This window comes from Geobacter sp. SVR (genome assembly GCF_016865365.1).
GTDB lineage: Bacteria > Desulfobacterota > Desulfuromonadia > Geobacterales > Pseudopelobacteraceae > Pelotalea.
Genome location: NZ_AP024469.1, coordinates 1,952,501 through 2,183,186 on the forward strand (window position 1 = coordinate 1,952,501; position 230,686 = coordinate 2,183,186).

Here is a 230,686-nt window from a genome sequence, read left to right on the forward strand (position 1 = left end):
CACCGTAACTTCGGGATAAGGTGTGCCCTCATTAGGTGTAGCGATTCGCACGTGAAGCCGAAGAGGGTCGCAGAGAAATGGCGGTAGCGACTGTTTACTAAAAACACAGGACTCTGCTAAGTCGTAAGACGATGTATAGGGTCTGACGCCTGCCCGGTGCTGGAAGGTTAAGGGGATTTGTTAGCGCAAGCGAAGCTTTGAACCGAAGCCCCAGTAAACGGCGGCCGTAACTATAACGGTCCTAAGGTAGCGAAATTCCTTGTCGGGTAAGTTCCGACCTGCACGAATGGCGTAACGATTTCCGCGCTGTCTCAACCAGTGGCTCAGCGAAATTGAATTCTCGGTGAAGATGCCGAGTACCCGCGGTAAGACGGAAAGACCCCGTGAACCTTTACTATAGCTTGACAGTGACATTCGGAATAGCTTGTGTAGGATAGGTGGGAGACTATGAAGCTGGCACGCTAGTGTCGGTGGAGTCGTCCTTGAAATACCACCCTGGTTGTTTTGGATGTCTAACCTGGGCCCGTAATCCGGGTCGGGGACACTGTCTGGTGGGTAGTTTGACTGGGGCGGTCGCCTCCCAAAGAGTAACGGAGGCGCGCGAAGGTTCCCTCAGCCCGATTGGAAACCGGGCGTAGAGTGCAATGGCATAAGGGAGCTTGACTGCGAGACCCACAAGTCGAGCAGGTACGAAAGTAGGTCATAGTGATCCGGCGGTTCTGTATGGAAGGGCCGTCGCTCAACGGATAAAAGGTACTCCGGGGATAACAGGCTGATCTCCCCCAAGAGTTCACATCGACGGGGAGGTTTGGCACCTCGATGTCGGCTCATCGCATCCTGGGGCTGAAGTAGGTCCCAAGGGTTTGGCTGTTCGCCAATTAAAGCGGTACGCGAGCTGGGTTTAAAACGTCGTGAGACAGTTTGGTCCCTATCTACCGTGGGCGCAGGATACTTGAGAAGAGCTGTCCTTAGTACGAGAGGACCGGGATGGACGTACCGCTAGTGTTCCAGTTGTGCCGCCAGGCGCAGTCGCTGGGTAGCTATGTACGGAAAGGATAACCGCTGAAAGCATCTAAGCGGGAAGCCTCCTTCAAGATTAGGTATCCCTGGGTGTAACAACCCCTGAAGGCCCGTTGTAGACCACAACGTTGATAGGCTGGGTGTGTAATCACAGCAATGTGTTTAGCTGACCAGTACTAATCGGCCGTGAGGCTTGACCATAAAAATGAAATACGGCTCGGGGGAAGGTCTCCTTCCCCCAGGCCGGATATATCCACCAGATATACAGCCTGAACAAACACCACGAATGCAATTGATAACGATTTGTAGAGACGTTTGCCCAAATGTCTTTACTGCCGATTTCTCGGTGGCTATGCCGAGGGGGCCACACCCGTTCCCATCCCGAACACGGAAGTTAAGTCCCTCAGGGCCGATGATACTGCACGGGCAGCTGTGTGGGAAAGTAGGTCGCCGCCGGGAATAATTACAAAAAGAGCCCTGTTCATCATTACGATGAACAGGGCTCTTTGCACGTCAGCGTCGAAACCGCTTCGGCATACCCCACGTAGGTGTGTCGTGCAAAACATGTAGGTCTCCATATCCTGCACAATTGTATCGGAATCCGGCAAAGGCGCCGCCATTCAGTGAATGGGGCGCCTTTTTTTATACCTCAGGAGGGGCCGTGAACAAGGAACTTATCGAAAAACATGAACGGGTCCTGCTGAGGGGCATGCCGGATGTCGAGCAATGCCAGGAGATGCTCAGCCGCCTGGACAGGCAGTGGACGCGGGCCACACTCACCGGCAAGATCAATTGCAGCCGCATTGCCCAGACGCTGATCGACTTCATCAACGGTACCCAGGCCAATTTTTCGGTCTTGCAGGAAAATCTCGTCGATACCCTGGTTCAGGAAAACACCCAAAAGGTAATCCTCGAAATCGCAGCCGTTGCCCAGGTGGCCATTGACATTCTCAAGCGCAACCTGTTCGAGCGCACGGCCGACGTGGGGTTTTTGGCCACCGATGACGACATCGTGCAGTTTCTTTTGAGTCCGGCTTACGACCGTAACGCTTTGGCCTGCCACGACAATGTAGTCTCTGGCATGTTCTCGGACAGCGCCGCTACAGCCCACATAGAGGAACGGCTTCTCGAATACCGCAATAAATACACCGTCTACACCGAGATCATCATTCTCGATGTGGCCGGGCATGTGCGGGCTCATCTCGACTACGACAACCCCATATCCCACAGTGCTGATCCGCTCATCGCCGAAACTCTGGCCGCCCCTTCCTATGTCGAGACCTACCGCCAAAGCGACCTGGTTCCGGGGCGCGGAGACGTGCTGCTGTATTCTCAGGCCATCAAAGACCCCACCACCGGCACAGCCATAGGCGTGCTGTGCCTGGTCTTTGATTTCAACGGCGAAATGATGAGCGTTTTTCAGAACCTGGAAAATTTCTCCGAGGATACGGTCATCCTGATCCTCGACGAAACCGGGAGGGCCATCGCCACGAGCGATCCAACCAAGGCTCCTGGCGGCCGGCGCTATCCCTTCTCCCTGCACGATGACTTCACCATGATCCAGCTCGACGGCGAGCCCTATCTGTCCAAGACTCTGGCCACCAAAGGCTACCAGGGATTTTGGGGCTTGCCTTGGTATGGACAGGTCCTTAAACGTGTGGGCACCGCCTTCAAAGACGGCTCCAGCCGCCACAGCCTGGACGAGGCCACCATACGTCGCAACGCCATCTTTTCCGGCCGCCTGATCAGGGTTGAGGAGGCCTCGGAGGATGTACTGTCCGATCTGGAATTGATGGTGCAAAATGGCGAGATCATGGCGGCCAGGAAGTCCGTGCAGGCTGACGCCACAGAGCGGGTCGAGGCTCAGGCTCTGCCCTATGTCTTAAGCGAGATCAAAAAGATCGGCGATCAGGTGCAGCAGGTTTTCCAGGCTTCGACCGGCGGACTGCTCAGGCTCGTCACCTCCTCGCGCCTGCATGACGTGCAGTTTCTGGCTGCCCTGGCCATCGACATCATGGACCGCAATCTCTACGAGCGAGCCAACGACTGCCGTTGGTGGGCACTGACCTCGGATTTCCGGCGTATGCTGGAAGAAACCACCCTGCGCGAGGCCGATCGCCATCGCATGCGCGAGATACTGACCTACATCAACAGCCTTTACACGGTGTACCCCAACCTCTTTGTCTACAACCGCGAAGGAAAGATCCTGGCCTGCTCCAACCCGGACGAACACCGCCAGGAAGGCCGGATGCTGAATGAGCGTTATGTGGCCGAAACCCTTGCCATCAGCGACTCCCAGCTCTACCGCGTCTCGTCCTTCGAGGCCTCGGACCTTTACGAGGAGCATGGCGTGGCGCGGCACACCTACATTTACAATGCTCCCATCACTTCCCTCACCCGCGGAGGAGCGGTGCTGGGCGGCATCGGCATCGTCTTCGACTCCGTGCCCCAGTTCCTGTCCATGCTGAACGACGCCCTGCCGCGAGACGGCATGGGCCACATCCTGGACGGTTCGGAAGGGATGTTCGTGGAGCCCAACGGCAAGGTAATCGCTTCCACCAATCCGGATATCAAACCCGGGGACAAGGTTGATCTGGCCAGCATCTTCTGTCAGCTCGACAGCGGCCAGTCCACCTCGCATCTGGTATCCGAGAGTGACAAACTCTACGCCGTGGGCTGCGCTCATTCCGCCGGCTACCGCGAGTACAAGCGTGACGGAGCCTACGTCAACGATCTGCTGGCCGTCATCAAGGTGCGTATCTGAAGGAAAACGTTATACGCATTCCTCTTTTCGAATAGGGGAAGCTACATCCTTCAGGGCTGTTGACACTACACGGGAAGCTGCGCGGGAAAGCCGGGCGCCAGGAATAATAACGTCGTAAAAGCCCCGTTCATCACGACGATGACGGGGCTTTTTGCATTTCAACGCGGGTACTGCAGTACTACCTGCTTGATAAGGTGTTGCTCTTTATCCAGGTCTCCCCCCTCTCGATAGCCCACACGATATCTACAGTGAAATCGGGAGGCGTACAGCTTCGGTGGATTAACACCAGTCAAAGCCCTGTAGATAACGTTCCAAAATTATTTTGACGCTATCAAGAACAAGATGCTACGGTTATGCTTTCATAGAAACGCTTTCAAACAATCTTGACTGTTTGTAATACATCGCGAAATCCATGGACAATCAAATCGTAAGTCTGAGTTTGGATCTCTTCGAGCGCCTGGGGCTGCTGGCAATCGTCTTCTTCCTCATGATGCGGTTCGAGCTTTGCCGTAGGCTTCTGACCGGCACTGCCAATGGATGGGAGAAACTGATATATGCCGTTTACTTCGGCTTGGCCGGTGTTCTTGCCAATTATTACGCCTTTCCCGTGCAGGGAGCCATTGCCAACCTGCGCGGTGTCCCGGTTGCCATGGGAGGGATTCTGGGGGGACCGCTGGTCGGGCTGGCGGCTGGTCTTATTGCCGGCAGCCATCGTTTCTTTGTCGATATCGGCGGCCTGACTTCTCTTGCATGCGGTATCGGTACCCTGCTGGAAGGGGTGGTGGCTGCACTGGTCTACCGCAGCCTGCAACGCAAACAATACGATGCCGCGGTTGCCTTTCTGACCGGCGTGGTCATCGAATCGATCAAGATGGGCATGATACTGCTGCTGGCTCGGCCGTTCGACAGTGCGCTGGCAGCGGTTGAGGCGATTGCCCTTCCGACGATCCTTTCCAACGCGTTCGGCATCGCCATCCTGGTGGAAGTCCTTGCCTCCGTGACACGGGAGCAGGAACGCTTGATGGCTCAACAGGCCCAGATTACCCTTTCGATCGCCTCCAGCACACTTCCCTACCTGCGCCATGGGCTTACCCATGAATCTGCCGTCAGAACCGCCCAGATCATCCGCGACATGACCGGGCTCGCCGCGGTATCCCTGTATGGTGAAAACGAAATACTGGCTCATGAAGGACGGGGACCTGGACAATCCACCGGGGATGGGCCGGCGGCTATCGTTCAGCGCGTCCGGGAATCAGGAAGCCTTACCATAGCCGCCACCCGGGAGGAAATCGGCTATCCCGGCCAGCCGGGCGAATTCGGTTCGGCCATTGCAGCCCCCCTGAAAAAGTGGGACAAGACCGTGGGGGTTATGGTGCTGTACCGCGTGGAGGAAAAGGGTGTTACCCGGCTGGACGTCGAACTGGCCGGTGGTCTCGCCCCCCTCTTTTCCAGCCAGTTGGAGCTGGGGGAGATCGAAACACAGCGCAAGTTGGTGGCGGAGGCGGAGATCAAGGCGCTCCAGGCTCAGATCAATCCCCATTTTCTCTTCAATGCCATCTCCACCATCATCAGCTACACCCGCACCGATCCTCAGACCGCTTCCTGTCTGCTGGTCAAACTGGCGGAATTTTTCAGAAAAAATATCAGTCCCTCTGGCGACCGGGTGGACCTGGCCACCGAACTGGAACACTGCGACGCCTACGTTGCCATTGAAAAGGCCCGGTTCGAGGAGCGTCTAGCCGTTGTCTACGAGGTTGATGAGGAAACCCTGTCGTGCAAGGTGCCGTCACTGATACTGCAACCGCTGGTGGAAAACGGCATCCGCCACGGCATCCTGCCCAAGGAGGGGGGCGGCGTGATCCATGTGGGAGCTCACAGAACCGGCGATACGGTCAATATCTACGTCAGGGACAACGGTGTCGGCATGGCGCCGGAGCGAATCGCCCAGCTGCTCGTGCCCGGTCCCGGGCCGCGTTCCGAAGGGGGACTTGGTCTGGCCCTCCGGAACGTGAACGGCCGCCTGGCTGCCCTGTACGGCAAGGAGAACTCCCTGCATATCTCCAGCGAGCCCGGCAAAGGGACGACCGTGCGGTTCTGCATACCGGTGATCCCATGAGGATATCGGTCTACATAATCGACGACGAGGCTCCGGCCCGCAGAGAATTACGTTACCTGCTGGAGCAGATCGACGGTGTGACCATTCTGGGGGAATCTTCGACCCCCTCCCAGGGACTGAAGGGAATCAGGGAAACACGACCGGACATGGTTTTTCTGGATATTCAGATGCCGGGACTGAGCGGCATCGACCTGGCGCAGATGCTTGCTGAACTGCCCAATTCTCCCCAGATCGTCTTTGCCACCGCCCATCATGAGTTTGCCGTGGAGGCGTTCGATGTGGATGCCACGGATTACATTCTCAAGCCATTCACCATGGAGCGGGTTGCACACTCCATCAACAAGGCGGAAAAATCCATGCGCAGCCGCCATGGCGACGGTCATACCATCGGCAACGGTTTTCAGGAAAGTGCAGGTCTTGCTGCGGGCAAGCGTCTTCTGGTGCACAAGCGGGGTAAAACCCTCCCGATCGCCCCTGAAGATATCCTTTTTATCAGCCGGACCGAACGGGAGACTCTGGTGCACACGGCGCGGGAAACGTATATGTCCCGCAGCAGCCTCTCCGCCCTGGAAGAGGTTCTGGCGCCGTTCTCGTTCGTCAGGGTGCATCGCAACACCTTGGTCAACCTGAAGGGTATCATCGAGATCATCCCCTGGTTCAGCGGCAGTTGTAAACTGGTGATGAACGACGCTGCGCGCAGTGAAGTCCTGGTCAGCAGGTACAATGCCAAAGATCTGAAAGAACGCCTGATTCTGAGCTCATAGCAGTCCCGACATTCCCAATTCTCCTCCATCCTCACTTTTCCTCTGGCCATATCAACCATTCAGCACGTAATCGTGCCATTCAGCACCCCTTTTGTGCCACTCGGTACGTTCTGCTTACCCGCCATCATCCTCTTCGCTATAGTAAGGTCACGAAGTCTGGCGCTCTTCTGAGCCCCGGCACAAGCCGGCATCGGGAGAAGGGCTCACAGGACTTAACCCGAAAAGAAGGAGATCAAACCATGATGGAAGAACTGATCGAATCGGCTGAACAGGAGCGGGGGGGAGTGAGCCGGCGGAGTTTTATCAAGACCGCTGCGGTGGTGGGTGCCGGCATGCTGGCGGTGCAGGCTGCGGGCCGCAGTGAAGCCCAGGCTGCCGAAGATTCCAAACAGGCGGCCAAGAAGGCTTCGGATGCTGCTGCAGGCGGGGGAGCCAAAAAGCTTTCCGACGTGCTCAAGGTTGCCCGGGAAAAGATGTATCCGCGCTGCCGGGTGTGCCCCGAGTGCGACGGGGTAGCCTGTTCCGGAGAAGTACCCGGCATGGGGGGAATCGATTCGGGCAAGGCCTTCCGCAATAACCTTCAGGCCCTTGCCGCATATAACCTCAGGATGCTCACGTTCCATGAGGTTAAAAAACCGGACACCTCTCTGACCCTGTTCGGGGCAAAGCTCTCCATGCCCATCCTCTCAGGGGTCACCGGCGGTGTCACCTATAACATGGGCTTGGGGGGAAAGGTCAGCGAAGAGGAGTACGCCGAGGGAATCATCGGTGGCTGCGTCCAGGCCGGTACCATGGGATTTGCCGCCGACGGTATCGGTGATCCGCTGTCGGTGTACGAGACGCGGCTGAAGACGGTGGCCAAGTACCGTGGCCGTGCTGTGGCGCAGATCAAGCCCCGCACACAAACCGAGATTATCGAGCGCATCCGGCTGCTGGAACAGGTCGGTGTTCCCATTTTCGCCCTGGACATCGATTCGGCAGGCCGCGCATCCCGTGCCCTGCCGGGTAAAACCGTTGAGCCCAAATCGCTGAAGCAGCTCAGGGAAATTGCCCGGTCCACCAAACTGCCATTCGTGATCAAAGGGGTCATGACCCCCGAAGAGGCGGTCATGGCCTATGAAGTCGGCGCCGCCGGCATCGTAGTGTCGAACCACGGTGGCCGGGTACTGGATCATACCCCGGGAACCGCTCAGGTATTGCCGGCCATTGCCGACAAAGTCAAAGGGAAACTATTGATCCTGGCGGATGGTGGCGTGCGATACGGTGGCGATGTGTTGAAGATGCTGGCCCTGGGAGCCAGTGCCGTTCTTGTGGGGCGTCCGTTGGTCAGAGGCTCGGTTGGTGGTGGTGCCGAGGGGGTGGCGCTCATGCTGAAGAAGATGCAGGACGAATTGGTGGTAGCTATGACGTTGACCGGTACGGCGGACGTGAAAAACGTAAGCAGAAGCATCATCATCTGAAGGGCATCCGGAGGAGGGCCGGGGCGGGCACTGAGTGTCGCTCCCCGTTTCGCCACATAGGGGAGACAATCATGAGATACGTAACATCATGCGCAATCGGCGGGCTGCTCATCCTGCTGGCCGGCACCGTATCTGCCACGGGAGGGGGCAAAGCCTTGCTGTACGGCGGGGCAGGCCAGGGAAAGGTAATCTTCGATGGGCGGCTGCACGCGTCAAAGGGCCTGGTCTGCGCGGATTGCCACAGTGCGCTTTTCAATACATGGAAAAAGGACCTGATCACCATGGACGATCATTTCAGCGACAAGGGCTGCTTTGCCTGCCACAACGGTACCAAGGTGTTCAACGAGTGCGAACAGTGCCACCGGAAGATGTGAATTCGTCGCCACATACGATAGGTCTGGAAAGGAGAACCTGACATGAGAATTACCCGTCGAATCACCGGAATCTGCGGTGGTGCTCTGCTGATGCTCGTTCTGGCGGTGAACTCCCGGGCTGCTGAAGTCCGGCTGAGCGGCGCCGCAAGCGTCGTCAGTGATCTGATAACCCCGAACAAGGCTGTGGTGGAAAAAACTACCGGCCACACCTTAACGGTGACAACGAGTACTGCGGGCAAGGGGCTGATCGACCTGGTGGAGGGGCGCAGCGATGCCTCTCTGGCTTCGGCCTCCCTGGAGGCAACCATTCAGGCTGCCAAATCCGCCGGACTGAAAGATGCACCGGCCAACCTGAAGCTGCATGTGGTCGGCACCTCCGAGGTGGTATTCATTGTCCACCCGTCAAACCGGGTCACCAGGTTGAGCTGGGAACAGATTCGGGACATCCATACCGGCAAGATCACGAACTGGAAAGAGCTGGGGGGCAAGGACCTGCCAATAACGGTTTATACCGATGCCAAGGCCAGTGCCACCAGGGGGCTGATAAAGCAGATGGTCATGGGGGGACAGGAGTATGCCTCTCATGGAAAAGCCGTGGACTTTGTCAAAAAGGTGAACGACGATGTGGCCCAAGATGAGGCCGGTATCGGCGGACTGGGGATCGGTTTCGTTGACCGGAATAAGGTAACCATCGTTGAAAGCAAAAAGGTGGAGCGCCCCTTTGCCTTTGTCACACTGGGTGAACCATCTGCCCTGCTGCGTACGGTTATCGATGCCTACGCACAGATTGGAAACAGAAAATAACCGTCAGCACACGAGTCAGGGAGGTTGGTATGTTTGGATTGGGAATGCCGGAACTATTTATTATTCTGACCTTGGCACTGTTGATTTTCGGGCCGGCGAAACTTCCCCAGTTGGGGGCCTCTCTGGGGGGAGCCATCAGAGGATTTCGCCGGGCCGTTGACGAACCGGTCAGGCTGGATTCGGAACAGAAACGCGAAGCAGACTCGTGAAACAACAGGCCGGCATGTCACTCGTGTATACCCGCCGTGTCACAAAACAAACGTCCCATCATTCTTATGAGTGATGGGACGTGATGGAAATGTTATTTGTCCCATTCTCTCCCCGCCTCTCCCCTTCACAAAATTTCATACATTTTGATACATCCACTCCGGCTCCCTCGCCCGAGGTTGGCCGGACGCCTGGCAAGCGGCGATTCATTTGCTTTTATCCTGTTCAGGGTGTACACATTACCCATCGGAATCTACCGGAGTGGCGGGCTATGGCGGAAGACCTGAGCGGGTTGAGAATCGACAAGACGGGGGGTGACTATCGACCTCGCCGCCGCTGGAAACGGCTTGCCTGGTGGCTGGGAGGGGCATGTGTGGCGCTGACCGCGGTGCTGGCCTTCAAAGGGCTTTTTTCCCCGCGGGTCGAGGTGGAAACGGCGGTGGTTTCCCAGGTCTATCCTTCCCAGAGCTTCAGCCTGCTGAATGCCAGCGGATACGTGGTGGCCCAGCGCAAGTCGGCGGTGGCGGCCAAGACTACCGGCCGCCTGGTATGGCTCGGGGTGGAGGAGGGGAGCCGGGTCAGGGGCGGGCAGGTCATCGCCCGCCTGGAAAACGAGGATGTGACGGCCAACCGGAGACAGGCGGCGGCCAACCTGGTGAACTCCCGTGCTGTCCTGGCGCAGGCTGAGGCGGAGTTGAAGGATGCCACCCTGACCTTTAACCGCAACAAAGAGCTGCTGAGCCAGGGGGTGGTGGCCCAGGCCGACCTGGACGCCAGCGAGGCGCGCTACAAGAGGGCCGTGGCCGGGGTGGCAGCGGGGCGTGCGGCTATTGACGCAGCCCGGGCCGCCCTCAGGGGGGCCGATGTGGCTGTCGACTACACTCTCATCCGGGCCCCTTTCGACGGCGTGGTGCTGACCAAGGATGCTGACGTGGGGGATATCGTCACTCCCATCGGTGCGGCGGTCAACGCCAAGGCGGCCGTGGTAACCATGGCTGACATGGGCTCGCTCCAGGTGGAGGCGGATGTCTCCGAGTCCAGCCTGCAAAAGGTCAGGCAGGGACAGCCCTGCGAGATCCAGTTGGACGCCCTGCCGGAAACCCGCTTCAGCGGGACGGTACATATGATCGTTCCCACTGCGGACCGCTCCAAGGCAACGGTGCTGGCCAAGGTCCGTTTTGACCGCCTGGACAGCCGCATCCTCCCGGAGATGAGTGCCCGGGTGGCCTTCCTGCAACGGCAGGTGACGGCGGACGAGAAACGGCCGCGCACGGCGGTCAACCCGGCGGCTGTGGTCAAGCGCGACAACAGGGACTGCATCTACCTGATTGCAGGTGACCGGGTGAAGGAGGTCCCCGTGACCGTGGGGAGGCGCATCGGCGACCAAGTGGAGATTCTGGCCGGGGCCAAGGCAGGGGACAAGGTGGCCCTGAAGCCGCTGGAGCGGCTGAAGGACGGGAGCCGCATCAAAACGGCGGAGAAGTAACGTGGAGCGCGGCACGCTACCCCCCATAGTCGAGATTCGCGACCTCTCCAAGTCGTACCGCCGCGGCAGTCAGCTCATCCCGGTGCTGGAGCGGATATCCTTCGCCATCTCCGAGGGGGAGTTCCTGGCCCTGATGGGGCCGTCCGGATCGGGCAAGAGTACCCTGCTCAACCTGATCGCCGGCATCGACAAGGCCGACAGCGGCACGATCCGGGTGGGCGGGGTGGAGATCACCTCTCTGACGGAGACGGAACTGGCCCTTTGGCGAAGCGCCAACGTCGGCTTCATCTTCCAATTCTACAATCTGATGCCGGTCCTGACCGCTTTCGAGAACATCGAGTTGCCGCTGCTGTTGACCTCCCTTTCCCGCAAGGAGCGCAGGGCGCACGTGGAGCTGGCCCTGGAGGTGGTCAACCTGACCGACCGCAGGGACCATTACCCCTCCCAGCTCTCCGGAGGCCAGCAGCAACGGGTCGCCATTGCCCGGGCCATTGTCAGCGATCCGGCCATCCTGGTGGCGGACGAGCCGACCGGCGACCTGGACCGGGTCTCGGCCGAGGAAATCCTGTCCCTGATGGCGCGGCTGGTGGGAGAGTTCGGCAAGACCATCATCATGGTGACCCACGACCCCCGTGCCGCGGACAAGGCCCACACCATCCGGCATCTGGAAAAGGGTTTGCTGACCGGCTAGATTACACCTGCCAGGAGACACGGAGACACAAAGGACCAGAGGTTGCGCAGGAAAGGAGAAGCAAAGCCGGGGCGTAACTGCAAACGCTTTAACAAAAACTTCCAATGATTTTGTTTCTGTGGCAAACGTCTGAAGGTCCCCATGATCCTCAAGCTCATCATCCGCAATGCCTTCCGCCATCGTCTGCGTACGATTCTGACCGTGATCGGCGTGGCCATCGCCATCCTGGCCTTTGGCATGCTGCGCACCCTGGTGGGGCTCTGGTATCTGGGGGTGGAGCGTTCATCCGCAACCCGCCTGATCACCCGCAACGCCATCTCTCTTGTCTTTCCCCTTCCGCTCTCGTACCTGGAACGGATCCGCGGCATTGCCGGGGTGAAGAGCGTCTCCTACGGTAACTGGTTCGGCGGTATCTACATCGATGAGAAGCATTTTTTTGCCAACGAGGCCGTGGAACCCAAGAGCTTCCTGGAACTTTACCCGGAGTTCGTTCTTTCTCCGGAGCAGCGCGAGGCGTTCATCCGCGACCGGAAAGGGTGCATCGTCGGCAAGCGGCTGGCCGATACCTACGGCTGGAAGCCGGGTGATCTGATCACCCTGCGGGGCACCATCTTTCCCGGCCAGTGGGAGTTCGTCCTGCGGGGGGTCTATCGGGGGGCCGAGCGGAGCACCGAGGAACGGGCTCTCTTTTTCCACTGGGACTATCTCAACGAAACCCTGAAAAAGACCGTTCCGCGCCGGGCCGGCCAGGTAGGGTTCTACGTGGTCGGCGTGACCAGGCCCGAGGTGGCGGCAGAGGTGGCAGAGGCAGTGGACCGGACTTTCAGGAACTCTCTGGCCGAGACCCTTACCGAGACGGAGCGGGCCTTTCAGCTGGGTTTCGTCTCCATGACCGAGGCCATCATGATCGCCATCCAGATCGTCTCCTACGTAGTAATCGTGATCATCATGGTTGTGGCGGCCAACACCATGGCCATGACGGCCCGGGAGCGAATCGCCGAGTATGCCACCCTCAAGAGTCTGGGGTTCGGGGCAGGGCACATCGGTATCATTGTCTTCGGCGAGTCCCTGTTCATCTCCTTGATGGGCGGTCTGCTGGGTGTTGTGCTCACCTTCCCGGCCGCCCAGTGGATCGAGACCGAGCTGTCCCAGTACTTTCCCTATTTCAGCATCTCCATGACTACCATCGGCCTGGATCTGGCTATTGCCTGCTGCGTGGGGGGCGTGGCGGCGGTCTTTCCCACCTGGCGGGGAGCCACCATCCGGATCGCCGACGGGCTGCGGAGGATCGGCTGATGGCCATTCCCTGGTCCTACAGTCTGCGCAACCTCTGGACCCGTCGCCTGACCACGGCCCTGACTGCCTCGGGCATGGCCCTGGTGGTGTTCGTGTTCGCCGCAACCCTGATGCTGGCCGAGGGGTTGCAACGGACCCTGGTGGCAACCGGTTCCTACGACAATGTCATCGTCATCCGCACGTCAGCCAACTCCGAGGTGCAGAGCGGCGTCGAGCGCGATCAGGCAGCCATCGTGGAGAGCCTGCCCGAGGTGGCCGTGGGGGCGGAGGGCCAGCCGCTCCTGGACAAGGAACTGGTGGTCCTGATCAACCTGACCAAGCGGGGCACCACCAAGCCGGCCAATGTGGTGATCCGGGGAGTGGGAAAAGCCGGGCTGGCGCTCCGTCCCCAGGTGCAACTGATCGCGGGGCGTATGCCCCGGCCCGGCTCGGACGAGGTTATTGCCGGCAAGAGCATTGCCGAGCGCTTCCAAGGGGGAGGGATCGGAGAACGGCTTCGTTTCGGCATGCGCGATTGGACGGTGGTGGGTACCTTCAGCGCAGGCACGACAGGGTTCAACTCGGAGATCTGGGGGGATGTGGACCAGCTCATGCAGGCTTTTCGGCGACCGGTCTACTCCTCGGTGCTGTTCCGGCTGCGGGATTCGTCCGAGTTCGAGCGGGTAAAGTCGAGCATCGAACACAATCCGCGCCTGACTCTGGAGGCCAAGCGTGAAACCCGCTACTATGCCGACCAGTCCGAGATGATGGCCAAGTTCCTCCGCATCCTCGGCCTGACCCTGACGGTGATCTTCTCTCTCGGGGCGGTGATCGGTGCCATGATCACCATGTATGCGGCCGTTGCCAACCGGGTCATCGAGATCGGCACGCTACGGGCACTGGGATTCAACAGGGGGAGCATACTGACCGCCTTTGTGCTGGAGGCGCTGTTTCTCGGCCTGGTGGGCGGTCTGCTGGGAGTGGCCTGCGCCTCGTTCATGCAGTTGATCACCATCTCCACCATGAACTGGCAGACCTTTGCCGAACTGGCCTTCAGCTTCAGCCTGACCATCGGAATTGCCGTCAAGTCTCTCGCGTTTTCACTGGTGATGGGGTTCGTGGGGGGCTTGCTGCCGGCGGTGCGGGCAGCGCGGATGAATATCGTGGAGGCCCTGCGGGCGACGTGAGGGATGTCGATCAGATCCGCATCAAGGACTGGCACCCGCGCTATAATTGCGGGGAATGGTGAGGGTGCGGGTACGGTGTAGCGTCGCCCCGCTGAACCTGGAAGGAGGCGAGCACATGATACAGCTCAAGCGGGTCTACGAGCCGGCTGACAGTCGGGACGGCAGGCGGTTTTTCGTGGAGCGGCTCTGGCCGCGGGGGATGAAGAAGGAAAACCTGGTGATGGAAGGGTGGTTGAAGGAAGTGGCGCCTAGTGAGGCCCTGCGGAAATGGTTCAACCATGACCCGGCCAAATGGGCGGAATTCCGGCGGCGCTACATCGCCGAACTGGAGGGTAACCGCTCTGCCTGGGAGCCCCTGCTGGAGGCGGCCCGACAGGAGAAGGTCACCCTGCTCTACAGCACCCACGACCAGGAGCATAATAATGCCCTGGTGCTCAAGGACTTCCTGGATGGGCTGCTCAGGGCGCGTTAGCGTACTGTACACCACGCCTTTTGGTGGGCCGAGGGGGCCCTTTCAGATGATGGCATGGTGGGCTATGATGGACTCAAAGCTGCGCATTGCCGCCAGATAACGGGTGTCCTCGGCATAGGTGGTGGGGTAGACCGGCGGAACGGGACAATGATTCAGATCATCGTCTACATGAACGAAGGTAAAAAGGCACGAGTTGGATAAGGCCTTGCTGGTGCGGTCACGGCTGAGGCGTTCGATGTTGGCTTCTACGCAGACGAAGCTGCCGGTGGTATACACCACTTGGCTGGTGAAGTGAAGCTTGTCCCCCAGGCGGACCGGGTGCAGGAAGTTGATTCGATTGACTGCGGCGATGATGGAGCGGCCGGGGGCCACCAGCTCCGAGCAGATGGCGGAAAGTTCATACGCTCGCCTGATCAGGTAACCACCGAAGATCATCTGCGGGTTATACTCCTTGGCCGGATACATGCGCTCCCATGCGCCGACCCTCATTCGGCTGGCCAGGAGCCCGGAAAAGCCGATGTCGTCCTGTGCCTGGTGGAGCGAGGCGAGCATCAGGAATTCCTCCCTGCTGGGGGGCTCCTGCAGAGCTGCCTGTTGCTGCTTGTACTCTTCACGCCGGGCCAGGGCCTTGTTGGCTCGATTCTTTTCTATCCCACCATCGTATTCCAGCGGCGGAAGCGACACGCTGACCGCATCGGCGCCCGTTCCGGAGCGTGCCACCATGGTGAAATAACAGGAAGCGATGTGGTTGGCAGGGTCTCCCGGCTGTTCCACCCGGATGCCCACCTCAACCGAGGAACGTCCCACATGGTTGATACGGGCCTGGCATATCAGGTCTTTGGTCACATCGGCGGCATGGCGAACGAAGATGTTGTCGATGGCCGCCGTCACCACCCACGCCTGGGGATGGAAGCGGTTCACGTAGGCCAGGGCCGTTTGTTCCGCCACTTCATCCAACAACTCCAGCAGCAGACCGAAGCGCAGATTTCCCTGGAGCGCTTCGTCCACCACCATGAAGCGGCGGCGCAGTCCGGCGTCGCTGCCGAGGGGCAGGGTCCGGTAGAAGGAGGTTTCGGAGGGATGGGGCATGGCGCGGCTCCTTTACGGAGAAGATGTCAGAGACAACGATACTGAGTGTACCAAGCCCCTGTCATGAGTAAAAGGAAATTTTATGCGCCATTTTCCTCCGATATCCTGTGCCCCGGGACAGCTTCCGCTTCAGGAACATTCCGATATGCCGCGCCGTTGTGCGAAGCGTGCGGATCCCCGCGCAAAAGGAAGGTCCCGATTCCCTCCAGGCCCTGACCGCGCCGTAGATAACAACCACATATGCGATGAATACCAATGGCTCCATGGTATCCCCCACGGCTGAGGGGCCCCCTCAGCCAAGCCTGTCGCGATCGCTTGCCTTATCGCTCTTCAGCAGTACCGAAAGATGTGTTTCCAGAGTCTCATCCAGATGTTTGAACTTTACTCCGACACCGGGAGGTCTTCCCCATCCGTACGTCTGGATGTTGATGACCACCACCTCGATGCTGAATCCGAAATCAGGGAACAACACGATTGCCTCGTCGCCGACCACAAACGTTTCAGGGTTCGTATCCACAACGAACATGCCGTTCCAGGAGATGTTCCGGGTAAAACCCCGCGCAGCGACTTCCCGTGCCCGTGCGGAACTGATCAGGGTCGGGACGACTATCTCTCTGCGTTTATACTCCCTGAGCCTCCTTGGCACGAAATTCACGCAGGTTTTGTTCAGAAATTCGACCAGGTTCGCGGCCTGCTTTGCGTCGCCGGCCATGGTCATCGGCACCAGTGTTGCGCCAAGCGCTTTCACTCTCAGGACAGGGAAAAAATTGACAAGAGAGCAGGCCACGACCTTTTCCTCCCCCTTGGCTCTGATGATCGTCGTCAGATCAACAAGCACCCCCTTGAAAATCTCCTGAACGGCCCTGTCCTCCGCTTCCTGGAAGGTGGCACAAGTAACCGCCGCGACATTGAGTGTCCGGAGGCTGTCGGTGAAGGAACAGCGGACCCTGTCGTCGTATGCGATTGCCAGGATGGGATGCTCGCGGAATATCATCGGCGCTGCCTCTCCTTGTATCCTCCGGCATGGATTCCCTATTCTTCTTTTGTAAGGGACAATCCCACCAGAAATCTCTCCGTGCCGACAGTGAACGGCATTACAACGCAGTCACCCACCGACAGGGTCTCGATCGTGTACTCCTCTCCCGCGATTATGGTCGGGATCGAGAGCCTGACGTCCAATCCCCCTTTGGAAAGCACCTGCTTGACGTTGCCGGCCAGCATGTTGGCGATCTCGCCGATAGCGTCGTGCACGTCGTCACCGACCTCATGGCACTCCAGGCCGAGCATGCTGCCGGTGATCATGAGTGCCAGGGGTACCGGGCAATGAATCGAGATGGTCCCGGAATAGGTGCCGGCAAAGCCCACCAGGCCGGTTATGGAGCATTGAAAGTGATGCACCGGTGTATTGAGTGGATAATCGTCCTCCGGATTCATCATCACCATGGTTGAAAACACTTCATTGGTGGCGTCAATGACATACCGGGCAAGCTGTTCCTCGGACAAGTGCACCGCTGCTGAGATTTCCGGGTTGAGACTCATAGCAGGCCTCCCAGTTTTTCCTGAAGCTGTTCGGGGGTGAACGGTTTCTTGATGCTGCAGGTGGCACCGCTGGAGATCGCCTCTGCGATAACGTCCTCTCCCCCTTCCGTGGTAATCATGACAATGGGAATGGCACACCCCTGTGCCCTGACGCATTTGACGAGCTCGATACCATCCATGTTGGGCATGTTGATATCCGAAAGAATGAGCCCTACGTTCTTTCCGGAAGAGAGGATGCTCAATCCTTCAAAGCCGTCGCCTGCCTCGTAGATTTCATCCACCCTCAAGCCGGCCTGCCGGAGAGAGCGGGAGATGATCTTCCGCATGGTACCTGAGTCGTCCACGATCATGATATTTGCCATACCAACATCCTTTCTTTATCAACATCCTTTCTTTATCAGGCGGCGCGTTCGGGGCCGCTAACTCAGGGCAGCCGACACCCGGACCTGGCGGACAGCACAGACTTCCGGGATACGCGACGTTTGAGACCGTAGACAAAAAGCAGGATACCGGTGATGATGCACCCCTTTGACAGCAACATCCCCACCCTGACGACTTCACTGGACAACATTCGTGCACTCCTTTCCCAGCGGGATTTCCGTAACAATGTAGTGCTTCATGGTAGCGCCGATCCCCGACCCCGGAAACCCGGGAAACGGGGCGGGGAGCATCGGGAATTTCCCGATGGCCTGCCCCGGGGGCGCCACAGTCTGTCCAGCCCCGTGTGTATCCTCTGCCTGAGCCGCTCGCGGGAATCCGGGTCCGAGCAGTCCCGCACAAGGGTCTGCACTATCCTGACGCAGGCCGTCCTGCCGTTGGCGCTCATCTCCAGGATATGGACATCCCGGCACCCGAAGGCCCGGCCGTCATAGAGACAGATGCCTGTCAGCCGTATGTTCATGGCTTCGGCGCAGTGGTTGGCGAGCTTTCTGAGCACCCGCGCCTCTTCCCGAAACCCCGGCGTACCGTCCGATACCCCGTCCTCACCAATGATGATCATATGGTCCTCCTCGTGCGGCAGGATGCCGGGCAGCCCTCCTGTCCGGTGGCGCCGGCATCGCCTTGAAATTGGTTCCGGCACCTTACGGCGAAGCGAACTGCAATCTCCCGTCGCCATGGAACATCCGCTCCAGATCCAGAATCACCAGAAGCCGTTCAGCCTGGTTGATGATGCCGCAGATGCACTCCTGGTCGATCCCGCCCGCGGCCACGACGGGTGACGGCTGGATTTCTCCCGCAGAGACTCGGATCACCTCCGATACCTCATCCACAACAAACCCCGTCAGCTCTCCGGCCACGTCCAGGACCATGATCCGGGTCTGGAAACCGCTGCCGATCTCCGGCAGGCCGAATTTTTTCCGCATGGAGACAATGGGTATCACCTTGCCCCTCAGGTTTATGACGCCATCCACAGAGTGCGGTGCGTTCGGCACCTGGGTGATGCCCGGTAGCCGGATGATCTCCCGGACCTTGAGGACATCGATGCCGTACTGCTCCTGGTCGAGATTGAAACTCACCAATTGGATCAGTTCGTGTGCCGACCCGTCGGCCGTTATCGGTGCAAGCGCGGTTGACATGGCGTTTTCCTCCTTGTGCGGGAACTGGTGCGACTCTCTTCTTGTTACGTAGCTCCCGCGGCCGGACTTGTGCGGTTCATGAAACCTCAAAGGTCCGGCCATCGCATCATTGGAGCCTGAAACGCCCCACGAGCTCCTGCAATTGCTGGGCTTGGGCCGCCAACTGGGCCGCCGAGTCCGCTGTCTCGTCGGCTCCGTGCGCCGTCTGGTGGATCACCTCGGTGGTGGCAAGGATGTTTCTCGTCACATCGCCGGTCGTGGCATACTGCTGCTCCGCAGCGGTGGCAATCTGGTTTATCTGCATGGATACCTCATGGATCCGGCTCAGGATGCCGTCAAGGGCCTGGCCGGACTTCCGGGAGGAGCGGGTTCCCTTCTCCACTTCGTGCACCCCCCTCCTGCATGGCCATCACTGCCGCGTTGGTCTCGTTCTGGATCGCCTTGATCATCTCGCCGATCTCCCGGGTGGCCTTGGTGGTCCGCTCAGCCAGGGCCCGCACCTCGTCGGCCACCACCGCGAAACCGCGTCCCTGCTCCCCGGCCCGGGCCGCCTCGATGGCGGCGTTGAGCGCCAGCAGGTTAGTCTGGTCCGCGATGTCCTCGATGGTGCCGATAATCGCGCCGATCTGTTCCGAACGCGAACCAAGGGCCTCTATGGTCTTGGAGGTCTGCTCCACCCGGCCGGCTATGACGCTCATGCCGGCAATGGTCTCCTGGACGACGCCGGCCCCTGTGTTCGCGGCCTCCGCCGTAGAGTGGGACGCTTCGGCGGCCATCTGGCAGTTGCGCGAGATCTCGTTGCTGGTGGAGGACATCTCCTCGCTGGCCGTGGCAACCGCGTTGATCTGGGCGACGACCTCCTCGGCGCTGGTTGCTATCTGCTTGGACGTATTCTGGAGCTGCCCGGACGCGCAGGCGAGGTTGCCCGATATCTCCACGGTCCGGGAGATCATGTCCCGCAGATTGGCGACCATTTTCGACATGGCCGACATCAGTTGACCGACCTCGTCACCGGACGTCACCTCGACCGATACGCCGAGATCGCCCCCGGCAATGGCATTGGCGATGCGAACCGCATTCTTGAGCGGGTTGGTGATCGCCTTGGTGATGAAGTGCGAACAGGTGATTCCCACCACTACCAGCAGAATACCCAGGCCGACCATGACGGGCACGATGGTCCGCAACTCCCGCGAGAGGCGCACGTTGTTAAGGCCCAGCACGAGATAGCCGTTCTGGATGGCGTCGTTCGAGGTCAGGTCGATCTTCGCCGCCAGGGAGAACCCGTCGAGATCGACCACCTCGCCCCGTTTGGCGGGCGGATGCGCCGCAAGCTTCTTCAGGGCCTGGTCAAAGGAGAACGACTCATATCCCTTTGCCTTCATTTGCTGCGTCAGGCCGTACTCCCCCTTACTTCCCTGGACAACCACGGCCACGGCACTCACGTCGGCATCGCTGGCGAGAAGTCCCCTGAGGACCTTTTCCGCGTCCTCCGCCACGCTGTACTGCACTGCCTGCTTTATCGTCTCGGCCGTGATCGTGGCAAGGCTGCCCCCTTTTTCCTTCAGGGAGGAGATGCCGAAATAGCGCACGTCATATATGGCAACGCACACCATGGATGCGACCGCAACCACCAGTATGGTAACGATGGTCCTGAATACTTTCTGACGGATCTGCAGATTTTTCGTTATGTTCACGTGTTCATGCACTCCTTGCTGCAGGACGGCAGGGTAGGGAGAAAAAACAAACCCGATAACCCCGGTTATCGAGAAGCAGGCGGGGTTACCGGGCAGGGGAATTACCGGGAGATGCATTCAGGCGCAAACCTACTTTGCGTAGATTCCGCAGCCGATGACCATGCCATCCACAAGCTCCACAAAGGAGAGCTTATCCATGATCCTGTGGTTGTCCGCAGGGTTGAATTCCTTGTACTGTATCCATCCGCTGCCGCTCTTGTGCACGAGGTCGGTCCAGTCGCGGATCCAGTACTTGCCGTCCGGGTCCTTGTCGTTCCAGCGGTTCTTGCCCGTCAGTTCGAGCCGTACCCCATGGGCCAGGACAACCCCCTTCTCGTCATAGACGAAGATGTAGAGTCCCTTCTTCGTCCCTTCCTTGTAATGGAACCTGCCGTTGGGGCTTCTCACCTCGCTGAAGAACTTATCCCTGCCGTTTTCCTTCGCAAAGGCGACCGCCTGCTTCACGAGCGCCTTTGCGTCGTTCTTGGTGGGCGCCTCCGGCTCCGCAAAAGCGCACACGCCGAAAACGATCACAAGGCATATTGCCAGTACCATTCTGAACCGCATAAAGAACCTCCCTCTGAAAAGTGGTGTGTGCCGAATGTATGGCAAAACCCGGAAGCGGCGCTACTCGGGAAATTACCCGGCAGGGCAGGAAAATTCCCTAGGGGTTCCGTGCCCCCATAGGCACTACGACCCATGCCCCCTCCCGTTTCATCCGGGATTCGGCGGTTCAATGATCCTGAAAAAGGGTATTTGAAACACGGAGAGGATTCAGTCTCTGCGGAAAGTCGGCAGGGACCTGGCCGGACAGTGCTGAACCGGACACTGCCGGCAGGGGACATATTCCTTGAGCCCCCGGAAGACCGGGCAGTCGTAAAACTGATTGAGACAATAGTCCTGCCGGATCGTGTCCTGTTCGGCCAGATCGTTGTACAGGCATTCGAGAAAGGGGTTAGCGATGTTCGGGCATTGTATGCACGGCTTTTTCATTATTTCCTCCGACAGGCCGGACAGCGGGTAGGGCCGCCGGCTGATAACTACATCAACCCCTTGCTCGCGAGGAATGGACCATACTTCTTGTCTTCGCCCATGATGTGGAGGGTAAGCCACTTCTTCAGAAACTCCAGCAGATTGGACGGCAGGGCCGTGCCCTGAACAAATTGTTTCCGTATGTCGGCAACCTGCGCTACCAAGGCGTCATGGAGCTTTTTGTGGGCCATGTACTCCGGGTAGTTGTGGAGCCTCATCTGCGATTCTTCCGACGCAAAATGCTGACCGGTATAGTTCACGAGTTGGTCGAGGATCTCGCCGACCACGTGATTCCCCATGCCTGCCTTCATGGCATCGTGCAGGTTGTTGACCATGTCCACCAGTCTCCTGTGGTCGTTGTCGAATCTTTTGATACCGGTGCTGAGCGAAGCGTTCCATTCCATCAATGCCATTACTTCCCTACCTCCGTTGGTGATGTTATTGCCGTGATTCCCGGGTGAATGCGCCCTCCTGGTCGCGGTAGCCGATCCTCACGCCGCCCCAGTGCTTGCCGTTGACCAGGAGCGGCGTCGAGATGTCGTTCATGATCTCGCCGGTGTCGCGGGCGTAGGTCTGGAGCAGGAGCGGCTCGGTATTGCTGCCGGCCCGCAGGCCGGTGCGGTCGTTGAACTTGCGCTTGGTCCGGTTGTTCTGCAGGTCCACATCGCGGTCGCCGGTCAGCGGCCTGCTGTAACGCAGGTTGTGGGAGGGAACATACCCGGAGGTACGGTCAACGCAGATGGCGAAGGCGATCCTGCTGTCCCTGCCGAGGATCTCCTCCTAGAGCGGGGAGATGATCTCGTCGAAGAGCCTGTCAAAGGGGGTGCTGAACTTCTGCGGCCAGGTGCCGGGTATCGGCTGGTAGTCGGTGCTGAACAGGGCCTCCGGGGATATCCTGTTCTCGGCCACGGCCCTTTCGAGCGCCGCCGCTGCCGTGTCGCGCAACTCCATCAGCAGCTTCTTGATGGCGCAGTGGTAGTTGTCCACATTGAAGCGCCCGACCGTGGCGTAGATGTGTTCGGCGGCCAGGGAGATCTGGCCGAAAGTGCCGGCCAGGTGCTCCATGTGGCTCTGCGTCTGCGTGGCTGTTTCGGAGACCTGGTGGATCTTGGCGGAGATTTCTCCGGTGGTGGCGCTCTGTTCCTCGGTGGCGCCGGCAATGGAGTCGATCATATCCGCCGATTCCGAGGCCAGGTTCCGGATGCCGGCGATCTGGGTGCTGACCCGGCCGGTGGTGGCGATCCCCGTATCCACGAGATCTTTCGCGTCCTCGATGGAGCTCATGGCCTCCCGGATATCGGTCTGGATGCTCTTGATGATGTCCGCGATCTCCCTGGTCGAGGCGGAGGTCTTGCCGGAGAGCACCTTGACCTCGTTGGCGACCACGGCGAAGCCGCGCCCGGCGTCGCCGGCGCGCGCCGCCTCGATGGCGGCGTTGAGGGCCAGCAGATTGGTCTGGTCGGCCACGTCCTCAATCAGGCCGAGGATGGTGCCGATCCGGTCCGACGAGTCTCCCAGCCGCACCATGACGGTCAGGGTCGTGTCCACGCCGGCCCGGATCCGGTCCATGCTGGCGGCGGCATCGGAAACCACCCCCTGCCCGTCATGGGCTGCACCGTCCACCCTGCGGGAGAGCTCCGAGGCCTTGATGGTCGTGCCGGCCACGTCGTTGAGGGTGGCGGCCATTTCCTCCGACGCGACGGCCACCGATGCGGCCAGTTCCCTCTGTTCGGCAATGGCGGCGCTCAGGCGGTCGACCCCGCCCATGGTGCGGCAGGTAGACAGGGCGATCCGGCCGGCCTGTTCGTACAGGGTGGAAATTATTTCATTGAGCTTGGCAACCAGGTGGTTGATCCCGGAACCCAGCCTGCCGATCTCGTCCCTGGTGCGGACGGGCAGCACGATGGTCAGATCTCCTTCACCCTGTGCGAGCATATGGACTGTTTCCGACATTTCCAGGACATTGCGGATGATCGTGCCCCGAAAAAAGAGGTACATGCCTCCCAGGAGCAGCAGAAAACAGGAACCGCCCAGGCCGCAGAGGGTCAGCATGAGGCGTCGGGTGTCCCGGTAGCCCTGCTCCAGCGAGGCGGTCAGCATGACCGCCCCCACATGGCCGGTTTCCGTGTGGCACTGTCGGCAACGCTGCTCGTTCCGCAAGGGGGTGACGATGGTAAGTATGTGGTCGCCGTTTGCGGCCTTTTCCGTGATCGCGCGTTCCGTGTCGTTCCGGAACGCCTCCAGGACGCGCTGATCCTGCGTCGGATCGTTGCCCCGCTGTCTGGCTTCCCGATTGAAGATCCTGAGATCGAGCACATCGGCCGTACCTTTTACCTGCGAGATATAGCGGTCGAGCCCCTCCTGGTCGGCCCTCATCATGTAATCGTCCACCACCCGCCTGATCAGGACCGCGGAATCGCGCGAGGCGCGCGTCTGCTGTTTGATGCCGGAAGCCATGCTCAGCCAGAGTGTGGTGATGCCCAGGATGGTGAAACCGATGAACAACGTCAGGCCGATGATTCCGAGGATTTTAAGGGAAAGCGAATTCAGCATGAAGATTCTCCTGGGGGATGTGTGCAACGCGAAGGCGGTGTTCCCATGCTCTGCCGCCACAGGGACGCCTCGATTTCGTCCTCCAGCAGCGCAGCTCCGAGGCCGCATGCCGCCGCGATCCGGTCGGCTGTCCGGAAATCGCACCGCTCGACCGCCTCGGCCAGCCGCATGATCTCGCCGATCGCTCCTTCCCGCGAAAGAAGCGCCATCCGCACCCGCTCATGAAGATTCAGCTCTTCCACGACCACGGACATAGGCAGGTCGTGCATCCGGTCGAGCACGGACAGGATGCCGGTCAGAAACGCGGATCCCGGGGCGTCGGGATCGTGCGCGAGCTGCGGGTGCCGTCCGGCCGCAACCTCCATGAACCTGGCACGCCACCCGGCGATATCGAGCAGGGGATTCTCTTCTCCCTGTTCGTCGTGGCCCGCAAAGACAGCCAGTTGCACCCAGCGCCGCAATTGGCGGCGCCCCAGGATCGAGATGGCATGCCGCACGGTACCGATCTTGGCACGCATGCCGAACGTCACTGAATTGACCAGTTGGAGCAGGCCGTATGAAAGTCCCGGATTGCCCTTGACGATCTTTTCGATCTGTTCGGTCTCGGCGTCGCTCGCCACCTGACGGAAAAGGTCGAGCAGCACGGCACCCGACAGGGCGGCGCTTTTCTTCTTCAGGACCACGGGACGCGCGAAATAGTAGCCCTGGAACAGGTCGAACCCCAGCGACCTGCACCACTGGAACTCATCCTCGGTCTCGATCTTTTCCGCAACGAGCCGCACCGGCCTCTTTTTCAGGATGTCCACCTGTTCGGTCAACTCGCCCCGCGACAATGCCCGCACATCCAGCTTGACGATGCCGGTCACGTCGTATATCTCCGCATAGTCTTCCCGGAATACGTGATCATCGAGCGCGATCGTGAATCCTTCGCGGGCCAGCTGCACGCACCTGTCCACCACCCCGGCATCCGGTTCCACTGTTTCCAGAAGCTCGATCACGATCCTGTCGTTGGGCAGAAGGCTCATACTGTCGGACATGAGCAGGTCGGCATCGACGTTGATGAACCCCTGCTTGTCGTTCAGGATACCGTTCAGGCCAAAACGCGACAGCGTGTTCACGATCACCTCTGCCGTGGCCCGGGAGGCATCGCCGATACGGGCCTCCTCCTGGCCGGAAGTCCTGAAAAGAAGTTCGAAGGCAACGATCAGGCCATCCCTGTCGAAGATTGGCTGGCGACCCATGTGGCAGTACTCGGTGAAGCTTGCCATGTGATTACTTCTCAGAGTCACTGTCCGCGTATAGAAACTGGCGAAGCTTCCCCAGGTCACGCGGATTTCCAAGAACTTTCAGATGAGGATCGCGTCCCAGCGCATGGCTGAAGGTTTCTTCGAGGTCGGTGTGTTCTGAGGTCAGCAGGAACGTGGTTGTCCCGCCCATGGCGTGATGGTCCAACTCGAATAGCCGGATCATGCGGTACGTTTCGCTGCCGTTCATGACCGGCATCTCGTGATCAAGCACTATGACTCCGTACGGTTTGCCCTGATTGCTGGATGTGATGAACTTGAACAGGGCTTCCCTGCCGTTTTCCGCCTCGTCTATCCGGCCGAGACCGTCGAGCGCGCCGGAAATCAGAATTCTGGCATGCCGGTCGGCATTCACGACGAGAAAACGCATAAGGTTGGAGAGCTTCTTCTTTTTTTTCATAGTGTCGCGGTGCAGGACAGGATACGTGAAGGCTATGAATAAAAATCGAGCCGGGTTTTCATGGAGGGCACTATTTTCTTGCGGACGGACTCCGCAAGGCGTTTCTGAGTGCTCTCCCTGAACAGGGCGAGAAGCCCGGACGGGTCAACGTGCGTGAAGTGAAAAAACACCTGCGGATCGTTCCCGAGCAGACCTGAGAATACTTCCCGGCAGTCGGGGGTCGAGGAGAGCACGCATATCGTGCTTTTGGAAAGGCACCCTTGCCTCTGTTCGTATGCGCGGATCAGGCGGAATGCTTCCGGCGCTTCCATCGTCCGTATCGGATGACTCAGCACTATGAACGTATAGGGTTTTGATGAATCGTGACATCGCATGAAAAGAGCCACTGCCTCCGCACCTCCCTCAACGGAGTCCACCTCGCAGTACGCGGAAAAAATTCCGACCAGGTTCTTTCTGCGCTTCTCATTGTCGTCGGCAATCAGCACACGCATGCACTACGTCTCCTTTTCATGGATGAGTAAGCCGGAAGCACGGATGCAGCCGGGCAGCAGGGTATTCGTGCTGCGACTATAGACGGGTCGGCTGTAAAACAGGACTCGGAAAAAGGAAGGGAAGGGGTCGGGAAAATCCCGATGCTCTGTCAGGGAGAAATCAGGCCGGTGCGGATTGCATAGCGGGTGAGGTCGGCAAGGCTGTAAAGGTTGAGTTTCCTGGTCAGTTGCTGGCGGTGGGTTTCAACGGTCTTGATGCTGATGGCAAGTTCGAAGGCGATTTCCTTGTTGTTTTTCCCTTGGGTAAGCATGGCGAGAATCTGCGTTTCACGCGGTGACAGCTTCGGTGATGCCGGCGAGGCAGGTTTGGATTGTGTCAGCAGCGTGCGCACCACGGCGCCGGCAACGTGCCGGCTGATGAATGTTTCGCCGCGCAGGACGGTGGCTATGCCCTCCAGCAACTCTTCGGCGGCGCAGTCCTTCAGCAGGTAGCCATGGGCGCCGGCATCAAGGGCCGCGCAGACAATCTCCGGTTCGTTGTGCATGGAAAGCATTATCACGCGGCACTCCGGCGCTGCGTCAAGAATGCGGCGGGAGCTCTCAATACCGTCCAGGTCGGGCAGCCCGATATCCATAATGATGATGTCGGGCCGCAGCGCGACCGCCATGGAGATTGACTCGAGCCCTTTTCCCGTTTCGCCCGCAATCTCGATGGCAGGCTCATCATCAAGGATCGTCTTCAGCCCGGTGCGGAATATGGCATGGTCTTCGACCAGTATCACCTTTATCGTATCCATGTGCTTGCTCCTCTTCATCCGGGTACCTGCATCTACCTTCTGGAGCAATATGTCAATCGGGAAAATCCTGGTTCCCTGGAGCATCTTGAAGCGCCGGAACCTGAATGGCACAGACGCAGCCCCGGCCGGGAGCGGAATCGATGGTGAACGCCCCCCCCAGCAGATTGATCCGCTGCATTACGTGAAACAGGCCGAACGAGTTGTTTGCAGTAGCCGTGGCTTCATGCCGTTCCCTGTCAAAGCCCTGCCCATTGTCCTGAACACGTATCTCCAACTGCATGCCGTCGCAGGACATGTTCAGGGAAACATGGCTTGCCGCTGCATGTTTCACGATATTTATGAGCAATTCCCTGACAATACGGTAGAGGGTGGAGCGCAAGGATACGGAAAGTTCGGGCAGAGGCTGAGGCGCGTCGATATGCACGGAAAACCCGTGCATGTTTCCCATGTCATTGGCAAGTTTTGAAAGCGCCGGCACCAACCCCAGTTTTTGCAACACGGGAGGGCTTATCAGGATGGTGCGCGCCCTGATTTCTTCTATGGTGGCGGTCAGCAGGGTGGACATCTCCCGGAAGCGGTCGTTCCCTCCCGACAGGCTTTTGGACAACCGATCCAGATTGATCTTCAGCAGTGCCAGGTTCTGGCCGACATCATCGTGCAGCCAGGCGGCCAGCCTTCTGCCCTCCCGTTCCTCGGTCAGGCACAGCTCCTCGGTCAAAGCGCTGAGCCGTTCCTGAAAGGCGAGCAGGCGCCGTTCGGTCTCCATGCGCATGGCCAGCTCAAGGTTCAAAGCCTCGGTGCGCTGAACCACCACCCGTTCCAGGGTCTCTCCGAACGACCGCAGTTCCGCTTCATTCTTTTTGTGCAGGGTGATGTCGCTGTGAACGGTAATGATCCGGGCAGGCCGTCCGTCCGGTTCCCATCTGAGTACGGTACATCGGGCCAGCACCCAGATCAGGTCCCCCATTTTGTGACGCATGCGGTACTCGAGCTCCACACGGTTGCAACCGCCGGCAAGTATTTTTTCATAGGCGGTTGTCACCTGGTCTCTGTCCTCATCGTAAATGAGCGCGTGCCAGTCCCTGATGTCGTCTCCGATTTCGTGACGTCCGTACCCGAGCATCTCCTTCCAGTGCGGCGAGCAGGAGGGCTGATCGCTGGTGATGTCCCAATCCCAGACACCGTCTCCGCTGCCGCTGAGAGCAAAGCGCCAGCGTTCTTCGTCAGCCTGTACGTTCTTTTCCCGGGTGAGCTGCTGGGTAATATCGTCAACAGTAGCCAGGACGAAGATCTCCGGGCCGAAATCTGCGGCGCAGGTGCGGAGGCGGACTTCACGCTCTCCCAGGACGGTCCTGTGGGTGCTTCTGATGCTGTGTTCGATCCCTTTGGCAGCCAGGTTGAGTTCGGCCATGGTCACTATCGGATGATTGGTGTCCAGATCGGTCAGACACGGCAGGTTTCGGGAAGAGCCGTCAAACCCGTAATAGCTGCAGGCGGCGGGGTTGGCCTGGACAATGCGGCCGGTACCAGCCATGATCATGATCTGGGGAACGGTATTATTCCTGAAAAAATCGTAAAAAACCGGGGAGGAAGGCTGCATGGGAGCTCTCCTGAGGGTAAAGGTTCTTCACCTTACCATTCACTGCTCATCATTCACAAGCTGTTCAGAAAGTGACGATCCTGAAATCAGAGCGCCCCACCTCTCACATGAGAGATGGGGCGTTTACGAGCTGCTGCAGGCTGCACGGCCTCTTGGGCCAGTTGTTGGGGTGGGGGGATTTATGAGATCGGCGCCAGGTTCTGGAGAGGGCGGAAAAAATTAATCGCTTGAAAACTCAGGGGAAGCTGGAATCAAGCAGCTCCTCCAGCGATGGGACGATGCAGGTCGCCTGGGTGAGGTATTCCCGAGGATAGCTGTTGGTAACGGCAACAACCTGCAGGCCGGCCCCCCGAGCTGATGAAATGCCGGCCGGGGTGTCTTCTATGGCGATAGTGCGTGCCGGGGTGAGTGCTCCTGCCGGGTTGCGCGCTTTCAGCTTCTCAAAGGCAAGACGGTAGCTCTCCGGATCAGGCTTGCTCTTGGAGACGTCGTCCGCAGTGACGATGACCTCAAAGCAGTCGCTGATGCCGAGCGTGCCGAGAATGGGGTCGATGTCACAGCGGAGAGCGCCGCTGCTGATGGCGATCGGGATACGATGCGCGCGCAGCTTTCTGATGAGTGCCACGACTCCGGGATAGGGGGCAATGCCGCTCCGGATGATATCCTGAAAGATATTCGCTTTCCGGTCTATCAGGGTGTGCAGCTCTTGCGTTGTCAGCCCTTTGCCTTGGGTGGAAAATGCCTCGATGAAGGCGTCCCGATCGTCGAATCCCATGTAGGTATCGACGTATTCCTGCCAGGAGAACCCTGAATCCAGCGGTTCGAGCACCTTTTGAAATGCCTGGTAATGAAGTGGTTCGGTATCAACGATTATGCCGTCGAAATCAAAGATGAAACACCCTGCCTCTATTCCGTTCTGAAATTTTACCATTTCCCCACCAGTGCCAGGCCCGCGCCACTTTCGTAGGTCTGCGGGGCTATGGCAAGTTTATTTCCTGATACATGATACTGTACAACGACCCGGCCGCACAACTCTCCCAGAAGGGCTCCGAATACGACATCACTCGCCCAGTGCTTGTTTTCCTGCATGCGCGAGAATCCAACAAAGGTTGCGGCGGAATAGTAAAGTGCCTTCACGGGGATGCTTTCCGTCGTGGCAGACATCACTGACGCCAATGCAAAAGAGCTGGAAGTATGCATCGACGGGAAGGAATCGTAATCATTTTTGAACCCGAATGGTTTAAAGTCCCCTTTATGTGCAGTTACAGTGGGCCTTCCTCTGCCCGTGGCTTCCTTGATGATGAATGTCGATGCATCGGCAAGGATCAGGGCTTCACCGACCATCTCGCCGGTCTCTTTCCATTTGGGCGAGTCGGCCGCTATGCCGAGTCCGTACATGCCGGCGGCAATGCCGAGATGCAGTATCGGATTACCGATCGTTGAGCCTATGTTGGTAGCCTTATCAACGCCGGCACTCTTGACGGTTTGCAGTTTTTCGAAAATTTCCTTGTCGAAGATATACGTCAGGGATGTGGCGGTAACAACTCCCAGGGTTGCCGCAATGTTTTCTCTCTGTACCGGCTGTGAGAGCAGGCTGATCGTTTCGTCCTTCAATCGGACTGCGGCCATGACCACTTCATCAGCCGGTGAAAACCCCTCGTTATCCGCCGCAAAAACGGGTGATGAAAAGAGCGGGAAGAAAAGGAGAACAGTCAGTATTCTTTTAATCAACGTCTGCCTCGGTACTTTACCATAAGTATTAGAAATGCAGTGGCCAACAGGGCCCCAAGGGCATCCGCTTCAAAATCGCGAATGTCCGCTTCCCGGCTGGTGGTGAACAATCCCTGAAAAATCTCTATCAGTCCTCCGCAGATGATAGCCGAAACCAAGCCGATCTGGCAGGCTTTTTTCAGGGAGGTCTGCATGATCAGACAGGTAATTGCTATAAGCAGACACATCACCCCCAGGGAAAAGGCGTGTTGAAATTTATCCCATCCCCAAAACCCCTCCACATGGGGAGGTGACGGTATCAGCGAAAAATAGAGAAGCGCAGCGGTCCAAGTTATCGCCGCTATCATCCAGGGGATATGTCGCCGCTCAGGTGTCATTGCGCTTGATTCGAAGAAGAGAGGTCTTGATGTCGCGTATGATCAGTGCATCCTGGGGAGACACCTTTGCAAGATACTCCTGGATGAACACAATGAAAATAGAAATAAAGAAGGCGGCGACGATTGATAAACCGACAATGAGCGAGCGCCTCGGTTTGCTCTTCTTCAGGGGGGGCACCGCCTCGTCAAGTACCTGCAGACTCGACGAATCCTTGGCCTCATTGATTTTTGCTATCTCGAACTGTTTGGTGAGCTGTTCGAAAATAGCTTCCTGAATCTTCAGCTCCCGCAGTTTGCGGACATACTCGACCCCCAGGGAAGGCACATTGCCCACGGAAGGAATCACATCCATCCCGCCACGGCCGGTCAGACTGCCGAGCTGACTTTTGAGTTTGCCGAGCGCAGCCTGAACGATCCTGACTTCGTTGCTTTCATCAGTCATGGAGTTCCGTAATGCGGCCAGCTGCACTTCCTTTGCGGTTATGTCGGCTTTCAGGCGGGCAATACCCTCGATTGCGGCAGTGGCCTGGGAGTCCGCCTTGATGGTCTTGTATTGTTCCTGAAACGATTTCATGTCGTTTTCGGCAGTGCGCAGATCCTGTTTGACGACTTCCAGGCGCTTCTCGAGAAAGATCCTTTCCGAACCTGCCTTGGAGAGATTCAACTGTACACTGCGGCGGCTGAGTTCTTCAACAAAAGTATTGGCCAGCAGCGCCGCTTTTCGAGGATCCCTGCTGTCAGCCTCGATGCTGATGATGCCATCTTTACTTGTCTTGAAGCGTACGATACCGGTCAATGTGGATCTGGCCTCGTCCACATCTTTTTTCTTCAATTCCTTCAGCAGATCGAGCTTATTGATAACCGCGTCCGCCACGGAACGGCTTTTCAGTATTCCAAGATAAAGGTCGGAGGACCCCCCTCCCAGCCCCATGCCGCTTGCCAGGCCAGCCAGACCGCCGGCCTGACCGAGCAGGGCCGACAAGCCGCCTGATGAGTCTTTCTGGGGGGGCAGAATCTTTGCAGTGGCGGTATATATGTTTTTGAGAGTCAGCGAGTAACAGAGGGAAATGATCGCTGCCGCCATGCAGAGTTTGATGATGAAGGCCTTCCGTTTCACGACAATCAGCATCAGCTCCAGCAGATTGATGTCCTGTTCATCGGGAAGGTAGCCGGGAGAGCGGAGCAGGGTGGTCGTATCGCTCACCTGCACAAGAGAAGGTTTGTCTGTTAGTTTTTTATCTGTCATATCAGCCCTATTTGAACCAAAGGAATACCGTACCGGCCGTCAGAGCCACTTGTGAAAGTATGGTGGTGATATCCTTTATGTCGCGAAGCCAGGCGGTACGCTCAAGCTTCTGCGGCACAACCAGCGTGTCGCCGGGATCCATGAACGTGGACATGAAACTGCCGAAATTCCATGTGCGGGTCTCGTCGCTCCATTTGATACCGAACGATGACTGCTGTCTGCTGTACACTGAACCATCCGCCCTGATGATATACATGTCCGAATCTTCGGCATCCCGGGTCGGTCCGCCGGCTTTGGAAAGGTATGCCCCCACATCGGAAGTCTGCGGGAGGTGGACGAAGGTCGTCGGATTGTAGACCTGCCCCATCACGTTGACCACATTCGGGCGGGAGGGGATTTCGATGATGTCGCCCCCCTCCATTTCGAGATCATAGGTGCTCTTCTTCAGCTCTTCCAGTTTTGACAGCCTGATGACGATACGCCCCTCGGCTTTGAGGTTCCTGAGGCGCTCGAGACTTTTCAGCAGGCCCTCCAGAGCTGCCCTGGTCCCCTCCAGTTCTTCCTTTGAAGCCGCTACGTACGACAGTGCTGCCTGCTTTTGCAGAATGTCCTTTTCGGTGCGGATTATGACTTCATCCATGCGTTTCTGCTGGATTTCCTTTACCGAGCGGCGCGTGAACCTGGAGCCTTTCAGATAGGCTTTGTCGGTGTAGCCGCCAGCCCGCTCGATGACCGAACTGATCCTTTCTCCCCGCGTGACGGAGTATACACCGGGAAAGCGCACTTCGCCTCTCAGGGTGACGAATTTGTCCGTTGCTTCGACCCAGTCGGCAATCCCGCGTACGATCAGGACATCGTCCGCCTGCAGCGGCATATTCTGTTGCGGATCCCCGTTGATTGCTTTGGCCAGATTGAGCGTTACACGGGTTGACAGCGCCTTGTCCCCGGCTATCACCACCCTGGTGAGTTCGGCGGTATCGAGGATGGCATTGCGCTTGGTGCTGCCTGCTGCAGCAATCAGATCTCGTATCGTCATTCCCGGATAAAAATCATATGCTCCCGGCGACATGACATAGCCGTTGATGGCAACCTTCGGTTTTTCCTGCATCTCCCAGCGGGAGAACACCCGGATGGTATCCTGTTCTTTCAGCTCGATGTTGTCGTGGCTGTCTCCACTCAGGGCCTTGCGGAGGTTGAAGGTAAGAATCTCCCTGTGGTAATCGGGCGCAGCCAGCCGTGTCACCTCTGCCGCTTCGAGATATGACTCGGGCAGCAGATCGGAAAAATCGCCGATCAGATCCTTGACGCGCATTCCCTGCTTGAACTGGTATTCCCCCGCCCTGGCCACGTTGCCGCGCAGTACGACCACATCGCGGACCGCTTCCTGCACCGGAAATACCTTGACCATATCCCGATCGAGTACCTCGGCACTTTGCAGCACGCGGTCTTTCTGCTCATCTTTGAGCTGGTAATCCAGCACGATTTTTGCGGTATTGTTCGCAACGCGTTCGACCTGGATTCTGCCGGTATAGCCGCTGGCGGTTATGCCTCCTGCCATTTGAATAACCTCAGCCAACGAAGCCTTTCCCTTCAGTTCGTATATGGCCGGCCGTTTGACCTCCCCGGCCACGGCTGCAACAGGACCGATCACCGGCACCAGGATCGTGTCGCCGTTCTGGAGACGCACATCCTGACTGCGGTCTCCGGTAAGAAGCATCTCATACAGGTCGATCTCGGTTACGAGCTTGCCGTCGCGCATCAACCTTACATTGCGCAGGGAGCCGTTGCGGGATGGTCCGCCCGCAGCGGAAAGGGCGTTGATCAGGGTTGCCTGTGAGCTTATGGGGATGCTGCCGGGAGTTTCCACCTCGCCGACCACGAAAACCTGGATGGTGCGTGTCTTGCCGAGGGTGACATTGAAGTTGTAGTTTTTGTAGTATCGTGCAATTGCCCTGTCGATGGCATCACGCGCCTGATCATACGAAAGGCCCGCAACCACCACCACACCGATCTTCGGTATCGTGACCTGGCCGTTCCGGTCGATGGAAAGCTCGTGTCGCGCACTCAAAGAACCCCAGATCGTAAGGTTGAGCGTGTCACCGGGGCCGAGCGCATAGCTGCCGCTGACCGGCAGGTCCTGGCCGTTCAGGACTTGCGAGCTGTTTTTGAAGAAGTCGTAGCCGAACTGGCGCAACTCTCTTTTGAACGGTTCGGGTTCGACCTTGTCCTGCATCGTCAATTTCTTCTTTGAGAAAAGGTTTTCAAGTGTGGAGCTTAGTTCTTCGGCCGGCAGCGGGGTGGCGAATCTCTCGTCGGATAGTATCTTCTCGGCTTTTTTCCGGGACTTGTAGGCGGTAACCTGAACGCAATAGGGCTGATGATTCTTGAGCTCCCTGATGACAAAGGAATCAGCGGAACCCACCTCCACGGGTTTTAGGGAACTCGGGTCCATTCCCCAGCTGACCACGTACTTCAGTTGCCCCTCTTCCACTGTCTGGTGGTAATTGACCAAGAGCCACGACAGTTTCAACTGGCCGTCTCCGGGGACCACTTTCAGCACGATCTTCGGCTTTTTGGCCGCATTGGTGATCTCCTGGTTGCCGGAGACCGGCTGATCGTTCTTCTCGGTCAGCGCTTTCAACTCGTCCATATCCGAGCTGGGAGCCGTAGTTCCCCTGATGCTCGACTCACCCGGAAAAAGATCCGTTTTCAGGTTGTCGCTGAATTTTTTTTGATCCAATGCTTTCTGTATTTCGTCTTCAGGGGCTGAAAAGGCGTGGCTTGCAGTCACGAGCAGCACTATCAGGACAAGGCACCATTTCACACATACATGCATGGATCACTCCTGAGGATGACATTAGATTATTATTAGATAGCACCATTAATAGGCACTGGCAACATTAAAGCCTGATTAATTTTTTTGACCGCTGCAGAAAAACAGGCAAAGAGCCGGCGATGTCGTCATCTTTGCAACGCAGCTATACTGCCTCCCTATGAATCTGTACGCTTTCCAGGTGGGGGCGGCGGTACTTCAGGCAGCGGGGCAGGTCGGGTGAAAATCATATTGACGATTCGATATTATGATCTATTATTAGAGAGTTTGTTTAACCGTTGCATGGGCATATGAGCACATTACCACATGAGGAGGCGAGTTCATGGCATTACGTCTAGCAATCAACGGGTTTGGCAGGATCGGCAGAATGGTTCTGCGTGCGGCAAGCAAAGACAGCGATCTCGAATTCGTGGCAATCAATGATCTTACCGATTCCGCGACCCTGGCACATCTCTTTAAGTATGATTCCGTTCATGGCCCGTTCCCCGGAACTGTAGAGCATACCGCGGACAGCCTGATAGTAAATGGCAAGACCATCAAGATTTTTGCCGTCAAAAATCCGGCCGAACTGCCCTGGAAGAGCGAGAACATCGACATTGTCCTCGAATCGACCGGCCTGTTCACCGCGAGGGAAAAAGCAGAACTGCATCTTCAGGCGGGTGCCAAGAAGGTTGTAATTTCGGCCCCTGCAACCAAAGAGGATATCACCGTTGTCATGGGGGTTAACGAACACCTCTATGACCCGCAGAAGCATTCGATCATTTCGAATGCCTCCTGCACCACGAACTGCCTTGCACCGGTGGCCAAGGTTCTGCACGAGACCTTCGGCATCGAGAAGGGGCTCGTCACCACTGTCCACTCATACACCAACGATCAGAACATTCTCGATCTGCCCCACAAGGACCTGCGCCGCGCCCGGGCAGCTGCCTTGTCCATGATACCCACGACCACCGGTGCTGCCAAGGCAGTTTCGCTGGTTTTGCCGGAGCTGAAGGGGAAGCTGGACGGCATGGCCATCCGTGTGCCGACGCCGAACGTTTCCGTCATCGACCTGGTTGCCACTCTCAAAAACGGTGCCGAGGCCGAGAAAATAAATGCCGCCCTCAAAGACGCCGCCAACGGACCTTTGAAAGGCATCCTCGGCTTCAGCGAGGAGCCTCTGGTCTCGATCGATTTCAACGGCAATCCGCTTTCTTCGATCGTCGATGCCTCCTGCACCAAGGTCATCGGTGAAAATCTCGTCAAGGTTGTCTCTTGGTACGATAACGAGGCCGGCTTCTCGCATCGGGTTGTCGACCTGTTCAAGCTGATCGCTTCGAAACAGTAGGGATAAGCCGTACCACACGAGAGGGGGAATGTTCCCCCTCTTTTTTCAATTCTTTTATGGAGGACAGCATGCCGATTCGCTACATTGACCAGGTCAAGGACCTGAAGGACAAAAAGGTATTCATTCGGGTCGACTTCAATGTCCCGCAGGACGACAAGGGCAACATCACCGAGGATACCCGCATAGTCGGCGCCGTACCGACCATAAAGTACGCCATGGAGCAGGGAGCGAAGGTTGTGCTGGCATCGCACCTGGGGCGGCCGAAGGGTGAATTCAAGCCGAAATATACCATGGCGCCCGCCGCGAAACGCCTTTCGGAACTACTTGGGAAAAAGGTGCAGCAGGCACCGGATTGTTTTGGCCCCGAGGTCGCCAAAATGATCGATACCATGAAGTCCGGCGAAGTGATCATGCTCGAAAATCTCAGGTTCTATCCCGGAGAAGAAAAAAACGACGCCGAATTTGCCGGTAAGCTGGCCAATGGCTGCGAAATATACGTGAACGACGCTTTTGCCGTTTCTCACCGCGCCCACGCTTCGGTCGAGGCGATCACCCAGGTGATTCCGGTCATTACGGCCGGGTTCCTGATGAGGAACGAGATGACCTTTTTCGACAAGGCCATGCAGAATCCGGTTCGCCCTCTGGTTGCTATCCTGGGGGGAGCAAAGGTTTCCGGCAAGCTGGAAGTGCTCGAAACTCTCGTGAACAAGGTCGACAAGGTCGTAATCGGCGGCGGCATGGCATTTACCTTTCTCAAGGCAATGGGCTATTCGGTCGGCAAATCGCTCGTGGAGGATGAATTGATCCCCACAGCCAAGAAGATCATGGACAGGGCCAAAAAGAAGGGGGTCATGTTCTATCTCCCGGTCGATTGTGTCGTAGCTAACGCCTTTGAAGCGAATGCCGCCAATTTCATTACTACGATTCAGGAGATACCGGCTGGCTGGATGGCGCTCGATATCGGACCTGCCTCGGCGACACTTTTCGCCGAAACCCTGCGGGACGCAAAAACAGTGATCTGGAACGGGCCGATGGGGGTGTTCGAGATGGATGCCTTTGCCCGCGGCACCTTTGCCGTGGCCGAAGCGGTGGGGAATGCCTTTGCCACCACCATTATCGGCGGTGGCGATACCGATTCGGCGGTGCGCAAGGCAGGCGTCGACAACAAGGTGAGCTATATCTCCACAGGAGGGGGAGCATTCCTCGAACTCCTGGAAGGCAAGGTGTTGCCCGGCGTCAAAGCTCTCGATATCAAACCGAAGAAATAGGGGGAACAATGCGTACGCCGGTCATTGCAGGGAACTGGAAACTTTTCAAGACCATCGGCGAGGCTACCTCCCTGGTGAGCGAACTCAAGCCTCTGGTAGCAGGAGCAACAGGCGTCGAAATAGTCGTGGCCCCCGTATTCACCGCCCTGAGCCGCGTGGCGGATATCGCCGCCGGATCGAATGTGCAGGTTGCCGCTCAGGATTGCTTTTGGAAGGAAGAGGGGGCCTACACCGGAGAGGTGGCACCGAAGCTGTTGAAGGATGCCGGCTGCAGCCATGTGATCATAGGGCATTCGGAGCGGCGCCAGTTTTTCGGGGAAACCGACCAGACGGTCAACAACAAGGCCAAGGCGGCTCTAGATGCCGGTTTGACAGCCATTGTCTGTGTGGGTGAAACCCTTGCCGAACGCGAGGCCGGCGTCACGTTCGCCGTCATAGGAAAACAGGTCAAAGAGGGATTGGCAGGGCTTTCCGTCGATAACCTCGCACGCGTCATCGTTGCCTATGAACCGGTCTGGGCCATCGGCACCGGCAAGACAGCCAGCGATGAGCAGGCCCAGGAGGTGCATGCCTCCATCCGTGCGCTCATCGGAGAACTTTTCGGTACCTCGGCTGCCGCGGAACTGCGTATTCTGTACGGCGGCAGCGTCAAGCCCGACAATGTCAAGGGACTGATGACCCAGGCTGATATTGACGGTGCCCTGGTTGGAGGGGCCAGCCTTGTGGCGGAGTCTTTCGCGGCTATCGTAAACTACGGGGCATGATCGCGGCCGGAGTTCCCGCAACCGCCACTGTTCAATAAAAGCTTTACAATGATGGGCGCGCTGTGGTACATATTTTTTCTTATCAAGTAGGCAGGGGACGCAGAATGACAATTTTTCTCACAATTTTGCATATAATCGTATGTTTCTTTCTGGTTGGCGTTGTACTGCTGCAGTCGGGAAAGGGTGCCGAAATGGGCGCCTCCTTCGGGAGCAGCGGCAGCCAATCGGTCTTCGGCGCCGGAGGGGGTACCACCTTTCTGAGCAAAATGACCACCGGGGCCGCCATAATCTTCATGCTGACCTCCCTGACGCTGGCATATGTTTCTGGCAAGCCTTCGTCGTCATCCATCATGTCAGGTAAGACCAAGCCTGCTGCAGGACAGAAGCCGGTTCAAGCACCCCAGCCGACAGCTCCGGCGCCTGCTCAGGGGACCGCAGCACCGGTTCAGGCACCCAAGAAATAGTACTTGAATTCAGTTTTTCCCTGTGGTATACATCTTAACTCTTTCGGTTAAACGGTTTGCGGTGGTGGCGGAATTGGTAGACGCACCAGCTTGAGGGGCTGGCGGGGGCAACCTCGTGATGGTTCAAATCCATTCCACCGCACCATTCAGAAGGCTCCTCCTGTCGAGGGGCCTTTTTTCGTTTGTACAGTCTGCGAATCGGACTGTTCGCAAATGTTCCGGAAGGGGTTATACTGAAAATATGGCGCCGGACCTCTGTTGGAAAGGAGACTGATATGGCTACTCATAAGCTGAATCTGCCGGATCAGCCCGAGCAGAACTGTGATGTCAGTATCTGGTGCGAGGAGTGTCAACAGGGCGAATACACGACCAGCGAGGATAAATATCTCTGTGCCGCCTGCGGAAAAATACTGGGAATGAACCATGAGGTGCGCCACGAGATCTTTCCGCATGTGGCTGGGGACTACCGGGAGCTTTATTGAGGACCGGGAGACGGATTCGCGCAGCGGACACGATGCAAATGTAAAAACCGGTTGCCATGCGTCGTGCATCCGTTGCGCCGAATAGCGGCTGCAACCGGACTTCCTTCAGTTTTCCACTGTGACTTCTTATCCCGGATTCGTTCGTGTAATCTCCGGTTATTGCTCAGAAGCTCCAGCTGACGCCGAACATATGCATGTCCAGACCGGGGTTGGGGGTGTCCTGTGAGTAGAATACATGCCCATTTGAGATGTGCTGCAGATGGTAACTCAGCACCAGGCCCGGTTCTAAATGATAGGACAAACCAACATAGGCGCCCAACTGCAGAATGCTTCCGAAGAGCTTGTCATCAAAATGCCGCCTGTCCAGCAGGTTTACATTGATGCCCATCTCCGGCTTGAGACCGCACCCGGATTTCTCGAAAACCAGCGCTGTGCCTATCATTCCGATTACGCCGGTACGCTCCCTGCCGTGCAGCACGCCGAGCGAGGCATTGGCCACCGGCAGCAGTCCCCATCCCTCATCGGTGTGCCACTCCCAGGGTAGCCCATAGACTCCGAAGGCTTCGTACTGGTGGAAATAACCGTCTCTCGATTCCACCTGAAACCCCATCCGCACGCCAAACTCGTTCCACCCTTCCCGCAGATACGAATCTGAGCACAGGGCTGTGCCTGTGCTCAGAAGGTACCATCCGACCGTAATGATTGTCACTGCCAACCGAATCGCAGGAACTGCACTTCGATCAGCTCTGCGCCTGCAAGCCACCTGTCACTCTTGGCTCTTGGGTTGCGGCTGCTGTTGTTGTTCAACGGGTTTGCTTTCCGGCACTTGGCCGCCTGCTGCGGCTCCTGCTGCAGCTCCGCTGGCCATGCCGCCCTGAGCCATGGCATTTCTGGTGCGATCGATCGTGGCCACCACCGGCTTGGTTGCCGTTTTAACCTCTTCCCCCTCCTGAATCGTCTTCTTGGCAAGCGGAGTGACTGCCTCTACCCCTTTGGGAGTGAGGTCGTTGGAGAGGTATTTATGGATGTTCTTGGCATCGGCGACATAGGTCTGGATGGCTCTCCTCGAATCGGCGCTGGCCTCGGGGATCTTGGTGAAATTATTGCGCTGTTCGGTGCGACGTTTCTCGCTGATATCCCTGAACTGCGGATCGGTGTAGGTATTCCCCTGTTTTTCCCATTCGGTGAAGTAGTTCAAGCCTTCAGAAGCCATCTTGTCGGTATTTTTTTCCAGATCCTTTGCCAGTTTTTCCATCTTGTCGACATTTGTCTTGTAGTACTCCAAAGCTCGTTTCATGTCGGTCTGGTTGGGGCTGATGAGGTCCTGCAGCGATGAGTTGGTCACGTCGACCTGCGAATTGATCTGTTTGTAGTCGTTCTCCACCACCTGCATGGCATCCGTTGCCTTTACCGAGCGCTCCATTCCGGTAGTTGCGCAACCCGACAGACCTGTCAACCCGGCCAGCATCATACTTGCGATGACTGCGACTGTATTTACAGCGTATTTCATGGTCTGACCTCCTTTGGTCGGCATGGCGTTATAGTGTATATAAACCATGGCGTTTGATTTACTGCTCTTGTATCTAGTTACATTAAAATTTAAGTATAATAATGCTTGATGCAAATATAAGGTGTGTACCTGCTATTAGTTTAATCGAGATGCCCGCGTTGTCAAATGGCCTGCGCCGATTTCTCCCGGCAATCGCCGAGGTAACCCCTTAAAACCGCCCGCGTTTGACGGCAATGCGTTGTCTGATAGAATAGGTCCTGTAGGCATTTTCCGCTTCTTTTGGATTGAGGTTCGTATGGATACCTATGATGAAGCCGCCTCTATCGATAAAGTCGTTGCAACCGGTGATGCCATAGCCATCAGACTGCTGGAAAGGTTCATGGACGCGGCGCAGGAACATTATTCACGAGGCATCGCCGGACGTGACGATGGCATACAGGATGTCATGCCTGCACTGTATGCCTTGAATCGTCATTTGCTGGCCAACTACCCGGATGCCTTTCCCTCGGGTTTTTTCGCGGGCGATGAGCCGGAAGTGCACGAGTACGTCGGCAAGTTGCTGGCATCGGTATTCCGGGACAGGCACGGCTCGCTCAGAGCCGCATCAGCTCCTGCCCTCCCTCGTGCCGCTGCCTGACCGGGATTGCGTCGCATTTCCTCTTGCTTCCTTCCTGAAGTTCGAAACCCATCATTCAGCGGTGACGCCGGAAAGGCGGCAATGCACGCAAAGAGTGAACAACCGACCGCCCCGGTATTCCGCTCCGGTTCGCGGACCGCTCGTGAAAACAGATGATTGAAGAAAGGAGCCGACGGTGACACATATCGAAACCGCACGGGTACAGGAAATGCTGGGACTGCAGATCGGTGTGATCCGGGATTCTGCTGCCAAGCTCCAGACAGATGACCTGGAACGCCTCGAAACGGTTCTTGCCGAACTGGAGCAGGGGATCGTCCAGCTGAAAAGCATGCTGACAAGCCTGCCGCACAAGCACTGATCAGCTGCGTGTCCCGTATCGGGCGGTTCGGGACGGGCCCTCAATCTTTGGTCCCTTTGCTTTTCGCCCCGCTTACTTCCCGTTCGAAGGTGGGAAGAATGGCCTTGAAAAATGCATTTTTGACCAGCTCCACGACCAGTTGCCAGGAGCTGGTTTTCGGATTTTCCAGCGGCCCGGCGATTTCCGCCTTGGTTGCCACCTCTTCCCGCGGCTTGTTCTTGAGCAGTTTGGCCACTCCTCCCACCAGCATTTCGTACATCTTGCGGAAGGCACCCTTTTCCTTGTCCTGACGCCTGTCGTATACCTTCATATCCCTGAAGAACGGCTTGATATAGCCTGAGACGACGTTGTTTTTGACATGCAGCTCGGTTACCAGTGAAAATTCTCCCGCGCTTACGTCGAAATTGCCATACGTGCGCAGCAGGTTGTTCAGCGACTTCAGTCGCGTATTGTCGATTTTCAGGTACAGATCAAGGTCGGGCCCGTTTTTCTCGGGCCGGAATTTCGCTGTTGCATGTGTGGCACCGCTGCCCATGAATTTTCCCCGCAGCTGTGCATCGGCAGGGCCTTCGGAAAAATGATTGGAGAGGTTGTTCAGACGGACCTCGGCCTCCTCCAGAAAGAGACGGTACGGCACCTTGGCCTCTTCGTTCACCATGCCGAACGTGCTTTCCGACAGGCGCAGGCGGTCGATTCGCAGCACCATGCCCGGCTTGTTGCTTACCTCCTTGGCCGCTTTCTTGCCGGTTTTGGCGCGTTGATGTTCCTTTGCCGCCGTGCCTGCGGAATGGACGTAATCTGCCTTCAGCCCCTGGATTTCCAATGCTTCGATATGGGCCTTGGTTATGGTGGGGGCATACTCGGCATTGCCGGTGCACGTGAGGGCGCCCCCCTCGATCCTGATATTGGACCGCGCCAGAATCGGCTTGAAGTAATCGACCGGTATTTTCTCGAGTTTGAAATTCCCTTTCAGACCAAGATAGGGCTCTGCCAGGAAATTGGCCCTGCCGTCGATGCTGCCGTGACCGGTGCCGAAGATGGTCGTGTCCAGGTGGAAGTCCGACGGGTAGACCTTGTCAGGCAGATGGATATTGCGGATGTTGCCGGCCTGAAAATTGAGATGGGTCAGTCTGAGCGGTCGTTTGGGATCCTGATCGATATAGGTGATGCTCGCGTCGCTGACCCGGATCCGGTTGATCTTGAGAGGATAGACCGCCTGGATTGCCTGCTGCCAGCCGCGTTTTCCCAGGGGAGTCTTGCTGGCTGCTTCCGTGCGCAGCTGCGGCAGGTCGATGTTCAGGCGCGGCTGGTCGAAGGCTATTTCCGCCACCAGTTTGCCGGACAGGATCTCCCGCCAGTGGACGCTGGCGCTCAGCACCGGCAGGAATGCGATGGCAGGTTCAGGGTGTGCCTTCTGGATTATGGTTGCATCCTTCACGGTAACGCTCAGGCCGATCAGTTGCAGATGTACGGAAGGGAGGCGGACGGTGTAATCCTTGAGGCTGCTGTTGAGCTTTTTTTCCGTGATCCTGCGCAGCGGCTCGTCCAGAAAGAACGAGGCGATGAACAGGAACAGCAGCATCCCCCCCAGAATACCCGCCACCCATTTCAGAATCTTTGCCGGCCCGGTGCGGAAGGTGCGTCTGCCGGGCTCGTGCTCATGATTTTCCGTCATGTCTCTCTCCGGTGCCGGAATTGTAAGGGTGAGAGTAACCTCGAACGCTTGATTTTACCGGTCCCCAGTCCCCGGTCCCTGATTCTCTCAAGCAGCGCCAGCGGTGCGCAGGCGAACAGCCGCGCCAGTGGAAGGCGCCCGGCCGCATCGGTCTCCACCGTTTCATCGGTTATGACGTTGCGATAGCATGCTCCGGTTGTGCCGAGATCCAGCTCGGTATCGAGCCAGACCGATTCTCCCAGCGGCAGCGTTCCCACTTCGGGGACCAGCGTCGCAAACAGTCGGGGGGCTGCTGCGATTATCGATCTGCCGTTCACGTTTCGGGAGAAGGCGCAGACATGCCTGGCGCGCGCGCCATGGGCCTCCAGGGGCTGATAATCCCCCCGGTCGAACATTTCCCGGTTGTCCCTGCGATAATTCAGGCACCGATAGATCACATACAGTTTTATGCGCCCGTCCTGCCACGATTGCAGCAGTTCCCGGATCAGGTCCCGCGGGCCGATCTCCCTTTCCCGATTTTTCAGTCCGGTCAGGATCCGGCGCTGTTCGTCATAGTCCACCGGCCTGCGGTTGTCGGGATCCACCAGGCTGAGATCCCACAGTTCGCTGCCCTGGTAGAAATCAGGGACTCCGGGCGAGACGATTTTGAGCAGGACCTGGGAGAGTGAAGTGAAATGCCCATAGTGGGCGATCTGCTTCCTGAAGCGGGTAAAATCCTTTAAAAAAGTGCTGTCGGGACTGTCCTCCAGAATCGCGTCCACAAAGGAAAGCAGCGCCTCCTCATACGCGGTGTTGGTGCTGACCCAGCTGGTGTTGACCTTGGCCTCCCGTACCGCCTTGAGCATATATTCCCTGACCCTGGCCAGGAAGAGCTGATAGGCCTGCCGGTCCATTTCCACTGCCGGCCATGCTCCGACCAGGGTTTGATAGAGCAGGTACTCTTCGTTGCGATCCGGCACGCTTTGGTTGTCGAGCACCTTGCGTTTCTTCTTGTTCAGGCGGCTCCAGGCAGTTACCGACTTCTGCCAGCGGCCCGGCAGTTCGGACAGGGCATTGATCCGGGCACGCAGGTCTTCCCCTCGCTTGGTATCGTGGGTAGCGGTGGCGACCATGCTGTGCGGGAAAGATTTGACCTTTTCCATGTTGTGCCCGTGAAATGCCTCCAGGGGCAGGCCGAACCGTCCCGGCATGCCCCCCACGTCGTTCAGGGAGGTCAGCCGGTTGTACACGTAAAATGCGGTATCCTCCATTCCCTTTGCCATGACCGGGCCGCTGACCTGCTGAAATTTCATCGCAAACGAAAGCCAGTTCAGTTTGTCCGTTTCCAGTGCGTATTCCGGAAATTTCAGCAGCAGCACGGAGCGCAGGAAATCGAAGGTGGAGGCGCTGATGGCCTGGTTTCTCCGCTTCGCCCTTCCTACCGCCGTTTCGATGTACTGGAGGTCCTTTTCCCGGATGGTCCATGAATTGACATAGGAACGATATACCGGAAAAAAAGCGGCCACTTCGCTGATGGCGCGGGTCAGGCTGTTCTGGGTGAAATCCCGGGTCAGGCGGTGCTGCTCAGAAATCGAGTTGAGCTGGTCGCCGAGCATGTTGATCTCACCTGCCAGTGCCACCTGCATGACCAGTTTCTTCTTGTCGTAGACCACCTCGGGGAATTCGGCATTCTCGCCGGTGAACCGGCTGTAGATGCGATCGAATGCCCGGGCGCTCTCCGTGTCCACGAAGATGCCGTTGAGGTAGTTGAGGAAATCGTATCCGGTGGTGCCGAATACCGGCCAGTCCTCGGGGAGCTGTTCCCCTTTCATCAGTATCTTTTCGCACACCAGATAAAAGGGCTTGTAGCCGGGATCCCGCTCCAGGATCGCCTGGTATTCGTCGGTATGCCTTTCATGCGCGTCCGGCAGCGGAGAGCCGGTGGTTTCGGCCAGCCGCGCCTGGATGAAACTCTGCTCCTGCAGGCTGCGCAGGTACGCCAGGGGGTCGTAGAGGCCATCGACGTGATCGATCCGCACGCCGGTGATACTTCCTTCGCGGATCAGGCGGAACAGGAGCGGGTGGGTTTCCTTGAAAACAGCCGGATCCTCCATCTTGATGGCCGCCAGCCCGTTGATATCGAAAAATCTGCGGTAATTGATCTCCTCGGTTGCGACTCTCCAGTAGGATAGCCGGTAGACCTGCTCGCGGAGCAGGCTGTCCAGCAGGTCGAAACTGCGCGGATCACCCTTGGTGCCATTGAAGATGCGGATGTTCCTGTCTATGAAAAAGGCTATTTCCGGGCATGACCCGCACAGCCCGTGGAGGTGCTTCTTGACGAGTTCCTTCTCGCGATAGCGCTCTGCACGTTTGTCCGGATCCTGCTCCGTGGTGGGGGGGAGATGATGCAGTGTGGTGATGATGCTCAGCAATTCCAGCAGGGGAGGGAAGTCGGCCTCCAACGACTGCTGCAGCTCCTTCAGCCGGAACGTCAGGATCTGCCGGTAACTTCCCGGTTCGACCGGAACTTTCATATGCGAATTCACTATCCAGAAGGCACCCTGTTCGAATGCCAGGCGGAGTTCCCCCTTTTCGAGGATCTTGCCGTACTGGTCTGCCAGAAACGGGAGCAGCACCTTGTTGGTGAGCTCCTTTTTGACCGGATGCCAGTCGATGTCGAAAAAGTGTGCATAGGGCGAGCAGGGGCCGTTTTCGAGTACATCCTGCCACCACAGGTTTTCGCTGCTTTCTATACACATGTGGTTGGGTACGAAGTCGAGGATCTGTCCCATCCCATGGCGCTGCAACTCTTCCACCAACTGCCGGTGCGTTTCCTCGTCGCCGATCTCCCTGTTGAGAATCGTCTGATTGACGATGTCGTAACCATGGAGACTGCCGGCATGGGCAGCCACGTAGGATGAGGCGTACAGGTCGCTGATGCCGAGTTCGTGAAGATAGGCAATGATCTGCCGGGCCGATGCAAAGGTGAACTGCCGGTTGAATTGAACCCGGTAGGTTGCTGTCGGTATTCTCGCCTGCGGCAGCGTATCCCGCTCCATACTATCCCCTCTACCTCAGTTCGCCGATTTCAGGCAAAAGAGCAGCCAGATTGAAATGCAGCATTTCGCCCAGGGCCCTGAAGGCTTCCACCCAGGCCGCGGCCTCTTCGCTGGCGGCACAGGCCCTGAGCTGTCCGGGATAGAATGTTTTCGAAAGCCGGTAATAATCGTTCTGGATCTGCCATAGTACGATCTGGTTGGGAAGCGCCCTGATCAGCTCCGTCAGCTTCCGGATACGTCCCAGCAGGTGCAGATCCGAAGGGTTCGTCTCCAGAGCATGCATGAGCTCCTCCATGTGCAGTCGCATGAAATACTCCGACTCGGGTGATTCGATTCGTACCTGCCATTTGCCGATCTGGTCGATGGTTCTCTCGATCGTGTCGGAATCGACATCCTCCTGGATCAGCACCCTTTTTATCACGGCGTTCAGAGCGGGCTGCGCCGCCGCCATGAACAGCTTCGGTACCGGCATGCCGCTTTCGTGTACGAACTCGATCAGCGGTCGGCTATGTTCGTACATCCGCTGGAATATCTCGGCGAATTCCTCGATGGTGCTGTTGATAATGGCGCTCAGAATCTTGCGCTGCTCGTCCCGGAACAGGTTTGCCAGCGAGTAGTTGTGCGTCCCGAAGTGGGTATCCATCAGCCCGATAATATGAGAGTAGAGGCCGCGCTCAAAGGCGGACAGGATTTCATCCCGCATTGTGGTATAGGCAGCCGTGTCGCTTCCCCGTGAGATGCAGCCCTTGAAATCGTGGCTGCCGAGACGCATCACGCAGAAGGTCAGGTAATCGGTTTCACCGGTGATGTCCGAACCGATCGTCACGCGTCCCAGGGCCAGGGTCGCCTCATCCGACGAAAGCTTGGTGTAGTCGTCAGTGGCGACCGTGTAACAGAAAATCCTGCTTGATTCATGGTATTCCTTGAACAGCGAACTGAAGGCGTAATGAGTGCCGACCTTGGTCAGGTCCACCCGCGCCGGCAGCACGAAACGATCGTAGATGACGGCACCGTTGCCGATGGCGGCGATGTTGCTGTGCGCGTGTGCCAACCTTTCCAGGAATGATTTTTCGAGCCCCTGTTCGAACTCGGCGAGGCCCGCTGCCAGTTGCAGCGCCCTGCTGGCATATTGAATCACCTGAACGGTTTCCGGCCCCGAGAGCTCGTCGAAAAACCAGCCGCAACTGGTATACATCAGCATGGCATGGCGCTGCATTTCCAGCAGCATCAGGGCCGCATTCGTTTCCCGCAGATCGAGCGGCCGGGCGGCATGCCGCGATACGAACTGCCTGGCCTGCTCGATCCCTCTGTTCAGGATAACCTCGATATACTCGTCCCGTGCCAGCCAGGGGTCCTTCAGGAGCTGGGCCCCGCTGTGGCTGAATTCAGTGGCGAGCCGGTCCCGCAGCCAGTCCAGGGCCGCGCGCAAAGGGGCGCGCCACTGCTGGTTCCATTGGGGATAGCCTCCCGAATTGCAGCCGCAGTCGCTCTTCCAACGCTCGATCCCGTGGACGCAACTCCAGGAGGAATTTTCCCAGATCTCCGCCTCATGGGTGGGAGGGCACAATTCGAGATATTCACCGTAATTGGTAAGCCGTGCCAAACCGCCGGACTCGATCCTCTTCAAAGCCGCAGCCAATGCCATGTCCCCGAATTTCTGATGATGGCCGTACGTTTCGCCGTCAGTGGCGATATGGAGCAGCTGCGGCCACTCGCGCTCATCGGAGAACCCCGCCAGCAGCCGCTCCGAAAAGCTGTCTCCGTTCTCCAGAAGCCTGTCAAAGGCGACTGCCCGGGAGATCGGTCCATCGTAAAAGAAAAGGGAGATGGTCCGGCCGGAAGGGAGCCGGCACTGGTAAGCCCGGCTGGGATCGATGGCGGCACCCTCGGTCTCGTTCCAGGCCTCGTCGCCGATTTTTCTGAAACGTGCCGCCTGGTGGGGGGCGAGGATGGTGAAGGCGATGCCCTGCTCTGTCAGCAGGTCGAGTGTCTCCAGGTCCACGGCGGTTTCCGCCAGCCACATCCCTTCGGGGCGGCGTTTGAAGCGGTATTCGAAATCCCGGATGCCCCAGATGATCTGGGTTCTCTTGTCCGCAGCGTTGGCCAGCGGCAAGATGATGTGGTTGTAAACCTGGGCAATGGCCGCGCCATGCCCGGAGTGCATGTCGATGCTCTGCTGGTCCGCATTCAGGATGGCCTGGTAGACCTGGGGAGAGGCCGCTTCCATCCATGAGAGCAGGGTCGGGCCAAGGTTGAAGCTGATCTTTGCGTAATTGCTGACGATGTCCACGATGCGCTGGTCGCCGTCCAGGATGCGCGAGGCGGAATTGGGGGCATAACACTCGGCGGTGATGCGCTCGTTCCAATCGTGATAGGGCGCGGCAGAATCCTGGATCTCCACTGACTCCAGCCACGGATTTTCGCGCGGCGGCTGGTAGAAGTGCCCGTGAATGCAGACAAAACGCTCGGTCTCCGGTTTCATGGCTGCTCCTCGTAATTTCTGCAATACAGCATCAGGCTGAATGCATCGATCGTAATCGTGATTGCGGTCCCGTCGGCCCCGAAAAACGCCCTGTTTTCAAGGCGGCCGGCCCCCCCCCATTCCGGTGCCGACGAATCGAGGATCAGGCGCCACGTTCCCGGGGCAAATCCGACATCCGTTTCCCGGGGTGTGTCGCTGAAGTTGTACAGACAGAGCAGGGCGCTTTCCCCTGCATGTCTCTCGAGCGTCAGCAGTCTTTTCCCTTCATCGCAGCTCGCCCGGATCGAACCGCGGTCGAACGCGCGCCAGGCCGGGATCCGGCAACGCAGCCCCAGCAACGTCCGGTAAAACCGGTACACCAGGCGGTGTGTTCCCTGCAGCCGCAGCGAAGGGTCGATCTTCGAGCACAGGAACGTCTCCTCCGCCTGCGGGTCCGGCGCCTGGCCCTGCTCTCCGAACGATGAAAACTCCGCCCGGCGCCCGGTACGGACCGCCTCGATCAGCGCCGGATCGGAATGACTGACAAAGTACTGAAAAGGGGCTGTCTCGCCATATTCCTCCCCCATGAAGATCAATGGGATGTAGGGGGAGGTCAGCACGACGCCCGCTGCCAGCATCAATGTGGCAGGGGGAAGAACGCTACTCAGGCGGTCCCCCTGCATGCGGTTGCCGACCTGGTCATGGTTCTGAGCGAAGACAACGAACTGGGAAGGGCTGCGCTCCCTGGACGAATTCCCGTGGCGTCTGAGGCGATAGGCGGAATGCTGGCCGCTGAAGACGAAACCTTCCCTCAATGCCCGTGCCAGCTGGCCGAGGCCGCCGAAATCGCAGTAGTAACCCCGCTTTTCACCGGTCAGCAGGGCATGGAGGGCGTGGTGGAAATCGTCGTTCCATTGCGCATCGAGGCCATAGCCGCCGTGATCGGGTGGAGTGATCACCCGTGCATCGTTCAGATCGCTCTCGGCTATTACATGAATCTCCCTTCCCAGCGTTTCCCGATGACGGTGCATCTCTCCGGCCAACTGCTGCAGGAAATGGCAGGCGCCGAAATCGTAGATACCGTGAATGGCGTCCAGCCGCAGGGCGTCCACATGGAACTCGTTGATCCAGTACAGGGCGTTCTGGATGAAGAACGAGCGGACCGGGTCGCTCCAGGGGCCGTCGAAGTTGATGGCATCTCCCCAGGGGGTGCGGTACCGCTCGGTAAAATAGAATCCGAATTCCCCGAGATAGTTCCCTTCCGGTCCCAGGTGGTTGTAGACCACGTCGAGTATCACCGCCATGCCCCTAGCATGGCAGGCATCGATCAGCCGCTTCAGCCCCTCCGGTCCGCCGTAGCTGTTCTGGGGGGCAAAGGGATAGACGCCGTCGTAGCCCCAGTTGCGTTCTCCGGGGAACTGTGCCACCGGCATCAGCTCTATCGCGGTTATACCGAGATCTTTAAGCCGGTCCAGCGAGTCGATCGCAGCCGTGAAACTGCCTTCGCGGCTGAAGGTACCGATATGGAGTTCGTAAATGACATACTCTTCCAGGGGCCGCCCGCGCCATTCCCGGTCTTGCCACTCGAACCGCAACGGATCGATCACCTGGGATGCCCCGTGCACCCCCTCCGGCTGGAAGCGCGAGGCCGGATCGGGACGTGCCGGCCCTTGGTCCGGCAGGTAGAGGTAGCGGTCGCCGGCCTCCACGCCGGAAATCGTTGCGGAGAAGTAGCCGCTTTGCTCCTGCTGCAGGGGTATGTCGGCCGCGTCCGTTTCTCCGGAAAGGATCCGGACCGAAACGGAACGGGCCTTGGGGGCCCAGACCCTGAAACGGGTTCCCTCTCCCTCGATGAAATTGGCGCCTACATCGGGGCGCCAAATGATCGCAGCCATGGAATCACCTTGACAAAGCACCTGCTGCCTCGGCAGATCTCCGGAAGCGCGGGGTGCAACCGTGCCTACACCAGTTTGTTCTCTATGGCATAGCGGGTGAGTTCGGCGTTGTTGCGCATGTTCAGCTTGCGCAGGATGAAGGTCCGATAGGTGCTGATGGTTTTGACGCTCAGGGACAGTTCGCCGGCAATGACGCTGACCGGTTTGCCCGAGGCGATCATGCACAGTACCTGGAATTCCCTGTTGGAAAGGCACTTGTACAGCTCTTCCTGGGATGGGTTGTTGAGATCCGAAACGAGTGTCTCGGCAAGGGTGGGGCTGACATACTTCTTGCCCAGGGCCACCTTGTGCAGTGCCTCGATCAACTCCTGCAGAGGCCCCCCCTTGGTCAGGTACCCGCACGCCCCCGCCTTGTAGGCGCGCAGTGCGTACTGCTCTTCGGGATGCATGCTCAGGACCAGAACGGGGAGTTTCGGTTTGATGCTCCGGATCTCGGTAAGAACGTCGATGCCGCTTCTGCCGGGCATGGAAATGTCCAGTATCAGCATGTCGTATTCTTTCTCCCTGACCTTGCTGAGCACCTCCTGCCCATTTGCAGCCTCGTCCGTTACGGTCATGTCCACCGTGGTGGCGATCACCTGTTTGAGGCCTTCACGGAAAATGGCGTGGTCGTCCGCTATCAATACATTTTTGGGCATGGTCATATCTTTCCTCATGCGCTGATCGTAGTGAAACTGCCGGCTCAGGAGTCTGATATGTCTGTCATCGGCCCGCTACGGGGAGGTCGTTTCCTTGTCGTCCCGCTACATGAAATATGCCAGCTTTGTAAGTGCCCGTTAAATGGAGGCAAGTGCTCCAGATGGCGGGGCGGCCGCAGGTTTTATGTAAAATTTGCTGCCATAGTGGCAGAAAACTTTACATATCCGCCCACCTCCAGCGAAGGGCGTATTCGGGGCTCTGTCCGGATTTACAAACCATGATTGTAGGATAAGATTTAGGGGATGTTAATTCCAAGGGGGTGCCGATGCCGCTGTATATCGATGAATTCTGCAATGGAGAACCGATCCTGTACAAATGCCACACCCGGCATGTCAGGGATGAATTATACCGTTGCCTGTTGGAAAAATCCGACCGATGCAGATATGCCGCTCCCAGCGGTGCTGTCATATACTGTACCCATGAGAACAGGAGCAGGCTGCAGGGATTGGATTTTCTGGATCACCGGGTCAGTGCGGGGGCAACTGCCGGATGAAGGGTCTGGAACTGTCCTGTCGAAACAGTCAGTGGTGAAACGAATCGAGGTATCGGGATGGAAGAGTCCCACGACATTTCCCTGCTCTATGTGGAGGACCAGCCGGAATCACGGGAGTTTTTGGCCAAGGCGTTCAGGCATCGTTATCCGGAACTCGAAGTCCATGTGGAAGAGAATGCCGAAAAAGGGCTCGAATTCTTCAGGCGATACCGGCCGGAGATCGTCATCACGGACATAAGCCTGCCGGTGAAGAACGGCATTCAGTTGGCGGCCGAGGTACGGAAGCTACAGGCTGAAACCGAAATAATAGCCCTGACGGCCTACAGCGATTCGGAATATCTCCTGGATGCCATCGGGATCGGCATCAACCACTACATCCTCAAACCGGTGGAATTGGACCGCCTTTTCGGTGTCGTCGACACATCCCTTGCCAGGATCAGGATCAGCAGGAAGGTCCGGCATCAGTACACCATTATCCGCAAGCTCTCCCAGGCGATCGAACAAAGCCCCCTGGGGATCATGATCACCGATGCCGCCGGGGTGGTGGAGTACGCCAACAGGGAACTCAGCGCCATGACCGGCTTTGACCGGGACGAACTCGTGGGGTACCCGCTCTTCGCCGGAGAGGTGCCGCATCTGCCCCGGAGCGTGCATGGCGATGTCCGCCGTACCCTGACAGGAGGCAACAGATGGTCGGGCGAGATCGAGAACGTCAGAAAGGGGGGTGACCTTTACTGGGAATCCCTTTCTGTCTCCCCGGTCCACGACGAAAGGGGGAACATCACCAATTTCATCATCGTACGCGAGGAGATCACGGCTCGTATCAGGGACAGGCAGCAGATAGAGAGTCTCAATGCGGAGCTGGCGCACAAGGCGGCCGAGCTGGAAACGACCAACAGGGAGCTGGAATCCTTCAACTACACCGTTGCCCATGACCTGCGCACCCCCCTGGTTACCGTCAAGGGGCTGGTGGATCTGCTGCTGTTGCGGCAGAGCGCGGTTCTGGACCCCCAGTCCCGGGAAAACCTGGCTTGGATCAATGAGGAGATCGTTCGCCTGAACGGCCTTATCGGCGCAATTCTCAGGTTCAGCAGCGATGCAAGGAAACCCATCGACAAGCAGTGGATCGACCTCGGCAGCATTGTCCGGGAGGTCGCCGCACAGCTGAAGGCCAAGGAACCGCTGCGGCAGGTGGATCTTGCGATCGCCAGCCCAGCCCCGGCGTATTGCGATCCGGTATTGATGAGAATCGTGCTGGAGAACCTGATCGACAACGCCTGGAAATTCTGCGCCACAAGGGACGTGGCGCGCATCGAATTCGGCCACAGGGGGGAAGAGGAACCGCCGGTTTTTTTCATCCGCGACAACGGCGCAGGATTCGATGAAAAAAATAGTGACGGACTGTTCGACGTATTTCGTCGCACCCAAGGGGAGGGGGCCGGCTACGGCATCGGCCTGGCGACCGTCATGAAGATCATACAGCGCCATGGCGGCAGGATCTGGGCCGACGGCGAGACAGGCAAAGGGGCTACCTTCTATTTCACCGTGTAACATCGCCGTTCCGGCCCGACCGGGCCCACATCCATTCCCATCCCCGCACCTCACGGCAGGAACAGTGCCTGCCATCCTTTCCCATTGCCGGTATCCGGCAGCTCTGCCCCATGTTTTTCAGCACACCACGTCGTGTATACCGGGCTGAACCGGCTTGGCGCTTGACAAGGGCTGAACGCTTAGGTAGCTTGGAACCGTTCCGAACTGGAACTGCCTGCATGCGATGCTCATTACATTGAAATGAAATGGTAGGGACACAGCATGAAGAAAACCGCCTTGCGCTGGAAAATCATTGTACCGGTAGTTGCTTTCGTAACCCTGGGTGTCATTGCCACCGTGTTTGTCACCGGATATTCGGCGCGACGGGTGGTGATCGGCGAAATCGAGAAATCGACCCTGATCAAGCTGCGTGACACGGTCCTGATCTCCATCACCACCATGATGAGCAGCGGCAGCATGAAGGAGAACAAGAACTCCTTCGTAGCGCTGATGAAGGACACTGCGGACCTGCGGATCGTGCGCTCCCATGCCCTGGACAACGATCACGGCAAAGGGGACGACCGGGAATATGCCCAGGATGACTACGAACGCGAGGTGATCGAAAAAGGGGTGGCCCGGGTGTTCATGGAAGGGACCACCATCAGGGGCATCTATCCCTATATCGCCGGCAGCAACACCCTGGGCAAGAACTGCCTGGGATGCCACAACGTCAAGGAAGGAACCGTGCTGGGGGCAGCGGATATCCGCATCCCGCTGACGAATTCCCTTTCCCGGATCAGGAACTATCAGTACCTGTTCGGTATTCTGGGTATCGTCGGAACCCTCCTGCTGACGGCAGCCATCTACATCCTGGCGCGGTATGTCTTCAGCCCCCTGGAAGCCCTGACCGGAAAAGTTTCCGAGGTGAAGAACGGCAACCTGGGGATTGGCTTCGATCACCGCAGCGCGGATGAGATCGGTGTGCTGAGCGCGAGCATGAACGACATGGTCCAGGCCCTGAAGGTCCTGATCGGCAAGATCATCGGCTCCTCGAACAAGATCGTCGCGGTGGTCGACAATCTGCGCCTTGAATCGAACCGGATGTCCGAGGGGCTGGAGCGCGAGGCCAGCCAGATCATGCAGATCGCCACTGCCAACGAAGAGATGTCCGCAACGGCCGGAGAAATCGCCAACAATTGCCATCTGGCCGAAGAGAGCGCCCGGCAGGCGGATTGCATGGCCCATGAAGGCGCCACCGTGGTGGAGAACACCATCCAGGTGATGAGCAGGATCGCGGAACGCGTGACCGCAACGGCGCATACCGTGGAGAGCCTCGGATCCCGGTCCGACCAGATCGGCGCGATTGTCGGCACCATCGAAGACATTGCCGACCAGACCAATCTTCTGGCCCTCAATGCAGCCATCGAGGCGGCCAGGGCCGGCGAACAGGGCCGCGGTTTCGCCGTGGTGGCCGATGAGGTGCGCGCCCTGGCGGAGCGCACGACCAGGGCGACCAGGGAAATCGGGGCTATGATCAAGACGATCCAGGCGGAAACCAGGGATGCGGTCCTGTCAATGGAGGAGGGGGTCCAGGAGGTCGAGCGGGGCACCCGGGAGGCGGCCCGGTCGGGTGAGGCGCTGGGCAAGATCCTGGAGCAGATCAGCAGCGTGACCACCCAGATCAGCCAGATTGCCACTGCTGCCGAAGAGCAGACCGCCACGATCCATGAGATCAACAACAATGTGCAGATCGTTGCCGATGTGGCCAGGACCAACAAAGAGGTGGAAAAGGATGTCCTGAAGGAGATCTCCGAGCTTACGGTAACGGCCCGGGAGCTGAAGGAGTCGACCACCGGGTTCAGGCTGGAGTGATATCAGAGCAGGGAGGCGCATCGATGCCCGCGCAACAGCGGGGATGCGCCTCCTTATATAACGCAATGGCGCCACCCGTCACGGGTTGTGACGCCTGATCACGATCGGTCGTGACCGTATTTGTAGTTTCCACCGACAATTCTGCATCCCACGCCCTGTCCGGCTCATGACGGAAGGGCGTTCGTTTCGCCGCAGCCATTGCCGCTGCCGTGCCTGATTGTTGCTCCCCGGGTTACGGCCTCTCCCTTTCCAGTCTTGCGATGCATTCCTCGATATCGACCCCCGGCCCCAGCACACCCCTGAACAGATCACCCCGTTTTTCCAGCCGGGCATGGATGGTCCGAATGGTGAAGGCGCGCGGATCGAGCCCGGGGGTGACCTCGTCCCAGCTCAAGGGGGTTGAAACCGGTGCGCCGGGTCGGGGACGCAGGCTGTACGGCGCGGCCAGGGTCTGGCCTGCCCGGTTCTGCAGGAAATCGAGATAGACCTTGCCGCGGCGCTTCCCGGGAGAGCGCACCACGCTGGTAAAATCGGGAAGCATGCTGTTGGCGATAACCGCTATCAGCCGGGCGAAATTTACCGAAATATCGTAGCTGTATCCCCTCTTCAGCGGAATGTAGATGTGCATGCCGGTAGCCCCCGACGTCTTGGGAAAGGCCTGGGCCCCGGCCTTTTCGGTAACCCGGCGCACCGCCAGTGCAGTTTCGACCACTTTGTCGAAGGCGATCTCTTCCGGATCGAGATCGATCACGCAATAATCGGGTGAGTCCAGACTGCCTGCGCGCGAGAGCCAGGGATTGATTTCGATGCAGCCGAGATTGGCCATGAACAGCAGGGTGCTCCGGTCCTGGCACATCAGGTAGGTGATATCCTTGTCATTGGACTCCGAAAAGACCGGAACCGTAGCGGCCCACTCCGGGGCCAGTTCGCCGACATCCTTGTGATAGAACGACTCTCCCCGGAGGCCGTCCGGAGTGCGGTACAACGATTGGGGACGATCCTTCAGGTAGGGCAGGATATAAGGGGAGATCGTGCGGTAGTACTCGATCACATCCCCCTTGGTAATTCCTTCCTCGGGCCAGAATACCTTTTTCAGATTGGTGAACCGTATCTTCCGCTCCTCCTCACCGTGATCCTGCCGCTCTCCTGCGGAACCTCTTTCCCCGAGCACATCCCGTACTTCCAGCACCCCGGTCTCCCGCACCACCGTGTGCGCCTCCTTGTCCTCCCGCAGTCCCAGGAAGACGGGGTGGCGCATGAACCGCTCCCCGGTCCATTCGGTGAACGACACCTCGCAAACCAGGAGCGGTTCCACCCAGGTGACCGGCATGTCGGACAGCACTTTTTCCGCAAAGGGGGAGGAGCTTCTGACAAGGGACTGCAGGCGCTGGAAGATCTCTTTCTGGCTGCTCTCGTCGAAACCACCGCCGCTGAATCCTATGAAGACCAGCCGTTTGTTCTCCCAGGCTCCCAGCGCCAGCGAGCCGAAATACTTCCTGCTGCCCCGGGGTTTCGTATACCCGCAGATGATCGCCTCCTGGCGTTGTTGAATCCTGATCTTCAGCCAATCGGTACTTCGTCTGCCGGCGGTATACCTGCTGCTGCCGCGCTTGGCGATTATCCCCTCCAGCCGGTTCCTGCGGGCCAGTTCGAAGAAGGCCGTGCCCTGCTCGACCACATGATCGCTGTACCTGATTTCCTCCTGCTCCGGCAGCAGGCCGTGCAGAAGCGTCTTGCGCGAGACCAGCGGCCGGGCGCGCAGATCCTCGCCATTCCAGTACAAAAGGTCGAACACGAAGTAAACGATCGATCCGCTGCCGGTGCTGGCATAATTCTGCAGTAGCTGAAACTGCGATCGCCCCTGCTCATCCAGGACGACCAACTCCCCGTCGAGTACGGCTGTCGTCCCGATTGCGGACAGCACTTCAGCTGTCCGCGGGAACTTCCGGTTGAAAGGCAGGCGGTTGCGGGAGTAGAGCCTGACACTCCCCCGCTCAATCTCCGCAATTGCACGATAACCGTCGTGCTTGATTTCGAAGATCCAGTCCGGGTCATCGAAGGGTTCCTTGACGGATGCGGCCAGCATCGGCGCAATGTCATGGGGCATCGGATCGGAAGGGGGGGAAGAGGGGAGGGGGGCGGAGGGCTTCGATCTATCCCCGGATCCGGAGGCCAGGCTTCCGATCTGGTCGACGGTCAGCCCGCTCATGACGGAGCGGTTGTCGAGGGGGATGTCTTCGGTGGCTGCAAAGCCGTCTTTTTTTTTGATCAACAACCAGGCATTATCGCCGGACCGGGAGCCGGTTTTCACCAGGGCGAATTCTCCGCGCAGCTTGCTCCCATCCAGGACGAACTTCAGGTCACCCTTGAGCAGCCCCTTTCGCAGCAGTTCCTGGCCTTCTCCCGGATCACTGACACCCGGAGCATGATAGCTGCCGCTGTCCCAGACGATCACCTTTCCGGCACCGTAATTGCCGGCCGGGATGATCCCCTCGAAATCGCGGTAATCGTAAGGATGGTCCTCCACCTGGAGCGCCAGCCGTTTCACCGAGGGATCGAGAGAGGGGCCCTTCGGCACGGCCCAGCTCTTCAGGACCCCGTCCAGCTCCAGCCGGAAATCGTAATGAAGACGGGATGCGGCATGCAATTGCACCACGAATTGAAGGGTTTTGCGCTCGCCGCTTTCCGATCCGCAAGGCTCGGGGCTCCGGGTAAAATCGCGCTTTTTTCGGTAATCCTTCAAGCTCATCCGATCACCTGAGTGGAGACCGCCTTGTCCGGGGAGTGGGATGATGCCGCTCAGGCCGCCTTGCGATGCTCCTTCAGGCTCTGCTTGAGCAGGGCCATGATGTCCACTACTTTGGCGGGCTGCGGTTTCGGTGCTGCGGGCTGGACAGCGATGCCGCGGGTCTTTTCCTCGATCAGGTGCTTGAGTGCATCGGTATAGGTGTCCCGGTATCGGGAAGGGTCGAATGCAACCGACAACTGGTCGATCAGCTTGAGGGCCAGATCGATCTCCTGATCACTGATTTTTTCGGTGCCGGGTACCTTCAACTCCTCGAAGCTCCGCACCTCCTCCTGATACCTGATGGCATTCAGGACCAGGATCTTGTCAAAGGGTTTGACAATGCCGATGTTGCCCCGGTTTCTGAGCACGTAATTGGCGAGGCCGACCTTGCCCGATCGCTTCAAGGCCTCGCGCAGCAGTACATAGGCCTTTGATCCGGACTTGTCCGGTTCGAGATAATAGGGCTTTTCAAAGTACCGGGAGTCGATCTCGTTCTCGTCGATGAAGTTGAGGATCTCGATCAGATGACTTTTCTCGGCCTGGGCACTTTCGAAGTCCTGATCGGTCAGCACCACATACTCGCCATCGGTATACTCGTACCCCTTGACGATCTCCCCGTAGGGCACCTCCTTGTTGTCATCCTTGCACACCCTGAGATATTTGATCGCGCACAGGTCGTTCTTGCGGAGCATGTCGAGGTCGAGCTTGTTGCTTTCCGAGCCGCTGAACAGCTTCACCGGGATATTGACGAGACCGAAGCTGATCGAACCTGACCACATTGCCTTCATGTTCCACCCCCTGAAGCAGCACCGTCCTGATGCCCGGTGCGTTCGTAAATATCCGGTATTCATGGAAAGTTTAGCATACAATCCACAAATATTCTCCCCGGTCGCCTGCCTTGCCATCATGGCGGGCAATGATAGAATTTGACCAAGAAGCACGAATTTGCACGGAAAATCGAAGGTGCGGATGTATGAGGGTAGCCATATGCACATCATGGAAATGATCAGGTCACACCCGGTAATGCCGCAATTCGAGTTGGACGACATGCGCATCTTTCTGAGAATCGCAGCGGAATGCGGCCAGACCTGCGTATCCTGCGCCGATGCCTGTCTGGCGGAAAAGACGCGGGATCAGCTTGTGCGTTGCATCAGCATCAACCTGGACTGCGCCGATATCAGCCTGGTGACACAGCGCATCGTCATGCGCCAGGGAGCTCCTGACATCAAGCTGATCCAGAGTCAGGTCCAGACCTTTGCAATGGCCTGCCGGAGCTGCAGGGAAGAGTGCGCCAGGCATGCGGCCATGCACGAACACTGCCGGATCTGTGCCGAGGTATGCGCCAGGTGCGAGGAGGCCTGCGCGCGTCTGCTCAGGTTTTTTCCCGCCACCGTGGCCCAGGACAGTCGCTGAAGGACCGGCCTTGCCAGGGAGAGTCCATATGAAATCAGAGAAAAAGATCACTATCGATGAGGTCAGGGAGCTGATGAAAGGGGATGCCCCCCTGTTCTTCCTGAACGTCCGGCAGCACCGCGAGCGTGACTGGAGCGTCATCAAGGTGCGGGGTGCACTGCGGGTGCCGGACGACGAAGTGGAGCGGCATATCGACGAAATTCCCCATGACCGCGTACTTGTCGTCTATTCCTCGAGCCCCGGCGATGAGCCGAGTGAATGGGCAGTGGAACTCCTGCGACAGCGGGGATGGAACAACGCCTATGTGCTGATAGGCGGTTTCGGTGCCTATCTGGAGGCGGGGCTTCCGGTGGAGGAGTTTGGGGTAGGGAGTGAGACGAGGAAGATCATGTTTTTGAGCTGAAATCGGGGATCGGGGATCAGGGATCGGGGATCAGGGATCAGGGATCGGCGGTATTCACCATATCGGGTTCCATCCTGATGAACCCCACCGGTCCCTGGTCTCCGGTCCCTGCTTTCAGATCCCCGGTCCCTGTTTTCACCGCCTGACCATGCCGTAGATCAGCGAGATCAGGAAAAGCACCAGGAAGATATAAAAGAGAACCTTCGCTATATCAATCGCTGCACCGGCAATACCGATAAAGCCGAAGAATGCCGCGACAAGAGCGATAACGAAGAAAACCGCAGCCCACCGAAGCATAGGAACCTCCTTTTCTGCCATCTTCAAACCCTGAACAGTTTCAGCTTTTCGCGTACAAAGGCAAGATGGCGCCGTTCGTCCACCAGATTCGCCTGAAGCAGCATGGCAATATCCGCCGGACAATCCCACTTTTCCGCCTCTTCATACTTTGATGTCGTCAGCTTTTCATTGGTTTCCATCGCGCCCAGCGCCCCCTTTGTTCCGGTCAGGCTGCGCAGGGCGGTAAACCCGGTTATGAAATACCCCTTGAAATCCGAAGTCAACTCCGGCGGCACCCCTCCCAACTCACGTACCTTTGCGGAAAGTTCTGCCACATGCCTGCCATGATCGCTCTTGAACAGGATCAGTTTGTCCTTTATCAACTGTTCTCTCACGTTCTTTATGGCCTGGTCGTAAGCGTGAATGGCGTCGATATCCAGGTGAATCAGTTCGTTCAACTTGTCGAGCAATTCTTCCCTCGTCATGGTCATACCTCCCTTTCAGGCATCGAGTTGAGAGTGACAGGCATGTTATTCCGGCGAAGACCGCCTGCCGCCGGCAGCGATGCTCCGCCCGGTTTCTCCTTCCGCGCCGTATCGACCGGCGCCGCTTCTCACCGAAATATCCAGCTCTGACCGGAACGGGTCTTCCAGCGTCTCCGGCCTTCGATGCATCGGCCGGCCCCCGCCATAGCATAACACGTCAACATCTCACGACAAATATACCAGATTCGCTGTCCCGAGACGTTCGGGGTTTGTCTGAAACAACCATCGGAGCGCCGATCCCGGGATCGGATCGTGTACGGAACAGTGCATCCCGAGCACGTGGCAACATGGCCACCCTGCGAATGTTTTTTTGTGTGATCCGGCTCACTTATGGCGACGGGGTTCTGCCGTATGATCGGATTCACTTTTGAACGAGAGGGAGGAAATACATGTTTGCACGTTGTACTGCCCTTGTCGCACTGTTAATGCTTTTCTGTGCTGCGCCGCTGCCGGCCCGCGCGGCAGATACCCCGGCTGCCATGACGGTCGCCAAATATGTCGACGACCAGGACCTGTACCGTTCCACCCATCCTGCGGTGGAGAAGAAACTGAGGGTCAAGGAAAACTACAAATACTACGACATCCAGGGTGAAAGTGCGGCGGATCTGCGGCGACAGATGCGTCAGAACGGAACGAAATGGAATGACGGAAAGGTCTATGCAGCCCTGACTACCTGGGACATCAGCTATGATTACGATATTGCCAGCGAGAATGGCAGATATTCTCTCGCGTCGGTGACAACCGATATCGATATCGTGTTCCATCTCCCCCGCCGGCTCGATTCGGTTGCCGTTTCCAAGGAACTGTCAGGACAGTGGAGCGACTACATGGAACATCTCAATGTACACGAGATGGGACACCGGGATCTGGCGGTCAAATCGGCTGCCCACATCAACGAGTTGCTTGCATCGCTGGGAAGCTTCGGCAGCAAAGGCGAATTGCGTTCGGAAGCCGAGCGTGTCGTCAAAGCCGAATTGAAAAAGATGAAGGAGCTTCAGGTCTCCTATGACGCGGATACTCACCACGGCGAAAAGCAGGGGGCCATACTGCCTGACTGAGTTCCTGCGATACCCCGTCGATCCTGTGAAGCCCCCTCCTGCCGGGAGGGGGCTTTTTTGCGATTGCGTTTCCGCAACACCTCTTTCGTCTGGGGCGGGTATTGCGGGAGCCGGGCCCATCCCGGCCGATTCAGGGATCTGCCGGTTTTCCCTATAAGAGAATTCTTAAGCTATTTTCAGACAGAGCCTCACTATGTGCGCCAACCTCATATGCTACAAAAGGAATCAGTAGTACCACTCTACGCTGGACACCGAAAAGGAGGAGCACCTATGAGGAATGCAAGGAGGCTTGTACTGACTGCCATAGCGATGGCGGCGTTGTCGGGGTTGGCTTACAGCGCATCGAGCCAGAGCACTGCCAACACCGGTGGAACGCTCGCATCAAGCTATCAGGACACCGGCACTTCCAGCGAGAAAGCCGGTAAGGGTGGTGGAACCGGCGGTTCGACCGACACCGGAACCAGCGGCTCAATGGGCGGCGCTACGGGCGGTTCTACAAGCGATACCGGCGGCGCCACCGGTGGAACCATGGGACGCTATTCCAGCTCCACGCATCCGGGTCCGAAAGGTGGAATGAAGTACTAGGGCTTCCGTCTCGGAATTGCGCAAGGGCAACAGGCCTGTAGAACCACGGTCTGTTGCCCTTAGTCGTTCAATGGGCCGCTTATAACCGCAATGGGAGTGCCGGATGCTGGATGAGTCCCTCCGTTCATTCCCATTGAAGTTCGGCGGGTCTGTTGAAACGCTCGACATAAGGAGGAACAGCGATGACACTAATCAGGAAAGCGATCTGTACAGCGGCTGCACTGGCTGCAGTCGCCGTTATGGCATTGAGCAGCGGGTGCGACAACAAGAAAGGTGGCGGGACCGGCGGCGGCACGGGCGGCAGTACCGGCAGCGAACGCGGCGGCAGCACCGGCGGCAGCATGAACGGCAGCATGAACGGCAGCGCCCCGGGCAGCAGCCCGGCCAGCAGTCCCGGTGGCGGCGGTGGCGGAATGGGTGGCGGCAGGTAGCCTGGTATGCCACAATTGGTCCGGCCGGGACACTCACCGGCAAGGCGGCCCTTCCGGGATAAGGTTGTCGGGAAGGCGGTTACAGACTGCCGAGTCGAAAATAGGACATCCGCCTATCCCTGGAATGGCATTGCTCTGGTACAGTATAAGAGTAGAAGAGAAAAACATAGGGGAGGAAAAGGTCATGACCAGTGTTAAAAGACTACTATTCACAGCGGCGGCGCTGATATCGCTGTCAGGCCTTGCCTTGGGCGGCGGTTACGGTAGCAGCGGAGCGAGCGGCGGCGCCGCCGGCGGTAGCAGCATGGGCTCCGGCAGTGATAGCAGCACGAGTACAGGTGGTGCAACCGGTGGGAGCACGGATACCGGAGGCGGCGCCACAGGTGGTTCAACCGGCACAGACACCGGTACATACGGTACTGGTGGTGGCACAGGCGGTTCAACCGGCACAGACACCGGTACATACGGTACTGGCGGTGGCACAGGCGGTTCAACCGGCACAGATACCGGTACATACGGTACTGGTGGTGGTACAGGCGGTTCGACCGGCACGGACACCGGTACGACAGGCACCGGCGGTGGCACAGGTGGTTCGACCGGCACAGAAACCGGTAGCGGCGGAACAAAAAGCGGCCTGGGAGGCATGGGGGGGACCGGCGGCAGCAGCACCGGTTCGGGAGCCACCTCGCCCGGCGGCAATATGAGATAGTGCGTTCAAAAGGCCCTCCGGATCGAATGTCCGGGGGGCTTTTTTTGTTCCAATTCCGGGGCCCGGGATGCCGCCGTTGCTCTCGGTACCGTATCCGAAGTGCAGGCTGCTCCCACCGATCAGTTCCCCTTTTCCGATCCGTTCTCCACCTTTTCCCCCGGTTCCTTGCCCTCTTTTGAGCTGTGTTCCACCACCGCATTTATCTCGGCACCCACAAGGATGATGAAGCTGCTCAGAAAGAGCCATAAAAGCAGCACAATCACCGCTCCGATGCTGCCGTAGGTCTTGTCGTACGATCCGAAGTTGTTGATGTAGAAAGAAAAGGCCAGTGAGCCTACGATCCAGACCGGTATGGCGAGTGCCGAGCCGGGGGTGATCCATTTCCAGTCCTGCTCCACATCAGGCGTGAAGTAGAAGATCAGGGCGACAGCCAGCATCAATGCCATCAGGACTACCGGGATGAGCAGAATGTTCCAGGCCGTCTCGAACCAGTGCCCTAGCCGCACCAGATCGGCAATGAAGGAGCCGATTCTCGGTCCGAACATCAGAAGCAGCAGGGAAGCCAGAAACAGTACCGAGAGAGCGATAACCAGCAGTAGTGCCGTAATCCGTACCTTCCAAAAGGGGCGCCCCTCCTTGACGAGGTACAAACGGTTCATCACGCTCATGATCGAGGTGATGGCGCTCGAGGATGTCCACAGGGCCAGCAGGATTCCAAGGGACAAGAGTTCGCCCCGTTTGCTGCCGAACAGTTGGCGGATGTTATCCTCCACAAGTTCCCAGGCTTGTTTCGGCACCAGGTCCTGCATCGTGTCCAGAATGAATTCGAGTAGGTTCGGTATCGGAAGATAGCCGATCAGAGTGGTGAGAAAGAGGAAAAAGGGAAACAGCGCAAACAGCAGATAATAGGCGATCGCCGCAGCATATTCGGTGCAGCCGTCTTCGCTCACCTTTTCAGCGACCCTTTTTCCAAGGTCAAGGAGACGAATGTTTCCCAGCTTGAAATAGTTGCGGATTGAGAACATGAAGTACCCCCGACAGCCGGAATCTCACACTGCGACCATCCGGCACGCGTACGATTCGGTTAGCCTGACCAGCAGGCTCAGTGGGTGTGGTAGGTTACTATCCCTTGGGAGTCGAAGACGATTCTGAGTGTTTTGAATTCAATCAGGTCCAGAAGATTGACGGCGCTGGGATAATAGAGCCATATCTCGCTGGGGTCCTGCAGGACGAACTCCTTGTCTCCCGAAACCGCTTTTACCGCGCCCGAGCTGAACATCCTGTCCGGCTCGCCCAGCAGGAACAAAACCTCACTCTTGGTCGTTCTGCCGGCAACTATCTTTTGTTCGGCGGGAGGTTGAGTGAAAGGGAGGGTGCAACCGGCGGTTGCCAGCAGCATCAGCATCACACCATGTTTCAGAAGTCTCGTCACGTTGTTTGCCCCGCTCAAGGCGCCTGTTGGATAAGAGATAAGGAAAGTATATAAGCCGTACGTCCCAATTCAAGCGGGCACAGGAAAACGGAGCATTCATGAGGGCTCGGGGGCTGAATTGCCAAGTAGTATGGGTATGTTAGTATAGATTGGTGATTTCAAATACATCGACAATCAGGGGAGATCTATGGCGATATTGGTTACCGGAGGATGCGGCTATATCGGCAGTCACGTAGTGCGGCAATTGACGGAAGCCGGCCGGGAAGTGATCGTGTATGACAATCTTTCCACCGGGTTTCCGGATGCGCTTGTTTCAGGAGAACGGCTGTTTGTGGGAGATGTATCGGACACGGCGCGCTTGGAGCAGGTGCTGGAGGAATGCCGGTGCGACACCCTGATCCATTTTGCAGCCTCGATCGTTGCGCCCGAATCGGTCAGCAACCCTTTGAAATACTATGGAAACAACACCGGTAATACCCTCAAGCTGTTAGGGGCCTGCGTGAAGCATGGGGTGGAGCGGGTCATTTTTTCGAGCACCGCGGCTGTCTACGGCATCCCGGAAGGGGGAATCGCATCGGAAGAGACGCCCACCTGCCCCATCAATCCGTACGGAACTTCGAAGCTGATGAGCGAGTGGATGCTGCGCGACGTGTCCCTGGCTCACGGGCTGAAATACGTGGCGCTGCGTTACTTCAACGTGGCCGGCGCTGATCCGCAGGCCCGAATCGGACAGCGAACGCCGGAGGCGACCCATCTGATCAAGGTCTGCTGCCAGGCAGCTTTGGGAATGCATGATTCCATCGCCATCTACGGTACAGACTATCCGACTCCTGACGGCACCGGCGTCAGGGACTACATTCATGTGGAGGATCTCGCAGCGGCCCATCTTGCTGCATTGCGGCATCTGGAAAGAGGAGGGGAGTCGGATACCATCAATGTCGGTTATGGCAATGGCTCCAGCGTCAGGCAGGTGATAGAGACTGTCCGGAGCATTTCAGGCGTCGATTTCAGGGTGAAGGAGGCGCCGCCGCGCCCCGGCGATCCGGCGGCGTTGGTGGCTCGGGCCGATAAGGTGAGGCAGGTGCTCGACTGGACGCCGCGTTACAATGATCTTCGCACCATTATCGGCGACGCCTGGAAGTGGGAATGCAAACTTAAGACTTTTGTGAAGTGAATAAGATATATGCCGGGATAGCATAAGACTACTTCCGAATTCAAAGTAAAAATAAAAGTATTAGATGAATTTGTTCTGTGCATACCGTTTATTCTGTTGTTGCTTTTGTTGAATAAAATTTCTCCTATGCTAAGGTTACACAGTATAAGTATTGGATAACTCCAGCAACAGGGAGGAAGGCATGGGAACTGGGACATCTACGGTGCCCGGACAAGGGGCGCATAATCCGAAACGGAGAATCAATGTCGGTCGCGATGAAAGAAATGTCAGCATGTTCGGAGGCGCTGCACTTGCCCTGACAGGTCTGAAACAGCTCTCGCAGAGAAAGGTGTGGTCAGGTGTCGCCATGATGGCGGCAGGAAGCATGTTCCTGTATCGCGGCAAAACAGGCCACTGCGACGTCTACCAGGCCATCGGCATTGACAGGGCCGGGACCGAGGACAATGGCCTGACGGTTGAGAAGGTGGTCACCATCAACCGCCAGCCGCGGGAGGTATACGAATACTGGCATGATTTTGAAAACCTGCCCCGTTTCATGAAACATCTGGAACTGGTTCGCAGCACCGGTGCCACCACCTCGCACTGGAAGGCGCGGGGCCCGGGAGACATCACGGTCGAATGGGATGCCGAAATGATCGAGGACCGCCCCGGCCAGCGCATCAGCTGGCACTCGGGTGAGAACGCCGACATTCCCAACCAGGGGGAGGTCGAATTTCACCAGGCTCCTGCCGGGCGCGGGACCGAGCTGAAGGTCCGGATACGTTACTATCCACCGGGTGGCATGGCCGGAAAAGCGGCTGCCACCGTTGCCCATCAGATCAATGCCCAGCAGGTGGAGGAGGATCTCAGGCGTCTGAAGCAGATTCTGGAAACCGGAGAAACCGCCACTGCCGAAAGGTACGGCATCGGCAGAACATTTCACTGATCCTCTCTCGTCACGCCGCGAAAAGGAGGAACCATGAAAGCTGTTTGCTGGCACGGAAAGCACAACGTGCAGGTGGATACGGTGCCGGATCCGCAGATCCTGAATCCCCGGGATGCCATCATCCGGGTGAGTCTCTCCGGCATCTGCGGTTCTGACCTGCATCTTTACGATGGTTACATACCTACCATGAGGAAGGGGGATGTCCTTGGCCACGAATTCATGGGTGAAGTGGTCGAAGTCGGTTCCGGGATCAAAAATCTGGACGCCGGAGATCGTGTGATTGTTCCGTTTCCGATAGCGTGCGGCAATTGCTGGTACTGCCAGCAGGGCATGTGGTCGCTGTGCGACAATTCGAACCCGAATGCCTGGATGCTCGAAAAAGTCTACGGCGATACCGGTGCCGGCATCTTCGGTTATTCCCATCTGTATGGCGGGTATTCCGGAGGGCAGGCCGAACTGGTGCGGGTGCCGTTCGCCGATGTGGGGCTCCATAAGGTCCCGTCCCATCTGTCCGATGAGCAGGTGCTGTTTCTGACCGACATATTCCCGACCGGATACCAGGCAGCGGAAAACTGCAATATTCACCAGGGAGACACGGTGGCGGTGTGGGGCAGCGGCCCGGTCGGATTGCTGGCGCTGAAGAGTGCCAAGCATCTGGGGGCGGAGAAAATCGTGGCGATCGACCACAACCCCGATCGCCTGGCCATGGCGCGGACGTACTGCAATGCGGAAACCCTCAATTTCGAGGAAACCGATGTCGTGGAGGAGCTGCACGCCCTGACCGGCGGGCGAGGTCCCGATTCCTGCATCGATGCGGTCGGGATGGAGGCCGAGGGGACAGGGATCGAGGCGGCCTATGATACGGTCAAGCAGGCCCTGCGTCTCGAAAACGACCGCCCCATGGCCTTACGGCAATTGATCAAGGCCTGCCGCAAGGGGGGCACGATTTCGATTCCCGGAGTCTACAGCGGTTTTGTGGACAAGATGCCCATGGGGGCGGTATTTGCCAAAGGACTGACGATACGGACCGGCCAGACCCATGTGCACAAATATGTGCGTCCGCTTATGGAACTGATCGAGAAGAACGAAATCGATACGCGGTTTATCATTACCCACCGCATGTCTCTGGATGAGGCCCCCCAAGGGTACAAGCTGTTTCTCGAAAAGCAGGATGGGTGCGTGAAGATCGTCCTGAATCCCCGGACACAGGGGAGCCCCACCACCCATTGAAAACCGGCTCAACCTTCTCAAAACCACGACAGGAGGAACAACCATGGCACAAGCAAAATCGCAACAGCAGTCACAGCAGTTGTTCGATCTTCTGAAACGTGATCACCGTCAGTCAGAGAAGATTATGAAGCAGATCGAGTCCGCTTCCGCCGAGGAGCGGGAGGATCTTTTCCAGACCTTGAACGAAGCCCTCAGCGATCATATGCAGATGGAAGAGCAGGTCTTCTATCCTCAGTTGCAGAAGATACCGGAACTGCAGGAGATGGTGCAGGACGCCCTGGAAGAGCACAAGGAGGCCAAAGAGTATCTGTCGGAGATTGACGATATCGATGTGGATGACGACGACTGGTTCTCCACCTTCCAGGATCTGCAGGAGGGGGTACAGCACCACGTCCAGGACGAGGAAAACCAGATTTTTCCCGAGTGCAAGCGTTACCTGAGCGATGACCAGTTTGCCCAGATCGTTCAGAAATGCATACAGTTCAAGGAGCAGATCGGCGAGGTGGTCCTGCCGAAGCAACGTGGGGCAACGGCCAGAGGGCAGCAGCCGGGCAGCAGGCAGAAGTAAGCAGGCAAATAGCACCACCGCCTGCCCTGTGAGCGGGGCAGGCGGTCACCCGCAGTTTCCGAACCCTCTCTCCACCGATCATGGGCACTCTGCTGCATCTGCTGCGCGACCGCCACATACCTGATTTTATTATCCAATTCAGCAATTACCCCTGTTCTTCATAGTTCCTTGGGAGCGACCCCGTCGATTGCTTTATGGCTCTCCTCCTCTATACTTGAATGAGTAAAACCTCCGTGCCGGAACCGGGTTCAGGAAGGGGCGCAATGAAGATACTGCTCGTGGCGATGCCCGATGCGGCCAACAATTTTCAGCGCATCATCACGGTACCCAACCTGGGGCTGTGCACAATTGCCGCCCAGCTTAAGGATCATCAGGTCAAAGTGGTGGATCTGGTCCTGGTTCACCGGCGCATCCGTCGCTGGTTGGTGGATTTTCTCGGAAAATTCCGCCCGGACCTGATCGGCATCAGCTGTATGAGCTTCCAGTATGACAGCGCCCTGAAGGTGGTCGCCATCTGCAGGGCATGCCTGCCCGGGGCGCGGACCGTGCTGGGAGGCTATCATGCCACGCTCGAGTATGCGTCGATTGCCCGCTCCGGTGCGCCACTCGACTTCCTGATACGGGGAGAAGGAGAGCTGGCCTTTCGCGGGCTGGTGGAGGCACTGGAACGCGGGGGTGGTTTCGATGCGGTGCCGGGATTGTCCTGGCAATCGGAGGGGGAGTTTGTCCACAACCCGACCGGTGGGCTGCTCGACCTGGGGCTCCTGCCGCTGCCGGACAGGCAGGCGCGGGTTCTGGGTCATTTTACCTATTTCGGCCGCACAATGGACTGCCTCGAAACCTCCCGCGGCTGCACCAGCCCCTGTTCCTTCTGTTCCATTACCGCCATGTACGGCTCGAGCTTCCGTTGTCATGCCATCGGGCGCGTTCTGGCCGACCTGGAGGAGTTGCAGCGGCGCGGGACCGAAACGGTGCTGCTGGTGGACGACAATATCACCCTGGATCCCGTGCGTTTCCGCAAACTGGCCGAAGCGATCGCGGAGAGCGGGCTTACCGGCATGGAATATCTGGTGCAGGCCTCGGTGGCGGGTATCGTCGCCGATCCCGGCCTGATTCCGGCCATGGCGCGTGCCAATTTCCGGCTGGTATTCCTCGGAATCGAATCGGTGCAGGCCAGGAATCTCGAACTGTTCCGGAAGGGGGACATCCTCGCCAAAACCGAGCAGGCCGTGCGCCTGTTGCGGCAAAACCGGATCGCCGTCATGGGGGGCTTCATCATCGGCAACCCCGACGACACCGGCGAGGATATCCGCGAGGTCTACCGGACCATACGCCGCCTGAGGATCGATCTGCCGTACGTCCAGTGCGTGACCCCCTATCCCGGGACACGCATCCGGAATGTCCTGCTCCGGGAGGGGCTGGTCACCAATCCCGCCGATCTGAGCCGGTACACCGGTTTCATCTGCAATGTCAGGACCCGGCACCTGACCCGGGGACAGCTCAACCGGACCATGAACTGGGAGAACATCAAGATCTTTTTCGACCCGACCCGTTACCGTGACAACCACTTTGTCAGGAGAGGCCAAAAGGGGACCATGAAGGTCGTGCTGAACAATCTCGAACTGGTCAGGGGGTGGTTTACCGGCGACCAATTCAGATCGCGGCATACCTTCTGACCATTCTGAAACCGGGACCGAACGAGCGCGCGATGGGAACAGGCAAGAGAAAACAGGGTACAGACCGGGAACTGGATCAGCTGGTGGCCGAACGGACCCGGGAACTGGAAGAGCGATGTGCTGCGCTGGAGCGGAGAGGGCTCAGGCTGAAAGAGTCCGTGCGCGAGCTGAAAAGATCCTGTTACCGCTATTGGAGCCTCTATAATTGGTCGCCGGTCGGGTACCTGGCGGTTGACCACGAACTGAGAATAGCGGAATTGAATATGGCAGCGGCACGGCTTCTGGGCGCGCGACGCTCGGATCTCGTCGGGAGCTCCCTGGAGCGGCTGTTGAACTCCGATAACCGGGAACGCCTGCAGGAGAGCTTCAGCAATTGCATGAAAAACAAGCATGACGAGGTGGAGGTGCAGGTTACGCTGCAGGAGAACCAGTACCTGTATGTGCAGATCTTCTGCGAACCGTACCATATGCACGGCAAGCCCTCTACGCTCTACCGGATGGCGATCATCGACATCAGCAAGCTGAAGGAGGCGGAGAGCAAGCTACACCGCCTCAATCGCCTTTACGCGTTGCTGAGCGCCACCGGCAAGGCCATTGTCCACAACGCCGACCGAAAGGAACTGTTCGAGGAGATCTGCCGCATTGCGGTGGAACAGGGGGGATTTACCAAGGCATGCATCGGATGGCTGGACAACGAAACCGGCATCGTCTCTTCGGTCGCCACAGCCGGCGTCCGCAACGAAGAGCTCTGCATCTGTTTCAACGAGAGCCTTTACAGCCCCGGACCGATAGCGGCGGCCATCAGGGACGGGCGCCACTACGTCAGTAACGACTGTCTCAGGGACCCCAATACCGCCTACCGCCACAGCACGTGCGGACAGTACGGCATCAGAGCATCGGCGGTGTTTGCACTGACCCGGGCCGGAGCGCCGGTCGGCGCTTTCAGTCTGGCGGCCGGCGAATACGGATACTTCGACCCCCAGATGGTCGACCTGCTGGACCAGATGGTGGCTGATATCTCCTTTGCGCTGGAGCACATGGAACAGGAGGACCGGCGGCGGGAAGCGGAAGTGGCGCTGCAGCGGGAAACCCTCGAAAAACTGCATGCCGTGGTCGAACTGCGCCGCAAGGAGCAGCTCCTTCTAAACCAGAGCCGGCAGGCGGCCATGGGGGAACTGCTCGGCAATATCGCCCATCACTGGCGGCAGCCTCTGAATGTGATCGCACTGATCATTCAGGATCTGGACCTGCAGTTCGACCAGGGGGTAACCCGCGAGTACCTGGCTGCCAGCACCCGGAAGGCAATGCAGGTGATCCTGCAGTTGTCCCAGACCATCAACGACTTCCGGGATTTCTTCCGGCCCGATCATACCAGGAGCCTGTTCAGGCTCAACGATGCCGTTGCCAGAACCATGTCGCTGGTGGAGGCGAGCTTCAGGAACTTCCAGTTCAGTACCAGTGTCAGCTCCGAAGAGGATATCTTCGTCAACGGCTATCAGCATGAATTCTCGCAGGTGCTGCTGAACATCATGCTCAATGCCCGCGATGCCTTTGCCGAACGGCGGGTAACGGACCCGAAGCTGGAGATTCATCTGTTCAGGGAGGGGGAGTGGTGTGTCGTAACAGTGGTCGATAATGCGGGGGGCATTCCCGAAGATATCCTGCCGCTGATTTTCGACCCCTATTTTACGACCAAAGGGCCTGACAGGGGGAGCGGCATCGGATTGTACATGGCCAAGACCATCATCGAAAACAACATGAACGGCAGGCTCACCGTGACCAACACCGGACAGGGGGCCGAGTTCAGGATAGAACTGCCCGCCTGAGGGGTGGTCAACGGATCAGGTTGTTGTCCAGCTCGTTGCGGTCGTCCGCCTGGCGGGGGAAGTGGTGCGCCAGTTCTTTGCCGCAGCCGGCAATGACGTTGCACAGGGCATCGCAGGCGCGATCTTCCTTGAGCCCGGCGGCGAGTTCGGCTGCCAGCCGGTGCCAGAAATGGGGGGCAATCCGGGCATTGATGCCGCGGTCGCCCAGGATCCATACCTTGTGTTCCAACAGGGATATGAAGATCAGGATGCCGGTCTCGTTGCTGGTCTTGTGCAGGCGTTTTTCGTAAAAGGCCCTCAGTGCCCGCTCCCGCACCGCTTCATCGGTTCTCCATTTGCTGAGAAAGGGCAGTTTCAGGTGGGGAAAACGCTTGAAGATGTTTCGGCAGGGAAAGTACAGGGCAAATACCAGTGGCACGTAGGTCCAGACCGCTTCGTGCCGTGCCGCAACCGCAACGATGATCGAGACCAGTCCCGACAGCAGGACTCCACCCAGGACCTCTGCTTCACGATAGCGGTCGCTGCGGTCCACCACCATCGGAGCGATCTCGCCCGCCGTGCCGGATTCCGCCAGCTCCACCGCCAGCCGGATCCGCTCCCGCTCCTCGTCGCTGAAAAAATCCCGGGCTTTTCTGTTCGTCATGGCATGCCTCTGAAATTCACTGTCCCTCTACCAGTCCCCCGAAGCTCCCCCTCCGCCGAAATCACCTCCTCCGCCGGAGAAACCGCCGCCACCGTAACCTCCTCCGCCGAAGCCGCCGCCAAAGCCGCCCCCTCCTATGAAAGGACCGCCGCCGAAAAAGCCTCCGCCCCGTCCACCGCCGCCGAACAGGAACGCCAGCAACAGGCCCAGCAAAAATCCCCCTGCAGCCAGTACCGCGATCGCCGCCAGGGCGAGCCCGGGAAAGGCGAGAAAGGCGATCGTCGGAGCCCCCACGGCGCCTGCCAGCCCTCCCAGGAAGCGGGAAATGGAACCGAGAAAAACGCAGGCCACCAGCAGGAATATCAGCATGGTGGCGACGCCGGGCATGCTGCGCTTGCCGGGTCGATGCTCGTTTCCGGTGCCGTGGTACTCCCCTTTGACCGCCTCCATGATGGCGGTTGTGCCGGCGATGATGCCCCCTTCGAAATCGCCGGCCTTGAAGCGGGGGGTAATCTCCCCCCTGATGATCCGGCCCGATACCAGGTCGGTCAGGCGCCCCTCCAGCCCCATTCCGACCTCAATCCTGACCCGGCGGTCGTCCCTGGCGATCAGCAGGATGACGCCGTTGTCCACCCCTTTGCGGCCGATCCGCCACGCTTCGGCAACCTTGATCGAGAATTCCTCCAGGTTTTCGCCCGCCAGGGTCGGAACGGTGAGCAGCACGATCTGGGTGGAGTCACTCTGCTCGAATGCGGCCAGGCTCCGCTCCAGTGTGCGGGCCGTGTCGGCAGAGAGCATGCCGGCATAGTCGTTGACGTGCGCAACCAGCGGTGGCACGTCAAGGCCGAAGGCCAGGCGGGGAAGCAGCAACAGGAAAAAAAGGAGGATCAGCTTGTTCATGGGCGCCCTTGGGGTTTTCAAAGGGGTTTAACCCCTCCTGTCCTCCCCTTAGCCTAAGGGGAGGGACGCTTCGGCGGAACGTCGGTGGAACTTCCAGCAACGTCCTTATAGTAGCCCCCTCTTAAGATAAGAGGACCCATAGGGCCTAAAGGGGACAGGGGGAGTTACGACTAAACCTTCCTCAACAAACAGGCATGGGCCGAAAGTCCTGCGCCGTAGGCCAGCATCAGGCACCAGTCCCCGGGCAGGACACCGTTTTGGGCGATGTCGTTCAGGACGAACCAGACCGTGGGGGAGGACATGTTGCCGTATTCCGCCAGCATCCTGCGCGTTGGCTGCAGTTTCTCCTCCGGAATGCCGATCCGGTCCCGCACCGCCTCGATGATCTTTACGCCGCCGGTGTGCAGCGCCCAGTGGGCGATGTCTCCCTCGGCGATTCCCTGTGAAGCGAGCAGTTCGCCCACCACCTGTGCTGCAGCCGCGCCGACCATGCCCGGCAGTTCTGTGGAAAGCTGGTTGTGGAGCTGCCCCTGCTTGTGGACGAAACGGACCGCGTCGCGCTGCTCCGGCACATAGCGTCCTGCCGAAGAAACCAGTTCGAATCCCTGCGGCCTTGTCCAAAGCACCGCCGCAGCCGCTCCGTCGCCGAACAGGGCATTGGAGAGAATCAGGCTGAGATCGTTATCCATCTGAAATGCGGCACTGCAGATCTCCACCGATACGCTCACGACAGCACCGTCTGGCTGGCTTCTCAGCAGTGCCTCCGACACCTGCAGGTTGGGGATGGCGCCGCCGCAGCCGCTCCCCACCAGATCGTAGATGCCGATGGTGCGGGAGAACCCCAGCTTTTCGACAAGATAGGAGGAAATACCGGGGCAGAGGTAACCGGTACACGTATTTACCACCAGCCCCTTTACGTCGTCAAGTGACAGGCCGGCCTTGTCAAGCGCTTCGGTGACCGCCCGGGCCGCCAGAGCGACCGATTGCCCGGTGAAGCGCTCCATGCGCTGATCCGGCGACTCATGCATGATGTCGGAGAGCTCCTGTACGGCAAAGTGCCGCTTGCGGATGGCGGGATGGGAAAAGGCTGCGCGGATCAGGCCCAGGCTGCGCTGGGTCAGGTGCGGGGCGTAATGTTCCCGTATCAGCTCGGCCGCGAGGTCCTGACCGGCGCTCACGGGGGGGACGACACAGGCGATGGAGCCGATATGGACGGGGCAGTTTTTGCTCACGGTCATCCTTCCTGGCATGGGGGGCGCGAAAAAGGTTGTTACGGTTATACGTCCATCCCGGCCAGTCTCAGTCCGCGCCTGATGAAGCGGGTGAATCTCCAGAGCGGCGGACGCAGCCCCAGTGCGGAGCCCGTCCGGTTGATGGCCGGCAGGCAGGAGAGCCCCAGAGTCGCCATGTTGATGAAGTTCATATGGCCTGCCAGGGAGCGCCCCAGCTCCTGTCTGATCCAGTGCCTGTCGATGCGGGGGGACAGGTAGAATACGGGAGAGAGCATATCCGCCGCAGGCTGACTCAGCACCCCCTCCCGCCGGGCGATGGATTCCAGTTCCGTGCCGGGATAGATGCGGATGCCGGTGTTGAAGAAGGCTACGTCACCGGGGCGGATCCGTTGCTCCGCAAAGGCCAGGGTCTCCCGGAGCGTGTCCCTGGTTTCGCCCGGTCCTCCCAGCAGGAAGATCCAGGCGCAGGGGATGTCGTGCCGCCGCACCACTTCGGCCGCATGGTGCACCTCACGGCTGGTGAAACCTTTTCTCATGCGGAGGAGCACTGTGTCGCTGGCGCTTTCCACGGTGATGCCCATGCCGGTGAACCCTGCCCGTTCCATGGCCCCTGCCAGGGCATCATCGAAATTGAGCGGATTGATCTCCAGGCATTGAAGGCGGGCGCCGTGCCTGATGGCGGCCAGTTCGCGGCAGATGTTCATGGCATGCTCGGGAGAGGCGTTGAAAACGCTGTCCACGAACTCGATATCCCTGAGTCCCTGGCCGGACAAGCGGGCGACCGCTTTGGCCACCCCGGCCGGCGAGCGGAAACTGCAGCGGCGGCCTTCGATCAGGGGATAGCTGCAGTAGACACACTGAAACGGGCAGCCGGTCCGGGTCTGGATCGGTACCGTGGCCTGCTGCGAGCGGTAGGCGGAGAGATTCAGCCAGCGCCGGTAGTCCGGTGCCGGACAGGGACCGGTAAAGTCCCCTGGGTCCGGGGAAGTACGGCGGAAATTTCCATCCTTGATGCAGGCGATGCCGGATATGTCGCTGAATCCGCGCTTGTTGTGCAGTCTCTCCAGGAGCAGCGGGAAAACAGTTTCGCCCACCCCGGTCACGGCGCACAGTGCGCCGGTCAGGCGCAGCAACTGCTCGGGCATGATGCCCAGGGCCGCTCCTCCCAGCACGATCGGGGCTTCGGTCCGGCTGCGCACGGCGTGCAGGCAGCTCAGAAGATCGTCCTTGAAACAGACCGTGTCCTCCATGTCGTTGTTGTCGATGTTGCGCACCGACAGACCGACGATGTCCGGCCGGAAAGTCTCGACCGCCTCCCGTACGGCCGGTCCGGGCTGTCCGGCGAACATCAGATCCAGCAGGCGCACGCAGTGCCCGGCACGCTCGGCAGCTTCCGCCACGATGCAGGCGCCGGCCGGCATTACCGCCATCGGAAGTACGCTGCGATTGGTGCTGATCAGGAGAACCTTCATAACATGCAAATGATACAGCGGTTCCGGCGCAAGTCAAAACGCGCCCGGATCGAAGTCCGGGACCGATTGCGGTCCGGGGATAGTGTGCTACAAAGAAGAAAAGGACTGCTGCGCTTGACCATTTCCCGGATTGTGACGGGAATGGAGCCCAATGCCGATCATACCTGTCAGACATACCGAACCGGAATTGCTCGACCTGCCGCTCCAGGAGTACTCGCCCGAGGAGCTGGAAGGGACGCTGGCGGACATACGCCTCGTCAACCGGTATCTGGGGGATATCACTGCGGTCATAAAGCACCTGTCGGTCATGGCCGGCGCTGCGGCGGGCAGTCCGCTGAGGGTGCTCGATCTGGCCACCGGATCGGCCGACATTCCGGCGGCCATAGTCGATTGGGCGCGCGTGCGGTCGCTTCCGATCCGGATCACCGCCATTGACTACAACCCCCGTACGGTGGAGGTGGCCCGGCAGAGGATCGGCGATTATCCGGAAATAGAGCTGGCCGTGGCCGATGCGCTCAGCCTGCCGTTTCCCGAAAAAAGCTTCGATATCGTGCTGTGCAGCAAGACGATCCACCATTTCACCGAAGGCCAGGTTGTCCGGCTGCTGCAGGAGGTCTCCCGGGTGGCGACACGCGGCTATATCGTCATGGACCTGCGGCGGAGCTGGATCCCCTATCTTTTGATCCGGCTGCTGACCAGGATCTTCACCGGGAACCGGCTGACCCGTTACGACGGTCCGCTCTCGGTGCTGCGCTCGTTTACTGTCAATGAGCTTACCTCGTTGGCCGAAGCGGCCGGGCTTTCCGGATTCAGGGTTTCGCCGGAGCCGTTCTGGCGGATCGTACTGGCGGGGGAGGTCCGGTGAAACTGTCGGTTGCCACCAATTTCGAGCCCGACCTGCTGGATGCCCTCGCGGGTTTCCCGGTGGCGGAGCTGTTCGGCAAACTGCCAGCCGACCCTGTCGGAGGGGGGCGGGCATCCTTCATGCTGTCGCCGCTGTCTGTCAGGGCGTTCCGGGACCATGTCCGCAGTGCCGCGCAGCGGGGAATCGGATTCAACTACCTGATCAACCCGGCCTGCATGGACAACCGCGAATACACCCGACAGGGGCAGGCCGATCTGGAGCGGCTGCTGGAACTGGTGGTGGAGTGCGGCGTGTCGTCGGTCACGGTTTCGTTGCCGTTTTTGCTGTCGATCGTCAAGAAGCGCTATCCGGCCCTCACGGTCCGGGTTGGCGTGTATGCGCGGGTGGATTGCGTGGTCAAGGCGCGCTTCTGGGAGGATCTCGGCGCCGACTGCATCACCCTCGAATCCATTGCCGTCAACCGGGACTTCGCCATGCTGGAGGCGATCCGCAGGAGTGTCGGACTGGAGCTGCAACTGATCGCGAATTCCAACTGCCTGATGTTCTGTCCCCTGTCGGGCCACCACATGGTCAACCTGTCGCATGCCTCCCAGAGCAGGCATGCCAGCCGCGGATTCATGATCGACTACTGCGCTCTGAACTGTTCCTCCCAAAAGCTGGCAGACCCTTCCCACTACCTCCGTTCCGAATTCATCCGTCCCGAAGACCTGGGGATATACCGCGCGCTGGGATACGACTCCTTCAAGATCCTGGAACGGGGGGCGCCGACCCCGATCATGGCGGAACGGGTCCGGGCCTATAGCCGCGGCAGCTTCGACGGTAATCTGCTGGATCTGATCCAGCCCTATGGATACAAGGCACGTACCCGTGGAAAGGGAAATTCCGGGATGTTTCTGAAGTATTTCTTCCGGCCCGGCACCGTCGATCTTGCGGGGCTTCTGAGGCTCAAGAAACTGGCCGAAAAGCGCGGCCTGCTGGCACCTGTTTCCGGGGACCCGGTCTATATCGACAACCGGCAGCTGGACGGTTTTCTGGCCGGCATGCAGGAGATCGACTGCCGTTCACGCGACTGCACGGCTTGCGGCTATTGCGCGGCCTGGAGCGCCAGAGCGGTCCGGGTGGACGAGCGATACCGGACCGAATTGCTGGCCCTCTACGCAGAGACCTTCGACCAGATGCATTCAGGGGGACTGTGGGGCATCGGCCGGAAAAGGACATCCTGATATGAACGCATCGCAAGCGATCGTACGCGGAACTGTGGCTGCCTGGCTGCTTCTGGCATCCGCCCCTGTCCAGGCTGCCGGGGCCGGGACGATCCTGGGCGAATGGTATACCGAAGGGGATGAGTCCAGGGTTGAGATCTACGAGTGCGGAGCAGAATTGTGCGGCAGAATCGTCTGGCTCAAAACCCCCAATTATAGCGACAGCAAGGATGGTCCGATCGGCACCCCCATTCTCGACAGCCGCAATCCTGATCCGTCACTCAGGGAGCGGCCGGTCAACGGCTTGAGGATAATGCAGGGGTTCAGGCAGGAGGAAGAGGCTACCTGGGGGGGCGGCACCGTCTACGATCCCAAGAGCGGCCGAACCTACCGCGGCACGATCCGGATGGCCCGGCCCGATCGCCTGGAGCTGCGGGGCTATGTCGGCATACCGCTGTTCGGACGCACATCGGAATGGAGGCGGTGATCTTCAACTTCATCCTGAATCTGTAACGCCTCCCCGCCTGCGCGTCTGAAAGGCCTCTGCCCTTGCAGTGTGGCGGCATGAGGCATTGCGGCGGAGGGCCGGCCGACACAACGAGTGCTGCATCCGGGCGACGTTGGGGCCCCGGCTCTTTCAGTCGCTCCGGCAGTACGGTGTCACGGATTCACGATATTTGGGTCCGGATGTGATGGGACTTGCCTGCTGGCATGGAGGACGCGGATTGCAAGGAGACAATCATGAACAATGGCGGACAGGAAAGGAAATTTCCTCCCCAACGGCAGGAACAGCCGGGGGTGGAAGCCGAAATGAGACCCCGGCCCGAGAGTGGTGCCGATAGTTATCGGGGGTGCGGCAGACTCGCGGGAAAGGTGGCCCTGATTACCGGCGGCGACAGCGGCATAGGCAGGGCCGTGGCCATTGCCTATGCCCGGGAGGGTGCTGACATTGCTTTTGCCTATCTGAGCGAAGAACGGGATGCCGGTGAAACCCGCAGCCTTGTCGAGGGGGAAGGGGTGCGCTGTCTGGTTGTGAGGGGAGATGTGGGGGATGAGCGGTTTTGCCGGGAGCTGGTAGAAGCAACGGTTTCCCGGCTGGGAAGGCTGGATATTCTGGTAAACAACGCCGCCGAACAGCACGTTGCCCGAAAGCTGGAAGACATCACCGCCGAACAACTGGAACGAACCTTCAGGACCAATATCTTCGCCTACTTTTTCCTGAGGGGAGGGGGGCAGAATCGTCAACACCGCCTCTGTCACCGCCTTTAAGGGAAGCCCCGGCCTGATCGACTATTCCTCAACCAAGGGGGCCATTGTCGCCTTTACCCGTTCCCTGGCGCTCTCGCTGGCGGAGCGGGGCATACTGGTCAATGCCGTGGCGCCGGGGCCGGTCTGGACACCATTGATCCCGGCCACCTTCCCGAAAGAAAAGGTCGAACGTTTCGGATCGGACGTGCCGCTCGGCCGGGCCGGGCAGCCGGCTGAAATCGTCCACAGTTACGTATTCCTCGCTTCCGAGGGGGCTTCCTACATGACGGGACAGGTACTGCATCCCAATGGCGGTACGATCGTTGGCGGATGAGGGGCTCAGGTTCGTCTGGGCAAGGTGCGCAGATCATACCAGCGGCGGAGCAGAAAGGGCATATCGACGTTCTCCTGGAACGAGAGCCTGTTGGATTCGAGTTCCAGCGCCACCAGCTTGCCCCTGCCCCGATATCCGGCGCCAAGGTAGCAGCCGTTGTCCAATTGGATGATATCCGTTCCCAGGCTTTCGACGATCTTTTCGAGGTCGCGGATGGTATGTCCTACCACGAGTTTTCGACCGCCGGCCTTGATACGGTCGTAGAGCCGCGACCGTTCCCAGAGCATCGCAAGGTGTCCTGCCGGGGAGAAGGGATCGTCGAGGCGGAAGTCCAGCCCGGCGTGCACCAGGATATGGGTATCGGTGACGTAATACAGCGGCAGGTTTCGCAGGAAGTCTACGTGCTCGTGCGGAATGTCGCGGGGATGGTCCAGATTGTAGCTTTTGAGGGTCCTGTCACCGCCGTTGCGCAGCCAGTTCCAGAGATCCTCGTCCCTGCCGGAGTCGATAGCGCTCAGCAGCATGTCCTCGTGATTGCCCTTGATCGGCTTGATGTCCAACCCTTCCCGCTGCATCCGGATGATCGTAGTGATGACCCCCCTGGTATCCGGGCCGCGATCGATGAAGTCCCCCAACAGGTAGACGGTCTCCGCCCCCTGCTGTGCAATCGATGCCAGCAGTTTCCGAAAGGTGAGGCAGCAGCCGTGGATATCCCCTATGGCAAAGGACCGATTCGGCATATGGGTGCAGTGTTGAGTGCATGCAAACAGTGAGCAACCGATAAGGATTCAGCCAACGGACCCGGTGTGGAAAGATCATGCGCCACGGAGTCCACGGCAGCTCTATCCGTGCCTCCGTGGCTGACAGTCTGTTGCGGGTACTACAGGTACTCCCCGGCCTTGGAACCGAGCTGGTGCGAAGACACCAGGAACAGCATGACGTTGGCCAGATTGACAAGTCGCCGGAGCAAAACGATCTTCTCATTCTGGTCGCTGGACGACAGAAAGCGGTTGTAGAGAACCTGATGCTGATCGGTTACAATTTCGAACGAACTTGAAACCCTGCTGCCCATGCTTTTAGACCTCCCGGTGAATTCCGAAAAATGCTTCGGTTTCCCGCGCTTTTAAGCATATTTGTACCATGGTTTGCGATACTTCTGCTTAGGCGTTCGTCTGAATTTGGCTTCGGCCGGGCAAGCATCCTGTTCGCAGGCCGCTTCCTGTCGCTGGCAGGCTGTTACTCAGGAAACGTGTGACACGAAAAACTGACGGACCTGCTCCAGATCAGCATCCATGATCTCGCAGCGGGTCGGCAGGTTCTCCAGCGCCGCGATGGCCGGCGGGAGCGGGGCAGGGGCGGCGATGGCCCGTTCCACTGCTTCACCGAATTTGGCCGGATGGGCAGTGGCCAGGCAGACCCGGACTGTGCCGGCCGGTATCAGGTCCAGGGCTGCCCGGACCCCGACCGCCGTGTGCGGATCGAGCAGATAGCCCGTTTCGCGGTAGAAGCTGCCGATCGTTTCCAGCGTTGCTCCTTGATCCACCGAGGCCGACCGGAAATCCGAACGCACCCGTTCCATCTCGTCCGCAGAAAACGAAATCCGCCCCTTTTCCTTCAGCTCGTCGAAAGCCTTCCGCACCCTGGCCGGATCCTCGTTGTACAGGTGGAACAGGTAACGCTCGAAGTTGGAGGCCAGCTGGATATCCATGGAGGGGGAGGCCGTGGCCACCACCTCGGCCAGGGAATAGTCGCCGTTATTGACGAAACGGGTCAGGATGTTGTTCTCGTTGGTGGCCAGCACCAGCATGTCGATCGGCACGCCGATCCGTTTGGCTACGTATCCGGCGAAGATATCGCCGAAATTGCCGGTCGGCACCGAGAAGGAGACCGGCTGCCGGCCGGTATCGGTCGCCCGCAGCCAGGCATAGGCGTAGTAGACCACCTGGGCCAGCACGCGCGCCCAGTTGATGGAATTGACTGCTCCCAGGCAGTACTTTTCCTTGAAGGCCAGATCGTTGAAGAGCGCCTTGACCATGTTCTGGCAATCGTCGAAGGTGCCGCGGATGGCGATGTTGTGGACATTGTCGTCGGTAACGGTGGTCATCTGCAGCGCCTGGACCGGTGAGGTCTTGCCATGGGGATGCATGATGAAGATGGTGATGCCCTTCTTGCCGCGCACGCCGTGGATGGCGGCGCTGCCGGTATCGCCCGAGGTGGCGCCGACGATGTTGAGCTGCTGCCCCCGCTCGGCCAGGATGTACTCGAACAGGTTGCCGAGAAACTGCAGCGCTACATCCTTGAAAGCCAGGGTTGGGCCGTGAAACAGCTCCAGGATGTGGACGCCGTTCTGCCGCACGACCGGTGTGACCTCCGGATGGTTGAAAGTGGCATAGGAGCGGTCGATCAGTTCTTTCAGGTCATGGGCCGGGATATCGTCCACAAAGGGGGAAATCACCTGCAGGGCCAGTTCCGGATAGGAGAGGTGCCGCCACTCCTCCAACTGCCGCTCGGTTACCCGGGGGTATGATTCGGGCAGGAGCAGGCCGCCGTCGGTAGCCAGCCCCATCATGACGGCGTCTTTGAAGGAGATCGGTTGGATGCCGCCGCGGGTGCTGATGTAACGCATGATTGGTTCCTTTCGATGCGGGGTGGAATTGCGTGAATGTAGCAGGGATCGGCTCAAAAGTGAAGGGGCGGCGTCAGCGGAAACGGGAGCGGTATGGCTTCGCGTTGCCTCAGGATGATCTGTCCAGCGACATGACACCTTCCCGCAGTTCGCCGGGAGCCAGCAGGAAAAACGCGCGGAACATGCAGTATTTGTAGAATTCGCTGAAGAGGAGGTGGAAGCTGCCGCCGTGGCTCCACCAGGCTTCCTTCAGGTTTTTGGTGTCCACCGGATAGGGATAGATGGCCACATCCTTTGGCAGCGAGTTACGCAGCAGGATCGAGGCGCGCTTCATATGGTAGCGCGAGGTGATCAGCACGATCGAACGGATCGGCTTGCCCATGATCAGGTCCCGGCCATACAGCGCATTTTCGAAGGTGTTGCGGGATGTTTTCTCCAGGATCACCCCGTCGGGGTTCGGATCGCCCTGGCGGGGACGGTACAGGTCCGAGCGGCGCACGGCTGGGTCCACCCCGATGAAGAACAGCCAGGTCCCCTTGCCCTCACGGTACAGGCGCACTCCCTCCTCGACCCGCCCCTTGCCCCCGGCCAGCACCACGATCGCATCGGCCTTGACATCCCGGGGGCGGCAGGAAAAGGTCTTGTAGGTGAAGTCGATGAACAGCATGGCTACGACAACCAGCGCTATGATCAATAATGTAATAAAGGCTTTGATGATATTCATTTTGAAGCGACTTTTCCCTTGCAAGCTGCCGGTCAATCTGATATAGAATCTTTTTCAAGCATTTTCATGGAGGAATAACGATATGTCAAGAGTTTGTGAAGTCTGCGGCAAAGGCCCCGCTTTCGGCAACAACGTCAGCCACGCCAACAATAAAACCCGTACCGTATGGTACCCCAACCTTCAGAAGGTCAAAGCGGTCAAAAACGGCAGCGTACGGTCGATCAAGGTCTGCACCCGCTGCATCCGCTCGGGACACGTTACAAAAGCTCTTTAAAAAACAGTCGGTTCAGAACCTGACTTCCAAGCCGCGGCACGCATGTGTCGGCGGCTTTTTTTGCTTCTGTGAGATGGTAGGCTGGGCTGGGATCAAGACCCGAATCCGTGACGCCGTACTGCCGGAGCGCCTGAAAGAGCCGGGGCCCCAACGTCGCCCGGATGCAGCATTCAGTTGTGTCGTTGGCCCTCCGCCGAAACTCCCCATACCGCCACACTGCAAGGGCAGAGGCCTTTCAGGCGCGCAGGCGGGGAGGTGTCACGGATTCAGGTAGGGCAAAGTCTTGACCTCAACCTCAGCCTCAACCTGAATTTTACAGTGCAGCCACCACCTCGATCTCCAGCAGTGCGCCGCGGGGCAGGCTTCTGACCGCCACGGTCGAACGGGCCGGCTTGTAGTCCTGAAAGCGGCTGCCGTAGACTTCGTTCACGGCGGCGAAGTCGGCCATGTCCACCAGGAAGATGGTGGTTTTGACGATATTGTCGAACCCTGCACCGGCAGCTGCCAGCAGGGCCTCAATGTTTTCCATCACCTGTTTGGCCTGGGCCTTCACATCACCCGGCACCATGTCGCCGGTGGCCGGATCGAGCGGGATCTGACCGGAGCAGAACAGCAGATTTCCGGTTTTGATGGCTTGAGAATAGGGGCCGATGGCAGCCGGCGCCTTGTCCGTCGAGATTACTTCCATGATGTATCCTCCCCCCGGAGTTAGTGAGTTTATGAGTTCAGAGAGTTTTAATTGTGAGCCTTTCAACTCTCAACTCCCCAACTCTCTTAACTCTTTACTGCTTTATCCTCTCCACCTTGATGACGCCCTTGACCTTCATGATCGCGTTCATCACCTTCTGCAGATGGGCCAGGTCAACGACATTCACTTCGAAGATGTTCTCACCGCGCTTGTCGATGGTGCTCTGGATATGGGCACTGGCGATATTGGCCTCGCAGTTGGTAATCGCCAGGGTAATTCCGGCCAGGATGCCTTTGACATCGTGACAGATCACCCGGATCCTGACCGGCAGCGTGGCCGATTTCACCTTGTTCCAGGCCACATCCACCCGCCGGGCCGGGTCGCTTTCCAGCGCGATCTGGCAGTCGGCGGTATGCACCGTGACCCCCCTGCCGCGGGTAATGAAGCCGATGATGTCGTCACCCGGCACCGGATTGCAGCATTTGCCGAAACGCACCAGAACGTCGTCTATGCCGCTGATCTCCACCGCGCCGGATGATCTGCCCTTGAGCTTGTTCATCACCGCCGCCAGCCGTGATTCCTTGCGCTCGGCCCGTTCTTGGACCTTTTCGCCCGGCAGCAGCTTGCCTATCACCTGTCCCGGTGTGACCTTGCCGTAGCCGATGGCGGCCAGCAGATCTTCATCGTTGCCGAACCCGAATTCGGCGGCGACCTTTTTCAGTTCCCCGCTTTTGTGGATTTTCTGCAGGTTCAGTGAATACTTGCGGAATTCCTTCTCGCAGATATCCCGTCCCAGCACGATGCTGCGCTTGCGCTCCTCGGTCTTGATCCAGGTGCGGATCCGGTTGCGGGCGCGGGAACTCTTGACGATTTTGAGCCAGTCTTTGCTGGGGGTATGGTGGGGGGAGGTGATGACCTCGACGATATCGCCGTTTTTGAGTTCATGCTTGAGCGGCACCAATTTGCCGTTGACCTTGGCTCCCACGCAACGGTGGCCGATGTCGGAGTGGACCGCATAGGCGAAATCGATCGGCGTCGATCCCTTGGGAAAGGATTTGACATCCCCCTTGGGAGTGAAAACATACACCTCCTCCGGGAACAGCTCCACCTTGACCGAGTCCATGAATTCCTTGGAGTCCTGCAGCTCCTGCTGCCACTCCAGAAGCTGGCGCAGCCAGGCAAAGCGCTTGACTTCCTTCTCGTCGTAGCCCTTGCCCTCCTTGTACTTCCAGTGCGCGGCAATGCCCGCATCCGCTACCCGGTGCATCTCCTGGGTGCGGATCTGCACCTCCATGCGGTCTCCATGCGGGCCGATGACCGTCGTGTGCAGCGACTGGTACATGTTGCCCTTGGGCATGGCGATGTAGTCCTTGAAGCGTCCCGGAATCGGCTTCCAGGCCGAATGGATCACCCCCAGCACCTCGTAGCACTCGCGCACGTCGTTCACCAGGATGCGCAGGGCGATCAGATCGTAGATCTCCTCAAAATCGACGTTCCGTTTTTCCATCTTGCGATAGATCGAGTAGAGATGCTTGCTGCGCCCTGAAACCTCGCCCTGGATCGAATGCATGGCCAGCTTCGAGGCGATGATCGACTTGGCCTCCTCGACAAAGGCCTCACGCTCCTGCTTCTTCATCGAGATCTTGCGCGCCAGGTCGAAGTATATCTCGGGGTTGAGATAGCGGAAAGAGAGGTCCTCCAGCTCCACCTTGACCCAGGAGATCCCCAGCCGGTTGGCGATGGGGGCGTAGATGTCCATGGTTTCGCGGGCAATGGTGCGCTGCTTGGGTTCCGGCTGGAACTGCAGGGTGCGCATGTTGTGGAGACGGTCGGCCAGTTTGACCAGGATCACGCGGATGTCGATGGCCATGGCCAGCAGCATCTTGCGGAAGTTTTCGGCCTGGCTCTCTTCCTTGGTCTTGAAGTGGATCTTGCTGATCTTGGTGACCCCGTCCACCAGGGTAGCCACCTCGTCGCCGAACATCTCGGCCAGCTCCTCGGACGTTGCCAGGGTGTCTTCGATGGTGTCGTGCAGGAAACCGGTAATGATGCTGGGAACGTCCAGGCGCAGGTCGGCCAGCAGGCCGGCCACCTCCATGGGATGGATGATGTACGGTTCCCCTGACAGGCGGGTCTGCCCCTGATGCACCTTGGCGCAATAGACATACGCCTTGCGGATCAGATTGAAATCCGCCGCAGGGTTGTATGCCGCTACCTTGTCAAGGATGTCGTTGAGCCTGATCATGGTCCTGGTCGCCTGACGAGAGATGGGGGTGAAAACTGCCGGGAAGGACAAAAAAAGGGTGAAACCGCAGCGGTTGCGCCGATTTCACCCTGCTGTGGGACGACTACTGGGAGCGATGTTTCTTGGCCAGTTCATAGCCGACCTTGCCGGCCGCGATCTCGCGCAGCGCGCTGACGACCAGACGGTTGTTCTTGGACTCGACCAGCGGTCTGGCGCCCTTGTAAAGCTGCTTGACGCGCTTGGAGGCCAACATGACGAGGAGGAATCGGTTCTCTACTTTATCGAGGCAATCTTCTACGGTAACACGTGCCATACTGTCTCTCCTTCCTGCTTGGTATGCAGCTCATAATAAACGGTAGGCTGCGAGGGGAACGACATTTCTATCCTATCTGGCATTAAATATCAAACAATTTCGCCACCTGCTCCAGCATTCTGAAGGACTTGCGGCTCTGGGAGAGCACGATGGCGGAGAGCTCTTCGAAGGCCTGCTCGAAGCGGTCGTTGATGATGATGTAGTCGTACCAGCGCGCCTCCTTGATCTCGGCCGCGGCCCGCACGATACGGCGCTCGATCACCTCCTGAGCGTCGGAAGAGCGGTTCTCCAGGCGGCGCCGCAACTCCTCCATGCTGGGGGGCAGGATGAAGATGTAGACCCCCCCCTCGAAGTGTTCCTTTAATTTCAAGGCCCCCTGGCAGTCGATGTCCAGCACCAGGTTAATCCCGTTCCTGCGCGCCTCTTCCAGGGTTTTCAAGGCGGTGCCGTACAGGTTGCCGTGCACTTCGGCCCACTCGGCAAAGGCATCCTCCGCAACCATGCGTTCGAATTCCGCCCGCGACACGAAGCAATAATCCTGGCCGTCCACCTCTCCGGGGCGCGGCTGCCGCGTGGTGTAGCTGATGGATTCCTGCATGGCCGGAAAGCGCTTCATCAGTTGGCGGCAGAGGGTGGTTTTGCCCGCCCCGGAAGGAGCGGAGATGATCATGATCAGACCTTCGCGTTTCATTGGTGGTGCCTCGTTTCAAAAGATTATCTGAGTGCCAATCTGCCGTTAATCCTTCTCTCTGAGGACCCAAAATCGGGCCTAAAGGAGAAGGTGGCCGAAGGCCGGATGATGGGTGGCTATGCCGCTTTCTCCACCATTTCCCCCTCACCCTAACCCTAACCCTCAGGGAGAGGGGACGATGTGGAAGATTGACAGGAGATGATACTTCTGCAGCAGGAGAGTACCATACCCGGCGAGGAAAGGGCAACAGTACCTGCCGTGTTTGCAGCTTATTCCACATTCTGGACCTGTTCCCGCATCTTCTCCATCTCGGCCTTGATGGCTACCACCAGGGTGGTGATCTCGGTGTCGCTGGACTTGGAACCGATCGTGTTGACCTCGCGGTTCATCTCCTGCATCAGGAAATCCAGCTTGCGCCCCACCGGCTCGGCCAGGCTCAGCGCCTCGTCGAACTGGGCAAAATGGCTGGACAAACGTACCAGTTCCTCGGTCACGTCGCCCCGGTCGGCCATCAGGGCCACCTCCTGCGCCAGCCGGACCAGATCCATCTCGACCCCGTCCAACAGCTGGTCCAGGCGCAGCTTCAGTTTCTGGCGATACTCCTCCACCACCCGGGGAGCCCGGTCGCTGATCTGTGCCACCGAGGCGGACAACTGCCTGCGCCGGGCCGACAGATCATCGTGCAGGGCCTGCCCCTCCCTGGCGCGCATGGCATCGATGGAGGCCACGGCTGCGTTGACGGCCGCCGCGAGCTGCGGCAGGTATTCGGTCTCATCGATGGCGGCTGCCACGGCGGTTTCCCTGAGCACCCCCTTCTGGGCCAGCACCAGGTTCAGCGGCACATCACCATTCAGGCCCAACTCCGAGGAAAGGCTGCGGAACAGCTCGGCGTAGCCCCGTGCCAGAGCCAGATCGGCCTGGGGCATGGCAACCGCTCCGCCGGCCTCTTCCCACTGGACGGTGACATCGATCTTGCCGCGCTTGAGCACCGCCGCCACAAGCTTCTTGACCTCGTTTTCCAGCGACAGGAAGCTGCGCGGCATGCGCACCGAGATCTCGCCGTAGCGGTGATTGACCGAGCGAATCTCCACTGTGAAGCGTCCCCGCTCCGAAAGTTCCTCCCCCTTGCCGTAGCCGGTCATGCTTCTGATCATGCTTTTTGTTCCCCCTCCCGCGTTCCGGCAACAAAGGCCCGAGATGCGTCAGAATAAGTCCTGCGCCCTTTGAGATAGCGCACTTACCGCTTGTTTGTCCAGCCATTTCGGGTATAGTTGTGCGCCATGAAGCAACTCAAGGTCGTTACCAGCCATTCTCTCAGCCGCCTGACGGCCGCTCTGGCCGAAGATCTCTCCCGTTCGCCGGTGTCCGTACTGGAACGGGAAACCGTGGTGGTGCTGAACACCGGCATGGCGCGCTGGATCTCGATCGAGCTGGCCGGCCTCCGGGGAATCGGCGCCGGCCTTGATTTCCGGTTTCCCAACCAGGTGATCGACGACTGCTTTCGCGCCGTATTGCCGGATATGCCCCCCGATTCCCCCTTTACGCGCGATGCCATGACCTGGAGCATTGCCGCCTGCCTGCCCGGATTGCTCTCCCGGAGAGGCTTCGAGCAGGTGGCCGGCTATATGGGAAAGGGGCATGACGACCGCCGGCTGTTGCAGTTCTCCCGTACCATGGCAGACCTGTTCGATCAGTATATCATTTTTCGGCCGGAAATGGTCCTGGCCTGGGATAGAGGCGCCGATAACGGATGGCAGCCGGAGCTGTGGCGCGAAATCTCCGCCGGCCGCTTGGGCCGGCACCGGGCGGCCCTGCTGAAATCTTTCCGGGAGCGACTGTCTGGCGGTCTCGCCCAGGCCGTCGGGCTCCCCCGCCGCATCAGCCTGTTCGGCATCTCCTATCTCCCCCCGTTCCATCTGGATGCCTTTGCGCTGCTGTCGCACTGCACTGAGGTCACCTGCTACCTTCAGAACCCCTGCGGATCGTATTGGGGGGATATCATCTCCCAGCGGCGGCTGGCCGAGTTGACCGTGCGCGAGGCGCCCGGGTCCGAGTCGTACTACGACACCGGAAACCCGCTGCTCTCGTCCCTGGGAACCATGGGGCAGGAGTTCCACGACCTGCTTCTGGAGCGGGGTTTCGCAACCCGTGACCTGGACGGTGAGGATATTCTGCCGGGCGACAGCCTGCTGGACTCCCTCAAGCGCGACATTCTCCTGTTGCGTGACAGCGGACGGGACGGCGTTGTCTCCGTTCGGCCGGGGGACCGCTCCCTGCAGGTGCACGCCTGTCACGGGCCACTGCGGGAGATGGAGGTGCTCTACGACAACCTGCTGGACATGTTCGACGGGCTCGACCGGCTGGAGCCGCGCCAGGTGGCGGTGATGGTTCCCGATATCGAGGCCTACGCCCCCTACATCGCTGCGGTGTTCGGCGTGCAGTCCGGGGGGCGGCCGGCGATTCCCTTCACCATCGCCGACCGTAGCCGGCGCCACGAGAACCGGAGGGCGGAGACCTTCTTCCGCCTGCTGGATCTCAAAGGCAGCCGCTTCGAAGTCAATCAGATCCTGGAGCTGCTGGAAGCTCCCCCGATCCTAGCCCGCTTCGATATCACCCCGGAGGAGTTGGAGGATATCCGCCTCTGGCTGCGTAACACCAGCGTGGCCTGGGGATACGATGCCGGGCAGCGCTCACACCTCGGTTTTCCCCACTACGAAGATTTTAGCTGGACCGCCGCGCTGAAGCGGCTGATGCTGGGATATGCCATGGAACCGGACGGGGACCGCCTGTTCGCCGGCCTGTTGCCCTGCCGGTCGGGGGAGGGGCAGGGAGCCTTGACGCTGGGCAAGCTGGCCGAGTTTGTCGAGGCGGTGCGGTGGGGGGCGGAAGAGCTGAACCATCGGCGTACCCCGGCCGAATGGGCCGGTTTCCTGACCCTCCTGGCCCGGAGAATGATGGGGGGAGACGACGGCGAGCATGGCCTCAAGCCGATTTTCGACGCGCTGCAGACACTCCGGGAGGTCCAGACATCACTCGGATTTAACAACGAATTGAGCCTGGAGGCGGTACGCGATTGCCTGCAGGGGCTCCTGGACGAAACCTCCGGCGGGTACGGTTTTATGGGGGGGCGCGTGACCTTCTGCGCCATGGTGCCGATGCGCAGCATCCCCTTCCGGGTGGTCTGTCTGGCAGGCATGGATGACGGCGCTTTTCCCCGCACCAGGCGCCAGCCCTCCTTCAGTCTCATGTCGGGGCCGCGCCGGCGCGGCGATCGGTCACTGCGGGACGAGGACCGCTACCTGTTTCTGGAGGCGATCCTGGCGGCGGAAGAGCGGCTCTGCATCAGCTATACCGGTCAGAGCGACCGGGACAACTCGCTGATCCCCCCGTCGGTGGTGGTGGCGGAGCTGATGGATTACGTGCGGCGCGGCTTTGTCCGGCAGGATACCGGGCAGCCTCCGGAGATCCTGACCAGGCACCGCCTGCAGGCCTTCAGCCCCGGCTATTTCGGCAACGGGGACAGCCCGGCGCTGTTCAGCTATTCCAGTGTGTATCGCGATGCACTGCTGGCGCGGCAGGCATCGGGATGTCCACCGCGCCGTTTCATTCAGGGGGTATTGCCGGACGATGCCGAACTGCTGGGGCGCATCGAACTTGCCGATCTGAAGCGGTTTCTGGCCGATCCGGCCGCTTTTTTTCTCGCCCGGCGCCTGCATGTCCGTCCTCACGGACTGCTGGAAGAACTGGAAGAGCGCGAACCTTTCACCCTCGACGGCCTGGCCGGCTACCGCCTCAGACAGGAACTGGTGCGCCTGGAACTGGCTGGCGGAGATGCCGATGACTACTACCGGGTCGCCCGGGCCGGGGCGCAGTTGCCGCCGCTGGAAGCGGGACAGGCCGCCTTTGCGAAGATCACCGAGGAGAGCCGTGCCTTTGCCGCCGGTCTGGCCCCCCTCATGGGCAACCCGCTTGATCCGCTCCCCTTCGAGTTCAGGCATGACGGCATGCTGTTGACCGGGGTGCTGGACGACATCCGCGCGGGATGCCATCTGCACTGGCGCTGCGGAAGCATGAAGGCCAGGGAGCGTCTCGACCTGTGGGTAGCCCATCTGATCCTGAATGCGCTGCACCCTGCCGGTTATCCCCGCACCAGCCTGCTGGTCTGCAGCGACATGCACCTTTCGCTGGCACCACTGTCCGATGCCGCCGCCATCCTGGCCGATCTGCTGGAGCTGTACCGGGAGGGGCTGCGCAGTCCGCTCCGCTTTTTTCCACAGGTGTCGTGGCTTTGCTTCAGCGAGGGCATGGAAAAGGCGCAGGCCCGTTGGGACGGAAGCGACCGGGCTCCCCAGCCCCCTCAGTCCGCCAGCCCTGCCTGTGCAATCTGCTTCGGCGATCAGAACCCGCTGGATGCGGAGTTCGAGCGGCTTGCCCGGCGGGTCTTCCAGCCGATCAAGGCTGTGGCGGTCGAGGAGAAGCAGCCATGAAAACCTTGACCCTGACCGGCTTCGACATCTCCGCCCCGGCCCTGATCGAGGCCAGCGCCGGCACCGGCAAAACATGGACCATCACTGCCCTCTACATCCTGCTGGTGCTGGAAAAACGACTGCGTCCGGAAGAAATCCTGGTGGTGACCTATACCCGGGCCGCCACGGCCGAGCTGCGCGACCGCATCAGGAAACGTCTGGGCGACACGCTCGAACTGTACCTATCCGGCCGGGAACCGGTGGACGACCTGGAGCGGGTGCTGCTGTCGCCGGGCAGGGTCGATCCCGAGATGGCCCCCAGGCTGCTGACGCGCGCCCTGTATGCCTTCGACAATGCTGCTGTTTTCACGATCCACGGTTTCTGCCAGCGGGCGCTGCAGGAGAACGCCTTTGAAAGCGGCTCGCTGTTTGAAAGCGAAATGACCGCCGACCAGTCCGCGCTGGTGCAGCGGGTGTGCGACGACTTCTGGCGTGCCCGGATCATGCCCGAGAAGGGGCCGTTTCTGGAATGGTTGGTTGCCGGGGGCATGACCCCGGAGAAACTGGCCGTCCCCTTTGAAGGGCATTTCCAGAATCTTGGCCTGCAGGTGATCCCCGAAACAGCCGACCCCGATCTCTCGGGGCCGATCGAGGCGCGCGACGCCTTGCTGCCGAGGGTGGCGGCCATGTGGCAGGCGCAGCGCGGTCCGATCATCCAACAGCTCTGCCAAGCCAAGCTGAACCAGACCTCCTATAAACAGGAGCGGGTCGAAGCAGCAGCGCGCCGGCTGGACGACCAGCTGTCCGCCGGCGTACTCGAACAGGGGGGCGCCTGCCTGAGCCTGTTCACGACCACCAAGATCGAGTCGGCCCGCAAGAAGGATTCCATCCTGCCCGACCACCCTTTCTTCGAACTCTGCCGGCAGCTGCAGGAGGCGGCACTGCTGCTGGAAGAGGCCTGCCGGAATAAATTGATCCATTACCAGGCAGCACTCGGACAATGGCTGCGGGAGGAGCTGGCGCGGCGCAAGCAGGCCCTGAACCTGCGCTGCTACGACGATCTGCTGCTGGATCTGCACCTGGCGCTGGAGGCAGCATCCGGTGAGCGGCTGGCCTCGGCGCTGCGAGAGCGCTACCGGGCCGCGCTGATCGACGAATTCCAGGATACCGATCCGCTGCAGTGGCAGATCTTTGCCCGCCTGGCAGGCCTTGCCCCAGCCGATGCAACATCCGGAGCTGCATGTCCTCCCCCCTTTGATGAGCCGTACACGGGAAAGTGTTCCTCCTCTCCCGACTGCCCGAATTCCTCACGCCCCTCGTTGGGCCCGCTGTTTGATGCCGCTGATGCAGTGTCCGGCGCGGCTTCGTATCCGTTATTCCTGATCGGCGATCCCAAACAGGCCATTTACAGTTTCCGGGGAGCCGACATCCATGCCTATCTGGCGGCGGCACGGGCCATCGGCCGGGACAGGCGCTGGACCCTGGACATCAATCGCCGCTCCAGCGATGCCCTGGTCAGGGGCATCAATACCCTTTTCAGCGGGGAAGATCCTTTTCTCAGCGCGGAGATCGCCTACCATGACGTCTCGTCGGGCCGCTCTCCCCATCAACAGCTCCTGCAGAACGGTATTGCGCTGGAGCAGCCGTTGCGTTTCTGGGTGCATCAACGCGAAGATCAGGGCAGGCCGCTGGACACCGCTTCCGCGCGTACGGCCGCCATTGGAGCCACAGTGGCTGAAATCGCCCGTCTGCTGGCCGGAGGGTGCGAGATCATCGGCAAGGACGACCGCCGGCGACCGCTCCAGCCGGGGGACATTGCCGTGCTGGTCAAGGCACATTACCAGGCCGACCGCGTCCAGCAGGCCCTGGGTGCGCTCGGCATACCGTCGGTCCAGCACGGCAGCGCCACGATCTTCGAGAGCGCCGAGGCGCACGACCTGGTGCGGATTCTGCGTGCCGCGGCCGAGCCGGGGCAGGGCGCCCTGGTGCGTGAGGCGCTTCTGACCGGCCTGATCGGGTTTTCGGCAGAGGAACTGTTCGAACTGGGGCACAATGACGTGGCCTGGGAAACGTGGCTGATGCGTTTCCGGGAGCTGCATCAGGCTGCCCTGACCGGTGGGGTTATGGCGCTGGCTGCCCACCTGCTAGACGAATGCGGTGTCAGGCAGCAGGTGCTGGCCCATGCCGGGGGGGAACGGCGCCTGACCAATATCCTGCATTGCCTGGAACTGTTGCACCAGGCGGAACGCGAGCACGGTGCCGGGCTGGAAGCCTCGATTGTTTGGCTGGAGCGGCGCATCACCGGCGAGCAGCAGGACGAGACCGCGCTGTTGCGCCTGGAAACCGACGAACATGCCGTTGTCATCTCCACCATCTATGCCAGCAAGGGGCTCGAATATCCGGTGGTGTTCCTCCCCTTTGCCTGGGATGCCCCCTCTGCCAGAAACGGCCGCATACTGTTCCACGACGATCACGGCAGGATGGTGCTGGATCTCGGTTCCGACAAGCGCGAAAGCGACCATAAACAGCGGGCCAGGGCCGAACAGGATGCCGAAGCGGCCCGGCTGCTGTATGTGGCGGTAACGCGGGCCCAGTTCCTCTGTTACCTGGCCTGGGGGGGCGTCAACGGCGCCTATGGTTCGCCGCTGCGCAGGCTGCTGCATGGCTCCCGTTTCAGGGATTCCAAGGCCTTTGCCGCGGCCAGCGATCAGGAACTTGTGGATGACATTGCGGCCCTGGCCGGCCGATCGGCAGGAGAGGGGAGCTCAGCCATTGCTGTGCAGCTCATGCCGCAGGATGTCTCTCCTCCCGAATATCGCGCAGGGACTGATGCAGCCGCGGTCTTTGCCTGCCGCCGGCTCACCTCCGCTGTTCCCGGCGACTGGCGCATTTCCAGCTTCAGTGCCATTGCCGGAGCAGGTGACCGGCAGATGCAGTTTCGCGATCACGATGCCCTGCTCCCGACTGCCGGAGGGTCCGCCTTCTCCACAGCCGGTAAGGAACAGCTCCGGACAGAAACGGGGGTCACGATCTTCGATTTTCCACGGGGCGCCGAGGCGGGCACCTGTCTGCATGAACTGTTCGAAACGCTCGACTTCAGCCGGATTGAGGCCGATGCGATGAAAGAGTCGTGCCTGGCCAGCCTGCAGCGCAACGGCTACGACGAACGCTGGCTGCCGGCCGTGAGCCGCATGCTGAACGAGGTGACCGCGGCACCGTTGATCGTGTCGGAGCCGGGATTTTCCCTGTCAGCTCTCGCACCGGGCTCCTGGTTGACGGAGATGGAATTTTACCTGCCGCTGAGGCGTTTGAGCGGGGCGCGGTTGCGGGAGGTGTTTCACGGCTTGCTGGACCCGCTGCGGCACGGCGACTTCGCGGAAGTGCTGGCCGCGCTCAACCTGCAGGAGACCCGCGGCATGCTGCAGGGGTTCATTGATATGGTGTTCGAATACAACGGCCGCTATTATATCGTCGACTGGAAATCGAATCATCTGGGAGACCGGCGCGAGGCGTACGGCCAGCGCCAGTTGAAGCATGCCATGGTGCAGCATGCCTACATTCTGCAATACCACCTCTATGCATTGGCACTGGACCGCCTGCTGAGACTGCGGTTGCCCGGTTACGACTACGAGACCCATTTCGGCGGGGCGATCTACGTATTCCTGAGAGGGGTTGCGCGCCATGATCCCGAATGCGGCATCTACCGCGACCGCCCCCCCCTGGAATTCATCCGCCGGGCAAACCTGGAACTGCTGGCCGACATGGCTGCGCCCGCGATATAGCCGGGAACCGGGGCGGCATTGCAAAAAAGAAAGGGGCCCGCTTTCTGCGCGTGGCCCCTTTCTTTGCGACTCTTTAGTCCAAGCGTTGGACTATTTGAATTTTTCCAGATATTTTCTGATGCCGCTCTCGAACGTTTCCTGGATCTCGTTTTTGATGTTCCCATGCAGGTAGTTCCGGAAATAGAGGACCGCCAATGCCAGCAGCACCAGCATCAGGAGGGCCGCGCCTATCATTTTCAGCGGCTTGATCCTGTTCTTTCCGCTGCCGTTTTCGGCCTGGACGGAGCCTTTTCGCTGCATGCGGATGCGCAGTGATTCGAGGTTCGAGATGTGACTGACGATGGCATCCCTGTCCCGCTCATCGATGAAGAGGAAGCTAACGGCCACATTGTAGTATTCCGCGTCCTTTCCGGCAAAATAGTTGCGGTTTTTGAAAACTACCCGCGCCACGCTTTGCATGATGCGTGGAGGACGGCCCGGAATGAACACCTCCAGGAAAACCAGGTCCCCGATTTCGTAGGTGTCAGATGTGACGAACTTGAATCCCCCACCGCTGAGGTTTACGGCAGAGCCCATGACCTCGTTCCAGGAAGGATCTATCAGATCGAACTCCTCTGCCTCATGGGGGAGGAGGGGGGTAGGGGAGGCAGTCTCGGATGTCAGTGAACCTTCGGCGGTTCTCAGCAGCAGGTCGCGGCGCTTGTCCTTCAGTTCCTCCCTGCGCAGGTTTTCTTCGGCGAGCCGGTTCTGCTTCCTGGTGCGCCATTCCTTGAGAACCGCATCCGGATTCTGTTCTTTGGATATCTCGATCTTGAAGGGCCAGAAAGCGTCTATCCGGTAGAACTCCCGCATTTCGTTCGAGTTCACATCCCCGGTGAGGCGCACCCATACGTTTCCCTCACCTCCCGCCGATACGAAGACGCCGCTGCAGCGATATCCCTTCCCCTCCTTGCCGCAGCGTACCTCCAGAACCTTTCCGGTCTGCAGGTCGACATCGGCAGGCAAGACGTCGCGGGAGAGCTGGATTTGGAGCACATCTTCCTGGATTTCCTGGATAAGGGCCCAGTCGCGGAACAGTTCGCCGCTTTGCATGGGGATGCCGACCCCCACTTTTGTTCCGGCTGGAAAATATGTGGCGTATTGTTCGATATAACTCATGGGTCAATTATCCGAAGCGGGGGCGGAACAAACGATGGCGGGACATGCTGCCGGTATCATGCAAGTGTCTTGTTGAGCGCATCGAGCAGGGCCTCGATGTTGATCTTGTGGACCCCCGCCCCATGTTCCAGCGGCTCCAGATCGGCGATCTGGCATTCATAGCAGTCCAGGTGATACTGCTTGAAAACCTGGAGGGTCTGAGGGTACTGCCTGATAATGTCGGCGACGAGCATGTCTCTTGTTATCATGGCTACCTCGCTTGCAAGGGGCAGAGCCATCAGGCGTCCCTTGCTCATCCGTTTGCCGGTTCCTCATTGGAATCTTTACCATGGATAAATACTATACATTCTCTATTGACAAAGTGCAATCGGTACTGTTCAATTACGGTTTTAGCGGCTTCGACTCAGACAAGAACCAACGTCATTTTTCACATCAGCCCAGGAGGAATCAATGAACCCATTGGCACAAGAACTGAATGACCTGCTCGCCCAGCATAATCCGCATGTACTGGAGATGCTGTCCGACCTCGGAAAGAACCTTTTCTTTCCCAAGGGGATCCTGACACAATCGGCCGAAGCCAAGGAAAAGGCCCACAAATACAACGCCACCATCGGCATCGCCACCGAGAAGGGCGGACCGATGTTTCTGCAGTGCATTCAGGACAAGCTGTCCGCCTTTGATCCCAAGGACATCTACCCCTATGCGCCGCCGGCCGGCAAGCCGGAACTGCGCGCCCTGTGGCGCGAGAAGATGCTGCGGGAAAATCCCAGCCAGAACGGCAAGCACTTCAGCAGCCCCATCGTCACCAACGCCCTGACCCACGGCCTCTCCATCGTTGGCGACATGTTCGTCGACAAGGGGGACCACCTGATCCTGCCTGACATGCTCTGGGGCAACTACAATCTGACCTTTGGCACCTGCAACGGCGCCATCGTCAAGAAGCATCCGACCTTTACCGCCACCGGCGGTTACGATGTGGAGGCCTTCAAGGCTGAATTGAAGAATACTGCCGAGGAAAAGGGCAAGGCCATCGTCCTGCTCAACTTCCCCAACAATCCCAGCGGCTACACCCCGACCGTGGCAGAAGGGGATGCCCTGGTAGCGGCCATCAAAGAGGTAGCCGAAGCCGGCTGCAACGTGGTCGCCATTTCCGACGACGCCTACTTCGGCCTGTTCTACGAGGACAGTCTGAAGGAGTCCCTGTTCGGCAAGCTGGCCAACATCCACCCGCGCGTCCTGGCAATCAAACTGGATGGCGCCACCAAAGAGGAGTTCGTCTGGGGCTTCCGCACCGGCTTCATCACTTTTGCCGACGGCAACGAGTATGAGAACGCCCCGGTCATCACCGCTCTCGAAAAGAAAGCCATGGGCATCATCCGCGCCAAGATTTCCAACTGCCCGCACCCCTCCCAGACCCTGGTCATCGAGGCGCTGCGCTCCCCCCAGTTCCTGGCCCAGAAGGAAGAGAAATTCCAGATCATGAAGGGGCGTGCCCTGAAGACCAAGCAGGTGCTGGACAGCGGCAGGTACGATTCGGCCTGGACGTACTACCCTTTCAACTCCGGTTATTTCATGTGCCTGAAGCTCAAGAACGTGGATGCCGAAAAACTGCGCATCCATCTGCTGGACAAGTACGGGGTGGGCGCTATCTCCACCACTAAGACCGACCTGCGCATCGCCTTCTCCTGTATTGCCGAAGAGAACATCCAGGAGCTGTTCGATATCATCTACCAGGGAGTTCAGGACCTGACCTGATCCCTGGTTGTTGAAAAACAGCCATCTCGCCGCGTCCTCGAAAGTCCCCGTGTGCGGCGTAGCGCTGCTACGCCTCCGTGGGGGCTTTCTGCGGGTGCGACGATCTGACTATTTTTGAACAACCTGAGTTTTTCAAGACGAAAAAAGGGTCCGCACTTCAGTGCAGGCCCTTTTTTCATGCAAGAAACAAAGCATCCAGAATCCTGTCTATATTTCTGTTTCTCTGTGTCTCCGTGGCAGAAGTGTTTTTTTTAGGTCAATCCAGCCTGTATTTCAGCCTGAGAGCCTTCTTCACCTCCGGTGGAACGAACCCGTCGATATTGCCGTTGAGGGAGCAGACCTCCTTCACGATGGACGACGACAGGTAGCCGTACTGGAGAGAGGTCATCATGAACAGCGTCTCAACCCCCTTGCCGATGCTGCTGTTCATCTGGGATATCTGGTACTCGTATTCAAAATCGGAAATTGCCCTGAGCCCTCTGATGATGACACTGGCCTCGCTGGCGGCGACGTAGTCTATCAGAAGGCCGGTAAAGGTGTCGACGGTCACACGGCTCTCGTCTTTCAGCACTTCGCGGATCAGGTCCACCCGCTCGTCAAAGGTGAACAGGGCATTTTTCTGCGAGTTGCAGGCCACTGCCACGATGACGTGATCAAATACCTTCAATCCCCGCTTGATGATATCCAGGTGACCGTAGGTAATCGGATCGAACGATCCGGGATAGACGGCAATCTTTTTCATGCACCCTCCCATGTGAACATCTCCAGTGCGGTATCGCCGTACACCCGGCGGTCGATCTTCATCAGTCCGCCTATGCGCTCCGGCATGATGGTGCGGGCTGCACACTCGGCCACCAGCAGACCCTCTTCAGCCAGCAGTGACAGGTCGGACAGCATGGCGGGCACCATGGCATAAAGTTCCGAGGCATAGGGGGGGTCGAAAAATACCAGGTCAAAGCTGCTGGCGCGCCCGGCCAGCAGGCGCAGCGCTTTAAGCGCCTCCACTTCCATTACACTGGCCTGCTCCGCGTACCGCACCGCTGCCAGATTCCGCTTCAAGCTGGTCAACGCTTGCCGGTTGTTTTCGATGAAGCAGCAGGAACCGGCCCCGCGGCTGAGGGCCTCGATGCCCAGGCCCCCGGTCCCGGCGCAGATGTCCAGCACCCTGGCATCCTTGATGTCACGCCGGCTCAGAATGATGCTGAACAGCGCTTCCCTGACACGGTCGGCCGTGGGGCGCGTATGCATGCCGCGCGGCGCCTCCAGCCGGACACCGCGTGCGTTTCCCGCTATGACACGCATGAGTGTTCCGATCCTCCCTCTGCAATCAGCGCAAGCTACCTTAAAAAGGACATCCGCGTCAAGCTGGAAGGCGCAGGGATGTACCGGAGCGCCTGCCGGTTGGCAGCCGTCTTGGGCCACGGTGGTGACAAATCGTTTACGCATGGTACGTATATATTCGAATAAAGGAAGCAAGCAGGACGAACCGAGCGTCATGCCGTGGCTCGATTGATCTCCGGTCCGGGTTTCAAAGGATTGTCTTTCCTGATGAAAAGGTGCTAGTATGCAGCCGTGACCATTGTCACGGTCGTCTTTGCCAATGATTGCGACAAGCGCCCGTAGCTCAGCTGGATAGAGTCCCTGGCTTCGAACCAGGTTGTCGGGAGTTCGAATCTCTCCGGGCGCGCCAAACTTCATTGAATCTAAGTACTCCATCCGGGTACTCAGATTTTTACTTTCCGCAGTAAACTGCACCGCTCCCACCAGCGAACTGTAACGTCCCCTGATGGTCGCCTGATTCCCCTTCACCTCGATTTCCTTCACAAGAAGCTGTAAATACTCCTTCGAGAACGGTTTCTCCTTTTCCAGAAGCCGCCGACGCATGACGTCGGTGAACATGGCGATCTCAGTAGGAGCGATGCTGTCCACCAGCGCCCGGGGTGACTGCCGGTGCGCGGCAAGCTTGGCCGAGATATCGGTCCGCTGGCGCTTCAGTTCCGTGATCCTGTCTTTCACGTCTTCCTTTTCAACAGTGTTGTCGGCAATGGCCTCGATGAGATTGTCGAGCTTGAACTGGACGGCATCCAGTCGTTTGGCCAGTTCCTGATGATCGACGTCACCCTCCGCGGCGAGCCGCTGTTTCAGGTCCCGGAGCAGGGCCGCGACCCGTGCAGAGGTGAAGACCTTGTCGGCCAGGGCGTTGAGGATGAGTTGGTCGAGCTTGTGCATCGGCATCATTTTGCTCGTGCAGAGATCAAGCTGTTTTCTTGTCCGGGCCGTGCACCGGTAGTAGAGATAGGCGTTGCTCTTGCCGGTTGCCATTGTCATGGCTGCGCTGCACTCCCCGCAGCGGAGGAGGCCGGTCAGGAGGCGGGGTGATGAAAGCCTCCTCGGGTGGGATTTCTTCGGGCTGCGGCTTATACGCTTTTCCCGGACCAGTTTAAAGACCTCCTGCGAGACGATCGGCTCGACCGGAATCCTGACGATCTCTCTCTCCTATTTCTTCTGGCGGGATTTCCAGTGCTTCTGATTGAACATCTTTTGCCCCATGCACACGGGGTTGGCCAGAATCAGATAGACGGTCTGGATGCTCCACATGCTGCCGCGGCGCCGCATGCCTTCCTCATTCAGCAGCAAAAACCGGAGATTTCCTGGCGCGGTTGCGCTGTGAAACCTCCGGATATCCGGTTGGTTTGATCAAACTCTCGCCCACAAGGCAGGGGTTAATCTGTCAAATAAAATCTATGCGACACAAAAATCTATGCGACACAACGCCTCAAGAGTGTATTCAGGAATGCGGCCGTATTGGAAATACAAATAGGAATCGGCACACTCTCTCCTTTCAGACTGATGCCGGAACGACTTCTTCATCTGGAGAGGCCGGGCCGGGAATCTTTTGCAGGGCCGCCGCTTGGGCCGCGAAAATTGCCAGCCCCACGGCCAGAGTTGCGCCGGCTACGAAAAACACGGAACGGACGCCCCATTGTTCGGCGACTATTCCCAGAATCCAGGGGGCAATACATCCCCCCAGGGCCGAGGCCATGGCATACACGCCGCCTGCCGCTCCCCGGTTGACCGCGGTCGTATGGTTGGCCACATAGGTCAGGCCGGCAACCATGAATCCCCCGTAGGCAAGCCCTTCCAGCGCCAGACAGGCGGCCATCACGCCGGGCCTGGTGGTGGTGCCGATGCCGAAAACGGCCACATCTATGAAAAACAGCGCAACAACCATGACGGACATGCTGCCCGCCCGGCGCACCAGCAGGCTGTTGGCAAGCCGACCTGCCGCCGACACGAGAGATCTAGTGACGAACATCGAGCCGATGGCGGCCTGGGTCAGGAGAAGTTCCTTGCCATAGAGCGGGACAAAGGTGGACAGGATGCCGGTGAACGTCATGCCCAGCAACAGGTTGCCGAACGCCACCAGCCGCAGGTCCGGCCGCCCGAGCATGAGCCGTGCTCCGGACAACAGGCTGCCGCTGCCGAACCGCCGGACCTGCGGCCTTTCGCGGTGACAGGCACGGGCCGGCACCAGGTATGCGCAGCCGATCAGCGCCACGCAGAAATAGGCAACGCCATACCCGTAGCGGTCCCCCAGCAGCCCGCCCAGATACGGTCCCAGGCCGAAACCGAGCGCCATGGCGGAACTGTTCAGGCCAAAGGCCAGTGAACGCTGCGCCGGCGTGGTAATGTCCCCCATGTGGGCATGGCCGAGTTGAAAGACGATGGTAACCGCCAGGCCGTTGATAACGGGACAGAGCGGCAGCAGCCAGAGGCTGGGGCCCCATGCCATGGCAAACATGTTGAGTGTAATGGCCGCCACGCCGGTGATGATGAACCCGGAGCGGCCCAGGCGGTCCGACAGCACGCCGAACGGGATGGCAACGGCCAACTGGACCAGAGCGGCAACCGTCGTGACGGCGCCGATGACCGGCAGGCTCATGCCGGCCTCGCGGGCATAGATCGGGAATGACGCCACGAAAAAGCCGCAGACCATGTCGGCCAGGAATATGACCAGGCACAGGGCGATTACCCGTCCGTCAAGATCTCGCAATGCAGCGATGAAATGTTTGATCACCCTGCCGACCATCGCCTGCTCTCCCTGTTATGCTGCTCCGGCTTCTGCCGGAGCAGCGCCAGCTGGTTCCCTGCCATGGTCCGGATTGGGCTCTCCTGCCGCCAGCAGGGCGTAGAGCATCTCCACCCGGACCATCCGGACACCGCGGCGCGCCGCATGCTCCAGAGGAATGCGGTAGATGGCATCCAACTCCAGAGGCCGGCCTTCGGCGCGGTCGATCATCATGCTGGGGCGGTAGTCGCTGGTATGTTTGATGGTGCGGGCTATGTTCTCGTCTATGAACGACTCCTCCGGTATCGGCTCGCTCAGCCCCTGGGCATTGGCGCCGGCAACGACCTCGGCCATCAGTTCGCGGACTAGGGAGAGCGTTTCCGGACAGGCGAGAAAGTATCCCGGCGTCTGGTTGGCCAAGGTGCAGAGGCCGTTGAAGGTGATGTTCCAGACCAGTTTCTCCCAGCGGACCCGGCGTAGATCCGCCACCGCCTCGCACGGGACCTGGGCGGCAATGAAGGTTTCCGCCAGCTTCGCGGCCCGCTCCGTAACACCGCCGGTAAACTCCCCGAGGCGGATCGAGCCGAGGGCCTTGTGGTGCACAACGCCCGGTTCGCCGCGGTTGGAGCCGATAATTGCCACGCCCCCCAGTACCCGCTGTGCTCCGAACGCCTCAGCCAATACCTCTTCGTTGCCGAGCCCGTTCTGGATCGTCAGCAGGGCGGTGTCCTCACCCAGAAGCGGACGCACCAGGTCAGGGAGTACGCCGTTGTCGAAGGTCTTCAACGCCACCAATACCAAGTCCACGGGTCCCATGTCCGCAGGATCGCAGTATCCCTTGACCTCTGCCAGATGAAAATCCCCGCTGGGCGAGGTGACGGTCAGCCCTTTTTCCCTGATGGCCTCGTAGTCCCGCCGTAGCAGGAACCTGACGTCGTGGCCGGCCCGCTGGAGCCTGGCGCCGAAATAGAGCCCCACCGCACCGGCGCCGATAACTGCTATGTTCATGACAAACGTGCTCCTTCCTGTTCCGGATGGTGCCAGAAGATCATCATGCCGGCCCCCAGCTACCCATTATCTGTTCATGATGTCATCACCCTCCTGTCTTCGGAGGAAACGGTGAATCAAGTCAAGCGCTATACTTCTCTATGGTCACTTGTCAACAGTCCGGCCAGTGCCTCGGCTTGAACTCTTATCTCCGGGATAGCTATGGATTCAAACAGAGCAGGAATACGCAGGGGACCGATGGTAAAAAGAGCCTGATTGACACTGCCGTCGGCACCGATCAGACGACCGTCATGATCGGTATCGAAACCCAGTCGCAACCGGTCGGGTGTCAGCAGACCCTGCTCGCGCAGCCGCACGATCAGGGGGATATCGGTTGTGGCGTAGTTGCGGGCGGGACCGGTGCAGTTGATGACCCGCTCGACGTCCAGTTGAAAGATAGTGCCGCTCCGGGTGGAACGTGTGGTGATCCGGGCGCAGGCCATACCCGCTTCGGCGCTGAGCAGCCGGCCGGCATGGATGGTAAGGATGCCATCCGTCAGTAATGTGTGAAGCTGGCCAGCTATCTCCGGGGCCATGCGATGGCGGTGAATATCCCACAGGTTGCGGGCATGGCGCAGAAAAGAGCCACGCTGCCGCAATGACCACCCTTTCCAGATCTGCGCCGCATGGGGGCGCAGGCTGTCTATCACGGCGCGCCAGTCGCCACCGACACTCTCGTGCTGGGCGATCGCCTCCCGAAGCCAGCGGAGCCCGCCGCATGGCGTGAGGAACTCCGCAGGCAGCTCGGTCAGAGGCCGCGGAGTGTAGGATCTGTGGTGCCGGCTCAGCTTGCCATGGCGCGATACTGCACGGATCGGTCCACTATGGCCTGACTCCCGCAGGGACAAAGCCACATCCACCATGGTCAGTCCGGTACCGATCAGCAGGACCGGAGCCTCCGGAGGTACCCTCGGCACGACGTCCGCCGCCCAGGGGTTGCCACGGTACCAGGGGGCGATGCGGCTCACATCCAGCGGGTCGGCGGGAGCCAAGGCGTTGCCGATGGCCAGCACAACCGCCCCGGCCCGAATGGTTTCACCGGTATGTAGTGTAACAGTCCAGAGATCACCGTGCCGGGTGACATCAACGGCCGTCGCCTCCACCAGTGCTATCGCATCGCTTGCTGATGCATCCGCCAGAATCCCCCCCAAATACTCGCCGTAGATGCTGCGCGGGGCAAACGTCCCGTACCCGGAATCGGGCAAACGTGCGGCCAGCCAGCGCACAAAATGTTCCGGGTCAGCGGGAAAGGCGCTCATGTTGCCGGCCGGGACGTTCAGCAGATTGACCAGATACGGGGTATCATAGGCCACGCCACGCGCAGGGCTGCCGGCACTGATCAGCACCAGGCGTGAACCGGGTGAGGCTTGCCTGCTGTACTGGGCGGCCAGCAGCGTACCACTGGCTCCGGCTCCAATTACCGCCACATCGAAAGGTCGTTCTGAAAGCATCAAGGTTTGCTCCTTTAAGATGATGTGCAGGAGAGCAGTTTCATCAAACACGTCTGCGACTCCAGAGCACCATCCTGCTAATGCCGGTTGCGAGCCGATGGCGAGAGCCGTGCGGCCTCCAGAACGAGCTGCAGTTTGTCCTCCTCAACCGGAGTGTCCTTGTAGGCGCGGATGCTGCGACGTTCCCTGAGCGTGTTTTGTACACTCATGATGATTTCCTTCTTGCTTGCAATAAAAAAAGGCCAAAGGGGAATCCTTTGACCTCTTGTTCCCAAGTCAGTCAGACGCTCGTAGCGCTCTTGTCATATTGTTAGTACGTCAAGGGTGAACTGTTTTTCAACCGGTTTGGAGGGGAAAGTCGAAACTTTTCGGCCACCTTACCCAAGAAAGCCGTCAAACCAGGATGATCACATCGCTGTAGGCGGCAATTACCTTGTCGTGCGTCAGCAGGTGCATCGGTTCGTACAATGCTTGTGCCACCAGCATCCGGTCAAAGGGGTCGGCATGGTGGTTGGGGAGCTCTTCGACAAACGCCGCGTGCTCGGCGCTGATGTCCAGGGTCAGATACCCCGCCTGGCTGAAATAGTCGGCTGCTTCGCGCCCCGAAACAGGCATGTTCCCCCGCCCCAGGCCATGCTTGATGGCTATTTCCCAGATCGAGACGGCGCTTACGTATACCTCGTTATGAGGAGCAAGAATATAACGGCGCGCCTTTTCCGGAAGCGCGGGACTGTCGGTAATGGCCCACAGGGCCACATGGGTGTCAAGCAGCAGCCTCATGCCGTATCCCCTGCGAACATCCGGGCAATCAGGTCATTGGACCCATCGATGTCGTCCGGCACCACAAAGCGGCCTTTGGCAACGCCTATCCTCTGGTGCGCCGGCTGGTGGGAAATACTGACAAGCTTGGCAACGGACATGCCGTGGCGGGAAATGACAATTTCCTTTTCCCTGCCACTTTCAACCGCCTCGACCAGCTTTGACAGGGATGTCTTGGCTTGAAACATGCTCACAGTGTGCATATTTTGACCTCCTGCATGATAAGTATGGTTTATTCTAGCTAAATTATTCATGGGTGTAAAGAATGGGAAACTCTCGCAATGATCCCGGCTCTTCATGGTCCCATGGTAGTAAGCTGCAAGCGAAAGGCATCCCCGTCGCGTATCTCGTTCCGGAACTCCAGCAGGGTGACATACTCGCGATGAACGCATGCCCTTGTCTCCTTGTCAATGGGCTTGATATCAGGAATGTGGATGACCCGCAGCCCCGCCGCATGGGCAGCCAGGATGCCGTGGTCCGAATCCTCCAGGGCGATGGCCGTTGCCGGCGCGGCCTGCAACTGTTCCAGTGCCTTCAGGTAGATGTCGGGATGCGGCTTGCATTTCTCGACCTGGTCACCGCCGATGATGGCCCGGAAATAGCCGGTGAGGCCCGCCCGCTCCAGATTCTCCAGCGCCCGGTCGGTAAAGGTGGTGGTTGCCAGGCCGATGGTTGTCCCGCGGGTTTCCAGGTGGGCCAGCAGCTCCCGCGCCCCGGCCTTCACCGGAATCCCGTGTCGTTCAACGGCATCGCTCCTGACGGCGGCAGCCCGGCTCCTGAGATCGTCGAACGCAACGCCGTCCGGCAGGAAGCCGGTCAGAAAGGCCCTGGTGCCGGGACCGTCGACACCGATCACCGTTTCCAGGGCCTGGCGCGACAGTGCCACGCCGCATTCCCCGAAAGCCGCCTGCCAGGCGTCGATGGCGAGCCGCTCGGTGTCGAACAGGGTGCCGTCCATGTCGAAGATGGCAGTTGTGAAGTGCATTTGGTCATCCCTTCCCATCGTAAAACAAAGCCGCTATAGGGGCAGCATCAGGAGTCAGGCTGTCAGTTGATGGCATAGAATCTGAAAAGTGTGGAAAGCTCAGATCTCATCGTTCCGACGGCGCTTGGTCCCCGGCTTTCATGGTCTCCCGTGCAAATCGTTTGGCCTCGGCCAGCTCATCCTGCGTGACCCGGGCGTCGCGCAGGGCCGTGAACGACCTGCCGATCAGGTCGTTGAGAAAACGGAACAGAGGGGACTTTTCTTCCAACTCGACCTTCATGAAACGGATACAGCCCTGGCATTCCGGATTGCGGACCCCATGGCGGCGAGCGTCGATGCCGTGCCAGCGGGCCAGAATGCGCATCCCCAGAAGCAGCGGCTCCCGCACGAGGGGAAACCAGCGGCAGCGCCGGTAGACAATGCGGGCTAGCATCAGCGCGCAATTTCGGCACATCACCGGAGACAGATGTTCAGAAGAGTTGTCCATAAGAACGTGTTCCGCTGCGATCGGCTGAAGGACCGCCCGCAGGCGAAAAGAGACTGAGCGCTCTCTCCCGGCCTCCTGTGCTCAGGTCAGTCAATTGGTCTATAAAAAAGCATTGGCCTACTCCACCGTCCCCTCGTCGAACAACCAGGTCATCACGAAAGAAGTCTCCTTCAGGGGAGGGGATGATGATCGAACTGTCTCCTGATACGGTGCGGGATAACATGTTTGGTCAAAATTTATATTAATCACCACAACCGGTTACAGGATGAAATCGGTCGTCAGGAAATGCGATTTGCGCTCTTTGACGATATCGTTGATGATCTCGCGGTTGAGTTCGGTTTCCCGGGCCGCCACCACGATGCGGATCGAGAAGATCCGCAGGGCGTCGGCCACGGACTGGGTCCCCTCGGCCGAGTTCTTGCGGCCGTTGAAAGGGAAGCTGTCCGGGCTGCGCTGGCACTGGCTGTTGATGTTGATCCGGCAGACCTGGTTCACCAGCGCATCCACCAGCCGGGCCAGCAGGTCGCTGTTCCGGCCGAAGATACTGGCCTGCTGGCCGTACGGGGAGGCCACCACGTAGTCGATTACCTCGTTGATATCGTCGAAGGGCACCACCGGCACCACCGGCCCGAACTGTTCCTCGTGGTAGACCCGCATGGCCGGGGAGACCGGGTAGAGCAGGGCCGGGTACACCAGCGAGGCGCTGGCGGTTCCGCCGCCCCGGTTGACCACCCGGGCTCCCTTGTCCTGGGCGTCCCGTATCAATCCCTGCAGATAGGCCGGTTTCTCCGGTTCCGGCAGGGGCGTGACCGTCACCCCCTCGTCCCAGGGCATGCCGCAGGCGATCCGCTCCAGTTCCTCGGCCATGGCGGCCACGAACCGGTCGGCCAGGCTGCGGTGGACAAAGACGATCTTGAGCGCCGTGCAGCGCTGCCCGTTGTAGGTCAGGCTCCCGCGGATACATTCCTGCACGGTGGGGCCCAGCTCCGCGTCCGGCAGGACAATGGCCGGGTTCTTGGCATCCAGGCCGAGCACGCAGCGCAGGCGGTGGGGGCGGGGATGAATGGCCCGCAGGGCGTCGGCCACCTTGTGGGTGCCGATGAAGCCGAGCACATCCACCTGTCCGGACGCCATCAGCGGCGGGATCACGGTTTCGCCCTCGCCATAGACCGTGTTGACCACGCCGGCGGGGAAGGCGTCCCGGAAGGCCTCCAGGAGCGGCTGGAACACCAGGATGCCGAAGCGGGGGGGCTTGAGCAGGATCGTATTGCCCATCACCAGGGCCGGGATCAGGGTGGTGAAGGTCTCGTAGAGCGGAAAGTTGTACGGCCCCATGCAGAGCACCACCCCCAGGGGGGCGCGGCGTATCTGGCCGATGATGCCCTGCTGGATGACGAAGCGCGAGGACTGCCGGTCCAGCTCCTTGAGGGCTTCCAGGGTGTCCTTCACATAGGCCAGGGCCCGGTCGAACTCGGCCGTGGCCTCCTTGACCGATTTACCGATCTCCCACATGAGGAGCCTGACCACCTGTTCCTTTTTTCTGCGCAGCGCGGTAACGAAACGCTGCACGCAGCGGATACGCTCCCCCACGCTCATGGTCGGCCAGGTTCCACGGCCGTTGTCGTAGGCCTGCACCGCCACCGAGAGCGCCTCCCGGGCGGCGGCCTCGTCCAGCAGGGGCACCTCGCCGAGCAGCAGCGGCTGGCCGGCCCCGTGCCCGGCCCTGACGCGGATCGGGGAGCGGATCTCCTGCAGCGGGCCGGACCACGTGCGCAACTGCCCATTGACCAGATAGCTGTCCTGGCGGATCGGCGCGTCGATGCGGTAGGCGGCGGGGATGTCCTGTGCCTCGGGAAAGAGTCCGGCAATGCGTTTTTGCATGGGTGTCAACTTTCTGTACTGGTCGGTATGGCGCCGCCTGAGAGCATGTCCAGGGTGACGCAGGAGCACTATACACCCGCCGGTTGCCGGCAATCAACAAAGTGGTGCGGGGCAGGGGGGGCAGGCAGTCCGCCCGGGCGGACCGTTGTCGGCCGGGCGGCTACAGGGAAGGTCACGGGCTCGCCTCCCATGCCGCTGCTTCCGGGGCCGCGGCCGGGGGGCGGCGGTACAGGCAGAAGAACAGTAGCGCCACTGCCAGTGTGATGCCGCCGCAGAGGTAGAAGGCGGTCCCGTAGCCGTGGCGGCGGATGACCAGCCCCATCAGGGCCGAACTGAGCATCATGCCCAGGTAGAGGCAACTGTTGTAGAGTCCCAGGGCCAGCCCGCGCTGCTCGCGGGGGGCGGCATCGGCGGTCAGCGCCACCAGGGCCGTGAAGGCCACCCCCAGGGTGACGCCGAAGGCGGCGGCGCCGAGCAGCAGCAGTCCCAGGGATTTGGCACCGGCGAGAATCGCCAGGGACAGGCTGAAGCCAACCAGGCCGGTGACCACCAGTACGCTGCGGTCCCCCAGGCGGTCTCCCAGACGGCCGAACGGTATGCGAGAGAGCGCGTTGGACAGGGCCTGGACGGCAAAGACCAGGCCGATGTGGCCCGAGTCCAGGCCGAGGCTGCGGGCGTAGAGCGGCATGAAGGTGATGAACAGGCCGTAGCCGATGCAGCTGCCCAGCAGGGAGCCCAGGCAGACCAGCAGCCGGCGGTTGCACAGGGTGGAGAGCAGGGCCGCCCCGGCCGGCTGGGGGGCCGTGGTCCCGTGCGGCCGGGACGGCGGGAGGAAGAACAGCACCACCCCGAAGAGCGCCACGATCAGGAGCCCGGAGATCAGGAAGACCGGCCGGAATCCCAGGGTGCGCCCCAGCAGTCCTCCTGCGGCCGGGCCGATAGTCATGCCGCCGTACAGGCAGGTGGTATACCAGCCAAAGGCGCTCCCCAGGCGGGCCGGCGGCGTAATGTCGGCCACGTAGGACATCAGCGGCGGGGCGAACACCGCCGTGCCGATGCCCGACAGGACGCAGACCGCAGCCAGGTGGGCGACACTGCTGCTGAAGGACAGCCCCAGGGAGGAACAGCCCAGGACCAGGATGCCGGCCATGATCGGCAGCCTGCGGCCGACCCGGTCGGAGAGCATGCCGGCCGGCACGCACAGCGAACCGGCCATCAGCAGGAACAGGGCGTTCAGCATGCCCACCCGGACGGTGTCGGCCCCCAGGGAGGCGGCATGGAGCGGAAACACCGGGATGCGCATGTAGGCACCGAAAAAGCAGCAGAAGCAGACGGCGCAGCAGATCCGGAGCAGGCGCGGATTCCCCTGGGCCGGGGATGCGGGTGGTGTGACGGTCATGGGATTCGCTTTCAGGGGGACAGGGCCAGGCGGAAGCCGATGTAGCTGCGCCGGAATTCCGGCTTGTTCCGCAGGCGCTGGGCCGAACGGGCGTCGATGGCGGCCGAGTTCCACGAGCCCCCCCGCAGCACCCGGTATCTGCCTTCGGCCGGCCCCTGCGGATTGACGCGGGCCCGCTCCCGCCGCAGGTCGCCGCCGTAGAGGCCGTCCAGGGGCAGCTTTCTGGTGCTCTCGCGGTAGTAGCGTTCACCGTAGAGATCGGCCACCCACTGGCAGACATTGCCGGCCATGTCGTACAGCCCCAACCCGTTGGGAAGGTAGTGCCCCACCGGAGAGGTGTATTTGAAGGCGTCGTCCTGGACCGTGTTCCGCCACTCGGCGGAACAGGTGCGGTCGCAGAAGTTTCCGTAACGGTGAAAGTCGGTTGGATCGCTGAAGCCGGCGAAACGCTCCTGCTTTCCGCCGCTGCGGGCAGCATACTCCCATTCCGCCTCGGTCGGCAGGCGGTAGCGACGGCCGCTTTTGCGGGAGAGCCATTCCGCGAACGCCACGGCATCGTTCCAGGAGACGCAGACCACCGGATGGCTGTCGTCCTGGATGAACCCCGGACTGCGCCAGGTGGCGGCCGGGTCGTAGTTCCAGATGTCCCCCTTCTCCACATAGCAGCCATTGCCTTTTTCGGCATCGGTGCGGTAGCCGGTCTCGTTCACGAACAGGCGGAACTGCCCCTTGGTGACCGGAACTGCTGCCAGGGCGAAATCATCCACCTGCACCTCGTGGGTCGGCGTTTCATCCCGGTCCCCTTCTCGGAAGGCATCCCCCATGGTAAAGGTGCCTCCCTTGATGGTGACGAAGCGCATGCCCACGAGCGCATCGCCAGGCCCGGCCGACCGTTCGCTAGCGCGCCCCTGCTGGCGCACGGCCTCCCTCGGCACGGCAATGTCCGGACGCCCCGGCGCTACGACGGCACGGACCTGTCCGGGCACAAAAAGCAGAGCCAGCACAATGGCTATGCGCGTGCATGTGGTGATAGGGACGATTCGAATCACGCGAACTCCTGGTACAACGAAAAAAGGCCGAGGAAATATTCCTCGGCCTCCAGTTTTTCCGGTCAGCGGAAGTTTCTTAGTACCCCACGATCGATGCCCCGTCAAGGAAAAGCTTGTCCTGCGGGCCCTTCAGCGCAGCCGGTTGCGGCGGTTGATCGGAAAGGGGATCACCCGAGCGGCCGCTCCATCCCGACCGGGTGCGCTGTCGTGTGACAGATGCCTGATGCCGGCCGGCAGGTGGTGGAAGAAATACTCGAAATACAGGCTGGCCGCATGGTGCAGGTCGTCGAGGAACCGCGCGGTCAGGCACTCGATGACGCTGTCCGGGACCTTCCCGTCCTCCGGAACCGGGAACCGGTAGCACCAGCAGCACCGACGGCAGGAACTGCACCAGTCCCACCAGCCCCAGGTTGAAGGCACTGCGGGTGAGATCATACATCTGCCAGCCGATGGCCACCGTGACCATCTGATAGGCGACGATGGCAAAGGCCCGTGCCGTGAGAAAGCGGAGAAAAGAACCGTTGTCGGGAAGTCCGCGGGTTGTGCGGGGGGATGAGGTCATGGGTGGCCGATCTGCTCGGGATGGGAGCGGTGCGGGTGGCGTATGCCGCAATGTTCAGTACCGATTCTCTGTCGTATCATGCACGTGTCAGTAAATCTCTACCGCATGCCAGGAGGGCATGTCAAAATAGGGTTATAGCCCGGCCGCCGGCGGTTCCCACTCAGGGGCCTGTTCGTCGCCGATGATGGCCACGACCCACTCCGCCAGCAGTGCCAGTTGTTCCAGGGCGATGCGCTCTTCGGTAGTGTGGGGCTTTCCGTAGCCGCAACTCAGCACCACAGACGTTATGCCTTTGTGGTTGAAGATGTTGGCGTCCGAGCCACCGCCCGTGGGTTTGAACCGGACCGGCACGCCGATCCGTCGGGCGGCCCGAGCGGCCCGCTGCACCGGAGCCGCGTCTTCTGCCAGTCGGTAGGCCGGATAGCAGGGCACCACCGTGATATCCACGGTGCTGCCGTATTCCGCAGCGGCCGACTCCAGGGCGTTGGTGACGGCTGCCACTTGGGCTCGCACTTTGGCCGGTTCCAGCGAACGGACTTCCCCCTCCAGTTCGCAGCGGTCCGGCACGATGTTGGTCGGCCCCACGCTGGATATACTGCCGATATTGGCGGTGGTCTCCTGGTCGATCCGCAATAGCTGCATCCGGCTGATGGCTACGCCGGCCATCTGAATGGCCGAGGAGCCCTGTTCCGGGGCAGCGCCGGCATGGGTGCTACGGCCGTGGAACACTGCCTTGAACTTCACCTGCTCCGGTGCCTGGGTCACGATCTCTCCCACCCGGCCGGACGCGTCCAGGACAAATCCGTATCCGGCCGTGATCTGATCGGTGTCGAAATGGGGCGAACCAGCCAGGGCCAGCTCCTCGGCCACCGTCAGGACCAGTTCGATAGGGGGGTGGGGGAGCTTCCGTTCTCTGAGCGTTGTCACCCCTTCGAGAATGGCGGCCAGGCCGGCGGCATCGTCGGCGCCCAGCACCGTGGTACCGTCGCTGACGATGAAATCACCCTCGATGCGCGGTTTGACCCCGGTGCCCGGTACGACCCGGTCCAGGTGACAGGAAAACAGGAGCGGTTCCCCTGGCCCGGTGCCTGCCAGGCGGGCCATGAGGTTGCCGGCATTGCCGCCGATCTTCTGCCCCGCATCATCCTCCGTAACAATGAAACCGAGCCCGGACAGCAGGTCCGTGAGCCGGTCCGCCATCAGCCGCTCACGGGTCGGTTCGGAGTCTATGGCACACAGCTCCATGAAGCTGGAATAGAGCCGTTCCTTGTTGATCATGTCGGTTACTCCCGTCAAGGTTTTCTGCCCAGCCATCAAAACATGGTCAGACGATAGCTTTAAAATCTGAATTCATTTTTTGAACAATATAAGGAGTTGGAGTCATTTATTGACGCACGATACTGAATATAGTATCAATTGTCTATGACCAAAGCAGACAAAACACTCCTGAAGATGCACAACAACCCTGACGGTTGGCGCATCGAAGATTTGCAGAGCATAGCCCGACGCTTTGGCATGAACTGGCGGCATGATGGTACCAGTCATTGCGTCTTTGTCACTGCTGCCGGAAAAACATTGCCGGTGCCGGCAAGGAAACCGATCAAACCGATCTACATCAAGAAGTTTCTTGCTCTCCTGGAGGAATCATGAAAAACGTGAAAAAATATCCTTTTGATGTGCGGGCCCTTACGAATGAAGAAGGGGGCGGCTATCTGGTCAGTTTTCCGGATTTCAACGAGTGCATCGCCGATGGTGAAACCGTGGAGGAAGCAATCGCAGAGGGCTATCAAGCGCTTGCCGCGGTGATTGCTACATTGGAAGAACAGGGGCTGCCGGTACCGGAGCCGGGCAGCTTCGGCGCATTCTCCGGTAAATTCGTCCAGCGCCTTCCAAAAAGCGTCCATGCCCGACTACAGGCCCGTGCACGTCAGGAAGGTGTCAGCCTCAATGCCCTGGCCACGACGTACATCGTGGAAGGATTGTCCCGGAAAGCGGCATAGTCCGTATTCAGCGTACCGCATTCGGACACCTCTTTTCGCCGTCACGTCGTGTAATGCGCATTTTTGCTGCGCGTGATCCTCTTCATCAGATATTTGGGCGATTCCTCGTACCCCCGGCGGTGATAAAAGCGGTGCGCCGCCTCGCGCCGGCTGTGGCAGTGCAGTTCGATCCGGTCGCAGCCGCGTTCCCGCGCGATTTGCTCGCACCATGCTTCCAGCAGACGCCCCACGCCGCGGCTTCTGGCCGCTTCGTCGACGCAGAGGTAACTGATGCGGGCAAAGTCGCCCGGTAGGGCAAGCTGCGGGATGAAATGCACCGAGATCACCCCTAGAATTTCCCCGTTTTCCACCACCACCGCCAGTTCTTCGTCGGGATGTCGCGTCAAGGCCTCGATCTTCTCACTGATGAACCGTTCCGTGCCGGGATACCCCAACTGGGTCAGCAAACCGGCAATCCTGTCCGCATCCTTCTGGCAGGCGTTTCGAATTTCCACCTCTGTCACCGGGTCGTCCATCTTCGCTCCCCCGTCGTGGTTCCCTTCTATCCGGCATAGCGGGCAAGCCGCTCCTCAAGCGTGCCGGCATGCAGCTCGAACAGGTGATTGTCGAAGTCGTAGAAGTACAGCGACTCTCCCTCTCCCGCCACCCTTCCGCGGGGCGGCAGGAATTCGACGCCGAGCGACTCCAGCCTGGCCCTGTATCCCGGCAGGTCGGCAGACGCCACCTTGAAGGCAAGGTGCCGATACGACCTTACGGCCGGCGGTTCCCCTTCCATGGCAGCGATCCAGACACCGCCGAGGAGAAAGAACTTTTCTCTCGACAGAGAGAAATTCTTTGTTTCGTCGTATATCTCCGTGGCACCCAGCCCCTTGCACAGGAAAAGCGCCATCCGGTCGAGATCCCGCACGATGAAGGTGATATGGCTGATTCCCTCGATCAATTTCCGACCTCCATCTCGAAACAGTAAAACTCCCCCTTGCGGAACCGGACGCCGTCGGCGGAGAAAGTTTACGTCACCCGACGCCGGCTGATGACCAGGTAGATGCCGGCCAGTACCAGCCCTCCCCCGAGCAGTTGCCGCAGGGTGAGGTGTTCCCCCAGGAGCGGTGCGGCCAGGGCCGCCGTGACCACCACCTGAGCCAGCAGAGACACCGACACCGCCGATGCCTTCAGGTGCCCCAGCGCATAGTTGACCGCCAGCCAGCCCCCCAGGTGCGAGACCAGGGCCAGGGCCGCCAGATAGGCCCAGGAGCGGGCGCCGTAGCCGGCCAGGGGCAGCCCCAGGGAGAGATTGAGGACCAGCAGCAGGACTGTGCCGGCTGCCACGGAAAAGGTCATGAAGGTCAGGGTGTCGATGCTGGAGCGCGCCTTCTGGGTCGTCAGCAGGTAGGCGCCGTAGAAGAATCCGGCCGCCACCGCCATCAGGTCCCCCTTACCGGGGCCGGAGGCGCTCCATCCCGTTGTCCCGACCACCAGCGCCATCCCTGCCAGGGCGGTGAGCAGGCCGAACCAGTAGCGGCCGCTCAGGCGTTCCCGGAAGATCAACCAGGCGCCCAGTCCCACCCAGATCGGAGCGTTGTTCCCCAGCAGAGTGGCGGTGGAGGCGGTGGTGAGCATGATGCTGGTATTCCAGAGAATCAGGTCCAGGGCCAGGAAGATGCCACCGGCCAGGGTGAGCCACAGCCGCACCCCGGAGGGCCGGGCCGCGCCGGAGGAAAGCCACCAGGGCACCAGCACGAGGCCGGTGATCAGGAAACGATAGAAGGCCGACACCGGACCCGGCACGCCGGCCAGTTTGACGAACAGGGCGGAGCCGCTGATGCAGAGCACGCCGGCGATCAGTGCAGCATAGGCCATGCCCCGGCCGCCGTGAAGCATCGCTTCCGCAACATTCCGGCACGGTGCCGGATCAACGGCCTGAACTGTGGCTATGTCGGGTGATGTTTGTTCCAAGGTAAGGGCTCCCGGCGGATATGAGTTTTCATCACTACGCGATCATACATGCCAGAGAGTTCACCCGAATGCAACCAATGTCATCACTGGAAATCCGACAGAATAGCGGAGTAGATATCCTCCACCAGCCGCAGGGCACCGGTGTAGCCCACGTAGGAACGATCGAACACCAGGCGGTCGCTGACCGGCATGGAAACCGACAGGGCGAACCCGTTCAGATCCTTTGCCAGGGGGCGCTCCCAGGACGAGCCGAGTATCAGCGGCCGCGAACGGAATTTGGTGGCGCGCAGCTCGCTCTGCACCTGGCCGCCGTCCGGAGTGAAGGTCACCTCGGCGCCGATCCCTTCGCCCAGGTCCTTGAAGTATCCGGCCACGCCGGCCTGGAGGTGGTCGGGGATGCCGTCGGTCACGTAGAGGCGGTCCGGGATCAGCCCCAGGTCGCTCACCAGGAACTTGGCCAGCCCCAGCCCGTAGGCGCTGTCGGTGATGGTGGTGAAGTGGCGCGGCAAAAAGCGCGTCTCCAGCAGCACCTCCGCGGCCCGTTCGATGAAGTGATAGTAGTGATCCTCCCGCTCCGCGATGTACGCCTCCACCCGCTTCGCGTCCAAGTCGGCGAACCCGGCCAGGGCGCGCAGGAACTTGCCGGTCTCGGTCGGGCCGATGGGAAGCACCGGGGAGTGCAGAAACGGTGTGTCGAATTTTTCCTCCAGCCGCTGTACCGCCTTGAGCCCCACCCAGGGGGAGACCAGCAGGTTGAACTGGGCCGTAGGGACCCGATCCAGGGCCGCCACGCCGCCCCGTGGGCCAAAGATGATGTTGGGCGTGAGGCCGGTGGCGGTCAAGAGTTCCCCCAGCTCGGCGTAGACGCCGGTCCAGAATGGGTCCTGGTAGGGGACCACGGCCCAGACGTTCACCAGCCCCCGGACCGTCTCGGCGCCCGGCTTCAGGTACTGGTCGATGATGGCCTCCAGCACCAGCTCATGGCCGATGAAGTTGGAGCCCTTGAAACCGCCGGTCTCGGCCCAGACGATGGGCTTGCCCTGCTTCTGGAAACGGCGTACCACGTCCCCCACGTCGTCCCCGACGATGTCCGAGGTGCAGCCGGTCAGGACTGCAAAGAAATCCGCGTCAATCACCTTGAAGGTGTTCTCGACAACCTCGTGGAGCTTGTCCGTGGCGCCGAAGACTACGTCCCGCTCCGTGGCGTTGGTGCAGGGGACGGTGTGTCCCCCGGCATAGCCCGAGCCCTGGCCGCCGTTCTGGAGCCCCACGGCGCCCCACAGCTTCTGGCCGCAGCCCGGCCCGGCGTGCAGGATCGGGATGGCCCGGTCGATGGCCAGGACCGACTGTAATCCCCCCAAAGTACAGACGTGACGAACCTGATCGATGATCTGCGCCATCTCAGTACCCCCCCGCCGCTTCGAGAAGCGAAAAGCTGTCCTGGGAGATCCACCAGTCGCTGTAGGGCAGCTTGATCCGCTCCGCCAGCTTGCGTGCCAGGGAACGGTTGGTCAGCTTGTCGATGATCACGTTGCCGAAGTTGAGGATGCCGTTGAAGCCGAAGGCCGCGTATTCGTCGGTGATCATGTAGGAGGCGATTCCCATCTTGGTGGCCCAGACCGAGGAGCCGCCGTGGCGGGTGACGTAGATGTCCGGCTTGAGCTTGCCCAGCAGGTTGACGATCTCGTAGTTCTGCTGGTCCCCCACGCTGACCCCCAGGCTCTCGTCCGCCTCGGCCAGCCGCTTGGTGGATTCCGGCACCTCGCCGTGGTCGTAGTTCTGGTCGAAGTGCCAGGTGGCGGCCCAGATCACCTCTACGCCCAGTTCCCGCAGGACACGGGTATAGTTGTGGCCGAAGCTCGGCCCCATGCCGACCACGGCGGTCTTGCCCTTCAGCTTGGCGCGGATGTCCGCCAGTTCGTCGGCGATGCGCGTCTCCTCGGCGCTGATATGAGCCTCCACCGCGTCCCGTTCACCCAGCAGGTCCCCCAGGGAGCGCAGCCAGTTCTTGTAGCCGGTGATGCCGTGGGGCTGCTCGGTCTTGACGTAGGACACGCCGTAATACTGCTCCAGGCCGTTGCCCAGGTAACTCCCCAGGGTGCCGCAGATGCTGACCGTGGCCCGGGCCTCGGAGATCCGCCGGATCTGCTCCACGCTGCTGTGCTGGAGGAGGAAGACCGGCTCCACCCCCAGCTTGGCGAAGGTGGCGATGATCTCCCTGCGGGCACTGCCGCGGAAGTTGACGAAGTTCACGGTGTTGGACGTGAAGCCGGATCGGGGCGGCTCCACGATGCCGTGCAGCACCGCGTGAAAGGCGGCGTCGAAGCCGCTGGCCCAGACCTTGGTCTTGAACCCCTCGCAGAAGGCCGGCACCAGCGGTATGCCCAGTTCGTCCTTCAGTTCGTTCAGCACGCTCTGGATGTCCTCGCCGATGATCCCGGAGACGCAGGAGGTAGTGACGAAGATGGCGTTGGGCTTGTAGCGTTCATAGGCCTGGAGGATCGTGTCCCGCAGCTTTTCCGTGGCGCCGAAGACTGTGTCCCGCTCCTCCAGATTGGTGCTGATGATCTGGACGTTGCGGTATTCCAGCCCCCGCAGGCGCGCCCCGGACTTGTAGTTGACGTTGCCCGGCACCGAATCGGCCGCACAGCCCACCGGCGCATGGTTGATCACCAGCGCGTCCGTGATGCTGCCGAGCTGGTTCTGGCAGCAGCCCGACGAGCAGGCGCTGGCCTGGGTGAAGCAGCGTTCCCGGTTCTGTGCGCTGCAGGTGGTGGCCTGCCCGTGCAGGTCGCCGATGGTGCCGACATAGCCGGTGATGGCCTTCAACCGGTTCTCCCGGATCGGCACCTCGTTCCGTTTGATGTCTATGATGCCCATACACCCTCCGTCCGATCGGTCAGGCCCCAAACAAAAAAAGACCGGATGCGTTGGTACGCAGCCGGTCTCCTGTTAACAGGTGAACCTGACAATCAACTATAGATTTTGTAGCTTTCTACAGGCATACATGGCATTTGTCAATCCTTATTCGGTTCTCGCTGTTGTGTCCTCGGTTATGCCAGTTGAAGGGGGCACGAAAGGTTATTTGGCGGTCATATCTAGAGAAATTCAGGCGCAGAGAGAGGTGGTTGAGTGTTACGAAAAAGTAACATGGGACGTGATATGACGGGTGGGATGCAGCCAGAATGCCCCTAATCTAGCAGGCCCTCCTATTTGTGAGCATTATTGACACAAAGTATTTAGGATTTAAAATTATCAATGTGTTGCCAGCTATGATCACTTCCTGTCGCAGGCGTGAAGTGGCGGCAACCACAACAAAAGACAAAGGGAGGAGAAAATGAAAGTTAAATACGTGTTATCTTTGGCAGCCCCGCTCACCATCTTTTTTGCTACCGCAGCCTTGGCCGCGCAAGGCCCCTGCGCCGAGGACATCAACAAACTGTGCAAGGACGTGACCCCCGGTAGCGGAAAGGTTCTTGCCTGCCTTAAGGCGAATGAGGCATCAGTATCATCTGCTTGCAAGGAGCATCTGGGCGAGATGAAACAAAAGCTGAAGGCAGTCCAGAAGGCATGTCATGATGACGTAGAACAATTCTGTTCCGAGGTCAAGCCCGGGAAAGGTGCGATCGCTAAATGCCTGAAAGAACACTCCGATCAAGTGTCCGTCGTGTGCAAGGAGACAATAGCCAAAAACAAAGAAAAACAATAGGTTTAAGGGGTAGGTGGGCTAGAGAACGAGGTTTCCCTGCCCTTCCTTCGCTATAACACATGCAAGGACAAGATTTCTCTCCATTACTCCGGTTCAGTCTGGTGCCAGCCAAACTGAACCGGAGTTTCTTTTTTGGGGCTCTATTTATTCCTCTCGCTTAATAATTAAAATTGATCTGGTTCATAGCTATGCTTCAGCTTCTATGACACCAATAGAAGGGTCCTGTATGCTCTTGGGTGGCTGAGCGAACATGATGGCAATCCTCCCCACCACAGCGCAACAGGTCATAGTCAGGATCATTGGCAAGCCGGTCCCGTTGTGGAACATCCCGACAAATGCTCCCGCCGTGGCCCCCAGAGTGTATTGGATTGTCCCCAGCAGTGCGGAGGCAGTGCCTGCCGATGCAGCAAATGGTGCCAGGGCAAGCGCCGTGACGTTTGGATAGAGAAGTCCGGTGGTACAGAGGCAAATGAACAGGAGAGTGAGTTGCGCCGGGAACCCGCCGATACCGGTCATGGTTGCCAAGGTCAACAAGAGTGCCCCCAGAAGATTGACGGTGAAGGTAAAGTTCAGGATCTGCTCTGAGGTGTAGCGTCGCAGCAGTTTGCGGTTCAGTTGTGATGACCCTATCAGTCCAAAGGCGTTCAACCCGAAGATGATACCGAAGTGCTGAGGGGAAATTCCGCGCAGTTCGATGAAAAGTTGCGGAGCACCGGCAATGTAGGAGAAATTGAAACCAGCGACGGCTCCTAAGGCGATGGCATGCAGCAGATACTGCCGGTGCCTGAACAGACTGCCATAACCTGCTACCATTTCCATGAGGCTGCGTTCGCTACGTCGTTCAACCGGTAACGATTCAGGCAGCCATACCAATGATGCGCCGAAGGAAATAACGCCGAAAATCCCCAGAAAACCAAAGATTCCCCGCCAACCAGTGAACAAGAGTAGCTGTCCACCGGCCAGGGGGCAAGAATCGGAGCAGCCCCCATCACGAGCATGAGCAGCGAAAACATCCGTGCTGCGTCGGCGGTATCATACAGGTCGCGGACAATGGCCCGAGAGATGACTATGCTGGCTCCACCCCCCAAGGCCATGATTACTCGCCAAAAAAGCAGCCCTTGGCCGGAACGTATCAAGGCGCAGCCAATGGTGGAAATGATATAAAGCCCCAAACCGAACAGGAGGGGGCGCTTCCTTCCCCATCGGTCAGCAACCGGACCATAGAACAACTGGCCGAACGCAGAACCGAACAGGAAAGCAGATACCGACAGATGCACTGTTCCGAGCGGAACGGCGAGGTCTTGGGCAATCTGTGGAAAGGCCGGAAGATACATGTCAATGGACATGGAGTTAAAGGCGGTCAGTGCGCCGAGAATAAGTACTAGTATCATCAGGTTAATTTGCCGTGTTGCTACTTCCTCTTTCACTTTGCAAAATCCTTTTGGTCTATTTGCTCATTTTACGTCATGATGACGGGTCATAGCCTTGAACGGTACAGAGTTCCTAGGCTCAACACCACTTCGCTGATTTAGCGTTCTAGCCGTGCTTTATAGCCTGGGTACGGCGAGAAATTGTCTCCGTGGGACAAGGCCGATTTTTGCCTTTGAAAATATTACGGCAACCGGTTGTATTCGTCGTCAGAAACCGGTTCAAGCCATTCATTTGAACCACCCTCTGCCGGAACTTCAACCGCTACATGAGAAAACCAACTGTCTTTTGCGGCTCCATGCCAGTGTTTGGTTTCCGGGGCAATATTGACTACGTCACCTGCGTGCAGTTCCCGTGCTGGTTTCCCCCACTCCTGATACCAGCCGCGTCCCCCGGTCACGAGAAGGATCTGCCCTCCCTTGTGGTGAATGTGCCAGAAATTGCGGCAGCCGGGCTCAAAGGTCACGTTGCCGATAAAAACCCTTTCGGTGGACAGCATATTGAGGTAACTGGTGCCGGTAAAATATTTTGCATATTTGTCATTCTTGTCCCCCCGGTAAAAGATTCCGCCGTTGGCTGCATCATCATTTTTTTGACTCATATTTTTCACCTTGGGAATTTTCAAGACCTGATCAAGAACGGCTCCGGCGTTATCCGCAACCTTTGCACCGCATTCGATTTGCAGAATGTCCACCAGTTCCCGAAGCTGCCCAGGCGACAGGCCGTTGTGCATGCCGATAGCCATATGCCCCTGCAACTGTGGGTTAACCCCCTCGATAGCGGCCAGAGCTGCCACTGTCGCCAATTCCCGGTCTTGCCAGTTCAGCACGTCGCGCTGGAAAATGTCGCCGAAGAGGTGAGCTTTCAAGAACTGGTCGATGATCGGGGCAAAATCATACAGCGGTCCTGTCACAGGTTGGCCAACCAGTTGCGTCTGGTTTTTCGTGCCCATCTGAAGGCTGCTTTTACTTGTCGGCATCGGGCTGGCCTCCTTGCCGATCTCGTCCTTGATGCCTTTTCCCCCGCGCTCGTTCATAACGGCCATGAACGTGCTAATGCCATTCAGGCTCCGAGGGAAGCCCGCGTAGGCGTACAGCTGGACAAGGATTTCCTTTATTTCATTTACGGTCAGCCCCGCATCAAGTCCGTCACTTAAGGCCGTTTTCAAGCGGATAAGGTCTCCGTTGGCCGTGAAAGCCGCGATAGGAATGATGGCTCGCTGCTTTGCATTCAGATGATCTTGCATGGTTTTAGCCTCAGCTATGAGAGATGTGCACAACATCATTATACAACCATATGAAAGGACAAATAGTCGTCTCACCATATAAATTACCCTGTATTTGCTGGTGTTTATCTTTGCATTGCAAGAGCCCCCAAACCACTTCAGCGACTGTTGTTCATCGGTGCCTATCGCCTCATTTCATATTCTTGTTGAAGAACTCGGTGATCTTGTCAAACGGAATCTTGCCGCTCTGCTTGTCATACAAGTCAACATGGTTGGCGTTTGGCACAATGACCAGCGCCTTCGGTTGTGCGGCTTCCTGATAAGCGGTTTCAGCGAAGTAACGCGAATGGGCTTTTTCGCCGGTGATAATCAACACGGGGCGTGGCGAAATTTCCTTTATGTACGTAAGTTGCGGGAAGTTCATAAACGCAATTGGCGTAGTAATCGACCACGCACCTGTCGAGTTTATCGAACGCGGATGGAAGCCACGTTTGGTGCGGTAGTAATCAAAGAACTCTGCCACAATAGGATGGGCGTTCGCAGGCAGGGTTTCAGGAAGGATACGTGACGCACGGGTGACATTGCCTTTTTCGTCGAATACAACATCGTTGCTTGCGTAAGCGGGCTTGCCGTTTTCCGCGTCTTTCCAACGCTGTAAACTCAAATTCTCCAGTACTTTGGTGCGTTGTTCCGGTGTGTAACTGTCTTGAAAACCCTTACCATAAACCCGAGACATATCGTACATCACAGAGCTTGCAACTGCCTTGATGCGCTTGTCAACGGCAGCAGCACTCAGGTTCAGGCCACCATAACCACAAACACCCAGCAGCCCAATACGGTTACGGTCAACAATATCCAGCAGGCCCAGGTAGTCCACTGCGGCCATCACATCCTCGGTATTAATATCAGGCGATCCGATGTTACGTGGTTCCCCGCCGCTTTCACCGGTATAGGACGGGTCAAACGCCAATGCTACGAAACCGCGCTCGGCCATTTCCTGCGCGTAAAAGCCAGATGATTGCTCTTTTACTGCGCCGAATGCACCACTCACTGCAAGTGCTGGCAGTTTGCCTGTGCCACGCTTTTTCGGGACGTAGACATCCGCAACAAGCGTCATGCCATAGCGATTTTTGAAGGTAACTTTCTGATGTTCGACAGCTTTGCTTTTTGGGAACGTTTTATCCCATTTTTTGGTCAGTTTCACGGCGCTTCCTCGCATTGGCAGGTTTAAAGCCGCTAACGCGGACTGTGCGCCAATTAACATGACTGCGCCCGCAATAAGAGAGAATTGGATCAGCTTTTTACGAGATATGGGATTGTTCATTGGATGTCTCCTTTCAGTATATGAAAAGTGTCTTTTTGGTGCTTACGATGCTCCCTTAAGAATGTCCGTTACTACTTCGGGGGTATAGATATTCGCGATCCCAAAAGCTTGGACATAAATCTGGACGTTATCGACGACGGTTGGCAGATCAGCCTCAGTTATGCCGAACTGGCTGAGGCGTGTTGGCGTGCCGATCTTGTTGAACCAGTTCTCAAGTGCTGCAATGCCTTCTTCGGGCGTCTCCCCGCCGAATACGTGTTTGGCAAAGCGCGCGAACTGGGGCCTGTTCTGTTTGAGATACCACTTCATCCAGGCTGGCATTACCACCGAAAGCCCTGCACCGTGCGGCACGTTGAAGAGTGCGGAAAGTGAATGCTCGATAGCATGGTTGGGATAACTGAATCCCCCCGCGCCGGAAAAAGTCAGGCCATTCAGTGCCAATGTTGACGTCCAGGCGAACTGGGAACGGGCCTCATAGTCCGCCGGGTTTGTCAGCAGCGTTTCGGTTGTCTCAATGACCGTGTAGATCAGGGATTCGACCAGGCGCGATTGTACTTTCGGGAATGCAGTCGCCGTGAAATAGCTTTCGATCAGATGGGCGATAACATCGGATGCCGAATAAACCAGATAGTCGCGCGACACTCCTTGCATCAGCGCGGGGTTGACGATGGAAACTCTAGGAAACAATGGGGGAGCCGAAATGAAGAGCTTTTCCTTGGTTTCCTCATTGGTAACAACCGCCGCAGGGTTCATTTCACTGCCTGTCGCGGCCAGAGTCAGGATGGCGAACAAAGGCAGCGCGGATTGGATGCCTGTCTTGCCAACAAACAAGTCCCAGACATCGCCATGGTAGCAGACACCAGCGGCAATCGCTTTAACACTGTCAAGTACGGAGCCGCCGCCCACGCTCAGGATGGCATCGACCTGATGCTCCCTCGCCATGACAATGCCTTCACGCACCTTCGAGATGACGGGGTTGCTGACGATGCCGCCAAGTTCGACTGATGCAATGCCTTTTGCCGCAAGACTCTGACTGACCAGATCGAAGAGACCCTCCCGCTTGATGCGCTCACTGCCGTAGCAAAGCAGTACCTTCTTGATTCCGTGCTCCTGCAAATGCTGGCCGATCAATTTTTCCTTACCGGTACCGAATTCGATTTTGGTTGGATTGAAATACGTGAAGTTTTCCATGGCATCCTCATGATGGTTAAACAAGAATTTGGCCTTCTGTTGAATTCAACCTACCGCGGATGACAATAAAGGAGATAGATCAATCCTCTAAACTTATTGCCTAATCCTGCAAGGTCATCCGAAAATGTTGTAAGGTGGCTTCATGGCTGATAGTATGACTATATTGCTCGGAGTCGAAAACATACCGATAAAATGAATGGATACGGTGATGTTATGAAAAATAGGATGGAAGTTGCGCTTGGAACTCTAAGGAATGATATTGCACGATGGGCGAATGCGGGTGAGCATGCTCAAAGCGCGATAAAGGAATTATCCTTTTTCCGGGAAGACGGGCCTACCGAACCATTCAGCGCAGTGTATGAACCGTGTATCTGCATGGTCGTGCAGGGAGCTAAACGCGCCATACTCGGAAACGAATCGTACATATACAATCCTCGCCAGTATTTGATCGCATCCGTTGATTTGCCCACATTTGTTCAGGTCATTGAGGCGAGCAAAGAAAAGCCATTGCTGGGGCTCAAACTGACGCTTGACCTGCAGCAGGTTTCCCAACTGCTCATTGACGGTAATTTCCCACATCATCGTGCGCAGCAATCCGGTCATGGCATGGCGACGAGCGAGCTAACCCTGCCACTGCTTTCTGCCTTTCAGCGTCTTGTTGATCTTCTTGATGAAGAGCACGACATTCCGATGCTTGCGCCGATCATCCAGAAAGAGATCATCTATCTGTTACTTGTTGGAGAGCAGGGGGCACGTCTACGTCAGATTGCGGCGGCTGGAAGCCAGAGTCAACAGGTAGCCCGGGCTATCGAATGGTTGAAAAACAACTTCTCACAACAGGTTCGTATTGACGATCTAGCGTCCCAGGCACGTATGAGCACTTCTTCATTTCACAATCATTTCCGGTCTATTACGGCTCAAAGCCCATTGCAGTACCAAAAGCATCTGCGTTTGCACGAAGCCAGGCGCTTAATGCTGGCGGAGTCACTGGATGCCGCTACCGCAGCGTTTCAGGTCGGTTATGAAAGCCCGTCACAGTTTAGCCGTGAATATAGCCGTATGTTTGGGGCACCGCCATTAAGAGACATCTCGAAATTGCGCCAGTCAAACATTGCTGATAGCCTAACTGTATCTAATGGTAATCCGTAAATCATACAGATGGGACTTGTAAATAAGAGTGCCCACCATCAAAATGTTCTAGCAAAAAATACCAAGACACAGGTGAGCTAGAGGAAACGGGACTCCTAACAAACTATTTGCAACCCCGGGGGGCACTTCACAAAGGATATACAGAGGCCGATTGTCGCTACCGCGATGGTCGGCCTGACCTTCCCCCGCTTACTGAACCAGTTTTAGCTTAGGTTTTTCGGTCTTTTGTTCTTTCAAAAAAGTTCTAGAAAATTCTTCGGGCGTCATGTCGTTCAGTGAGCTATGGGGACGTGCAGTGTTGTAATCCTGCCGCCACTCTTCGATGATTTTCCGGGCGCTGTTCAAGCAGACAAAGACGTTGTCGTTCAGGCATTCATCCCGGAATTTGCCGTTGAAGCTTTCGATGTAGGCGTTCTGAGTTGGCTTGCCCGGTTGAATGAATCGCAGCTTGACGTTGTTCTCGTAAGCCCAGAGATCAAGTGCTTTGCTGATGAACTCCGGGCCGTTGTCAACGGTGATCACCTCCGGAAGCCCTTTTGTCATGGCAAGCCGTTCAAGTACCCGGGTCACCCGTTTGCCGGTAATGGAGTGATCTACCTCCAGAACCGGACATTGCTTGCTGAGATCATCGACAACGGTCAGGATCCGGAAGCGTCTGCCGTTGTAAAGGTTGTCCGAGACGAAATCCATGGACCAGTGCTGGTTAATCCGCTCGGGCCTGCCCATGACCACCCTGAGGTGGCTGATCCGCTTCCGGCGCTTCTTCAAGTGAAGAGACAGTCCTTCTTCACGGTAGAGGCGTTCGGTGCGTTTGTGGTTGATCAAATACCCTTCCCGCCGCAGCAGCGTATGCAGTCGGGGAGAGCCGAACTTACGGCGCTGTTCGGCAAGTTCCCGCAAGCGAGTTCTGATCTCAGCATCGTTCTTTGGTTTCGCCTGGTACCGGCAACTGCTCCGGCACAGCCCGACGATGGTACAGGCCCGTCTCTCGCTGAACTGGAATCCCTCTTTGAGGTGGATCACGATGTTCCGCCGGGCGGCAGGCGTTACCACTTTTTTGAAAGAACGTCCTTGATGGCCTTATTTTCCAGCATAGCGTCGGCCAGCATCTGCTTGAGCTTCTTGTTCTCCTCCTCAAGCTGTTTCAGGCGCTTGGCTTCGGAGACTTCCATGCCGCCGTACTTGCTGCGCCAGATATAAAAGGTGGCATCGCTGATGCCGTGCTGACGGCACAGGTCAACGATCTTCATGCCGACCTGAGCCTGTTTCAGGATGCCAATGATCTGCCCTTCGGTGAATCGTCTAGGCTTCATGTATAGTCTCCTTGCGCCTGCGCGTCCTCAACAACAAACTATTCAACCAATGGCACTGGCTGCCCAGTAACACTCTGAGTTGCTGTTACAGGAAAGCTTCATCATAAACGGACTTTGCGGGACTGCTAAGCGCAACAATCCCCTGAGCACTCGCCGCAAGAAACAGCGGCCGCCAATGCCAGGGGACTTGTTTACATATCAATGCTTATGGTAAGGTTCCAGTACTGATCTTCATTTGAATCGGCGCGCCAATGATTACCACGGTTTGGCCCAATGAACTGACCCGTTCAGCTATTGGAGTGGCAAATTCGCAGTAAAGTTTCATACTGTGATCGCCGAAGAAAATAAAACCGGCCCCTCTCGGACAAGCCGGTTATTTATTGTCTGCAGTAATACAACGGGATGCGAAGGTGGGGAAAACGATGGCTTTGATGGAATGGCAAGCGACATTCGAAACCGGCATAGAGGAATTTGACGAACATCACAAATATCTGGTGTACCTGCTCAACCTCGCCCACGACTGCGTCGTGCTCGATGCCGAGCCTGACGAGGTGCAGGCTGTGATCTCGGAGCTCATTAAATATGTTGACTATCATTTTTCAGCCGAGGAACACTGGATGGAGATGCACAACTATCCCGATCTGGCCAGCCACAAGGGAGAACACACCGCGCTGACAGAGAAAGTCTTTGCCTTCAACAATGACTTTATGAACGGGAAAGTGGATCTTTCGACCGATCTGATCCAGTTCCTCATGCAATGGGTAGCCACGCACATTCTCGAGTCGGATGCCAGGTGTGGTCTGTTCGCACAACAACATCGCCTGTGATGTCATTGCTATATAACGGAGCAGCAAGCGCCCTTTCGGATCGTTCCGAAAGGGCGCTTTTGTTTTTACGCTGCACCGGCAAGGGAAAAGATGTGATACCGACCGGAAGGACCATCCGGAGCTTGACAAAAGAAAGAAGACTTACACTATTTTTAATGGGTAGCCGTGATCGGAAACCAATTCCATCTGCGAGGTGCTGTCATGAGCATGATGAAAGAGTTCAAAGAATTCGCCATTAAAGGGAATATGGTCGATATGGCGGTTGGTATCATTATCGGGGCAGCCTTCGGCAAAATAGTGAGCTCCCTTGTGGGGGACGTCATCATGCCGCCGATCGGCGTTCTGCTGGGGGGCGTCGATTTTTCCAACCTGGCGATCGTGGTGAGGGAGGCGGTCGATAACAAGCCGGCAGTGCTTATCAACTACGGAAAGTTCCTGTTGACCATCCTGGATTTCATCATCATCGCCTTTGTCATATTCATGGCGGTGAAGGGCATTAATGCCTTCAGGAAAAAGGAGGCTGCGGCGCCATCGCCCCCTTCCCGGGAGGCGGTTCTGCTTGCGGAGATCAGGGACCTGATAAAGAATAGACCTTAGCCGGATGCGACGGCAGAGTCCCGCACCGAACCGACGGTCTTCTCACGAGGGGGATTATCCGGGGAGGTGGGATTGTCTTTACTGAAGGCACTGGCCCAGGGACCCTTTGGCGCAGATGCTTCCATCCTTCCAGATGGCGCCATCGAGAATGACCTGGTCCAGGTTGGCGGCAGTCATCCCTGCCTGGCGAAGGCTGGCCATCCTCAGGTTGGCTCCGGCCAGATCGGTCCGCTCCAGATTGCTTTCCGTGAGGTCTGCCCGTTCCAGGTTGGCCCTGCTCAGATCGGCCCCTTTCAGGTTACATTTGCTCAGATTGACGCCGACCAGTTGCAGGCCTTTCAGATTTTTGCCGGACAGGTCTCGGCTGTCTTTAAGCACAGCCAGCACCTGCTGAACGGTCATGGTGTCGCCGGTCGGTTTCTCGGCCGCGGCAGCATGTACGGTCTTGCGGGCTTTTTTGCGGAGTTTTTTCCGCTTGGCAACCGCCTTTTTGGCGCTCTTAGTGCCGGCCTTGTTCTCCTGCTCCTGCTGGCTGGCCGCCGGATCGGAAACCGCGGCTTTTTCCGCATCAGTGTCCGCTGCCGGCACAGGGGAGGGGGGCTGTGCAACGGCTAACGCCGGAACAAGGCAGATCAGGATTATCGTCGTCTTCAATCGCAGCATGCGTGGGCCCCTGGTGCTGATGTGGTTCGATGGTGGCCGATACTATCACGTTCTCTCGCAAATTTAAACAACCGGCCTGATTGCGGAGGCACGGGTGTTTCCCCCTCAGCTTTTTGAGCCCTGCTCCCTTTACACCGGGGCAGGGCTCATGTATCATCGCCAGGCAATGAAACGCCTCATCAACCTGTATATAATCCGCGAAATCTCCGTGCTCTTCCTGCTCGGCATCACCGTATTCACCCTGATCCTGCTGATGGGACGACTGATCAAGCTGACCGATCTGGTGATCTCCCGCGGGGTGCCGCTGGCGGATGTGGCCAGGATGATCCTGTATCTGATGCCCTCCTTTCTGGTGTTCACCATCCCCATGGCCTTCCTGCTGGCAGTGCTGCTGGCGTTCGGGCGCCTCTCGACCGACAACGAAATCACGGTCATGAAGGCGGGAGGCATCAGCCTGGTGCAGCTTATGCCGCCGGTGGTGCTGTGCGCCCTGGTGACGGCCACAATGGCCCTGGCTGCCGGCGTAGTGGGCGTTTCGTGGGGTAATACCGCCTTCAAGCGACTGAGCTTCGAGGTCGTGAAACAGAACGTGACCGTAACGATCCGCGAGAAGGTCTTCTGGGACGACATCCCCGGCATTGTCCTGTACACCGACCATTACGACGAGGAACAGCGCCTTCTCAAGGGGGTGATCATCCATGACGGCCGCGACAAGCAGCGCCCCATGACCATCTTCGCCTCTGACGGCACGATCACCGGGGGAGACGCCCGTGAGGACATCCGCCTGATACTCCATCACGGCAGTATCCATGCAACGGGCAAGGAGAAGGAGTATCGTCTGGTGAATTTCGGTGAGTATGCCATGACTATCGGGGCGCCGCTCGGCAGCGGCGGTATCGGCCGCAACGAGCTGGACATGAGCCCAAGGGAGCTGCTCCGGCAGATGGACGATCCGGCTGCCCCGCGTCCGGCGCGTCTCAAGGCAGCGGCCGAATTTCACAGCCGCGTGGCACTGCCGTTCGCTTCACTGGTTTTTGCTGTGCTGGCGGTGCCGCTGGGGATCCAGAGCCGGCGCTCGGGCAAATCGGCGGGGTTTTCGCTCAGTATCGGCATCCTGCTGGCGTACTACATCCTGCTGGCGTTGCTGCGGACCCTGGCGGAGCGGGGAGGCCTCCCCCCTGCGCTAGCCCTTTGGCTCCCCAATCTGCTCTTCTTCGGCCTGGGGTGGGCACTGTTAAGGCTCGCCTCGCAGGAACGCAGCCTGGCTGGCCTCCTGTCGCTGGACGCAGTGCGCCGGTCGTGGCGGAAGGTGAACTGATGGGCATGCTCGGCCGATACATCGCGCAGGCCTGGCTGCACCTGCTGTCCCTCTGTCTGGGCAGCTTCGTGGCCATCTACCTGGTGCTGGACATGATGGACAAGGTGCCGCGCTTTCTGCGAGCCGGGGGGGCGGCAGTCGACATTCTGCGCTTCTTTGTCTGGAAACTGCCCGAAATGATCGGACAGACCGCATCGTTTTCGATCCTGATGACCACGCTGCTGACGCTCGGTCTGCTGTCGCGCAACAGTGAGGTCGTCGCCATGCGCAGTTGCGGCATCAGCCTTCCGCGAATCGCCATGCCGATGCTGTTGCTCGGACTGGCAGCCAGCCTGCTGCTCCTGATCAACGCCGAGATGGTCGTGCCGTTCAGCTACGAGCGGATGAGGAGCATCGAGCGGGTAGACATCAAAAAAGAGGGAAGCCACGCTGTTTTCAGGCGCAACAACATCTGGTTCCGCTCGGATTCGATGATCCTTCAGGCGCAGCTCTTCGATCCGGAGAGCAGGATCCTCAAGGGGGTCACCGTCTGGAACCTCGATAATTCGATGAACCCGCTCAGCCGCATTGATGCCGAATCGGCCATTTACCGCGAGGAACGCTGGATGCTGCACCATGCGACGGTGAAGAACTTCAGCGCCGGTCAGGGGTTTTCAATGCAGACCATGCCAGCCATGGAAGTCAACCTGAACCTGAAGGTGGACGACCTGCGTGTCCTCGACAACAACGCCGACAACATGAGCTTCCGCAAGCTGAAGGAGTATGCCGACAACCTGCAGAGCGGCGGGTATCAGGCCCACCGCTACCTGACCATGATGCACACCAAAGTTTCCGCACCGTTTGCCGCCTTTGTGATGGTTATTCTTGGGATCCCCTTTGCCCTGCACAGCAGCCGTTCGGGGGGCATCGCAATGGGAATAGGAACCAGTATCGGGATCGGTTTCGCTTACTTCGTGATCAATGCGGTACTGCTCTCATACGGACGCAGCGGAGTACTGCCACCGCTGGTGGCGGCCTGGGGAGCGAATTTTCTCTTCGTGGCGGGGGGCACCTGGCTGGCCATGACGGTCAAAAACTGAGTTCCGTCATTCTGCGGTGCCGGGAGAACGCTGTTCATACCGCCTTTGCCTGATACAATATGTGGTGTCACGAACGAATACCCCGGGTTCTCGGGAGGTGCGATGGACGGGCATATGCAGAGCATGAGCAGGATTGTCGGAGTCGGTATTCTGTTGTTCCTTTGGTTCAGCGGTGCCGCTCCGGGCGTTGCGGAAACGGAGCCTGCACAACGGCAGAGAGCCAACACTCAAGTATCGCAGCCGGCCGCAGTGCCGGTCAGCATTCTCAGTATCATACCGGTCCAGGCTGAACCGCAGGCGCGGGTAATGCTGTTCGGCTCCGGCTTTGGAGAGTCTGCCACCGTTTTTCTGGGGGGCACCGAGATCCCGGCGAAGATCACCGATGGTCGTCAGGCCGAATTCAACATCCCCCCCCAACTGGAACCCGGGCTGTACGCCCTGTATCTCAAGCGGTCCGATGGAAATATCGGGCGGCCATACAACTTCACGGTTCTGCCGCTCCGTCCTGTCCTGAGCGGGCTCACGCCCGACCAGATCAACTCCTGCGCCCAGGGCAGAGAGCGTGAGGTAACGGCACTGGGCCGGAATTTCACGGAACGCTCCCAGCTGTTCTTCGACGGCGCCGCCATCAGAAGCCGCTTCATTTCGCCCGGGGAGATCGTATTTTCCGTGCCGCAGGTGGCAGGGGGGCTGCACCACGTCATGGTGAAGGATACGCCGGAAAATGCCTCGGTAACGCAGGGGCTGACAATCGAGACCCGGCCGGAGATCACGCAGGTGACGGTGGGGACCGAATATGTCAATTATTACGAATTGCTGGTAGAAGGAAGAAACTTCAACCAGGATTCTTCGATCTATGTGGATGGCCAGCGCATCGGCGGTCCGAGCCGTCAGGAGAGCGGAGAGCGTGAGAGGGTGATCTATATCGACTGCGGTCACCTTGTCTATCTGAGATTTCCCTATTCGCCGGTCAACAAGGATTTCCGCCTTCAGGTGGTGAGCCGCAACGGGGAGGGGAGCCAGGTTGTGACCGTCACCGCCCCGTAATTGCTTTATATTCAACGGTTTACGTCTGCAGCACACGAGGTCGCATCCTGATACAACAACGTCAGGTATGCGGCCTTTGTCGTTCTAACCACGCAGCCCTCAAAAAACACCCTCTGTAAAATTAAACAGTGACAATTTTATGAGATTAATGTAGGTGTTGGCCCCATACGAGAACGTCAGATAGTTGGGGGCCCTATGCAAAACAGAAATAATGGAGCATCGATCTCTGTCCCGTCACCGTTACCTGCTGTTCGACCGCATTCAAGTACAATCCCGCCAACCAAAAGCACGACTCACAAAATCCTGATTCGGACTGCCCTTGTTTGCGGGCTTTTCACGGCGCCGGCCATCATCCATGCCCTTGAGCAATGCCGGGTCGTGGGTCCGCACGACGGCTGCATTGCAGTCTGGGAGGCCGATAATGCCCCCGTTGCCCCCGGAAAACTACCCGTAGCTGTTTCAAATCATATCCTGGTGACGGACCGGGAGGACAACACCTATGACTATGCCGAGTTGGAGTTCGGCATGGTCAGGAAGACCGCAATGCCTTCCATCGAGATCATCGAAGAGCACGGAAAGGACAAGGTGTCCTACGGAACGCTCCAGCCGCGGTGGAGCGGTGCGATGAAGGATATTCGAGCCTTTCAGGTCCGGACCGCAGCAGGGCTGAAGGACGCCGACCTGGAAACCGTCAAGGGCGCGGTTGTCACGGTTCGCGGCAGCAAAGCGCACGGGAGTGGATTTCTGGTCAGTCCCCATGGGTACATCATCACCAATGCCCACGTTGTCTTCGGTACGGGTGACAGTCCTGTGGTGAAATTCCTGAACGGCACCGAAAAGCCGGCTGAACTGATCAAGATCGATAATCTGAGGGATCTGGCACTGTTGAAGGTAGAGTGCAGCAGGTGTCAGTATCTCTCACTGGGCGATTCGGACAGGATTGAGGTGGGTGATGCCGTTGCCGCGGTAGGCACGCCCCTGGCCCTGAAAAACGAGGGAATGGTGACCATGGGGCAGATCAAAAGCAGGCAGGCGATTCAGGGCATCGGCAGGGGACAGGACTTTATCCAATCGAGCATCCTGACCGCCCCCGGCAACAGCGGTGGCCCCTTGCTGAACCGGGAGAAGCGCGTCATCGGGGTGAACACCCTGAGCAACTTCATGGCTCTGGCGAAGTACTACATGTACACCGGTCAGATGCTCCGCGACAAGCTCATAGGCTGCGCCAGCCCGAGCAATGAGGTGAAGAGGTTCATTGATCGGTGAAGGCGGCAGTTTCTCTTAGTGGCTCCATGTTTTGTCATTCTGGTGGTGAGGGGTGAAGCATGCATAACCAGCGCATCATAAGCAATTGCGAAATCGGGGCAACCATACGGAGACGCCGGCATGAATTGGCACTTTCCCAGGAGGAACTTGCCGCTATGCTGAATGTCACCACCCAGCAGATTCATCGCTATGAAAGCGGCAAGGACAGGATCAGCGTGGAAAAGCTCCAGATTGTTGCTCGTTCACTGTCGGTGCCGCTTACCTATTTCTTCTGTTCCGATGGTGAGGACATTGTGCCGGAGACGGATTCCGAACGGGAATTGCTCATCAATTTTCGGAAGATTCAAAACAATGTGTTCAGGGATCTGGTGATGGATTTCTTGCGCAAGGCACTCCTGCTGGAACTAGGCTTATACTGGCTGGTCATAGGGGGAGAGTTGTTGCAGGTGCTTCCGGAAGTGATGTAAAGCCGGGCACGGTTCAATATCAAGCAATGCTTGATTTTTCGAGCTTAAAAATCAAGCGATGCATTGTGGAAATTTAATTGTATGTTTGTTAATGTGATGGCGTTTTATTGGATTCTGGTCAATTAGGCTCTGGAAGGTCCAGATTGGAGCGGCGGCTTACCGTGGGGTAAAGGAATGAGAGAGCTAGTTTGCACGTGGTGGCGTTTGCGGCGAAGCGACCGAGGAAAGGCGGGTGCTTTCACAAGAAAGGAGGCGGGTAATCATGTACGGTAGTTTTTCCGGTAATCCAAAGACCGAGTGGCTGACCGACTCCAACGACGGGGATCGGGACATGCTGCTTCTCGAAGACTTCTGGTACGACGATCCTGATGAAAAACGATGGATGGCTCCCGTGGGAAGTGTCATTAACGGCGCAGGCATCCCGCGGCCCCTCTGGGCCACCATAGGAAGCCCTGTGGCAATCCAGCAGTTGCCCGCAAGGGTGCCGACAAAATGTTCTACTACGCCTGCTTGGCCGGTGGGTGTTCAAAGATGTAGGCACGTATTTTATACGCGGGCGTACGTATATGGCCCGGAGCCAACCTGTGGTTGAGTTGACGAAATCTGAGCGGATGGGGAGAGGCGTATGAATAACTTACATGACTTACCAACGTCCCCTCAGGACCCCCTGGATCAACGGACTGCTTGGCTTGGCGGCGGCGATGAGTTCGAGAGGAAAACCGAGAAAAGTTGGAAGAGAAGAGTAGTCTGCCTTTTTTTTGTGCCAATTAAAATGCTTTTGGAAAAAATATATCACCAGTTACTTGTATTTATACTTTCTATTATTCTATTTGGATGTAACCATGAACTTTCACAGCAAAATGAAGTTCAGTACGGTGTAGCATCTCCTACATTATCTAATGACAATAGTCAAATACTATTCACACTATGTAATATACCTGGCAAATGTAATATCGCTTTCTACGACATAGACAATGACAAATTAACTTCAGTAAATTACACAAATAACTCAGATATCGGCGGAGCGGTAACCTCTCGTGATGGAAACATGCTGACATTTACCTCGGGCGAAGGTGATGACAGAAATATCTTTATCGTAAATCGCAACGGTACAGACCTGCGGCAGCTTACACATACCTATAATTCTAGGGAGCATGAACGAAATAATGGCGTAGCAGTTGTAAGAATTAATGGCGATCCTTCTTTCTCGCCGGACAGGAAAAAGATACTGTTTGTGAGATCCGGTGTCCGGCGTACAAGGAGCATGGAGGGGGAGATGCTTTCCCATTGGGACGTATATGAATTGGAAATCGCCACGGGGAGGGAGCGACGGCTTACTACATACGAATTTTATGCGATCACCCGGCCATTTTACCTGTCAGACGGCAAGAGGTTTATCTTCAGCGGTTATGGTCCTCAAGGGATTTCGGAAGAGGACCTACGCAACCTCAATACTATACGGCTGATGGATGGGCTCAAGAACAGTCTTGCTCCACCTTTTCAGCATACTACATGGGCTTCCAGCCCTACTATTGCCGACGATGGCACCATTGTCTTCGTATCTCGTACGAATGAAATGGACGGGACCAAGGGAAACTACACATATGACCTGTTTGTTCACCATGGGGGGACAACCCGCCGACTAACAACCATGCGTTACACCATCATTACAGAGCCCTTTCTCTCCCTCGATGGACAATTCGTGGTGTACCTCGCTTCTAGAACAAAAGAAGAAGGGCCTTCGATTTGGCTGGCCAGGGTCGACGGCACGGAAACAAAACATATTGGAATGCCTTGGAAGCGTCTCAAGTAACTATATCAGAAAGGAGGAAGTATTATGCCGTCACAATATTCTTATACGAGTTATGGCTTCCCGTATTGGCTGAGGTATGGAGAATATGGTGGTCCCGGTCATTCAGGCGAAAGAAAGAACCCAGATGGTAGTTTATATATTGATCCGCGAACACGGCAAACGGTTCCCTTCTATTACGACCCAATAGATCCATTAGACGTCCTTTTCAGAAACCACGATTTAGCCTATGATGCAGCGAAGAACAGTAGTAACCCTCTTGTTGCCAGGACCATTGCGGATATTACACTGCTGAATGAAATGCAGAAACTTGCTCCGAGCCAGTTAGATGCTCGTGGCAATGCTTACAGGCGACTGGCAATAGGTGCGTTCACTGCTAAATTGATAGCTGAATTTCCTTCATTACCATTCGATTTGTTTAAAAACGCCGCCACCGTATCCCCCCCTCGCATCGATCCTCTTATCCTAGATCTTGATAGTGACGGTATCGAGACGACTAGCATCACAGCCGGTGCCAACTTCGATCATGACGGCAACGGCTTTGCCGAACGGACCGGCTGGGTAAATAGTGATGACGGGTTGCTGGTGCTTGATCGTAACAGTGACGGTATTATCAACAACGGCACAGAATTATTCGGTGACCAAACCATCTTGAAAAATGGTATTCGTGCCACCAATGGTTTTCAGGCCTTGGCCGAATGGGACGATAACGGAGATGGCAAGATCGATGAAATCGATGACATCTGGGCCACGGCAAGGGTATGGAGAGACCTGAACGGCGATGGGGTTTCCAGTGCCGATGAACTCTTCACGCTCAGCGACACTGGCATCGCCTCGATCGGCCTGACCAATACTCCCGTTAGCGTTACCGATACCAACGGTAACACCATGCTCCAATCCGGAACCTTCACAAGGACCGACAGCACGACCGGACAGGTCGGCGATATTGCTTTTCAGCGCGACACAACGTTTACCGTAGCTACGGAATGGCTTGATGAGCCGGAGGAAATCGAGGCGTTACCCGATCTTCAAGGATTTGGCAATGTCTACACTCTGCATCAGGCTATGGTACGCGACGCGAGCGGTACACTGAAATCCTTGGTGGGATCATTTGCGGTGGCGACTGATACAAGCACCCGCAATGCCATAATTGAGCAGATCCTTTTCAAATGGACCGGCAGCGACGGCATCAACCCCGCCAGCCGCGGTGGAACTATCGACGCCCGCAAGCTCGGTGCGCTGGAAAAGATGTTCGGACAATCCTTTGTTGGGACCAGCGGGGCGAACCCGAATGTTACCGCAGCGGCAATGCTCAATCAGTCCTATCAGGGATTGTTCGATACTTTTTATGCCCAGCTCATGATGCAGACCCATTTGAAACCGCTCTACGATCTGATTACCTACTCGTGGGACGAGGCGTCGCAGAGTATCAAGGGAGATTTGTCGGGGGTAATTGCCGAGATTGAAAATGAGCTGACGGCCGATCCTGCCGCCGGGAAAGCCCTTTTCGACGAGTTTACGCGCAATCTGGATCAACTCAAGGCAACCTCGGCGATGAATTTTGACGCTTACCAGGCAGCCTTCATGAGCAAAGGGGATAGCTTTATCTGGACTTTGGAGTCATTAGGAAAAAATCTTATCGCCGGTACGGCAGGCAACGATATGCTTTCCGGGACTGCAAATGCTGATGCTCTTGCCGGCGGAGCCGGTGCCGATACCCTGTATGGCAATGCAGGCGATGACATACTCGACGGCGGTTCTGGCAACGACATCCTGCAGGCAGGCGACGGCAACGACACCTATATCTTTGGTCTTGGAAGTGGTCAGGATGCAATCTTTGACACCTCTGGCACCGACACGGTGCAGCTTGGTGCGGGCATTAGCGCAGACGACCTTGGGTTCCTCAAGATCGGAAACTACGATCTCAGGGTTGAAGTCAAGGGAACTACGGACAGCCTCATCATTCAGAACTGGTTTAGCCACAATGCCTACCGCATCGAGCGGTTCAGATTCAGCGACGGCACGGTCAAGACCATCGGTGATATTGAAGCGGCAGGTTATGTCCTTCGCGGCGGCAGTGGCAACGACACGCTGAATGGTTCCGAGGCGCGGGACATCATGTACGGTGGTGCCGGCAACGACATCCTTTTCGGTGGTTCTGGCAACGACATTCTTGACGGTGGTGCAGGCAACGACTACCTGCAGGGTGGTATCTATGCGAACAACGGTGACGACACGTACCGTTTCGGCATAGGCGGTGGCCAGGATACGATTTACGACTACGACGGGGCGCCCAACCAGGACACGGTGGAATTTGGCGAAGGCATCACCCCTGACATGATCGAATTCCGCAGGTCCGGTGATGAGCTCCAGGTTGCGCTCAAAGACACATCAGATATGCTGACCATTCAGGGCTGGTTTGTCAACGGCTCCTTCAGAATCGAGCGGTTCAGATTCAGCGACGGCACGGTCAAGACCATCGGTGATATTGAAGCGGCAGGTTATGTCCTTCGCGGCGGCAGTGGCAACGACACGCTGAATGGTTCCGAGGCGCGGGACATCATGTACGGTGGTGCCGGCAACGACATCCTTTTCGGTGGTTCTGGCAACGACATTCTTGACGGTGGTGCAGGCAACGACTACCTGCAGGGTGGTATCTATGCGAACAACGGTGACGACACGTACCGTTTCGGCATAGGCGGTGGCCAGGATACGATTTACGACTACGACGGGGCGCCCAACCAGGACACGGTGGAATTTGGCGAAGGGGTTACACCGGATCAACTCTGGTTCAGCCGCGCGAATAATAACCTCGAAGTCAGTATCGTCGGCACTGACGACAAATTCACCATCCAGGACTGGTTTTACAGCAGCTACAACCATGTGGAGCAATTCAAGACAGCAGAAGGCCTCACGCTTCTGGACAGCCAAGTGCAGAACCTGGTCAATGCCATGGCGGCCTTTACCCCGCCCGCACCCGGACAGACCATACTGCCCCAGAACTACCAGGAAACGCTCGCCCCGGTACTTGCGGCCAACTGGCATTGAACGTCGGCGACTGGGGACTAGGGGCTGGGAAATGCGGTTATCCCGGTCCCAGGTCCCCGGTTCCCGGTCCCTGAATCTCCGAGACTGCTCCATGACCCCTGACGGCCCGACTCACGCTCCCTCCGAAGACGCTTCCGCTCCCCCTATCGACAGCGCCCTGGCCTGCTTCGTCATGTTGGCCCGTTTTCATGCTGTTGCGGTGGAGCCGGACCAGATCAGGCACCAGTACGGCGGCAGCGGCCACAAACTTGGCACTACGGAGATCCTGCTGGCTGCCAAAGCTCATGGGCTCAAGGCTCGCGTCGTAACCACCCGCTTCGAACGCCTCGACCGCACCCCCTTGCCGGCCATTGCCGAAACCATTGACGGCGAATTCGTCATTCTTGCCCGCGTGGATGCCGATCAAGTGCTCTTTCAGGACCCCCATGCCGGCCGCCCCCTGCAGTGCCACCGGGACGAATGGCTGGCCCGATGGAACGGCAGGCTGATCCTGTTTGCTTCGCGGGCCAGCCTTACCGGCGATCTGGCGCGCTTCGACTTCAGCTGGTTCATCCCCGCCATTGTCAAATACCGCAAACTGCTGGGCGAGGTGCTGCTGGTCTCCCTGTTCCTCCAGATCATCGGCCTGGCGACACCGCTCTTCTTTCAGGTGGTGATGGACAAGGTCCTGGTCCACCACGGCCTGACGACCCTGGACGTTATCGCCGTGGGGCTTCTGGTGGTTTCCCTCTTCGAGGTCCTGATGACCGGGCTGCGCACCTATGTGTTCTCCCATAGCTGCAACCGTATCGATGTGGAACTGGGAGCCCGGCTGTTCCGTCATCTGCTTCATCTGCCCCTGGCCTATTTCCAGGCACGCAGAGTAGGGGATTCGGTTGCCCGCGTGCGGGAACTGGAGAACATCCGTAACTTCCTGACCGGCCAGGCCCTGACCTCGGTGCTGGACTTGTTTTTCTCCGTGGTCTTCATCGGCGTCATGCTCTACTACAGCGGCTGGCTTACCCTGATCGTGGTGCTGTCGCTGCCCTGCTACGCAATCATCTCGGTCCTGATCACCCCTTTGCTGCGGGCCCGGCTCAATGAAAAATTCGCCCGCGGAGCTGAGAACCAGTCTTTTCTGGTGGAAATGGTCAGCGGCATCGAAACCGTCAAGTCCATGTCGGTGGAGCCGCAGGTGACCCGCCGCTGGGGCAACCAGCTGGCAGCCTATGTGGCGGCCGGCTTCAAGGTCACCAGCCTCGCCAATATCGGTAGCCAGTGCGTATCACTGGTCCAGAAACTCGTTACCGTGGCAACCATGTGGCTGGGGGCTCGGCTGGTGATCAACGGGACCCTCAGCGTGGGGCAGTTGATCGCTTTCAACATGCTGGCCGGCCGGGTGGCTAGCCCGGTCATGCGGCTGGCGCAGTTATGGCAGGACTTTCAGCAGGTCGGGATCTCCATGCTGCGGCTGGGCGACATCCTCAATACCCGCACCGAGGTCGTTCAAAGCAGGGCGCAGTTGCCTGCCATTCAAGGGCGGATCGAGTTCGACCACGTGTACTTCCGCTACCGCTCAGACGGTCCTGAGATCCTCCGCGACATCGATCTCTCCATCGCTCCCGGCGAGGTTGTCGGCATCATCGGCCGTTCCGGGTCCGGCAAGAGCACCCTGACCAAACTGCTGCAACGCCTGCATGTGCCCGAGCGCGGACGGGTGCTGATCGATGGCGTGGATATCGTGCTGGCCGATCCTGCCTGGCTCAGGCGGCAGATCGGCGTGGTGCTGCAGGAAAACCTGCTTTTCAACCGCAGCATCCGCGATAACATCGCCCTGGCCGACCCGGGGCTGCCCATGGAGGCGGTGATCCGGGCCGCGCAACAGGCAGGTGCCCACGACTTCATCGTCGAGCTACCGGAAGGATATGACACCATGATCGGCGAGCACGGCGTGGGGCTGTCCGGCGGACAGCGCCAGAGACTTGCCATTGCCAGGGCCCTGATCACCAACCCGCGCATCCTGATTTTTGACGAGGCGACCAGTGCCCTGGATTACGAGTCCGAACGCATCATCCAGAACAACATGCGGTTCATCTGTCGCAACCGCACGGTCATCATCATAGCCCATCGCCTTTCTGCGGTGCGGAGCACGGACCGCATACTGGCCATGGATCGCGGCATGATCGTGGAGGAAGGGCCTCACCTGGACCTCGTGTCACGGGAAGGGGGCTACTACGCGCATCTGTACTCCATGCAGGCGGGGTGAAGGCAGTTTATGAGTTGAAGCGTTGGTGGAGTTGATGGAGTTCTCATGCGTCTGCAAGCTTTGCTGGAACTGTTACAGCGGTATTGGCAGGTTCTGAAGGCGGCCTGGGCGGCCCGCGCGGAAATGACCACCGGGGAGCGCACGGCTCATGAACGTGCCTTTCTACCGGCTGCTCTTGAACTGCAGGAGTCGCCGCCCCATCCGGCCGCCCGCCTGGCCTTGTGGCTGCTGGTCGCGTTCCTGCTGATCGCCCTGGTGTGGGCCTGCTTCGGAAGGATTGATGTGGTAGCGGTCGCTCCGGGTAAGCTGATCGTTTCAGCCCGCAGCAAGGTGGTCCAGCCCCTGGAACCGGGTATTATCAAGAGCATTCTGGTAAAGGAGGGGCAGTACGTGCAGGCCGGACAGGTGCTTATCGAGCTCGATGCCACCATCACCGGAGCCGACAGCGACAAAAGCTTTACCGCCTGGCTGGACGCCAAGCTCGAAGCGCTGCGCGCCCAGGCCCTGCTGGCCGGCATCGACGGGAACCAGTATCCCCGGTTGCCTGTTGACCCTGAACTGCCCGATAATGATGCCGCCTGTCGGCTGAAGCTTTCCGATACGCAGCGGCTGGCGTTGAGCCAATGGCAGGAGTTGCAGGCCCGGCTGGCCACTATCGATGCCGACACAGCCCGCAAACAGGCCGAAAAGGCCGGCATTCAGGAGCAGGTCCGCAAGCTCGAGCAGACCCTCCCGCTGGTCATGGAGCGAGCCACCGATTACAAGCGCCTGCTTCGGGAAACTGTGGTGTCCAAGCATGATTTTCTGGAAAGGGAGCAACTGCGCATCGAGACGGAGCAGGATCTGGCCACGCAGCGCAGAAGGCTGGACGAACTGGCCGAGGCATTGAACGGCAACCGGCGCCAGCGGGAGGCCGCCATGGCGGAGTTCCGCCGCACCCAGAACGACAGCTTGGTAAGAGCCCGCGAACGATCCCAGGAGCTGGCGCAAGAGGTTATCAAGGCCAAACGCCTGTACCACCAGACGCGGCTGACGGCCCCGGTCAGCGGGTATGTCCAGCAACTGGCGGTCAACACGGTCGGCGGCGTGGTCACCGAAGCCCAGCCCCTGCTGGTGGTGGTGCCGCCGGAGGACACGGTCGAGGCTGAAGTCATGCTGGAGAACAAGGATATCGGTTTCGTCAAGGCCGGTCAGGATGCCGCCGTCAAGATCGAGACCTTCAACTACACCAAGTACGGCCTGATCGACGGGAGTGTCCGGACCGTCTCACTGGATGCCATCCAGGATGAAAAACGGGGGCTGATCTATGCCGTTCGCATCCTGCTCAATCAGGACAGCATGCGGATCGAGGGCAGAACCGTGAAGCTAACCCCTGGCATGGCTGTGACTGCCGAAATCAAAACCACCCAGAGGAGGATCATGGAGTATTTTCTCAGCCCTTTGATCCAGCATGTGTCAGAGAGTTTGAGGGAGAGATAGACGTACCCGCATTATCCGTTTCATTGACAATCATTCCACCCGCTAATGGATGAATCTGGTGGATGATGCTTTTCTGCCGTTCCCGTTTCCCAATTACCGGTCACCAGTCTCCGCCTGTATCACCGTTTCCCCCACAACTGCAGCAGCGCCGGCAGGAACACCAGAAAAACCGCTACGCTGGCCAGCATGCCGAAAGACATGACCGCGCCGATACTGAAGACCCCCTGGTGACGGGCCACCATCAGGGCGCCGAAGCTGAACAGGATCGTCAGGGCGTTCAGGAAGACGCCGATCCCGGCGCTGCTCACGGCTACCCGGGCAGGTGACTCGCTCCCCTGGCGGTAGCGGTTGATGATGTAGATGGCAGAGTCGATGCCGACCCCCAGGATCAGCGGCAGCACGATGATGTTGGCCGAGTTGAACCTGACGCCGGCCAGCCACATCCCCCCGACCATCAGCAGCAGCCCGGAGACGAGCGGAAGGGCGCCGATCAGGGCAAAACGGACACTCTTGAAATTGATCAGCAGGATTACGGCGATGCCGATAAAGGCGTAGCAGAAAGCCTTGAGGTAGGAATCGCGCAGGATGGTCAGCGACCCGAACACCTGGATCGGTTCGCCGGTGGCATGGGGAGCGACCTGTTTCACCTGCGCAACGAATTCCGCCAGCGGCTCATGCTCGAAGATTTCCTTCTTGGGCGCCACCTGCAGCATGTAGACGCCGCTCTTGCCCACAAAACGCTGCTTGAGCTGCTGCGGCACATCCTCTTCCCGTACCTCCGAGGCCTGCAGGCTCTCCTTCATCATGGCCAGCTTGTCCGGCAGGGCCGCGAACATGCTCCCCTGGAACTCCCGCAGCATGCCCAGAGCGTTGCGATCTTTTTCGCTTTCAAGCGATTTGAAGAAACCGTCCAGAGTGACCAGGAAGGCGCCCACCGGCTTGGCCTCGGCTGCCTGCCCACTCTTGAGCACCTGTTCCAGTTTGGCCACCCGGTCGCGGAAGTTCTCGAAAACCGTAGGCAGCTCCATTACCTGCAGGTTTTCCTGATAGGGGACCGGCTTGACATCGGCCATGACCTGCTGCAGGGCTTTCAGTTCAGCCAGCTTGGCCGGCTGCTGATCCGGAACCAGGGCCAGCAGGCTGACCACATGGTCCACGGCCGGCAGCTTCTCCAGCCGCTGCGTCAGCTGCTCCGCTTCCTGACGGTCACGTGCCGTGACCACCGCGAAATACCCCGAGTTTTCCTTGCTGGCCATCAGCTTGTAGGCATACTGTACCGATTGCAGCCCCCTGGCCTGCAGGTTCATCAGGTTGTAGTCGAAGCGCGTCTTGAGGGTCGGATAGATGCAGGCCAGCGACAGGAGTGCCGTGACGACTGTCACTGTTCGCGGATGCCCGAACAGCAGGCGCATCAGCGGGTGGTCGGAGGACTGGAGCGTCTCGGGGGTGGCCCGGCGGGTTTTCTTGCGGAATGGTTTCAGCAGTATCAGCATGGCCGGCAGGACCGTGAAGGTGGAAACGACGCAGATCATCACTCCGCCGGCGGCAATGATGCCCAGTTCGGCGATGCCCTTGAAATCGGTGAGGGCAAAGGTGGCAAAGGCCAGGGCCACTGTGGCGGCTGCCATGACGATCGAGCGTATGTTGGCGGAAAGCCCGGTCTCGATGGCCTGCATCTCTTCGGAGCCGGAAGCGCGCTCTTCCTGGTAGCGCAGCACCACCTGGATGCCGTACTCGATCCCCAAGCCGATCAGCATGATGGCAAAGACCATGGAGAGGATATTGAGGTGGCCGATCGTCAGGGTGGCAAAGCCGAAGGAGAGGCAGATGCCGACGATCAGCGAGACCATGGCGGCAATCACGTTCAACAGCCCCCTGAAGGCGAACAGCAGCAGGATCACGGTCAGGGACAGCGAGAGTGCTGTAGCGATCTCGATATCATGCTGGCTCGTAGCCATCTCTTCGTATTCCAGGACCGGCACGCCGGTCAGGCCGGCGGTGACCCCTTTGTGCTCCGGTTTCTTGAGCACCTCGTCCATCGCTGCCCGAACCGCTTTGATGGCCTTTTCGCCCGGCACGAAATTACCCTTCTCCTTGACCGGCAGAACGGTGATCACCTGCTGCTTGCCGGCGTTCTCCAGCGTGCCCGGCTTGCCGTCGGCGCTGCCCTTGAGGAAGGAGTCCATCGAGAGACCGCTCGATTTGCCGTCAAAGGACTTGAAACCCTTGTCGAGAGTGGTCAACATGAAAGTCAGGCTTTGGAGCTTTTCCGGATCGGGATGGGCCAGGTAGTCGTCGATCTGGCGGGTCAGGCTGGTAAAGAGGGTCTGCACCGAGGGGGCTGCGGCCAGGTCCTTCAGCACCGGCGCGGCCATGGTCAGGGTATGGCGCAGTGCGCGGATCTCCTCCACTGGCATGAACAGCAGGCCGTTCTTGCGGAAGAAGGGGAGCCCCCCGGGGTAGAATACTTCCCGGAAGACACCTTTTTCCCGATTCAGGCGCTCGAAGATGGCATCGCCACAGCGGGCGGTTTTTTCGGCATCGTCCGATTCGATCACCACGACGATCTCTTCCTGGTCGCCGAATTCCTGGCGATAGGCGCGGTAGTCCACCTGGAACGGTGCAGTCTTCGGCATCAGGTCGTCGCGGCCGGTCAGAAACTTCATACTGTGCTTGGTATAGACAACAGACAGGACCGAAAGCAGCAGGGCCAGCGCCAGGATCAGACGGGGCCGGCGGGCTACGAAAGCGAACAGGCGGCTCGGTTTGTGGGACACGGAAAGCTCCTTGCAACGGATTGATGCGGCGGACAAACTTTTTTTATGGACGAAGCCCGGTAAAAATGCAACGAGAAAAGACAGGGCGCTGATTGTCGATTCGGATTCAATATGGTATCTGATTATAAACCTGAATTGAGATCAGACCACCACGGAAAGCAGGGGAGGGACCATGCAGACAGCCGAATTCAACCTGGAGACGCAGCGCAGGACGCATTTTGCAGCCATTGCGCCCCAGGTCGCGGCCATTCTCGAAAAACAGGGCTGGCGGGACGGAGTGCTGACCATCTTCTCGCCCCATACTACGGCCGCCATCACCATCAACGAAAATGCCGATCCGGATGTGGCGCGGGACATGGAGCGGTTCAGCGACGAGTTGATACCGCAGAGCCGGCATTTCAGGCATGCGAGGGTAATTCTGATGCCCATATCAAGGCCAGCTTCTACGGCTCTTCGGTTCAGGTGATCGTGCGGGGGGGCAGGTTGTGGCTGGGCACCTGGCAGGGAATCTACTTCTGCGAGTTTGACGGCCCGCGGCAGCGCACGGTATATCTGGCGTTCGCGGGGTGAAGAAAGGCAATCAGCCACACAGAGGAAAACAAGAGCATTCAGACGGATTAAAACCTGAAAGGTATTCTCGTTTTTTCTCTGTGCTCTTTGTGTCCTCTGTGGCTGAGGGGGTTACAGGTATTCCTCGCGTTTGATCCCGTGCTTCTTGATCTTGCGGTACATGGTAGCCATGTTCATACCCGCTTCGCGGGCAGCTGAATCGATATTCCCGCCATGCCGTTTCAGAAGACTCCTCAGCAAATCAGCTTCGAATCTTTCCAGCGCCGCATTGAAGGGGAGTTCGCTCGCTCCGGCGGCCGCGACCGGTATGTTTTCCCGGGGGGCGCCATCCGTGTCGATGAACTGATCCAGCGTTTCCCGGCAGATGAAATCCTCGCCTGCGCCCACCATTGCCATGCAGGCCTCGATCACGTTCCTGAGCTGACGGATATTGCCGGGCCAGTCATATTCGCACAGGACCTGCATGGCCTCCCGCTCGAAGCCCTTGACCGAGGTGCCGAATTTCTGGTTCTGCAGCCTGATGAAGTGCGCCGCCAGTTGAGGGATGTCTTCGGTGCGCTCCCGCAATGAAGGCAGGTGGATGTTGACCACATTCAGGCGATAGAACAGGTCCTCCCTGAATGTTCCGTCCTTGACGGCCTGCTTCAGGTCGGCATTGGTGGCGGAGAGCAGCCGTACATCCACCCTGGTGGGGGTAGTGTCCCCCAGGCGGATGAATTCCTTTTCCTGCAAGAAGCGCAGCAGCGTCTTCTGCACGTTCATCGGCAGATTGCCGACTTCGTCCAGAAAAAAGGTGCCGCCGTCGGCCGCCTCAAGTAGCCCCTGACGATTTTCCTTGGCGCCGGTAAAGGCCCCCTTTTTGTAGCCGAACAGTTCGCTTTCCAGCAGGGTCTCCGGCAGAGCGGCGCAGTTGATTGCCACGAACTTGCGCTCGTGCCGGGGAGAGTTGTAATGGATCGCCTGGGCGATCAGCTCCTTGCCCGAGCCCGATTCTCCGGTGATCAGGACCGAGGTGTCGCGTACCGCAATTTTGCCGACCTTGCCGAGTACCTCCTTGAGCCCGCCGGATGTTCCGATGATGTTTTCGAAACTGAACTGCCCCCTCAATTCCTGGCGCAGCTCGCGGTTTTCCTCCAGCAGGTGCGACTGCTGCAGGGCGTTCTTGACGCGGTAGATCAACTCCTCCGGCTCGAACGGCTTGGTGAGCATATCGTAGGCGCCCTTGCGCAACGCCTGGATCGACATGTCCACCGTGGCATAAGCGGTGATCATCATCACCGGCAGGTCCCGGGACTGCTCCTTGACCTTCTGCAGCACCTCCAGTCCGCTCATGCCCGGCATTTTGATGTCGGTGATCACCAGATCCCATGCGTTGGGCAGGAACTCCTCCAGCGCTTTCCGGGGGTCCGTGAAGGCCTTGGCCAGATAGCCGTTGTCCAGCAGCACCTGCTCCATCATGCGGCACAGGCCGGCTTCGTTGTCGATCAGCAGTATGCGTTTCTTTTGGGACATCTATAATTCCTCATGCTCAAGGGGAAGGATTACGGTTACGGTCGTGCCGCTGCCCGGTTCGCTTTCGATCCGGATCTCTCCGTGGTGCTGCTCGATGATCTGTTTGGTGATGGCCAATCCCAGGCCGGTGCCCCGCTCCTTGGTGGTGTAAAACGGTTCGAATATCTTTTCCAGGTTCTCCGCCGTAATGCCGCAGCCATTATCGCGGAAGGTGATATGGACATAACACAGATCGCACAGTTCGGTCCGCACCACCAGCGTGCCCCCGTTCTGCATTGCGCCGCCGGCGTTCAGGATCAGGTTGATGGCCACCTGCCGCATCTGGTCGCCATCCAGTTCCACAGGAGGGAGTCCCGCTGCGAACTCGGTCGTGATGGTCACACCCCTCATATCGGTGTGATTCTCGGCGAAATCCACGATCTGGCTCAGCAGATCGTTCAGGTCGACAGCCTCCAGGACCGGCCGGGGAGTGCGTGCATAGGAGAGCAGGTCCTGGACGATCTTCTTGCAGCGCTTGCTCTCCCGTTTGATTTCGTGGATGTATTTGTAGTGCGGATCGCATTCGTCCATCTTGCCTTCCAGGTAGCCAGCGTAGCCCAGAATGACCCCCAGGGGATTGTTGATCTCGTGGGCCACACCCGATGAAAGCACGCCCAGCGAAGCCATCTTGCCCTGCTGAGCCAGGCTGGCCTCCATTTCCCGGTTGTGCCGGATGATATCGGTCATGCGGTTGAAAGCGGTGCCCATTTCGGCCAGCTCGTCCTGGCCGGCGACCTTCATCCGCTCCTGCAGATTTCCGCGCTTGACGCACCGGATTACCTCGATCATGTGCGTAATGGGGCTGGTGAACAGGGTTGCGGCCCGCAGAACCAGCAGGACCGAGATCAGGCCCACCACCATGATCAGGACGCACATGCTGAACAGGATATGGTCCCTGATGGTGTTGGCCTGGCGATAGAATTCATCTTCATAGGAGCCGACCGCGATGATCCAGTCCCAGGGCTCGAAGTATTCGTAGCGGACTATTTTCATGCGGGGCGCTTCATCGCCGACGTTTCTCCAGGGATACCTGATCCAGCCGCTCTTTTTCTCGCACATTTCGCGGACGAAAAGATGGCCGCTGGTGTCCCGTGCATCGGAAATGTTGACCCCTTCCGCGTCCGGATGGATCTTCAGGGTGCCTTTGCTGTCCATGCAGAAGATGTAGCCCGTGGCTCCCACCTTCTTGTTCTTGATCTTTTTCTTCAGGGCCGCAAAGGATTCGGAAGCCAGCTCGGCGGACAGGCTGGCCGAGGTGTCCTGCCGGTAGTCGTGAAACTGCCGGTCGTGCGAATCGAGCAGATCGATGGTGAAGGAGGCCATGTGCCGGAGGTCGTCCTTGCTGGCCTGGGTGACCCCCAGATAGGCCTGGTGGTTGGCGATGAAGCCGATCACGGCTGCCACCACGAAAATCGGCACGATCACCAGCGGCAATACCAGAGCCAGCAATTTCCAGCGCAGTTTCAGTTTGTTGAGCAGGCGAATCAGCATGGTGTCTTCTATCGTATACAATTTTGTATACTTGGATATACCTGTTTTCAGGCGGCAAATCAAGCCGCGGGCTCGGCTCGGGGGAGAACAGGGCAGGAATTGGCCAATGAAGCAGCTTTAGGAGGTTGTTGGAATTCTCAGGTTGTTCAAAAATGGGCAGGTCGTCGCACCCGCAGGAAGCCCCGCGGAGACCCTCACCCGGCCTTTGGCCACCCTCTCCCGAAGAGAGAGGGAACAGAATGCCCTCCCCCTCTGGGGGAGGGATAGGGAGAGGGCTGCCGTGCTACGCCGCACAATTTCACGTGTGAAATTGGACCGCGGAGGCGCCCGGAGGGTGAGGCCGCAGGCCGAAGTCACAAGATTACTGACGAGGACGGCGGCGATATGCCCGTTTTCAACAACCTCTTGGAAGAGGAAAATCGCCTATCGCCGCACAATCTCCCTGTGATAAACTCAAGGCTTGCGGCGTTCCTTGCGGAGATGCTCCAGGACGCTGTTTTCCAGCTCGACTTCGCGGATAATCTTTTCGGCCTCGTCGCTGCTCAGCCCCACGCTGGGGCGGTTGCCCATCCAGTGGGTGAGACCCTCCGTGGGAGGGTCGAGCTTTTCCGGGAGCGGCGGTCCGGGTATGCGGCGCCCGTTGATGTACAGCGCGGCCTTGTAAGCGCCCGCTTCCTTGACGATAGCGAATTCGGCTTTCATGCCCGTTGACAGTATTTTGGTCAGTATCGTGCGCTTGAAAAGCATAACAGCTCCGTTGACGGTCCTTCAGGCCGGGCCGGTAACGCCTCCATGACGCTTTGAAATGCTTTTTGCCGTGGGAAGCATCCGGCGCGTTTGCTGCCCGGCTCTTCCGGATGCTCCGCATCAGATGCCGCGAATTAAGATTCTCATTTGATTTTGACTGTTTATCCATAAAAATCAAGCGCCCAGTGAGGTTCCATCCTTGAAACGCAATCTTTCCAATCGGACTGCCGTCACCATGCTGGATACCTTGTGCGGGGACTATCTGCAGGGGAAGGAGGAGGTGCTGCGCCTGTCGGCCATCGCCCTCCTGTCCGGCGGACATATCCTGATCGAGGACCTGCCGGGACTGGGCAAGACCACCGTCGCCCTGGCGCTGGCCGGCAGTACCGGCCTCTCCTTTGGCCGGGTGCAATGCACCAGCGACCTGCTCCCCTCCGACATCACCGGTCTCTCTGTCTTCAACCGTGAACAGGGCACATTCACCTTTCTGCCGGGACCGATCTTCAACAATATCGTGCTTCTGGATGAGATCAACCGGGCCATGCCACGCACCCAGAGCGCGATGCTGGAAGCGATGGAGGAGCGGCGGGTAACAGTGGAGGGGGTGACTCACCCTCTGCCCGATCCCTTCATGGTGTTTGCCACCCAGAATCCCTCCGACCAGAGCGGCACCTTTCCGCTGCCGGAGTCCCAGCTCGACCGTTTCCTGATTTGCACCGGTATTGGCTATCCACCCGAAAAGCTTGAACGGGAGATCATTTCCGGAGGGGGTATCCGCGAACGGATCGGCGAGATCGTTCCGGTGGCGACCGCTGCCGATATCCTGGCTGCCCGGCACGCCGTTGCGCACGAGGTGTACCTGTCCGAAAAGCTGGTTTCCTATATACATGCGCTGGTACTTGCCACCCGCAGCCACCGAATGATTCAGACCGGCCTTTCCACGCGTGCCGCCATCAGCCTGGCACGGGCGGCCAGGGGAGCGGCGTTTCTGGAAGGGCGCGATTTTGTCGCACCCGAGGATGTGAAAGGTGTGGCCGTGGCGGTCTGTGCCCATCGTCTGGTCATGAGGCCGGAGCATTTCGGCTCCGACCGGGGAGAGGTCGTACGGGAACTGCTCGACGACATAGCGTTGCCTCTGCATTGAACTCCGGGACCGGAACGTTCCGCTCGGGACGGGACGGAAGGGTACGCGGTACGCGGTTCCGGGTGAGAATCGGGACGTCCGGCGCACTGTATATCGCCCTTACGCTGCTGCTCGGTTTTTCCGCCATCAATACGGGAAACAACCTGCTGTTCCTGGTCGTGGCGGGACTGCTCGCCTTCATGTCGGTCACCGGGCTGGCCGGCATGTTCAATCTTCGGAAGCTGACCCCCGAACTCCTGCCGCCGGCAGAGATCTTCGCCGGTACCCTGGCCCCCTTTCGCCTGCGTCTCCATAACACCAAACGATACATTCCTTCATTTCTCATCCGGCTGGAGGTTTCCGGCGGGGGGAGTGTCACGATTCCGATGATACTGGCTGGAAGTTCGGCCGACGGCACGGTGGGGCTGGCGTTTCCGGTACGGGGATATGCTGGTGTCAGGAGTGTGGTGCTGAGTTCGCCCTTTCCGGTCAATTTCTTTATTCGCAGCCGGATCTTTCCGCTGGATCCGAACTGCATCATATTTCCGCGGCTGCTGTCCGGTATGGCGGTCGATCCGGGACGCGAGGCTGAGCGTGCCGGCCAGGCCGCCCGGCAGGCGCACGGCCTTGACGGAGAATTGGAAAGCATCACAGGGTATTCCGGCCGGGAGCCGCTCAGGATGATCCACTGGAAGCACACGGCACGCACTGACGAACTGCTGGTAAAGGAATTCGGGCTGCTGACCGCACCTCCGCTGTTCATCGAACTGGATGCGCTGGCAGGCACTACCCTCGAAGACCGTATTTCGCATGCGGCCTGGCTGGTGCAGCACTGGGCCGGCCAGCGGCCGGTGGGGCTCAGGCTGTCCGACCGTTCGGTCCCGGCCGGGATGGGGCAACACCACCGTTTGTTCCTGCTGAAGGAACTGGCATTGTATGGCAACGATTAGAACGCTGATAACGGTACTTTCCTATGCCATTGCCCTGTGCGGGCTCGTGCCGCTTTTTTCCTGGCTGGCACCCGTTCCGCGCCTGCTGGCTGCAGCCGGCCTGATAGCAGGCATCTGGCAGGACCGCCGCGGCGCCTGGCCGCTCAAGACTTGGATGCTGAACATTTCGATCGTGCCGGTTTTTCTGTTCTACGCCTCCCGGTTCAGCCGTACCGATGCCGTTCAGCCGGTCGTGAGTTTTCTGGCGATCCTGCTGGCGGTTCGCCTGCTGGGGGAGAAGAGCCCTCGCCACTACCTGCAGATCTACGCCCTGTCGCTATTTTGTCTGGCCGCCTCCTCGCTCTTCGATCTGAGCCCCTTTTTCCTGCTGTACCTGGCCCTGATGCTGTTCATGGTGGCGGTATCGCTGGTTTTGCTGACATTTTGGTGCCAGGAGGAGCGGATGGAGATCCCGCGGGCCGCGCTGCAGCGTATAGTTGCCGCTGGCCTGCTGATGCCGCTGCTGTCGTTGCCGTTCCTGGTCCTCCTGTTTCCGCTGCTGCCCCGTACCCAGTTTCCGTTATGGAATTTCCTGGCAGCGCCGGCATCCCGCATCAGCGGCTTTTCCGACCGGGTCGAACCCGGCGGCAGCAGCACGATGGCTGAGTCCGCTGCACCGGCATTTCGTGCGGAGCTGCCGCGGCAGCCGCAGCCGCAGCTTTACTGGCGCGGCATCGTTTTCAACCGCTTCGACGGCAGGCGCTGGGTTCGCGGTCCAATTCCGCCGGAGACTGTCGTCTACGGCAGTCCGCGCGTCAGCCAGGTGATTTTCCCGGAACCGGGGCTGGTCGGGTTCCTGCCTGCCCTGGACGCGCCGGCAAGCATTACCGCTGCACGCGTCAGACGTTCGCCCGATGGTATTTTTCAGGTGCCGGCCAGCGCCCGGATCCGGAGCTATGCCGCCGAATCATTCCCCGCCGGCACGCTGCCGGTGGCCGGCAGCATTGACCGCACTTTTTACCTGCAACTGCCCCCGGGCATCCCCGAGCGCATCAAACGTCTGGCAAAAGACATACATGTCGGCGGGAAAAGCGATTCCGGCCGCCTGGAGCTGTTGGAACGCTATTTCCGCACCGGCGGCTACCGGTACACCCTGCGGGATCTGCCGACCGGGGATAATGCCCTGGAGCGTTTTCTGTTTGAAACCAGGCAGGGGCACTGCGAATTTTTCGCCTCTGCCTTCGGTGTCGTGTTGCGCGCCGCCGGAGTCCCGGCCCGCCTGGTGGGTGGCTATCTGGGGGGAGAGTATAACGACCTGGGGGGCTATTATCTGGTCAGCGAACGGATGGCGCACGTCTGGGTCGAGGCCTACGTCAACGGGCAGTGGCTGCGGGTCGACCCCAGCAGCTATGCCGGGAATGCGGGGAGCGTCTGGGGGAGCCGGCCGCAGAGAAGTTTTACCATGCGGCTGCGCCTGGCAATCGATTCGTTCGATCATGCCTGGAACAGGTCGGTGATCAACTACGATTTCGAACGTCAGGTGGAGATGGCCCGCACGGCCGGAAAGAAGCTTCAAGGGCTGAAAGCGGGACCGGTGCTGAAGGCTCTGCAATGGCCGCTGGCGCTGTCGGCAGCAATGCTGCTCGTGGCGGCCGCCATCCTCAACCGGAAAAAACTGTGGCCCACACCGGCGGAACGCCTGCTGCGCAGATTTTATCGGCAAGTTGAGCACGACTGCGGTGTTCGGGTGCTTCCGGGGCAGGGGCTGTTCGAACTGGCGGAGTCGACCGGCAATGCGAGTGTGCGGACTTTCGTAGAGATCTATGCCGGCGCGTTGTATCGGGACCGGCCCCTGACCGCGGAGGAGTATGATCGTCTGAAGCGCCTGTTGAAGAAAGGGTTTGCCGTCAGCTCTCCCGTTTCCTGAACAGCACCCTTGCGGTCGGCATCTCTCCTTCTGCCACCTCCCGCACCTCTTCCTGGAACAGCACTTCTCCCGGCAGAGCTTGGAACATCTTCCCCAGCTCCCCGTAGCGCAGCAGGTATTCGGCAGTGTGGGTCCCCGAGGTTTCAGGCGATTCCAGGATCGTATCCACGATCAGAAGTCCCCCCGGCGCCAGGGCGGCAAAGGCCTGGGGAATCAGGTCGCGCAGCAGGAAGTTGAAATTGATGATCAGGTCATATTCTTCGTCAATGCAATAATCCTCCAGATCCGCCCAGCGGAAATCAACCGTTACTCCCGCCTCAGTCGCCCACCGGTCCGCTTTTGCCAGACCCACGTCCGAGATGTCCAGCCCGGTTACCTCAAAGCCGTGCCGGGCCAGAAAGATCGCGTTGCGCCCTTCGCCGCAGGCAATGTCCAGTGCCCGCCGACCGGGAGCCAGGGCCTTTATGCGTTCCATTTCCCGGGCCAGGAACGGAGAGGGGCGCACGCCCAGAAATGCCTCTTCCGATCCGAAACGCAGATTCCATTTGAGCCTGTCCTCTTCCATCACTCCACCGTTCCTCTCATTTCGAATATGCACCAGCCTCTGTAGCAGAAAAATCAGGCTTTTTCCTCACGAGACTTTTTCGCAATTTTGCAAAACGATGCGGAAAGAATCTTTGCATATCTGCGAAGTTTGTCAAGGGCGGCCATCATTGTTTCCAAAGTGCCGAGTATTGCAGGTTTTCAGCGTTCCAGCCATTCAAATCTCAGGAACAGGGTTCCGGTTTGTGTGGCCGGTTGTTTTGCAAAAGTGTGAAAGATCGCGCAAAACTGCACTTTTAATTTTGTAATATGCTGATTTCATTGAATAAAGTTTTGTTGGCACATGTCATGCTGTATACACGGTAAACGAACGCGTCTTGAGGTTCTCAACCATGACAAAGACTGAAGTATGCCCTTTCTTCGGCAAGAAGGATGATTACTGCGATGTTGGATGCGGCTACATATCTCCCCATGACGTGAACCAGATCATTCACTACTGCAACGGACGGTTTAAGGGATGCGTCAAGTACCGCGAACTTGTGGACCGCTTTCCCGGCGGTCTGGTCCACCTTGCCAAGGTGGTGGCCTGAAAAGGACCGCACCCAAAAAACAGTGCGCTTACCATGAAAATTTAAAAATAGGGATCACTTCCTCAAGGGAGAAAGACAATGAGCGAAAAAGAACTTGAATTGCTGTCGAGAATCGAGGAGCTGGAGCGTCATACCTGGCGTAACAGTGCCATTCTGCGCTCGGTGGCCATGGTCGCCTTTACGGCGTTGATCGGCATCGTGGTCGCCTCGGGCGTGGTCGGGGGGGGACGCGGCAGCCACTGGTCCGGTCCGGCCTGGAACACCATGTGGCTGTATGGGCTCTTTGCGGCCAATGCGGTATCCATGTTCTGGACCACGCACAAGGAGTGAAAACAGGGTGGGTGTTCAGGTTGAGGGTTGTAATCTCGGCCTTGACCTTTAACCTTGACCTGATTTCCCACGGAGGAGTACAGCCATGCCAATGAAAATTTCCAACGCCATCCTGCTGCTGGTGGTCTGCGTTGTCTGCGCGGCCTTCAACATGCAGGTCTTTGCCGGTCTGGACGAGATGATGGGCGACCAGTACTGGGTTGTCGACACCACCAAGGGGGATAACGGCTGGTATGCCATGGGGCTTCTGCCCCATGTCAAGAAGGTGCCGAAAGATGTGGTCAAGGCAGTCAACAGCGATCCCGCAGCCAAAGAGAAATACGTGATTTACGCCCAGAACGGCGATTTTGCCGGCAACTCCGTCTACGGCATCTGTTTCGGCATTCCGCTGATCATGTACCTGATCTGGTTCGCCTTTATCATCGGCTTTCCCGACCGGGTCGATCCATACCTGCTGCCGCGCAAGATCTTCACCATCGCGGTGATCATCGCCTGTTCCGTGATCGCCAACCTGTTCCTGATGCGTATCGCGGCGGATTTCGCACGAGAACCGATGGCGCGCATCGCCAATGTGGCCGGCAACCATGCCTCGCTCCTGTTCCACAACGCCGGTATCTGGTTCGCCATCCTGTTTTCGGCCCTGGGCACCCACAGCCATTCCTTCAGCGAGATAAAGGCGCCTGACAGCCGCAACTGGCAGACCCAGGCCAATGAGAAATTCAACTGGATGTTTGTGCTGCTGGCTGTCGTGACGGTCCTGGAGATCACCCTGGTGAAGAATAAACTGGCTCTGCCCGATGCGGCCGTGGATTATTCGGTGTGGATCATCTGGGTGGTAATTTTCATGCGCATGTACGGATTTTCACCCAAGTACTGGATCAAGCGCCCCACCGGCATAGCCATCATGATCGTCGGTACGCTGCTGACCCTGTCCGCCTTCTACATGCTTGAGCGCATTACCGGTGTACACGGGGCCGGTTTTGCCTCGCCGATCCTGGCCAAAGCGCTGGGGTCCGAGAACCAGAATATCGGCCTGTCGCTGATGGTCTCGATCTACCTGGTGTTCTGGATGGAATTCGCCGCCGCCATCCGCATGAATGGCCCAGTTAAACGAGTCATCCTGAAGAGCTGACTCATGGGATGAGTCGGTTGCCGGAACCGATGGCGCTCCATGCATCTGTCTCCATGTGCCCGCAGGCATCGCCGCGGAGGGACGACGGCACGGAGCGCTTTTGCGGAGAGCCGCACTGCCATTACCTGCCGTGCAGCGGCGGTCCGAGGTACTCCGGCATCAGGCAGGGATACCGGAGGTGACTTGTCCGTAATGCTGTACGGCCTCCGCAGATCAAGCTCCCATTTTTACCCGCGCAGCGCCCCGGCTGCCCCTCTGTCCCTCCCGGCAGGCGCGGCACCGATCCCTTGACATTTCCGGAACATATCCCGTACTATCCGGTAGAGTTTGGACAGGCCCGCCACCGGAGCAATCACGCTTGAAATCATTTGTCATCATTCCTACCTACAACGAGAAAGAGAACATCGTCCGCCTGGCGGAAGAGGTTCTCAAGCAGCATCCCTCCATCAACATTCTGTTCGTGGACGACAATTCCCCCGATGGAACCGGCACGATTGCCGATGAACTGGCATCGTCCGAAGAGCGTATCCGGGTTCTGCACCGTCCGGGCAAGCTCGGTCTGGGGTCGGCATACCGTGAAGGATTCAGGATGGCGCTCGATCTGGGAGCCGACTACATCATCGAGATGGATGCCGACTTTTCGCACGATCCCAAGATCCTGCCGGTGTTTCTGCAAGCCGCCGCCTCCTGCGATCTTGTGATAGGTTCCCGGTACCTGAACGGCGTCAGTGTCGTCAACTGGCCGCTCCGCAGGTTGATGCTGAGCTATTTCGCCAGTGTCTATGCCCGTTTCGTCACCGGCCTGAAACTGATGGACTGCACCAGCGGCTTCAAGTGTTTCCGCCGCGAAACGCTGGAATCCATCGATATGGAGCGGGTCAAGTCCGACGGTTATTCATTCCAGATCGAAATGAATTACCGCTGCATGGAAAAAGGGCTGCGCATGATCGAGGTGCCGATCATCTTTATCGACCGTCATGCCGGCACCTCCAAGATTTCGCGGAAAATCGTGCGGGAAGCGGTGGTAATGGTGTGGAAACTGAGGCTGGGGACCGTTTTGCGACGGATATTCGGAAGAAAGGGTTAACATGACGCACGAGGTATGGTCGATTGTCTGCACGGTCGCTCTGGCAGGCTGGATCGGTTCGGCCCTGGTTCTGGCTTTCAGGGCTTTCCCCGAGAAGGGGCGCTTGTCGATCCGGTCGGCCGTGAGCTGGGGAACGGTGCTGGTTATCTCCTATGCGCTGTGGGTCGTGGGACTGCTTCAGGCATGATGCGCCTGGTCATGTGCACCAGCCGCCTGATGGCGCGGATCAGTATGTTTTTAAAAAATATTTTTCATTTTTGAAGCGACAGGGATTAAAAAAACCAGTGAAATCAAATGGCCACAGGCATTTTGTCTGTGGTTTTTTACTTTGAAAAAAGGATTTCTGTGGTATTAGATAAGGGATATGGCTCTTTACTCCTGCAAACTTGGTTCCGCTGACGGAAGAATTATTTACCGGGAACTTGAAGCTTCCGAACCGGGTGCGCTTCAGAAAAGTCTGGAGGAGCAGGGCTTTTTTGTTTTCGAAGTCAAAAAGAAGCCGTTGCAGTTTCTTTTTGACAAGGGGTTGCGTCGTCGCACGATCGATAACCGTTCCCTGCTTACCTTCAACCAGGAAATGCTGGTTCTGATCAAGGCGGCCATGCCGATCATGCAGGTTCTGGATACCATTCTGGAGAAGCATGAAGGGGGCAGGCTGTCAGAGGTTCTCCGGCAGGTACGCGAGGATGTAAAGGGTGGCGCGGCATTGTCAGTGGCCATGGAAAAGCATGGACGTTTCTTCCCGCACCTCTATGTGGCCTCGATCCGTGCCGGAGAGCGCACCGGCGATCTCCCCCGGACTATCCGGCGGTATATCCAGTATCTCAAGCGGGTGGAAGCGATCCGCAAGAAGATCGTCTCCGCCCTGTTTTATCCGGTGATCCTGCTGGTCGTTGCCTTCGCTGCCATAACGCTACTCCTTTTGTACGTCGTGCCCACCTTCAGCCAGGTGTATGCGGAATCCGGCTCGCAGCTGCCGCTTCCCACGCAGATGCTGATCGATTTTACCACGTTTCTGAGGCGTTTTTTCCTGGTGGGTGTCGTTCTGGCCATGGCAGGCGTGGCAGTCTTCCGCTCCTGGAGTTCCACGGAAAAGGGACGGTTTTTCGTCGACCGCCTGAAGCTGCGCATTCCGCTTCTCGGCGACCTCTACACGAAATATTCGGTAGCCTCGTTTACCCGCACCCTGGCCACGGTTTTGGGCAGCGGTATTCCCATCATCGAATCCTTGCGGATGTCGCTCGGCACTCTCAACAATGTCTTCATGGAAAGAAAACTCTTCGAGGCGGTCAAGCTGGTTGAGGCAGGGGGGCGGGTTTCCGCGGCCTTCGAACGGATAGAGATCATGCCGCCGCTCGCACTGCGCATGCTGGGGGTGGGGGAGACGACCGGAGCCCTGGAGGAGATGCTGGTGGATGTCTCGGACTACCTGGAGGACGAACTGGCGGAGCGGATGAACATTCTGACAACGGCGATCGAGCCGGCGGTCATGCTGGTGATGGGACTGGTGATCGGGCTGATCATCATTGCCATGTATCTGCCGATATTCAAGATCGCCGGGACGGTCGGCTAGGGAGTGTGATGCAGTCTTTCAGACGCAAAAAAATCGGAGAAATTCTGGTCGAACGGGGCTATCTGTCCGTTGACCAGCTTCCTCTGGTCGTAGAAAGGCTTTCGACCAGCCGCCAGCGTTTCGGAGAAATCTGCCTGGCAGAGGGGCTAATCGATGAAGAGGCCCTTGCCCGGTCCCTGGCGGAGCAATTCGGCCTGGAGTACGTCGACCTCGAACACTTCAGGATGGACGAGAGCCTGCTGAACAGCCTGCCGACCGATGCCATCTACCGTTTCCGCTTCGTACCGCTCGAGATGTCGGACAACACGCTGACCATTGCCGTGTCCGATCCGACCGACGTGGTCAAGCTGGATGAACTGGAACTGCTGCTGGACCGCTCCCTGCGGATCAGCATCGCCACCGAATCGGCCATTGCCGCCGTGGTAAAATCGGGCGAAGGGGCCCGCCGGGTGCTGCGCGAGGTTTCGGAAGACTTCATGCTGCAGTTGGTAAAGGAAACCGAGCGGGGCGAAGAGATCCTCTCGGTCGAAAGCATTTCCGACGACACCAGTCCGATCATCAAGCTGATCAACACCACCATCCTCGATTCCCTGAATCGCCGCGCCAGCGATATCCACATCGAAACCGGCCATGACGGCGTTGAAATCAAGTACAGGATCGACGGCGTCCTGTATCGGGCCAACGAGCCGATCGACCTGCATTTCCAGGCCCCGATCATATCGCGCCTCAAGGTCATGAGCGAGCTGGACATTTCCGAACGGCGCATCCCGCAGGACGGCCGCTTCAAGGTCCGTTTCGGTGCGAAGTCCATCGATTTCCGCGTTTCGATCATGCCGAGCGCCCTGGGCGAGGACGCCGTTATCCGTATCCTCGACAAGGAAAGCATTGCCAGCGACCTGAAGGGGCTGTCGCTTGAGAACCTCGGTATCAGCGAGCGGGAGATCAAGCGGCTTCGCAAGAAGATCCGCGAGCCGTACGGCATGGTGCTGGTTACCGGGCCGACCGGCTCCGGCAAGACCACTACCCTGTACGCCGCCCTGACCGAGATCCATACCGGCGAGGACAAGATCATCACCATCGAGGACCCGGTCGAGTACATGCTGCGCGGCGTGCTGCAGATCCCGGTCAACGAGAAAAAGGGACTCACCTTTGCAAAGGGGCTGCGCTCCATCCTGCGCCACGACCCGGACAAGATCATGGTCGGCGAGATACGCGACTCCGAGACCGCCCAGATCGCCGTCCAGTCCGCATTGACCGGGCATCTGGTCTTTACCACCGTGCATGCCAACAACGTCTTCGATGTGATCGGGCGCTTCATCCACATGGGCATCGACCCCTACAATTTCGTTTCCAGCCTGAATTGCGTGATGGCCCAGCGGCTCGTGCGCCGGGTCTGCCGCAAGTGCCGCCGCGCTGTGACCTACACCGACGAACAGTTCCGCGAGGCCGGAGTGGACCCTGAAATCGTGCGGGATGCCACCATCTACGAGGCCCGCGGCTGCGAGGAGTGCAACGGGACCGGGTACCGCGGGCGGTCGGCCATCGTGGAGCTTCTGGACCTGAACGACCATATCCGCGACCTGATCATCAGCAAGGTTCCGGCGACCCAGCTCAAGAAAGCGGCCCGCGACACGGGAGTCGTGTTTCTAAGGGATTCGGCGGTGGAAAAACTGATCGCGGGAGACACCACTCTCAAGGAGATCAATCGCGTCACGTTCGTCGAGTGACGGGAATGGACCGGACATGCTGTTTTCCAGGAAAGCGCTAGGAGTAGAGGTCGGTCCCGCCGGCGTCGTTTTCGCCCTGCTCGGGGGCAGAGCGGATGCTCCGCGTCTGGAGCGCGTGGCATCCCGCCCGCTGATGCCGGGATCAATGCGTACCTCACTGCGCGAACAGAACATACTCGATCCTCAGCATTTCGGCGACCGTCTGCGCGAGGCCCATGCCCTGACGCTTTTTCGCGGGACACGGGTTTCCGTAACCCTGCCCGATGCCGTGGGGCGAATCCTGCTGCTGGATGTGGAGGGGCGCTTCAAAAGCCGCAGCGAAGCGCTCGACATCATCCGCTGGAAACTGAAGAAGCAGATCCCGTTCGATGTGGCCGAGGCCCATCTGGATTACCAGTTGCTCCGGACGCGGGACAATGGCGACATGGCCCTGCTGGTGACACTGGTTTCCCGCACCGTCATCGGCCAGTACGAAGACATGTTCACTTCGGCCGGCTTCAGCCCGGCCAGCATCGAACTCAATATCTTCAGCATCTGCCGCGCGTTCGAATCGCGGCTGGCGCTGGCCGAGGACGTTGCCCTGATTTCCTTCTACGATGCCATCCTCGGCATTGTCGTCTTTAACGGCGGCATCCCCGAATTCGTGAGGATCAAGGAACTGCCCGGCTCTTCGGCAATCGACAACCGCGCCTACATGGAAATCAACAATTCGCTGCTGGCTTACCGGGAGCGCTTCCCGGAACGGATCGTGCCCAAGGTCTACTGCCTGGCCGCACCCGCGGTGGCGAGCGAGTTCTGCGGCATGGCCTCCGAGGCGGCCGGAGTGGAGACGAACCTGCTGGAAGCCAAAGCTATCGTGAAACCGTCCGACTCCGCCCCTGCCGATCAGGCAGCGCTCTTCCCCTACACTGCAGCCATCGGCGCCGCCATGAGGAGCCTGTGATGCGTTTCACCATCAATCTCGCCACCAGGACCTATCTCGACCACCGGCTGGTGAACCGCGTTTTTGCCCTCCTGATCCTGCTCATGCTGGCATGGATGGCCTGGAACGTCAGCCGTTTCTGGTCGGATATGGGGGAGCTTCAACGGCTCAAGGCCGATGCCGCTTCCCTGGAAGGGCGCCTGAACAGCCGTCCCACCGGGGTTTCGGAGGGGGATTACAAGAAGCTGCTGGCCAGGATCGGTTTCTACAACGCCATTATCGAGCGCAAGTCCTATAACTGGCTCGGATTGCTGGAACAGTTGGAAAAGAGTACGCCGGAGGGCATTTCGCTGGCATCGGTCGTGTCGGACACGGGTAACGGCCAGGTCAAACTCGAGGGGCGGGCGCGGTCCTTTGCCCAGGTGCGCGCCTATCTGGAAAAACTGGAAGATTCAAAGGCATTTACCGATATCATGCTGGTTTCCCATCACGATCTGTTCCTGGGTGAGAAAACGCGGGGAGTGCAGTTCGCCGTTGACTGCCGGGCGGTGGTGCCATGATCGGGGTGCTTCAGGAGATATACCGCCTGAAAAAGCGGCTGGTGCTGGTTGTCGGGCTGCTGGCGATCCTGAATGTCGCCCTGGCGTGCGCCGTCGGTTACTACACCTCGCCAGCCGTCGTGGAGGCGCAGGCCCGTTGGAACGACCTGCGGCGCAAGGTGGCACTCACCGGCCGCGGCGATGTGGATGCCATTTATCGCCAAGGCAAGACCGATCTGGAGACGCTCAAAGGGCGGATACCGCTCAAGCGGGAGTTCCCCCGAGTGCTGGGCGATATCCTGGAGGCAGCTTCTGCCAGCGGCGTGACCACCGCAAATGTCTCTTACAAGCCGCAAACGGTCAAAGACGAGCGTCTGCTGGCATATGGAATCACCATGAATGTGGGCGGAAGCTACGCCGCCCTCAAGAGTTTCATCGCTGACCTGCTGAAAAATCGCGAGCTGGTCGTGGTTGACGGGCTGAGCCTCGTCAATGCCGATCCTTACCAGGAATCGGTGACCATGAACCTGCACGTGACGGTCTACCTGCGGGAGGGTGCATGAACCGGCAGAGACTGCTCCTCCTGATCCTCGTGATCCTGTTTGTACTGAGCGCGATCTGGAGTTACCTGAAATGGCCGCGCCAGCGGAGTGTGCCCCAAAGCACGCCGGGGCAGGCGGAAAGCTCCAGGGAGAAGGGCAGGGCTGCGACGCCTGCAGCGCCCGCTGCGCAGAAAGGTGGTGGCACGGCGCTGCGGCTGGACCTGCTCGACCGCGAGCAGCCTGCCTTCAAGGGATATCGCCGCAATATCTTCAACCCGGTGTTTAGCGACGAGGCCAAGATCGCCCGGCAGAGGGCAGCTGCCCCGAAGCCGGTAACGCCTCCCCCCCCGGTCCCGAAGCCGGCGCCGGTGCCTGTCCCGCCACCGGTCATGCCGGAGCCACCCCGGCGCGAACTGGCGCGCTTCACCTTTCTCGGATTCCTGAAGAAGGACGGACACCGGACGATCTTTCTGACAAAGGATGGCGAGATCGTCCTGGTCAGGAAGGGGGACCGGTTTGCCGGGCGCTACCAAGCCACCTCCATCACCGACCAGGCCCTGACGATCACGGTGACCGATACGGGGGAAGAGATCGTCATCCCCTTGATCGAGAACAGGCAGTTACTCACAGCGGTAAAATAAGCAGCTTCAGCGATCATGTTACGGAGGAGAACGCCCCCGATGCGCTACCCGACATATCTCACCCTCTTCAGTCTGTTTGCCGCCGTTCTTCTGGTGTCCGGCTGCTCCGGCGCCAGCCGGTCATTCAGCAAAGGCGAAGCGTTCGAGGCGGAAGGCAGGTACGAAGAGGCCATGTACAGTTATGCCGATGCCTTTATGAAGGACCCGGAAGGGGGCGTATATCGGCTTCGATTCCTCAATGCCAGGGAAAGGGCTGCTGATCAGCACTTCAAGCAGGGCAATGAGTTTCTGTCCGGAGAAAATTACGCGGCAGCGGCGGCCGAGTTCCAGGCTGCACAGGGCCTCGATCCTACCCAGGCGCGCTACAAACAGCAGGCCGATGCAGCCCTGCGCCTGAAGGATGCCCAGGCAGCGTACCAGGAGGGGCTCGAATTCGAGAAGGGCAACAAACTGAAGGATGCCAACCGCTTGTTCAAGCATGCCATCGAACTGAACCCCGACAACCGGAATTACCAGGCTGCGCTTGCCCGGGTGCAGAGCCAGCGCAAGAGCAAGCTGGAAGGATTCGAGCTTAACGTGAAATCCGGCAAGCCGATCACTCTGAAGTTCAAGGATGCCAAGCTCAAGGATGTGTTCGCCATCATCACCCAGTTGTCCGGGATCAATTTCATCTTTGACGAGGCCATCAAGGATCAGCCGGTCACGATCTACCTGGAAAACGGCAGTTTCCAGCAGGCCCTGGACATGCTGACCAGCATGTTCAAGCTGGGGCGCAAGGCTGCCAACGAGAGCACGGTGATCATCTATCCCAATACGCCGGAGAAGAAGAAACAGTACGAAGACATGCTGCTGCGCACCTTCCATCTCAACTACATGGACGCCAAGAAAGCGGTCAACCTGATCCGGACCATGATCCAGGTGCGCAAGATCTATGTCAACGAGGAGTCCAATTCCATCGTGGTGCGCGATTCCGCCGACGTGGTCGACGTGGTCGACAAGATCCTCGATGCCAACGACGTGCCGGACCCGGAGGTGGTGTTGGATGTGGAGGTGGTTGAACTCAGTGATAAGAATGCCCAGAACGTGGGGCTGCTGCTGAGCAATTACAACGTTCAGATGGCCGGTTTTACTCCGGACGGACAGATGCTGTCCAATTCACTTTCCACGGCAACCACGACAACCACTGGCACAACCACCACTACCACTCAGGCGGGCCCCAGCAATCTGGTCAAGGCATTCACCCTGAAAGGCTATGGAGGTTTTGTAACGGTACCGAGCGCCCAGTACAATTTCGGCAAGACCCTGGCCAAGGGGGAGGTGCTCTCGAACCCCAAGATCAGGGTCAAGAACAAGGAGAAGTCCAAGTTCAACGTCGGCACCCGGGTGCCGATTACCACCACGACCCTCAACGGCACGATCTCGCAGGTCAATGTCCAGTACGTGGACGTGGGGGTCAAGGTCAATGCCGAGCCGATCATTCAGCTCAACAACGAGGTGGTCATCAAGCTGAGCCTGGAGGTCAGCTCGATCCTTTCCCAAGAGAAAGTGGGGGGGGCGGACAGTTCCACCACCGTGGTGACCATCGGCACCAGGAACCTCGATACGGTGCTGAGTCTCAAGGACGGGGAGAGCAGCGTCATCGGCGGCCTGATCCAGAACACCAGGAACGACAGCAAGCAGAAGATCTTTCTGTTGGGGGACCTGCCGCTGATCGGTCCGCTGATCTCGAGCAACGATAGCAGCAAGGACAAGACCGAGCTGGTCTTGGCCATCACGCCGCGCCTGGTGCGGGGGGTGACCGTTCCCAGCAGCAATCTGATGGCGTTCTTCTCCGGCAAGGAGGACGACCCCTCGCTGGTGAAGCCGTTGGCCTCGTTCGAACAGGAGCCGGTCTTCGAACCATCCGGAACCAACGGAGCCGGAACGAACGGAGTCGCCCCGGCACCTGCCGGAGCCCAGCGTCTGCCATCAGCGCCGGTACCGCCTCAGCCGACGCTGCAGCCACAACCGATTCAGCCGACGCAGCCGACACCTTCGGAAATGGCCCCGGCACCATCGGAAACAACACCGCCACAATCTGCGCCGCAACCGCCGGCACCGGAACAGTCGCCGCAACCGACCTTGCAGCCTTCCTCCCTGGAGCCTGCGGCACCTCAGCCGGCGGCCGTGCAGCCGGCGAGCGTGCAGCAGCAAAGGGGACTGCTGCAGATCGGCACCCCCTCCCAGGTTGCGGTGGGGCAACAGTTCAGCCTGGACGTACGGGTGAGCGAGGTCAGGGATCTGGTCCGGGCTCCCTTTGCGGTGACCTTCGATCCGCTCGCTGTCAAATATGTCTCTGCCGCGGAAGGGAGCTTTCTCAAACAGGACGGAAAAGGGACCGTCTTCTCCGGCAAACCTGATCCTACCGGCGGTGCCGTAATGCTGAGCGTGATGCGCGAAGCCGGCAGCGGCGGGGTGTCCGGCGCAGGAAGCCTGGTTTCCCTGAGATTCCAGGCCATCAAAGCGGGGACCGCCGGTTTCGGATTCCGCAATGTCGGCTTTACTGGTGCAGACGGCAGCGTGCTTGCCATCCTGCCATTCAGCACAGCCCTAGAGGTCAGGTAATCCGGCATCCGGATCCATGCCCTTACTGTTCGCGGCCCCACGGACTGGCAGGTGTGCCACGGCGATTTGTCTTATGAAACCACGCTTGAACGAAAAAGGGTTTACCTTCATTGTCGCCATTTTCATGGTGACCATCATGGGGATTCTGTCAGTCTCCACCGGCAAGTCATGGATGCTGGTCATGAAGCGCGAGCGTGAAAAGGAACTGCTGTTCCGCGGAAGCCAGATCAAGGAAGCCATCGAAAACTGGTATAATCCCAAATATATCCCCGGGGGAGGGCCCGGAAGCAAAACAGTCACCGCGTTGACGGATCTGAGAGACCTGATGGGAGGCGGCCAGACCGCCAACAAAAATCCCTATCTGCCCCATCATTACGCCGGACAGCTGGATGAAAACCGGAGATGCGGTTCCGACTGCCCCAAGCTCTTTATCGAGCAGGACCCCATGACCGGAAAGAAATGGCTCCTGGTCAGAGATGCCGCCTGTACCAGCGGATATCCGGAAGCCTGCAGGGGGGTACCGGGAGGCGGGATTGTGGGGGTGGCAAGTCCGAGCGACGACATCCCCATCAGGACGAATTTCAAAGATACTGCCCTCGAGAACCTGGGCATTGCCGGTACCGGCACCACCACTACGGAAACCGCAGGGGGCGTTCCCACTGCTGCACCGGCAACGTCACCGTCACCGGGAGCAGCAACACAACCCGTAACCGGCGGCACGATCGACAAATACAGCCAGTGGAAGTTCATCGCCGACAAGAATAACGATCATGCACAGATTTACCGTGCCTATCACGAAGGGCTGTAATATGCCGAACGATTGCGGCGACGCTTTATCAGCAGCGGATTTGAAGGAATCAGCGTGAAACCGTTGAGGACCCATAGCGGCGTTTCCCTGCTCGAACTGATCGTGACGATCACCATCGTGGGGATTCTCGCCGCCAGTGTGATGCCTCTGGTCAGGAACACGGCCATCAGGTCGAAAGAGGTCGAACTGCGCAGGAACCTCCGCGTCATCCGCATCGCCATCGACGACTACAAAAAGAGTTTCGACAAGATGCCCGACGGACCGCTGAAAACGGGCAGCGGCTATCCCAAGGATCTGCAGGAGCTTGTCGAAGGGCGCGATTTCGGGGACCCCAAGGTCGGCAAGGTCAAGTTCCTGCGCAGGAAGGTGCTCAATCCCCTGGATCCCAAGAGCGCCGACGACGAAAAATGGGGATGGGAGCTGCGCTCCTACAAGGACAAGCCCGATTCGACCAAATGGGGGGGCGAGGATGTCTTCGACGTCTATGCGCCGCAGGAAGGAACCGCTCTTGACGGCAGCAAATATAAGGAATGGTAAAACGTGAACTTTCCTGATACAACATATTTCCGTTCCCCCCGTACCGTCCCGGCCCGGGGGCGCCGCGGCTTCACCCTGATCGAGCTGATGATCGTGGTTTCGATTATCGGCATTCTTGCCGCGATCGCCATACCCAATTACCAGTGGGGCATCATCAAGGCCAGGGAGGCGGTGTTGCGGGAAACACTGTACAACCTCAGGAACATAATCGATCAATTCTACGCCGACCAGGGCAAGTACCCCGATTCTCTGGATGACCTCAAACAGAAACAGTATCTGCGTGACATCCCCAAAGATCCCATGACCGGTAATACCGAGTGGGAAATCGTGCCCCCCCCTGCGGGCAGTTCCCCGGCAACCGGCGGCACCAGTTCCGCCGGCGCTGCTGCAACCGGTGCGACCACCGGAGCCGACTTGGGAAATGTCTTTGACGTGAAAAGCCGTTCCGACAAGGTAAGCCCTACGACAAACACCCCTTATAAAGATTGGTAGAAGCATGATCCAGTTGCATAACGTATCCCTGTCCTATCAAAATGATGCCACCGCTCTGAACGGTATCAATCTGCGGATCGAGAAGGGAGAGTTCATCTTTCTGACAGGTCCCTCCGGTGCCGGCAAGACGACACTGCTGCGCCTGCTGTACGGTGCCCTCAAACCCACCAGCGGACAAGTGCTGATCGACGGACAGAACATCTCGCGCATGACCTCCTCTCAAATTCCTTTACTGCGCCGGTCGATCGGAATAGTATTTCAGGACTTCAAGCTGCTCCCGAACCGGACCGTTTTCGAGAATGTCGCGATCACCCTGGAGGTGCTGGGGTGGGGACGGGCCGATGTCGGGAAAAAGGTGATGCACATCCTCAAGCAGATGGGGATGGAGTCCAAGTACAACCTGATACCGCAGCGACTTTCCGGCGGCGAACAGCAGCGCGTTGCCCTGGCCCGTGCACTGGTGAACGATCCCAAGATACTTCTGGCGGACGAACCGACCGGTAATTTGGATGAGGCCAACAAGAACCAGATTCTCGCCATTTTCAAAGATGCCAATGTACGGGGTACGACGGTCGTTGTTGCAACCCATGACCGCCGTCTGATCGAAGGCAGCCAGAAGCGTCTGGTGACACTCAGCAAGGGAGATATCGTTGAACAGGTGGAAAAAGAAGAACCCGGCCGTGAGTAACGTCAAAAAGAGGCCGGCCCTTTCCGGAGAAGGAGTGGGGGGGCGCTTCGGCTACTTTGTCCGCCGGGCGCTGGTCAATATCCGGCAGAACATGTTCGTCAATGTGGTCACCATCGGCACCATAACCCTTGCGCTCCTGATCGTATCGCTGTTTCTGCTCGTATTCGTCAACCTGGAGAACGTTACCGATGCCTGGAGCGAGCGGGTGCAGGTAACGGCCTATTTCGAGAAGGAGCTGTCCGCTCAGGAACAGACGGCCATGCGTGCCACTATCATGGCAATTCCGGGTGTCTCCAAGGTGACCTTCGTTTCCCGGGATGAGGCGCTCAAGCGGTTCAGGGACAGGCTGCGCGGACAGCAGACCCTGCTGGAGGGGGTAAGGCCCGAAATACTGCCGGCCTCCTTCGAGATCGCACTGAAGCGTTCCAGCCGCGATACCTCCGGCATCGAGGCTTTTGTGGCCAATCTCAAGCGTGTGCCCGGCATCGGTGAGGTGCAGTACGGCGAGGAGTGGGTCAGGCGTTTCAACACCTTTCTCAATTTCCTGCGCCTGCTCGGGGCGCTTTTGGGATCGTTCCTGCTGATTGCTGTTGTCTTCATTATTTCAAATACCATCAAATTGACCATTTATGCCCGTCGCGACGAGCTGGAGGTGATGTCGCTGGTGGGGGGCACCCGCTTTTTCATCAAGGCTCCCTTCCTGATCGAGGGGATCCTGCAGGGGGGAGCCGGTGCACTGGTGGCCATGGCACTGCTGTTCGGCCTGTATGAGGGTTTCCTGCACAACGCCGGCAGCTTCATGGCCTTCAACCCGTCAGCGGCCGGCCTGTCGTTTCTGCCGCTGGAGTATGTCGGGGGACTGGTGCTGGCCGGCATACTGCTCGGTTTCGCCGGCAGCCTGACATCGCTCAACCGCTTCATGACCAACCGGCAATGAAACGATTGCTGTGCATAGTTCTGCTGCTCGGTTTCGTGTCCGGCGCCCGGGGAGAAAATCCCAAGGAGGCATTGAAAGGGGTCAAACAGGAAATCGACGCTAAAAAGCAGCTGATTACCAAGACCCGCAAGGTTGAAGCGGTCATTTCCACCGAATTGTCGGAGATCCGCCACAGCCTTGATCAGAAGGTGGCCGACCTCGGAAAACTGAACCGTGATCTGCAGCAGGTGGAATCGACTCTGGATCGGACCGGCCAGGATATTGCCAGGGTCACGGCAGAGGCCAGTCAGAAGAAGCAGGAGATCGAACGCAGGCTGGTATCGCTCTACAAGGCAGGCGAGTTGGGTGCACTGCGGATGTTTTTTTCAGCCGAATCGTTTCCCCAGATGGTTGAGAACATGCGCTATATGAATTCGATTCTTGAACATGACAAAAAGATTTTTTCGGATTACAATGGCAAGATTGATGAGTTACGGCGCCTGAAGAGTAATCTTGAGCGTGATGCCGCCAAAAAGGCGCACATCAAGGACGGCATCGCCTCCAAAAAACGGGAGATAGAGCAAGAGAAGAGCAGGAAGGCCGCCTATCTGCAGAAGGTCCGCCAGGATCGCGCCGGGTACGAAAAGTCGCTCAAGGAGCTGCAAGCCAATGCTTCCCGCCTCCAGGCCATGCTAAACCGCCTCGAGGCGCTCAGCCGCCGGAAGCTCGCGCCACGCCAGGAAAAGCCCGGCACCAAGTCCAAGCCGCTGCCCGAGCTGCCCCCCGTTCCGGACCGGGGCTTCGCATCCCAGAAAGGGCGCATGTCCCTGCCGGTCAGGGGAGAGGTCGTGGAAACCTACGGCAAGCACAAACATCCGGAATTCAACTCCTACACCTTCAGCAAGGGGTTGTCCATTGCAGCCGGCATGGGAAGCGATATCAGGTCCATTTATGACGGCAACGTCATTTTTGCTGATTATTTCAAAGGTTACGGTAATATGGTCATCGTGGATCATGGAGGCGGATATTTCAGTCTCTACGCGCATGCCGGAAAAATTCTGAAGAAGATCGGGGCTGATGTGGCCAAAAACGAAGCGGTTGCCACGGTAGGAGATACCGATTCCACCCGCGGACCGCTGCTTTACTTCGAAATCAGGCATCAGGGCAAACCGGTGGATCCGGCGGGCTGGGTCAGGTAAGAAGCGGGTTGAGACGGAAGAGAAGACAGATAGAGGAAAAAATACAAAAGCAGGTAGAGGCGGAGACAGGGGTAAGGAGAAAAGGGAGTTACTCTATCTCAATCTCTTTCTCAACCTATAAATAAACGGGAGGCGGAGATGTTCCCATCAGGCAGTAAAAAGAAACGTATTCTGGCAGGGTTGGTCATAACCATGGCCACATTGGTGATCTTCATCGGCATCAGCTCGCAACGCCGCTGTGCCGCGGAGGGGAAAGGGAGCGATTACGAAACGATCGAGCTCTTCACCGATGTGATGGCGATCATCAAGAAAAGTTATGTGGAGGAGGTCGATACCAAGAAGCTGGTCTACGGTGCCATTAACGGCATGCTGGCCTCTCTGGATCCCCATAGCTCGTTCATGCCTCCCGATACCTACAAGGAGATGAAGATCGATACCAAGGGCACCTTCGGCGGCCTGGGCATCGAGATTACGATCAAGGACGGCATTCTGACCGTCATCTCCCCGATCGAGGATACCCCCGCCTTCAAGGCCGGCATCAAATCAGGCGATCAAATCCTCAAGATAGATGAACGCTTTACCAAAGACCTGAACATCAATGATGCGGTCAAGCGCATGCGAGGGCTGAAGGGCACCAAGGTCACCCTGACCATTATGCGGGAAGGGTTCGACAAGCCGATGGAATTTCCCCTTATCCGCGACGTGATCCAGGTCAAAAGCGTTCGTTCGCGCATGCTGGACAGCGGTTACGGCTATGTGCGCATCGCCCAGTTCCAGGAAAAGACCGACGAAGACCTGACCAAGGCGCTCAAAACGCTGCAGGATGAGAACAAAGGGGCTCTCTCCGGGCTGGTGCTTGACCTGCGCAACGATCCCGGCGGGCTCTTGGATCAGGCGGTCAAGGTGGCGGATCATTTCATAGAGGATGGTCTGATCGTCTACACCGAAGGGCGCGAGAAGGACTCGAAGATGCAGTTTTCGGCCCGCAAGACCGGCAAGGAACCCAACTATCCCATCGTTGTGCTGATCAACGGCGGCAGCGCCAGCGCCTCCGAGATCGTGGCCGGCGCCCTGCAGGACCACAAGCGCGCCATCGTGATGGGGACCCAGAGTTTCGGCAAGGGCTCGGTGCAGACCATCATCCCGCTGTCGGACGAATCGGGTTTGCGCCTGACCACGGCTCGTTACTACACCCCTAACGGCCGGTCGATTCAGGCCAAGGGCATCACCCCTGACATAGTCGTCCAGCGCCTGGAGCTTCCCAAAGAGTCGGACAAGAAGGAAGGGCTGCACCTGCGCGAGAAGGACCTGGAAAATCACTTCGAGGTCGAGGATAAGGACTCCAAGAAAGACGAGAAAAAGGAAGAGAAGAAAGAAGAAAAGAAAGAAAGCACGCTGTCCACCAAGCCTGATGACAACCTGAAGAACGATTACCAGGTCATGCGGGCGCTTGATCTGCTCAAGGGCTGGGAGATCATGAAGAAGATGGGCAGCACCAAGTAACCGAACGTTCCTTCCTATGGCAAAATCCGGAATCAATCGCTACAAACAGAAGCCGGGCGGCGGCAGGTACGCCGCCCTGGCTATTCTGGCGCTCATCATCCTCACTGTCGGCGGCTACCTGATTGTCCATCGCTCCAGCCGCCCGGCTCAAACCGTTACACCGGCTGCGCCCGTTGCGCCGCCAGTGCAGCAGTCTCCGGTCGTACCGAACACCCCACCCCCAGCCACGGACGACTCAATATCCCCGACAGTGCCGTCCCCACCAGCCGTGACCGTCGTGCCACCGGTGATCACTCCCCGGGAAAAGCCCTCCCCGGGCACCGGCCTGCTGGCCGTCATCATCGACGATATGGGCACAAACCTGCAGGAAGCCAGGGCCCTGGCCGACATCGGCGTCCCGATTACCTTCTCGATCATTCCGGGGCTGCACAGCTACCGCGAGGTGGCTGCATTTGCCGCCGCTGGCAGGATCGAAACCATGATTCACATTCCCATGCAGCCCAAAGGATGGCCGCAGCGGCGCCTTGAATCCAACGGCCTGCTGGTTTCCATGGCAGACGCCGATATCTCGGCACATGTGGAAGGGTTTATCAAAGATATCCCCGGTGCAGCCGGAGCCAACAACCATATGGGCTCGGAGTTCACCGAACACGAGGATAAGATGCGGCCGGTGCTGGAGGCGCTGGGAAGGAAAGGGCTCTTCTTCATCGACAGCATGACCTCCGCGAACACGGTGGGAGCGAGAATGGCGCACGACATGGCGATCAAGACGGCGCGCCGGCATGTATTCCTGGATAACGAACAGAATGACGCCTACATCCGAGGACAGCTCAAGCAGGCAGTGGCGCTGGCCAAAAAGAAGGGCGCCGCCATTGCCATCTGCCATCCCCATCCGGCCACGATCAGAACGCTTGCCGCAGTGCTGCCCGACCTCGAACGGCAAGGCATTACCCTGGTAGCGGCCTCCCGCCTTGTAAAATAACCACAGGATCCGGAAAACAAAAAACCCGCCAGCGCGGGTTTTTTAGTATGGATTTTTACTTTTTACTGCCTCCCCTTGTTTCAGGGAAGGGGCTGAGGAATGGTTGTTTGCGGTTTCCGGCTGAGATTTCCCTCACGTATTTTCTCCCCTCATCCTATCCTTCTTCCGCAGGAGAGGGTGGTCAAAGGCCGGGTGAGGGGAGGGCCAGGGGGAAGTCAAACAGCGGCCAGGCTCTCTCCGATCATGGCATGCAGTTTCTGCACAGTCCGGTAGCGCTCTTCATGCAGGACCTTTTCCGGGCTGGCCGGGTCAACCGGGTGCACAGCCAGCCAGCTCCCCTCGCGCAACCTCCCTTCGAAGCCCGCCAGCGATTCGTTCAACAGCAGATAGAGACGGTCGTGCAAGCCATCCAGTGTGCCCTCGGCAAATCCGGTCATCGGCACCTGCTTGCGGAAGGCCAATTCTCCGGCCAGGTCGAACTGCCGGAAATCCAGCGTGTACGCGTTGTCGATTTCCCGTGGCAAAAACAGCGTAACCGATTTTCCGGCCTTGTCGGCGATCACCGCCCTGGCGGCGTTGTGCGCCTGCGAATCATTGTACAGTCCGTAGAGCGTGCCGCACAGCATGTCGGCGAAGCAGTCGCCGTGCAGGAACCCGCGCATGGCGCGGTCCGAGGTCTCGTAGTAGAACTCGCGCTCTTCAGGGCGCTCGGCCAGCGGCACGCCGCAGATCAGGCAGTGTTCCGTCAGTCCTTCCAGGCGGGCCAGGTAGGCTTCCTTCTTCTGGCCCTCCTTTTCGGCCAGCCACTGTGCATACAGACAGGAGCGGGATTCAGGAGTTGCGTCGTAGGAGCGCAGGATGTCGCGGGTGATGTCGGCGTACTGGCCATGCACCTCGGTGCCGCGGGCATGGGTCAAGATCGGGTAGATCCTGCCGTCCGGGTTGGTGTTGAGGCTTTCCACCTTGGGGCTCTTGGAGATGAAGGTATCTACGCAGCGGTAGCCCCGGTTGGCGGCAAAGGCCCGCAACAGGGTCTTCTGGTCCCGGAAGACCCCCTCGAACTTGATGCGCTCGTCTATCAGACAGGGGATCAGGGCCAGGGACTTCTTGTCCATGCCGCGCTTGTCAAAGAGGGCAAAGATGTTTTTGCAGTTCTCCAGGCTGGGCATGTCCTTGACCGGTATCAGCACCCGGTCCGCTGCATAGAGCGCGTTCTGGGTCAGGATGTTCAGGTCGGGCCGCGTGTCGATGATCAGGATCCCCGTCAGTCCGGACTGCGCCAGCAGGCGCGACAGGGTCATGGGGCCCCGGAAGCGTTCGTGGATGTCTGCCAGTTCGGTGGAGGAGGGTATGTACCCGACGCCGTACTGCCCCAGATGAACCAGCTCATCGGCCTTTTTCCCCATCAGCAGCTCATGTACCGTTCCACGGGGTTTGTGGCCTCTCATCTCGAACATGCGGTCAATGGAGAAATGATTGTCAAAGGAGAGGATGGTCACGGCCAAGTCTTCGCGCATGGCCTTGAGATAAATGGCCAGGTTGGTGGCCAGGGTGGTCTTGCCGACCCCCCCCTTTTCGGACGAGATCGTGACGATGTAAGGATACTGCTGCATGCCGTATGTTTGCCGCCCTTGTTGGATTCCGGCCGCGGGGCCGTTGGTCGCTCATAGTAGTCAATTTGCCGGGGAGGGTCAACCCGTTTGACGCCATTGGCAGAGCCCACGGACGGATGATGCATTTACGGCGCTTGTTGCCTCCGCAGCTACCAGTCATGTGCAACATCCGCAGTGCTCTGACCACGAACCTGGATACAGTCGTACCGCCAAGCGCCTTGTGCTATCCGTACGGACAGGCGTAGCCTCTCCAGAAGAAGCTTGATGAATAAGGATTAAAACAGTTATAATAGAGAAATTTTGAATCTGGTTAATCCGCCCGGATTCAGAACAGTAAACCTCATTGCTCCCCGGAGAACCCACTGCAAACGTCAAACATCATACTTGTGGACGATGACCCGGAAACCCATGCCGCATTGATCGGGGCGTTGGGACAATCCTTCGGGGGACTGCTGATCTATCCCCTCGGTGAACTGGCCTTGTCGGCTCTGGAACATTCCGTGCCGGACCTGATCCTGCTGGCCATGACGTTGCCTGACATGGACGGCATTGCGTTTTGCGGACGGCTCAGGCAGAGCCCCCGCTTCATGGATATACCCGTGATCTTTCTGGGCGCCCAGAATGATATGGAGGGCAAGGTCAGGGCGTTCGACGCCGGTGCCGTGGACTTTGTCAACAAACCGTTCCACGTTCCCGAGCTGCGGGCGCGGGTGGCTTTGCATCTCAGATTGAGCATTCTTCAGGACCGCCTGGAATCCCAGCGGCTGGTGGAGCGGAAGATCAGGGAGCTGTCGGAGGCCCAGCAGGCAACGATCTTTGCCTTGGCCAAGCTGGCCGAGCAGCGGGATGGCGACACGGGTGAGCATCTCGAGCGGGTGCGGGAATACTGCCGGCTACTGGCGGAACAGCTCGGCTCGGATTCACCCTATGCCTCCTCAATAAGCGGGGAGTTCATCGAATGTATCCAGTATGCTTCCCCTTTGCATGATATCGGCAAGGTGGCCATACCGGACAGCATCCTGCTGAAGCCTCACCGGCTGACCCCCGCCGAGTTGTCGGTCATGGAAACGCATTCGGTTCTTGGGGCGGAAAACCTGCAACTGGTTTTCAACCATTATTCCGGCAACGCCTTTATCGGCATGGGTATCGAGATCGCCCTGTATCACCACGAATGGTGGAACGGCACCGGTTACCCCGACGGACTGATCGGCAGGAACATTCCCCTGTCGGCGCGCATCATGGCCTTGGCCGACTATTACGATGCTCTCCGGTCGGATCGCTGCTACCGCAGGGGCTTTAGCCACCAGCACGTCAAGTCGATGATCCTGAACGAAACAGGCACGCATTTCGATCCGGTCATTGTCAAGGCGTTCCTGGATACCGAGGAACAGTTCAGGCGTCACGTCTATCCGGTGGATGCGAACCCACCCATACCGGACGCCTGCGATTGCACCGTTCCGGAGGAACAACGGCGAGGGTCGTGCCCATCCTGAAATCCATTGCTACATCCCAGCACCGATCCCCTTTTCCCTGGCTGTAATGCCTGTCAGGGCGCATTCCGCGCTGCGCCCCCTATCATGATTCCGGTTGACGTCCTGGAAACCGGCACCTAGAATACCGCCATCATGGAGATTTTTCCCGAAAAAACCATCCTCACGGTCAGTCGTCTGACAGCGCTTCTGCGCGGCGTGCTGGAGGAAAATTTCGAGCACGTCTGGGTGCAGGGGGAGGTTTCCAACCTGTCGATTCCCTCTTCGGGACACCTCTACTTTTCCCTCAGGGATGCCGGCGCGCAACTGCGCTGTGTGATGTTCAAGGGGAGCGCCAGAAACCTGCGCTTCCGCCCCACCAACGGCATGGCGCTGATCGTCCGTGGCCGCATCTCGGTATTCGATCAGCGCGGCGATTATCAACTGATCTGCGAATATATCGAGCCGGCCGGCATCGGAGCCCTGCAGGCCGCTTTCGTGCAGCTCAAGGAGCGCCTGGCTGGCGAGGGGCTGTTCGATCAGGGGCGCAAGTGTCCGATGCCGCTCTTCCCGCGGCGGGTGGGGGTGATCACCTCCGCCACCGGCGCTGCCATTCACGATATCCTCAATGTCCTCAAGCGCCGCTTTGCCTCCCTGGAGGTGCTGCTGTACCCGGTGCGGGTCCAGGGAGAGGGTGCCTCGCGGGAGATAGCCGCGGCCATCGACGACATGAACCGCCTCAAGCTGGCGGATGTGCTGATCGTAGGGCGCGGGGGAGGATCGCTGGAAGACCTGTGGGCCTTCAACGAAGAGATCGTGGCCCGAGCGGTGTTCCGCTCCCGGCTGCCGGTCATCTCCGCGGTCGGGCATGAGACCGACTGGACCATCTGTGATTTCGTGGCGGATCTGCGGGCGCCCACGCCCTCGGCTGCCGCCGAGATGGTTATCGCCAGTGCGGACGAACTGCGGGGGCAGGTGACGGCCCTGGGCTACCGCCTGCGCCTGGCCATGGAGTCGCGCATCAGCGGGCTGGAGTCGCGGGTCGAGGCCCTCAGGCGCTCGCTGCACGATCCCACCACCATGCTGGGGCACTTGTCCCAGCGGGTGGACGACCTGGCCGAGCGGCTGGGGCTGGCGCTGGACAACAACGTGACCCGCCGCCGCGAGCGCTTCGACCGCCTGGAGGCCAAGCTGCTGCACCACACCCCGGTCCGCCAGGTGGATAGCATGCGTCAGCGGCTCAACCTGCTGTCGGCCCGGACCGAACGCCTGACCATGCATCGCATCCAGGAGCTTCGCCATGCGTTCGTCGCTTTGGCGTCGCGGCTGGAGGTCCTGTCCCCCTTGAACACGCTTTCGCGGGGGTACGCAATCGCCATACGCCTTGCCGACGGGAAAGTGGTTAGCGATGCGGCCGGCCTGACCGAGGGGGAACGGCTGCGGCTGAGTTTCCGGTCGGGCCGGGCAACCTGCCGCGTCGAGGAGTTGGAAGACCGTAACGCTTGACGCTCGAAGGCAATTCTGGAATAATACTCCACTTTTTGAGGTGCCTGAAATGGCTGTCGATAAATTTGAAACATCGCTGAAAAAACTGGAAGAGGTCGTACGCCGGCTGGAAAGCGGCTCGCTCTCCCTGGACGAATCGCTCAAGGCTTTCGAGGAGGGGGTCAAGTACGCCGCCTTCTGCTCCAGGAAGCTGGACGAAACCGAGCGCCGGGTCGAGGTGCTGCTGAAACAGAAGGATGGCACGTTCGAGCGGGAACCGTTCGAAGCGGAAGATAAATAGAAACAATTGCATGAGTTTGTTGAGTCGGTGAGTTATCTGAGTTTTTAACTCGGATAACTCCAGATTCGGTAACTCATAAAACCTACAAATAACCAAACAAGGACATAGCCATGGATCTCAAAGCATACCTGAAAGAGCAGTGCGTCCGCGTTGACGCTGCGCTGGATAACTATCTCCCCAAAGAGAGCGAACTGCCCCACAGCCTGCACAAGTCGATGCGCTATTCGGTCTTTGCCGGCGGCAAGCGGGTGCGTCCCATACTGATGCTGGCCGCCTGCCAGGCAGTCGGGGGGAATACCGATCTCGCCATTCCGGCTGCCTGCGCCATGGAGATGATCCACACCTACTCGCTGATCCACGATGATCTGCCCGCCATGGACGACGACGATTTCCGCCGCGGCAATCCCACCAACCATAAAGTATTCGGCGAGGCCATCGCCATTCTGGCCGGCGATGCGCTGCTGACCGAAGCCTTCAAACTGATCAGCGATCCCCGCTTTGCCCGGGAATGCGAACCGGCTGCCCGGCTGGCAGTCATTCACGAAATCGCTGTCTGCGCCGGTTCCTACGGCATGGTCGGCGGACAGGTGATCGACATGGAGAGCGAGGGCAAGGCCGACATCGATCTGGCCACGGTGCAGTACATCCACACCCATAAGACCGGCGCCCTGATCAAGGCTTCCGTGGTGGCCGGCGCCCTGCTGGGGGGCGCGGACCACCAGAAACTGGCCGCCATTACGCGCTACGGAGAGGCGGCCGGTCTGGCCTTTCAGATCGCCGACGACATCCTCGACATCGAAGGCACTACCGAGGAGATCGGCAAGGATGCCGGTTCGGACCAGGCCCGCGGCAAGGCCACCTATCCGGCGGTGATGGGACTGGCTGATGCCAAGGCGGAGGCGCAGGCCATGATGGACGAGGCTTTGGGGGCTCTGGAGATTTTCAGCGTCGAGGCGGACCCGTTGCGGGAGATTGCGAAATACATCGTCCAGCGGAAGAGCTGAAAACAGAAAGCTTTCACCACGGAGGCCACAGAGCAGGAACGGGATAAAGCAAAAAACGATGTGGAAAAACAATGAGGGATTTACTCTGTCTTCTCTCTTCTTGATGTTTCCCTTGGGTTTTCCTCCGTGTCCTCTGTGGTAGATGTTTTTTCGAGATAAGGATTTTTCACTATGTCGATTCTTGAAACCATAAACTCCCCTGATGACCTGAAACGCCTGCCTGCCTCCCGACTTCCGGCCCTGGCTGCGGAGCTGCGTCAGCTCATCATCGAAACCTGCGCCAAAAACGGCGGCCATCTCGCCCCCTGCCTGGGGGTAGTGGAACTGACCATCGCTTTGCACCGCATTTTTGCCTCTCCTGCCGACAAGCTCATCTGGGACGTGGGGCACCAGGCTTATGCCCACAAGATCATGACCGGCCGCCGCGAACGCTTCGGCACTCTGCGCCTCAAGGACGGCATCAGCGGCTTCCCCAAGCGCTGCGAATCCTTTCACGACATCTTCGACGTGGGGCATTCTTCCACCTCCATCTCGGCTGCCACCGGTTTTGCGGTTGCCCGCGACCTGGACGGCCGCCGCAACAAGGTGGTGGCAGTGATCGGCGACGGTTCCATGACCGGCGGCATCGCCTATGAGGCCATGAACCATGCCGGCCACCTCAACAGGGATCTGGTGGTCATCCTGAACGACAACGAGATGTCCATCGCGGAAAACGTAGGGGCCCTGTCCAACTTTCTCAACCGCACCGCCTCCAGCGAATTCGTGCACCGGCTCAAGAAGAACATGGAGTCCTTCCTGGGACGGCTGGACGGCGTCGGCAACGATATGCTGCAGATCGCCCGCAAAATGGAGGAGTCTTTCAAGGGTTTCTTCACGCCGGGCATGCTCTTCCAGGCCTTTGGCTTCGAATACATCGGCCCCATCGACGGGCACGACCTGCCAATGCTGCTGGAGACCCTGGAAAAGGTCCGGAAATTCGACGATGCGGTGCTGATTCACGTCCTGACCAAGAAGGGCAGGGGCTACAAGCCGGCCGAGGACAATCCCTCCCTGTTCCACGGCGTCGGTCCCTTCGATATCGCCACCGGCAAGGTCCTCAAGGGGAAAGGCGGGGCCACCTCCTATACCGCATTGTTCGGTTCCACCCTGTGCAAGCTGGCAGCCGAGGATGAGCGCATTGTAGCCATAACCGCGGCCATGCCGGACGGCACCGGCTTGACCGGCTTTGCCAAGGAGTTTCCTGAGCGCTTCTTCGATGTCGGCATTGCCGAACAGCATGGCGTCACCTTTGCGGCCGGCCTGGCAGCCGAGGGGCTGCGCCCGTTCTTCGCGGTCTACTCATCCTTTCTGCAGCGCGCCTACGACCAGGTGTTCCACGACGTCTGCCTGCAGGACCTGCCGGTCACCTTCGCCCTGGACCGGGCAGGGGTGGTGGGCAACGACGGTCCCACCCACCACGGCGCCTTTGATCTCTCCTATCTGCGGCACCTGCCCAACATGACCGTCATGGCCCCCAAAGACGAAAACGAGTTGCAGCACATGCTGGCAACCGCCGTCGAACTGGGCCGGCCGGCGGCGGTGCGCTACCCCCGCGGCAACGGATATGGCGTGGCCTTGGACCAGACCTTCAAGCCGCTTCCGGTAGGCCGCGCCGAAATCCTGCGGGAAGGGAACGACTGCGCTGTCCTGGCCTTGGGCACCATGGTCTATCCGGCCCTCGAAGCAGCCGGAATCCTGGAACAGGCAGGGCTCTCCCTGACGGTTGTCAATGCCCGCTTCGTCAAGCCCCTGGATGAGGCTCTGATCCTGGAGCTGGCAAGGAAATCCAGCTGCCTGGTAACCATCGAGGAAAATGCACTGCAGGGGGGCTTCGGTACGGCCGTGCTGGAACTCTTGGAAGAGCACGATCTGTCCGGGGTACGGGTGCTGCGGCTCGGCTATCCTGACGAACCGATTCCCCAGGCGGAACAGCACGAACTGCGCGCCTCGCTGAGGCTGGACGCCAATGGCATCGCGAGCTCCATCCGGGCCTTTACCGGTCGACAGTGACGGCACCTCCGGATCCGCGACACCTGTCTGCCCCCGGTCGGCTGAGAGGGACGTTGTCGCGGATTCGGAAATCCGTAGTAGACTACTGTCAGACGTGCCGCTTGCCAACGATCCCGTTCGAGGTGATCATGTCGCGACAGTTCCTCTCTGAATTGACCATTCTTCTCAGTATCCTGCTCTGTCTTGCCACCCCTATATCCGCCGCCCAGCCCTCCTCTGACAGCGATCCGCTGGCCCAAAGCGGGCGAGGCCGCGAGCTGCTGCTGCGGGGTGAATACGAAAAGGGGCTGGAGCAGCTCGACCGCGCCTATCGCCTTTTTCCGCTCAATCCCACCTTCAAGCGCACCCTGGCCGAAGGCTATGCCGCCTATGGGCAACACCTGCTCAAGCTCAAGCGCTATGAACAGGCCGATGAAACTTTCTCCAAAGCGGTTGAGCTGTATCCCGATGATCCCGCCTACGCCGGCCTGCGCGGCATCGGCAGCTACTACCTCAAGAAATACGACGTGGCTCGCTATGAGCTGGAGCGGAGCCGGCAGCAGCAACCCGGGTCGATCGACGTGTTGTTCTACCTGGGGATGGTACTGTATGAAACCGACAATCGTCCGCAGGCGGTCGAGCTGTGGGAACAGGGGCTTACGCTGTCGTCGGGACGCAAAGAGTTCAGGGAGATGCTGGAGAAGGCCCGCCGGGAAATGGCGGTGGAGAACGGGATGGATCGCGGGCACAGCTCACGTTTCGACCTGACCTATGATCCCGGCGTCAATACCACCTTTGCCTTGGCGGTGTTGGATGTGCTAGAAGCAGCCGCCAGCCGCGTCGGTGCCGAGCTGGGGCATTTTCCGCAGGCGCGCGTTCCGGTAGCCATTTACAAACGTGACGATTACAAGGCGGTGACCGCTTCGCCGGATTGGTCCGGGGGGGTGTACGACGGCACCATCAGGCTGCCTTTCGGCGCTTTCCAGGAGGTTACGCCGCAGATGCGCGGGGTGCTGTTCCATGAATACGCCCATGTGGTGGTGTTCGATCTGGCGCGCGGCACCTGTCCGCTCTGGCTGAACGAGGGCATAGCCGAGATGTTCGGCCGGGCGCAGTACAGCCCGGCAGCAATGAAACCGGGGCAGGGGGCGGGGAGGGTTGTTCCTGCCGACTTCAGGAAGCTGGAGGGGAGCTTCAGCGGGCTGTCCACGGCCGAGGCCTCCCTAGCCTACCAGCAAAGTTACTCGCTGGTGAACTACATCGTCACCACGTACGGTTGGCACCGCATCTCAGAGATGCTGACCGCCCTGGGTAACGGCGCAGGCATCGACGAGGCAGTGAACGGGACCTTCAGGGATTATGGCCTGTCCTACGACGGGCTGGTGCGGGAATGGCAGGAGAGCATGGAGCGCAGCGTGGCGGGGAAATGATTATTGTGAATTGTCAACTTCAGGAATATGAGCTATTTGTATAGCAAATCGAAGAAAGCACGGGAATTCAATGCAATCACGTACGGCAAAGGAAATACCTGCGGAAGCATTGCAACAGTTTCGTCCTTTCAGGTCACTGTCTGAAAAAGAGGCGATTTCCTCGCGTCAGAAGGCGGCAAGGGAAATTGCCGCATCTTTGGCCAAAGAACTGAAGGAGCGATTCAAAGCATCGAGAGTGCAACTGTTTGGTTCGGTCATTGGTTCCGACTTCGGTGCATGGTCTGACATCGACCTCGCGGCTTGGGGAATACCGGCAGGCGATTATTTCAGGGCCGTGGCCTTTGCCAGCGGTTACAGCAGTATGTTCAAGATTGATCTGGTGGATGCCGAAGACTGCCAGCCCTCCTTGCTTCAGCATATAATCCGCCAGGGGGTGGAATTGTGAATCCGCAGGCTGCGATCTTCACTGCCAGAATTGATGCCGAACTGTCCGAGCTCAAGCTGGTGGTTGCGCGGACCAGGCAAGCTTGGGACAAGGCGCTCCATCAGGGTGATGATTTCTACCTGGACAGCGTTGCCCTGAACCTTCACGCGTTCTATTCAGGATTGGAACGGATTTTCGAAAAACTGGCGGCAGTCATTGACGGGACAGTGCCAAGTGGAGCTAACTGGCATCAGGAGCTGTTGACTCAGATGCAGACCGAAATCCCATCTGTCAGACCTGCCGTGATCTCCGAACCGCTGAAGGAAGCACTTGAGGAATATCGGGGTTTTCGACATGTGGTACGCAATGTGTACTCCTATCAGCTCAAGCCGGAAAAGCTTAAATTGCTGGTGGAAAACCTGGAAAACACTTTCCGAATGGTTTTCGATGAGCTGGCGGCATTCGCGGCTTTTCTCAAAACTTCACGTTGATATCCCCTCACCCGGGCCCCCTCTGGGGAAGGAAATGATCGGTTATTGTTTTGAGCCATATGCAAGGTCCTGCTGAACGATCCCTTCCAACGTTTCATCGTACAGCTTGCGGCGGCAGTCCACGCCGTCGATGGCGCCGGTCTTCAATTTACGGAAAAAACGGCAGCCTCCGAAGCAGAGCGGCAGATAGGCGCAATCCAGACACTCCTCGTTTTTCCACATATCCAGGTTGTGAGATTGCCGGTAGTCGCCGATCCCTTCGGCAAGGGAACCGATCCGCATCTCCTCCTGTCCCATGAACACCGGACACTTATACAGCGAACCATCGTATCCCACTATCCAGTCGTTTTCGAATTCCACTATGCAGGCGCCGGCCTTGAGCTTGGGTACTGTAAAACCCCGCTTAAGTGTTTCTTCCCGCAACCAGACGCCCGCCTCCCACAGCCACGGTTCTGCGGTAGCGACGCAGGCAGAGCCGAAATCTCCGGTACTGCCGTCAGATTTGGGCATAACCGGCGAGAACACCACCGCCTTGAATTTGCCGGGATCGACTCCCGCGGCCAGGAGCAGGTCCAACAGTTCTGGAAAACGCCGATAATTGTCGCGGGTGTAATTCCCCCCCAGGTCGATGGGCACCATGCCATGGACCGCTGCAACATTGGTCAGGATGGTGGCGAAGCTCCCCTTGCCCGAGACAAACGGTCGCTGACAGTCGTGGATATCCGGCGGACCGTCGATACAGCTCTTGACCGCCGCCAGCCCAAGCGGGAGCAGTTCCTTCACTATCCCCGGCGTCAACAAGACGCCGTTGGAGAAGAGGTTGAAAGTAAAGGTCACACCATTGGCGTGGGCCGCCTCCCTCAGACGCACGGCGATATTCTTGAGCAGAGGCAATGCCATCAGTGCCTCACCACCGTAGAAGTCAACATTCACGTCTGTGCCCTGCGACATGCGCTCCGACAGTCGCGCCACCAACAGGTCGGCCGTCTCTGCGCTCATCTTGAGGCGGCCCCGGAACGGGTCCTCAAAGCAGTAAGGACAGGCCAGGTTGCATTCCAGGGTCAGGGTGGCGGTCACGTTCAGCCGTCGGCTCTGGGCATTGATGGTTGCAAAGGTGGCCTGCATCTCCTCCAACTCGGCCTTCAGGTCAGGTACCAGCACCCCGAAGCGGGTCAGAGTGGCCAGTTCCTGCTCGGACAGGTCATCGCCGCCTGTCTGCACCCGTTCCCATAGCCCCTGAGAACACTCGAGCACGGCGCAGCGCCGGGTGCTGAACAGCAGCACGCGCCCCGGTTTGTCACTGCGGGGATAGACTTTCAAATAACGTGATACGTGCACCACAACTCCTTGGGTAGATTTTTGTGACTCCCTCTATTCCTCATATGATCTCAGGGAGTGCCAAACCTCAGTCCTCGATTATTGCCACCACGCTCTGTTCGAGCAAAAAGAGCGGGGAGAGTTACCCCTCCCCGCTTGTGCGCTTACCTGATTGAAGCCGTGCTTGTTCCGCCGGTGCAACAATTGACCACCACGCCTACTTCGTGCCCCTCTTCCAGCACCATCAAATCGTTCTGCATACAACTCACCCCCTCTTTTTGTAGATATCGCAATAGAACTATGGACAATAGCAGAATAGGTGTGTTAATGAAAAGCTCGAATTTTATGAAACCATCCACATTTTCATATAGCTTCTGTGCGTTCGTAGCGATTTTCAGTTTTGCCACTTGGCTCGTACCAGGGGCGGCCAGGGGCGCGGATGACACAGAGACCCTGGAGCTGCTGAACGCTTGGCAGGAGCAGTCTGCTACTGCATCCCGCGCCCCCAAACCGCTCTCCCGCACGGCCGAGAACGTCACCGTCGTAACCAGTGCCGATGTGGAGGCCCTCAATGCCCACACCCTGGCCGATGTCCTGGCCACCATCCCCGGCATTCAGATCGACCAGCGGGGTGGTCCCGGCGGATTGTCCTTCATTAACATCCAGAGTTCAAACTTCAATCATGTGCTAGTGCTGGTGGACGGGGTACCGATCAACACAAGCGGCAACTTCTCCGATACTGCTCTGATCCCGGCGCGGGTTATCGAGCGGATCGAAATTGTCAAGGGGGCCGCTTCCTCCAGTTGGGGCCAAGCTTTGGGTGGAGTGATCAGCGTCACCACCAAGACGCCGGAACCGGGGCGCAGGGTCGGCGGAGCCGCGGACGCCTCCTTGGGAGAGCGAGGCACCGATGATACCGGTGTCTCCTTGTCCGGCACCAGTGGCCGGCTGGGGTACTTCCTGTCCGGCGGCTACTTTGGTTCGGCCGGACTTATTCCTTATCACTCCTTTTACAGCCGTAATCTTTTCAGCCGTCTCACTTGGGACCTGCCGGACAAGGGGCAGGTATGGGGGACCTTTGGCTACACAAAGTCCGACAACCGGGGAGACGCCTACGTTCCCCTTATAGACTTTCAGGAAAAGCAGGACGTCAAGCAGCTCATTGCCTCGGTCGGACTACGGAAGTCTCTTGCCAATAACATTGAACTGGAGATCGCCGGCCGTCATTTAGCCAGTAGCTCCGACTACCTTTCCAGCACCATCAGCACCGGTATGGAGGACCCGGTACAAAACTTCCGGGACCGGCTCTACGGTGGCTGGGCTAAGCTGACCTGGCGAGAAAAAAACAACCTGCTGGTCATGGGGGGCGAATACGATCACATCGAGTCGGACCTACCCACGCCAGCCTTTGTCAAAATCAAGCACTGGGGGGTATTCCTCAACGATACCCTGGACCTGGGGCCGATTTCCCTCATTCCCGGTGTCCGCTTCGATCGCACCACCGGGCGCAGCGATGCCTTCAGTCCATCAATGGGCATTGTCTGGCGCATTACGGATGAGACCCTAGTGAGGGGCTACACCGGCCTGGGCTACAGCCTGGTTGATGTTGCCAACACGAATGTGGAGCGAATCTGGACCACCCAGGTGGGCATGGAGAGCCAGGCAATTCCTTACGTTTGGCTCAAGGGAACCCTGTTCCGTAACCAGATGTGGCACATTCAGACGTGGGACTTCACCAGCTTGGCGTATCGCCCGGAAAAACAGATCGCCCTGGGGGCCGAGATCGAGGCCCGCACCGTGCCGGTTTGGAACACCTCCCTGTCCTCGGGCTACACCTTCACCGACACCACCCGCAGCAACGGCTCTCAGGTCTTTGGTGCTCCGCGTCATACCGTGCAGCTGGCCCTTCGCTACGACGACAAAACCTACCGGGGCATGCTGACCGGCCGCCACATTTGGTGGAACGCCGATCCTGCCTTTGAGGCCCGTTACTTTGGCCTGATCTGGGATCTGCACCTGGGGGCGGTCCTCTACAAGCGCGAGGATTGTGCCTTGGAACTTTTCTTCTCCGGCCACAATCTGTTCAACGGCGCCCAATTCTCTGACTCATTCCTCCTCAAGCCCTCCCGCTGGTTCGAAGGCGGCGTAAAGGTGCGATTCTGATGAGACGTCTGCTCCTCATCATACTCGCCCTGGCGATACTGCTCCCTTCCCTGGCGCAGGCCTACGACGTGCTGGTGCTGCAAGGACGGCGCGATCCGGCCTACGACGAGGTGCTGAAAGGCTTCCGTACTGCGCGCGGCATTTCGCAGCGGCTGGTCGTGCTGACTGATTTCCTTAGGGTAAACCCCCGGCTCTGCCGGGGGACCCCAATAGTTTGACAGTTCCTGAAATATGTAGAAGCCTCCCTAACGTGAACCGCTCAAAGTACACGAAAAGGAGGCTTCAATGGACGACACACAAAGTTTATGCCACACGAAATGGGATTGCAAGTATCACGTTGTATGGATTCCAAAATGTCGCCGCAAGGTGCTGTTTGGTCGAATCCGGAAATATCTTGCCGACTTGTTTCATAGTCTAGCCAGGCAGAAAGAGTGCAAGATAGTGGAAGGGCACCTTCAACCTGATCATATTCACATATTGATATCGATCCCACCAAAATACTCCGTTGCACAGGTGATCGGTTTCATCAAGGGCAAAAGTGCAATCCATATTGCGCGAATGTACCTTGGTCAGAAGAAGAACTTTGCTGGTATGAGCTTTTGGGCACGTGGCTACTTTGTATCCACTGTCGGTGCTGACGAGGAAACAATTGCCAACTACATCAGGAACCAGGAAGACGAAGACAAACGTCTGGATCAATTGACATTTTTGCCCGAAGAATGACCACCACTCGTGGTGGTCAGATAATCTTTTGAAAAAACCGCTTCGAGCGGTTCACGACTTTGAAAGCCCCCGGCTTTGCCGGGGGATGCTTACTATGCCGAAGTGGATGTTGAACGCATCGTGCGCGAGGACCGCCCCGGCCTGGTGCTGGCCATCGGAGACAGCGCCCTGTCCGCCGCCCGCAGGATCCGGCAAACGCCGGTGGTGGCGGTCATGGCCTTCGGCCTCTACACCGGCCAGGCAGCCCCCTACAACCTGACCGGCATCAGCATGTTCGCCACCCCGGAACGCTATGTCGGCATGCTCCAGACCATGAAAGTGCGCCGCGTGGGGATCATCCACAATCATGACCGGACCGGCTGGTACCTGCGCCAGGCCCGGCAGGCGGCCGAAAAAGTGGGACTGGAGCTGGTGGTGCGTGAGGTGAAGAACTCCCGCGAAACCCTGGCACAGCTCGATGTGCTCTCCGGCAAGGTGGATGCACTCTGGATGTTGCCCGACCTGACGGCGGTCAGCCGCGAAAATGCGGAGGCATTTTTCCGGTTCGGACAGGAAAATGCCGTGCCGGTAATTTCCTTCGCTTCCAGCTATCTTGGCCTGGGAGCCGCAGCGGTGGTCGATATCGACCGGAGCGAGCTGGGACGCCAGGCTGCCGATACGGTCATGTCCCTGCTTAATGGCGGCAGGATCGGGGAGGTACCTTTCGTGTACCCCCGCACCACTTCGATCAAAACCAATCCAAACGTTCTGAAGCGGCTCGGGCACCCGATTGAAATGGCAAGACCGCTGTCCACGAGAGAATGAATCCCATGTCTCTGTCACGACTGGCACGCTTCAGATCGAGTTTCCAATTCAGGCTGTTCCTGATCTTCACCATCCTTACCGCACTCATCTCCTTTCTCTTCTGCACGCTCTACATCTTCAGCGAAATCCGCGAAAAACGTGCCTCAGCCAATTACGAACTGCGGTTGATGGCAAGGCACCTGGCCAGTTCGATCCGTCTGCCCATGTATGCCGAAAACCGGGAGGTGCTCAGACAGCAGGCCGAAGAATCCATGCGCTTCAGCGATCTGGAGGCAGTGCAGATTACATCGACCGACGGCCGCATTCTGCTCGATCTTCATTCCCCCGATTTTTTCCGCTCACCCGAAACCATCAGCCAGACGGTAGAGGTCCGCAGCATGCCTCTCGGGATGGCGCTGGAAACGGCCATTGCCGACGATAAAGGTGCCTCCGGTGCGCTGCTCGGCACCGTTCGCCTGTACAAGAGTACTGCGGACCTGTCACGCAAAATCTTGCGGGTTACCCTTCTGTCGTTCGCTCTGGCCGCCGGGTTCTGGCTGGTGGTCTCCTATCTGTGCCACCTGGTGCTGAGGCAGGTGACACGCTCCTTCAATGCTTTGATGCGCGGCGTCGAGTCGATGCAGCAGGGGGACTATCTTTCCAGAATCGAGGTCTTTTCCGACGATGAACCGGCCAAGGCGGCCATTGCCATCAACCAGCTGGCGGAATCCCTGAAACAGCGCGATGAAGAGAATCGTCTCCTGAATGAAGGATTGATCGAAGCCGTGCAGATGGAAGTGCGCTCTAAAGATGCCCTGGTTGAGGTGAACAGGTCACTTGAAACGGAGATCGACGAGCGCATCAAGGCCGAGCAGAGCGTGCGCGAGAGTGAGCAGACCCTGAGAAGCCTGATGGATTTCATGCCGGTGGGGGTGGCCTGGACCGATCTGGAGGGCAGGATCGAGTACCTGAATCATTTCTTCGTGGAAACCTTCGGGTATGACCGCCAGGACATAAAGACCTTTGACGACTGGTTTCATCTGGCCTATCCCGACCCGGCCTACCGCCTGCAGATGGAAACCACCAGCCGTGAAATCATCGGCCTGGCGCAAAGCGGCGAGGCTGACAGGTCCGAATCCTTCCGGTACGAAGGGCGGATCACCTGCAAGGACGGCACTGTCCGGCACATCATTTTCAGGCACCAGTTCTCCAGCAACCGGCTCATCACCGTCATGTTCGACATCACCGACCGGGAATTGCTGCAGGAGAAGATCGCCAGGAACCAGAAGCTCGAGTCCCTTGCCGTGCTGGCCGGCGGCATTGCCCATAACTTCAATAACGTGCTCACCGGGATCATGGGCTATATCTCCTATGCCCGGAAATTCCTGGACGAGTCCCACAAGACCTACACGCTACTGGGGCATGCCGAGGCAGCCTCCAAGCGGGCGGCAGGGATGGCCAACCAGCTTCTGACCTTTGCACGCGGCGGCGCCATGGTCCTGAAACCGGTTCTGGTCCGCAAGCTGATCGACGAGTGCGTCTCGTTGTCCCTGAACAGGAGCGACGTGCACTGCCTGGTGGAAACGGCTGTCGACCTGCATGCCGTCAAAGGGGACGAGGGGCAACTCAGCCAGGTGTTCACCAACATTATTATCAATGCGGCCCAGGCCATGCCCAACGGGGGGAAACTGATCATTCGGGCCGAGAATGTCGCCATGCCCGGCACCCGTCATGCCAGCCCGACCTATGTCAATTACGTCCGGCTGACCTTCAGCGATGAAGGGGTGGGAATTGATCAGGATGACCTGGGCAGGATTTTCGATCCCTATTTCACTACCAAGCCTGCCGGCACAGGTCTGGGGCTCGCCTCGGTCTATTCGATCGTGCAGAAGCATGGTGGCCAGATACATGTCGATTCAACCAGGGGCCAGGGCACCACGTTCACCCTGTCTCTTCCCGCTGCCGGCCGCGTCAGGCCTGCTGAATCAGATTCGGCCCGGGATCACCTCAGTTCTCCGGGCAAGGCCGGCGGAGCCATCCTGATCATGGACGACGAGGAGATGATCAGGGGGCTTACCAAGGAAACGTTGGGATTCCTGGGGTACACGGTCGTGTCGTGCGCCAATGGCGAGGAGGCGGTTGAGCTGTACCGGAAGGCCTACGAGGCGGGCTCCCCCTTCTTTGCGGTGATACTGGATCTCACCGTTTCCAACGGCATGGGGGGCAAGGAGGCGGCCCAGGCGATTCTGGCCATCGATGCCGAAGCCAAGCTCGTCGTCTCAAGCGGCTATTTCCACCATCCGGTCATGGCAGAGTACGAGGAACACGGATTCATCGCAGCCGTGACCAAACCCTACAAAGCCGATGAACTCTGCCGGGAGTTGAATCGCCTGCAGTACCTGTGACCCGTTTTTTTCGTTGCCAGGAAAAAAACTTGTATCCCACGGGCTGAGATGGTATAAATACTTCCTTTGTCGGGGAGTAGCGCAGCCTGGTAGCGCACCTGCCTTGGGAGCAGGGGGTCGCTGGTTCGAATCCAGTCTCCCCGACCATACAACAAGGGGTTACGGCAGTGCCGTATCATCCTTGTGAGCTAAAGACAGATGATTTCAGAGGTGTTTTTGCTCTATCAAAGGGGTTATGCCATCAGCGGTGTAGCCCCTTTTTTGTTGGACAGTGGCGCTGCACGACATAAAAGCGTATAGTGTGCGCCTCGGCATTGGCGGCGAATTTTAGCAAGCAGGGAGACTTGGGTGAGGAGCGGCAACCAGACCGACAGTGCTGTTATCGAACAGATGCAGCAGACCATGGACGACGAAAAGGCGTTCTTCAGCAGCCTGATCCAGAACGCCGCTATCCCCATGTTTGTCATCGACCATACCCACACCATCATTTTCTGGAACAATGCCCTGGCGCGGCTCACCGGCAGGAGTTCCCAGCAGATGGTGGGAACCAGGCGGCAATGGGAGCCTTTCTACCCCTCCGAGCGGCCTGTTCTGGCCGATCTGATACTGGACCGGAAGCTGCAGTCCATTTCCGGTCTCTATCCTTATTCCCGTTCCTCGAACCTGCTGGATGACGCCTACCGTGCCGAGGGCTGGTTCGACAATCTGGGGGGAGAGCGCCGGTACATCTACTTCGAGGCTGCTCCGATCACCGATGCCCGCAAGGAGATTGTCGCGGCGGTGGAAATCATACAGGACATCACCCACCGCAAGCTGGCCCAGGAAGAGCTCGATCGCGCCAAGCGGGAATGGGAGGAGACGCTCGACAGTCTGAATGACTTCGTGATCCTTACGGACCCGCACCATCGGGTGCGCCGCTGCAACCGGCTGTTGTGCGACATTACCGGCAGACAGTTCGATCAACTGGTCGGTCATGATTGGCGCGAGCTGCTGACCGGTTCCGGCTTCGCCTTCATCAACTTTGACGGCAGCCGCGGAGAGTTGCTGCATAACGGTTCTCATCGCATGTACGACCTGAACATCTACACCGTGAATTCCCCCGGCAACCGCGAGGTTTCCGGGCTGGTCATCTCCATCAACGACACCACCGAGATCCGTGCCATCACCGAGAAGCTGCAGCAGACCTCCGATGAATTGAGCACGGCGCAGCGCGCTATCTACCAGCAGGAGAAGATGGCCTCCATCGGGCAGCTTGCTGCCGGTGTGGCGCACGAGATCAACAATCCCATCGGTTTCATTTCCAGCAATCTCTCCACCCTCAAAAAATACCTCAGTCGTTTCAAGGAGTTCATCGCCCTGCAGGATCAGATCATCGATGCGGCAGGCGATGATGGCGGCAATATGGAACGGATCCGCCAGTTGCGCCAAAAACTGAAGGTCGATCCGATTCTGGACGATATCGACCAGCTCATTGTCGAATCCCTTGATGGCGCCACCCGTGTGAATCGCATTGTGCAGGACCTGAAAAACTTTTCCCGTGTTGATCAGGCCGAATGTTCCAGTGTCAATATCAACGACTGCCTCGATGCAACCATCAATATCGCCTGGAACGAGATCAAATACCTGGCCGTGCTCAACCGGGAGTATGGTGAGCTGCCCCGCCTGAAATGCTTTCCGCAGCAGTTGAACCAGGTCTTTCTGAACCTGCTGGTCAATGCCGCCCAGGCACTGGAAACGCAGGGGGAAATTACCGTCAGGACCTGGGCGGATGGAGGGAACATTTTCGTCAGCATCAGGGATACGGGTGTCGGAATACCGCCGGAAATAGCGGATCGCATCTTTGAACCCTTCTTCACCACCAAGGAGGTCGGACAAGGGGTCGGTCTCGGACTGGCGACCAGCTACGAAATCGTCAGAAAACATCGCGGCGACCTCAGCGTCGAGAGCGGGCCGGGTATTGGTGCCACGTTTACGGTACGCCTGCCCCTCGACGGGATATCATGTCAGCCGGGACACGTGCCGGGGAAGTGACTCCGGAAGCATAGCTGCCCGACACACGGCAACAGGGGAACTGCCATGCCCGATAACGAGAAGGTCAAGATCCTGTGCGTGGATGACGAAAAAAATGTCCTGCATGCCCTGGAACGGTTCTTTCTGGACGATGACTACGAGATCCTGACAGCCGGTTCGGGCGATGAAGGATTGCGGATGCTTGTCGAAGAGCAGCCGGTCCAGGTCGTGATCTCCGACTATCGCATGCCGGTGATGAACGGGGTCGATTTCCTCAAGGAGGTATATCTGCGCTGGCCGGAAACGATCCGCATCGTGCTTTCCGGTTATGCCGATGCCGGCGTCATAGTGGCCGCCATAAACGAAGGGCATATCTACAAGTTCATTCCCAAGCCGTGGAACGAGGATGAGCTGCGTTTCACGGTGAGCAATTCTCTGGAGCGCTATCATCTGCAGCGGCACAACCGCGAGTTGGTGGCCGCTCTGGCCCACTACAACGAGATGCTGGAAAAGATGGTACAGGAGCGGACCGCAGACCTTGAGCTGCGCAACGGCGCCTTGGCCATTGCCCAAAGCATGCTGCATTCGTTGCCGTTCCCCGTGATCGGCATTGACACGGCCGGTATGATGGTACAGGGCAACCAGAAGGCGGTCGAGCTGTTCAGGGAGGTGGAATCCGCTCTTCTGGGGACTGACTGCCGCGACGTGCTGCCGCAGGATGTCTGCCGGCTGTTGCCGGATCTCGCGGGTGATGACGTGGCGTGCCTGAGCTGGATCCGCCACGGTACACACTATGATGTTCACATCACCCCGTTCGGCAGGTACGGCCAGCGGGGAACGGTTATCATGCTGATCGAGAAGGACCGCCACACAGTCGAGTGAAATGTGTCGGCTGAGTTCTTCGACGCAAGAACTATTGACAGAACATCAAAGGATGTTCACCATTCTGAATGCCAACATTACCTTGAAATCGACTCTGATCCCGTTTTTAGGTTCGAAAAATTCAATGGCGTGCAAGGAATGACCAATGTCCATATCGAGCGATAACATTGCCGTAGTTCTGGTTGATGACGAGGAGAACATACTGCGTTCGCTGCAGCGCCTCCTGAGGGATGAACCGTTCGAACTCCATACGGCCGCTTCCGGTGAGCAGGGGCTTGATCTGCTCGGTCAGATTCCGGAGGTTGCGGTGATCGTCTCGGATCAGCGCATGCCCGGCATGAACGGCGCCGAATTTCTCAGTCACTCGCAGGAGGTTGCCCCGCATGCCCTGCGCATCCTGCTGACCGGATATTCCGATATCAACGCCACCATCGACGCCATCAACAAGGGGGGAGCCTATCGCTATATCTCCAAACCTTGGGACGAGGATGATTTGGTGCGTACGGTCAGGGAGGCCGTGACGCTGTACCTCCGCACCAGGGAAAGCAGACGTCTGAGCGAGATCATCAACGAGCAGAACAAGGACTTGGAAGCCTGGAACGAGAACCTCAAAAAACGCCTGCTGCAGACCACCAGTACGATCCGGGCACAGAGCGAGGCCCTGAAAAGCTTTGATAAGAAGCATCCGGTGGCGGTGCTGAGCCGTGCTTTTGACGCATTCTTCGAAACCATGTGCGATTTCCCGGCCGTCCATGCCCGCACGGTCAGCACGCTGGTGACCGATGCGGCCCGCAAGATGGGGCTGGATGCCGAAACCATCGGCAGGTTCAGGCTGGCAGCCCTGCTGCACGATGCCGGCAAATTCAGCAGTCTCTCGCACTCGCCGGGCAAGTATCTCGATGAGATGTCAGAGAACGAGCTGCGCGATTATCGTCAGCACCCGCTGAGGGGGGAGGAGATGTTCTCCCGGATGGAGGAGCTTCAGGATGTGCTGCCCCTGATCCGTGGCCATCATGAAGCCTATGACGGCAGCGGTTTCCCGGACGGTCTCAAGGGGGAGGGTATCCCGCTGGGGGCACGTTTGATCGCCATTGCCGATCTGATCGAGAAATCTGCCCGTTCGGTGGAGCAGGGCCGGGCCGACTATGCCATCATGTCGGCCCGCTTTCATTGCGGCACGCTGCTTGATCCCCAGTTGGTGACCCTGTTCCACAGCATCACGCAGATCGTGTATTTCGAAGGCAAGAAGATCGGCGTGGTTTCGGAGGTGGAGATTGCGCCCCGGGAGCTGATGTCCGGAATGCGGTTGGCCCGCGATGTAGAAAGTGCTTCCGGAGTGCTGCTGATGCAGCGTGACACTGTGCTGGATGTTGCCGCGGTGGCGTTGATCCGCAGTCATTACGGCAAAAATCCCCCTTCTCATGGCATCTTCATCCAGGTGACGGATGAGTAGCGGTCTCGCCGTCACCGGCAGCATGTCGGGGTGCAACATATGGTGAGCGTGGCCAGGCAGACGAAATTCGATGATCTCCAAAGCCGGGTGGAGATCAATCCACTCATCTATCAGCACTGGGTGGATGCCCTGGGTGAGTTTGCATCGTCAGTCCGCATCAGGGAAGGACTCCAGCAGGTTGTCACCATTGACGAGGAGTCGTGGGATCTCAATGATGCCGGAGACCTGGTAATCACCGCCTCTATCAGCCAGGAGGTTATTCAGATGATCGTTCCCCGGGGGCTGTGGGAGTGGTTGTGATGCAACCCGCAGCAGCCCTTTGCGCATGCGGCCCTCGTGTTGTTGCTGCGGTTCCGTTCCCTTTCTTCGCCGATCTTTCCGCCAGTCATCCTTCCTGTCGAACTCCTGCACGAATCTCATGACATCCACGCTGTCCTGCCACCGCCGGGGCAGCTCCGAGCCCATTTCTCCTTTACATTCGCAGGAGTTTTATTTATCCTTCAATATTACACTTTCCCGGCAGACCCAAGGAATTCATGGATATCAGCAAACTTCGAAATTTTTCCATTATCGCTCATATCGACCACGGCAAATCCACTCTGGCAGACCGTCTGCTGGAGTATACCGGCGCGCTGTCCGACCGTGAAAAGCAGGATCAGTTTCTGGACAAGATGGACCTGGAGCGGGAGCGGGGAATCACCATCAAGGCCCAGACCGTCAGACTCAACTACCGCGCCGATGACGGCATCGATTACGTGCTCAACCTGATCGATACCCCCGGCCACGTGGATTTTACCTACGAGGTTTCCCGTTCGCTCGCCGCCTGCGAAGGGGGGCTGCTGGTGGTGGATGCCTCCCAGGGGGTCGAAGCCCAGACCCTGGCCAACGTCTACCTGGCTCTGGATAACAATCTCGAAGTGTTTCCGGTTCTGAACAAGATTGATCTGCCGGCCGCCGAACCCGAGCGGGTGATCAACGAGATCGAGGAGATCATCGGAATCGATGCCCACGACGCGGTTCTGGCCAGCGCCAAGGAGGGTATCGGCACCCGCGAGATCCTGGAGGAGATCGTCAAGAAGATCCCCCCACCCAAGGGCGATGCCCAGGCGCCGCTCAAGGCGCTCCTGTTCGATTCCTGGTACGACCAGTACCAGGGGGTGATCATCCTGGTGCGACTGTTCGACGGTACCCTCAAAAAAGGGGACAAGATCCAGCTGATGTCCACCAACCGTGCCTACGAAGCGCTCAAAATCGGAGTCTTTGCCCCGGTAATGCGCGAGGTGACCGAGCTGGCTGCCGGAGAGGTCGGCTTCATCATCGCCGGCATCAAGGATGTAGCCGACGCCAAGGTCGGTGATACGGTGACGCTTCTGCACCGGCAGTGCGACGTGCCGCTGGGGGGATTCAAAGAGGTCAAGCCGATGGTGTTCTCCGGCCTGTATCCCATCGACACCTCTCAGTACGAGCAGTTGCGAGACGCCCTGGCCAAGCTCAAGCTCAACGATTCCTCCTTTTCCTTCGAGCCGGAGACATCGGTGGCGCTCGGTTTCGGCTTCCGCTGCGGGTTTCTTGGGCTGCTCCACATGGAGATCATCCAGGAACGTCTCGAACGCGAATTCGGTCTGGACTTGATCACCACGGCTCCGACGGTTGTCTACAAGGTTCACCGCGTGACCGGCGAGGTTCTGACCATCGAGAGCGCCAACCAGATGCCCGAGCAACAGCATATTGCCTTCCTCGAAGAGCCTTTCATCCTGGCGCATATCCATGTGCCCAACGAGTTCGTCGGCGGGGTGCTGGCCCTGTGCGAGGACAAGCGCGGCGTGCAGCGGGAGATTAAATACCTCACCCCGACCCGCGTCATGATCATCTACGAGCTGCCGCTGAACGAGATCGTGCTCGATTTCTACGACCGTCTGAAATCCATCACCAAGGGGTACGCCTCCCTGGATTACGAACATCTCGACTACCGCCGCAGTGAACTGGTGCGGATGAACGTCATGATCAACGGTGAGGTGGTGGATGCCCTGTCGCTGATCATTCACCGCGACAAGGCCTACTTCCGCGGCCGCGACCTGGTCGCCAAGATGAAGGAACTGATCCCGCGCCAGATGTTCGAAGTAGCCATCCAGGCTGCCATTGGCAACAAGGTCATCGCCCGCGAAACGGTCAAGGCCATGCGCAAGGATGTTCTGGCGAAGTGCTATGGCGGCGATATCACCCGTAAACGCAAATTGCTGGAAAAGCAGAAAGAAGGCAAGAAACGCATGAAGAATGTGGGTAATGTCGAGTTGCCCCAAGAGGCATTTCTGGCAATATTAAAGGTGGACTGAAATCGGCCTGCCCGAACGCTTCCGCAACGTTAACCTTTTAAAGGAACCACTATGGAAGAACATACCGAGATACCGGAAAAAAGTGTGAACAACGAATCTCCCGGACCTGCCTGCGAGCAGGGGGCCAGGAGAAAAGGCATAATCCGCGAATACGCGGAATCGATCGTTATTGCCATACTGCTGGCGCTGGTCATCCGCACCTACCTGGTCCAGGCCTTCAAGATCCCTTCCGGGTCCATGGAGGATACGCTGGCAATCGGCGACCATCTGCTGGTCAACAAGTTCATTTACGGCACCAGGATTCCGTTTTCGGGCGCCACTTTCCTGAAGTTGCGCGATCCGCACCAAGGGGATGTCATCGTCTTCGAATATCCCGAAGATCCCAGCAAGGACTTTATCAAGCGCATTGTCGGCGCACCGGGGGACGTGGTGGAAGGGAAGGGGAAGAAGGTCTTCGTGAATGGGAAGCCCTACGAAAACCCCCATGAGGTACACAAGGAAAAAGAGGTCATTCCAAAGGAGATGAATCCCCGCGATACCTTCGGGCCCGTTACCGTGCCGCCCAATTCTTACTTCGTGATGGGGGACAACCGTGACCGCTCCTATGACAGCCGCTTCTGGGGCTTTGTGTCGCGGGACAAGATCAAGGGGCTGGCCTTCATCAAATACTGGTCCTGGGACCGGGAGAAATTCCGGCCGCGCTTCGGCAATATCGGGCGGCTTATCAACTGACGCATTCAAAAGCAAATTTACCACTGAGACACTGAGAAGCTAAAAGGCGATTTACCACGGAGGACACGGAGGTAACAGAGGAAAAACGAGGAAGGCAAACGCAAAAGAATGATCCAAAATTGTTAAGCCTTGATGTTGCTTTTTCTCTGAGCCCTCCTTGTCCTCCCGTGGTGATGGCTTTTGGTTTTCAGTGCAACAGCTTTATTTGAAATATTAATGGAGGATACTATGGATACGCTGGGCAGTTGGAAACGGACTCATTACTGTGGCGATTTGACGGCAAAGGATGTCGGCAGTGAAGTGATCCTGATGGGATGGTCGCTGCGCCGCCGCGATCATGGTGGGTTGATCTTCATCGATCTGCGCGATCGCGAGGGCATAGCCCAGGTTGTCTTCGATCCGGAGCTGAGCAGCCAGGCCCACGCAGTGGCCGAGTCGGTGCGCAGCGAGTTCGTACTGGCTATCAAGGGTAAGGTCATCCCGAGGCCGGAGGGGACGGTCAATCCGAACATGAAGACCGGTGAAGTGGAAATCCAGGTCAGCGAGTGCAAGCTGCTGAACCGCTCTAAGCCGCTTCCCTTCATGCTCGACGAATACAGCGACATCAACGAGAACATCCGGCTGAAACACCGCTATCTCGATCTGCGCCGTCCGCAGCTCCAGCACAACCTCATCCTCCGTTCGAAGGTAGCCCAGGTAACGCGCAGTTACCTGACGGAAAACGGCTTCCTTGAGCTGGAAACCCCTTTCCTGACGAAATCCACGCCGGAAGGTGCCCGTGACTTCCTGGTGCCCTCCCGCATCAACCAGGGCTGTTTCTACGCTCTGCCCCAGTCCCCCCAGATATTCAAGCAGATCCTGATGATCTCTGGATTTGACCGGTATTTCCAGGTGGTGCGCTGCTTCCGCGACGAGGACCTGCGGGCCGACCGCCAGCCGGAGTTTACCCAGATCGATTGCGAGATGTCGTTCATCGACCGCGAAGACATCATTACCGTGATGGAGGGCTTGATCGCCCGCATCTTCAAGGAGGCCAAAGGGGTCGAAGTGCAGTTGCCGGTCGAGCGGATCACCTATGCCGAGGCCATCAGGCGTTTCGGCGTCGATAACCCGGACATGCGCTTCGGCATGGAGCTGTGCGAACTGACCGATCTGGTCAAAGGCTCGGGTTTCAAGGTGTTTGCCGATGTTGCCGCAAAAGGGGGATGCATCCGGGGGATCAATGCCAAGGGATGCGCCAGGTTCTCCCGCAAGGAGATCGACGATCTGACGGAATTCGTCAAGATCTACGGCGCCAAGGGACTGGCCTACGTCAAGATAGAAAACGGCGAGTGGCATTCCCCCATAGCCAAATTTTTCACCTCCGACGAGATTGCGGCCATGAACGCAGCGTTCGGTGCCGAGGAAGGCGACCTGCTGTTCTTCGTGGCCGACAAGCCCAAGGTGGTCAACGACTCGCTGGGCAAGCTGCGCAATCACCTTGCCGGCATCCTGCAACTGACCAGCAAGGACGACTACCGCTTCGTGTGGGTTACCGATTTTCCGCTGCTGGAGTGGGACGAGGAGGAAAAACGCTGGGCTGCGGTGCATCATCCCTTTACCGCTCCCATGGATGAGGATCTGCCGTTTGTGGAATCCGATCCCGGCCGTTGCCGCGCCAAGGCCTACGACTTGGTGCTCAATGGCAACGAAATCGGCGGAGGCTCCATCAGGATTCACCAGGAGCAGGTGCAGTCGCTGATGTTCAGGCTGCTCGGGCTCTCGGAAGAGTCGGCCCGCAGCAAGTTCGGCTTCCTGCTGGATGCCCTCGAATTCGGTACTCCCCCTCACGGCGGCATCGCCTTCGGAATGGATCGCCTGATCATGCTGCTGACCGGCAGCGACTCGATCCGCGACGTCATCGCCTTTCCCAAGACCCAGAAAGGCGCCTGCCTGATGTCCGAGGCCCCCTCGCTGGTAGAGAACAAGCAACTGCGGGAGTTGGGAATCCGGCTGGCTGAAAAGCAGGGGTAAACGATACAGACGTGAGCCGCCTGATTGCTCTGATATTGGTGGGCTGTCTGCTGAACGCCTGTTCTGCGGCACCGGCCCCTAATTGGCGCAATCAGGCTACGGCACTGGTCGATGACCTCGGAGGGCAGGGTGCCTCCGAGGCTTTCCCGCAGGAATTCGAAAACCTGGTCGAGACGTTCGAGCACGGTGAAGCAGTGCTTCATGTGCAGGGCGACCGGGAAAAGGCTGACAGCTACTATCTGCTGGCCCTCCAGAAGGGGGACCTGCTCAGGCAGGAGCTGAAGCAAAGAATTGAATTGCAGCAGGCCGAAGAGCGCCAGCGTGCCGCCGAGCAGGCGGCACGCGCCGAACAGGAACGCCTTTCGCGCGAGACTGAAGAGCGGTTGCGCAAGCTCGAAAGACAGAAGGCGGAAAAAGGGGCCGCGCCCTCCAGGGCTGAAGGCCAATCACGGGACAGTCAGGCGCTGCCCTTATCCCATACCGTCCGCAGGGGAGAGACGCTGCCCCAGATCGCGGCCCGCACCGAAATTTACAACGACTCCTCCCTCTGGCCCATCATCTACCGGGCCAACCGCGACCAGATCAGAGACCCCAAGCAGCTCTGGCCCGGTCAGACCCTCAAGATTCCCCGCCATTTCACCCGCGAAGAGGCTTCGGAAGCCAGACGCTATTCCACCAGAAAATAAATCTGACAAATTCGGCCCGAACCGGCTCTATATTATCGTTTGCACAATGTTTTCCCTTGACAGTCCCAAGTGTTTTTGTATACTGTATACAAACTTTCGTAAACCGAGATAAAGTCAAATAAATACAAATATTTGCATTGATTTTCGGGTGGTGTTTTTGCAGTTTCCGATGAACGCATCGGATGCCTTGCGCAGCGAAGAAAGCTGCCTGTTGGTGTGTATGGGTTCAGACGATACTGGCATATAAATCAAGGAGGGAACATGGCAACACACAAGATAATTTGGACGGAAATCGATGAGGCACCCGCGCTGGCAACCTATTCTCTGCTCCCCATCGTCCAGGCGTTCACCAAAGGGACCGGCGTTGACGTCGAGACCCGCGACATCTCCCTGGCAGGCAGGATTATCGCCAATTTTCCCGAGAATCTGACGGAGAGCCAGAGGATCCCCGATTTTCTGGCCCAGCTCGGTGAGCTTTCCCTCCAGCAGGAGGCCAACATCATCAAGCTGCCGAATATCAGCGCCTCGGTTCCCCAGCTGAAAGAGGCCATCAAGGAACTGCAGCAGCAGGGTTACAAGGTTCCCGATTATCCGGAGAACCCCCAGAACGACGCCGAGAAAGAGATCAAGGAGCGTTACGCCAAGGTCCTCGGCAGCGCCGTCAACCCGGTTCTGCGCGAAGGCAACTCCGATCGCCGCGCCCCGATTTCGGTGAAGAACTTCTCCAAGAAGAACCCCCACAAGCTGGGTGCCTGGACTGCCGACTCGAAATCCGAAGTGACGCACATGTCTGCCGGCGATTTCTATGGCAACGAGAAGTCGGTCGAGATGGTTGACGGCGGCGCTTTCAAAATCGAGCTGGTCGGCAACGACGGCAAGACCACCGTTCTCAAGGACAAGCTCACCGCTGAAAAAGGCGAGATTCTCGACGCCACCTTCATGAGCGCCAAGGCCCTGCGGAAGTTCTACGAAGAGCAGATCGAGGATGCTAAAAAGAGCGGCCAGCTGCTTTCCCTGCACCTGAAAGCGACCATGATGAAGGTGTCCGACCCGGTCCTGTTCGGTCATGCCGTTTCGGTCTTCTACAAGGACGTTTTCGAGAAGCACGCCGCTACTTTCAAGGAGCTGAGCGTCAATCCCAACATGGGTCTCGGCGACCTCTACAACAAGATCCAGAGCCTTCCGGCTGACAAGAAGGCCGAGATCGAGGCGGACATTCAGGCTGTATACGCCAAGCGCCCCGCTCTGGCCATGGTCGACTCCGACAAGGGGATTACCAACCTGCACGTGCCCAACGACATCATCGTCGACGCCTCCATGCCGGTGGTTGTGCGCGATTCCGGCAAGATGTGGAATGCCGAAGGCAAACTGCAGGATACCAAGGCCATGATTCCTGATCGCTGCTATGCCACCATGTACAAGGCAATCGTTCAGGACTGCCAGAAACATGGCGCTCTCGATCCCGCGACCATGGGTTCCGTGCCCAACGTTGGCCTGATGGCCCAGAAGGCGGAAGAGTACGGCTCGCACCCCACCACCTTTGAAATTCCCTTCGACGGTACGGTGCGCGTGGTCGATGCGGCCGGCAACTCCCTGATGGAGCATAAGGTCGAAGCGGGCGATGTCTGGAGGATGTCGCGGGTGAAGGATATCCCTATCCAGGACTGGGTTAAGCTGGCCGTGAGAAGGGCCAAGGCAACCGGCGCACACGCCGTTTTCTGGCTCGACAAGAACCGCGCCCATGATGCCAACGTCATTGCCAAGGTGGAGAAGTACCTCAAGGATTACGACACTGCCGGTCTGGAGATCAGAATCCTTCCGCCGGTCGACGCCATGAACTACTCCCTGGAGAGGATCCGCAAAGGTCTGGACACGATCTCCGTGACCGGCAACGTTTTGCGCGACTACCTCACCGACCTCTTCCCGATTCTGGAAGTCGGCACCAGCGCCAAGATGCTTTCGATCGTTCCGCTCCTGGCTGGCGGCGGACTGTTCGAGACCGGCGCAGGCGGCTCCGCTCCCAAGCATGTCCAGCAGTTCGTCAAGGAAGGCTACCTGCGCTGGGATTCGCTGGGCGAATTCTCCGCTCTGGCCGCCTCCCTCGAGCATCTCGCCTCTGTCTTTAACAACGACAAGGCCCAAGTGCTGGCTGAAACCCTTGACCAGGCCATTGCCAAATTCCTGGACAACAACAAATCGCCTGCACGTAAAGTGGGGCAGATCGACAACCGCGGCAGCCATTTCTACCTGGCTCTCTACTGGGCTCAGGCCCTGGCCGAGCAGGCAAAGGATGCCGGGCTCAAGGCGAAATTCGTCACCGTGGCCCAGAAGTTGGCCGAGAACGAGGCGAAAATCAATGAGGAGCTTCTCGGTGCTCAAGGCAAGCCTGTCGATATGGGTGGCTATTATCATCCTGACTGTGTAAAAGTGTCGAAAGCGATGCGCCCCAGCGCCACATTGAACGCTATCGTGGACGCACTGTAAAACAATGGGCCTGGCCGGCTTCACTGGCTGACCAGGCCCGCTTTTTTCGTATCACAGCAGTACCATCCATGAAGTGAGGTTGGATGTCGTATACCTACGTAACAGTTCCCCCGGGGGAAAAGATCACCATGGGGCCCGACGGCAGAGTCGTCGTGCCCGACAACCCGATCATTCCTTTCATAGAAGGCGACGGAACCGGACACGACATATGGAAGGCCTCGGTACGTGTCTTCGACGCTGCGGTGGGCAAATGTTACGGCGGAAGCAGGAAGATCTCCTGGATGGAGGTCTATGCCGGTGAAAAGCCTTTCAACATGTTCCGGGAAGCAATGGGGGACAAGGCGTGGCTGCCCGATGAAACCATCGAGGCTTTCAAGGAATTCCTGGTCGGCATAAAAGGTCCCCTGACCACCCCCATTGGCGGGGGCATCCGTTCTCTCAACGTGGCCCTGCGCCAGGTGCTCGACCTGTATGTCTGCCTGCGCCCCATCCGCTATTTCCAGGGGGTTCCCTCTCCGGTGAAAAAGCCGGAAGATGTCGACATGGTGATCTTTCGCGAAAACTGCGAAGACATCTACACCGGCATCGAATGGATGCAGGGAACCCCTGAATGCGAGCGGATCAAGGACTTCCTGATCAAGGAGATGAAGGTCAGCAAGATCCGCTTCCCCGAAAGCTCTTCCATCGGGATAAAACCGATCTCGAAGGAAGGCTCGGAACGTCTGGTCCGCGCTGCCATCGAATATGCCCTGAAGCACCGGCGCAAGTCCCTTACCCTGGTGCACAAGGGCAACATCATGAAGTACACCGAAGGGGCCTTCAAGGACTGGGGGTACCGGCTGGCCACCAGCGAATTCCGTCACCGGGTGGTGACCGAGCGCGAATCGTGGATCATTGACAACAAGGATCATAACGCGGCCATCTCGATCGAGAACAATGCCCGACAGATCGACCCCGGCTACGATATGATGTCCCCCCGGCAGCGAGAAGACATCTGCAGGGAGGTGGAGGCCGCCCTGACGCTGATGCCGACCCACGGATCGGGCCAGTGGAAGAAGCTGCTGATGATCAAGGACACCATCGCCGACATCACGCTGCAGCAGGTGCTGACCCGCGCCAAAGAATTCGACGTACTGGCCTGCATGAACCTGGAAGGCGATCTCCTTTCGGATGCTCTGGCTGCTCAGGTCGGCGGAATCGGGATCGCTCCCGGCGCCAACATCAATTTCGTTACCGGCCACGCCATATTCGAGGCCACGCACGGCACTGCCCCGAAATATGCCAATCTCGACAAGGTCAATCCGGGCTCCGTGATTCTTTCCGGCGTGATGATGCTCGAGTATATGGGATGGCAGGAACCGGCCGACATGATTACCAGGGCCATTGACAGGACCATAGGCCAGAAACGCGTCACCTACGATTTCGAGCGCATGATGCAGGGTGCTACATTGTTATCCTGTTCCGGCTTTGCCGATGCCTTGATCGACAACATGTAATTCGACTGCTATCGAAGGGGCGGCGCAGTGGTGCCGCCACTCTGATTATCTGTACATCAACCCACAAGGAGGAAAGACAGTATGGCACGTAAAAAGATTGCACTCATCGGCGGCGGACAGATTGGTGGGGTTCTTGCTCAGCTTTGCGCTCTGCGCGAACTCGGTGACGTTGTCATGTTCGACATCGTCGAAGGACTGCCCCAGGGCAAAATGCTCGATATCGCCGAAGTCGGCCCGGTCGACCGTTACGACGTCTGCCTGAAGGGAACCAACAGCTACGAAGATATTCAGGGCTCTGACGTGGTAATCGTGACCGCAGGTCTGCCCCGCAAGCCGGGCATGAGCCGCGACGACCTGATCGAAGTCAACTCCAAGATCATGACCAGCGTTGCCGAAGGTATCAAGCAGTACGCTCCGAACTCCATCGTCATCGTCATCTCCAACCCGCTGGACGCCATGGTTACCCTTTGTCAGAAAGTAACCGGCTTCCCCTACAGCCGCGTCATCGGTCAGGCCGGCGTGCTCGACTCCGCCCGTTTCGCTACCTTCATCGCCTGGGAACTGGGCGTTTCCGTGAAGGACGTTACCGCCATGACCCTGGGCGGTCACGGCGACGACATGGTGCCGCTGGTCCGCTACGCCAGCGTCAACGGCATTCCGGTCATGGAACTGCTGGAGCGCAAGTACAAGGATAAGGCCAAGGCCAAGGAAGTCATGGACGCCATGGTCAAGCGCACCCGCGGAGCCGGCGGCGAAGTCGTGGCTCTGCTCAAGACCGGCTCTGCCTTCTACTCGCCTGCTTCCTCCGCCATCGCCATGGCCGAGTCGATCCTCAAGGACCAGAAGCGCGTGCTGCCGACCTGCTGCTTCCTGCAGGGCGAGTTCGGTGTCAACGGCTACTACGTCGGCGTTCCCGCCGTTCTGGGCGAGAAGGGTGTTGAGAGCATCATCGAGTTCGCTCTCGATGCCGAAGAGCAGGAGATGATGGATAAATCGGTTGCCGCTGTCAAAGGTCTCGTCGACAGCATGAAGTAATCCTTAAAACGGCTTCAGGCTTTGTCTGTGCAAAAGAAGGGTTTTCCGGCCCTTCTTTTGCCACATTTAAGGCTTGAGAATTTCACACCTTTAACTACGGGTAAAAAGGAGTCTTTTCAGATGGAGAAAAAATTGCCGAAAATTGAAATTATTGAAAAGTATTGCAAGGGATGCCACATCTGCGTGGAATTCTGCCCCACCAAGGTGCTGGAAATGAAGGGGTTCTACGCCACCGTAAAAAATCTGGAAGCATGTATCAAGTGTATGCAATGCGAACTGAGATGCCCGGATTTCGCCATCAAGGTCACAGCTGAATAAATCAATGGGAGGAAATGAACAGTGGCAAAAAAAGTAGCGTTTCTTCAGGGTAACGAGGCCGCAGCACACGGCGCCATCTACGCCGGCTGCAACTTTTTCGGCGGCTACCCAATCACACCCTCGACAGAGGTTGCTGAGGTCATGTCTGTCGAGCTTCCTAAAATCGGCGGAAAATTCATTCAGATGGAAGACGAGATCGGTGCCATGGCTGCCATTTTGGGCGCCTCACTGGCCGGCTCCAAGGTTCTTACATCGACATCCGGCCCCGGTTTGTCTCTCAAGCAGGAACTGATCGGCTACGGCTGCATTGCCGAAATCCCCTGCGTCGTCTACAACGTCATGCGCGGCGGTCCCTCCACCGGTATGCCGACCGGTCCCAGCCAGTCGGACGTTATGGCTGCAAAATGGGGCACCCACGGTGACCACCCGGCCATCTGCCTGGTGCCTGCTTCGGTTCAGGAGACCTACGAAGAAGTCATTCGTGCCTTCAATCTCTCTGAAAAATACCGTACCCCGGTTATGGTCATGCCGGATGAGATCGTTGCCCACATGCGTGAGCGCATCGTTTTCCCAGAAACTGGCGAGATCGAAGTCGTTCCGCGTAAAACTCCGACCGTCGCACCGGACCAGTACAAACCCTATGACACCAGCTTCGGCGATGTACCGCCGCTGGCCGCCTTCGGCAGCGGTTACAAATTCCATGTGACCGGTCTCAACAAGATGCAGGATGGTTTCCCGACAACCAAGGCCGAAATCGTTCAGGCCGAGGAAGAGCGCCAAGTGCGCAAGGTTGAAGCCAATGTTGACGATATCGTCACCTTCGAAGAATACCAGTTGGACGACGCCCAAGTGGTGGTCATTGCTTACGGCTCGACCTCCCGTTCGGCTCGTTATGCTGTCAATGCTGCCCGCGAGCAGGGCATCAAGGCCGGCATGTTCCGCATCAAGACCTTCTGGCCGTTCCCGGATAAGCAGATCAAGGCTTTGGCCGGCAAGGTCAAAGGTTTTGTCGTACCTGAGATGAACCTGGGTATGTGTGCCAATGAAGTGGAGCGCTGCGCTCAAGGCAAAGCCCCGATCCTCGGAATCTTCCGTGTTGACGGCGAGCCGATTAATCCCGACCAGATACTCGAGAAGATGAAGGAGGTTAAGTAACCATGGCTTTTGAATATGAAAAGTACATTCGTCCGGGCAAGCTGCCCCATATCTGGTGCCCGGGCTGCGGTCACGGCATCGTTATGAAGGGCTTGATCCGCGCAATGGATACTCTTGGTCTCAAGAAGGAAAATACGGCCATTGTGTCCGGTATCGGCTGCGCTTCCCGACTCCCCGGCTACATTGACTGCTGCACCCTGCACACCGCCCACGGCCGTGCCGCTGCTTTTGCAACCGGCGTGAAGCTGGCCAAGCCGGAAATGAACGTGATCCTGTGCGGCGGCGACGGCGACGGTACCGCCATCGGCGGCAACCACTTCATCCATGCCTGCCGCCGTAACATCGACATGACCTACATCATCATGAACAACTACATCTACGGCATGACCGGCGGCCAGTTCTCCCCGGCCACCCCGACCGGCCACAAGGCCTCCACCACGCCGTACGGTAACCCTGATCCGAACTTCGACATCGCCAAACTGGCCATCGGAGCCGGCGCCACCTTCGTGGCCCGCGGCACCGCTTTCCATGCCAACCAGATCGACAAGCTGATCGTGGAAGCCATCCAGCACAAAGGTTTCTCCGTGGTCGAGATCCTGGACGACTGCCCCACAACCTACGGCCGTCGCAACAAGTACAAGTCGGTTATCGAGATGATGAACCGCCTGAAGGAAGTTGCCGTACCGATCAAGGCTGCCGAGAAGATGACCGCCGAGCAGCTGCAGGGCAAGGTCCTGACCGGTGTTCTCTACAAAGAGGAAAAACCCGAATATACCGCCGAGTATGCCAAGGTTATCGAGCGCGCCCAGGCCGCCAAGTAATTCACTAAGGAAAAGGAGAGATATAGATGTCCAGATATGAACTCAGATTTTCCGGCGCAGGGGGGCAGGGGCTCATCACCGCCGGCATCATCATGGCTAAGGCCGCCTCCATCTACGAGGGAAAACAGGCCGTCCAGTCGCAGAGCTACGGTCCCGAGGCCCGTGGCGGCGCTTCCAAGTCGGAAGTCATCATCTCCGACGGCGCCATCGACTACCCCAAGGTAACCCAGTGCGATGCGCTTCTGGCCATGACCCAGGAAGCAGCCAACAAGTACTCCCATGACCTGAAAGAGGGTGGGGTGCTGCTGATCGATTCCGATCTGGTCAAAAACGTACCGCCGGGGAATTTCAAGACCGTTGCATTCCCGATTATCAACACGGCCAAAAACGATGTGGGACGTGAAATCGTTGCCAATATCGTTGCCCTGGGCGCCATGGTTGCCCTGACCGGCCAGGTGACCCGCGAAAATGCCGAGAAAGCCGTGCTTTCCAGCGTTCCCGAAGCATTCCTGGAGCTGAACAAGAAGGCCTTCAGCATGGGATACGATAAGGCAATCGCAGCCAGCGCCTGACAGTTCCGAGCATTTGATTCGGAAAAGGCCCGGCACTTCGTTGCCGGGCCTTTTTTGTTGTGCACATCCGAGGCATGCCCGCTCAAGTGCGGGCGGAGCGGATTCATGAATGCCTTTTGGGCTACTCCTCCTTTGACAATCGCCGCAAATTGAGTCATAGTTCCCCCCTCGGCAAGCGTTCGCTACGGAGATCCGATGAATTCCCGCACCATTGCTCCCCAAAAAAACGACGACGATTTTCAGTACGATGCAACCCTGCGTCCCCGGGCACTCGGCGAATATATCGGCCAGGAAAAGATCAAGCAGAACCTGGGTCTTTTCATCGATGCAGCCAAGGGGAGGGGGGAGGCGCTTGATCATGTGCTGCTGTATGGCCCTCCCGGCCTGGGCAAGACCACCCTGGCCAACATCGTGGCCTGCGAAATGGGGGTGAACATCAAGTCCACCTCCGGTCCCGTGATCGAGCGCCCGGGAGACCTGGCTGCCATTCTCACCAATCTGGAAGCACATGACGTTCTGTTCATCGACGAAATCCACCGGCTGTCCCACGTTGTCGAAGAGGTGCTTTACCCGGCCATGGAGGACTTTCAGCTGGACATCGTGATCGGCCAGGGGCCCAGCGCCCGTTCGATCAAGCTGGACCTGCCCCGTTTCACCCTGGTCGGTGCCACCACCCGTGCCGGGCTGCTCTCCTCGCCACTGCGTGATCGCTTCGGCGTCATCTCCCGGTTGGAATTCTATACCGACAGCGAACTGGCGACCATCATCACCCGCTCTTCACACATCCTGGGGATGGAGATCGAATCGCAGGGTGCGCACGAACTGGCCAGGCGCAGCCGCGGGACGCCGCGCATCGCCAACCGGCTGCTGCGTCGGGTGCGTGATTTCGCCCAGGTCAGGGCAAACGGCATCATCACCCGGGACGTGGTTCAGGAAACGCTGAGGCTGCTGGACATCGACGAAAAGGGCTTTGATTACATGGATCGCATCATTCTGCTGACGATCATCGACAAGTTCAACGGCGGACCGGTGGGGCTGGACACGATTGCCGCCGCCATCAGCGAGGAAAGCGATACGATCGAAGACGTTTACGAGCCCTATCTGATACAGAACGGGTTTCTCAACCGTACACCGCGCGGGCGGGTTGCCACCGTCGCAGCCTATCAGCACCTGGGCCGCACCGCGCCGGAATCCTCGCAGGCGCGGTTATTTTGACGATGCAGCAGATTTTCGAATTCCCGGTAGCTTCGCTGCTGACCTTCGACAGTTTCATCGGTTGCGACGGCAATTCCGCAGCGGTGCAGTTCGCCAGGCGAATCGCCGATCCCGCCGACGCGGAGAACCTGCTGTATCTCTACGGTCCTTCCGGCTCCGGAAAAACCCATCTGCTCAAGGCGATCGCCCATGCGCTGGGTTCAGCCTGCCATTGTGCGATCCCCTGTCTCTCCTGTCGCGATATCCTTTCCGCCGACCAGTTGTTCGAGGTTCTGAACGATGCTCCCGCCCTGCTGGTCGACGACCTGCATCTGCTGCGGGACGATCCCTCCCTGAGGGGGGGGCTGTGGCAGGTTTTCAACGATCACTATACCGCCGGCCGGAAGATAGCTCTGGCCGGGCTGCATAGCCCGCGGGAGTTGCCCCATCTGGACGACCATCTGATCTCGCGTCTGTTATGGGGACTGGTTTCCAGGCTGGACACCTCCGATGATGATTCCCGCCGCATGATACTGAAAAAGATCGCCGATGACCGCCAGGTGCGGGTGCCCGACGATGTGGTCGACTATATTCTCATCACCACCAGCCGGGAGGTAGGTGACCTGATCACTACCTTCGAAACCCTCTATCGCCTTTCCATGGCCCAGAAACGGAAGATTTCTTTGTCGCTCGCCAGGGAATCCCGCGAATATCTGACTGCGGGGGGGAGGCCCCTATGACCCCCTATAAGAATCGTCTCAAGACACCTGAAGAGATCGAACTGGGCAAAAAACGCGATGAGCTTGCCAAGGCACAACACCGCCTGGCTGAATGGGAGCAGGCCTATACGGAACTCAAATCCGAGATCCGGAGTTTCGAACAGGTCTATGCGCAGGTTCTGGGGGCGCGCATCAGCCAGTTGGAAGACCTGGAGTGGCAATTGAACGGGCTGCTGGAGGGGGAGGGGGAAAAAGGCGCATCCGTTTCCTCACTGAATGAAGAAGGCTTTACGCAGTTTCAGCACCGTACCGATCTCTTGGACGACGATTTCGCACCCATGCCGGGTGGATCGCAGAAAAGCCTGAAAAGCCTGTACCGCGAGGTCGCCAAAGCCATCCATCCCGATCTCGCATCCGACGACGAGGAGCGCCTGCGCCGGCAGGAGCTGATGACCGAGGCCAACCGGGCCTATTCGGCCGGTGACCGCACGGTGCTGGAAGAGATCCTCAGTGAGTGGGAACAGGGTCCTGAAATGGTCTCGGGCCTGGACGTAGCCATGGAGCTGGTGCGGGTCATCCGGCTGATAGCCCGGGCGGAGCAGAATACCCAAGCCCTGATTCGACAGATCAAAGAACTCAAGGCCAGCGATATCTACAGTTTCAAGATAAGGGTCGATGAGGCTGCGGCTGACGGTATTGACCTGATGGCCGAGATGGCCGCCACGGTTGACCTCGATATCGCCAAAACCAGACGGCGCCTGGCGGTATTGAGAGGTGACGGGGAGAAAACGGAGGGAACTGACGGCCCTCCCCTGGAAACCCGCCTGATACGCTTTCCGTCAGAATATTCCTGCGGTATGCTCTACGAACGCAGCAGCGGTTCGGTCGACTACCGGGACTGGCACCGTCTGGGGGGCGCCCGCGGTGTGCGGGAGGTGTTTCTCGACAAGGCGGTACGGCTGGATGTCAAAGGCACGACCGAAAATGAAATGCGTTTCCTCCAGGCCTTGCAGCCCGACGATCTGCAGGCGCTTTTCCTGTACGATATCAACGACAGCTCTCTGGCATATCTGTCGCACCTGAGCGGCCTGCAGGAGCTCTATCTCTCCAATACCTCCGTTACCGACGAGGGGTTGTGCCAGCTGCAGGCACTGCATGGCCTGCGCCGCCTCTACATCTATCACAGCGCCATCAGCGACTCCGGTCTGCTCAATCTGACGCAGTTGAGCGGCCTCAAATGGCTGACCTGCAGTGGCACAGCCATTACCGAAGAGGGGTTGTCCGTTTTCCGCGAACTGCTGCCCGCCTGCAAGGCGGTCAGCTTCGAATGGCGGCACGGCAAATAGCACCTCTTTGAAGTCGGTTATCAGGCTCTGGACATCAGTACGAGTTGCCCGAAGCCTATTAATACATGCCAGCCTGTTCAGGCACCTGTTACCCAGACCTGCCGATGGGGCCATGACGCTCTCCATGATTTTTCCATTCTTATTCCTCTCCTTAAGCCGGCACCTTTCGCCGAATTGACGCTTTTGTTTCCTTTGGTATAAAGATTAAGTCGGTTCAATTATGTTCCCGCCTGAGGCTGCCGACCTTCAGCGATGCGAAGGGGTGGTGCGGTCCGGCATGATCTTTTCCTTCACCCTTGTCCCCATATGGTACGACCTATCACTGCGCAGCAGCTTCATGTCTGCGGCCGGGTGTCTGCCGGCACGCTGGATGAACGGTTTTTATACCCGATCTCGAAGTGGAGGAACGTGAATGAGAAGCGATAGAATCATTTCAGTCATTGGTCTGGGCTATGTGGGGCTGCCGGTGGCGGTTGCCTTCGGCAAGGTCCGGCGGACAGTCGGTTTCGATATCGATCATTCCAGGATCAGCGAGCTGAAGGCGGGGTATGATCGCACCGGAGAGGTGTCCTGGGATGACCTCCGGAGCGCGGATATTTTATTTACCGATTCGTTGCAGGAGCTGGCGACGGCTGACTTTCACATTGTTGCCGTGCCGACGCCGGTGGATGATGCCAATCAGCCGGACCTCTCCCTGGTGTGCAAGGCCTCAGAGTCTGTGGGCAGGGCACTCAAAAAAGGAGACATCGTTGTTTACGAGTCGACCGTCTATCCGGGTGTTACGGAGGATGTGTGCGTGCCTGTGCTCGAGCGGGTGTCGGGTCTCAGGAACGGCCCCGATTTTACGGTCGGCTACAGCCCCGAAAGGATAAATCCGGGAGACAGGGAGCACACCTTCACCAAAATAAGAAAAGTGGTTTCGGGCCAGGACGAGGAGACCCTGGAAATCGTTGCCCGTGTCTACGAATCGGTGGTGACCGCCGGCGTGCACAGGGCTGCCTCCATCAAGGTGGCCGAGGCGGCCAAGGTGATAGAGAACACCCAGCGGGACCTCAATATCGCCCTGATGAACGAGTTGGCGCTGATCTTCGATCGCCTGGGGATCGACACGAACGAGGTCCTGGAAGCGGCCGGTACGAAATGGAATTTTCTCAAATTCAAGCCCGGACTGGTGGGAGGGCACTGCATCGGGGTCGATCCCTATTACCTGACTCACAAGGCGGAAAAAATAGGCTATATCCCCCAGGTAATCCTGGCTGGGCGACGGATCAACGATGGCATGGGCAAGTTCGTTGCCCAGCGGGCGGTAAAGGAGATGATCAATGCCGGCCACAACATCCTCGGCAGCACGGTGACCGTCCTGGGATTGACTTTCAAGGAGAACTGCCCTGATCTGCGTAATTCGAGGGTGATAGACATCATCCGGGAGCTTCAGGATTACGGCGTCGATGTCCAGGTGTGCGATCCGATGGCCTCGCCTGATGAGGCGCGCCATGAATACGGTGTGGAACTGGTGCCCCTGGAGGTTTTAAAGCAGGCTGCTGCCGTTGTTGCAGCGGTTTCGCACCAGCAGTTTCTGAATCTGTCGGCAGGGGATGTCGCGGCCCTGATGGCAGCTAACCCGGTTCTGATCGATGTCAAAGGCATGTATGACCAGTCGGCTCTGACGGATGCCGGAATCCGGGTATGGCGGCTATGATGGCCTGGATGGGCGGGAAGTGACGTGAGCCGGGGAGGGGCAGGATCTGCGATCAGGGCAACCGCAATGTTTTCCTGGCCTCGGCCAATACCTGCCTGACCTGTGCGTTGCTGCGGCACGCCAGTACTGCATCGGCTAAGGTGCGGCACTCCTCTCGGGAATGGTTGCGAATGGTCTGTTTGATCAGGGGAATGCTGGGGGCCGACAGACTGAACTCGGTGATGCCCATTCCCAGCAGCAGCAGGGCGTTCAGCGGATCGGAAGCCATTTCGCCGCAGACCGAGGCCTTTTTTCCGGCTTGAGCGGCAGCATCGGCAACCCGCTTGATCGAGTGCAGCACGGCAGGGTGATGCGGATCGTAATAGCTCTTGATGCGGGGATTGTTGCGATCGGCTGCCAGAATGTACTGGATCAGGTCGTTCGTGCCGATGCTGACGTAATCGACCTCGTTGATCAGCAGTTCCACGGTCTGGACCGCCGCCGGAATCTCGATCATAACCCCCAGGGGAATGTCCCGGCATACCTCATGCCCCTGCTGCTCCAGCTCTTCCCTGACCGAAGCGAGTATCGATCTGATCTCGATGATCTCATCCACGCACGATACCAGAGGGAACATGATTGTGGGACACCCGTCGGTTGATGCTAGCAGAATGCCTGCCAACTGCTCCCGAAAGATGTCCTGCCGTTCGAGCGAAACGCGGATTGAGCGCCAGCCCAGAAACGGATTGTCCTCCCGCGGAAAGTCGAAGTATGGAAGGGACTTGTCGCCGCCGATATCCAGCGTGCGGATGTTCACCGCCAGTCCCGGAAAACCTTTCAGCACCCGGCTGTAGATCCCGGCCTGCTCCATCCGGTCAGGGAAAGCCGGACGGGCCATGTAGGGGAATTCGGTCCGATAGAGACCGACCCCCTCGGCTCCGTTCAGATTCGCCACCCGTACATCCGAAACCAGGCCTATGTTGGCATTCAGAGTAATTCTGGCTCCGTCAGTAGTCACGGCCGGCAGATCCCTCAAACCTTCCATTTCCTTCAACCGGACGGCATGGTCCCGTTCGAGCCGCTCGTACTCCTGGCGTACGGCATCGTCAGGATTCAGGTAGACAAACCCGGAGCTGCCATCCACGATGATCTCGTCCTTGACCTGAGAGGCAGCCATCAGCCCGGAAACGCCGAGTACGGCGGGAATTCCCAGCGACTTGGCCATTATGGCGGCATGTGAATAGGCGTTGCCCCGCTCCGTCACGATTCCCAGGATTTTGTCGTGATCCAGCATCGCCAGGTCCGAAGGAAAAATGTCCTCGGCAACGATGACCCGTTTTTCCTTCAGTTTCAAAGGGGTTTTGCCGTTACCCTCAAGGGCGTCAATGATCCTGCGGCCGATGTCTTCCATGTCCACGGACCGCTCCCGCAGGTAGGGATCTTCCATGGCGGCAAAGGCCTGGACGTAATGATGCACCACTTCGTGAACCGCACGCGTGGCCCCGATGCCCTGATCGATCAGTTCGGTCACCTTGGTGGCAAAACCGCGGTCCTCCAGAATCATCAGATGGGTATGGAAGATGGCTGCATCGTCCTCGGAAAGCATTTCACTGACCCGCTTCTCCATGTAGAGCGTCTGGATCTTCACTTTTTCCAGGGCGATGGTGAATTTGTGATGCTCCTCGGCATTGGATCCGACCTTGGCAAGCTGGATAACCTTGTCGTTGAAACGGTCAAGGATATAAACCCTGCCTTGGCTGAACCCGGCCGAGACGGCCGTACCGCCGAGTACGCAGGCCTTTGCGCCCCGCTTCCCCCCCTTTTTGGTCGTTCCGTCAAGTGACGAGGCGTTTTTGACTTTGGCCAGCTCCTGCTCCAGCCAGGCGCGTTCCTGTTCCTTATGCTGGATTGAATCCAGCAGACGGGCGTTGTGTACGATGCTGCCGATCTGGAAGGTAATGGTGCGCAGGGTGCTGATTTCGTCCTCGGTAAAGCGGCGGGCCTCGCGGGTCTGAATGACGATCACGCCGATCGGCGATTTCCGTTCGAACAGCGGCAGACCGAGAAACGACAGGAACTTTTCTTCCCTGGTTTCCTTGAAATACTTGTACCGCGGGTGGGAGGGGGCGTTGTCGGTCATGACCATGCCGTGGCTCTCAACCACGAGGCCGGTGAGACCTTCGTGCACTTTCATGGAGGTGCGGTTTACCGATGCTTTGGAGAGGCCCTTGGTGGCTTTGAGGACAAGCGTTTCACCGTCGTTTTCGAGAAGGTAAATCGAGCAGACATTGGTGTGCATACGTCGAGCCACGATTGTCACTATGTTTTCGAGTGTTTCAGGAAGGTCGTGCGAGTGCAGAATGATGGAGCTTATGTCTTCCAGGGTGCGCAGTCCCATTGAATGGTGCGTCTCTTTCATCGTAGGTTCCATAACTTAGATTTCGCTAAGTATAATGCAGATTTTATTGAAAGTAAAAATATTTTGAGAGTTATCCGCTGGAAATGTCCGGGGCGCTCTGGTATCTTCCCTGGATGCTGGAACTCGTATATGCGGCAATCTTTTGAACAGCAGGAGGAGCAATCATGGATGAAAAGGTGCTGGATGGAGCACTCGTGAGAGGTATCGATCAGATGGAGTCGGGTGATGTCCGCGGCGCGATCGAGACCCTGGAGGGATACCGGTCAGAACATAAGGATAGTTTCGATGCCTGTTTCTATCTGGGGGATGCCCTGGCCGAGGACGGGCGTATCGATGACGCTATTGCCCGTTACCGCGAGGGGCTGGCGCTGGCTCCGGACGATATCGATGCCCTGACCACGCTGGGAGACCTGTTGTTCGAGGCAGGGCGGCATGATGAAGCCATTGCCAGCTACACCCGCGTACGCGAACTCGATCCGGACGATGCCGATGCCCTGGTGAGCATCGGCCTGGTGTACAACAACCGCGAGCAGAGCGACCGCGCCATCGACTCCTTTCGACAGGCCCTGGAAATCGACCCTGAAAACGTGTTCGCCCTGAACGCGCTCGGTGACGCCCTGTATGGTCTGGAGGACGTGGAGGGGGCTGTCGGGGCATACCGCAAGGCAGTTGAGATCGATCCTGACGACCCTGCAGTGCATTTCAATCTGGGCGAAATGTATTACGATATGGAAGAGTTGGAAGAGGCCGAGAAGGAATGCCGTAAGGCGATCGAGCTCGACCCCGCTTTTACCATGGCGTATCTGACCCTGGGCGGAATCTGCATGGATCAGGAGCGGCTCCGGGATGCAGTGCGTTACTTCGAGAACTACCTCAAATATGAAAAATCACAGCAGGCGGCAGACATGATCGTCGAGGTGAGGGCGGTCATCGATGGTTTGAAGGCGGAACTGGACTGATTAACCCGGACCGTAAGCAGGAACCTCTGCCAGAGAAAAATGGAAGTAAACGCAAAAAAGCCGGCATCTGCCGGCTTTTTTGCGTGTGAAGCGTGCGTCATTTTCTGACGAAATCGGTCCGGGCAAAGGAATACTCGAAATGCATGTGATCGGTGTAAGTACCATTGAGGATGGCAACAACATCTTCGGTAAAGACCAGTTCCTCGTCGGTGGGAATAACGAAAACCTTTACCGGTGAATCATCGGTGGTGATCAGGGTTTCCCGTTTGCGGGTCATGGCTCCCTTGTTCCGCTCCCGGTCAAGGATTATGCCGATATGTTCCAGGCCTTCGATGGCTTTTTCCCGGATCGGAGCACCCATCTCGCCAACGCCGGCCGTGAATACTACGGCATCCAGTTTGCCGACAGCGGCCATGAATGAGCCGATATACTTCTTGAGCCGGTAGGCCTCGATCGCCAGGGAGAGCTGACAGCGTCTGTCACCGGTCATGGCATGTTCGATCACGTCCCGGCGGTCGGTAAAGCGTCCGGTGACGCCGAATACGCCGCTCTTCTTGTTCAGGATGCTGTCGATTTCCTTGGCCGAAAGATTCTCCTTCTGCATCATGAAAGCCGGTATGGCCGGATCGATGTCGCCGCAGCGGGTTCCCATCACAGCCCCCTCCAGCGGAGTAAGGCCCATGGTGGTATCGACGGAGACACCACCTTTGATGGCGCAGTGGGATACCCCGTTGCCGATATGCATGGTAATGATGTTGCACTCGGACGGCTTTTTATTCAGAAGAATGGCGGCGCGTTTCGATACATAAAGGTGGGAGGTGCCGTGGAAGCCGTACCGCCGCACCTGATGCTTTTCGTACCATTCGTAGGGCAGGGGATAGATGTAGGCGTGTTCCGGCATGGTCTGGTGGAACGCGGTGTCGAAAATGGCGACGTGAGGAACGGTCGGCATCAGGGCCTGGGCTGCTTCGATGCCTTCGATATTGGGGGGATTGTGCAGCGGCGCAAGGTGCTGGACCTCCTTGACCGCATCGAGGACCTTGTCGTCGATCATCACCGAGCAGGTGAATTTTTCGCCGCCATGTACCACGCGGTGACCGACAGCCGAGATTTCATTCACGCTTTTGAGCACACCGTGCACCGGGTCGGTCACGGTCTTGATGAGCAGGTCTATGGCAGCCTGATGGTTGGGGCAGTCATGTTCATGGTGAAAGGTCTCCCGACCGGGGACCTCGTGCATGATGAAAGAATCACCGACAATGACCCTTTCCACCATACCCTTGGCAACCACCTCCTTGCGCTCCCAGTCAAAGAGCTGGTACTTGACGGATGAGCTTCCGCAGTTCAAAGCCATTATAATCATGTTTCCTCCCTGAAATAATGCAAACAGTTTATATTTTCAGTAAAAAAAGAACATCGAAACTAAAATAACTCACTGAAATAAAACCATTTTTGCTTTATACAATAGACCCGGCGCGAATTCAACAGAATTTCTGAACAACCGATTGGGCGGCGGAATCTTGGGCTGGACATGCATCACAATATATGATATCAAATAATGGTTTTCCGACGGAAAACTAATCCTAAAAGGAGGTGAAACCGTGGCACATTCAATTACTGACGATTGCACCAACTGTGCAGCATGTGAGGATTCTTGTCCGGTTAACGCCATCAGCGAACAGGGGAGCAAGCGTGCAATCGACGCAGATACCTGCATCGATTGTGGTGCTTGCGTGGATACCTGTCCCGTAAATGCTATCCATGCCTAATTGACAAGAACATCGATGTTGTACCAAAAAAGCCCGTGGCAACACGGGCTTTTTTGATTTTCAGCGGTATGAGATGATGCTTCAGCGCCTGAACAGCCATACAATGAAGGAGATCAGGGCCGATAGCAGGATGCAGGTTGCCAGGGGAAAGTAGAATGAGAAGTTTTCCCTCTTGATGTAGATGTCGCCCGGCAGCTTGCCCAGCCAGGGGAGGCGGGGGACGAGCGAAACGAGAACGCCGATTGCTGCGATAATCAAACCGAGCAGGATCAGAGAACGTCCCAGACCGTTCACGTGTGCCGCTCCCGGGGCAGGTAGCGCTCCTTTTCACTGTAGATGCAACCGCAATACTGCTGCCGGTACAGTCCCAGTTCCTTGGACAGCCTGATGCCCTCCTGCCAGCCCGGCCGGAAGTCCTCGTAGTGAAATGCGACGCCGTATTCGCGTCCCGCCTGTTCTCCCAGTTCCCTGATCAGTTCGTGCTGTTGGTAACGGCTGTACAGCAGCGATGCGGTAAAGGCTTCGAAACCGGCTTCGGCCGCCGTGGCTGCGGCAACACGCAGGCGTGAAGCATAGCAATAGCCGCAGCGCTTTTCCGGGTGCTCTGCCACCCGGGCCAGAAATTCCTCCAGATCGTAATCGTCACGCACGATCATGGGGAGTGATTCCTGAACGGACATGAGTTTGACCGATTCGAGGCGGCGGGCAAACTCCTGGTATGGGTGGATGTTGTGATTGTAAAAAAATCCCGTGACCTCGTGGCCGGCTGCACGCAGGGTCTTCAACGGATAGAGGCTGCATGGCCCGCAGCAGGTGTGAAGCAGGATTCTCATCAGATATTCTCCAGCAGGTGCCCCATCTTGTCGCGTTTTGTCCTGAGGTAGTTCTTGTTGCTTTTGGTTGGAACCGCTTCGATGGCCACCCGCTCCACAACATCGATGCCATAGCCTTGCAGGCCGATCAGTTTCCGGGGATTGTTCGTCATCAGGCGCATTTTGCGGATGCCCAGCGACAAAAGGATCTGGGCGCCGATGCCGTAGTCCCTGAGATCCGCCTTGAAGCCGAGCTCCAGGTTGGCCTCGACCGTATCCCGTCCCTGGTCCTGCAGTTCGTAGGCCTTCAACTTGTTGATCAAGCCGATGCCGCGTCCTTCCTGGCGCATGTAAATTATAACACCTTTTCCTTCCCGTTCGATCATGGCCATGGAGCGCTGGAGCTGTTCGCCGCAGTCGCAGCGCTGGCTGCCGAGCACATCGCCGGTCAGGCATTCCGAGTGCACCCGCACAAGAATCGGATCACCGCTGCGAACTTCGCCCTTTACGAGCGCGAGATGGTCCAGCTTGTCCACATCATTCTCAAAGGCAATGGCACGCCAGTCGCCGCCATAGCGGGAAGGGAGACGGGCCTCGGCCACCGTGCGCACCAGTATCTCGTTTTTCAGGCGGTAGGCTACCAGATCGGCAATGGTGCAAATCTTGATGCCGTGGTGCTTGGCGAACTTCTTGAGTTCCGGCATGCGGGCCATGGTTCCGTCGTCGTTCATGATCTCGCAGATCACTCCGGCCGGCTTGAGACCTGCCAGCCGCGCCAGGTCCACCGAGCCTTCCGTCTGGCCGGTGCGCACCAGTACCCCTCCCGGCTTGGCGCGCAAGGGGAAAATATGGCCCGGGCTCACCAGGTCGCCGGGACCGGCGCCGTCGGCCACGGCAGTAAGGACGGTGTGGGAACGGTCGGCGGCGGAGATGCCGGTGGTGACGCCATGTTTTGCTTCAATCGAAACCGTGAAGGCGGTTTCGAAGGGAGAAGTATTGTCGCGCACCATCGGACGCAACCCCAGTTCATCGCACTTGTCCGGGGTCAGGGTCAGGCAGATCAGACCACGCCCGTACTTGGCCATGAAATTGATCGCCTCGGGTGTGGCCGCCTCGGCAGCCATGGTGAGATCCCCCTCGTTCTCCCGGTCTTCGTCATCCACCAGGATCACCATCTTGCCCTGACGGATGTCTTCAATCGCTGATTCTATGCTTGCTACCGACATGGTATCCCTTTCATTGCACTGTTTGGTTGAGAAATGCTCGTGGCGCGGAGGCCTCTGCAGCGGCCGTCACAGAAAACCATTTTCCGCCAGTGTTTTCATCGTCAGTCCGTCGCCGCCTTTCCAGGGTTGTACCAACCGCTCGACGTACTTTCCGATTATATCGGTTTCGATGTTGACCTCCTGTCCGGTCACAATACCGGCAAGGGTGGTCTGGGCAAAGGTGTGCGGAATGATGTTGACCGAGAAACCGTCTGTCGTGACGGTGTTGACGGTCAGGCTGATGCCGTCGATCGCGACGGACCCTTTTGTCACCAGGTATCGTGCCGATGCCGGCGGCAGGGTGAATTCCAGGACGCGATTGCCGGAAACCTCGCGCAGACGGGCCAGTCTGGCAATACAATCCACATGCCCGGTAACGATATGTCCCCCAAGACGGTTACCAAGCGCCATGGCACGCTCGAGATTGACCTGGCTGCCGCAGCGCAGGTTTCCCAACGTGGTACCGGCCAGCGACTCGGGTGAGGCGTCGAAGCACAGGGTGCCTTCCTGTTTTGTCGTAACGGTCAGGCAGACGCCATTGACCGCCACGGAATCGCCGATGGCCATTCCGGTGCCGGTCAGGGTGGTTTCGACACGCACAACGGCAGCGGCTCCGCGCCGATCAAAGGAGGCAATGCGTCCGGTCCCTTCTATCAGTCCTGTAAACATGGTATCTCCGGCCGTGCGGTGACGACGACGTCAGACGCGATCCGGCGCACATCGACGATCTTGAACGGCAGTGCCTGTGCCATGCCGGTGATGCCGGTCAGGGCAAATGGTGAGAATCCGTCGCTGCCGACCACCTTGGGGGCATAGAAGAAGAGGCACTCATCGATCAGCCCCTGCTCCAGGGCTGCTCCGGCAAGGCGGCTGCCCCCTTCCAGCAGGAGCGACTGGATGCCCTGCTGTCCGAGCCGGCGCAGCATGTCCTTCAGATCCACCTTGCCGTCATGTCCTTCGCACACCAGTATGGCTGCACCGCTCTTTTCGTAGCGGCGGTGTATGATGTTATTGCTTTCCGTGGTGGCGAGGATGGTCCCTTTTCCAAGAGGGCCGCTCAGCACGCGCGCGCTCTCCGGCGTGCGCAGGGTGCTGTCCACGATTACCCTGAGCGGGCTCCTGCCCCTGACATGCCGTACCGTCAGTTGCGGATCGTCGGCTATGACGGTGTCGACTCCGACCATTACGGCATCGCAGCGTGAACGCAGGCGATGGACCGTTCTTCGCGACTCTTCACAGCTGATCCAGCGCGAATCTCCGGCAGCTGAAGCAATCTTGCCGTCGAGAGTCATGGCGCATTTGTAGATCACGTAGGGCAATCCGGTTGTTACCTGCTTGATGAAGGCGGGGTTGAGAGCGCGGGCTTCAGCCTCGAGCATGCCGCAGGCTGTTTCTATGCCGGCGTGGGCCAGGGCGCGCAGGCCTCCGCCGTTGACCTGCGGGTTGGGATCGCCCATGGCGGCAACTACCCGCCGCACACCGGCAGCAATGAGGGCATCCGAGCAGGGGGGGGTTTTTCCGGTGTGGCAGCAGGGTTCCAGGGTGACATAGACATCGGCGCCGCGCGCTGCCCGGCCGGCCATCTCCAGGGCATGCACCTCGGCGTGCGGTCCTCCGGCCTTGCGGTGCCATCCTTCGCCGACGATGACGCCATCCTTCACGATGACGCATCCGACTGCCGGATTGGGAGCCGTGCGGCCGACACCTTTACGGGCCAGTTTCAGCGCCCGCTGCATATATCGAGAATCCATGTCGATCATTTTTTCAGCAGGTCCTGAAGCTCCTGCATGAACTCGCCGATGTCGCGAAAGGAGCGATAGACCGATGCAAAACGCACGTACGCCACTTCATCCTTGTCGTGCAGTTCCTTCATGATCCATTCCCCGATGGTAGTGGTGGAAACTTCCTTTTCCGACGATTCTTGCAGCCTGCCTTCCAGACGGTCGACCATGCGCTCGATATCCTCGACCGGAATGGGGCGTTTCTCGCAGGCCTTTTTGATACCGGAAATGATCTTCATGCGGTCAAAAGGCTCACGCCGTCCATCCTTCTTGAAGACCTGCGGCAGCATCTCCTCAATGCGCTCATGAGTGGTGAAGCGACGGGCGCACTGTTCGCATTCCCGCCGTCGCCGAATGGCTATGCCCCCCTTGTCGGGGCGCGAATCGACCACCTTGCTGTCCGGATTGCCGCAGAACGGGCATTTCATTGTTTTTCGACCTCGCCTCTGGTTTCGCTGAAAGGAATGACTTCGATGGTGGCTTCGGCGATCATTTGGCGGGCCAGGTCATCGGCATACCCTTCGCCGTAGACAACCCGTCTTATGCCAGCATTGATGAGCATCTTGGTGCAGATGATACAAGGCATGGTCGTACAGTAGAGCGTCGCACCATCGATATTTACGCCATGACGCGCAGCCTGGATGATGGCGTTCTGCTCGGCGTGCAGCCCCCGACAGAGTTCGTGCCGCTCGCCCGAAGGCACCTGGAGACGCTCACGCAGGCAGCCCGCCGCATCGCAGTGGGTAATGCCGGTCGGGACACCATTGTAGCCGGTGGCCAGGATATTGCGCTCCTTGACCAGCAGGGCTCCGACCTGGCGGCGAAGACAGGTGGAGCGAGTGGCCACGAGCCTGGTGATGTCCATGAAGTATTGATCCCACGTCGGACGCTGCATAGGTCTCGTTCTCCAGAATTTGTGAATTACGTAAATTACTCCAATATGCCTGTAAGGTCAACATTCTATGGTTGCCGGACGTTCTCTCCCTTTGAGGAAAGCTCGATATCGGAGTACCTGAGCTGAAATATGCGGCAACGCGGGTGACAGGTGTCACGACATGATTAGTAGCCGGTTTCCTCCCGCTTTCAGGCAGCGCTGCGGGACAAAGAGAAAATAGTTCAATGAATATATTTGTTCTGTGTTGAACTGCCATTGTTGGCATGATCTTTGGTTCTGTCATGACACCGGTTGCCGGCTTGTGCTGTGATGACCAAGTCTTTAAGGAGGCGTATGATGTTCAAAAACATGAAGATCGGGAAAAGGCTGGGACTAGGGTTCGGGATTATTCTGGCCCTGATGGTGGTGCTCGTTTTTATCGGGATCTCCAACATGCAGAAGATTCAGAAAAGCACGGACCATATTGTCAAGGTCAACAATGTGCGGGTGGAACATTGCAATAACATGGTCGACAAATTCAACGATATCATGACGGCAATGAGAGATCTGCTCCTCACACGAGAGCCGGAAAAACGGCAGGAGTTGCTGAATGGTATCAAGTCGTCTCGGGAGAAATACGGCGAGAGCTTTAAAAAGATGGAAGAGATGACCAACAAGGATGACAAGAAGGGGCAGGAACTGATCAGTGGCGTCAAGGCGGCGCTGGAGGTGGCCAAGCCGCTCAACAACAAGGTGGTTGAGCTGACTATGGCCGGCAAAGAGGACGAAGCGACGGCGCTGCTCAATCGGGAGGCGCTGTCGGCTATCAACAAAGCCTTTGCCCTGATGGAAGAACTTGTCAGGCATAATAACGAGCGCAGCGAAATGCGGTATGCGGAAGCAGTGGCAGCCTACACCTCCGCACGCAATTTCATGCTCGCGTTCGGAGGGGTTGCCATTCTGGCGGCGGTCCTGACAGCAGTATTCCTGACACGGAGCATCGTAGCGCCGCTCGACAGAGCGGTCGGTATAGCCAATGCCCTGGCGGCCGGAGACCTGAACATAGCGGTCACGTCGGACAGCAGGGACGAAACCGGTGTCATGATGGCCGCCCTGGCACAGATGGTCGACAAGCTCAAGCAGGTGGTTGGTGATGTCATGGTTGCTGCCGACAACGTTGCCAGCGGCAGCCAGGAACTTTCCGCCACTGCCCAGCAGCTGTCCCAGGGGGCCACCGAACAGGCTGCCAGCGCCGAGGAAATATCGTCTTCGATGGAGGAGATGAGTTCCAGCATCCGCCAGAATGCGGACAACTCCGGCCAGACCGAAAAGATTGCGGTAAAAAGCGCTGCCGACGCTGCCAATGGTGGTGCGGCGGTAGCCGAAACCGTGGTGGCCATGAAGGAGATTGCCACCAAGATATCGATCATCGAGGAGATCGCCCGCCAGACCAACCTTCTGGCACTGAACGCCGCCATTGAAGCGGCCCGTGCTGGCGAGCACGGCAAGGGTTTTGCCGTGGTCGCCTCGGAGGTGCGCAAGCTGGCGGAGCGGAGCCAGGCTGCCGCCGGCGAAATCAGTACCCTTTCCACGCGCAGCGTCCAGGTGGCGGAGACTGCCGGTGAGATGCTGAACAAGATGGTGCCTGACATCCAGAAGACGGCCGAGCTTGTGCAGGAGATATCTGCCTCCAGCCGGGAGCAGGACAGCGGTGCCGAGCAGATCAGCAAGGCCATCCAGCAACTGGACAGCGTCATTCAGCAGAACGCCTCCGCCTCCGAGGAGATGGCCTCCACCTCGGAAGAACTTTCGGGGCAGGCTGAGCAGCTCAAGGACGCGATCGGCTTTTTCCGCATCGACGGCAGAATGCAGGTTGCTGCTGCGCGCCGTCCCGTGCGGACGGCGGTGCGGATCGCGCCGGTGGTGAAGGGTTCGGACAGGTCCTCCGGGAGGGAATTTTCGGGGATTGCCCTGGATATGGGGAGCGGCCGGGACCACCTGGACGACGAATTCGAAAGATTTTAGAGGGTCGTACCAGATAGCTTCCGGCCCTTTGTTGGCCGAAGCGGTAAATTACCGTTATCTCTGTTGTTTGCGATTCGTGTTGTGTGCTATAAACGCATGAATTCACGGGCAGGGACAGGGATGACACCATGACAAACGAAGTGCTCCAGCGCATTCTGGTAACGGATGACGAGGAGGGGGTGCGGCTCACGCTGGCGCGTCTTTTGGAGGCGGAGGGCTATCGGGTCGATACTGCCGGCAGTCGGACGGAAACGCTCGAGCTGCTGAGCCGCAACGATTACGCCGTGGTCTTCCTCGACATCATGCTGGGTACAGATAACGGGATCGACCTGCTGCGCGAAATTCGCGGATTTTTTCCCGGCATTCAGGTTGTGATGATCACCGGCCGGCCTGATGTGGGATCGGCTGCAACTGCGGTGCGTCTGGGGGCATTCGATTATATCGTCAAGCCGGTCAGGTACGAGACCCTGGCTGCCATTGCCCGGCACGCCCTTAAAAGTAAATTGCTCGCCGACGAGCAGGAACGCACCCGGGCTAACCTGAATGCCATCTTCAGCAGTGTTTCCGATGCCATCATCATGGTTGATAACGAACAGCGCCTGATTCAGTACAATTCGGCGGCTGCGGCGATGTGCGGATATCATGACGGGCAGACAGGCTGCTCGCTCATGGACATCAACTTTGGCTGCGGCGGTGTATGTAGGCATGCATTGATCGAGACGATGACGACCGGCACATCTCAGCAGTTGGATCGTTTCGAGTGCCGCAAAGCGGGGCATGGCACCAGCCGCATATTGAGCTTCCGGGCCACGCCGGTGACTGAGGCCGATGGCACCATAAAAGGGGCCGTGGCGGTCCTCAGGGATGAAACCCGTCTGGATGCCCTGGAGCGGGTTCTCCAGCAGCGGGACCAGTTCCACGGCCTGATTGGGCGCAACGCGGGCATGCAGAAGATCTATTCGCTGATCGAGGCCCTTTCCGATGTTCACACAACGGTGCTCATAAACGGCGAGAGCGGAACCGGAAAGGAGCTGGTTGCGGCTGCACTTCATGTCAGCGGCCGCCGCAAGTCGGGCCCGCTGGTAACGGTGAACTGTTCGGCGTTGTCGGAAACCCTGCTGGAGAGCGAGCTGTTCGGACATGTGCGGGGGGCCTTCACCGGGGCCATTGCCAACAAGGCAGGACGCTTTGAAAAGGCCAATGGCGGTACCCTGCTGCTTGACGAAATCGGCGATATCTCGCCTGCCATGCAGATGCGGTTGCTGCGGGTGCTTCAGGAGCGGGAGGTCGAGCGGGTGGGGGGCTCTGCGCCGATCAAGGTGGATGTGCGGGTCATTGCCGCAACTAATCAGGATCTGGCGGAAAAGGTGCGTCAGGGGACCTTTCGCCAGGATCTTTATTTCAGGATCAACGTGGTTCGATTGGAGTTGCCCCCCCTCAGGGACCGCCTCGACGACCTGCCGCTGCTTGCCGAGCATTTTCTGAAGACGTTCACCTGCGTCTTCGGCAAATCCATACGGGCCTTCTCGGATGATGTCTTTGCACTGTTTCTGCGATACGATTGGCCCGGCAACGTGCGCCAGTTGGAACATGTTATCGAACATGCCTGCATATTGTGCCGTTCCGATGTCATCACGGTTGACGATCTCCCGCAGGACCTGCGGAGCGACGTTCGGGCGATCACTGCTTCTCCTGTCCAGCCCGCTCCCCCCTCTGATCTCGGCCTTGATGAAGCCCTCGCCATGGCCGGTGGAAACAAAAGCCGGGCAGCACGTTTGCTCGGTATCAGCCGCCGCACGGTGTACCGGCGCCTGTCAGGCTAACCTGTCACAGAGGTGTGTTTGTTGTTGTGTGACATGTCATATGTGACATTGTGACGTGTCACACATCAGGCTGTGTCACAAGATGTTTCGCCTGCCGGCACATCACATCCACAATCCCATCACCCGCCTTTTCTGAGTCCCTGGTTCTCCTCCCTCATCCCAGTCGGTCTTTTCTGTCCAGATCCGTAATTCTTCGCTTACCCCGGTTCTGTCCGTGAAATGCCATAAAGATTTCCGACGTTGTCGGCTCCGTCCTTCCGGAAACCCGCTTCGACCCCCGTTCTGGCACAAACATTGGATAACTGTGGTTGATGACATTTATGTAACAGGGGGGCCTGCCTATGGAAACATCGATTGAGACCAGCCAGTATCTGACGTTCAAGCTGGAAGATGAAGTTTTTGCCCTGGATGTGGCCAAGGTACGTGAAATTCTGGAGGAGAACGCGATCACCAAGGTGCCGCAGACGCCGGATTACATGCGGGGGGTCATAAATCTGCGCGGAAGTGTGGTGCCGGTTATTGATCTGCGGCTGAAATTTGGCATGAGCCGATCGGAAAAAACGGTCAATACCTGCATTATAGTGGTCGAGGTGCAGATGGATGGAGAGGTGATCGTTCTGGGCGCCCTGGCGGACAGTGTGCAGGAGGTGATCGAGATGGAGCCGGAGCAGATCGCGGCGGCCCCCACCATCGGTACGCGCCTGAACACTGATTTCATCAAAGGCATGGGCAAGATGGACGGCCGATTTGTGATGATCCTAGACATCGACAAATTGTTTTCCAGTGACGAGCTGGCCGTTGTAGCGCTGGAAGCAGCTTGACGAAATTCTGAAGTACCAACAGGGGAGGACAGGCCATGCAGCGGTTGAACAACCTTAAAATAGGCACGAAACTGATCGTCGGATTTGTTGCGGTTGCTCTCATCGCCGGGGTAATCGGTATGATCGGCATCAGCAAGATTCATCAGATCGGGGAGGCTGATACCAAGCTTTACGAGAGAATCGCAGTGCCGCTGGGTGATCTCGGAGATATCTCCACCAACTTCCAGAGGATACGCGTCAATTCACGTGATGTCATCACAGCCGCCACGCTGGATGAAAAACAGAAATTCGCCGAGCGCATAAAGGAATTGAGGGCTGAAAACAGCACCCATGTTGCGGCGTTCGAGAAGACGATTCTTACCGACGAGGGGCGCAAGCTGTTCGAAGAGTACACGAAACTGCGCGCAGCCTACGGCGCTGAGCTGGACAAAGTTGTCGCGCTGGCGTTGCAGAACAAGAATGCCGAAGCTCAGGAACTGCTGAAAGGACCTGCAGGCAAGGTCTCGCGCGAATTGCAGACCCAGATCGAAAAACTTGTCGAGGCCAAACTGAAACAGGGCCGTCTGATTGCCGCCGAAAATACTGCAATAGTAAAAGCGGCTTCCGGCCTGATGACCGGCCTGGCGATCGGTGGTGTTCTGCTGGCCGTTGCCCTGGGGGTATTTATTGCCCGTTCCATCACCCGTCCGATCAGTGAGGCGGTTGGTGTTGCCAATGCATTGGCCAGCGGCGATCTGACCATGACGGTCGCTTCCCGTTCCAACGACGAAACCGGCCAGATGATGTCAGCCATCTCTACCATGGTCGACAAGCTCAAGCAGGTGGTTGGTGATGTCATGGTTGCTGCCGACAACGTTGCCAGCGGCAGCCAGGAACTTTCCGCCACTGCCCAGCAGCTGTCTCAAGGGGCCACCGAACAGGCTGCCAGCGCCGAGGAGATATCGTCTTCGATGGAGGAGATGAGTTCCAGCATCCGACAGAATGCAGACAACTCCGGTCAGACCGAAAAGATTGCGGTAAAAAGCGCTGCCGACGCTGCCAATGGTGGTGCGGCAGTAGCCGAAACCGTGGTGGCCATGAAGGAGATTGCCACCAAGATATCGATC

General features: G+C 58.5%; 209 protein-coding genes, 3 tRNA genes, 2 rRNA genes and 4 pseudogenes (2 of these 218 cut by a window edge). 123 read left to right on the forward strand and 95 right to left on the reverse strand.

Translation table 11 applies throughout. The features are described 5' to 3' along the window. From GSVR_RS09035 to GSVR_RS09100, 14 genes are all read left to right on the forward strand, one after another. A 23S ribosomal RNA gene (locus tag GSVR_RS09035) occupies positions 1–1,221 on the forward strand; it begins 1,730 nt to the left of the window's first position. Between the two features lie 141 nt (positions 1,222–1,362). After that, positions 1,363–1,479 (forward strand): 5S ribosomal RNA (rrf, locus tag GSVR_RS09040). A gap of 202 nt (positions 1,480–1,681) precedes the next feature. Continuing rightward, positions 1,682–3,784, forward strand: a complete 2,103-nt coding sequence (locus tag GSVR_RS09045; protein WP_173196669.1) for a cache domain-containing protein — start codon at positions 1,682–1,684, stop codon at positions 3,782–3,784. 412 nt (positions 3,785–4,196) lie between these two features. After that, positions 4,197–5,900 (forward strand): LytS/YhcK type 5TM receptor domain-containing protein, encoded by a 1,704-nt coding sequence (locus tag GSVR_RS09050; RefSeq protein WP_239077495.1) that lies wholly within the window; start codon positions 4,197–4,199, stop codon positions 5,898–5,900. Beyond that, positions 5,897–6,664 (forward strand): LytTR family DNA-binding domain-containing protein, encoded by a 768-nt coding sequence (locus GSVR_RS09055; RefSeq protein WP_173196667.1) that lies wholly within the window; start codon positions 5,897–5,899, stop codon positions 6,662–6,664. The genes GSVR_RS09050 and GSVR_RS09055 overlap by 4 nt, the downstream gene beginning before the upstream one ends. Positions 6,665–6,903: 239 nt before the next feature. Beyond that, positions 6,904–8,124, forward strand: a complete 1,221-nt coding sequence (locus GSVR_RS09060; RefSeq protein WP_203978848.1) for an alpha-hydroxy-acid oxidizing protein — start codon at positions 6,904–6,906, stop codon at positions 8,122–8,124. A 71-nt stretch (positions 8,125–8,195) separates the two neighbouring features. Next, positions 8,196–8,498 carry a c(7)-type cytochrome triheme domain-containing protein gene (locus GSVR_RS09065; RefSeq protein ID WP_173196665.1) on the forward strand — a complete coding sequence of 101 codons (303 nt, stop codon included), beginning with the start codon at positions 8,196–8,198 and terminating at the stop codon, positions 8,496–8,498. Positions 8,499–8,540: 42 nt separating this feature from the next. Beyond that, positions 8,541–9,302 carry a substrate-binding domain-containing protein gene (locus GSVR_RS09070; protein ID WP_173196663.1) on the forward strand — a complete coding sequence of 254 codons (762 nt, stop codon included), beginning with the start codon at positions 8,541–8,543 and terminating at the stop codon, positions 9,300–9,302. Between the two features lie 29 nt (positions 9,303–9,331). Beyond that, positions 9,332–9,511, forward strand: a complete 180-nt coding sequence (locus tag GSVR_RS09075) for a twin-arginine translocase TatA/TatE family subunit (RefSeq protein ID WP_173196661.1) — start codon at positions 9,332–9,334, stop codon at positions 9,509–9,511. A 269-nt stretch (positions 9,512–9,780) separates the two neighbouring features. Further along, a complete protein-coding gene (locus tag GSVR_RS09080) occupies positions 9,781–10,995 on the forward strand; it encodes an efflux RND transporter periplasmic adaptor subunit (protein ID WP_173196659.1) in 1,215 nt (404 codons plus the stop codon). A 1-nt stretch (position 10,996) separates the two neighbouring features. After that, a complete protein-coding gene (locus tag GSVR_RS09085; protein WP_173196657.1) occupies positions 10,997–11,686 on the forward strand; it encodes an ABC transporter ATP-binding protein in 690 nt (229 codons plus the stop codon). A 141-nt stretch (positions 11,687–11,827) separates the two neighbouring features. Next, complete coding sequence (locus tag GSVR_RS09090; protein WP_173196655.1) at positions 11,828–12,982, forward strand: ABC transporter permease; 1,155 nt, start codon at positions 11,828–11,830, stop codon at positions 12,980–12,982. Beyond that, entirely contained in the window at positions 12,982–14,148 is a 1,167-nt protein-coding gene (locus GSVR_RS09095) for an ABC transporter permease (RefSeq protein ID WP_173196653.1), read from the forward strand. Before GSVR_RS09090 ends, GSVR_RS09095 begins: the two co-directional genes overlap by 1 nt. A 115-nt stretch (positions 14,149–14,263) precedes the next feature. Beyond that, positions 14,264–14,620 (forward strand): DUF488 domain-containing protein, encoded by a 357-nt coding sequence (locus tag GSVR_RS09100; protein ID WP_173196651.1) that lies wholly within the window; start codon positions 14,264–14,266, stop codon positions 14,618–14,620. A 42-nt stretch (positions 14,621–14,662) separates the two neighbouring features. Here GSVR_RS09100 and GSVR_RS09105 read toward each other — a convergent pair whose 3' ends face one another. The 23 genes from GSVR_RS09105 to GSVR_RS09205 form a co-directional block, all read right to left on the reverse strand. Further along, on the reverse strand, positions 14,663–15,709 hold the full coding sequence (locus GSVR_RS09105) for a hotdog domain-containing protein (RefSeq protein ID WP_173196649.1): 1,047 nt from the start codon (positions 15,707–15,709) through the stop codon (positions 14,663–14,665). A gap of 292 nt (positions 15,710–16,001) precedes the next feature. After that, positions 16,002–16,703, reverse strand: a complete 702-nt coding sequence (locus tag GSVR_RS09110; RefSeq protein ID WP_173196647.1) for a PilZ domain-containing protein — start codon at positions 16,701–16,703, stop codon at positions 16,002–16,004. 38 nt (positions 16,704–16,741) lie between these two features. Continuing rightward, positions 16,742–17,248 (reverse strand): chemotaxis protein CheX, encoded by a 507-nt coding sequence (locus GSVR_RS09115; protein WP_173196645.1) that lies wholly within the window; start codon positions 17,246–17,248, stop codon positions 16,742–16,744. After that, entirely contained in the window at positions 17,245–17,610 is a 366-nt protein-coding gene (locus GSVR_RS09120; protein ID WP_173196643.1) for a response regulator, read from the reverse strand. Before GSVR_RS09120 ends, GSVR_RS09115 begins: the two co-directional genes overlap by 4 nt. Positions 17,611–17,864: 254 nt before the next feature. Next, positions 17,865–18,248, reverse strand: a complete 384-nt coding sequence (locus tag GSVR_RS09125) for a hypothetical protein (RefSeq protein ID WP_173196642.1) — start codon at positions 18,246–18,248, stop codon at positions 17,865–17,867. 82 nt (positions 18,249–18,330) lie between these two features. Continuing rightward, positions 18,331–18,825 (reverse strand): chemotaxis protein CheW, encoded by a 495-nt coding sequence (locus GSVR_RS09130; protein WP_173196640.1) that lies wholly within the window; start codon positions 18,823–18,825, stop codon positions 18,331–18,333. A gap of 106 nt (positions 18,826–18,931) precedes the next feature. Beyond that, positions 18,932–19,129 (reverse strand): hypothetical protein, encoded by a 198-nt coding sequence (locus GSVR_RS22030; protein WP_239077496.1) that lies wholly within the window; start codon positions 19,127–19,129, stop codon positions 18,932–18,934. A 31-nt stretch (positions 19,130–19,160) separates the two neighbouring features. Next, positions 19,161–20,519 carry a methyl-accepting chemotaxis protein gene (locus tag GSVR_RS09135; protein ID WP_239077497.1) on the reverse strand — a complete coding sequence of 453 codons (1,359 nt, stop codon included), beginning with the start codon at positions 20,517–20,519 and terminating at the stop codon, positions 19,161–19,163. A gap of 129 nt (positions 20,520–20,648) precedes the next feature. Next, complete coding sequence (locus GSVR_RS09140; RefSeq protein WP_173196638.1) at positions 20,649–21,125, reverse strand: cache domain-containing protein; 477 nt, start codon at positions 21,123–21,125, stop codon at positions 20,649–20,651. A gap of 207 nt (positions 21,126–21,332) precedes the next feature. Further along, positions 21,333–21,551, reverse strand: a complete 219-nt coding sequence (locus GSVR_RS09145) for a hypothetical protein (RefSeq protein WP_173196636.1) — start codon at positions 21,549–21,551, stop codon at positions 21,333–21,335. Positions 21,552–21,598: 47 nt separating this feature from the next. Continuing rightward, the gene (locus tag GSVR_RS09150) at positions 21,599–22,003 is read right to left on the reverse strand and encodes a bacteriohemerythrin (protein WP_173196634.1); all 405 of its coding nucleotides are present in this window, start codon (positions 22,001–22,003) and stop codon (positions 21,599–21,601) included. A gap of 25 nt (positions 22,004–22,028) precedes the next feature. Further along, positions 22,029–22,253: a hypothetical protein gene (locus GSVR_RS22035; RefSeq protein ID WP_239077498.1), complete on the reverse strand. Its 225-nt coding sequence runs from the start codon at positions 22,251–22,253 to the stop codon at positions 22,029–22,031. A gap of 117 nt (positions 22,254–22,370) precedes the next feature. Continuing rightward, positions 22,371–24,143, reverse strand: coding sequence for a methyl-accepting chemotaxis protein (locus tag GSVR_RS09155; RefSeq protein ID WP_239077499.1), 1,773 nt, complete (start codon positions 24,141–24,143; stop codon positions 22,371–22,373). Further along, entirely contained in the window at positions 24,137–25,411 is a 1,275-nt protein-coding gene (locus tag GSVR_RS09160; RefSeq protein WP_173196632.1) for an EAL and HDOD domain-containing protein, read from the reverse strand. Before GSVR_RS09160 ends, GSVR_RS09155 begins: the two co-directional genes overlap by 7 nt. 4 nt (positions 25,412–25,415) lie before the next feature. Next, positions 25,416–25,847, reverse strand: coding sequence for a response regulator (locus GSVR_RS09165; RefSeq protein WP_173196630.1), 432 nt, complete (start codon positions 25,845–25,847; stop codon positions 25,416–25,418). A 32-nt stretch (positions 25,848–25,879) separates the two neighbouring features. Further along, positions 25,880–26,332 (reverse strand): hypothetical protein, encoded by a 453-nt coding sequence (locus GSVR_RS09170; protein WP_203978850.1) that lies wholly within the window; start codon positions 26,330–26,332, stop codon positions 25,880–25,882. Between the two features lie 155 nt (positions 26,333–26,487). After that, the gene (locus tag GSVR_RS09175) at positions 26,488–27,135 is read right to left on the reverse strand and encodes a response regulator transcription factor (RefSeq protein WP_173196626.1); all 648 of its coding nucleotides are present in this window, start codon (positions 27,133–27,135) and stop codon (positions 26,488–26,490) included. Between the two features lie 52 nt (positions 27,136–27,187). Beyond that, complete coding sequence (locus tag GSVR_RS09180; protein WP_173196624.1) at positions 27,188–28,735, reverse strand: PAS domain-containing protein; 1,548 nt, start codon at positions 28,733–28,735, stop codon at positions 27,188–27,190. 235 nt (positions 28,736–28,970) lie between these two features. Continuing rightward, a complete protein-coding gene (locus GSVR_RS09185; protein ID WP_173196622.1) occupies positions 28,971–29,666 on the reverse strand; it encodes an HAD family phosphatase in 696 nt (231 codons plus the stop codon). Continuing rightward, positions 29,660–30,349, reverse strand: a complete 690-nt coding sequence (locus GSVR_RS09190; RefSeq protein ID WP_239077500.1) for a phosphatase PAP2 family protein — start codon at positions 30,347–30,349, stop codon at positions 29,660–29,662. The genes GSVR_RS09185 and GSVR_RS09190 overlap by 7 nt, the downstream gene beginning before the upstream one ends. A gap of 113 nt (positions 30,350–30,462) precedes the next feature. Continuing rightward, on the reverse strand, positions 30,463–30,843 hold the full coding sequence (locus tag GSVR_RS09195) for a VanZ family protein (RefSeq protein WP_173196620.1): 381 nt from the start codon (positions 30,841–30,843) through the stop codon (positions 30,463–30,465). Further along, positions 30,833–32,089 carry a Wzz/FepE/Etk N-terminal domain-containing protein gene (locus GSVR_RS09200; RefSeq protein WP_173196618.1) on the reverse strand — a complete coding sequence of 419 codons (1,257 nt, stop codon included), beginning with the start codon at positions 32,087–32,089 and terminating at the stop codon, positions 30,833–30,835. The genes GSVR_RS09195 and GSVR_RS09200 overlap by 11 nt, the downstream gene beginning before the upstream one ends. A 7-nt stretch (positions 32,090–32,096) precedes the next feature. Next, complete coding sequence (locus GSVR_RS09205) at positions 32,097–34,925, reverse strand: SLBB domain-containing protein (RefSeq protein WP_173196616.1); 2,829 nt, start codon at positions 34,923–34,925, stop codon at positions 32,097–32,099. A gap of 319 nt (positions 34,926–35,244) precedes the next feature. On the opposite strand from GSVR_RS09205, the gene gap reads away from it, so the two are divergent. The 6 genes from gap to GSVR_RS09235 all read left to right on the forward strand — a co-directional run bounded on the left by gap (position 35,245) and on the right by GSVR_RS09235 (position 39,227). Beyond that, a complete protein-coding gene (gene gap, locus GSVR_RS09210; protein ID WP_173196614.1) occupies positions 35,245–36,249 on the forward strand; it encodes a type I glyceraldehyde-3-phosphate dehydrogenase in 1,005 nt (334 codons plus the stop codon). Between the two features lie 68 nt (positions 36,250–36,317). Continuing rightward, positions 36,318–37,517 (forward strand): phosphoglycerate kinase, encoded by a 1,200-nt coding sequence (gene pgk, locus GSVR_RS09215; RefSeq protein WP_173196605.1) that lies wholly within the window; start codon positions 36,318–36,320, stop codon positions 37,515–37,517. 8 nt (positions 37,518–37,525) lie between these two features. Beyond that, complete coding sequence (gene tpiA, locus GSVR_RS09220) at positions 37,526–38,281, forward strand: triose-phosphate isomerase (protein ID WP_173196603.1); 756 nt, start codon at positions 37,526–37,528, stop codon at positions 38,279–38,281. Positions 38,282–38,385: 104 nt separating this feature from the next. Further along, a complete protein-coding gene (gene secG, locus GSVR_RS09225) occupies positions 38,386–38,745 on the forward strand; it encodes a preprotein translocase subunit SecG (RefSeq protein WP_173196601.1) in 360 nt (119 codons plus the stop codon). A 58-nt stretch (positions 38,746–38,803) separates the two neighbouring features. Continuing rightward, positions 38,804–38,890 (forward strand) — tRNA-Leu (locus GSVR_RS09230). Positions 38,891–39,020: 130 nt separating this feature from the next. Next, entirely contained in the window at positions 39,021–39,227 is a 207-nt protein-coding gene (locus GSVR_RS09235; RefSeq protein ID WP_173196599.1) for a hypothetical protein, read from the forward strand. 163 nt (positions 39,228–39,390) lie between these two features. Here GSVR_RS09235 and GSVR_RS09240 read toward each other — a convergent pair whose 3' ends face one another. Together GSVR_RS09240 and GSVR_RS09245 are read right to left on the reverse strand one after the other, a co-directional pair. After that, a complete protein-coding gene (locus tag GSVR_RS09240; RefSeq protein ID WP_239077538.1) occupies positions 39,391–39,837 on the reverse strand; it encodes an acyloxyacyl hydrolase in 447 nt (148 codons plus the stop codon). 156 nt (positions 39,838–39,993) lie between these two features. Next, positions 39,994–40,737, reverse strand: coding sequence for a DUF2959 family protein (locus tag GSVR_RS09245; protein ID WP_173196595.1), 744 nt, complete (start codon positions 40,735–40,737; stop codon positions 39,994–39,996). A gap of 295 nt (positions 40,738–41,032) precedes the next feature. Here GSVR_RS09245 and GSVR_RS09250 point away from each other — a divergent pair, with 295 nt between their 5' ends. Both GSVR_RS09250 and GSVR_RS09255 read left to right on the forward strand, forming a co-directional pair. Further along, positions 41,033–41,374, forward strand: coding sequence for a hypothetical protein (locus tag GSVR_RS09250; RefSeq protein WP_173196593.1), 342 nt, complete (start codon positions 41,033–41,035; stop codon positions 41,372–41,374). Between the two features lie 175 nt (positions 41,375–41,549). Beyond that, the gene (locus GSVR_RS09255; RefSeq protein WP_173196591.1) at positions 41,550–41,732 is read left to right on the forward strand and encodes a hypothetical protein; all 183 of its coding nucleotides are present in this window, start codon (positions 41,550–41,552) and stop codon (positions 41,730–41,732) included. A gap of 40 nt (positions 41,733–41,772) precedes the next feature. Here the strand turns inward: GSVR_RS09255 and GSVR_RS09260 are convergent, their stop codons facing one another. The 5 genes from GSVR_RS09260 to GSVR_RS09280 form a co-directional block, all read right to left on the reverse strand. Beyond that, a complete protein-coding gene (locus tag GSVR_RS09260; protein ID WP_173196589.1) occupies positions 41,773–43,407 on the reverse strand; it encodes a DUF748 domain-containing protein in 1,635 nt (544 codons plus the stop codon). Then, positions 43,404–46,445, reverse strand: coding sequence for a malto-oligosyltrehalose synthase (locus GSVR_RS09265; RefSeq protein WP_173196587.1), 3,042 nt, complete (start codon positions 46,443–46,445; stop codon positions 43,404–43,406). Before GSVR_RS09265 ends, GSVR_RS09260 begins: the two co-directional genes overlap by 4 nt. Before the next feature lie 10 nt (positions 46,446–46,455). After that, positions 46,456–48,927 (reverse strand): DUF3536 domain-containing protein, encoded by a 2,472-nt coding sequence (locus tag GSVR_RS09270; protein WP_173196585.1) that lies wholly within the window; start codon positions 48,925–48,927, stop codon positions 46,456–46,458. Next, positions 48,924–50,801, reverse strand: coding sequence for a malto-oligosyltrehalose trehalohydrolase (gene treZ, locus GSVR_RS09275; RefSeq protein ID WP_173196583.1), 1,878 nt, complete (start codon positions 50,799–50,801; stop codon positions 48,924–48,926). Before treZ ends, GSVR_RS09270 begins: the two co-directional genes overlap by 4 nt. Before the next feature lie 65 nt (positions 50,802–50,866). Continuing rightward, complete coding sequence (locus GSVR_RS09280) at positions 50,867–51,505, reverse strand: response regulator transcription factor (RefSeq protein ID WP_239077501.1); 639 nt, start codon at positions 51,503–51,505, stop codon at positions 50,867–50,869. A 605-nt stretch (positions 51,506–52,110) separates the two neighbouring features. Here GSVR_RS09280 and GSVR_RS09285 point away from each other — a divergent pair. After that, positions 52,111–53,604: a response regulator gene (locus GSVR_RS09285; protein WP_173196581.1), complete on the forward strand. Its 1,494-nt coding sequence runs from the start codon at positions 52,111–52,113 to the stop codon at positions 53,602–53,604. A 261-nt stretch (positions 53,605–53,865) separates the two neighbouring features. Further along, complete coding sequence (locus GSVR_RS09290) at positions 53,866–55,455, forward strand: methyl-accepting chemotaxis protein (protein WP_173196579.1); 1,590 nt, start codon at positions 53,866–53,868, stop codon at positions 55,453–55,455. A gap of 232 nt (positions 55,456–55,687) precedes the next feature. Here the strand turns inward: GSVR_RS09290 and ligD are convergent, their stop codons facing one another. Together ligD and GSVR_RS09300 are read right to left on the reverse strand one after the other, a co-directional pair. Continuing rightward, entirely contained in the window at positions 55,688–58,204 is a 2,517-nt protein-coding gene (gene ligD, locus GSVR_RS09295) for a DNA ligase D (protein WP_173196577.1), read from the reverse strand. A gap of 50 nt (positions 58,205–58,254) precedes the next feature. After that, on the reverse strand, positions 58,255–59,031 hold the full coding sequence (locus GSVR_RS09300; protein WP_173196575.1) for a Ku protein: 777 nt from the start codon (positions 59,029–59,031) through the stop codon (positions 58,255–58,257). A 199-nt stretch (positions 59,032–59,230) separates the two neighbouring features. On the opposite strand from GSVR_RS09300, the gene GSVR_RS09305 reads away from it, so the two are divergent. After that, a complete protein-coding gene (locus tag GSVR_RS09305) occupies positions 59,231–59,656 on the forward strand; it encodes a four-helix bundle copper-binding protein (protein WP_173196573.1) in 426 nt (141 codons plus the stop codon). Positions 59,657–59,684: 28 nt separating this feature from the next. Beyond that, positions 59,685–60,059: a rhodanese-like domain-containing protein gene (locus GSVR_RS09310; RefSeq protein WP_173196571.1), complete on the forward strand. Its 375-nt coding sequence runs from the start codon at positions 59,685–59,687 to the stop codon at positions 60,057–60,059. Between the two features lie 135 nt (positions 60,060–60,194). On the opposite strand, the gene GSVR_RS09315 is transcribed toward GSVR_RS09310, so the two are convergent. Further along, entirely contained in the window at positions 60,195–60,356 is a 162-nt protein-coding gene (locus GSVR_RS09315; RefSeq protein WP_173196570.1) for a DUF1328 domain-containing protein, read from the reverse strand. A gap of 23 nt (positions 60,357–60,379) precedes the next feature. Then, on the reverse strand, positions 60,380–60,820 hold the full coding sequence (locus tag GSVR_RS09320) for a DUF2383 domain-containing protein (RefSeq protein ID WP_173196568.1): 441 nt from the start codon (positions 60,818–60,820) through the stop codon (positions 60,380–60,382). Between the two features lie 449 nt (positions 60,821–61,269). On the opposite strand from GSVR_RS09320, the gene GSVR_RS09325 reads away from it, so the two are divergent. The 4 genes from GSVR_RS09325 (at position 61,270) to GSVR_RS09340 (ending at position 63,663) form a co-directional block, all read left to right on the forward strand. Next, entirely contained in the window at positions 61,270–61,938 is a 669-nt protein-coding gene (locus GSVR_RS09325; RefSeq protein ID WP_173196566.1) for a DUF922 domain-containing protein, read from the forward strand. Positions 61,939–62,208: 270 nt separating this feature from the next. Continuing rightward, the gene (locus GSVR_RS09330; RefSeq protein WP_173196564.1) at positions 62,209–62,523 is read left to right on the forward strand and encodes a hypothetical protein; all 315 of its coding nucleotides are present in this window, start codon (positions 62,209–62,211) and stop codon (positions 62,521–62,523) included. Positions 62,524–62,705: 182 nt separating this feature from the next. Then, the gene (locus GSVR_RS09335) at positions 62,706–62,954 is read left to right on the forward strand and encodes a hypothetical protein (RefSeq protein WP_173196562.1); all 249 of its coding nucleotides are present in this window, start codon (positions 62,706–62,708) and stop codon (positions 62,952–62,954) included. Between the two features lie 184 nt (positions 62,955–63,138). Beyond that, positions 63,139–63,663, forward strand: coding sequence for a hypothetical protein (locus tag GSVR_RS09340; protein WP_173196560.1), 525 nt, complete (start codon positions 63,139–63,141; stop codon positions 63,661–63,663). 119 nt (positions 63,664–63,782) lie between these two features. Here the strand turns inward: GSVR_RS09340 and GSVR_RS09345 are convergent, their stop codons facing one another. Beyond that, complete coding sequence (locus GSVR_RS09345; RefSeq protein WP_173196558.1) at positions 63,783–64,688, reverse strand: YihY/virulence factor BrkB family protein; 906 nt, start codon at positions 64,686–64,688, stop codon at positions 63,783–63,785. 77 nt (positions 64,689–64,765) lie between these two features. Continuing rightward, on the reverse strand, positions 64,766–65,095 hold the full coding sequence (locus GSVR_RS09350) for a hypothetical protein (protein ID WP_173196556.1): 330 nt from the start codon (positions 65,093–65,095) through the stop codon (positions 64,766–64,768). Positions 65,096–65,282: 187 nt separating this feature from the next. On the opposite strand from GSVR_RS09350, the gene galE reads away from it, so the two are divergent. The 6 genes from galE to GSVR_RS09380 all read left to right on the forward strand — a co-directional run bounded on the left by galE (position 65,283) and on the right by GSVR_RS09380 (position 72,494). Further along, positions 65,283–66,269 (forward strand): UDP-glucose 4-epimerase GalE, encoded by a 987-nt coding sequence (galE, locus tag GSVR_RS09355; RefSeq protein ID WP_173196554.1) that lies wholly within the window; start codon positions 65,283–65,285, stop codon positions 66,267–66,269. 181 nt (positions 66,270–66,450) lie between these two features. Further along, positions 66,451–67,194, forward strand: coding sequence for an SRPBCC family protein (locus GSVR_RS09360; protein ID WP_173196552.1), 744 nt, complete (start codon positions 66,451–66,453; stop codon positions 67,192–67,194). A 33-nt stretch (positions 67,195–67,227) separates the two neighbouring features. Next, positions 67,228–68,424: a zinc-dependent alcohol dehydrogenase gene (locus GSVR_RS09365; RefSeq protein WP_173196550.1), complete on the forward strand. Its 1,197-nt coding sequence runs from the start codon at positions 67,228–67,230 to the stop codon at positions 68,422–68,424. Positions 68,425–68,467: 43 nt separating this feature from the next. After that, on the forward strand, positions 68,468–68,992 hold the full coding sequence (locus GSVR_RS09370) for a hemerythrin domain-containing protein (RefSeq protein WP_173196548.1): 525 nt from the start codon (positions 68,468–68,470) through the stop codon (positions 68,990–68,992). Between the two features lie 263 nt (positions 68,993–69,255). Then, positions 69,256–70,668: a B12-binding domain-containing radical SAM protein gene (locus GSVR_RS09375; protein WP_173196546.1), complete on the forward strand. Its 1,413-nt coding sequence runs from the start codon at positions 69,256–69,258 to the stop codon at positions 70,666–70,668. Between the two features lie 32 nt (positions 70,669–70,700). After that, positions 70,701–72,494 carry an ATP-binding protein gene (locus tag GSVR_RS09380; protein WP_173196544.1) on the forward strand — a complete coding sequence of 598 codons (1,794 nt, stop codon included), beginning with the start codon at positions 70,701–70,703 and terminating at the stop codon, positions 72,492–72,494. A 7-nt stretch (positions 72,495–72,501) separates the two neighbouring features. Here the strand turns inward: GSVR_RS09380 and GSVR_RS09385 are convergent, their stop codons facing one another. The 4 genes from GSVR_RS09385 to GSVR_RS09400 all read right to left on the reverse strand — a co-directional run bounded on the left by GSVR_RS09385 (position 72,502) and on the right by GSVR_RS09400 (position 76,741). Continuing rightward, positions 72,502–73,137 (reverse strand): TPM domain-containing protein, encoded by a 636-nt coding sequence (locus GSVR_RS09385; RefSeq protein ID WP_173196542.1) that lies wholly within the window; start codon positions 73,135–73,137, stop codon positions 72,502–72,504. 27 nt (positions 73,138–73,164) lie between these two features. Beyond that, positions 73,165–74,037 (reverse strand): YgcG family protein, encoded by an 873-nt coding sequence (locus GSVR_RS09390; RefSeq protein WP_173196540.1) that lies wholly within the window; start codon positions 74,035–74,037, stop codon positions 73,165–73,167. A gap of 170 nt (positions 74,038–74,207) precedes the next feature. Then, complete coding sequence (locus GSVR_RS09395) at positions 74,208–75,269, reverse strand: type III polyketide synthase (protein WP_239077502.1); 1,062 nt, start codon at positions 75,267–75,269, stop codon at positions 74,208–74,210. Between the two features lie 44 nt (positions 75,270–75,313). Next, positions 75,314–76,741, reverse strand: coding sequence for a B12-binding domain-containing radical SAM protein (locus GSVR_RS09400; protein WP_173196537.1), 1,428 nt, complete (start codon positions 76,739–76,741; stop codon positions 75,314–75,316). A gap of 151 nt (positions 76,742–76,892) precedes the next feature. Here GSVR_RS09400 and GSVR_RS09405 point away from each other — a divergent pair, with 151 nt between their 5' ends. The 4 genes and pseudogenes from GSVR_RS09405 to GSVR_RS22380 all read left to right on the forward strand — a co-directional run bounded on the left by GSVR_RS09405 (position 76,893) and on the right by GSVR_RS22380 (position 80,390). Further along, positions 76,893–77,606 carry a methyltransferase domain-containing protein gene (locus tag GSVR_RS09405; RefSeq protein ID WP_173196535.1) on the forward strand — a complete coding sequence of 238 codons (714 nt, stop codon included), beginning with the start codon at positions 76,893–76,895 and terminating at the stop codon, positions 77,604–77,606. After that, positions 77,603–78,829 (forward strand): U32 family peptidase, encoded by a 1,227-nt coding sequence (locus GSVR_RS09410; protein ID WP_173196533.1) that lies wholly within the window; start codon positions 77,603–77,605, stop codon positions 78,827–78,829. The genes GSVR_RS09405 and GSVR_RS09410 overlap by 4 nt, the downstream gene beginning before the upstream one ends. Before the next feature lies 1 nt (position 78,830). Next, positions 78,831–79,295 carry a DUF2147 domain-containing protein gene (locus GSVR_RS09415; protein ID WP_173196531.1) on the forward strand — a complete coding sequence of 155 codons (465 nt, stop codon included), beginning with the start codon at positions 78,831–78,833 and terminating at the stop codon, positions 79,293–79,295. A 254-nt stretch (positions 79,296–79,549) separates the two neighbouring features. Beyond that, positions 79,550–80,390 (forward strand): annotated as a pseudogene (locus tag GSVR_RS22380) (SDR family oxidoreductase). 5 nt (positions 80,391–80,395) lie between these two features. Here the strand turns inward: GSVR_RS22380 and GSVR_RS09425 are convergent. From GSVR_RS09425 to GSVR_RS09440, 4 genes are all read right to left on the reverse strand, one after another. Beyond that, a complete protein-coding gene (locus GSVR_RS09425) occupies positions 80,396–81,130 on the reverse strand; it encodes a metallophosphoesterase (RefSeq protein ID WP_173196529.1) in 735 nt (244 codons plus the stop codon). Between the two features lie 140 nt (positions 81,131–81,270). Further along, a complete protein-coding gene (locus tag GSVR_RS09430) occupies positions 81,271–81,462 on the reverse strand; it encodes a hypothetical protein (protein ID WP_173196527.1) in 192 nt (63 codons plus the stop codon). 168 nt (positions 81,463–81,630) lie between these two features. Beyond that, positions 81,631–83,016, reverse strand: coding sequence for a threonine synthase (gene thrC, locus GSVR_RS09435; RefSeq protein WP_173196525.1), 1,386 nt, complete (start codon positions 83,014–83,016; stop codon positions 81,631–81,633). Positions 83,017–83,125: 109 nt separating this feature from the next. Then, positions 83,126–83,740, reverse strand: coding sequence for a YdcF family protein (locus GSVR_RS09440; RefSeq protein ID WP_173196523.1), 615 nt, complete (start codon positions 83,738–83,740; stop codon positions 83,126–83,128). Between the two features lie 82 nt (positions 83,741–83,822). On the opposite strand from GSVR_RS09440, the gene rpmB reads away from it, so the two are divergent. Further along, positions 83,823–84,014 (forward strand): 50S ribosomal protein L28, encoded by a 192-nt coding sequence (rpmB, locus tag GSVR_RS09445; protein WP_173196521.1) that lies wholly within the window; start codon positions 83,823–83,825, stop codon positions 84,012–84,014. A gap of 313 nt (positions 84,015–84,327) precedes the next feature. On the opposite strand, the gene GSVR_RS09450 is transcribed toward rpmB, so the two are convergent. The 5 genes from GSVR_RS09450 to GSVR_RS09470 all read right to left on the reverse strand — a co-directional run bounded on the left by GSVR_RS09450 (position 84,328) and on the right by GSVR_RS09470 (position 89,105). Further along, complete coding sequence (locus GSVR_RS09450; RefSeq protein WP_173196519.1) at positions 84,328–84,702, reverse strand: RidA family protein; 375 nt, start codon at positions 84,700–84,702, stop codon at positions 84,328–84,330. A 94-nt stretch (positions 84,703–84,796) separates the two neighbouring features. Further along, complete coding sequence (locus GSVR_RS09455) at positions 84,797–86,947, reverse strand: bifunctional (p)ppGpp synthetase/guanosine-3',5'-bis(diphosphate) 3'-pyrophosphohydrolase (RefSeq protein ID WP_173196516.1); 2,151 nt, start codon at positions 86,945–86,947, stop codon at positions 84,797–84,799. Positions 86,948–87,050: 103 nt separating this feature from the next. Then, on the reverse strand, positions 87,051–87,260 hold the full coding sequence (rpoZ, locus tag GSVR_RS09460) for a DNA-directed RNA polymerase subunit omega (protein WP_173196514.1): 210 nt from the start codon (positions 87,258–87,260) through the stop codon (positions 87,051–87,053). An 82-nt stretch (positions 87,261–87,342) separates the two neighbouring features. Further along, positions 87,343–87,951: a guanylate kinase gene (gmk, locus tag GSVR_RS09465; protein ID WP_173196512.1), complete on the reverse strand. Its 609-nt coding sequence runs from the start codon at positions 87,949–87,951 to the stop codon at positions 87,343–87,345. 269 nt (positions 87,952–88,220) lie between these two features. Beyond that, entirely contained in the window at positions 88,221–89,105 is an 885-nt protein-coding gene (locus GSVR_RS09470; protein WP_173196510.1) for a YicC/YloC family endoribonuclease, read from the reverse strand. 126 nt (positions 89,106–89,231) lie between these two features. On the opposite strand from GSVR_RS09470, the gene recC reads away from it, so the two are divergent. Together recC and GSVR_RS09480 are read left to right on the forward strand one after the other, a co-directional pair. Next, positions 89,232–92,438, forward strand: coding sequence for an exodeoxyribonuclease V subunit gamma (gene recC / locus GSVR_RS09475; RefSeq protein ID WP_173196508.1), 3,207 nt, complete (start codon positions 89,232–89,234; stop codon positions 92,436–92,438). After that, positions 92,435–96,199, forward strand: coding sequence for a UvrD-helicase domain-containing protein (locus GSVR_RS09480; RefSeq protein WP_173196506.1), 3,765 nt, complete (start codon positions 92,435–92,437; stop codon positions 96,197–96,199). Before recC ends, GSVR_RS09480 begins: the two co-directional genes overlap by 4 nt. A gap of 90 nt (positions 96,200–96,289) precedes the next feature. On the opposite strand, the gene GSVR_RS09485 is transcribed toward GSVR_RS09480, so the two are convergent. Together GSVR_RS09485 and GSVR_RS09490 are read right to left on the reverse strand one after the other, a co-directional pair. After that, entirely contained in the window at positions 96,290–97,357 is a 1,068-nt protein-coding gene (locus GSVR_RS09485; protein WP_173196504.1) for a PilZ-like domain-containing protein, read from the reverse strand. 56 nt (positions 97,358–97,413) lie between these two features. Next, on the reverse strand, positions 97,414–97,653 hold the full coding sequence (locus GSVR_RS09490) for a DUF1858 domain-containing protein (RefSeq protein WP_308936457.1): 240 nt from the start codon (positions 97,651–97,653) through the stop codon (positions 97,414–97,416). A 154-nt stretch (positions 97,654–97,807) separates the two neighbouring features. Between GSVR_RS09490 and GSVR_RS09495 the strand changes: the two genes are divergently transcribed. Next, entirely contained in the window at positions 97,808–99,112 is a 1,305-nt protein-coding gene (locus GSVR_RS09495) for an aminotransferase class I/II-fold pyridoxal phosphate-dependent enzyme (protein WP_173196502.1), read from the forward strand. 256 nt (positions 99,113–99,368) lie between these two features. Here GSVR_RS09495 and coaD read toward each other — a convergent pair whose 3' ends face one another. Together coaD and rsmD are read right to left on the reverse strand one after the other, a co-directional pair. Further along, on the reverse strand, positions 99,369–99,854 hold the full coding sequence (gene coaD / locus GSVR_RS09500) for a pantetheine-phosphate adenylyltransferase (protein ID WP_173196500.1): 486 nt from the start codon (positions 99,852–99,854) through the stop codon (positions 99,369–99,371). Further along, positions 99,851–100,414 (reverse strand): 16S rRNA (guanine(966)-N(2))-methyltransferase RsmD, encoded by a 564-nt coding sequence (rsmD, locus tag GSVR_RS09505; protein ID WP_173196498.1) that lies wholly within the window; start codon positions 100,412–100,414, stop codon positions 99,851–99,853. Before rsmD ends, coaD begins: the two co-directional genes overlap by 4 nt. A 311-nt stretch (positions 100,415–100,725) precedes the next feature. On the opposite strand from rsmD, the gene GSVR_RS09510 reads away from it, so the two are divergent. Next, a tRNA-Arg gene (locus tag GSVR_RS09510) sits at positions 100,726–100,802 on the forward strand. Positions 100,803–101,365: 563 nt separating this feature from the next. Here the strand turns inward: GSVR_RS09510 and GSVR_RS22385 are convergent. The 15 genes and pseudogenes from GSVR_RS22385 to GSVR_RS09585 form a co-directional block, all read right to left on the reverse strand. Next, a pseudogene (locus tag GSVR_RS22385) lies at positions 101,366–101,440 on the reverse strand (hypothetical protein); the annotation flags it as partial. 168 nt (positions 101,441–101,608) lie between these two features. After that, on the reverse strand, positions 101,609–101,749 hold the full coding sequence (locus tag GSVR_RS09520; RefSeq protein ID WP_203978852.1) for a recombinase family protein: 141 nt from the start codon (positions 101,747–101,749) through the stop codon (positions 101,609–101,611). 205 nt (positions 101,750–101,954) lie between these two features. After that, positions 101,955–103,202, reverse strand: a complete 1,248-nt coding sequence (locus tag GSVR_RS09525; protein ID WP_173196494.1) for an MFS transporter — start codon at positions 103,200–103,202, stop codon at positions 101,955–101,957. Between the two features lie 15 nt (positions 103,203–103,217). Continuing rightward, the gene (locus GSVR_RS09530; protein WP_173196492.1) at positions 103,218–104,189 is read right to left on the reverse strand and encodes a 2-dehydropantoate 2-reductase; all 972 of its coding nucleotides are present in this window, start codon (positions 104,187–104,189) and stop codon (positions 103,218–103,220) included. 128 nt (positions 104,190–104,317) lie between these two features. Then, complete coding sequence (locus GSVR_RS09535; RefSeq protein ID WP_173196490.1) at positions 104,318–105,679, reverse strand: FAD/NAD(P)-binding protein; 1,362 nt, start codon at positions 105,677–105,679, stop codon at positions 104,318–104,320. 77 nt (positions 105,680–105,756) lie between these two features. Next, the gene (locus GSVR_RS09540) at positions 105,757–105,888 is read right to left on the reverse strand and encodes a nitroreductase family protein (protein ID WP_173196488.1); all 132 of its coding nucleotides are present in this window, start codon (positions 105,886–105,888) and stop codon (positions 105,757–105,759) included. A 184-nt stretch (positions 105,889–106,072) separates the two neighbouring features. Continuing rightward, on the reverse strand, positions 106,073–106,459 hold the full coding sequence (locus GSVR_RS09545; RefSeq protein ID WP_173196486.1) for a type II toxin-antitoxin system VapC family toxin: 387 nt from the start codon (positions 106,457–106,459) through the stop codon (positions 106,073–106,075). Then, positions 106,456–106,701: a type II toxin-antitoxin system Phd/YefM family antitoxin gene (locus GSVR_RS09550; protein ID WP_173196484.1), complete on the reverse strand. Its 246-nt coding sequence runs from the start codon at positions 106,699–106,701 to the stop codon at positions 106,456–106,458. The genes GSVR_RS09545 and GSVR_RS09550 overlap by 4 nt, the downstream gene beginning before the upstream one ends. Positions 106,702–106,793: 92 nt before the next feature. Next, positions 106,794–107,483 (reverse strand): HAD family phosphatase, encoded by a 690-nt coding sequence (locus GSVR_RS09555; RefSeq protein WP_173196482.1) that lies wholly within the window; start codon positions 107,481–107,483, stop codon positions 106,794–106,796. Positions 107,484–107,589: 106 nt separating this feature from the next. After that, the gene (locus GSVR_RS09560; protein WP_239077504.1) at positions 107,590–107,916 is read right to left on the reverse strand and encodes a nitroreductase; all 327 of its coding nucleotides are present in this window, start codon (positions 107,914–107,916) and stop codon (positions 107,590–107,592) included. A gap of 312 nt (positions 107,917–108,228) precedes the next feature. Further along, the gene (locus tag GSVR_RS09565) at positions 108,229–109,851 is read right to left on the reverse strand and encodes an NADP-dependent glyceraldehyde-3-phosphate dehydrogenase (protein WP_173196478.1); all 1,623 of its coding nucleotides are present in this window, start codon (positions 109,849–109,851) and stop codon (positions 108,229–108,231) included. A gap of 172 nt (positions 109,852–110,023) precedes the next feature. Continuing rightward, complete coding sequence (locus GSVR_RS09570; protein ID WP_173196476.1) at positions 110,024–111,250, reverse strand: MFS transporter; 1,227 nt, start codon at positions 111,248–111,250, stop codon at positions 110,024–110,026. Between the two features lie 11 nt (positions 111,251–111,261). Continuing rightward, positions 111,262–112,299: a formylglycine-generating enzyme family protein gene (locus tag GSVR_RS09575; protein WP_203978853.1), complete on the reverse strand. Its 1,038-nt coding sequence runs from the start codon at positions 112,297–112,299 to the stop codon at positions 111,262–111,264. 76 nt (positions 112,300–112,375) lie between these two features. Beyond that, positions 112,376–112,861 (reverse strand): hypothetical protein, encoded by a 486-nt coding sequence (locus GSVR_RS09580; RefSeq protein ID WP_203978854.1) that lies wholly within the window; start codon positions 112,859–112,861, stop codon positions 112,376–112,378. A gap of 132 nt (positions 112,862–112,993) precedes the next feature. Next, entirely contained in the window at positions 112,994–114,139 is a 1,146-nt protein-coding gene (locus GSVR_RS09585) for a M20/M25/M40 family metallo-hydrolase (protein WP_173196474.1), read from the reverse strand. 144 nt (positions 114,140–114,283) lie between these two features. Here GSVR_RS09585 and GSVR_RS09590 point away from each other — a divergent pair, with 144 nt between their 5' ends. Further along, a complete protein-coding gene (locus GSVR_RS09590; RefSeq protein ID WP_173196472.1) occupies positions 114,284–114,511 on the forward strand; it encodes a hypothetical protein in 228 nt (75 codons plus the stop codon). Beyond that, on the forward strand, positions 114,508–114,861 hold the full coding sequence (locus GSVR_RS09595) for a toxin-antitoxin system HicB family antitoxin (protein WP_173196470.1): 354 nt from the start codon (positions 114,508–114,510) through the stop codon (positions 114,859–114,861). The genes GSVR_RS09590 and GSVR_RS09595 overlap by 4 nt, the downstream gene beginning before the upstream one ends. A gap of 41 nt (positions 114,862–114,902) precedes the next feature. Here the strand turns inward: GSVR_RS09595 and GSVR_RS09600 are convergent, their stop codons facing one another. The 5 genes from GSVR_RS09600 to GSVR_RS09620 form a co-directional block, all read right to left on the reverse strand. Next, positions 114,903–115,376 carry a GNAT family N-acetyltransferase gene (locus GSVR_RS09600; protein ID WP_173196468.1) on the reverse strand — a complete coding sequence of 158 codons (474 nt, stop codon included), beginning with the start codon at positions 115,374–115,376 and terminating at the stop codon, positions 114,903–114,905. A gap of 26 nt (positions 115,377–115,402) precedes the next feature. Next, complete coding sequence (fosX, locus tag GSVR_RS09605) at positions 115,403–115,801, reverse strand: FosX/FosE/FosI family fosfomycin resistance hydrolase (RefSeq protein WP_305040948.1); 399 nt, start codon at positions 115,799–115,801, stop codon at positions 115,403–115,405. 68 nt (positions 115,802–115,869) lie between these two features. Then, entirely contained in the window at positions 115,870–116,814 is a 945-nt protein-coding gene (locus GSVR_RS09610) for a DMT family transporter (protein ID WP_173196466.1), read from the reverse strand. Positions 116,815–116,897: 83 nt separating this feature from the next. After that, entirely contained in the window at positions 116,898–118,214 is a 1,317-nt protein-coding gene (locus GSVR_RS09615; RefSeq protein WP_173196464.1) for a nitrogenase component 1, read from the reverse strand. Between the two features lies 1 nt (position 118,215). Then, positions 118,216–119,694 (reverse strand): nitrogenase component 1, encoded by a 1,479-nt coding sequence (locus tag GSVR_RS09620; protein ID WP_173196462.1) that lies wholly within the window; start codon positions 119,692–119,694, stop codon positions 118,216–118,218. Between the two features lie 457 nt (positions 119,695–120,151). On the opposite strand from GSVR_RS09620, the gene GSVR_RS09625 reads away from it, so the two are divergent. Then, positions 120,152–120,523, forward strand: a complete 372-nt coding sequence (locus GSVR_RS09625) for a cysteine rich repeat-containing protein (protein WP_173196460.1) — start codon at positions 120,152–120,154, stop codon at positions 120,521–120,523. Positions 120,524–120,709: 186 nt separating this feature from the next. On the opposite strand, the pseudogene GSVR_RS22390 reads toward GSVR_RS09625, so the two are convergent. The 4 genes and pseudogenes from GSVR_RS22390 to GSVR_RS09645 form a co-directional block, all read right to left on the reverse strand. Beyond that, positions 120,710–121,914: pseudogene (locus GSVR_RS22390) on the reverse strand (multidrug effflux MFS transporter). 221 nt (positions 121,915–122,135) lie between these two features. Further along, positions 122,136–123,197 (reverse strand): carboxymuconolactone decarboxylase family protein, encoded by a 1,062-nt coding sequence (locus GSVR_RS09635; protein ID WP_173196458.1) that lies wholly within the window; start codon positions 123,195–123,197, stop codon positions 122,136–122,138. 169 nt (positions 123,198–123,366) lie between these two features. Then, positions 123,367–124,395 carry an alpha/beta hydrolase gene (locus tag GSVR_RS09640; protein ID WP_370552077.1) on the reverse strand — a complete coding sequence of 343 codons (1,029 nt, stop codon included), beginning with the start codon at positions 124,393–124,395 and terminating at the stop codon, positions 123,367–123,369. Positions 124,396–124,542: 147 nt separating this feature from the next. Further along, on the reverse strand, positions 124,543–125,691 hold the full coding sequence (locus GSVR_RS09645; RefSeq protein ID WP_173196454.1) for an iron-containing alcohol dehydrogenase: 1,149 nt from the start codon (positions 125,689–125,691) through the stop codon (positions 124,543–124,545). Positions 125,692–125,904: 213 nt separating this feature from the next. Here GSVR_RS09645 and GSVR_RS09650 point away from each other — a divergent pair, with 213 nt between their 5' ends. Beyond that, positions 125,905–126,840, forward strand: coding sequence for an AraC family transcriptional regulator (locus GSVR_RS09650; protein WP_239077506.1), 936 nt, complete (start codon positions 125,905–125,907; stop codon positions 126,838–126,840). A gap of 189 nt (positions 126,841–127,029) precedes the next feature. Here the strand turns inward: GSVR_RS09650 and GSVR_RS09655 are convergent. Next, positions 127,030–128,153, reverse strand: a protein-coding gene (locus tag GSVR_RS09655) for an IS3 family transposase (RefSeq protein WP_173196452.1) whose coding sequence is annotated in 2 segments (ribosomal slippage) — positions 127,030–127,901 and positions 127,901–128,153 — 1,125 coding nt in all. Because the reading frame shifts where the segments join, the coding sequence is not laid out codon by codon here. Between the two features lie 422 nt (positions 128,154–128,575). Here GSVR_RS09655 and GSVR_RS09660 point away from each other — a divergent pair. Then, on the forward strand, positions 128,576–128,980 hold the full coding sequence (locus tag GSVR_RS09660) for a bacteriohemerythrin (RefSeq protein ID WP_173196451.1): 405 nt from the start codon (positions 128,576–128,578) through the stop codon (positions 128,978–128,980). Between the two features lie 201 nt (positions 128,981–129,181). Next, positions 129,182–129,577, forward strand: coding sequence for a large-conductance mechanosensitive channel protein MscL (gene mscL, locus GSVR_RS09665; RefSeq protein WP_203978855.1), 396 nt, complete (start codon positions 129,182–129,184; stop codon positions 129,575–129,577). A gap of 78 nt (positions 129,578–129,655) precedes the next feature. On the opposite strand, the gene GSVR_RS09670 is transcribed toward mscL, so the two are convergent. After that, a complete protein-coding gene (locus tag GSVR_RS09670; RefSeq protein WP_173196449.1) occupies positions 129,656–130,240 on the reverse strand; it encodes a pentapeptide repeat-containing protein in 585 nt (194 codons plus the stop codon). A gap of 148 nt (positions 130,241–130,388) precedes the next feature. Between GSVR_RS09670 and lptF the strand changes: the two genes are divergently transcribed. The 9 genes from lptF (at position 130,389) to GSVR_RS09715 (ending at position 143,999) form a co-directional block, all read left to right on the forward strand. Beyond that, positions 130,389–131,558, forward strand: a complete 1,170-nt coding sequence (lptF, locus tag GSVR_RS09675; RefSeq protein WP_239077507.1) for an LPS export ABC transporter permease LptF — start codon at positions 130,389–130,391, stop codon at positions 131,556–131,558. Beyond that, positions 131,558–132,637 (forward strand): LPS export ABC transporter permease LptG, encoded by a 1,080-nt coding sequence (lptG, locus tag GSVR_RS09680; RefSeq protein ID WP_173196447.1) that lies wholly within the window; start codon positions 131,558–131,560, stop codon positions 132,635–132,637. The genes lptF and lptG overlap by 1 nt, the downstream gene beginning before the upstream one ends. A gap of 102 nt (positions 132,638–132,739) precedes the next feature. Further along, positions 132,740–133,684: an IPT/TIG domain-containing protein gene (locus tag GSVR_RS09685; protein ID WP_173196445.1), complete on the forward strand. Its 945-nt coding sequence runs from the start codon at positions 132,740–132,742 to the stop codon at positions 133,682–133,684. A 378-nt stretch (positions 133,685–134,062) separates the two neighbouring features. After that, complete coding sequence (locus GSVR_RS09690) at positions 134,063–134,950, forward strand: S1C family serine protease (RefSeq protein WP_173196443.1); 888 nt, start codon at positions 134,063–134,065, stop codon at positions 134,948–134,950. 59 nt (positions 134,951–135,009) lie between these two features. Further along, the gene (locus GSVR_RS09695; protein ID WP_239077508.1) at positions 135,010–135,417 is read left to right on the forward strand and encodes a helix-turn-helix domain-containing protein; all 408 of its coding nucleotides are present in this window, start codon (positions 135,010–135,012) and stop codon (positions 135,415–135,417) included. 625 nt (positions 135,418–136,042) lie between these two features. Beyond that, positions 136,043–137,230, forward strand: coding sequence for a PD40 domain-containing protein (locus GSVR_RS09700; RefSeq protein WP_173196439.1), 1,188 nt, complete (start codon positions 136,043–136,045; stop codon positions 137,228–137,230). Positions 137,231–137,254: 24 nt separating this feature from the next. Next, complete coding sequence (locus tag GSVR_RS09705) at positions 137,255–140,275, forward strand: calcium-binding protein (RefSeq protein WP_173196437.1); 3,021 nt, start codon at positions 137,255–137,257, stop codon at positions 140,273–140,275. A gap of 91 nt (positions 140,276–140,366) precedes the next feature. Continuing rightward, positions 140,367–142,520 (forward strand): type I secretion system permease/ATPase, encoded by a 2,154-nt coding sequence (locus GSVR_RS09710; RefSeq protein WP_173196434.1) that lies wholly within the window; start codon positions 140,367–140,369, stop codon positions 142,518–142,520. 45 nt (positions 142,521–142,565) lie between these two features. After that, on the forward strand, positions 142,566–143,999 hold the full coding sequence (locus tag GSVR_RS09715) for an HlyD family type I secretion periplasmic adaptor subunit (protein ID WP_173196432.1): 1,434 nt from the start codon (positions 142,566–142,568) through the stop codon (positions 143,997–143,999). 119 nt (positions 144,000–144,118) lie between these two features. On the opposite strand, the gene GSVR_RS09720 is transcribed toward GSVR_RS09715, so the two are convergent. Further along, a complete protein-coding gene (locus GSVR_RS09720; protein WP_173196431.1) occupies positions 144,119–146,776 on the reverse strand; it encodes an MMPL family transporter in 2,658 nt (885 codons plus the stop codon). Positions 146,777–146,948: 172 nt separating this feature from the next. Here GSVR_RS09720 and GSVR_RS09725 point away from each other — a divergent pair. Then, positions 146,949–147,346, forward strand: a pseudogene (locus tag GSVR_RS09725) (secondary thiamine-phosphate synthase enzyme YjbQ). Positions 147,347–147,457: 111 nt separating this feature from the next. On the opposite strand, the gene GSVR_RS09730 reads toward GSVR_RS09725, so the two are convergent. The 3 genes from GSVR_RS09730 to GSVR_RS09740 all read right to left on the reverse strand — a co-directional run bounded on the left by GSVR_RS09730 (position 147,458) and on the right by GSVR_RS09740 (position 151,135). Continuing rightward, entirely contained in the window at positions 147,458–148,858 is a 1,401-nt protein-coding gene (locus GSVR_RS09730) for a sigma-54 dependent transcriptional regulator (RefSeq protein ID WP_173196429.1), read from the reverse strand. Continuing rightward, positions 148,859–150,388, reverse strand: coding sequence for a Cache 3/Cache 2 fusion domain-containing protein (locus GSVR_RS09735; RefSeq protein ID WP_173196427.1), 1,530 nt, complete (start codon positions 150,386–150,388; stop codon positions 148,859–148,861). It lies immediately after the preceding gene. 453 nt (positions 150,389–150,841) lie between these two features. Continuing rightward, complete coding sequence (locus tag GSVR_RS09740; protein WP_173196425.1) at positions 150,842–151,135, reverse strand: hypothetical protein; 294 nt, start codon at positions 151,133–151,135, stop codon at positions 150,842–150,844. A 235-nt stretch (positions 151,136–151,370) separates the two neighbouring features. On the opposite strand from GSVR_RS09740, the gene GSVR_RS09745 reads away from it, so the two are divergent. From GSVR_RS09745 to GSVR_RS09755, 3 genes are all read left to right on the forward strand, one after another. Then, entirely contained in the window at positions 151,371–152,279 is a 909-nt protein-coding gene (locus GSVR_RS09745; RefSeq protein ID WP_173196703.1) for a MoxR family ATPase, read from the forward strand. Positions 152,280–152,341: 62 nt separating this feature from the next. Then, the gene (locus GSVR_RS09750) at positions 152,342–153,208 is read left to right on the forward strand and encodes a DUF58 domain-containing protein (RefSeq protein WP_239077509.1); all 867 of its coding nucleotides are present in this window, start codon (positions 152,342–152,344) and stop codon (positions 153,206–153,208) included. After that, positions 153,195–155,114, forward strand: coding sequence for a DUF3488 and transglutaminase-like domain-containing protein (locus tag GSVR_RS09755; RefSeq protein WP_173196423.1), 1,920 nt, complete (start codon positions 153,195–153,197; stop codon positions 155,112–155,114). The genes GSVR_RS09750 and GSVR_RS09755 overlap by 14 nt, the downstream gene beginning before the upstream one ends. On the opposite strand, the gene GSVR_RS09760 is transcribed toward GSVR_RS09755, so the two are convergent. Then, complete coding sequence (locus GSVR_RS09760; RefSeq protein WP_173196421.1) at positions 155,095–155,679, reverse strand: bifunctional 2-polyprenyl-6-hydroxyphenol methylase/3-demethylubiquinol 3-O-methyltransferase UbiG; 585 nt, start codon at positions 155,677–155,679, stop codon at positions 155,095–155,097. The genes GSVR_RS09755 and GSVR_RS09760 overlap by 20 nt on opposite strands. Positions 155,680–156,049: 370 nt before the next feature. On the opposite strand from GSVR_RS09760, the gene GSVR_RS09765 reads away from it, so the two are divergent. From GSVR_RS09765 to GSVR_RS09860, 20 genes are all read left to right on the forward strand, one after another. Beyond that, positions 156,050–156,247 carry a hypothetical protein gene (locus GSVR_RS09765; protein ID WP_173196420.1) on the forward strand — a complete coding sequence of 66 codons (198 nt, stop codon included), beginning with the start codon at positions 156,050–156,052 and terminating at the stop codon, positions 156,245–156,247. 78 nt (positions 156,248–156,325) lie between these two features. Further along, complete coding sequence (locus GSVR_RS09770; protein ID WP_173196418.1) at positions 156,326–156,577, forward strand: hypothetical protein; 252 nt, start codon at positions 156,326–156,328, stop codon at positions 156,575–156,577. Between the two features lie 85 nt (positions 156,578–156,662). After that, the gene (locus tag GSVR_RS09775; RefSeq protein ID WP_173196416.1) at positions 156,663–157,709 is read left to right on the forward strand and encodes a hypothetical protein; all 1,047 of its coding nucleotides are present in this window, start codon (positions 156,663–156,665) and stop codon (positions 157,707–157,709) included. Positions 157,710–158,067: 358 nt separating this feature from the next. Then, the gene (locus tag GSVR_RS09780) at positions 158,068–158,796 is read left to right on the forward strand and encodes a polyprenol monophosphomannose synthase (protein WP_173196414.1); all 729 of its coding nucleotides are present in this window, start codon (positions 158,068–158,070) and stop codon (positions 158,794–158,796) included. Position 158,797: 1 nt separating this feature from the next. After that, positions 158,798–158,983 carry a hypothetical protein gene (locus tag GSVR_RS09785; RefSeq protein WP_173196412.1) on the forward strand — a complete coding sequence of 62 codons (186 nt, stop codon included), beginning with the start codon at positions 158,798–158,800 and terminating at the stop codon, positions 158,981–158,983. Between the two features lie 177 nt (positions 158,984–159,160). Beyond that, positions 159,161–160,369: a type II secretion system F family protein gene (locus GSVR_RS09790; RefSeq protein WP_173196410.1), complete on the forward strand. Its 1,209-nt coding sequence runs from the start codon at positions 159,161–159,163 to the stop codon at positions 160,367–160,369. Positions 160,370–160,377: 8 nt separating this feature from the next. Next, a complete protein-coding gene (locus tag GSVR_RS09795; RefSeq protein WP_370552067.1) occupies positions 160,378–162,096 on the forward strand; it encodes a GspE/PulE family protein in 1,719 nt (572 codons plus the stop codon). Between the two features lie 16 nt (positions 162,097–162,112). After that, a complete protein-coding gene (gene pilM / locus GSVR_RS09800) occupies positions 162,113–163,039 on the forward strand; it encodes a type IV pilus biogenesis protein PilM (RefSeq protein WP_173196406.1) in 927 nt (308 codons plus the stop codon). Next, positions 163,039–163,578, forward strand: coding sequence for a PilN domain-containing protein (locus tag GSVR_RS09805; RefSeq protein WP_173196404.1), 540 nt, complete (start codon positions 163,039–163,041; stop codon positions 163,576–163,578). Before pilM ends, GSVR_RS09805 begins: the two co-directional genes overlap by 1 nt. Continuing rightward, positions 163,575–164,120: a type 4a pilus biogenesis protein PilO gene (gene pilO, locus GSVR_RS09810; protein ID WP_173196402.1), complete on the forward strand. Its 546-nt coding sequence runs from the start codon at positions 163,575–163,577 to the stop codon at positions 164,118–164,120. The genes GSVR_RS09805 and pilO overlap by 4 nt, the downstream gene beginning before the upstream one ends. Further along, on the forward strand, positions 164,117–164,740 hold the full coding sequence (locus GSVR_RS09815; RefSeq protein ID WP_173196400.1) for a type II secretion system protein PulP: 624 nt from the start codon (positions 164,117–164,119) through the stop codon (positions 164,738–164,740). The genes pilO and GSVR_RS09815 overlap by 4 nt, the downstream gene beginning before the upstream one ends. 39 nt (positions 164,741–164,779) lie before the next feature. After that, positions 164,780–167,344 carry a secretin N-terminal domain-containing protein gene (locus tag GSVR_RS09820; RefSeq protein ID WP_173196398.1) on the forward strand — a complete coding sequence of 855 codons (2,565 nt, stop codon included), beginning with the start codon at positions 164,780–164,782 and terminating at the stop codon, positions 167,342–167,344. 73 nt (positions 167,345–167,417) lie between these two features. After that, complete coding sequence (locus tag GSVR_RS09825) at positions 167,418–168,152, forward strand: type II secretion system protein (protein ID WP_173196396.1); 735 nt, start codon at positions 167,418–167,420, stop codon at positions 168,150–168,152. A 54-nt stretch (positions 168,153–168,206) separates the two neighbouring features. Then, positions 168,207–168,689: a type II secretion system protein gene (locus GSVR_RS09830; RefSeq protein ID WP_173196394.1), complete on the forward strand. Its 483-nt coding sequence runs from the start codon at positions 168,207–168,209 to the stop codon at positions 168,687–168,689. A gap of 87 nt (positions 168,690–168,776) precedes the next feature. After that, positions 168,777–169,181 (forward strand): general secretion pathway protein GspG, encoded by a 405-nt coding sequence (locus GSVR_RS09835; protein WP_173196699.1) that lies wholly within the window; start codon positions 168,777–168,779, stop codon positions 169,179–169,181. 4 nt (positions 169,182–169,185) lie between these two features. Further along, the gene (gene ftsE, locus GSVR_RS09840; protein WP_173196392.1) at positions 169,186–169,869 is read left to right on the forward strand and encodes a cell division ATP-binding protein FtsE; all 684 of its coding nucleotides are present in this window, start codon (positions 169,186–169,188) and stop codon (positions 169,867–169,869) included. Next, the gene (gene ftsX, locus GSVR_RS09845) at positions 169,832–170,806 is read left to right on the forward strand and encodes a permease-like cell division protein FtsX (RefSeq protein ID WP_216846808.1); all 975 of its coding nucleotides are present in this window, start codon (positions 169,832–169,834) and stop codon (positions 170,804–170,806) included. Before ftsE ends, ftsX begins: the two co-directional genes overlap by 38 nt. Beyond that, on the forward strand, positions 170,803–171,984 hold the full coding sequence (locus GSVR_RS09850) for a murein hydrolase activator EnvC (protein WP_173196391.1): 1,182 nt from the start codon (positions 170,803–170,805) through the stop codon (positions 171,982–171,984). Before ftsX ends, GSVR_RS09850 begins: the two co-directional genes overlap by 4 nt. Positions 171,985–172,122: 138 nt before the next feature. Further along, a complete protein-coding gene (locus tag GSVR_RS09855; RefSeq protein WP_173196390.1) occupies positions 172,123–173,487 on the forward strand; it encodes a S41 family peptidase in 1,365 nt (454 codons plus the stop codon). A 16-nt stretch (positions 173,488–173,503) separates the two neighbouring features. Next, the gene (locus GSVR_RS09860) at positions 173,504–174,469 is read left to right on the forward strand and encodes a divergent polysaccharide deacetylase family protein (RefSeq protein ID WP_173196389.1); all 966 of its coding nucleotides are present in this window, start codon (positions 173,504–173,506) and stop codon (positions 174,467–174,469) included. A gap of 215 nt (positions 174,470–174,684) precedes the next feature. Here GSVR_RS09860 and GSVR_RS09865 read toward each other — a convergent pair whose 3' ends face one another. Beyond that, positions 174,685–176,082, reverse strand: coding sequence for a ParA family protein (locus tag GSVR_RS09865; protein ID WP_173196388.1), 1,398 nt, complete (start codon positions 176,080–176,082; stop codon positions 174,685–174,687). Positions 176,083–176,468: 386 nt separating this feature from the next. Here GSVR_RS09865 and GSVR_RS09870 point away from each other — a divergent pair, with 386 nt between their 5' ends. From GSVR_RS09870 to GSVR_RS09905, 8 genes are all read left to right on the forward strand, one after another. After that, positions 176,469–177,575, forward strand: a complete 1,107-nt coding sequence (locus GSVR_RS09870) for an HD-GYP domain-containing protein (RefSeq protein ID WP_173196387.1) — start codon at positions 176,469–176,471, stop codon at positions 177,573–177,575. A gap of 132 nt (positions 177,576–177,707) precedes the next feature. Next, positions 177,708–179,057 (forward strand): exodeoxyribonuclease VII large subunit, encoded by a 1,350-nt coding sequence (gene xseA, locus GSVR_RS09875; protein WP_173196386.1) that lies wholly within the window; start codon positions 177,708–177,710, stop codon positions 179,055–179,057. 49 nt (positions 179,058–179,106) lie between these two features. Next, on the forward strand, positions 179,107–179,337 hold the full coding sequence (locus tag GSVR_RS09880; RefSeq protein WP_173196385.1) for an exodeoxyribonuclease VII small subunit: 231 nt from the start codon (positions 179,107–179,109) through the stop codon (positions 179,335–179,337). A 110-nt stretch (positions 179,338–179,447) separates the two neighbouring features. Further along, on the forward strand, positions 179,448–180,341 hold the full coding sequence (locus GSVR_RS09885) for a polyprenyl synthetase family protein (protein WP_173196383.1): 894 nt from the start codon (positions 179,448–179,450) through the stop codon (positions 180,339–180,341). 171 nt (positions 180,342–180,512) lie between these two features. Next, entirely contained in the window at positions 180,513–182,390 is a 1,878-nt protein-coding gene (gene dxs / locus GSVR_RS09890) for a 1-deoxy-D-xylulose-5-phosphate synthase (RefSeq protein WP_173196382.1), read from the forward strand. Positions 182,391–182,518: 128 nt separating this feature from the next. Then, positions 182,519–183,799 (forward strand): tetratricopeptide repeat protein, encoded by a 1,281-nt coding sequence (locus tag GSVR_RS09895; protein WP_173196381.1) that lies wholly within the window; start codon positions 182,519–182,521, stop codon positions 183,797–183,799. 70 nt (positions 183,800–183,869) lie between these two features. Further along, positions 183,870–184,244 (forward strand): nucleotidyltransferase family protein, encoded by a 375-nt coding sequence (locus GSVR_RS09900; RefSeq protein ID WP_173196380.1) that lies wholly within the window; start codon positions 183,870–183,872, stop codon positions 184,242–184,244. After that, on the forward strand, positions 184,241–184,714 hold the full coding sequence (locus GSVR_RS09905; protein WP_173196379.1) for a hypothetical protein: 474 nt from the start codon (positions 184,241–184,243) through the stop codon (positions 184,712–184,714). Before GSVR_RS09900 ends, GSVR_RS09905 begins: the two co-directional genes overlap by 4 nt. A gap of 42 nt (positions 184,715–184,756) precedes the next feature. Here the strand turns inward: GSVR_RS09905 and gptM are convergent, their stop codons facing one another. Beyond that, positions 184,757–186,052: a geopeptide radical SAM maturase gene (gene gptM, locus GSVR_RS09910; RefSeq protein ID WP_173196378.1), complete on the reverse strand. Its 1,296-nt coding sequence runs from the start codon at positions 186,050–186,052 to the stop codon at positions 184,757–184,759. A gap of 324 nt (positions 186,053–186,376) precedes the next feature. On the opposite strand from gptM, the gene GSVR_RS09915 reads away from it, so the two are divergent. From GSVR_RS09915 to GSVR_RS10035, 25 genes are all read left to right on the forward strand, one after another. Then, positions 186,377–188,194: a TonB-dependent siderophore receptor gene (locus GSVR_RS09915; protein WP_173196377.1), complete on the forward strand. Its 1,818-nt coding sequence runs from the start codon at positions 186,377–186,379 to the stop codon at positions 188,192–188,194. Continuing rightward, positions 188,194–188,412: a hypothetical protein gene (locus GSVR_RS09920; RefSeq protein WP_173196375.1), complete on the forward strand. Its 219-nt coding sequence runs from the start codon at positions 188,194–188,196 to the stop codon at positions 188,410–188,412. Before GSVR_RS09915 ends, GSVR_RS09920 begins: the two co-directional genes overlap by 1 nt. A gap of 67 nt (positions 188,413–188,479) precedes the next feature. Beyond that, a complete protein-coding gene (gene tnpA, locus GSVR_RS09925) occupies positions 188,480–188,917 on the forward strand; it encodes an IS200/IS605 family transposase (protein WP_173196373.1) in 438 nt (145 codons plus the stop codon). Positions 188,918–189,019: 102 nt separating this feature from the next. Further along, positions 189,020–189,721, forward strand: coding sequence for an ABC transporter substrate-binding protein (locus GSVR_RS09930; RefSeq protein ID WP_239077510.1), 702 nt, complete (start codon positions 189,020–189,022; stop codon positions 189,719–189,721). 5 nt (positions 189,722–189,726) lie between these two features. Then, the gene (locus GSVR_RS09935; RefSeq protein ID WP_173199670.1) at positions 189,727–192,105 is read left to right on the forward strand and encodes an ATP-binding protein; all 2,379 of its coding nucleotides are present in this window, start codon (positions 189,727–189,729) and stop codon (positions 192,103–192,105) included. A 70-nt stretch (positions 192,106–192,175) separates the two neighbouring features. Next, positions 192,176–192,252, forward strand: a tRNA-Pro gene (locus tag GSVR_RS09940). A gap of 201 nt (positions 192,253–192,453) precedes the next feature. Next, a complete protein-coding gene (locus GSVR_RS09945) occupies positions 192,454–194,136 on the forward strand; it encodes an ATP-binding protein (protein WP_173199668.1) in 1,683 nt (560 codons plus the stop codon). 45 nt (positions 194,137–194,181) lie between these two features. Further along, positions 194,182–194,997, forward strand: coding sequence for a response regulator (locus tag GSVR_RS09950; protein WP_173199666.1), 816 nt, complete (start codon positions 194,182–194,184; stop codon positions 194,995–194,997). A 145-nt stretch (positions 194,998–195,142) separates the two neighbouring features. Further along, positions 195,143–196,450 (forward strand): HD domain-containing phosphohydrolase, encoded by a 1,308-nt coding sequence (locus tag GSVR_RS09955; RefSeq protein ID WP_173199664.1) that lies wholly within the window; start codon positions 195,143–195,145, stop codon positions 196,448–196,450. Between the two features lie 30 nt (positions 196,451–196,480). After that, positions 196,481–196,750 (forward strand): hypothetical protein, encoded by a 270-nt coding sequence (locus tag GSVR_RS09960; RefSeq protein ID WP_173199662.1) that lies wholly within the window; start codon positions 196,481–196,483, stop codon positions 196,748–196,750. Positions 196,751–196,986: 236 nt separating this feature from the next. Then, on the forward strand, positions 196,987–198,783 hold the full coding sequence (lepA, locus tag GSVR_RS09965; RefSeq protein WP_173199660.1) for a translation elongation factor 4: 1,797 nt from the start codon (positions 196,987–196,989) through the stop codon (positions 198,781–198,783). Between the two features lie 51 nt (positions 198,784–198,834). Continuing rightward, positions 198,835–199,515: a signal peptidase I gene (gene lepB / locus GSVR_RS09970; protein ID WP_173199658.1), complete on the forward strand. Its 681-nt coding sequence runs from the start codon at positions 198,835–198,837 to the stop codon at positions 199,513–199,515. A gap of 228 nt (positions 199,516–199,743) precedes the next feature. Then, on the forward strand, positions 199,744–201,528 hold the full coding sequence (gene aspS, locus GSVR_RS09975) for an aspartate--tRNA ligase (RefSeq protein WP_173199656.1): 1,785 nt from the start codon (positions 199,744–199,746) through the stop codon (positions 201,526–201,528). 11 nt (positions 201,529–201,539) lie between these two features. Further along, entirely contained in the window at positions 201,540–202,214 is a 675-nt protein-coding gene (locus GSVR_RS09980) for a LysM peptidoglycan-binding domain-containing protein (protein WP_173199654.1), read from the forward strand. 261 nt (positions 202,215–202,475) lie between these two features. After that, a complete protein-coding gene (locus GSVR_RS09985; protein ID WP_173199652.1) occupies positions 202,476–204,698 on the forward strand; it encodes an NADP-dependent isocitrate dehydrogenase in 2,223 nt (740 codons plus the stop codon). A gap of 83 nt (positions 204,699–204,781) precedes the next feature. Continuing rightward, positions 204,782–206,194 carry an NADP-dependent isocitrate dehydrogenase gene (gene icd, locus GSVR_RS09990; RefSeq protein ID WP_173199650.1) on the forward strand — a complete coding sequence of 471 codons (1,413 nt, stop codon included), beginning with the start codon at positions 204,782–204,784 and terminating at the stop codon, positions 206,192–206,194. Between the two features lie 81 nt (positions 206,195–206,275). Then, a complete protein-coding gene (gene mdh / locus GSVR_RS09995) occupies positions 206,276–207,229 on the forward strand; it encodes a malate dehydrogenase (RefSeq protein ID WP_173199648.1) in 954 nt (317 codons plus the stop codon). 120 nt (positions 207,230–207,349) lie between these two features. Then, positions 207,350–207,547: a 4Fe-4S binding protein gene (locus tag GSVR_RS10000; protein ID WP_173199646.1), complete on the forward strand. Its 198-nt coding sequence runs from the start codon at positions 207,350–207,352 to the stop codon at positions 207,545–207,547. A gap of 21 nt (positions 207,548–207,568) precedes the next feature. Then, entirely contained in the window at positions 207,569–208,702 is a 1,134-nt protein-coding gene (locus tag GSVR_RS10005; RefSeq protein WP_173199644.1) for a 2-oxoacid:acceptor oxidoreductase subunit alpha, read from the forward strand. Positions 208,703–208,704: 2 nt separating this feature from the next. After that, positions 208,705–209,523 (forward strand): 2-oxoacid:ferredoxin oxidoreductase subunit beta, encoded by an 819-nt coding sequence (locus GSVR_RS10010; protein WP_173199642.1) that lies wholly within the window; start codon positions 208,705–208,707, stop codon positions 209,521–209,523. Between the two features lie 26 nt (positions 209,524–209,549). Next, positions 209,550–210,095 (forward strand): 2-oxoacid:acceptor oxidoreductase family protein, encoded by a 546-nt coding sequence (locus GSVR_RS10015; protein ID WP_173199640.1) that lies wholly within the window; start codon positions 209,550–209,552, stop codon positions 210,093–210,095. A 195-nt stretch (positions 210,096–210,290) separates the two neighbouring features. After that, positions 210,291–211,310, forward strand: coding sequence for a Holliday junction branch migration DNA helicase RuvB (ruvB, locus tag GSVR_RS10020; protein ID WP_173199638.1), 1,020 nt, complete (start codon positions 210,291–210,293; stop codon positions 211,308–211,310). A 2-nt stretch (positions 211,311–211,312) separates the two neighbouring features. Continuing rightward, positions 211,313–212,029, forward strand: a complete 717-nt coding sequence (locus tag GSVR_RS10025) for a DnaA ATPase domain-containing protein (protein WP_173199636.1) — start codon at positions 211,313–211,315, stop codon at positions 212,027–212,029. Further along, entirely contained in the window at positions 212,026–213,354 is a 1,329-nt protein-coding gene (locus tag GSVR_RS10030; protein ID WP_173199634.1) for a J domain-containing protein, read from the forward strand. Before GSVR_RS10025 ends, GSVR_RS10030 begins: the two co-directional genes overlap by 4 nt. 412 nt (positions 213,355–213,766) lie before the next feature. Continuing rightward, positions 213,767–215,053 (forward strand): nucleotide sugar dehydrogenase, encoded by a 1,287-nt coding sequence (locus tag GSVR_RS10035; protein ID WP_173199632.1) that lies wholly within the window; start codon positions 213,767–213,769, stop codon positions 215,051–215,053. A gap of 52 nt (positions 215,054–215,105) precedes the next feature. Here the strand turns inward: GSVR_RS10035 and ptsP are convergent, their stop codons facing one another. Then, positions 215,106–217,451: a phosphoenolpyruvate--protein phosphotransferase gene (gene ptsP, locus GSVR_RS10040; protein ID WP_173199630.1), complete on the reverse strand. Its 2,346-nt coding sequence runs from the start codon at positions 217,449–217,451 to the stop codon at positions 215,106–215,108. A gap of 164 nt (positions 217,452–217,615) precedes the next feature. Between ptsP and GSVR_RS10045 the strand changes: the two genes are divergently transcribed. After that, positions 217,616–218,410 (forward strand): lipopolysaccharide assembly protein LapB, encoded by a 795-nt coding sequence (locus tag GSVR_RS10045; RefSeq protein ID WP_173199628.1) that lies wholly within the window; start codon positions 217,616–217,618, stop codon positions 218,408–218,410. A gap of 97 nt (positions 218,411–218,507) precedes the next feature. On the opposite strand, the gene GSVR_RS10050 is transcribed toward GSVR_RS10045, so the two are convergent. Then, positions 218,508–219,773 carry an acetate kinase gene (locus tag GSVR_RS10050; RefSeq protein ID WP_173199626.1) on the reverse strand — a complete coding sequence of 422 codons (1,266 nt, stop codon included), beginning with the start codon at positions 219,771–219,773 and terminating at the stop codon, positions 218,508–218,510. 238 nt (positions 219,774–220,011) lie between these two features. Between GSVR_RS10050 and GSVR_RS10055 the strand changes: the two genes are divergently transcribed. Continuing rightward, positions 220,012–220,179 carry a DUF362 domain-containing protein gene (locus GSVR_RS10055; RefSeq protein ID WP_173199624.1) on the forward strand — a complete coding sequence of 56 codons (168 nt, stop codon included), beginning with the start codon at positions 220,012–220,014 and terminating at the stop codon, positions 220,177–220,179. A gap of 81 nt (positions 220,180–220,260) precedes the next feature. Here the strand turns inward: GSVR_RS10055 and GSVR_RS10060 are convergent, their stop codons facing one another. The 7 genes from GSVR_RS10060 to GSVR_RS10090 form a co-directional block, all read right to left on the reverse strand. Then, the gene (locus GSVR_RS10060) at positions 220,261–220,473 is read right to left on the reverse strand and encodes a DUF2905 domain-containing protein (protein ID WP_173199623.1); all 213 of its coding nucleotides are present in this window, start codon (positions 220,471–220,473) and stop codon (positions 220,261–220,263) included. Then, a complete protein-coding gene (locus GSVR_RS10065; protein ID WP_173199621.1) occupies positions 220,470–221,012 on the reverse strand; it encodes an epoxyqueuosine reductase QueH in 543 nt (180 codons plus the stop codon). Before GSVR_RS10065 ends, GSVR_RS10060 begins: the two co-directional genes overlap by 4 nt. After that, entirely contained in the window at positions 221,012–222,217 is a 1,206-nt protein-coding gene (locus GSVR_RS10070; RefSeq protein ID WP_173199619.1) for a bifunctional 3,4-dihydroxy-2-butanone-4-phosphate synthase/GTP cyclohydrolase II, read from the reverse strand. The genes GSVR_RS10065 and GSVR_RS10070 overlap by 1 nt, the downstream gene beginning before the upstream one ends. Positions 222,218–222,283: 66 nt before the next feature. Further along, on the reverse strand, positions 222,284–222,925 hold the full coding sequence (locus tag GSVR_RS10075) for a riboflavin synthase (protein ID WP_173199617.1): 642 nt from the start codon (positions 222,923–222,925) through the stop codon (positions 222,284–222,286). Next, positions 222,910–224,016, reverse strand: coding sequence for a bifunctional diaminohydroxyphosphoribosylaminopyrimidine deaminase/5-amino-6-(5-phosphoribosylamino)uracil reductase RibD (gene ribD, locus GSVR_RS10080; protein WP_173199615.1), 1,107 nt, complete (start codon positions 224,014–224,016; stop codon positions 222,910–222,912). The genes GSVR_RS10075 and ribD overlap by 16 nt, the downstream gene beginning before the upstream one ends. Further along, complete coding sequence (nrdR, locus tag GSVR_RS10085) at positions 224,013–224,465, reverse strand: transcriptional regulator NrdR (protein WP_173199613.1); 453 nt, start codon at positions 224,463–224,465, stop codon at positions 224,013–224,015. Before nrdR ends, ribD begins: the two co-directional genes overlap by 4 nt. Further along, complete coding sequence (locus GSVR_RS10090; RefSeq protein WP_173199611.1) at positions 224,462–224,932, reverse strand: cytidine/deoxycytidylate deaminase family protein; 471 nt, start codon at positions 224,930–224,932, stop codon at positions 224,462–224,464. Before GSVR_RS10090 ends, nrdR begins: the two co-directional genes overlap by 4 nt. A gap of 333 nt (positions 224,933–225,265) precedes the next feature. Between GSVR_RS10090 and GSVR_RS10095 the strand changes: the two genes are divergently transcribed. The 4 genes from GSVR_RS10095 to GSVR_RS10110 all read left to right on the forward strand — a co-directional run. Beyond that, a complete protein-coding gene (locus GSVR_RS10095) occupies positions 225,266–226,936 on the forward strand; it encodes a methyl-accepting chemotaxis protein (protein WP_173199609.1) in 1,671 nt (556 codons plus the stop codon). Positions 226,937–227,064: 128 nt separating this feature from the next. Then, positions 227,065–228,759, forward strand: coding sequence for a sigma-54-dependent Fis family transcriptional regulator (locus GSVR_RS10100; RefSeq protein ID WP_239077511.1), 1,695 nt, complete (start codon positions 227,065–227,067; stop codon positions 228,757–228,759). A 341-nt stretch (positions 228,760–229,100) separates the two neighbouring features. Next, a complete protein-coding gene (locus GSVR_RS10105) occupies positions 229,101–229,580 on the forward strand; it encodes a chemotaxis protein CheW (RefSeq protein ID WP_173199607.1) in 480 nt (159 codons plus the stop codon). A gap of 35 nt (positions 229,581–229,615) precedes the next feature. Then, positions 229,616–230,686: the 5' portion of a methyl-accepting chemotaxis protein gene (locus GSVR_RS10110; RefSeq protein ID WP_173199605.1), read on the forward strand. Its footprint extends 597 nt past the window's final position; only the first 1,071 of its 1,668 coding nucleotides appear in the window; the start codon lies at positions 229,616–229,618; its stop codon lies beyond the right edge, outside the window.

Bases quoted from the DNA above. Each gene is read 5' to 3' on its own strand.
- GSVR_RS09755 (WP_173196423.1), top strand. From the start codon at position 153,195: ATGGCAACGATTAGAACGCTGATAACGGTACTTTCCTATGCCATTGCC.
- lptG (WP_173196447.1), top strand. From the start codon at position 131,558: ATGGGCATGCTCGGCCGATACATCGCGCAGGCCTGGCTGCACCTGCTG.
- GSVR_RS09080 (WP_173196659.1), top strand. From the start codon at position 9,781: ATGGCGGAAGACCTGAGCGGGTTGAGAATCGACAAGACGGGGGGTGAC.
- mscL (WP_203978855.1), top strand. From the start codon at position 129,182: ATGAGCATGATGAAAGAGTTCAAAGAATTCGCCATTAAAGGGAATATG.
- GSVR_RS09200 (WP_173196618.1), bottom strand. From the start codon at position 32,089: ATGACAGATAAAAAACTAACAGACAAACCTTCTCTTGTGCAGGTGAGC.
- GSVR_RS09125 (WP_173196642.1), bottom strand. From the start codon at position 18,248: ATGATCATCATTGGTGAGGACGGGGTATCGGACGGTACGCCGGGGTTT.
- GSVR_RS09595 (WP_173196470.1), top strand. From the start codon at position 114,508: ATGAAAAACGTGAAAAAATATCCTTTTGATGTGCGGGCCCTTACGAAT.
- GSVR_RS09375 (WP_173196546.1), top strand. From the start codon at position 69,256: ATGAAGATACTGCTCGTGGCGATGCCCGATGCGGCCAACAATTTTCAG.
- GSVR_RS09440 (WP_173196523.1), bottom strand. From the start codon at position 83,740: ATGAATATCATCAAAGCCTTTATTACATTATTGATCATAGCGCTGGTT.
- GSVR_RS09790 (WP_173196410.1), top strand. From the start codon at position 159,161: ATGGCTCTTTACTCCTGCAAACTTGGTTCCGCTGACGGAAGAATTATT.
- GSVR_RS09305 (WP_173196573.1), top strand. From the start codon at position 59,231: ATGCACATCATGGAAATGATCAGGTCACACCCGGTAATGCCGCAATTC.
- GSVR_RS09580 (WP_203978854.1), bottom strand. From the start codon at position 112,861: ATGACCTCATCCCCCCGCACAACCCGCGGACTTCCCGACAACGGTTCT.
- GSVR_RS09320 (WP_173196568.1), bottom strand. From the start codon at position 60,820: ATGACGAGGGAAGAATTGCTCGACAAGTTGAACGAACTGATTCACCTG.
- galE (WP_173196554.1), top strand. From the start codon at position 65,283: ATGGCGATATTGGTTACCGGAGGATGCGGCTATATCGGCAGTCACGTA.
- GSVR_RS09120 (WP_173196643.1), bottom strand. From the start codon at position 17,610: ATGGCAAATATCATGATCGTGGACGACTCAGGTACCATGCGGAAGATC.
- GSVR_RS09110 (WP_173196647.1), bottom strand. From the start codon at position 16,703: ATGATATTCCGCGAGCATCCCATCCTGGCAATCGCATACGACGACAGG.
- aspS (WP_173199656.1), top strand. From the start codon at position 199,744: ATGGATACGCTGGGCAGTTGGAAACGGACTCATTACTGTGGCGATTTG.
- GSVR_RS09880 (WP_173196385.1), top strand. From the start codon at position 179,107: ATGGCTGTCGATAAATTTGAAACATCGCTGAAAAAACTGGAAGAGGTC.
- GSVR_RS09820 (WP_173196398.1), top strand. From the start codon at position 164,780: ATGCGCTACCCGACATATCTCACCCTCTTCAGTCTGTTTGCCGCCGTT.
- GSVR_RS09105 (WP_173196649.1), bottom strand. From the start codon at position 15,709: ATGCCCCATCCCTCCGAAACCTCCTTCTACCGGACCCTGCCCCTCGGC.
- GSVR_RS09240 (WP_239077538.1), bottom strand. From the start codon at position 39,837: ATGGGGTTTCAGGTGGAATCGAGAGACGGTTATTTCCACCAGTACGAA.
- GSVR_RS09380 (WP_173196544.1), top strand. From the start codon at position 70,701: ATGGGAACAGGCAAGAGAAAACAGGGTACAGACCGGGAACTGGATCAG.
- GSVR_RS09935 (WP_173199670.1), top strand. From the start codon at position 189,727: ATGTCTCTGTCACGACTGGCACGCTTCAGATCGAGTTTCCAATTCAGG.
- GSVR_RS09900 (WP_173196380.1), top strand. From the start codon at position 183,870: ATGCAATCACGTACGGCAAAGGAAATACCTGCGGAAGCATTGCAACAG.
- ptsP (WP_173199630.1), bottom strand. From the start codon at position 217,451: ATGAAAGAGACGCACCATTCAATGGGACTGCGCACCCTGGAAGACATA.
- tpiA (WP_173196603.1), top strand. From the start codon at position 37,526: ATGCGTACGCCGGTCATTGCAGGGAACTGGAAACTTTTCAAGACCATC.
- rpmB (WP_173196521.1), top strand. From the start codon at position 83,823: ATGTCAAGAGTTTGTGAAGTCTGCGGCAAAGGCCCCGCTTTCGGCAAC.
- GSVR_RS10010 (WP_173199642.1), top strand. From the start codon at position 208,705: ATGGCTTTTGAATATGAAAAGTACATTCGTCCGGGCAAGCTGCCCCAT.
- GSVR_RS09885 (WP_173196383.1), top strand. From the start codon at position 179,448: ATGGATCTCAAAGCATACCTGAAAGAGCAGTGCGTCCGCGTTGACGCT.
- GSVR_RS09165 (WP_173196630.1), bottom strand. From the start codon at position 25,847: ATGAAAAAAAAGAAGAAGCTCTCCAACCTTATGCGTTTTCTCGTCGTG.
- rsmD (WP_173196498.1), bottom strand. From the start codon at position 100,414: ATGCGTGTCATAGCGGGAAACGCACGCGGTGTCCGGCTGGAGGCGCCG.
- GSVR_RS09540 (WP_173196488.1), bottom strand. From the start codon at position 105,888: ATGAGTGTACAAAACACGCTCAGGGAACGTCGCAGCATCCGCGCCTAC.
- GSVR_RS09405 (WP_173196535.1), top strand. From the start codon at position 76,893: ATGCCGATCATACCTGTCAGACATACCGAACCGGAATTGCTCGACCTG.
- GSVR_RS09735 (WP_173196427.1), bottom strand. From the start codon at position 150,388: ATGCTGATTCGCCTGCTCAACAAACTGAAACTGCGCTGGAAATTGCTG.
- GSVR_RS09145 (WP_173196636.1), bottom strand. From the start codon at position 21,551: ATGAAAAAGCCGTGCATACAATGCCCGAACATCGCTAACCCCTTTCTC.
- GSVR_RS10025 (WP_173199636.1), top strand. From the start codon at position 211,313: ATGCAGCAGATTTTCGAATTCCCGGTAGCTTCGCTGCTGACCTTCGAC.
- GSVR_RS09775 (WP_173196416.1), top strand. From the start codon at position 156,663: ATGCCAATGAAAATTTCCAACGCCATCCTGCTGCTGGTGGTCTGCGTT.
- GSVR_RS09430 (WP_173196527.1), bottom strand. From the start codon at position 81,462: ATGGGCAGCAGGGTTTCAAGTTCGTTCGAAATTGTAACCGATCAGCAT.
- GSVR_RS09245 (WP_173196595.1), bottom strand. From the start codon at position 40,737: ATGAAATACGCTGTAAATACAGTCGCAGTCATCGCAAGTATGATGCTG.
- GSVR_RS09180 (WP_173196624.1), bottom strand. From the start codon at position 28,735: ATGCAGCCTTCCTCCCCGGTTTTTTACGATTTTTTCAGGAATAATACC.
- GSVR_RS09090 (WP_173196655.1), top strand. From the start codon at position 11,828: ATGATCCTCAAGCTCATCATCCGCAATGCCTTCCGCCATCGTCTGCGT.
- GSVR_RS09370 (WP_173196548.1), top strand. From the start codon at position 68,468: ATGGCACAAGCAAAATCGCAACAGCAGTCACAGCAGTTGTTCGATCTT.
- GSVR_RS10030 (WP_173199634.1), top strand. From the start codon at position 212,026: ATGACCCCCTATAAGAATCGTCTCAAGACACCTGAAGAGATCGAACTG.
- GSVR_RS09160 (WP_173196632.1), bottom strand. From the start codon at position 25,411: ATGGCAAGCTTCACCGAGTACTGCCACATGGGTCGCCAGCCAATCTTC.
- GSVR_RS09455 (WP_173196516.1), bottom strand. From the start codon at position 86,947: ATGATCAGGCTCAACGACATCCTTGACAAGGTAGCGGCATACAACCCT.
- mdh (WP_173199648.1), top strand. From the start codon at position 206,276: ATGGCACGTAAAAAGATTGCACTCATCGGCGGCGGACAGATTGGTGGG.
- GSVR_RS09195 (WP_173196620.1), bottom strand. From the start codon at position 30,843: ATGACACCTGAGCGGCGACATATCCCCTGGATGATAGCGGCGATAACT.
- GSVR_RS09060 (WP_203978848.1), top strand. From the start codon at position 6,904: ATGATGGAAGAACTGATCGAATCGGCTGAACAGGAGCGGGGGGGAGTG.
- GSVR_RS09390 (WP_173196540.1), bottom strand. From the start codon at position 74,037: ATGAACAAGCTGATCCTCCTTTTTTTCCTGTTGCTGCTTCCCCGCCTG.
- GSVR_RS10090 (WP_173199611.1), bottom strand. From the start codon at position 224,932: ATGCAGCGTCCGACGTGGGATCAATACTTCATGGACATCACCAGGCTC.
- GSVR_RS10000 (WP_173199646.1), top strand. From the start codon at position 207,350: ATGGAGAAAAAATTGCCGAAAATTGAAATTATTGAAAAGTATTGCAAG.
- lepB (WP_173199658.1), top strand. From the start codon at position 198,835: ATGGAAGAACATACCGAGATACCGGAAAAAAGTGTGAACAACGAATCT.
- GSVR_RS09570 (WP_173196476.1), bottom strand. From the start codon at position 111,250: ATGACCGTCACACCACCCGCATCCCCGGCCCAGGGGAATCCGCGCCTG.
- recC (WP_173196508.1), top strand. From the start codon at position 89,232: ATGAAGCAACTCAAGGTCGTTACCAGCCATTCTCTCAGCCGCCTGACG.
- thrC (WP_173196525.1), bottom strand. From the start codon at position 83,016: ATGCGTTACATCAGCACCCGCGGCGGCATCCAACCGATCTCCTTCAAA.
- pilM (WP_173196406.1), top strand. From the start codon at position 162,113: ATGCTGTTTTCCAGGAAAGCGCTAGGAGTAGAGGTCGGTCCCGCCGGC.
- GSVR_RS10095 (WP_173199609.1), top strand. From the start codon at position 225,266: ATGATGTTCAAAAACATGAAGATCGGGAAAAGGCTGGGACTAGGGTTC.
- GSVR_RS10050 (WP_173199626.1), bottom strand. From the start codon at position 219,773: ATGATTATAATGGCTTTGAACTGCGGAAGCTCATCCGTCAAGTACCAG.
- GSVR_RS09700 (WP_173196439.1), top strand. From the start codon at position 136,043: ATGAATAACTTACATGACTTACCAACGTCCCCTCAGGACCCCCTGGAT.
- GSVR_RS09615 (WP_173196464.1), bottom strand. From the start codon at position 118,214: ATGGCGCAGATCATCGATCAGGTTCGTCACGTCTGTACTTTGGGGGGA.
- GSVR_RS09050 (WP_239077495.1), top strand. From the start codon at position 4,197: ATGGACAATCAAATCGTAAGTCTGAGTTTGGATCTCTTCGAGCGCCTG.
- GSVR_RS09950 (WP_173199666.1), top strand. From the start codon at position 194,182: ATGCCCGATAACGAGAAGGTCAAGATCCTGTGCGTGGATGACGAAAAA.
- GSVR_RS09270 (WP_173196585.1), bottom strand. From the start codon at position 48,927: ATGAAACCGGAGACCGAGCGTTTTGTCTGCATTCACGGGCACTTCTAC.
- tnpA (WP_173196373.1), top strand. From the start codon at position 188,480: ATGGACGACACACAAAGTTTATGCCACACGAAATGGGATTGCAAGTAT.
- GSVR_RS09290 (WP_173196579.1), top strand. From the start codon at position 53,866: ATGAAGAAAACCGCCTTGCGCTGGAAAATCATTGTACCGGTAGTTGCT.
- GSVR_RS09415 (WP_173196531.1), top strand. From the start codon at position 78,831: ATGAACGCATCGCAAGCGATCGTACGCGGAACTGTGGCTGCCTGGCTG.
- GSVR_RS09525 (WP_173196494.1), bottom strand. From the start codon at position 103,202: ATGGTCGGCAGGGTGATCAAACATTTCATCGCTGCATTGCGAGATCTT.
- secG (WP_173196601.1), top strand. From the start codon at position 38,386: ATGACAATTTTTCTCACAATTTTGCATATAATCGTATGTTTCTTTCTG.
- GSVR_RS09865 (WP_173196388.1), bottom strand. From the start codon at position 176,082: ATGCAGCAGTATCCTTACATCGTCACGATCTCGTCCGAAAAGGGGGGG.
- GSVR_RS09825 (WP_173196396.1), top strand. From the start codon at position 167,418: ATGAAACCACGCTTGAACGAAAAAGGGTTTACCTTCATTGTCGCCATT.
- GSVR_RS10100 (WP_239077511.1), top strand. From the start codon at position 227,065: ATGACAAACGAAGTGCTCCAGCGCATTCTGGTAACGGATGACGAGGAG.
- GSVR_RS09385 (WP_173196542.1), bottom strand. From the start codon at position 73,137: ATGACGAACAGAAAAGCCCGGGATTTTTTCAGCGACGAGGAGCGGGAG.
- GSVR_RS10070 (WP_173199619.1), bottom strand. From the start codon at position 222,217: ATGTCGGTAGCAAGCATAGAATCAGCGATTGAAGACATCCGTCAGGGC.
- GSVR_RS09335 (WP_173196562.1), top strand. From the start codon at position 62,706: ATGACACTAATCAGGAAAGCGATCTGTACAGCGGCTGCACTGGCTGCA.
- GSVR_RS09695 (WP_239077508.1), top strand. From the start codon at position 135,010: ATGCATAACCAGCGCATCATAAGCAATTGCGAAATCGGGGCAACCATA.
- GSVR_RS09130 (WP_173196640.1), bottom strand. From the start codon at position 18,825: ATGTCAACCGCGCTTGCACCGATAACGGCCGACGGGTCGGCACACGAA.
- GSVR_RS09590 (WP_173196472.1), top strand. From the start codon at position 114,284: ATGACCAAAGCAGACAAAACACTCCTGAAGATGCACAACAACCCTGAC.
- GSVR_RS10105 (WP_173199607.1), top strand. From the start codon at position 229,101: ATGGAAACATCGATTGAGACCAGCCAGTATCTGACGTTCAAGCTGGAA.
- GSVR_RS09055 (WP_173196667.1), top strand. From the start codon at position 5,897: ATGAGGATATCGGTCTACATAATCGACGACGAGGCTCCGGCCCGCAGA.
- treZ (WP_173196583.1), bottom strand. From the start codon at position 50,801: ATGGCTGCGATCATTTGGCGCCCCGATGTAGGCGCCAATTTCATCGAG.
- dxs (WP_173196382.1), top strand. From the start codon at position 180,513: ATGTCGATTCTTGAAACCATAAACTCCCCTGATGACCTGAAACGCCTG.
- GSVR_RS09860 (WP_173196389.1), top strand. From the start codon at position 173,504: ATGGCAAAATCCGGAATCAATCGCTACAAACAGAAGCCGGGCGGCGGC.
- GSVR_RS09425 (WP_173196529.1), bottom strand. From the start codon at position 81,130: ATGCCGAATCGGTCCTTTGCCATAGGGGATATCCACGGCTGCTGCCTC.
- GSVR_RS09185 (WP_173196622.1), bottom strand. From the start codon at position 29,666: ATGGTAAAATTTCAGAACGGAATAGAGGCAGGGTGTTTCATCTTTGAT.
- GSVR_RS09620 (WP_173196462.1), bottom strand. From the start codon at position 119,694: ATGGGCATCATAGACATCAAACGGAACGAGGTGCCGATCCGGGAGAAC.
- GSVR_RS22030 (WP_239077496.1), bottom strand. From the start codon at position 19,129: ATGCAGATAAACCAGATTGCCACCGCTGCGGAGCAGCAGTATGCCACG.
- GSVR_RS09645 (WP_173196454.1), bottom strand. From the start codon at position 125,691: ATGGAAAACTTCACGTATTTCAATCCAACCAAAATCGAATTCGGTACC.
- pgk (WP_173196605.1), top strand. From the start codon at position 36,318: ATGCCGATTCGCTACATTGACCAGGTCAAGGACCTGAAGGACAAAAAG.
- GSVR_RS09585 (WP_173196474.1), bottom strand. From the start codon at position 114,139: ATGATCAACAAGGAACGGCTCTATTCCAGCTTCATGGAGCTGTGTGCC.
- GSVR_RS09300 (WP_173196575.1), bottom strand. From the start codon at position 59,031: ATGAAGGCAATGTGGTCAGGTTCGATCAGCTTCGGTCTCGTCAATATC.
- GSVR_RS09760 (WP_173196421.1), bottom strand. From the start codon at position 155,679: ATGGAAGAGGACAGGCTCAAATGGAATCTGCGTTTCGGATCGGAAGAG.
- GSVR_RS09365 (WP_173196550.1), top strand. From the start codon at position 67,228: ATGAAAGCTGTTTGCTGGCACGGAAAGCACAACGTGCAGGTGGATACG.
- GSVR_RS09265 (WP_173196587.1), bottom strand. From the start codon at position 46,445: ATGGAGCGGGATACGCTGCCGCAGGCGAGAATACCGACAGCAACCTAC.
- GSVR_RS09670 (WP_173196449.1), bottom strand. From the start codon at position 130,240: ATGCTGCGATTGAAGACGACGATAATCCTGATCTGCCTTGTTCCGGCG.
- GSVR_RS09100 (WP_173196651.1), top strand. From the start codon at position 14,264: ATGATACAGCTCAAGCGGGTCTACGAGCCGGCTGACAGTCGGGACGGC.
- ligD (WP_173196577.1), bottom strand. From the start codon at position 58,204: ATGAGCTTGAAGGATTACCGAAAAAAGCGCGATTTTACCCGGAGCCCC.
- nrdR (WP_173199613.1), bottom strand. From the start codon at position 224,465: ATGAAATGCCCGTTCTGCGGCAATCCGGACAGCAAGGTGGTCGATTCG.
- GSVR_RS09470 (WP_173196510.1), bottom strand. From the start codon at position 89,105: ATGATCAGAAGCATGACCGGCTACGGCAAGGGGGAGGAACTTTCGGAG.
- GSVR_RS09835 (WP_173196699.1), top strand. From the start codon at position 168,777: ATGATCGTGGTTTCGATTATCGGCATTCTTGCCGCGATCGCCATACCC.
- GSVR_RS09715 (WP_173196432.1), top strand. From the start codon at position 142,566: ATGCGTCTGCAAGCTTTGCTGGAACTGTTACAGCGGTATTGGCAGGTT.
- GSVR_RS09915 (WP_173196377.1), top strand. From the start codon at position 186,377: ATGAAACCATCCACATTTTCATATAGCTTCTGTGCGTTCGTAGCGATT.
- GSVR_RS09565 (WP_173196478.1), bottom strand. From the start codon at position 109,851: ATGCAAAAACGCATTGCCGGACTCTTTCCCGAGGCACAGGACATCCCC.
- GSVR_RS09260 (WP_173196589.1), bottom strand. From the start codon at position 43,407: ATGACGGAAAATCATGAGCACGAGCCCGGCAGACGCACCTTCCGCACC.
- GSVR_RS10045 (WP_173199628.1), top strand. From the start codon at position 217,616: ATGGATGAAAAGGTGCTGGATGGAGCACTCGTGAGAGGTATCGATCAG.
- GSVR_RS09765 (WP_173196420.1), top strand. From the start codon at position 156,050: ATGACAAAGACTGAAGTATGCCCTTTCTTCGGCAAGAAGGATGATTAC.
- GSVR_RS09795 (WP_370552067.1), top strand. From the start codon at position 160,378: ATGCAGTCTTTCAGACGCAAAAAAATCGGAGAAATTCTGGTCGAACGG.
- GSVR_RS09855 (WP_173196390.1), top strand. From the start codon at position 172,123: ATGTTCCCATCAGGCAGTAAAAAGAAACGTATTCTGGCAGGGTTGGTC.
- GSVR_RS09095 (WP_173196653.1), top strand. From the start codon at position 12,982: ATGGCCATTCCCTGGTCCTACAGTCTGCGCAACCTCTGGACCCGTCGC.
- GSVR_RS09895 (WP_173196381.1), top strand. From the start codon at position 182,519: ATGTCGCGACAGTTCCTCTCTGAATTGACCATTCTTCTCAGTATCCTG.
- GSVR_RS09115 (WP_173196645.1), bottom strand. From the start codon at position 17,248: ATGAGTCTCAACCCGGAAATCTCAGCAGCGGTGCACTTGTCCGAGGAA.
- coaD (WP_173196500.1), bottom strand. From the start codon at position 99,854: ATGAAAAAGATTGCCGTCTATCCCGGATCGTTCGATCCGATTACCTAC.
- GSVR_RS09325 (WP_173196566.1), top strand. From the start codon at position 61,270: ATGTTTGCACGTTGTACTGCCCTTGTCGCACTGTTAATGCTTTTCTGT.
- GSVR_RS09315 (WP_173196570.1), bottom strand. From the start codon at position 60,356: ATGCTTCGGTGGGCTGCGGTTTTCTTCGTTATCGCTCTTGTCGCGGCA.
- GSVR_RS09550 (WP_173196484.1), bottom strand. From the start codon at position 106,701: ATGCACACTGTGAGCATGTTTCAAGCCAAGACATCCCTGTCAAAGCTG.
- GSVR_RS09450 (WP_173196519.1), bottom strand. From the start codon at position 84,702: ATGGAAGTAATCTCGACGGACAAGGCGCCGGCTGCCATCGGCCCCTAT.
- GSVR_RS10075 (WP_173199617.1), bottom strand. From the start codon at position 222,925: ATGTTTACAGGACTGATAGAAGGGACCGGACGCATTGCCTCCTTTGAT.
- GSVR_RS09330 (WP_173196564.1), top strand. From the start codon at position 62,209: ATGAGGAATGCAAGGAGGCTTGTACTGACTGCCATAGCGATGGCGGCG.
- GSVR_RS09625 (WP_173196460.1), top strand. From the start codon at position 120,152: ATGAAAGTTAAATACGTGTTATCTTTGGCAGCCCCGCTCACCATCTTT.
- pilO (WP_173196402.1), top strand. From the start codon at position 163,575: ATGATCGGGGTGCTTCAGGAGATATACCGCCTGAAAAAGCGGCTGGTG.
- GSVR_RS10035 (WP_173199632.1), top strand. From the start codon at position 213,767: ATGAGAAGCGATAGAATCATTTCAGTCATTGGTCTGGGCTATGTGGGG.
- GSVR_RS09140 (WP_173196638.1), bottom strand. From the start codon at position 21,125: ATGCGGTTCAGAATGGTACTGGCAATATGCCTTGTGATCGTTTTCGGC.
- lepA (WP_173199660.1), top strand. From the start codon at position 196,987: ATGGATATCAGCAAACTTCGAAATTTTTCCATTATCGCTCATATCGAC.
- GSVR_RS09340 (WP_173196560.1), top strand. From the start codon at position 63,139: ATGACCAGTGTTAAAAGACTACTATTCACAGCGGCGGCGCTGATATCG.
- icd (WP_173199650.1), top strand. From the start codon at position 204,782: ATGTCGTATACCTACGTAACAGTTCCCCCGGGGGAAAAGATCACCATG.
- GSVR_RS09730 (WP_173196429.1), bottom strand. From the start codon at position 148,858: ATGTCCCAAAAGAAACGCATACTGCTGATCGACAACGAAGCCGGCCTG.
- GSVR_RS09235 (WP_173196599.1), top strand. From the start codon at position 39,021: ATGGCTACTCATAAGCTGAATCTGCCGGATCAGCCCGAGCAGAACTGT.
- GSVR_RS09785 (WP_173196412.1), top strand. From the start codon at position 158,798: ATGACGCACGAGGTATGGTCGATTGTCTGCACGGTCGCTCTGGCAGGC.
- gmk (WP_173196512.1), bottom strand. From the start codon at position 87,951: ATGAAACGCGAAGGTCTGATCATGATCATCTCCGCTCCTTCCGGGGCG.
- GSVR_RS09250 (WP_173196593.1), top strand. From the start codon at position 41,033: ATGGATACCTATGATGAAGCCGCCTCTATCGATAAAGTCGTTGCAACC.
- GSVR_RS09685 (WP_173196445.1), top strand. From the start codon at position 132,740: ATGGACGGGCATATGCAGAGCATGAGCAGGATTGTCGGAGTCGGTATT.
- GSVR_RS09530 (WP_173196492.1), bottom strand. From the start codon at position 104,189: ATGAACATAGCAGTTATCGGCGCCGGTGCGGTGGGGCTCTATTTCGGC.
- GSVR_RS09480 (WP_173196506.1), top strand. From the start codon at position 92,435: ATGAAAACCTTGACCCTGACCGGCTTCGACATCTCCGCCCCGGCCCTG.
- GSVR_RS09635 (WP_173196458.1), bottom strand. From the start codon at position 123,197: ATGCAAGATCATCTGAATGCAAAGCAGCGAGCCATCATTCCTATCGCG.
- GSVR_RS09280 (WP_239077501.1), bottom strand. From the start codon at position 51,505: ATGACCATGCCCAAAAATGTATTGATAGCGGACGACCACGCCATTTTC.
- GSVR_RS09600 (WP_173196468.1), bottom strand. From the start codon at position 115,376: ATGGACGACCCGGTGACAGAGGTGGAAATTCGAAACGCCTGCCAGAAG.
- GSVR_RS10015 (WP_173199640.1), top strand. From the start codon at position 209,550: ATGTCCAGATATGAACTCAGATTTTCCGGCGCAGGGGGGCAGGGGCTC.
- GSVR_RS09535 (WP_173196490.1), bottom strand. From the start codon at position 105,679: ATGCTTTCAGAACGACCTTTCGATGTGGCGGTAATTGGAGCCGGAGCC.
- GSVR_RS09065 (WP_173196665.1), top strand. From the start codon at position 8,196: ATGAGATACGTAACATCATGCGCAATCGGCGGGCTGCTCATCCTGCTG.
- GSVR_RS09310 (WP_173196571.1), top strand. From the start codon at position 59,685: ATGAAATCAGAGAAAAAGATCACTATCGATGAGGTCAGGGAGCTGATG.
- GSVR_RS09985 (WP_173199652.1), top strand. From the start codon at position 202,476: ATGGCAACACACAAGATAATTTGGACGGAAATCGATGAGGCACCCGCG.
- GSVR_RS09805 (WP_173196404.1), top strand. From the start codon at position 163,039: ATGCGTTTCACCATCAATCTCGCCACCAGGACCTATCTCGACCACCGG.
- GSVR_RS10065 (WP_173199621.1), bottom strand. From the start codon at position 221,012: ATGAGAATCCTGCTTCACACCTGCTGCGGGCCATGCAGCCTCTATCCG.
- GSVR_RS09660 (WP_173196451.1), top strand. From the start codon at position 128,576: ATGGCTTTGATGGAATGGCAAGCGACATTCGAAACCGGCATAGAGGAA.
- GSVR_RS09640 (WP_370552077.1), bottom strand. From the start codon at position 124,395: ATGCGAGGAAGCGCCGTGAAACTGACCAAAAAATGGGATAAAACGTTC.
- GSVR_RS09175 (WP_173196626.1), bottom strand. From the start codon at position 27,135: ATGGATACGATAAAGGTGATACTGGTCGAAGACCATGCCATATTCCGC.
- rpoZ (WP_173196514.1), bottom strand. From the start codon at position 87,260: ATGGCACGTGTTACCGTAGAAGATTGCCTCGATAAAGTAGAGAACCGA.
- ftsE (WP_173196392.1), top strand. From the start codon at position 169,186: ATGATCCAGTTGCATAACGTATCCCTGTCCTATCAAAATGATGCCACC.
- GSVR_RS09740 (WP_173196425.1), bottom strand. From the start codon at position 151,135: ATGCTTTTCAAGCGCACGATACTGACCAAAATACTGTCAACGGGCATG.
- ribD (WP_173199615.1), bottom strand. From the start codon at position 224,016: ATGATCGACATGGATTCTCGATATATGCAGCGGGCGCTGAAACTGGCC.
- GSVR_RS09745 (WP_173196703.1), top strand. From the start codon at position 151,371: ATGCTGGATACCTTGTGCGGGGACTATCTGCAGGGGAAGGAGGAGGTG.
- GSVR_RS09285 (WP_173196581.1), top strand. From the start codon at position 52,111: ATGGAAGAGTCCCACGACATTTCCCTGCTCTATGTGGAGGACCAGCCG.
- GSVR_RS09850 (WP_173196391.1), top strand. From the start codon at position 170,803: ATGAAACGATTGCTGTGCATAGTTCTGCTGCTCGGTTTCGTGTCCGGC.
- GSVR_RS09955 (WP_173199664.1), top strand. From the start codon at position 195,143: ATGTCCATATCGAGCGATAACATTGCCGTAGTTCTGGTTGATGACGAG.
- GSVR_RS09150 (WP_173196634.1), bottom strand. From the start codon at position 22,003: ATGGCATTGATGGAATGGAACGCTTCGCTCAGCACCGGTATCAAAAGA.
- GSVR_RS09495 (WP_173196502.1), top strand. From the start codon at position 97,808: ATGAACCCATTGGCACAAGAACTGAATGACCTGCTCGCCCAGCATAAT.
- GSVR_RS09155 (WP_239077499.1), bottom strand. From the start codon at position 24,143: ATGCTGAATTCGCTTTCCCTTAAAATCCTCGGAATCATCGGCCTGACG.
- GSVR_RS09070 (WP_173196663.1), top strand. From the start codon at position 8,541: ATGAGAATTACCCGTCGAATCACCGGAATCTGCGGTGGTGCTCTGCTG.
- GSVR_RS09815 (WP_173196400.1), top strand. From the start codon at position 164,117: ATGAACCGGCAGAGACTGCTCCTCCTGATCCTCGTGATCCTGTTTGTA.
- GSVR_RS09560 (WP_239077504.1), bottom strand. From the start codon at position 107,916: ATGCTAGCCCGCATTGTCTACCGGCGCTGCCGCTGGTTTCCCCTCGTG.
- GSVR_RS09545 (WP_173196486.1), bottom strand. From the start codon at position 106,459: ATGAGGCTGCTGCTTGACACCCATGTGGCCCTGTGGGCCATTACCGAC.
- GSVR_RS09770 (WP_173196418.1), top strand. From the start codon at position 156,326: ATGAGCGAAAAAGAACTTGAATTGCTGTCGAGAATCGAGGAGCTGGAG.
- ruvB (WP_173199638.1), top strand. From the start codon at position 210,291: ATGAATTCCCGCACCATTGCTCCCCAAAAAAACGACGACGATTTTCAG.
- xseA (WP_173196386.1), top strand. From the start codon at position 177,708: ATGGAGATTTTTCCCGAAAAAACCATCCTCACGGTCAGTCGTCTGACA.
- gap (WP_173196614.1), top strand. From the start codon at position 35,245: ATGGCATTACGTCTAGCAATCAACGGGTTTGGCAGGATCGGCAGAATG.
- GSVR_RS09205 (WP_173196616.1), bottom strand. From the start codon at position 34,925: ATGCATGTATGTGTGAAATGGTGCCTTGTCCTGATAGTGCTGCTCGTG.
- GSVR_RS09490 (WP_308936457.1), bottom strand. From the start codon at position 97,653: ATGAGCAAGGGACGCCTGATGGCTCTGCCCCTTGCAAGCGAGGTAGCC.
- GSVR_RS09650 (WP_239077506.1), top strand. From the start codon at position 125,905: ATGAAAAATAGGATGGAAGTTGCGCTTGGAACTCTAAGGAATGATATT.
- GSVR_RS09345 (WP_173196558.1), bottom strand. From the start codon at position 64,688: ATGTTCTCAATCCGCAACTATTTCAAGCTGGGAAACATTCGTCTCCTT.
- GSVR_RS09920 (WP_173196375.1), top strand. From the start codon at position 188,194: ATGAGACGTCTGCTCCTCATCATACTCGCCCTGGCGATACTGCTCCCT.
- GSVR_RS09555 (WP_173196482.1), bottom strand. From the start codon at position 107,483: ATGCACTTCACAACTGCCATCTTCGACATGGACGGCACCCTGTTCGAC.
- GSVR_RS09360 (WP_173196552.1), top strand. From the start codon at position 66,451: ATGGGAACTGGGACATCTACGGTGCCCGGACAAGGGGCGCATAATCCG.
- GSVR_RS09705 (WP_173196437.1), top strand. From the start codon at position 137,255: ATGCCGTCACAATATTCTTATACGAGTTATGGCTTCCCGTATTGGCTG.
- lptF (WP_239077507.1), top strand. From the start codon at position 130,389: ATGTATCATCGCCAGGCAATGAAACGCCTCATCAACCTGTATATAATC.
- GSVR_RS09400 (WP_173196537.1), bottom strand. From the start codon at position 76,741: ATGAAGGTTCTCCTGATCAGCACCAATCGCAGCGTACTTCCGATGGCG.
- GSVR_RS09485 (WP_173196504.1), bottom strand. From the start codon at position 97,357: ATGAGTTATATCGAACAATACGCCACATATTTTCCAGCCGGAACAAAA.
- GSVR_RS09075 (WP_173196661.1), top strand. From the start codon at position 9,332: ATGTTTGGATTGGGAATGCCGGAACTATTTATTATTCTGACCTTGGCA.
- GSVR_RS09710 (WP_173196434.1), top strand. From the start codon at position 140,367: ATGACCCCTGACGGCCCGACTCACGCTCCCTCCGAAGACGCTTCCGCT.